At 70.4% G+C, this 230,686-nt stretch carries 190 protein-coding genes and 2 pseudogenes (2 of these 192 only partly in view); 92 read left to right on the plus strand and 100 right to left on the minus strand.

Annotated elements, in window-relative coordinates:
• Window positions 1-883, plus strand: partial view of an FAD-dependent oxidoreductase gene (locus tag DN051_RS36065; protein WP_425471798.1) — the 3' portion only. It extends 611 nt beyond the left edge of the window; the window shows 883 of its 1,494 coding nt (coding positions 612-1,494); the start codon falls outside the window, past its left edge; its stop codon occupies window positions 881-883.
• 28 nt (window positions 884-911) lie between these two features.
• Here DN051_RS36065 and DN051_RS36070 read toward each other — a convergent pair whose 3' ends face one another.
• From DN051_RS36070 to DN051_RS36095, 6 genes are all read right to left on the minus strand, one after another.
• Window positions 912-1,919, minus strand: a complete 1,008-nt coding sequence (locus DN051_RS36070) for a DUF5914 domain-containing protein (RefSeq protein WP_053756015.1) — start codon at window positions 1,917-1,919, stop codon at window positions 912-914.
• Window positions 1,916-2,911, minus strand: a complete 996-nt coding sequence (locus tag DN051_RS36075) for a phytoene/squalene synthase family protein (RefSeq protein WP_112440868.1) — start codon at window positions 2,909-2,911, stop codon at window positions 1,916-1,918. The genes DN051_RS36070 and DN051_RS36075 overlap by 4 nt, the downstream gene beginning before the upstream one ends.
• Window positions 2,898-4,469 carry a phytoene desaturase family protein gene (crtI, locus tag DN051_RS36080; RefSeq protein WP_112440870.1) on the minus strand — a complete coding sequence of 524 codons (1,572 nt, stop codon included), beginning with the start codon at window positions 4,467-4,469 and terminating at the stop codon, window positions 2,898-2,900. Before crtI ends, DN051_RS36075 begins: the two co-directional genes overlap by 14 nt.
• Window positions 4,466-5,608, minus strand: a complete 1,143-nt coding sequence (locus DN051_RS36085) for a polyprenyl synthetase family protein (protein ID WP_112442679.1) — start codon at window positions 5,606-5,608, stop codon at window positions 4,466-4,468. Before DN051_RS36085 ends, crtI begins: the two co-directional genes overlap by 4 nt.
• 123 nt (window positions 5,609-5,731) lie before the next feature.
• The gene (locus tag DN051_RS36090; RefSeq protein ID WP_112440872.1) at window positions 5,732-7,231 is read right to left on the minus strand and encodes a cryptochrome/photolyase family protein; all 1,500 of its coding nucleotides are present in this window, start codon (window positions 7,229-7,231) and stop codon (window positions 5,732-5,734) included.
• 211 nt (window positions 7,232-7,442) lie between these two features.
• Window positions 7,443-9,554, minus strand: coding sequence for an MMPL family transporter (locus DN051_RS36095; RefSeq protein ID WP_112440874.1), 2,112 nt, complete (start codon window positions 9,552-9,554; stop codon window positions 7,443-7,445).
• A gap of 73 nt (window positions 9,555-9,627) precedes the next feature.
• On the opposite strand from DN051_RS36095, the gene DN051_RS36100 reads away from it, so the two are divergent.
• Window positions 9,628-10,131 (plus strand): MarR family winged helix-turn-helix transcriptional regulator, encoded by a 504-nt coding sequence (locus DN051_RS36100; protein ID WP_199314764.1) that lies wholly within the window; start codon window positions 9,628-9,630, stop codon window positions 10,129-10,131.
• Between the two features lie 284 nt (window positions 10,132-10,415).
• Window positions 10,416-11,351 carry a hypothetical protein gene (locus DN051_RS45250; protein ID WP_162625034.1) on the plus strand — a complete coding sequence of 312 codons (936 nt, stop codon included), beginning with the start codon at window positions 10,416-10,418 and terminating at the stop codon, window positions 11,349-11,351.
• Between the two features lie 397 nt (window positions 11,352-11,748).
• Here the strand turns inward: DN051_RS45250 and DN051_RS36115 are convergent, their stop codons facing one another.
• The 3 genes from DN051_RS36115 to DN051_RS36125 all read right to left on the minus strand — a co-directional run bounded on the left by DN051_RS36115 (window position 11,749) and on the right by DN051_RS36125 (window position 17,696).
• The gene (locus DN051_RS36115) at window positions 11,749-13,308 is read right to left on the minus strand and encodes a DUF4139 domain-containing protein (protein WP_112440881.1); all 1,560 of its coding nucleotides are present in this window, start codon (window positions 13,306-13,308) and stop codon (window positions 11,749-11,751) included.
• Between the two features lie 8 nt (window positions 13,309-13,316).
• Window positions 13,317-15,407 (minus strand): DUF4139 domain-containing protein, encoded by a 2,091-nt coding sequence (locus DN051_RS36120; RefSeq protein WP_112440883.1) that lies wholly within the window; start codon window positions 15,405-15,407, stop codon window positions 13,317-13,319.
• A gap of 168 nt (window positions 15,408-15,575) precedes the next feature.
• A complete protein-coding gene (locus tag DN051_RS36125) occupies window positions 15,576-17,696 on the minus strand; it encodes a SpoIIE family protein phosphatase (RefSeq protein ID WP_162625035.1) in 2,121 nt (706 codons plus the stop codon).
• Window positions 17,697-17,901: 205 nt separating this feature from the next.
• Between DN051_RS36125 and DN051_RS36130 the strand changes: the two genes are divergently transcribed.
• Entirely contained in the window at window positions 17,902-18,591 is a 690-nt protein-coding gene (locus DN051_RS36130) for a hypothetical protein (protein WP_162625036.1), read from the plus strand.
• 87 nt (window positions 18,592-18,678) lie between these two features.
• Here DN051_RS36130 and DN051_RS36135 read toward each other — a convergent pair whose 3' ends face one another.
• A complete protein-coding gene (locus tag DN051_RS36135) occupies window positions 18,679-19,623 on the minus strand; it encodes an aldo/keto reductase (RefSeq protein WP_112440889.1) in 945 nt (314 codons plus the stop codon).
• 156 nt (window positions 19,624-19,779) lie between these two features.
• On the opposite strand from DN051_RS36135, the gene DN051_RS36140 reads away from it, so the two are divergent.
• Both DN051_RS36140 and DN051_RS36145 read left to right on the plus strand, forming a co-directional pair.
• Complete coding sequence (locus tag DN051_RS36140) at window positions 19,780-20,778, plus strand: pyridoxal-phosphate dependent enzyme (RefSeq protein WP_246040707.1); 999 nt, start codon at window positions 19,780-19,782, stop codon at window positions 20,776-20,778.
• Window positions 20,779-20,956: 178 nt separating this feature from the next.
• A complete protein-coding gene (locus DN051_RS36145) occupies window positions 20,957-23,788 on the plus strand; it encodes an AfsR/SARP family transcriptional regulator (protein ID WP_162625037.1) in 2,832 nt (943 codons plus the stop codon).
• Between the two features lie 74 nt (window positions 23,789-23,862).
• Here the strand turns inward: DN051_RS36145 and DN051_RS36150 are convergent, their stop codons facing one another.
• The 4 genes from DN051_RS36150 to DN051_RS36165 form a co-directional block, all read right to left on the minus strand.
• Window positions 23,863-24,588, minus strand: a complete 726-nt coding sequence (locus DN051_RS36150; RefSeq protein WP_112440895.1) for a cytochrome b/b6 domain-containing protein — start codon at window positions 24,586-24,588, stop codon at window positions 23,863-23,865.
• A gap of 155 nt (window positions 24,589-24,743) precedes the next feature.
• On the minus strand, window positions 24,744-25,241 hold the full coding sequence (locus DN051_RS36155) for an allene oxide cyclase barrel-like domain-containing protein (protein WP_053756002.1): 498 nt from the start codon (window positions 25,239-25,241) through the stop codon (window positions 24,744-24,746).
• A 113-nt stretch (window positions 25,242-25,354) separates the two neighbouring features.
• Window positions 25,355-26,077 (minus strand): molybdopterin-dependent oxidoreductase, encoded by a 723-nt coding sequence (locus tag DN051_RS36160; RefSeq protein WP_246040708.1) that lies wholly within the window; start codon window positions 26,075-26,077, stop codon window positions 25,355-25,357.
• A 410-nt stretch (window positions 26,078-26,487) separates the two neighbouring features.
• On the minus strand, window positions 26,488-27,762 hold the full coding sequence (locus tag DN051_RS36165; protein ID WP_053756001.1) for an alginate lyase family protein: 1,275 nt from the start codon (window positions 27,760-27,762) through the stop codon (window positions 26,488-26,490).
• A 327-nt stretch (window positions 27,763-28,089) separates the two neighbouring features.
• Between DN051_RS36165 and DN051_RS36170 the strand changes: the two genes are divergently transcribed.
• Together DN051_RS36170 and DN051_RS45255 are read left to right on the plus strand one after the other, a co-directional pair.
• Window positions 28,090-28,701 carry a TetR/AcrR family transcriptional regulator gene (locus DN051_RS36170; RefSeq protein WP_162625038.1) on the plus strand — a complete coding sequence of 204 codons (612 nt, stop codon included), beginning with the start codon at window positions 28,090-28,092 and terminating at the stop codon, window positions 28,699-28,701.
• Between the two features lie 371 nt (window positions 28,702-29,072).
• Complete coding sequence (locus tag DN051_RS45255) at window positions 29,073-29,282, plus strand: hypothetical protein (RefSeq protein ID WP_162625039.1); 210 nt, start codon at window positions 29,073-29,075, stop codon at window positions 29,280-29,282.
• A 250-nt stretch (window positions 29,283-29,532) separates the two neighbouring features.
• Here the strand turns inward: DN051_RS45255 and DN051_RS36180 are convergent, their stop codons facing one another.
• Window positions 29,533-30,336 (minus strand): alpha/beta fold hydrolase, encoded by an 804-nt coding sequence (locus DN051_RS36180; protein ID WP_162625040.1) that lies wholly within the window; start codon window positions 30,334-30,336, stop codon window positions 29,533-29,535.
• A gap of 518 nt (window positions 30,337-30,854) precedes the next feature.
• On the opposite strand from DN051_RS36180, the gene DN051_RS36185 reads away from it, so the two are divergent.
• Both DN051_RS36185 and DN051_RS36190 read left to right on the plus strand, forming a co-directional pair.
• Entirely contained in the window at window positions 30,855-32,156 is a 1,302-nt protein-coding gene (locus DN051_RS36185; protein ID WP_246040709.1) for an aminotransferase family protein, read from the plus strand.
• Between the two features lie 275 nt (window positions 32,157-32,431).
• Entirely contained in the window at window positions 32,432-33,115 is a 684-nt protein-coding gene (locus tag DN051_RS36190; RefSeq protein ID WP_162625041.1) for a TetR/AcrR family transcriptional regulator, read from the plus strand.
• 671 nt (window positions 33,116-33,786) lie between these two features.
• On the opposite strand, the gene DN051_RS36195 is transcribed toward DN051_RS36190, so the two are convergent.
• A complete protein-coding gene (locus tag DN051_RS36195) occupies window positions 33,787-34,728 on the minus strand; it encodes a CU044_5270 family protein (RefSeq protein WP_112440905.1) in 942 nt (313 codons plus the stop codon).
• 20 nt (window positions 34,729-34,748) lie between these two features.
• Complete coding sequence (locus tag DN051_RS36200; RefSeq protein ID WP_112440907.1) at window positions 34,749-35,453, minus strand: RNA polymerase sigma factor; 705 nt, start codon at window positions 35,451-35,453, stop codon at window positions 34,749-34,751.
• A gap of 360 nt (window positions 35,454-35,813) precedes the next feature.
• Here DN051_RS36200 and DN051_RS36205 point away from each other — a divergent pair, with 360 nt between their 5' ends.
• A complete protein-coding gene (locus tag DN051_RS36205; protein ID WP_246040710.1) occupies window positions 35,814-37,961 on the plus strand; it encodes an acyltransferase family protein in 2,148 nt (715 codons plus the stop codon).
• A 207-nt stretch (window positions 37,962-38,168) separates the two neighbouring features.
• On the opposite strand, the gene DN051_RS36210 is transcribed toward DN051_RS36205, so the two are convergent.
• Window positions 38,169-41,162, minus strand: coding sequence for a glycosyl hydrolase (locus tag DN051_RS36210; protein WP_342781502.1), 2,994 nt, complete (start codon window positions 41,160-41,162; stop codon window positions 38,169-38,171).
• A 224-nt stretch (window positions 41,163-41,386) separates the two neighbouring features.
• Between DN051_RS36210 and DN051_RS36215 the strand changes: the two genes are divergently transcribed.
• Genes DN051_RS36215 through DN051_RS36225 form a run of 3 tightly spaced genes read left to right on the plus strand, consistent with a single transcriptional unit; the run spans window position 41,387 to window position 50,614 of the window.
• A complete protein-coding gene (locus DN051_RS36215) occupies window positions 41,387-43,957 on the plus strand; it encodes a glycoside hydrolase family 127 protein (RefSeq protein ID WP_112440911.1) in 2,571 nt (856 codons plus the stop codon).
• A 40-nt stretch (window positions 43,958-43,997) separates the two neighbouring features.
• On the plus strand, window positions 43,998-47,366 hold the full coding sequence (locus DN051_RS36220) for a glycosylhydrolase-like jelly roll fold domain-containing protein (protein ID WP_246040711.1): 3,369 nt from the start codon (window positions 43,998-44,000) through the stop codon (window positions 47,364-47,366).
• 20 nt (window positions 47,367-47,386) lie between these two features.
• Complete coding sequence (locus DN051_RS36225) at window positions 47,387-50,614, plus strand: family 78 glycoside hydrolase catalytic domain (protein ID WP_246040712.1); 3,228 nt, start codon at window positions 47,387-47,389, stop codon at window positions 50,612-50,614.
• A 78-nt stretch (window positions 50,615-50,692) separates the two neighbouring features.
• On the opposite strand, the gene DN051_RS45260 is transcribed toward DN051_RS36225, so the two are convergent.
• Window positions 50,693-51,229 (minus strand): cupin domain-containing protein, encoded by a 537-nt coding sequence (locus DN051_RS45260; protein WP_162625042.1) that lies wholly within the window; start codon window positions 51,227-51,229, stop codon window positions 50,693-50,695.
• Window positions 51,230-51,535: 306 nt separating this feature from the next.
• Here DN051_RS45260 and DN051_RS36235 point away from each other — a divergent pair, with 306 nt between their 5' ends.
• Window positions 51,536-52,372 carry a class I SAM-dependent methyltransferase gene (locus DN051_RS36235; protein ID WP_246040713.1) on the plus strand — a complete coding sequence of 279 codons (837 nt, stop codon included), beginning with the start codon at window positions 51,536-51,538 and terminating at the stop codon, window positions 52,370-52,372.
• 284 nt (window positions 52,373-52,656) lie between these two features.
• On the opposite strand, the gene DN051_RS36240 is transcribed toward DN051_RS36235, so the two are convergent.
• From DN051_RS36240 to DN051_RS36255, 4 genes are all read right to left on the minus strand, one after another.
• Window positions 52,657-53,085: a hypothetical protein gene (locus DN051_RS36240; protein WP_112440919.1), complete on the minus strand. Its 429-nt coding sequence runs from the start codon at window positions 53,083-53,085 to the stop codon at window positions 52,657-52,659.
• Between the two features lie 63 nt (window positions 53,086-53,148).
• Window positions 53,149-54,345, minus strand: coding sequence for a globin domain-containing protein (locus tag DN051_RS36245; protein ID WP_112440921.1), 1,197 nt, complete (start codon window positions 54,343-54,345; stop codon window positions 53,149-53,151).
• Between the two features lie 73 nt (window positions 54,346-54,418).
• Window positions 54,419-54,862, minus strand: a complete 444-nt coding sequence (gene nsrR / locus DN051_RS36250) for a nitric oxide-sensing transcriptional repressor NsrR (RefSeq protein ID WP_053755988.1) — start codon at window positions 54,860-54,862, stop codon at window positions 54,419-54,421.
• A 100-nt stretch (window positions 54,863-54,962) separates the two neighbouring features.
• Window positions 54,963-55,229: a DUF6480 family protein gene (locus tag DN051_RS36255; RefSeq protein ID WP_220451577.1), complete on the minus strand. Its 267-nt coding sequence runs from the start codon at window positions 55,227-55,229 to the stop codon at window positions 54,963-54,965.
• Window positions 55,230-55,418: 189 nt separating this feature from the next.
• Here DN051_RS36255 and gcvH point away from each other — a divergent pair, with 189 nt between their 5' ends.
• The gene (gene gcvH, locus DN051_RS36260; RefSeq protein WP_053755987.1) at window positions 55,419-55,811 is read left to right on the plus strand and encodes a glycine cleavage system protein GcvH; all 393 of its coding nucleotides are present in this window, start codon (window positions 55,419-55,421) and stop codon (window positions 55,809-55,811) included.
• An 83-nt stretch (window positions 55,812-55,894) separates the two neighbouring features.
• Here the strand turns inward: gcvH and rox are convergent, their stop codons facing one another.
• Window positions 55,895-57,325 carry a rifampin monooxygenase gene (gene rox / locus DN051_RS36265; protein ID WP_053755986.1) on the minus strand — a complete coding sequence of 477 codons (1,431 nt, stop codon included), beginning with the start codon at window positions 57,323-57,325 and terminating at the stop codon, window positions 55,895-55,897.
• Window positions 57,326-57,713: 388 nt separating this feature from the next.
• Between rox and DN051_RS36270 the strand changes: the two genes are divergently transcribed.
• The 4 genes from DN051_RS36270 (at window position 57,714) to DN051_RS36285 (ending at window position 60,773) form a co-directional block, all read left to right on the plus strand.
• Complete coding sequence (locus tag DN051_RS36270) at window positions 57,714-58,916, plus strand: PP2C family protein-serine/threonine phosphatase (protein ID WP_112440923.1); 1,203 nt, start codon at window positions 57,714-57,716, stop codon at window positions 58,914-58,916.
• 197 nt (window positions 58,917-59,113) lie between these two features.
• On the plus strand, window positions 59,114-59,713 hold the full coding sequence (locus DN051_RS36275; protein WP_112440925.1) for a molybdopterin-dependent oxidoreductase: 600 nt from the start codon (window positions 59,114-59,116) through the stop codon (window positions 59,711-59,713).
• Entirely contained in the window at window positions 59,683-60,435 is a 753-nt protein-coding gene (locus DN051_RS36280) for a ferredoxin reductase (RefSeq protein ID WP_112440927.1), read from the plus strand. The genes DN051_RS36275 and DN051_RS36280 overlap by 31 nt, the downstream gene beginning before the upstream one ends.
• A 65-nt stretch (window positions 60,436-60,500) precedes the next feature.
• Window positions 60,501-60,773: a DUF6510 family protein gene (locus DN051_RS36285; protein WP_112440929.1), complete on the plus strand. Its 273-nt coding sequence runs from the start codon at window positions 60,501-60,503 to the stop codon at window positions 60,771-60,773.
• 34 nt (window positions 60,774-60,807) lie between these two features.
• On the opposite strand, the gene DN051_RS36290 is transcribed toward DN051_RS36285, so the two are convergent.
• From DN051_RS36290 to DN051_RS36310, 5 genes are all read right to left on the minus strand, one after another.
• Window positions 60,808-62,358, minus strand: coding sequence for an HAD-IA family hydrolase (locus tag DN051_RS36290; protein WP_246041161.1), 1,551 nt, complete (start codon window positions 62,356-62,358; stop codon window positions 60,808-60,810).
• A 94-nt stretch (window positions 62,359-62,452) separates the two neighbouring features.
• Window positions 62,453-63,538, minus strand: a complete 1,086-nt coding sequence (locus DN051_RS36295; protein ID WP_112440933.1) for an ABC transporter ATP-binding protein — start codon at window positions 63,536-63,538, stop codon at window positions 62,453-62,455.
• A 3-nt stretch (window positions 63,539-63,541) separates the two neighbouring features.
• Window positions 63,542-64,354 (minus strand): ABC transporter permease, encoded by an 813-nt coding sequence (locus DN051_RS36300; protein ID WP_112440935.1) that lies wholly within the window; start codon window positions 64,352-64,354, stop codon window positions 63,542-63,544.
• On the minus strand, window positions 64,342-65,238 hold the full coding sequence (locus tag DN051_RS36305; RefSeq protein WP_112440937.1) for an ABC transporter permease: 897 nt from the start codon (window positions 65,236-65,238) through the stop codon (window positions 64,342-64,344). Before DN051_RS36305 ends, DN051_RS36300 begins: the two co-directional genes overlap by 13 nt.
• Window positions 65,235-66,392 carry an ABC transporter substrate-binding protein gene (locus DN051_RS36310; protein WP_112440939.1) on the minus strand — a complete coding sequence of 386 codons (1,158 nt, stop codon included), beginning with the start codon at window positions 66,390-66,392 and terminating at the stop codon, window positions 65,235-65,237. Before DN051_RS36310 ends, DN051_RS36305 begins: the two co-directional genes overlap by 4 nt.
• Before the next feature lie 245 nt (window positions 66,393-66,637).
• On the opposite strand from DN051_RS36310, the gene DN051_RS36315 reads away from it, so the two are divergent.
• From DN051_RS36315 to DN051_RS36335, 5 genes are all read left to right on the plus strand, one after another.
• Complete coding sequence (locus DN051_RS36315) at window positions 66,638-67,378, plus strand: GntR family transcriptional regulator (protein ID WP_112440941.1); 741 nt, start codon at window positions 66,638-66,640, stop codon at window positions 67,376-67,378.
• 253 nt (window positions 67,379-67,631) lie between these two features.
• A complete protein-coding gene (locus tag DN051_RS36320) occupies window positions 67,632-68,087 on the plus strand; it encodes a MerR family transcriptional regulator (protein WP_112440943.1) in 456 nt (151 codons plus the stop codon).
• 13 nt (window positions 68,088-68,100) lie between these two features.
• Window positions 68,101-69,180 (plus strand): NAD-dependent epimerase/dehydratase family protein, encoded by a 1,080-nt coding sequence (locus DN051_RS36325; RefSeq protein WP_246040714.1) that lies wholly within the window; start codon window positions 68,101-68,103, stop codon window positions 69,178-69,180.
• A gap of 540 nt (window positions 69,181-69,720) precedes the next feature.
• On the plus strand, window positions 69,721-69,984 hold the full coding sequence (locus DN051_RS36330; protein ID WP_112442691.1) for a hypothetical protein: 264 nt from the start codon (window positions 69,721-69,723) through the stop codon (window positions 69,982-69,984).
• Window positions 69,985-70,127: 143 nt separating this feature from the next.
• On the plus strand, window positions 70,128-71,309 hold the full coding sequence (locus DN051_RS36335; protein ID WP_381281980.1) for a YihY/virulence factor BrkB family protein: 1,182 nt from the start codon (window positions 70,128-70,130) through the stop codon (window positions 71,307-71,309).
• Between the two features lie 98 nt (window positions 71,310-71,407).
• Here DN051_RS36335 and DN051_RS36340 read toward each other — a convergent pair whose 3' ends face one another.
• Window positions 71,408-72,721 (minus strand): MFS transporter, encoded by a 1,314-nt coding sequence (locus DN051_RS36340; RefSeq protein WP_112440945.1) that lies wholly within the window; start codon window positions 72,719-72,721, stop codon window positions 71,408-71,410.
• Between the two features lie 112 nt (window positions 72,722-72,833).
• On the opposite strand from DN051_RS36340, the gene DN051_RS36345 reads away from it, so the two are divergent.
• The 3 genes from DN051_RS36345 to DN051_RS36355 all read left to right on the plus strand — a co-directional run bounded on the left by DN051_RS36345 (window position 72,834) and on the right by DN051_RS36355 (window position 76,139).
• A complete protein-coding gene (locus DN051_RS36345; RefSeq protein WP_112440947.1) occupies window positions 72,834-73,763 on the plus strand; it encodes a LysR family transcriptional regulator in 930 nt (309 codons plus the stop codon).
• 136 nt (window positions 73,764-73,899) lie between these two features.
• Complete coding sequence (locus DN051_RS36350) at window positions 73,900-74,514, plus strand: TetR/AcrR family transcriptional regulator (RefSeq protein WP_112440949.1); 615 nt, start codon at window positions 73,900-73,902, stop codon at window positions 74,512-74,514.
• A complete protein-coding gene (locus DN051_RS36355) occupies window positions 74,511-76,139 on the plus strand; it encodes a CocE/NonD family hydrolase (RefSeq protein ID WP_112440951.1) in 1,629 nt (542 codons plus the stop codon). Before DN051_RS36350 ends, DN051_RS36355 begins: the two co-directional genes overlap by 4 nt.
• 114 nt (window positions 76,140-76,253) lie before the next feature.
• Here the strand turns inward: DN051_RS36355 and DN051_RS36360 are convergent, their stop codons facing one another.
• Window positions 76,254-76,763, minus strand: coding sequence for a PaaI family thioesterase (locus DN051_RS36360; RefSeq protein WP_053755971.1), 510 nt, complete (start codon window positions 76,761-76,763; stop codon window positions 76,254-76,256).
• An 86-nt stretch (window positions 76,764-76,849) separates the two neighbouring features.
• Here DN051_RS36360 and DN051_RS36365 point away from each other — a divergent pair, with 86 nt between their 5' ends.
• Window positions 76,850-77,317, plus strand: a complete 468-nt coding sequence (locus DN051_RS36365; RefSeq protein WP_112440952.1) for a winged helix-turn-helix transcriptional regulator — start codon at window positions 76,850-76,852, stop codon at window positions 77,315-77,317.
• 98 nt (window positions 77,318-77,415) lie between these two features.
• Here DN051_RS36365 and DN051_RS36370 read toward each other — a convergent pair whose 3' ends face one another.
• Window positions 77,416-77,631 carry a hypothetical protein gene (locus DN051_RS36370; RefSeq protein WP_053755969.1) on the minus strand — a complete coding sequence of 72 codons (216 nt, stop codon included), beginning with the start codon at window positions 77,629-77,631 and terminating at the stop codon, window positions 77,416-77,418.
• A gap of 259 nt (window positions 77,632-77,890) precedes the next feature.
• A complete protein-coding gene (locus DN051_RS36375; RefSeq protein ID WP_112440954.1) occupies window positions 77,891-78,943 on the minus strand; it encodes a LacI family DNA-binding transcriptional regulator in 1,053 nt (350 codons plus the stop codon).
• 253 nt (window positions 78,944-79,196) lie between these two features.
• Here DN051_RS36375 and DN051_RS36380 point away from each other — a divergent pair, with 253 nt between their 5' ends.
• The 4 genes from DN051_RS36380 (at window position 79,197) to DN051_RS36395 (ending at window position 84,327) form a co-directional block, all read left to right on the plus strand.
• Complete coding sequence (locus DN051_RS36380; RefSeq protein WP_112440955.1) at window positions 79,197-80,561, plus strand: extracellular solute-binding protein; 1,365 nt, start codon at window positions 79,197-79,199, stop codon at window positions 80,559-80,561.
• A 21-nt stretch (window positions 80,562-80,582) separates the two neighbouring features.
• Window positions 80,583-81,530: a carbohydrate ABC transporter permease gene (locus tag DN051_RS36385; RefSeq protein WP_162625043.1), complete on the plus strand. Its 948-nt coding sequence runs from the start codon at window positions 80,583-80,585 to the stop codon at window positions 81,528-81,530.
• A 3-nt stretch (window positions 81,531-81,533) separates the two neighbouring features.
• A complete protein-coding gene (locus tag DN051_RS36390) occupies window positions 81,534-82,433 on the plus strand; it encodes a carbohydrate ABC transporter permease (RefSeq protein WP_053755966.1) in 900 nt (299 codons plus the stop codon).
• A 70-nt stretch (window positions 82,434-82,503) separates the two neighbouring features.
• Window positions 82,504-84,327: a glycoside hydrolase family 2 protein gene (locus DN051_RS36395; protein WP_112440958.1), complete on the plus strand. Its 1,824-nt coding sequence runs from the start codon at window positions 82,504-82,506 to the stop codon at window positions 84,325-84,327.
• A gap of 94 nt (window positions 84,328-84,421) precedes the next feature.
• Here DN051_RS36395 and DN051_RS36400 read toward each other — a convergent pair whose 3' ends face one another.
• The 4 genes from DN051_RS36400 to DN051_RS36415 all read right to left on the minus strand — a co-directional run bounded on the left by DN051_RS36400 (window position 84,422) and on the right by DN051_RS36415 (window position 89,708).
• A complete protein-coding gene (locus DN051_RS36400; protein ID WP_246040716.1) occupies window positions 84,422-87,136 on the minus strand; it encodes an AAA family ATPase in 2,715 nt (904 codons plus the stop codon).
• 428 nt (window positions 87,137-87,564) lie between these two features.
• Window positions 87,565-88,152: a TetR/AcrR family transcriptional regulator gene (locus DN051_RS36405; RefSeq protein WP_053755963.1), complete on the minus strand. Its 588-nt coding sequence runs from the start codon at window positions 88,150-88,152 to the stop codon at window positions 87,565-87,567.
• Window positions 88,153-88,324: 172 nt separating this feature from the next.
• A complete protein-coding gene (locus DN051_RS36410; protein ID WP_053756081.1) occupies window positions 88,325-88,753 on the minus strand; it encodes an ester cyclase in 429 nt (142 codons plus the stop codon).
• 154 nt (window positions 88,754-88,907) lie between these two features.
• Entirely contained in the window at window positions 88,908-89,708 is an 801-nt protein-coding gene (locus DN051_RS36415; protein ID WP_112440961.1) for a DUF427 domain-containing protein, read from the minus strand.
• A 284-nt stretch (window positions 89,709-89,992) separates the two neighbouring features.
• On the opposite strand from DN051_RS36415, the gene DN051_RS36420 reads away from it, so the two are divergent.
• Window positions 89,993-90,568, plus strand: a complete 576-nt coding sequence (locus DN051_RS36420) for a flavoprotein (RefSeq protein WP_053755961.1) — start codon at window positions 89,993-89,995, stop codon at window positions 90,566-90,568.
• On the opposite strand, the gene DN051_RS36425 is transcribed toward DN051_RS36420, so the two are convergent.
• The 4 genes from DN051_RS36425 to DN051_RS36440 all read right to left on the minus strand — a co-directional run bounded on the left by DN051_RS36425 (window position 90,552) and on the right by DN051_RS36440 (window position 93,497).
• Window positions 90,552-91,553 carry an AraC-like ligand-binding domain-containing protein gene (locus tag DN051_RS36425; RefSeq protein ID WP_246040717.1) on the minus strand — a complete coding sequence of 334 codons (1,002 nt, stop codon included), beginning with the start codon at window positions 91,551-91,553 and terminating at the stop codon, window positions 90,552-90,554. The two genes, DN051_RS36420 and DN051_RS36425, sit on opposite strands and share 17 nt — an antisense overlap.
• Window positions 91,554-91,933: 380 nt before the next feature.
• Window positions 91,934-92,356 carry an arsenate reductase ArsC gene (locus DN051_RS36430; protein ID WP_112440965.1) on the minus strand — a complete coding sequence of 141 codons (423 nt, stop codon included), beginning with the start codon at window positions 92,354-92,356 and terminating at the stop codon, window positions 91,934-91,936.
• Between the two features lie 26 nt (window positions 92,357-92,382).
• Entirely contained in the window at window positions 92,383-93,126 is a 744-nt protein-coding gene (locus DN051_RS36435; protein WP_112440967.1) for an aquaporin, read from the minus strand.
• Window positions 93,123-93,497 (minus strand): ArsR/SmtB family transcription factor, encoded by a 375-nt coding sequence (locus tag DN051_RS36440; protein ID WP_063797191.1) that lies wholly within the window; start codon window positions 93,495-93,497, stop codon window positions 93,123-93,125. The genes DN051_RS36435 and DN051_RS36440 overlap by 4 nt, the downstream gene beginning before the upstream one ends.
• Before the next feature lie 105 nt (window positions 93,498-93,602).
• Here DN051_RS36440 and arsM point away from each other — a divergent pair, with 105 nt between their 5' ends.
• Complete coding sequence (gene arsM / locus DN051_RS36445; RefSeq protein WP_112440969.1) at window positions 93,603-94,379, plus strand: arsenite methyltransferase; 777 nt, start codon at window positions 93,603-93,605, stop codon at window positions 94,377-94,379.
• Between the two features lie 314 nt (window positions 94,380-94,693).
• Here arsM and DN051_RS36455 read toward each other — a convergent pair whose 3' ends face one another.
• Window positions 94,694-95,191, minus strand: coding sequence for an ankyrin repeat domain-containing protein (locus DN051_RS36455; RefSeq protein WP_112440972.1), 498 nt, complete (start codon window positions 95,189-95,191; stop codon window positions 94,694-94,696).
• Window positions 95,192-95,466: 275 nt separating this feature from the next.
• On the opposite strand from DN051_RS36455, the gene DN051_RS36460 reads away from it, so the two are divergent.
• The 3 genes from DN051_RS36460 to DN051_RS36475 all read left to right on the plus strand — a co-directional run bounded on the left by DN051_RS36460 (window position 95,467) and on the right by DN051_RS36475 (window position 102,726).
• The gene (locus DN051_RS36460; RefSeq protein ID WP_112440974.1) at window positions 95,467-96,030 is read left to right on the plus strand and encodes an MSMEG_1061 family FMN-dependent PPOX-type flavoprotein; all 564 of its coding nucleotides are present in this window, start codon (window positions 95,467-95,469) and stop codon (window positions 96,028-96,030) included.
• Window positions 96,031-96,176: 146 nt separating this feature from the next.
• Window positions 96,177-99,104: an ATP-binding protein gene (locus DN051_RS36465; protein ID WP_112440976.1), complete on the plus strand. Its 2,928-nt coding sequence runs from the start codon at window positions 96,177-96,179 to the stop codon at window positions 99,102-99,104.
• A gap of 718 nt (window positions 99,105-99,822) precedes the next feature.
• Window positions 99,823-102,726, plus strand: coding sequence for a Pls/PosA family non-ribosomal peptide synthetase (locus tag DN051_RS36475; RefSeq protein ID WP_112440980.1), 2,904 nt, complete (start codon window positions 99,823-99,825; stop codon window positions 102,724-102,726).
• Between the two features lie 144 nt (window positions 102,727-102,870).
• On the opposite strand, the gene DN051_RS36480 is transcribed toward DN051_RS36475, so the two are convergent.
• On the minus strand, window positions 102,871-103,719 hold the full coding sequence (locus tag DN051_RS36480; protein ID WP_053755952.1) for an oxidoreductase: 849 nt from the start codon (window positions 103,717-103,719) through the stop codon (window positions 102,871-102,873).
• Window positions 103,720-104,275: 556 nt separating this feature from the next.
• Here DN051_RS36480 and DN051_RS36485 point away from each other — a divergent pair.
• The 3 genes from DN051_RS36485 to DN051_RS36495 are packed head-to-tail and all read left to right on the plus strand — an operon-like array spanning window position 104,276 to window position 108,469.
• Entirely contained in the window at window positions 104,276-104,482 is a 207-nt protein-coding gene (locus tag DN051_RS36485; RefSeq protein ID WP_112440982.1) for a DUF2180 family protein, read from the plus strand.
• A 25-nt stretch (window positions 104,483-104,507) separates the two neighbouring features.
• Window positions 104,508-106,049: a GMC family oxidoreductase gene (locus DN051_RS36490; RefSeq protein ID WP_112440984.1), complete on the plus strand. Its 1,542-nt coding sequence runs from the start codon at window positions 104,508-104,510 to the stop codon at window positions 106,047-106,049.
• A 26-nt stretch (window positions 106,050-106,075) separates the two neighbouring features.
• Window positions 106,076-108,469 (plus strand): SpoIIE family protein phosphatase, encoded by a 2,394-nt coding sequence (locus DN051_RS36495; protein ID WP_112440986.1) that lies wholly within the window; start codon window positions 106,076-106,078, stop codon window positions 108,467-108,469.
• 258 nt (window positions 108,470-108,727) lie between these two features.
• Here the strand turns inward: DN051_RS36495 and DN051_RS36505 are convergent, their stop codons facing one another.
• Both DN051_RS36505 and DN051_RS36510 read right to left on the minus strand, forming a co-directional pair.
• Window positions 108,728-112,210: a phosphodiester glycosidase family protein gene (locus tag DN051_RS36505; protein WP_162625044.1), complete on the minus strand. Its 3,483-nt coding sequence runs from the start codon at window positions 112,208-112,210 to the stop codon at window positions 108,728-108,730.
• 709 nt (window positions 112,211-112,919) lie between these two features.
• Window positions 112,920-113,141 (minus strand): annotated as a pseudogene (locus tag DN051_RS36510) (aldehyde dehydrogenase family protein); the annotation flags it as partial.
• Between the two features lie 116 nt (window positions 113,142-113,257).
• On the opposite strand from DN051_RS36510, the gene DN051_RS36515 reads away from it, so the two are divergent.
• Together DN051_RS36515 and DN051_RS36520 are read left to right on the plus strand one after the other, a co-directional pair.
• A complete protein-coding gene (locus tag DN051_RS36515) occupies window positions 113,258-113,926 on the plus strand; it encodes a hypothetical protein (protein WP_112440992.1) in 669 nt (222 codons plus the stop codon).
• A gap of 328 nt (window positions 113,927-114,254) precedes the next feature.
• Complete coding sequence (locus DN051_RS36520; protein WP_053755947.1) at window positions 114,255-115,007, plus strand: SDR family NAD(P)-dependent oxidoreductase; 753 nt, start codon at window positions 114,255-114,257, stop codon at window positions 115,005-115,007.
• A gap of 151 nt (window positions 115,008-115,158) precedes the next feature.
• On the opposite strand, the gene DN051_RS36525 is transcribed toward DN051_RS36520, so the two are convergent.
• Window positions 115,159-117,027, minus strand: coding sequence for an N-acetylmuramoyl-L-alanine amidase (locus tag DN051_RS36525; protein WP_246040718.1), 1,869 nt, complete (start codon window positions 117,025-117,027; stop codon window positions 115,159-115,161).
• Between the two features lie 1,088 nt (window positions 117,028-118,115).
• On the opposite strand from DN051_RS36525, the gene DN051_RS36530 reads away from it, so the two are divergent.
• The 3 genes from DN051_RS36530 (at window position 118,116) to DN051_RS36540 (ending at window position 120,335) form a co-directional block, all read left to right on the plus strand.
• Window positions 118,116-118,469 carry a carboxymuconolactone decarboxylase family protein gene (locus DN051_RS36530; RefSeq protein WP_112440996.1) on the plus strand — a complete coding sequence of 118 codons (354 nt, stop codon included), beginning with the start codon at window positions 118,116-118,118 and terminating at the stop codon, window positions 118,467-118,469.
• Window positions 118,470-118,578: 109 nt separating this feature from the next.
• Window positions 118,579-119,430: an NmrA/HSCARG family protein gene (locus tag DN051_RS36535; RefSeq protein WP_112440998.1), complete on the plus strand. Its 852-nt coding sequence runs from the start codon at window positions 118,579-118,581 to the stop codon at window positions 119,428-119,430.
• 245 nt (window positions 119,431-119,675) lie between these two features.
• Window positions 119,676-120,335 (plus strand): RraA family protein, encoded by a 660-nt coding sequence (locus DN051_RS36540; protein ID WP_112441000.1) that lies wholly within the window; start codon window positions 119,676-119,678, stop codon window positions 120,333-120,335.
• 100 nt (window positions 120,336-120,435) lie between these two features.
• On the opposite strand, the gene DN051_RS36545 is transcribed toward DN051_RS36540, so the two are convergent.
• Together DN051_RS36545 and DN051_RS36550 are read right to left on the minus strand one after the other, a co-directional pair.
• The gene (locus DN051_RS36545) at window positions 120,436-121,041 is read right to left on the minus strand and encodes a DUF2218 domain-containing protein (RefSeq protein WP_112441002.1); all 606 of its coding nucleotides are present in this window, start codon (window positions 121,039-121,041) and stop codon (window positions 120,436-120,438) included.
• Window positions 121,042-121,248: 207 nt separating this feature from the next.
• Window positions 121,249-121,659, minus strand: coding sequence for a cupin domain-containing protein (locus DN051_RS36550; protein WP_112442697.1), 411 nt, complete (start codon window positions 121,657-121,659; stop codon window positions 121,249-121,251).
• A gap of 258 nt (window positions 121,660-121,917) precedes the next feature.
• Between DN051_RS36550 and DN051_RS36555 the strand changes: the two genes are divergently transcribed.
• The 9 genes from DN051_RS36555 to DN051_RS36595 all read left to right on the plus strand — a co-directional run bounded on the left by DN051_RS36555 (window position 121,918) and on the right by DN051_RS36595 (window position 130,651).
• Window positions 121,918-122,322: a RidA family protein gene (locus tag DN051_RS36555; protein WP_112441004.1), complete on the plus strand. Its 405-nt coding sequence runs from the start codon at window positions 121,918-121,920 to the stop codon at window positions 122,320-122,322.
• Window positions 122,323-122,767: 445 nt separating this feature from the next.
• Window positions 122,768-123,028 (plus strand): hypothetical protein, encoded by a 261-nt coding sequence (locus DN051_RS36560; RefSeq protein WP_112441006.1) that lies wholly within the window; start codon window positions 122,768-122,770, stop codon window positions 123,026-123,028.
• 62 nt (window positions 123,029-123,090) lie between these two features.
• Window positions 123,091-123,900 (plus strand): PTS sugar transporter subunit IIAB, encoded by an 810-nt coding sequence (locus tag DN051_RS36565; RefSeq protein WP_053755939.1) that lies wholly within the window; start codon window positions 123,091-123,093, stop codon window positions 123,898-123,900.
• Between the two features lie 22 nt (window positions 123,901-123,922).
• Window positions 123,923-125,497: a PTS ascorbate transporter subunit IIC gene (locus tag DN051_RS36570; RefSeq protein ID WP_112441008.1), complete on the plus strand. Its 1,575-nt coding sequence runs from the start codon at window positions 123,923-123,925 to the stop codon at window positions 125,495-125,497.
• Between the two features lie 664 nt (window positions 125,498-126,161).
• Entirely contained in the window at window positions 126,162-127,895 is a 1,734-nt protein-coding gene (locus DN051_RS36575) for an ATP-binding protein (protein ID WP_112441010.1), read from the plus strand.
• A gap of 123 nt (window positions 127,896-128,018) precedes the next feature.
• Window positions 128,019-128,438, plus strand: a complete 420-nt coding sequence (locus DN051_RS36580) for a roadblock/LC7 domain-containing protein (RefSeq protein WP_053755937.1) — start codon at window positions 128,019-128,021, stop codon at window positions 128,436-128,438.
• Window positions 128,435-128,791, plus strand: coding sequence for a DUF742 domain-containing protein (locus tag DN051_RS36585; protein WP_107093751.1), 357 nt, complete (start codon window positions 128,435-128,437; stop codon window positions 128,789-128,791). Before DN051_RS36580 ends, DN051_RS36585 begins: the two co-directional genes overlap by 4 nt.
• On the plus strand, window positions 128,772-129,389 hold the full coding sequence (locus tag DN051_RS36590) for a GTP-binding protein (RefSeq protein ID WP_053755936.1): 618 nt from the start codon (window positions 128,772-128,774) through the stop codon (window positions 129,387-129,389). Before DN051_RS36585 ends, DN051_RS36590 begins: the two co-directional genes overlap by 20 nt.
• Entirely contained in the window at window positions 129,386-130,651 is a 1,266-nt protein-coding gene (locus DN051_RS36595; RefSeq protein ID WP_112441012.1) for a cytochrome P450, read from the plus strand. Before DN051_RS36590 ends, DN051_RS36595 begins: the two co-directional genes overlap by 4 nt.
• A 76-nt stretch (window positions 130,652-130,727) precedes the next feature.
• Here DN051_RS36595 and DN051_RS36600 read toward each other — a convergent pair whose 3' ends face one another.
• Window positions 130,728-131,954 carry a cytochrome P450 gene (locus tag DN051_RS36600; RefSeq protein WP_112441014.1) on the minus strand — a complete coding sequence of 409 codons (1,227 nt, stop codon included), beginning with the start codon at window positions 131,952-131,954 and terminating at the stop codon, window positions 130,728-130,730.
• 352 nt (window positions 131,955-132,306) lie between these two features.
• Between DN051_RS36600 and DN051_RS36605 the strand changes: the two genes are divergently transcribed.
• The 3 genes from DN051_RS36605 (at window position 132,307) to DN051_RS36615 (ending at window position 137,415) form a co-directional block, all read left to right on the plus strand.
• Window positions 132,307-135,315 (plus strand): 3-keto-alpha-glucoside-1,2-lyase-like domain-containing protein, encoded by a 3,009-nt coding sequence (locus DN051_RS36605; RefSeq protein ID WP_112441016.1) that lies wholly within the window; start codon window positions 132,307-132,309, stop codon window positions 135,313-135,315.
• Window positions 135,316-135,478: 163 nt separating this feature from the next.
• Window positions 135,479-136,276 (plus strand): inositol monophosphatase family protein, encoded by a 798-nt coding sequence (locus DN051_RS36610; RefSeq protein ID WP_199314770.1) that lies wholly within the window; start codon window positions 135,479-135,481, stop codon window positions 136,274-136,276.
• 149 nt (window positions 136,277-136,425) lie between these two features.
• Window positions 136,426-137,415: a Gfo/Idh/MocA family protein gene (locus tag DN051_RS36615; protein WP_112441020.1), complete on the plus strand. Its 990-nt coding sequence runs from the start codon at window positions 136,426-136,428 to the stop codon at window positions 137,413-137,415.
• Window positions 137,416-137,538: 123 nt separating this feature from the next.
• Here DN051_RS36615 and DN051_RS36620 read toward each other — a convergent pair whose 3' ends face one another.
• From DN051_RS36620 to DN051_RS36635, 4 genes are all read right to left on the minus strand, one after another.
• Complete coding sequence (locus DN051_RS36620; RefSeq protein ID WP_112442699.1) at window positions 137,539-138,993, minus strand: GH1 family beta-glucosidase; 1,455 nt, start codon at window positions 138,991-138,993, stop codon at window positions 137,539-137,541.
• 83 nt (window positions 138,994-139,076) lie between these two features.
• Window positions 139,077-139,988 carry a carbohydrate ABC transporter permease gene (locus tag DN051_RS36625; protein WP_112441022.1) on the minus strand — a complete coding sequence of 304 codons (912 nt, stop codon included), beginning with the start codon at window positions 139,986-139,988 and terminating at the stop codon, window positions 139,077-139,079.
• Between the two features lie 16 nt (window positions 139,989-140,004).
• Window positions 140,005-141,021, minus strand: coding sequence for a carbohydrate ABC transporter permease (locus DN051_RS36630; RefSeq protein ID WP_053755932.1), 1,017 nt, complete (start codon window positions 141,019-141,021; stop codon window positions 140,005-140,007).
• Between the two features lie 95 nt (window positions 141,022-141,116).
• Window positions 141,117-142,430, minus strand: a complete 1,314-nt coding sequence (locus DN051_RS36635) for an ABC transporter substrate-binding protein (protein WP_112441024.1) — start codon at window positions 142,428-142,430, stop codon at window positions 141,117-141,119.
• A gap of 281 nt (window positions 142,431-142,711) precedes the next feature.
• Here DN051_RS36635 and DN051_RS36640 point away from each other — a divergent pair, with 281 nt between their 5' ends.
• From DN051_RS36640 to DN051_RS36645, 3 genes are all read left to right on the plus strand, one after another.
• Entirely contained in the window at window positions 142,712-143,728 is a 1,017-nt protein-coding gene (locus DN051_RS36640) for a LacI family DNA-binding transcriptional regulator (RefSeq protein ID WP_053755930.1), read from the plus strand.
• Between the two features lie 277 nt (window positions 143,729-144,005).
• Window positions 144,006-144,152, plus strand: a complete 147-nt coding sequence (locus DN051_RS45265) for a hypothetical protein (RefSeq protein ID WP_162625045.1) — start codon at window positions 144,006-144,008, stop codon at window positions 144,150-144,152.
• A gap of 397 nt (window positions 144,153-144,549) precedes the next feature.
• A complete protein-coding gene (locus tag DN051_RS36645; protein WP_246040719.1) occupies window positions 144,550-145,902 on the plus strand; it encodes a PP2C family protein-serine/threonine phosphatase in 1,353 nt (450 codons plus the stop codon).
• 139 nt (window positions 145,903-146,041) lie between these two features.
• Here the strand turns inward: DN051_RS36645 and DN051_RS36650 are convergent, their stop codons facing one another.
• The 4 genes from DN051_RS36650 to DN051_RS36665 form a co-directional block, all read right to left on the minus strand.
• Window positions 146,042-147,202, minus strand: a complete 1,161-nt coding sequence (locus tag DN051_RS36650) for an NAD-dependent formate dehydrogenase (protein WP_112441026.1) — start codon at window positions 147,200-147,202, stop codon at window positions 146,042-146,044.
• Window positions 147,203-147,307: 105 nt separating this feature from the next.
• Window positions 147,308-148,234, minus strand: a complete 927-nt coding sequence (locus tag DN051_RS36655; protein ID WP_112441028.1) for a LysR family transcriptional regulator — start codon at window positions 148,232-148,234, stop codon at window positions 147,308-147,310.
• A gap of 151 nt (window positions 148,235-148,385) precedes the next feature.
• Complete coding sequence (locus DN051_RS36660) at window positions 148,386-149,630, minus strand: methyltransferase domain-containing protein (RefSeq protein WP_246040720.1); 1,245 nt, start codon at window positions 149,628-149,630, stop codon at window positions 148,386-148,388.
• A gap of 19 nt (window positions 149,631-149,649) precedes the next feature.
• Entirely contained in the window at window positions 149,650-150,132 is a 483-nt protein-coding gene (locus DN051_RS36665; RefSeq protein ID WP_112441030.1) for a molybdopterin-dependent oxidoreductase, read from the minus strand.
• A gap of 414 nt (window positions 150,133-150,546) precedes the next feature.
• Here DN051_RS36665 and DN051_RS36670 point away from each other — a divergent pair, with 414 nt between their 5' ends.
• Entirely contained in the window at window positions 150,547-151,968 is a 1,422-nt protein-coding gene (locus DN051_RS36670) for a cytochrome P450 (protein ID WP_246040721.1), read from the plus strand.
• A 173-nt stretch (window positions 151,969-152,141) separates the two neighbouring features.
• Here the strand turns inward: DN051_RS36670 and DN051_RS36675 are convergent, their stop codons facing one another.
• From DN051_RS36675 to DN051_RS36720, 10 genes are all read right to left on the minus strand, one after another.
• On the minus strand, window positions 152,142-153,188 hold the full coding sequence (locus DN051_RS36675; protein ID WP_112441032.1) for an ABC transporter substrate-binding protein: 1,047 nt from the start codon (window positions 153,186-153,188) through the stop codon (window positions 152,142-152,144).
• Between the two features lie 95 nt (window positions 153,189-153,283).
• Window positions 153,284-154,147, minus strand: a complete 864-nt coding sequence (locus tag DN051_RS36680) for an ABC transporter ATP-binding protein (RefSeq protein WP_234388565.1) — start codon at window positions 154,145-154,147, stop codon at window positions 153,284-153,286.
• Entirely contained in the window at window positions 154,144-155,220 is a 1,077-nt protein-coding gene (locus tag DN051_RS36685) for a FecCD family ABC transporter permease (protein ID WP_053755924.1), read from the minus strand. Before DN051_RS36685 ends, DN051_RS36680 begins: the two co-directional genes overlap by 4 nt.
• On the minus strand, window positions 155,217-156,221 hold the full coding sequence (locus tag DN051_RS36690) for a FecCD family ABC transporter permease (protein ID WP_112441034.1): 1,005 nt from the start codon (window positions 156,219-156,221) through the stop codon (window positions 155,217-155,219). Before DN051_RS36690 ends, DN051_RS36685 begins: the two co-directional genes overlap by 4 nt.
• A 277-nt stretch (window positions 156,222-156,498) precedes the next feature.
• On the minus strand, window positions 156,499-157,107 hold the full coding sequence (locus DN051_RS36695; protein WP_246040722.1) for an Rv1352/Rv1906c domain-containing protein: 609 nt from the start codon (window positions 157,105-157,107) through the stop codon (window positions 156,499-156,501).
• Window positions 157,108-157,450: 343 nt separating this feature from the next.
• Window positions 157,451-158,356 (minus strand): NAD-dependent protein deacetylase, encoded by a 906-nt coding sequence (locus DN051_RS36700; RefSeq protein WP_112441036.1) that lies wholly within the window; start codon window positions 158,354-158,356, stop codon window positions 157,451-157,453.
• A gap of 185 nt (window positions 158,357-158,541) precedes the next feature.
• Window positions 158,542-160,314, minus strand: a complete 1,773-nt coding sequence (locus tag DN051_RS36705; protein WP_112441038.1) for a DEAD/DEAH box helicase — start codon at window positions 160,312-160,314, stop codon at window positions 158,542-158,544.
• 88 nt (window positions 160,315-160,402) lie between these two features.
• Window positions 160,403-160,606 carry a cold-shock protein gene (locus DN051_RS36710; protein WP_023544341.1) on the minus strand — a complete coding sequence of 68 codons (204 nt, stop codon included), beginning with the start codon at window positions 160,604-160,606 and terminating at the stop codon, window positions 160,403-160,405.
• Between the two features lie 443 nt (window positions 160,607-161,049).
• Window positions 161,050-161,508 (minus strand): cupin domain-containing protein, encoded by a 459-nt coding sequence (locus DN051_RS36715; RefSeq protein WP_112441040.1) that lies wholly within the window; start codon window positions 161,506-161,508, stop codon window positions 161,050-161,052.
• Window positions 161,509-161,706: 198 nt separating this feature from the next.
• The gene (locus DN051_RS36720; RefSeq protein ID WP_112441042.1) at window positions 161,707-162,312 is read right to left on the minus strand and encodes a DJ-1/PfpI family protein; all 606 of its coding nucleotides are present in this window, start codon (window positions 162,310-162,312) and stop codon (window positions 161,707-161,709) included.
• Window positions 162,313-162,549: 237 nt separating this feature from the next.
• On the opposite strand from DN051_RS36720, the gene DN051_RS36725 reads away from it, so the two are divergent.
• The 3 genes from DN051_RS36725 (at window position 162,550) to DN051_RS36735 (ending at window position 164,850) form a co-directional block, all read left to right on the plus strand.
• Window positions 162,550-163,146, plus strand: coding sequence for a hypothetical protein (locus tag DN051_RS36725; RefSeq protein WP_246040723.1), 597 nt, complete (start codon window positions 162,550-162,552; stop codon window positions 163,144-163,146).
• A gap of 170 nt (window positions 163,147-163,316) precedes the next feature.
• The gene (locus DN051_RS36730) at window positions 163,317-164,099 is read left to right on the plus strand and encodes a DUF899 domain-containing protein (RefSeq protein WP_112441046.1); all 783 of its coding nucleotides are present in this window, start codon (window positions 163,317-163,319) and stop codon (window positions 164,097-164,099) included.
• Window positions 164,100-164,286: 187 nt separating this feature from the next.
• Window positions 164,287-164,850 (plus strand): peptidoglycan-binding domain-containing protein, encoded by a 564-nt coding sequence (locus DN051_RS36735; RefSeq protein ID WP_112441048.1) that lies wholly within the window; start codon window positions 164,287-164,289, stop codon window positions 164,848-164,850.
• A 74-nt stretch (window positions 164,851-164,924) separates the two neighbouring features.
• Here DN051_RS36735 and DN051_RS36740 read toward each other — a convergent pair whose 3' ends face one another.
• From DN051_RS36740 to DN051_RS36750, 3 genes are all read right to left on the minus strand, one after another.
• Window positions 164,925-168,257, minus strand: coding sequence for a S8 family serine peptidase (locus tag DN051_RS36740; protein ID WP_112441050.1), 3,333 nt, complete (start codon window positions 168,255-168,257; stop codon window positions 164,925-164,927).
• Between the two features lie 574 nt (window positions 168,258-168,831).
• Window positions 168,832-169,389: a class F sortase gene (locus DN051_RS36745; RefSeq protein ID WP_324612300.1), complete on the minus strand. Its 558-nt coding sequence runs from the start codon at window positions 169,387-169,389 to the stop codon at window positions 168,832-168,834.
• 396 nt (window positions 169,390-169,785) lie between these two features.
• Window positions 169,786-170,265, minus strand: coding sequence for a hypothetical protein (locus DN051_RS36750; RefSeq protein WP_053755913.1), 480 nt, complete (start codon window positions 170,263-170,265; stop codon window positions 169,786-169,788).
• Window positions 170,266-171,736: 1,471 nt separating this feature from the next.
• Here DN051_RS36750 and DN051_RS36755 point away from each other — a divergent pair.
• Window positions 171,737-172,054: a hypothetical protein gene (locus DN051_RS36755; protein WP_420709073.1), complete on the plus strand. Its 318-nt coding sequence runs from the start codon at window positions 171,737-171,739 to the stop codon at window positions 172,052-172,054.
• Window positions 172,055-172,219: 165 nt separating this feature from the next.
• On the opposite strand, the gene DN051_RS36760 is transcribed toward DN051_RS36755, so the two are convergent.
• The 4 genes from DN051_RS36760 to DN051_RS36775 form a co-directional block, all read right to left on the minus strand.
• Window positions 172,220-172,963 carry a DUF1775 domain-containing protein gene (locus DN051_RS36760; protein WP_234388563.1) on the minus strand — a complete coding sequence of 248 codons (744 nt, stop codon included), beginning with the start codon at window positions 172,961-172,963 and terminating at the stop codon, window positions 172,220-172,222.
• A gap of 43 nt (window positions 172,964-173,006) precedes the next feature.
• Window positions 173,007-173,633, minus strand: a complete 627-nt coding sequence (locus DN051_RS36765) for a hypothetical protein (protein ID WP_112441054.1) — start codon at window positions 173,631-173,633, stop codon at window positions 173,007-173,009.
• A 169-nt stretch (window positions 173,634-173,802) separates the two neighbouring features.
• A complete protein-coding gene (locus tag DN051_RS36770; RefSeq protein ID WP_053755911.1) occupies window positions 173,803-174,474 on the minus strand; it encodes a TetR/AcrR family transcriptional regulator in 672 nt (223 codons plus the stop codon).
• A 231-nt stretch (window positions 174,475-174,705) separates the two neighbouring features.
• On the minus strand, window positions 174,706-176,226 hold the full coding sequence (locus tag DN051_RS36775; RefSeq protein ID WP_112441056.1) for a GMC family oxidoreductase: 1,521 nt from the start codon (window positions 176,224-176,226) through the stop codon (window positions 174,706-174,708).
• 444 nt (window positions 176,227-176,670) lie between these two features.
• Here DN051_RS36775 and DN051_RS36780 point away from each other — a divergent pair, with 444 nt between their 5' ends.
• A complete protein-coding gene (locus DN051_RS36780; RefSeq protein WP_112441058.1) occupies window positions 176,671-177,561 on the plus strand; it encodes a pirin family protein in 891 nt (296 codons plus the stop codon).
• A 30-nt stretch (window positions 177,562-177,591) separates the two neighbouring features.
• Here DN051_RS36780 and DN051_RS36785 read toward each other — a convergent pair whose 3' ends face one another.
• Window positions 177,592-178,554, minus strand: coding sequence for an EamA family transporter (locus DN051_RS36785; RefSeq protein WP_112441059.1), 963 nt, complete (start codon window positions 178,552-178,554; stop codon window positions 177,592-177,594).
• A 43-nt stretch (window positions 178,555-178,597) separates the two neighbouring features.
• Here DN051_RS36785 and DN051_RS36790 point away from each other — a divergent pair, with 43 nt between their 5' ends.
• Window positions 178,598-179,137, plus strand: coding sequence for a MarR family winged helix-turn-helix transcriptional regulator (locus tag DN051_RS36790; RefSeq protein WP_381283528.1), 540 nt, complete (start codon window positions 178,598-178,600; stop codon window positions 179,135-179,137).
• 126 nt (window positions 179,138-179,263) lie between these two features.
• Here DN051_RS36790 and DN051_RS36795 read toward each other — a convergent pair whose 3' ends face one another.
• The 3 genes from DN051_RS36795 to DN051_RS36805 all read right to left on the minus strand — a co-directional run bounded on the left by DN051_RS36795 (window position 179,264) and on the right by DN051_RS36805 (window position 181,608).
• Window positions 179,264-180,136, minus strand: coding sequence for an NAD-dependent epimerase/dehydratase family protein (locus tag DN051_RS36795; protein WP_112442711.1), 873 nt, complete (start codon window positions 180,134-180,136; stop codon window positions 179,264-179,266).
• Window positions 180,137-180,141: 5 nt separating this feature from the next.
• The gene (locus tag DN051_RS36800; protein ID WP_063797188.1) at window positions 180,142-181,008 is read right to left on the minus strand and encodes an MIP/aquaporin family protein; all 867 of its coding nucleotides are present in this window, start codon (window positions 181,006-181,008) and stop codon (window positions 180,142-180,144) included.
• Window positions 181,009-181,107: 99 nt separating this feature from the next.
• Entirely contained in the window at window positions 181,108-181,608 is a 501-nt protein-coding gene (locus tag DN051_RS36805) for a carboxymuconolactone decarboxylase family protein (protein WP_112441061.1), read from the minus strand.
• A gap of 47 nt (window positions 181,609-181,655) precedes the next feature.
• Here DN051_RS36805 and pdxR point away from each other — a divergent pair, with 47 nt between their 5' ends.
• Entirely contained in the window at window positions 181,656-183,092 is a 1,437-nt protein-coding gene (pdxR, locus tag DN051_RS36810) for a MocR-like pyridoxine biosynthesis transcription factor PdxR (protein WP_112441063.1), read from the plus strand.
• 105 nt (window positions 183,093-183,197) lie between these two features.
• Here pdxR and DN051_RS36815 read toward each other — a convergent pair whose 3' ends face one another.
• Together DN051_RS36815 and DN051_RS36820 are read right to left on the minus strand one after the other, a co-directional pair.
• On the minus strand, window positions 183,198-183,857 hold the full coding sequence (locus tag DN051_RS36815; protein ID WP_281289068.1) for a response regulator: 660 nt from the start codon (window positions 183,855-183,857) through the stop codon (window positions 183,198-183,200).
• Window positions 183,830-185,101 carry a sensor histidine kinase gene (locus DN051_RS36820; RefSeq protein WP_112442713.1) on the minus strand — a complete coding sequence of 424 codons (1,272 nt, stop codon included), beginning with the start codon at window positions 185,099-185,101 and terminating at the stop codon, window positions 183,830-183,832. Before DN051_RS36820 ends, DN051_RS36815 begins: the two co-directional genes overlap by 28 nt.
• 413 nt (window positions 185,102-185,514) lie before the next feature.
• Here DN051_RS36820 and DN051_RS36825 point away from each other — a divergent pair, with 413 nt between their 5' ends.
• From DN051_RS36825 to DN051_RS36835, 3 genes are all read left to right on the plus strand, one after another.
• On the plus strand, window positions 185,515-186,252 hold the full coding sequence (locus DN051_RS36825; RefSeq protein WP_112441065.1) for an ABC transporter ATP-binding protein: 738 nt from the start codon (window positions 185,515-185,517) through the stop codon (window positions 186,250-186,252).
• On the plus strand, window positions 186,246-188,699 hold the full coding sequence (locus DN051_RS36830; protein ID WP_112441067.1) for an ABC transporter permease: 2,454 nt from the start codon (window positions 186,246-186,248) through the stop codon (window positions 188,697-188,699). Before DN051_RS36825 ends, DN051_RS36830 begins: the two co-directional genes overlap by 7 nt.
• 241 nt (window positions 188,700-188,940) lie before the next feature.
• The gene (locus tag DN051_RS36835) at window positions 188,941-189,444 is read left to right on the plus strand and encodes a nucleotide triphosphate diphosphatase NUDT15 (protein WP_112441069.1); all 504 of its coding nucleotides are present in this window, start codon (window positions 188,941-188,943) and stop codon (window positions 189,442-189,444) included.
• Window positions 189,445-189,650: 206 nt separating this feature from the next.
• Here the strand turns inward: DN051_RS36835 and DN051_RS36840 are convergent, their stop codons facing one another.
• Both DN051_RS36840 and DN051_RS36845 read right to left on the minus strand, forming a co-directional pair.
• Window positions 189,651-190,184: a DUF4240 domain-containing protein gene (locus DN051_RS36840; protein ID WP_112442715.1), complete on the minus strand. Its 534-nt coding sequence runs from the start codon at window positions 190,182-190,184 to the stop codon at window positions 189,651-189,653.
• Window positions 190,185-190,299: 115 nt separating this feature from the next.
• Entirely contained in the window at window positions 190,300-190,692 is a 393-nt protein-coding gene (locus DN051_RS36845) for an ATP-binding protein (RefSeq protein WP_063797187.1), read from the minus strand.
• Between the two features lie 478 nt (window positions 190,693-191,170).
• On the opposite strand from DN051_RS36845, the gene DN051_RS36850 reads away from it, so the two are divergent.
• The 5 genes from DN051_RS36850 (at window position 191,171) to DN051_RS36870 (ending at window position 195,214) form a co-directional block, all read left to right on the plus strand.
• The gene (locus DN051_RS36850) at window positions 191,171-191,497 is read left to right on the plus strand and encodes a hypothetical protein (RefSeq protein ID WP_053755900.1); all 327 of its coding nucleotides are present in this window, start codon (window positions 191,171-191,173) and stop codon (window positions 191,495-191,497) included.
• Window positions 191,498-191,555: 58 nt separating this feature from the next.
• A complete protein-coding gene (locus DN051_RS36855; protein ID WP_053756061.1) occupies window positions 191,556-191,909 on the plus strand; it encodes a hypothetical protein in 354 nt (117 codons plus the stop codon).
• Window positions 191,910-192,364: 455 nt separating this feature from the next.
• On the plus strand, window positions 192,365-192,592 hold the full coding sequence (locus DN051_RS36860) for a ferredoxin (RefSeq protein WP_079000206.1): 228 nt from the start codon (window positions 192,365-192,367) through the stop codon (window positions 192,590-192,592).
• Window positions 192,589-193,980, plus strand: a complete 1,392-nt coding sequence (locus DN051_RS36865) for an NAD(P)/FAD-dependent oxidoreductase (RefSeq protein ID WP_112441070.1) — start codon at window positions 192,589-192,591, stop codon at window positions 193,978-193,980. Before DN051_RS36860 ends, DN051_RS36865 begins: the two co-directional genes overlap by 4 nt.
• A 13-nt stretch (window positions 193,981-193,993) precedes the next feature.
• Window positions 193,994-195,214, plus strand: coding sequence for a cytochrome P450 (locus DN051_RS36870; protein ID WP_112441072.1), 1,221 nt, complete (start codon window positions 193,994-193,996; stop codon window positions 195,212-195,214).
• 21 nt (window positions 195,215-195,235) lie between these two features.
• Here the strand turns inward: DN051_RS36870 and DN051_RS36875 are convergent, their stop codons facing one another.
• The gene (locus DN051_RS36875) at window positions 195,236-195,847 is read right to left on the minus strand and encodes a GAP family protein (RefSeq protein WP_246040724.1); all 612 of its coding nucleotides are present in this window, start codon (window positions 195,845-195,847) and stop codon (window positions 195,236-195,238) included.
• A 506-nt stretch (window positions 195,848-196,353) separates the two neighbouring features.
• Here DN051_RS36875 and DN051_RS36880 point away from each other — a divergent pair.
• The 4 genes from DN051_RS36880 (at window position 196,354) to DN051_RS36895 (ending at window position 201,508) form a co-directional block, all read left to right on the plus strand.
• Window positions 196,354-197,718 (plus strand): alpha/beta hydrolase, encoded by a 1,365-nt coding sequence (locus tag DN051_RS36880; RefSeq protein WP_162625046.1) that lies wholly within the window; start codon window positions 196,354-196,356, stop codon window positions 197,716-197,718.
• Between the two features lie 217 nt (window positions 197,719-197,935).
• Window positions 197,936-198,670, plus strand: a complete 735-nt coding sequence (locus DN051_RS36885) for a D-Ala-D-Ala carboxypeptidase family metallohydrolase (RefSeq protein WP_112442717.1) — start codon at window positions 197,936-197,938, stop codon at window positions 198,668-198,670.
• 140 nt (window positions 198,671-198,810) lie between these two features.
• Window positions 198,811-200,559 (plus strand): glycoside hydrolase domain-containing protein, encoded by a 1,749-nt coding sequence (locus DN051_RS36890; protein ID WP_112441078.1) that lies wholly within the window; start codon window positions 198,811-198,813, stop codon window positions 200,557-200,559.
• A 10-nt stretch (window positions 200,560-200,569) separates the two neighbouring features.
• The gene (locus DN051_RS36895; RefSeq protein ID WP_112441080.1) at window positions 200,570-201,508 is read left to right on the plus strand and encodes a penicillin-insensitive murein endopeptidase; all 939 of its coding nucleotides are present in this window, start codon (window positions 200,570-200,572) and stop codon (window positions 201,506-201,508) included.
• A gap of 81 nt (window positions 201,509-201,589) precedes the next feature.
• Here the strand turns inward: DN051_RS36895 and DN051_RS36900 are convergent, their stop codons facing one another.
• From DN051_RS36900 to DN051_RS36935, 8 genes are all read right to left on the minus strand, one after another.
• Window positions 201,590-203,020, minus strand: coding sequence for an FAD-binding oxidoreductase (locus DN051_RS36900; protein WP_112441082.1), 1,431 nt, complete (start codon window positions 203,018-203,020; stop codon window positions 201,590-201,592).
• A gap of 374 nt (window positions 203,021-203,394) precedes the next feature.
• Window positions 203,395-204,000, minus strand: coding sequence for a TetR/AcrR family transcriptional regulator (locus tag DN051_RS36905; protein ID WP_162625047.1), 606 nt, complete (start codon window positions 203,998-204,000; stop codon window positions 203,395-203,397).
• Window positions 204,001-204,120: 120 nt separating this feature from the next.
• On the minus strand, window positions 204,121-204,843 hold the full coding sequence (locus DN051_RS36910) for an NADPH-dependent F420 reductase (RefSeq protein WP_112441086.1): 723 nt from the start codon (window positions 204,841-204,843) through the stop codon (window positions 204,121-204,123).
• Between the two features lie 28 nt (window positions 204,844-204,871).
• Window positions 204,872-205,903: an LLM class flavin-dependent oxidoreductase gene (locus tag DN051_RS36915; RefSeq protein WP_112441088.1), complete on the minus strand. Its 1,032-nt coding sequence runs from the start codon at window positions 205,901-205,903 to the stop codon at window positions 204,872-204,874.
• Window positions 205,896-206,945 carry an LLM class flavin-dependent oxidoreductase gene (locus DN051_RS36920; protein WP_112441090.1) on the minus strand — a complete coding sequence of 350 codons (1,050 nt, stop codon included), beginning with the start codon at window positions 206,943-206,945 and terminating at the stop codon, window positions 205,896-205,898. Before DN051_RS36920 ends, DN051_RS36915 begins: the two co-directional genes overlap by 8 nt.
• 390 nt (window positions 206,946-207,335) lie before the next feature.
• A complete protein-coding gene (locus DN051_RS36925) occupies window positions 207,336-208,058 on the minus strand; it encodes a maleylpyruvate isomerase family mycothiol-dependent enzyme (protein WP_112441092.1) in 723 nt (240 codons plus the stop codon).
• On the minus strand, window positions 208,055-208,882 hold the full coding sequence (locus DN051_RS36930) for a fumarylacetoacetate hydrolase family protein (RefSeq protein WP_112441093.1): 828 nt from the start codon (window positions 208,880-208,882) through the stop codon (window positions 208,055-208,057). The genes DN051_RS36925 and DN051_RS36930 overlap by 4 nt, the downstream gene beginning before the upstream one ends.
• Window positions 208,879-209,994, minus strand: coding sequence for a cupin domain-containing protein (locus tag DN051_RS36935; RefSeq protein WP_112441094.1), 1,116 nt, complete (start codon window positions 209,992-209,994; stop codon window positions 208,879-208,881). Before DN051_RS36935 ends, DN051_RS36930 begins: the two co-directional genes overlap by 4 nt.
• A gap of 105 nt (window positions 209,995-210,099) precedes the next feature.
• On the opposite strand from DN051_RS36935, the gene DN051_RS36940 reads away from it, so the two are divergent.
• On the plus strand, window positions 210,100-210,834 hold the full coding sequence (locus DN051_RS36940; RefSeq protein WP_112441096.1) for an IclR family transcriptional regulator: 735 nt from the start codon (window positions 210,100-210,102) through the stop codon (window positions 210,832-210,834).
• A gap of 127 nt (window positions 210,835-210,961) precedes the next feature.
• Here DN051_RS36940 and DN051_RS36945 read toward each other — a convergent pair whose 3' ends face one another.
• Window positions 210,962-211,729, minus strand: coding sequence for an IclR family transcriptional regulator (locus DN051_RS36945; RefSeq protein ID WP_112441098.1), 768 nt, complete (start codon window positions 211,727-211,729; stop codon window positions 210,962-210,964).
• Window positions 211,730-211,801: 72 nt separating this feature from the next.
• Between DN051_RS36945 and DN051_RS36950 the strand changes: the two genes are divergently transcribed.
• The 4 genes from DN051_RS36950 to DN051_RS36965 are packed head-to-tail and all read left to right on the plus strand — an operon-like array spanning window position 211,802 to window position 215,774.
• Window positions 211,802-212,935 (plus strand): FAD-dependent monooxygenase, encoded by a 1,134-nt coding sequence (locus tag DN051_RS36950; protein WP_112441100.1) that lies wholly within the window; start codon window positions 211,802-211,804, stop codon window positions 212,933-212,935.
• 18 nt (window positions 212,936-212,953) lie between these two features.
• Complete coding sequence (locus DN051_RS36955; protein WP_199314773.1) at window positions 212,954-214,294, plus strand: MFS transporter; 1,341 nt, start codon at window positions 212,954-212,956, stop codon at window positions 214,292-214,294.
• 44 nt (window positions 214,295-214,338) lie between these two features.
• Window positions 214,339-214,803 (plus strand): pyridoxamine 5'-phosphate oxidase family protein, encoded by a 465-nt coding sequence (locus tag DN051_RS36960; protein ID WP_112441102.1) that lies wholly within the window; start codon window positions 214,339-214,341, stop codon window positions 214,801-214,803.
• A gap of 8 nt (window positions 214,804-214,811) precedes the next feature.
• Window positions 214,812-215,774 (plus strand): NADPH:quinone reductase, encoded by a 963-nt coding sequence (locus tag DN051_RS36965; protein ID WP_112442721.1) that lies wholly within the window; start codon window positions 214,812-214,814, stop codon window positions 215,772-215,774.
• Window positions 215,775-215,921: 147 nt separating this feature from the next.
• Here the strand turns inward: DN051_RS36965 and DN051_RS36970 are convergent, their stop codons facing one another.
• From DN051_RS36970 to DN051_RS36990, 5 genes and pseudogenes are all read right to left on the minus strand, one after another.
• Window positions 215,922-216,623: a hypothetical protein gene (locus DN051_RS36970; RefSeq protein WP_112441104.1), complete on the minus strand. Its 702-nt coding sequence runs from the start codon at window positions 216,621-216,623 to the stop codon at window positions 215,922-215,924.
• A gap of 1,162 nt (window positions 216,624-217,785) precedes the next feature.
• A pseudogene (locus DN051_RS47880) lies at window positions 217,786-219,087 on the minus strand (MFS transporter); the annotation flags it as partial.
• Window positions 219,088-219,161: 74 nt separating this feature from the next.
• Window positions 219,162-219,641: a MarR family winged helix-turn-helix transcriptional regulator gene (locus DN051_RS36980; RefSeq protein WP_112441106.1), complete on the minus strand. Its 480-nt coding sequence runs from the start codon at window positions 219,639-219,641 to the stop codon at window positions 219,162-219,164.
• 168 nt (window positions 219,642-219,809) lie between these two features.
• Window positions 219,810-221,048, minus strand: a complete 1,239-nt coding sequence (locus DN051_RS36985; protein WP_246040725.1) for a sialidase family protein — start codon at window positions 221,046-221,048, stop codon at window positions 219,810-219,812.
• Between the two features lie 193 nt (window positions 221,049-221,241).
• The gene (locus DN051_RS36990) at window positions 221,242-222,222 is read right to left on the minus strand and encodes a LysR family transcriptional regulator (RefSeq protein ID WP_112441108.1); all 981 of its coding nucleotides are present in this window, start codon (window positions 222,220-222,222) and stop codon (window positions 221,242-221,244) included.
• Window positions 222,223-222,377: 155 nt separating this feature from the next.
• Here DN051_RS36990 and DN051_RS36995 point away from each other — a divergent pair, with 155 nt between their 5' ends.
• The 5 genes from DN051_RS36995 to DN051_RS37015 all read left to right on the plus strand — a co-directional run bounded on the left by DN051_RS36995 (window position 222,378) and on the right by DN051_RS37015 (window position 227,859).
• Window positions 222,378-223,508, plus strand: a complete 1,131-nt coding sequence (locus DN051_RS36995) for a tartrate dehydrogenase (protein WP_112441110.1) — start codon at window positions 222,378-222,380, stop codon at window positions 223,506-223,508.
• Window positions 223,509-223,759: 251 nt separating this feature from the next.
• A complete protein-coding gene (locus DN051_RS37000) occupies window positions 223,760-225,049 on the plus strand; it encodes an MFS transporter (RefSeq protein ID WP_112441112.1) in 1,290 nt (429 codons plus the stop codon).
• Window positions 225,050-225,096: 47 nt separating this feature from the next.
• Window positions 225,097-226,083 (plus strand): phosphoglycerate dehydrogenase, encoded by a 987-nt coding sequence (locus DN051_RS37005; RefSeq protein ID WP_112441114.1) that lies wholly within the window; start codon window positions 225,097-225,099, stop codon window positions 226,081-226,083.
• A gap of 50 nt (window positions 226,084-226,133) precedes the next feature.
• Window positions 226,134-227,519: an acyclic terpene utilization AtuA family protein gene (locus DN051_RS37010; RefSeq protein ID WP_112441116.1), complete on the plus strand. Its 1,386-nt coding sequence runs from the start codon at window positions 226,134-226,136 to the stop codon at window positions 227,517-227,519.
• On the plus strand, window positions 227,512-227,859 hold the full coding sequence (locus DN051_RS37015; RefSeq protein WP_053755880.1) for a DUF4387 domain-containing protein: 348 nt from the start codon (window positions 227,512-227,514) through the stop codon (window positions 227,857-227,859). The genes DN051_RS37010 and DN051_RS37015 overlap by 8 nt, the downstream gene beginning before the upstream one ends.
• A gap of 157 nt (window positions 227,860-228,016) precedes the next feature.
• Here the strand turns inward: DN051_RS37015 and DN051_RS37020 are convergent, their stop codons facing one another.
• From DN051_RS37020 to ribB, 3 genes are all read right to left on the minus strand, one after another.
• Window positions 228,017-228,433 (minus strand): hypothetical protein, encoded by a 417-nt coding sequence (locus DN051_RS37020; RefSeq protein ID WP_053755879.1) that lies wholly within the window; start codon window positions 228,431-228,433, stop codon window positions 228,017-228,019.
• Between the two features lie 430 nt (window positions 228,434-228,863).
• A complete protein-coding gene (locus DN051_RS37025) occupies window positions 228,864-229,565 on the minus strand; it encodes an HAD family hydrolase (protein WP_162625048.1) in 702 nt (233 codons plus the stop codon).
• A gap of 4 nt (window positions 229,566-229,569) precedes the next feature.
• On the minus strand, window positions 229,570-230,220 hold the full coding sequence (gene ribB, locus DN051_RS37030; RefSeq protein ID WP_246040726.1) for a 3,4-dihydroxy-2-butanone-4-phosphate synthase: 651 nt from the start codon (window positions 230,218-230,220) through the stop codon (window positions 229,570-229,572).
• 262 nt (window positions 230,221-230,482) lie between these two features.
• Between ribB and DN051_RS37035 the strand changes: the two genes are divergently transcribed.
• On the plus strand, window positions 230,483-230,686 hold the 5' portion of the coding sequence (locus DN051_RS37035) for a nuclear transport factor 2 family protein (RefSeq protein WP_112442729.1). The gene runs 252 nt beyond the window's last position; the window shows 204 of its 456 coding nt (coding positions 1-204); the start codon lies at window positions 230,483-230,485; its stop codon lies beyond the right edge, outside the window.

Raw genomic sequence — 230,686 nt, forward strand, 5'->3', positions numbered from 1 at the left:
ACTGCTGCTGATGTTCCACATCTACTTCCTCGGCTCCGCCGAGGGCCTGCTGTTCGACGTGCCGAACGACCCCTTTCCGCAGGCGTTGTGGGAACCGCTCGGCGACTACCTCCGGCGCCTCGGGGCCGACGTCCGCACCGGCACCCGCGTGCGGGGTGTTCACGCTGTCGACGGAGGGGGAGCGGAGGTGCGCACCGACACGGCCGTGGAACGCCACGACGCGGCGGTCCTCGCCCTCGACCCCGGTGCCCTGCAACAGGTCGTCGCCGCGTCGCCCGGCCTGGGAACCGCCGCCTGGCGCGACGACGTCGCCGCCCTGCGCACCGCCCCGCCGTTCCTCGTCTCCCGGCTCTGGCTCGACCGGCCGGTACGAGCCGACCGGCCCGGCTTCCTCGGCACCAGCGGCTACGGCGGCCTGGACAACATCAGTGTCCTGGAACGCTACGAGGGGGAGGCCGCCCGATGGGCCGCGCGCACCGGGGGGTCGGTGGTCGAGCTGCACGCGTACGCCGTCACCGCCGGCGACCGGGAGGCCGTGCAGGACGAGATCGTCGACCGCATGCGCCAGGTGTACCCCGAGACGCGCGAGGCCGGGATCGTCGACGCCCGGCACGAGTGGCGCTCCGACTGCCCGCTGTTCCCTGTCGGTTCCCATCACCGGCGCCCCACCGTACGGACTCCCCATCCCCAGCTGACGCTCGCCGGTGACGCGATCCGCTGCGACCTCCCGGTGGCGCTGATGGAACGTGCCGCGACCACCGGCTTCCTGGCGGCCAACGCCCTGCTCGCCGACCGGGGCGTGCGCGGTCAGGTGTTGTGGACGGTGCCCCGGGCGGGCCGGTCCCGCGGTCTGCGGGCACTCGCCGCACGCGCGGGACGCTGAGGGCGCCGTGCGTGCCGGGCGGCACGGTTCACCCCGGGAACCGCCCCGTGCTGCGCAGCTCCCAGCGCCGTTCGGCGTAGGCCAGATCGTCCCGCCACAGCCGGCCGGCCGTCTGGCGCATCAGGGGTCGCAGCGCGGCGGCGGCCGCCCGGGCCCAGGCGAACCCCCGTCGGTCGGAGGCGGCGACCACCGCCTCGACGACGGCGGTCCTCGGCTGCTCGTCCGCCGGGCCGGTCAGCGGCGTGGCATGGGTCTCCACCACGGAGGTCGACCCCTCGCCCTCGGTGACGCGCATCACGACCGTACGCGGTTCGGGCGCGGTGAACTCGGCCCGCACCGGCACCACCAGACGGCTCGTCACCCGGAAGGAGACGTCCACGACGAACGCGTCGTCGGTGTCCCCCTGCGGTGTCCGGACCACGGTCAGGTCGACGAACGAGTACGGATGGAACCACGACCCGTGCCAGGGATCGAGCCGGTTGGCGACGATGTCCTGCGGCTCGCACCGCCCCACCGCCGTGAACACGGCGTCCACCCCGCTGCCCGCCGCGGGGCGCTCCGGCACCATCGGCCGCTCGGTCGGCTCCTCGGCGCCGACGGCGTCCAGCCGCACCCACACCAGCACGCCGTCGTCGTGGACGGGATACGGATCCCACCCGGCGAACGGGGCGCCGTCCAGCGCCAGTCCGTGCCAGTGGCACACCAGCGTGCCGCACACCACCCGGCTGTCCCGCAGGGGCGCACCGAGGTGCGGGCAGGCGCCCGGACCGGCGTGCAAGGCCCCGGTGTCCGAGCGCCACAGCACGATCTCGACGCCGCCGACCGTCCTGCCGTACGGGCGGCCTCCCGCGCGGACGTCCCGGGAGGCGCCCACCACGAACCAGTTTCCGGACGGACGTGCCGACGCCCGCTTCAACGCGTCCGCGATCAGCGACGGGCGGGCCTCACGCCAGGTCGGTGTCTGCGTCGCCCAGTCCGGCCGGCGGCGGCGCCGCAACGGTGACGTCCAGCCGCCCCGGTCCGCTCGGTCGGTCATCGCGCGGGTCCCTTCCACTGGAGTACCGCGCCGCCCGCCGTCGGCGCCGGGCCCTCCACGCGCGCGCGGTAACGCGCCCGCAGGACCTGGGCGGCCCCGGCGGCGGCCGTGACGGCGCGCCGACGACGCGACACCACGGCACGCCGGTGCAGGACGGCGTAGTCCTGGTCCGCGACGGCGTCGAGAATGCCGCTGTACAGCGTGTACGCGGTGCGGATGCAGGGGCGCACCCGAGGGTCCAGCATGTCGATGCCGGCCTCCGCCTCCCCGTACACCCGCCGGGTCAGCGCCTCGGCGGCGACGAGCGCGGCGCGGACCCGCGGATCCCGGCGCCCGGTGCGGCGGCTCCACTCCAGCAGCGGCCGGTCCACGCCGTGGGCGGCGAGCAGGTCCGCCGGCAGGTAGACCCGGCCCCGGTCCAGGTCCTCGCCGACGTCCCGTAGGAAGTTGGTGAGCTGGAAGGCGACGCCGAGAGCCGCCGCGTGCGGCGCCGCGACCTCACGGGGCACGACCGTACCGAGCACCGGCAGCATCTGCAGTCCGATCGCCGCGGCCGAGCCGTGCATGTAGGCGCACAGGTCGGCGTACGTCGGATAGTCGGTGACCGTCAGATCGGCGCGCATCGAGGCGAGGAAGTCGGCGAACAGCGAGTGCTCGATCCCGTACCGGGCCGCGGTGTCGGCCACAGCCCGGACCACGGGCTCGTCGCCTGTGCCGGTACGCAGTCCGTGCGCGAGGTCGCTCTCCAGACACCGAAGCAGCCGGTCGCGCTCACCGGGTGTGCCGCGCCGGCCGAGATCGTCCACGATGTCGTCCGCCCAGCGGGCGAAGCCGTACAGCGCGTGCACGGCCGAGCGGCGTTCCAACGGCAGGAGGCGGGTGGCCAGGAAGTACGTCCTGCCGTGGCGGGCGTTGAGTTCCCGGCACCTGGTGTAGGCGGCGCGGAGCGCGGGTTCGGTGATGTCGGCGGCGTCCAGTTCACGACGGGTCATCGGCGGTCTCCGCGGTCGGGGTGGCGGCGATTCTCGCGGCCGCCGGAGCGGGCCGGACGCGCGAGGCACGGCGCCGGATGCCGCCGGTGACCCGTGCGGCCGCGAGTTTGCCGCTGATCAGCACGGGCGGAACGCCCACTCCGGGGGTGGTCCCGCATCCCGCCAGTACGACGTTGTCCAGCCCGCGTACGAGATTGCGCGGACGGAACGGCCCGGTCTGGGCGAACGTGTGCGACACCGAGAACGGGCTGCCCGCCGCGTGTCCCTGTGCCGTCCAGTCCAGGGGCGTCACCAGCATCTCCTCCTGGACGCTGTCCGCGAATCCCGCCAGGCCCCGGCGCTCCAACTCGGCGACCAGGCCGTCCCGGTAGCGCGGACCGAGATCACGCCAGGCTCCCGCGGATGGTCCGACAGCGGTGTTCGGGCAGGGAGCCAGGACGTAGTGCAGGTGCCGGCCCTGCGGGGCCAGGGCGGGATCGTGTGCCGTCGGCCGGGTGATCAGCAGGGACGGGTCGCTCATCAGCCGGCCCGAGCGGGTGAGTTCGTCGAAGGTGCGCTCCCACGCCGCGCCGAAGGAGAGCGTGTGGTGGGCCAGACCGGGCCAGGTGCGGTCGGTCCCGGCGTGCAGGATCACCGCGGACGGCGAGTGACGCAACCGCACCGGACGCCGCGGAGCGCGCCCCAGGAGGCGGTGGGAGGCGGACAGTTCACAGGTCAGCACGACCGTGTCGCAGGGGATCCGCTCGCCCGAGGCGAGGCGTACGGCCCGGACCCGGCCCGCCGACCGTTCCAGCGCCTCCGCGGCCGCCGACCACCGGAACTCGGCTCCGGCGTCCGCGGCGGCGTCGGCCATGGCGCGGGGCAGCGCGTACATGCCGCCCTTGGGGAACCAGACGCCCGCCACCGTGTCCATGTAGGCGATCACCGCGTAGGCCGCGAGTGCCCGGGCCGGTGCGACACCGGCGTAAAGGGACTGGAAGGAGAACACCCGGCGCAGACGGGCGTCCGTGAGGAAGCGGCCGATACGGCTGTCGAGCCGCCCGAATCCGCCCAGCGCCGCCAGACGCGCGAGGTCAGGGTGCAGGAGTTGGAGGGGCGAGTCGAAGTTCGTGTCGATGAAGCGGCGCATCTGCGCCCGGTAGAGCCGCTCCAGCCAGTGCCGCAGCGCACGGTAGCCCGCGGCCTCGGCGGGGCCGGCGAATCGCCGGACCTCGGCCTCCATGGCCTCACCGTCCGTATGCACGTCCAGCGAGGTCCCGTCCGCGAAACACGCCCGGTAGGCCGGGTGCAGGGCCATCAGGTCCACCCGGCGGGCCAGGCTGTCGCCGACGGCCGCGAAGGCCTCGTCGGCCAGCTCAGGCATGGTCAGCACGGTCGGGCCGGTGTCCACCTGGAATCCGCCGAGCCGCGTCCGGCCGGCCCGGCCGCCAGGGCCGGCGTCGCGTTCGACGACCACGACCTGCCGTCCCGCTCCGAGCAGATGAAGCGCGCAGGCGAGGCCCGACAGCCCGGCTCCCACCACCACGACACGGTCGGTCGGCCCGGTCACCGTCCTCACACGTCCTCCCCGGTGAGGTCCGGGGCGGCGCCCGAGGCCCGCTCGACGAGCGAGGCGAACTCCTGTCGTACGGCGTGGCTCGCGCCGGCCCGGTCGAAGTGCCGCAGGCCGGCGGCCGCCAGGTCCGCGATCTTCGACTCCACCACGGACCGGGCGCCGGTTCGTTCGAGCGCCGCCCGCATGCGCTCCACGGTGTCGTCCGACCGGGACACCTCACCCGGGGCGAGCACGGCGGCGGCCTCCTCGTCGCCGGTCGCCTCGGCGAGCCGTACGGCGACCGCGAGCAGATAGGTCAGCTTGCGCGTCCGCAGGTCGTCGCCGACCGGCTTGCCCGTCAGGGCCGGGTCCCCGAAGGCGCCGAGGAGGTCGTCGCGCAGTTGGAAGGCCAGCCCCGCGCAGCGGCCGGCGGAGCGGAGCGCCGCAAGGGCGTAGTCGTCGCCGCCGGCCAGCGACGCGCCCAGCGCCAGGGGCCGCTCCACCGTGTACAGGGCGCTCTTGAGCGTGGCGATCGTCAGCGCCTCGTCGACCCCGGAAGAGCCGGTCGCCTGGGCGTGGATGTCGCGGTACTGGCCCGCGACCATCTCGCCGCGCATCGCCCGCCATTCGTGGTACAGCCGCGAACCGTGCGGCGACCCGAGCGCGGTCTCCGTCAGCAGATCGTCGGCCCAGGCCAGTGCCAGGTCACCGGCGAGCACGGCGACGGCGGTCGCGAACGCTTCGGGCGGGCCCGTCATCCGCGCGGCGCGGTGCATACGGGCGAGGTCGACGTGCATCGTCGGTGCGCCCCGCCGCAGCGTCGATCCGTCCATCACGTCGTCGTGCAGGAGAGCGCACGCCTGCACCAGTTCCAGGGCCGCGCCCGTGCGGAGTACCGCAGTGGCGTCGCCGGTGCCTCCGGCCGCCCGCCATCCGCACCACACGAACGCCGTCCGCAGCCGCTTCCCTCCGCGCCGGACGAACGCGGCGACACGGCCGGCCACGTCCCGGGCGAACACCGGGTCCACCTCGCGGGCCTGGCACAGTCCCGCGTCGAGTACCTGCTCCAGGAGTGCTCCGACGGTCCTGGTGGCACCGAGGGCCGTGAGCGGGTCGCCGACGCGTCCGGCCGGTTCGGCCGCAGTGGGCCGCAGTCCGAGCATGCACAACCACCCCTTCTCACTCTCGGTCACCTGCACGCCAGTGCTTCCGCCACCGGACCGGATCTGGATGCGCTGATTCCTGCCCGCTGCCGACCCTGTTGCCGGACCGCTCACCCCACCGGTCTAGGGAGGAGAGTCACCGCGATCACGCTCCTGGCGCCGGATCTCGTCGAGATCTTCGAGCCGGTCGAGTCCTCGCACCGCCTGCGCGGTGCGGTTGTTGTGCTCCAGCCTGGAACGGTGCCGGTCGAGGAAGGACCAGTAGCCCGCGCTGTAGGGGCAGGCATGTGCGCCGGTCCGGTCACCCGGCCGGTGGACGCAGTTGCCGCACAGATCGCTCATCCGGTTCACATAGGCACCGCCGGACGTGTACGGCTTGGTCGTCATACGGCCGCCGTCGGCGTACTGCGACATACCGACGACATTGGGCACCATCACCCAGTCGTAGCCGTCCACGAAGCTCCGGTGGAACCAGTCCGTGACCGCGGCCGGGTCCCAGCCCTGCTGGAGGGCGTAACTGCCCAGGATCATCAGCCGCGGGATGTGGTGGGTCCAGCCGGTGTCGCGCACCTGGGACAGGACGGTGTGCAGGCAGTTGGCGCGTACGTCGTCCGCGTCCAGTTCGTTCCACCAGCCGGGCAGCGGGGCGGTGTGCCGCAGCACGTTGGACTGCCGGTACTCCTCGCCGAAGTACCAGTACAGCTGCCACACGTATTCACGCCAGCCCGCGATCTGCCGGACGAATCCCTCGACGCTGTTCAGCGGTGCCTGTCCCGCACGCCAGGCCGTCTCGGCCCGTTCGACGCACTCGGCCGGATCGAGCAGGCCGAGGTTGAGCGTGGACGACAGCAGGCTGTGACTCATGACCGGGTCGGCGGCGAGCATCGCGTCCTCGTACGGGCCGAACGAGGGCAGCCGGTGCTCGACGAAGCGCCGCAGCGCCGCCCGGGCCTCGGGGCGGGTCGCCGGGAACTGCCGGGGCCCGTCCTGCCCGACGAAGGACGCGTCGCCGTCCTTCTCCCAGCGGTCGAGGTCGCGGCGCACCTCGTCGTCGATCTCGTCCTCGCGCGGCCGGTAGGGAGCGGGCACGGGCAGGGTGGACGAGTTCCTCGGCGGGGCCTCCCGGTTGTCATGGTCGTAGTTCCACCGGCCGCCGGCCGGAGCGCCGCCGTCCATCAGCAGGTCGTGCCCCCGCCGCACCCACCGGTAGAAGGCCTCCTGACGCAGTTGCTTGCCGTCGTGGCCGTCCGCCCACGCCGCGAAGTCGGCCATGGGCACCAGGAATCCGCGCGCCGGACACACGGTCACCTGAGGCAGTGAGCGCACCAGCCGCAGGGCGGCGTACGAGGTCGGATGGTGGACGGTCACCGGGCCGTCGCCCACCGCCCGCGCCAGGCCCTCCCGGTAGGTCTCGGCTCGGACGTACGTGACGCGGTCACCGAGTTCGGCGGCCCGGTGGCGCATGGCGGAGAGCACGAGGTGGGCCTTGGCCCGGTGGAAGCGTCTGCGCCGGAACACCGACCGTGCCTCGATCATCAGCAGCGGCGTGTCGCGGGTGATGCCGCTCTCCCCGGAGGGGCTCAGGAAGTGCGGTCCGAGCTGATCGCCGAACAGCCAGTGCATGCGGTGTTCCTCTTTCGGTGGCGCCGCGCGTGAGCCGCCTCCACCCGGCGGCCCTTACCCGTCCACTTCCCGTCCGGCGCCATGTTCGGATGCACCCCAGATCCGGGGATCGTCCGTTCGCCCGGGCACGGTCGCGCGTTTCGGCCATGGCCCGGGTCCGCGCCGGCGACCACCCCGAAGCCGGCCCGGACCCGCGGCACGTGGACCGGCGCTACGCCGGTCGCCCCGGTCCCGGCACGGGGCCGACGCCGTCGCGGGCCAGGGCACCGGGCCACCAGGCCCGGGGGCCGATGTCCATCACCAGCCCGGGCACCAGCAGCGAGCGGACCACGAGGGTGTCCAGCAGCACACCGAAGGCCACGATGAACGCGATCTGCACCAGGAAGGCCAGCGGGATCACCATCAGGGCCGCGAACGTCGCCGCGAGCACCACACCGGCCGAGGTGATGACTCCCCCCGTCGTGGTCAGACCGCGCAGCACACCCTGCCGCGTGCCGTGGACCAGTGCCTCCTCCCGTACCCGGGACATCAGGAAGATGTTGTAGTCGACGCCCAGCGCGACGAGGAACACGAATCCGTACAGCGGTACCGACGCGTCCGTGCCGCTGAATCCCAGGAGGTGTTGGAAGACGAGCGCCGAAACGCCCAGTGTGGCCAGGAAGTTGAGCGCCACGGTCGCCACCAGCAGGACCGGTACGAGCAGGGAGCGCAGCAGCAGGACCAGGATCAGCAGGATGATGCCGAGGACAATCGGAATGATCAGGGTGCGGTCCAGTGCGGCGGTCCGCTGGGTGTCGAGCTGCTGGGCGCTGTACCCGCCGACCAGCGCGTTTGCCCCGGGGACGGCGTGCACGCTCGCCCGCAGCCGTTCGACGGTGTCCTTGGCCGCGTCGCTGTCCGCCGCGGGGCTCAGGGTGGCGTCGATGCGCGCGCGCCCGCCGACCACGAGCGGCTCGCCGGTGCCCTCGGGGCCCGAGGCGGCGACGGCCTCGGCCGCCGCGACACCCTCGGTGCTCTCCGCCGCCGCCGTGACCTGCGCGACGCGGTCGGCGTCGGTGATGATGACGGCCGGATTGCCGGATCCGCCGGGGAAATGCGCGCCGAGCGCTTCCTGGGCGGCGACGGAGGGCGCGTCGCCCACGAAGATCTCGTCGAGCGGTACGCCCTTGCTGGACAGGGAGGGGGCGAAGGCCGCGAAAACGGCGAGGACGAGCGCGGTCACCAGCCACGTCCGGCGCGGTCTGCGGTCCACCGCGGCGGCGACCCTGCGCCACACCCCCCGACCCGCCGTGGACGGGTCCGCGGCCTTCGGCCGCGAGGGCCAGTGGGCGGCACGGCCCAGCAGGGCCAGTACGGCGGGCAGGAAGGTGAGCGTGGAGAGCACGGCGCACACGATGCCGATGGCGCCGACCGGGCCCAGGGCACGGTTGTTGGTGAGCCCGCTCGCGAGCAGGGCCAGCAGGCCGAGGGCAACGGTGGCGGCACTGGCCGTGATCGCGCCGAACGAGCGGCGTGTCGCCGCCACCGCGGCCGACGCCGGGTCCCCGCGCAGGGCGAGTTCCTCGCGGAAGCGTGCGGCGAGCAGCAGCGCGTAGTCGGTGGCGGCCCCGATCACCAGGATGGACAGGATGCCCTGCACCTGACCGTCGACCCTGACCACGTCCCGGTCCGCCAGCGCGTACACGATGGCGCAGGCGAGTGCCAGGGCCAGCACCGCGCCGAGGATGATCACGAACGGGAGCAGGACGCTCCGGTGCACCAGGAGCAGGATCAGCAGCACGGCGCCGAGGGCGACGCCCAGCAGCAGTCCGTCGATGCCCGCGAACGCGTCCGAAAGATCGGCCTGGCTGGCCGCCGGACCCGCGATCCGGGCCGTGGCGCCCGGTACGCTCTGCGCCGCCCGACGCACCTGGTCCAAAACCGTGGGCAACTCCTCGCCCAGGTCGGGCTTCAGGAGGACGACCGCCTGCATGGCCTCACCGTCGTCGGAGACGCGAGCGGGTGACGGGCGGCCGACGACACCGGCTTCGCCGGCGAGCGCGCCCACGGCGTCGGTGGCCGCTGCCCGCTGAGCCTCGGTGACCGGGTCCCCTTCCACCGTCCAGACCACGACGGCGGGCACGGTCTCGAACCGGTCGAACGCCTCACGGGCTCTGAGCACCTTGGTGGATTCGGCGCTCTCGGGCAGGAAGGCCGCTTGGTCGTTGGTGGCCACCTCGCCCAGCTTGCCCGCATAGGGCCCGAGCGTTCCGCCCACGCCCAGCCAGACGAGGAGCAGTGCGAGAGGTATGAGCCACCGGGCCCAACTCGGTGCGGTTCTCATGGCATCCCAAGCAGTAGGCGAAGTATGTCAGCCATCAAGTATCTCAATGGTTGAGTGATCCTATACTGGGTGCATGAGCGGTACCGGCACGCACTCGCCCTCTCTTCCCGGGAACGACCCCACGGGGTTGCAGTCCTTCGCTGTCCTGTTGCGCAGGATGAACGGCGAGTTCAACCGCATCGCCCAGGAGTTCGCCCAGGCGCAGGGCCTGCACCTCACCGATGTGCAGGCCCTGATGGCGATCCTGGACGCCGACGCGGACGGCGCGGACGAACCCGTCACGCCCGGCCGGCTGCGCAAACAGCTCAATCTGACGTCCGGCGCGATCACCGCCTGCCTGGACCGTCTGGAGAAGGCCGGCCACATCAGGCGCGTCCGGGCGACCGACGACCGCCGCGTGGTCCACCTGCACTACGCGGAGGCGGGCAGGAGCCTCGCCCGGGAGTACTTCCGCCCACTGGCCCGCAGCACGGACACGGCCCGCGGCCGCTTCACCCCGGACGAACTGGCGGTGGTCGTCCGCTTCCTCGCCGAGATGAACCGGGAACTGGTCCAGTTGCGGCAGGTGTCAACTTGACCCGGTCCTGAGTGACCGCGCCTGGAGGTGGTACTCAGACGGCTTACGGGGTTGCAGGGACGCTTGACTCGCGCCCCGCATTCCGCACCACGGTGCCGCTTTGGGTGATGTTGTGGGAAGCGTTCCGGTCCGCGTCGGACCGCTCCTCGCGGCGAGCAAGGCTAGGACATGTGATTCGCTTGATCGCCGACTCGTGGATTTGGGGCAGGTAGCACTGTTCTTGCCCGAAAGGACCCATCCCTCCGGCATAGTGCCTATGAAGCACGTCACATCCGGGGGGATTGATGACCACCACTTCTCAGCAGCCGGACGGCAACCGAAGCCCCACGTCAGAAGATGAGCAAGAGCAGCAGCCCAAGGGGGTTCGTCGCGTTCTGGCTTGGGTCGGCGTCGCAGTATTGGCTGGAGCGGCCTCCACTCTTACGGGGCTGAGCGAGGACGCCATTGGTTGGGGGGTAGACGCCGTGAGGGCACCCTTTACTGATGACAAACCTGCAGCGCCCATCAGCGTAAGAATCGAACAGGCGGACCCGTATGACAACTGTCTGAACCAGGAAGGCATGGTCTTCCCAGGCTCCATCAACGACTTGTCGGGCTTCGGTAAGGTCCACGCCGGACCGAAACCGCCCGTGACGACCGAGAAGCAGCAGCAATCACTGAGGGATCGACGTGCCTGGGATGCGGCTCACGGAGCCATCCCTTCGGACATGACCACCATCTATGTTCACGTACAGGGGAAGAGCGATCAATCGGTCACTCTAACGGGTCTTTCGATTAATGTCCGGGAGACCGAGGACGCTCCTAGTGGTGTGCGCATGACGTACACGCCGGGCGGGTGCGGTGACGACAACGAGAGCCGATTCGCGGTTCAGACAGACCGTCGCAGTCCTCGGGTGAGCTTCATCAACGGTCGGTCCGACTCCGGTGACAAACGCATCGAAGGATTCCCGGTCCGTGTGACAACTCAGGACACGGAGAATCTCGAACTCGTTGCCTATTCGCTCCACAAGGACACCCGTTTCACATTCTCACTGAACTGGGTGTCAGGCGACAGGTCCGGGAGCTACGAGATTACTGCCGACGACGGGCAGCCCTTCGAGGTGACTTCGTCGAAGAACGCGAAAACCTACAGCTACACGTCCTGGGAGAACAACAAAGTAGCCCCTGATCCTTCCGAGACGTGGGACGGCACAATCCCTTACGCGGCGCGGAGGCACTGACCGTAGCCTCCGAAGGGTGCGCAGCCGAGGGCCGACCGAACTCCCAACGGCGCTCCCCGCGGGCTGTTCGCGCAGGGCGCTGCCGACGTGATCTGCGCGGGCGCCACACACCACTGGGAGGCGGGACGTCAATCCGCGCGGACTCAGGCGCGCTTCGAGTGGGCGCGTCGGTGTTTGCGCCATTGCTTGTGGAGGACGAGGCAGGTGTGGGCGATCACGGCGGCGCCGGCGCTGATGGCCAGCAGGGTCCATTGGTTCACCAACAGCTCAACGACCGGGGGCCGTTGGGGTTCGCGGTGTCGCGCGGCGGAATCCGGTGCCGCGCGACGCGGCGGAGGCGGGGGCGTTCGGTGGGGTGCGGGTCGACCCGTCGGGCACGGCCCGGAGGCCGGTGACCTCAGAGGCCGGTGACCTTGGAGTTCGCCGTGACCTCGTAGACGAGGGTGACGGTGCGCCGACCGCCGGGCGGCAGGGGGATGTTCCAGCGCACGATGCCGTCCGCGTCGATCGCCTGGGGCGCGGGGGAGCAGGCCTCCTTGCGCAGGCGTACCTCCACCGCCGAGACCTCCGAGACCGGGATCCGTTCCCGGAGGGCGATCACGGTGTCGCCGTCCTCGGCCGGGGCGGAGAACCTGGAGAGGTGCAGACGGACGGTGCGGGTGACGACGGTCCGCTGGGTGATGCCGGCGGTGTCGCGGGTCTCCTCGGTCTGCCGCAGCACCCGGTGGTCGTCGCGGCTGCCGAAGGCGAGGTCGACCGGGGCGCCGGGGGCGGCGAAGTCGAGCGTGCCGCGTCCGCTGAAACCGCCGGCACGGACGAGGTCGACGGGCCCGGCGAGCAGGGCGTGGCCGGACACGTTGTCGAACCGCACCACCTGGCTGACCAGGGGCGACAGCTCGGGTGAGCAGGTGTACTCGCTGCTCGGGCGGGTGATGAAGGAGGACAGCGGTATCCGGTGGGCGCGGCCGTCCGAGGGCACGGAGATCCGCGCGGGGGCGTGCAGGACGCGCACCTCGCCGCCGTCGTCCACGCCCGGCAGCCCGAGCACCGGCACCGGACCGAGGTCCGCGACGTCCTCCTCGCGCAGTTCCACGTGGACGGTGCGGCGGTCCTCGGGTGAGCGGTCCTCCAGCGTCAGCCGGTCCTCGTCGAGCCGCGGCGGCTCGGCGGCCTGCGCGGTGCGAGCCGTCGACAAGGTCAGCTTCACGTCCGACCAGTCCTCGCCGGTGCGTTGCCAGACCACCGCCTCACTGTCGAACGTGAGGGACTCCCCGTCGAGCACGGCCCGGTAGGCGGGCCGCCACAGTGCGCACGGGGTGAGGTGACTCAGCCGCAGCTCGGCGGGCCCGGCGGCCGCGGCCTCGACGGCCACCTCGATGTGGGCGACGAGCTCGGCGGGCTCCGCCTCGGCGAGACGCACGGCCAGCTCGGCCTCGGAGAGTTCCGCGGCGAGCCGCGTCAGCCGGGCCTCCGTGATGCGCAGTTGCTCGCCGCAGGAATGGCGTTCGTCGTCCACCCGGTCCAGTTCCCGCGTCCAGCGGGCCTGTTCGGCCTCTCCGAAGCCCGCGCCCTCGCCGATCTCCCGCAGCAGGTCGGCGGCGAGCCGGCCGAGCAGATCGAGGCGGGCACGGAGCCGGTCGCGCCGCCGTCCCAGAGTGAGCCGCTCGTCCTCCAGGGCCGCCACGCGGTGGCGCAGGGCGGAGTCGTCCTCGGCGGGCCGCGGCGCGCGCGGTGTCCAGCTGCGCACGATCCGCGCGTCGAGCACGGTCGCCGGGTGTTCGGCGGTCAGTTCGGCATGCAGGGTGCGGTCGACGGCCAACGCGCTGACCGGTCCGAGGCGCAGCCGCTGGGTGCCGGCCTCCAGTTCCAGCTCGACCGCGCGCTCGACGTGGGCGCGGTCCTCCAGACATGTGACGGCGGTGACGGGGAGGGCGATCGGCTCCGGTGTCGTGGACATGGGATGTGTCAGCTCCTGCGGTTGCCGCCTGTCAGGGCCTTGCCGGCCGGGATACGGATTTCATAGCCACCGTCGAGAGCGGCGGTGCCGCCGGCGGGCAGCCGGATCCGCCACAGGCGGGTTCCCGGGACGCGGTGTTCCGGGTCCTCGGCGTTCTCGGGCCGTGTCCAGTCGGCGCGTTCCTCGATCCGGACGTCCGCGTCGGAGGTGACCGGAACGCGTTCGCGCACCTCCACGGTGACGGGTACGGGAAGCCGGTTGGCCAGTTCCACATGGACGCGGTGGTCGAGCACCGTGGTGTTGTTGCGCAGCCCCGAGGTCGACTCATGCTGGTTCGTACGGCGAGTGACGCCGATGGCCTCGGCCGGACCGAGTCCCACCCGGCACACACCGCCGGGGGCGAGGGTGGGCAGTGCGGTCGTGAGCAGGAAGTCCCCGTCCACGGTGACCTCCACCGGGCCGGCCAGCAGCGCCTGATCGGTGGCGTTGGAGACGACCAGCGTCGAGTACACGATCTGCTCCACGGCCGGTACGCAGATGTACTCGGTATGCAGACCCACGGGTATCTCGCCGACGGTGACGGTGTGCCAGGTGCCGTCCGAGGGGATGTCGGCGGGGGCCGCGGCATCGAACCGGTGGTCGAAGGAGCCCGCCGACTCGCGGGGCGGCACGGCGTGTCCGGGCCGCGGCAGCGCGGCCACCGCTTCGGCACGACCCCGGTACTCGGCGGTGACCGCGTCGTAGGCGGAGCCGGGGAACAGCCGGCCTCGGCGGGCCTGCTGCTCGTCGGGGCCGTACAGGACGAGAGCGGCGTAGTCGAGCTCGTCACCGCTCGGCTGCGGCGGCCCGACCGCGCGTGGCCGCTGCGGCGGCGCGGGCGCGGCGGGGGCCGCGGACGCCCGTGCGCGTGCCGGTGCGGCCCGGCCGGGCGCGGCCGGTGCCAGGGCGGCGGGGGGTGCTGCGGGCCTGCCGCCGGGTACCGGAAGCGGAGCGGGCGGCCCGCCGTAACCCGGCATGGGCGGCGGAGGCGGTGGCGGCAGCGGAGCGGACGCGGGGCCACCGGCAACGGCTCCGAATCCCGAGCCGCCGGTCAGGGACTCGGGTACCGCGCCGCCGCCGGCGACGGGCCTGCGCGCCGCTCCGACGGCGACGGGCACGGACGTGCGCTCGGCGTCCCGGCGGGAGCCCGCCCCGTCGTATCCCGTGAACAGGTCGGCCAACCCCGCGGGCGGTTCACGCCAGCCGGAGGGCGCCGGGGCGGGCTGACGGCGTCCGATCCGTACCGATCGGAGCCGGGGCAGGTCGGTGCCGCGCCGCAGGTCGGCGGTGGCCAGGGCGAGGCGCACGCCGGTCCAGTCCTCGCCCGTGCGCTGGGCGACCGAGGCGCGCAGCAAGAGGTGTCCGTCGGCCTCGCCCTGATGGTGTGTGAGCCGGTAGGCCGGTACCCAGACGGCGCCGGGCACCCCGTACTCCACCTCCACCTCCACGTTCGTGTCCGCGGTGCCGTCGAGGGTCAGGGCCGCGCACATCGTGGTTTCCACATGTGCGGACGGGGCGTCGGTGGAAGCGCGGGCGTACCTGTCGGCGGCGATGTCGAGTTCGTGCTCGGCGAGTCGCAGCGCCTCCTCCAGTTCGAGGAGGCCGGTGTGCAGCCCGGTCAGCCGCCGGTCGACGAAGTCGGCGAGCTCGAGCCAGGCGTCGACCGGGGTGCGGCGGTGCGGGTCGTCACGCTTGCGTGGCGGAGGGACCGGGCGCAGGGCGCCGACCTCCTCGATCAGCGCGAGTTGCCGGTCGCGGCGCTCCCGCGCCGCCGCGCAGACGTCGCGCAGCCGTTCCACTTTGCGACGCAACTCGTCGGCGTCGGACCCGACCGGCTCGGCCTCGACCTCCACCCGCGCCTCGGTGACACGCACACCGGGGGTGCCGACGACACGCGCCCGCAGTGAGCCCGGGTCCAGCGAGCGGGGAAGTCCCGTCACCCGTACATGTCCGCCCGTCGGCGCGCTGCCTCGGGCAAGACGGCGGCAGAGCGCGCCCTGCGCGTACACCACCACCGAATCGAGCGTCGATGCCCATCGCCGGGCTGCCTCGGCCGTCATGCGCCCCCACCCCACCCGTCCCCGTGTTCGTCCGGGGGAAGCCTACGCGAGGGCATGCCGTCCGGCGTCGTCCGATGCCGACGTCAGCGCGGTCCTGCGGACTCGTCGCCAGGGCCCCGTCGCCGCAGGACACCCGGCGCGTCCGGACATGTCGTGAGTCCCGCCGGATCAGGCAGCGGCCCGGCAGTCGACGTCCCCGGCGGGACTGCTGAATTCGTGTTCGGCCCAGATGGTCTTACCGGTGTCCTCGTACCGCGTGCCCCACTGCGATGCCACGCACGCCACGAGGAACAGGCCCCGGCCCCCCTCGTCCAGGAGGCGCGCGTGCCGCAGGTGCGGTGCGGTGTCGGCGTCGTCGTGCACCTCCACCGTCAGTCTCCGGTCGAGGATCAGCCGTAGCCGGATCGGACCGTCGGCGTGGAGGGTCACATTGGTGGCCAGCTCGCTGACGACCAGTTCGATCGCCGGGAGGCAGTCCTCCAGCCCCCACTCCGACAGCTGCCGACGCGCCGCCCGCCGGGCCTCGGGGACCGAAGCCGGTTCCGGCGGGAAGGTCCACGACGGCGCCCGGTCGGGGGCGATGCTCCGGGTCCTGGCCACCAGCAGTGCCGCACCGTCCACCGGAGTGGTGTCGCGCAGGACCTCGTAGGCCACTTCGTCGCAGACCTGCGCGGGCGGCGCTTTGGTCCGTACGACCTCGCGCAGCCGGCTGGCACGCTCACGCGCCTCGGTCGGGTGGCGCTCCGCGCTGCCGTCGGAGTACAGCGTCAGCAGGCTCCCGACCGGCAGTCGAGTGGTGAGCAGGTCGTACGGAACGCCCTGGCCGAGGTGGGCGCCCGTGGGTACCTCCAGCGCGCTCGCCACGCCTTCGGGGGTGGTGAGCAGCGGGCTCTCGTGTCCTGCCGAGGCGGCTGAGCACTGCCGGGTCACCGGGTCGTACGTGACGTACAGACATGAGGCGGTGAAGGGAGGCTGTGCTTCGTGCAGGGTCGCCGGGCTGGTGTCGTACTCGTGGGCCAGCCGCTGGGTGACGTCGTCGAGATGCGCCATCAGCTCGTCGGGCGGCAGGTCCATCGAGGCCAGCGTGGACGCGGCGGTCCGCAGACGTCCCATCGCCCCGGCGGCCCGCAGGTCTTCGCCCGGCACGTATCCGATGATCAGCCCCACACGGCAGCTGGACAGGGGAAGGACGTCGAACCAATGCGCGCCGTACCGGCCGGTCCGGTAGCAGTGCGCGGACTCGACGGCCGCCAGTTCGGGCGACACCCGCGGCAGCAGACTGCGCTGGAGCGTGACGGCGACCGTGTGCTCGCGGGTGAATCGGCGGGCGTTGTCGAGACACACCGCCGTGAACGCGGCCAACTGCGCGGCCAGCGACCGGTCCTCCTCGTTGAAGGGTTCGCTGTGGTGGCCGTCGCGGTAGAAGCTGGCCAGGCCCATCACCAGCCCGTGCACGGTCAAGGGTGTGACGATCAGTGAATGAACGCCGGACGCGGCGATGAATCCCGCTCGTGCGTGGTCCCGGGCCAGCCAGCCGCCCGACTCGGGCACCGCGCTGATCAGCCGGGGCCGCAGGTCCGCCAGTGCCTGCGTGTACGGGGTGTGCGAGGCGAACGGACTGGCGCCACCGACCGGGTAGGCGCCCACGGCCTGACGCTCGCGCGCCTTGAACGCGGCACGTCGCATCGGCAGCGCGACCGTGACCGGGCCCATGGGCGCGTCACCGGTGAAGATGGCCTCCATCAGGTCGATCGCGATGGCGTCGGCGAAGTCGGGGACCACGATGTCGGCCAGTTCCTGTGCGGTCCGCAGGGCGTCGAGCGTACTGCCGATGCTGGTCCGCGCCACGTTCAGGAGATCCAGTTCGCGTTGCTTGCGGTTCTGTTCCGTGACGTCGTGGATCATCGAGGCGGCGGCGTGGCGGAGGTGTCCCGCGCGTTTGATCGGATACCCGGTGACGGCGTACTCGTGCTCGCGGTCCGGATCGGTGGCCGGGCAGGCGGACATCGGGCGGTCCAGGACCGGGCTCCGGGTCTCCAGCACGAGCCGCATGATCGGTGACAGCGGCAAACTGCCGTCCAGGTCCTTGAGGTCCGCGCCTATCACCAGCTCCGCGGACAGGCCGCGCAGCGCGAGCGCCGCGGGATTGGAACGAAGCACGCGCAGTCGTGCGTCGTACACCTCCAGCGCGGCCCTGGACTGGTCGAACAGCTCCTTCTCGACGCCTTCCGCCGCGTTCGGGGCCGCCGCGCCGATCGACGAGGGAGCGTGTCGTGGTTCACCAGGCATGATCGATCTCATCTCTCATCGACAAGGCCCAGTAAACCTGCCTGTCCGCCCACCAGCCACCGGGAGCCGGCCCGGCCGGTCGGTCCTGGTCGGCCGCTGCTCGCGGGGGAGGGAAAGCACCGGCGGTGATCACATAGGCTCTGCCCCCGTGATTTCTGAGCCGGAAATGGAAGACGGTGTCGGCGATTTCGGTACTTGCCGCACCGTGGGTGACTACAGCGAGGAGTCCGTGGCGCACAGCAGGTCACGAAACCCCTGGCTGTGGGCGCTCGGAGGCGTACTGGTGGCCTCGGCGCTCTGGGCGGTGGCGGTGTTCCGGTGGGAGCTGGGCGTCCCGGAGCCGGACACGCGCGGGTACCGGCTCACCGCGGGTACCTGCCGGTCCGTGCAACTGACCGCACTCACCGCGGAGATCGGGCCCAAGGACTCCTCGGGTGTTGTGGTCTCCGGGATGTCGCGGCATCCGGCTGCCGATCACCTCCAGTGCTTCATCCACCTGCGTCCTGACGCGAACGGCGAGCATGCCGACACGGGTTGGTTCATCGACTACACGGTCGGCATCGACGTCGCACTGCACAAGCAGAGCGACCCGGGCGTGGAGTTCGAGGCGGGACGGCGGGTCACGGACCTGGGGATCGTCCCCGAGAGTGGGGCGCAGCGCCTTCCGGACCTGGGCGACCAGGCGTATCTGATCACCCGGGACAGCAGCACCCGGGAGTTGCGGGTGCTCGACGGTGGCGTCGTGCTCTCGCTGAGCCTGTCCGCCATGGTCAGCTACCAGGGCGTGGACGACAGCGGGTCGATGGCCGAGGCACCGGAGGTCCCGGACCTGTCCGCTTACCGCACCGCCATGATCGACGACCTGCGCGATCTCAAGTCCCGTCTCAAGAAGTGAGCCCGGACCGGGTGGCGGCGCTGTCGGCCGCGCGTCGTCGTTCGGTCCGGCTCGCGGTGGGTGCAGTCGGCGCGGCCCGGGGTGGGTTCAGTCCGACGCCCGCGTCAAGCGGTCCAGTTCCTCGGCGGTGAGGCGCAGCTGCGCGACCCCCAGCAGCGCCGGAAGCTGGTCCACCGTCCGGGCCGAGGCGATCGGCGCGGTGATCGTCGGCTGCGCCGCCAGCCAGGCGAGGGCGACGGTGGCCACGGGCGTGCCGTGAGCGTCGGCGATCTCGTCCAGGGCCGCGAGGACCTTCCGGCCGCGCTCGGACTCGACGTACTTCCCGGCCGAGCCCGCACGGGCGCTGTCGACGGGGGTACCCGGACGGTACTTGCCGGTGAGGAAACCGGAGGCCAGGGAGAAATACGGCACCGCGGCGAGGCCCTCGCGGGCGGCGAGGTCCCGCAGTGGGCCCTCGTACGTGTCACGCGAGACCAGGTTGTAGTGCGGTTGGACGGCGACGTAGCGGGCGAGGCCCGCGCGGTCGGAGACCTCCAACGAGGCCCGCAGGCGTTCGGGGCTGATGTTGGACGCGGCGATGTGCCGGACCTTGCCCGCCTTCACCAACTCGTCGAGGGCGCCGACGATCTCGTCGACCGGTACCTCGGGTTTGTCGTAGTGGGTGAAGTAGAGGTCGATGTGATCGGTGTCCAGGCGGAGCAGCGAGGCGTCCGCCGCGGCCTTGATGTTGGCGGCGGACAGGCCCTGGTACCGCGGGTGCTGGCTGACCTTGGTGGCGATGACGACGTCCGAGCGGTTGCCACGGGACTTCATCCATCTGCCGATGATCGTCTCGGACTCGCCGCCCTCGTTGCCCTCGGCGAACGCGGAGTACGAGTCGGCCGTGTCGATGAAGTTGCCGCCCGCGCTCGCGTACGCGTCGAGGACGGCGAAGGAGGCCTGCTCGCTCGCGGTCCAGCCGAAGACGTTGCCGCCCAGGGCGAGGGGGAACACCTCGAGACCGGAGGAACCGAGTGTGCGCAGAGACGTCATACTTCAATGTCAGCGCCAACCTCGGATGATCGCATTCCATCGTCCGGGGCAGTCGTCGCGCGAAGGGGCACGCGACGAGGGGCTGAGGAAATCCGCCTGCCCACCGGACGACAGCACCGACCGGCCGCCGAAGTCAGGCTCGGGAAGGAGAACACAGTGAGTACGAACGACGCGCCCGCCGAGTCACGACGGGTGCGGCTGGGCACGTGGCCCACGCCGCTCGAACCGGCGCCCCGTCTCGCGGTCGCGCTCGGCCTGGACGCCGCCGACCTGTGGGTCAAGCGCGACGACCTGACCGGTCTCGGCGGCGGTGGCAACAAGGTCCGCAAACTGGAGTGGACCGTGGGCGCCGCGCTGGCCGAGGGCGCCGACACACTGGTGACCACCGGCTCGCCGCAGAGCAATCACGCCCGGCTCACCGCGGCTGCCGCGGCCCGCTCGGGCATCGAGGCCGTGCTGGTGTTCCCGGGCTCCCCGGGTGCGTCAGGGTCCGGGAATCTCGCGCTGGACGGTCTGTTCGGCGCCCGGATCGTATGGGCCGGCGACGTGGACGCCGAGGGTCTGGCACGGGTGGCCGCTCGCACCGTGGCGCACCTGACGGAGGACGGCCGGCACCCGGCCCTCATCCCGTTCGGCGGTTCGAACGCTCTCGGCGCGCAGGGCTACGCCGAGTGCGCCCGCGAACTGACGGCCCAGCTGCCGGACGTGTCCACCGTCGTGGTCGCGGTGGGTTCCGGCGGCACCATGGCGGGCCTGGTCGCCGTACTGGGGCCGGAGCGGGTGCTGGGCGTGGACACGGAAGCGATGGCCGACCCGGTGTCCGCCGTGGCCGAGATGGCGACCGAAGCGGGCGGCCGGGTCGTGACGCCCGCCGACCTCACGGTCCACGGCCGCCCGGGAGACGGGTACGGCGTCCTCACCCCGGCTGTCGAGGACGCCCTGCTGCTGGCCGCCCGGACCGAAGGGCTGGTCCTGGACCCGGTCTACACGGGGCGGGCTCTGGCCGGCCTGGCCGCCGCGGTCGAGGACGGGACGGTGCTCCGGGGGCGACCCACGGTGTTCCTGCACACCGGAGGACTGCCCGGCCTGTTCGGACATCCGGCGGCGATCGCGTACGCGGAGAACGCGCTGCGAGACGGTACGCGGGGCGGCTGAACGGATCCGGGCGGGCCGCCGCGCGAGGCGGGTGCCGTGGGCCGAACGACGGCGTCCACCCCCGGCAACGGGTGGGGCCCGGCGCCGCAGGTGCCCGCCCCATGTCCCACATGTGTCGCCACGACCCGTACCTACCTGTGACCGAGCACTCTAGGATTTTGTCCCGGGGGTGGTTCGTGTGGCGGCGGAGTTCCGTGTGCTGGGCGGGGTCGAAGTGCGGGTCGACGGCGCCAGGCTGGAGTTGGGGCCCGTTCGGCAGCAACGGGTCCTGGCCGCGCTCCTGTTGGACGCCAACACGTTGGTGACGCCCGACCAACTCGTGGACCGTGTCTGGGGGGAGCGGGCACCGCAGCGCGCCCGGCAGACGCTCTACAGCTACCTCTCCAGGCTGCGCCACGCCTTGCGGGCGGTCACCGGTGAGGCGTGGATCGAGCGGCGCCCGGGAGGATACGAGCTGACCGTCGCCCCCTCAGCCGTCGACCTGCACCGTTTCCGCGCCGACACCGCGCGGGCCCGCGCCGTGGTGCGGGAGGGTGACGAGGACGAGGCGGCACGCCTGTTCACGGAGTCCCTCGCGCTCTGGCGCGGCGACGTGTGTCCCGGTATCGACACTCCCTGGTTCAACGCCCAGCGGGAGGCGGCGCACACCGAGCGGCTCGCGGCCTTCCTGGACTGGGGCGACCTCCAGTTACGGCGAGGTCTGCACGCCGAGTTGCTGACCGCGCTGCCCGCCCACGCCGCCGGTCACCCTCTGGACGAGCGGCTGGCGGCCCAGCTGATGCTCGCCCTCTACCGCGGCGGACGTCCTGCCGACGCCCTCAACCACTATCAGGTGGTGCGCCGTCGGCTCGCCGAGGAGTTGGGCATCGACCCGGCCACGCCGCTGCGGGAGCTGTACCAGCAGATCCTGATCTCGGATCCCCGGCTCGCGCCACCCGAGCGGGACGACCCGGACCCCGCGCCCGCCGACGCGGTGCATCCCAGACAACTGCCGGCGCTCCCGCCGCTGTTCGTCGGCCGTGGCAGTGAACTGGCCCGACTGGACAAGCTGATGGGGCCGCAGCACAGGCCTGACAACGGCTCCGTGCTGACAACCGCGATCTGCGGCACCGGCGGTGTCGGAAAGACGTGGCTGGCCCTGCGCTGGGCCCATGACCAGAGCGAGCAGTTCCCCGACGGTCAGTTGTACGCCGACCTGCGCGGCTTCGCTCCCACCGGCGAACCGGCGGACCCGTACGCGGTCGTACGGGGATTCCTGGAGGCGCTCGGCGCCGACCCCGCGAACCTGCCCTCCGCCCCGCAGTCCCAGGCCGCGCTGTACCGAAGCCTCACGGCGGGCCGGCGATTACTCGTCGTGCTCGACAACGCCCGCGACACCGACCAGGTGGTGCCCCTGCTGCCGGGCAGTCCCACCTGCGCGGTACTGATCACCAGCCGGCACCGGCTCCCCGGACTGGCCGCCTCCCACGGGGCGGTACAGCTCATCCTGGAGACACTCGACGGCACCGAGGCACATGACCTGCTCGCCCGGCGTCTGGGCGCCGACATGCTCGCCGCGGAACCCGTCGCCGCCACCGAGCTCCTCCACCACTGCGCAGGCCTGCCACTGGCCATCAGCGTCCTCGCCGCCCGCATCACCACGGACCCGGTCCTCTCCCTGGCCGCCCTCGCAGCCGAACTGCGCGACACCGCGACCCGGCTCGACGCACTGGAGACGGGTGAGGAGACCAGTGACGTACGGGCGGTGTTCGCCTCGTCCTACCTGGCCCTGGACGCCGATTCCGCCCGGGTCTTCCGTCAGCTCGCCCAGGCACCCGGGGCCGACATTGGACTGGGTGCCGCCGTCAGCCTGACCACCCTGCCGCTCGCCGGGCTCCGGAAGCGTCTGCGCAGTCTCCAGGCGCACCACCTGCTTCAGGAACATGTGCCCGGCCGCTTCACCTACCACGACCTGCTGCGTGCCTACGCCCTCGAACTGGCGGAGACCGCCGCGCCCGCCGTCGAAGCGGGCGCGGCACTCACCCGCGTACTCGACCACTACGCGCACTCGGCACACGCCGCCGACCGCGTCCTGCTGCCCCACCGGGACCCGCTGCCGCCGGTCCCGGTGAGCGACGGCACACAACCCGAGGTTTTCACCACGCACGAGCAGGCGATGGCGTGGTTCGCGGGCGAGCACACCGTGCTGACAGCCGGCGTCGACCACGCCCTGCGCACCGGGCGCAACGTGCAGGCGTGGCGGCTGGCGTGGGCGATCACCACCTTCCTGGCCCGCCAGGGGCGCTGGGCCGATGTCAGCGCCGTGCACACCACCGCTCTCACCGCGGCGGTCCGCCTCGGGGATCCGGCCGCCCGCGCCGAGTCCCATCGCGCGCTCGCCTGGGCCTGCACGGAGACCGGCCGCTTCGCCGAGGCCCACGACGAGCTGACCCTCGCGCTTTCCCTGTCGGAGACCAGCGGCGACGGCCTGTCGGCCGCGCACACCCATCTCGCGCTCGGCTGGCTGTACGAGCGGCAGGGCGACAAACGGGCCGCCCTGCGGCACGACCAGCGCGCGGTCGAACTGTTCAGCTCGGTCGGCAACCTCGCGGGCCGGGCACGGGCCTTGAACGCGGTGGCGTGGGACCACGCACAACTCGGCGACCACGCCGCATCCGTGCGCCGATGCCAGGAGGCGCTCGCCATCCAGCGCGAGCTCGGTGACGAACGGGGCCGGGCCGGCACATGGGACACCCTGGGATTCGCCCACCACCAACTCGGCGAGCACACCAGAGCCATCGAGTGCTACGAGCACAGTCTGCGCCTCAACCGCGCACTGGGACACCGCTACAACGAGGCCGAGAACCTGGTGCACCTGAGTCAGTCCCACCGGGCCACGGGAGCGGTCGAAGCGGCCGGCGACGCCCTGCGCGAGGCACTCGGCATCTACCTCGACATCGGTGCCCTGGACTCGGACGTGGACCATGTCCGCACACTCCTGCGCGAACTCGACGGGCCGCCGGTTCCATGAGTCACGGCGCACGCGTCGAACGCGTGCGCCGCAGGGTGACCGGATCCCGGCACGGTCGTGGTGAACCGAAACGCTCAGTCGTCCTCGATGCCGGGACGCTTCCCGCTGTCCTCGATGCTCGGACGCTTCCCGTCGGCCTCGGCGGCGTCCTCCGAGAGCCACTTGGAGTGGTGGCGGTCCGCCCATGCGCGGCCGACGTATCCCGTGCGCATTCCCTCAAGGGCCTCCGGATCCCCGTACGCCTTCCGCATATGGGCGATGATCACGAAGGTGATGGCCCAGGCGACGACGTCGTGGATCAGGATCGCGTTGGTTCGGGAGATGAGGGGCAGGAACCCGCTGAACCACATCAGCGAACCGGTGAACATCATGACCAGCACGGCGCCGGCGATCCAGCCCGCGTACAGCTTCTGACCCGCGTTGAACTTGCCGGCCGGACGTGCACCCGGTGACGTGACCCGTCCGCGGGCCGCGCGCAGCCACTGTGTGTCGTACGGCGCGAAGCGATTGAGCCGCCGAAGGTCCGCACGGAGAGCGGCCGACGAGAGCCCGATCAGCAGCGGGGCCGGCAGCAGGATGCCCGACCACCGGTGCACGGTGGAGACCAGGTGGCGATGCCCGACCACCTGGGCGAGCGGGCCCAGGTAGAGGCACGCCGCTGTCACCAGGCAGACCAGCATCAGCCAGCCGGTGGCGCGGTGCACCAGTCGCTCGGTCGTACTGAATCGGCGGACTCTCCCGGGCGGGTCGAGCCGCTTCACGTTCCCTGTCGGCCCGTCCCAGCCGACCGTGGATGTCATGTGTGCGCACCTCCCGGTGGCGGTGGACCACTTGCCGGCCGCTGAGACGCCGGGCAGGTGTGTGTCTGACGGGCGAGGGTGTTTCGGGGGCGGAGCGACGCCGGACCCGGGCCGCCGGGACAACTGCCCGGCGGCCCGAGTCCGGCGGTGGGGGATCAGCGCTGAAGATGCACGGTGAAGTGGCGCTCGGTCTCACCCGCGGGAACGGTGCGGATGAAGCCCTGAGCGGTGCTGTAGGCGCCCGATCCGCCGGTGATCGCGACGTCCACGGAACTCGGGGCGGGCAGGTGCAGCAGCGACTGCGCGGCGAACTGGCCCTCGGGGAGCGCGAAGGTGCCCACACACTGCAGGGCGGCGGGACTGACCTGGGTGTAGGTGCAGATCGCGCTGTGGTCGCCCACCTTCTTGCCGTCGCGGTACAGGTCCTCGTGGACGATCCGCTGGTCGCCCACACTGGTTCCCGGCTTGCCCAGGTCGACTTCGCCGGACGAGGTCTGTTTGCCGACCAGTTCAAAGGTCTGCGTACGGGGTTTGCGGTCCGACGTGTCGGCCGAGGCCGACGACGCGAGCGCAGCGCCGCCGGCGAGGGCCACGGCAACTCCGGCGGCGACGCTCAGGTAGCGCGCCTTGCTGGCCTTGGTGGTGTGCGACATGTCTACTCCGTGTTCTTGAGGTGCTTGAGCACTCGCGGTATTCGGGAAATCGGGGTTCTCGGGTGTTTCACATCGTGTGCGCTGCACACACGGCCGTCGGGTCCGCAGCGGGGTCAGGCCGCCGAGTTGCCGCGGTCGGCTCCTTCGAGCCAGCCGTCGACCGGATAGCCGCGTTCCTCCCAGTAGCCAGGGACCACCTCGTCGGTGACCGTGATCCCGGACAGCCACTTGGCCGACTTGTAGAAGTACATCGGGGCCACGTAGAGACGGACCGGACCTCCATGGGCATGACTGACCGGTTTGTCCTGCATCTTCAGTGCTACCAGAACGTCCGGGCGGCGTGCCTGTTCGAGGGTGAGGCTCTCGGTGTAGGCGCCGTCGAAGCAGGTGAAGCGAAGCGCGGTGCCCGAGGACCGGACCCCGGCCTCCTCCAGGAGATGGGACAGCTTCACTCCGGCGAAAGGCGTGTCGTCGACGCGCCATCCGTCGGTGCACACCACGTCGCGGACGATCCTCGTCTGCGGCATGGCGCGCAGGTCCGCGAGTGTGTAGGTCCGGGGCCGGTCGACAAGGCCGTCGATCCGCAGGCCGTAGTTCGTCGCGTCCTTGTGGGGTACCGAGCCGACCACGCTGTAGTAGCGGAATCCGCCCGGGTTCGGGAGCAGGCCGGTCAGTCCGGTGGGGTCCTTCTGGGAGGCGGCGCTGAGGAACCCCTCCCAGCCGCTCTGGAGGTAGGGAGCGCCCGCGAGCCCGGCGGCTCCCACACCGAGCATGCCGAGCATGGCGCGCCGCGCCACGGGTGCGCCCTCGCCCCTGCGTCTGGGCTGTTCGGTCATGCTCACTACTCCTTCGACGCCGTGATCGATCACGGCGTCAGTCGCTGCTGTCGCGTTGCGGCCCGCGGTGACCCGGGCGCCTTCGGGACCCGGATCGACGTCAGGGGCGAAGGCCTGCCCCGGGACGGGGTGGACAGATGATGATCCATCCCGTCACCACTTTGGGAGGTGACTACATGGTTGCAGTCGGGAGCATCACCAGTCAAGATGGTGATCCAATTCTGGGTTCGGGCAGGCTGACATTGCATATTCTGTGTACTCACCGACTGAAACGGTGACGGTGAGCAATGCAGTGGGGTCGGCCCCGGCTCGGCGGCTCGGCGGCGCGGCTGTGCGGTGCCCCGGCCGCACGAACGGGGCTCCCGAGGGTGTCGAACACCCTCGGGAGCCCATGCGGTGACAGTTCTGGTTCAGCCCGCTATCGAGTCGAGCTGTTCGGCGGCGGGCCGCAGCACCCAGAGGTCTCCGCCCGGCGGTTCCTCCAGCAGCGGCACGGCTCGTCTCGCCTCCTTGTCGCCGGCGTCCGCGGCCGCGTGCACGACGTCACTCGCCGCGAACCGCAGAAATTCCAGTTCGGGGTGCGGCCACGCGGCGCGGTCGGTGGCCGCGGGAAGGAGGTAGCGCACGGCTTTGACAAGGCTCTGGCCCTCCGGGCCCCGGTGGGCCCACAGGTCCACGCCGACATGCTGACCGATCGCCGCCAGGCGCGTGTACGCGACGAGTGTGAACGTCGAGTAGTGCCAGCTCCTGGTCCGGGCCAGCTCCAGTGGCTGGCGTCCGTCCGCGGCGATCTGGGGGTCGATGCGCCTGGTGGCCGCGTCGCGGACGGTCCCGCGGGCGAGTTCCCGGTCCCCGGTGGCGTACGCGAGGCCCGCCAGCAGCAAGTCGTAGAACGTGCCGTGGTTGTTCGTCGCGGCCGCCTCCTGCTTGCCGAAGTCGCTGTTCCTCAGCCAGTCGAGGAAGTCACCGTTCCACTGCCTCATTCCGGTGCGGTCCGTCACCGTCCAGCCGGGAGCGCCCGTCTCCAGGATGGCGACGGCATCGACGACCGCGGTGTACGACTGGGAGAAGTCGATGATGCCGATGGCCCGGCCGTCGTATCTGCACGGGATGAACTGGGCGTGGTTCAGGTGCGGGTTCATCCGGGTGGCGGGAGCCAGGAACCACGTCCGCAGGATGTGTGCCGCCTTCTCGGCGTACTTCCGTTCGCCGGTGTAGTACCAGGCGAGTGCGAGGTCGTACGACGAGTCGAAGACCTTCTCGAGGTCCTGGCGGTCGGTGCCGGTGTCCACCTCGGGATTGCGTTCGCCGTCCCGCTGTACATAGGGGCAGCCCCAGGGGTTGTCGGTGGTGGGGGTTCGGCTCGGCCACCAGTAGGGCGCCTGGCTCAGGTAGTCGTGGACGTCTCCGCTCGGCGCGGGTCTGGGTTTGTCGACGACGGTCCATGGGCCCTGGTCGAGCCATGTGTCGGCACGTGCGGTGAGGTCGCGGACGGCCCGCTGGAGCCGGTGGTCGCCGCGATCCAGGCGGGCCTTCGTCTGTTGGAGCCGTGCGCCGTCGAGGACCGCGGTCCCGGGCGCGCCGGGTGTACCGGGTGTCGGGCGGGCGGAGGCGGCCGGGGCGAGCAGGCCGGCGATGGTGGCCACCGCGACCAGAACCGTAGCCAGGCGGAGTCGTGTACCCATCTATCTCCGTTCATCCATATGAATTCAATTCATGAATAGAGACCTTGCGAGGTTAGGGTCGAGGGTCGGCTTTGGCAATGGGTCGGGCGATCCGGGCGGCGCTCGCGGCTTGAGGGCTGACGCACGTGCCTGGTGCGATCCGTGTGCGTGAATGCGTGTCCGTCTTGGGGCATATGCCCTCAGATGTGTAAGATGTTCATACGCTTGTGTCACCTGGCTGGGCACCGGGCGGACGCTGTGCGGCAGCGTCGCGAGCCAGGTCCCCGGTCAGGAGCCCGCCGGCACGTCACCCCTCGGGTCGGCGTGCTACAGGAAAGGTGGCTGGGCATGAGGATTTACGGCGGCATGACCGCCGAGGAGCGCATCGCGTCGCGGCGCCGGCGGATCATCGAAAGTGCGACGGAGCTCTTCTCCAGCCAGGGGTACGCCAATACGTCGATCCGTGCCCTGCTGCGCCACGCGGGCCTGCAGGACCGGTACTTCACGGAGAGCTTCTCCTCCCTGGACGACGTCATGGCGGCGATCGTCGGGGACATCTGGGAGGAGCAGTTGACGCGATGCGCGGCCTGCATCACCCCGGAACGCACGCCCCGGGAACAGGCCCGGGCCATGATCGAGGTCCTCGTCAGCACCACCACGGCCGACCCGCGACGAGGCAGGGTGAAGTTCGTCGAAGCGCTGAGCGCGGGCCCGCTGACCGCCGGTGTACGGCAGCAGGGTCTGCGGCGAATGAGTGCGTTGGTGGAACAACTGCTGACAGGGAGCCGCGCCGACCGCGAGGTCAACACCGTGGCGATGTCCATGGCGATCGTCGGCGGTGTCGGCCAGTTGCTGATGAACTGGGTCGACGGAACCCTCCACGTCTCCAGTGACGAACTGGTCGAGCAAGGATTCCTGCTGTTCGAGGCAGTGGCCGGGTGGGCGCCGCCCGAACCCTGAACCGCCTTGCCGGGCTCGGTCGCTGATGCGGTGATGCGGAGCGGCCGGCCGTAGGCAGCGGCGACCGGGCGCGGTGTCGCCCCCTTCGCCGGTCGGTCGAAGTTGACGCGTCGAGCGGAGCCGCATGTGGGTCAACCTGGCGGCGAACGGTGTCCTTTACCCACCGTCGTCGCCCTTGAAGCAGCCGAAGGTGGTGCTGGCAGCACCACCTTTCCGCCTTGACCCCGCTGTTGCGGGAGTGGACAGTTGAACGTGCCGCATAACCGGACAAATGGTATAGATACCGCTTCATGTGTCAGGTGCGGCAACCATCCTCTGGCGTATGGCATGTGACCAGCCATGCGCGTTCCGATTCCTCTTTGGAGGTAGCCATGCGTTCCATCAAGTGGCCTCTCGCCGTCTTTGCCGGCCTTGTCCTCGCTCTGGGCGGCGCGGCCGCATCGGCCGTCGCGGCTCCCGCGGCACCGCAGTCGCCGACGCATGCCGTCGCCTACGGCCAGGATCATGGCGGCGGATTCGGTGGCGGCCATGGGCACGGTCATGGTGGCCACGGCGGCCATTACGGCTTCGGCTGGGACTAGTGCCGCGGCAGGCAGCGTTCGCCCCGTCGCGAGGCCCGGCACGCTCCCCCGCTGCCTGAAAGGCGTGGGAGGTGCCCCCACTCGCCGCACCGGCCGAAAGTCCGAGTACGTCCAGTACGAGGACTTCCGGCCGGCACGCCGAGAGCACGGACCGGACGCCGCTCCTTGACGGGCAAACGTTGCCTGCCACGGCACTGGAAACCCCTGACGAGTCGAGAGGGACCGGCGGATGCCGGTCCCTCTCGGTCGTTCAACGAGCGCCCGGCAGCCGGCTGATGAGCGCCGCGAGCTCTGCGGGGTGGGTGAGGTGGGGGAAGTGACTGTGGCTCGGCACCACGGCGATTCCGGCTTCGGGCAGTGCCCTTTTTTGCCAGGCGCGATACCCGGGAGGCACCTGGCGGCCGGAGACGTGGAGATAGGGGAGGCCCGCGGCGGAGATGGCTCGCAGGTCCTCCTCGCGTTTTGTGGTGAGATCGCTGGGGGAGGCCGTCATGAGTTCGCTCCAGTACCCGAGAAGGAGGTCCTGGCGCGGAGTGTCCGCCGAGGCCACGAGTTCCCGCGCGGCCGGTGCGAGTTGCTCGACCCCCATGGTCGAGATCAGTTCGTCCCAGACCCGTAGACAGTCCTCGCTTCGGAGGACCTGCTCGTTGCGGCGGAGCATCTCCGCGAACGGGCCCGCGAGCAGCGGCTGGTCGATGTTGACCACACCGGCCGCCGGGTGAGTGGCGGCGTACAGAGTCGCGAGGACCCCGCCGATCGAGTGCCCCACCACAACAGGCCGGCCGAAGCCGGCTTCGACCGCGGCGCGGTGTACGGCCTCGGTGACGTCGCGGAGTTGATAGGCGGGCCAGCGGGGCGACCCTCCGTGTCCCGGCAGGTCGAGCGCGAGTGTCCGGTGTTCTTCGCCGCCCGCACGCAACTCGTCGAGGACGGGGTGCCAGTGGCGCCGGTCGAAGGTGAGTCCATGGAGGAACACGAACTCGGACCGGCCGACTGGCCCGTCCTGCACTTCGGCCGCGAGACCGGCAAGGAACGACTGCGGTGTTCCGGGCATGGCCGACCTCACCCGAGAGGCGTGCGGAATGTGTCGCGGTGATGCCGTGAACCGCGATGTCGTGGAGCGGGCGAGGGCAACCGCATGCCGGCCGCCTGGTGGTGCGTGCCGGCCATCGGGTCTCCTTGTCGCGTTGATCGGCGAATTCGTGAGCGCCGCGGATCCGGTGGGCAGGTCCCCCTGCCCTGCGGGTCGCGCCTGCCGGTCGAGTCGACGGCTCTCGCCATCCCGCAAAAATGACATTACTCCCATCTGGTGTCAGATGCCATCAGATGGGTAGGATGGATGTGGTCGTGATGGCCGGCTGCATCGCACACCGCGTTCCGGCGGTGGCAGCCGCAGCCGACCGCCGTTCAGTGAGGGGCTGTCTCCCAAGGGCCCGCTGCCGGCGGTACCCGGGCGCCGCTCTCGGTGCCGAGGCCATGTCGCTCTCCGGTGCGCAGGATTTCCCGGAACTGCTCGTGCTCTCCCGTCGAGACGCCTTGCCATCACCTCGGAACATTGAAGGAGTTACAGGCATGTCAACCATGTTCGAGCCTCATACACTTCCCCACGTTGTTTCCGAGCCCCACGTCATCGTCCGCGGTGAGGGCGTGCGCGTTTGGGACTCCGAAGGGCGGTCCTACATCGACGCCATGTCCAGCATGTTGTGCGCGAATCTCGGCTACAGCGAGTCCAGGCTCATCGAAGCCGCCGCACAGCAGATGGCCAGGCTGCCGTTCTATGCGTCATTCGGCCACCGCACGGCCGACGTTCCGCTGGCGCTGGCCGACGATCTGGCCGAGATCGCGCCCATACCGATGGGGCGCACCTTCTTCGCCAATTCGGGAGCCGAAGCGAACGACAGCGCCTTCAAGATCGCCTGGTACTACCACGCCTGTCTGGGGCGAACGGGTCGAACCAAAATCATCTCTCATGAGAACGCCTACCACGGCACAACGGTGGCGGCCGGATCGGCCACCGGCATCGAGCCCATCCATCGCGGATTCGGGCTGCCGCTCCCGTCATTCCTGAAAGTGCCCTGTCCTGATCCCAGGACATCGGAAGGCCTGGACGACGAGCAGTTCACCGACTACCTCATCGCCAGGTTGGAGCTCCTCATAGAAGCGGAAGGCGCTGACACGATAGCCGCCTTCATTGGTGAACCCATCCTGGGCGCGGGCGGCATCATCGTCCCGCCGCCCGGCTACTACGGACGGGTCCAGGACGTGCTCGCCCGGCACGACATCCTGTTCATCGCCGACGAGGTGATCACAGGCTTCGGGCGGACCGGGTCGATGTTCGCGACCACGGAGTTCGGTCTCTCGCCGGACATGATCACGCTCGCCAAGGGGCTGTCCTCCGCGTACTTGCCGATCTCGGCCGTCATGGTGAGTGACAGGGTTGTCGAGGCCATCGCCAATGGATCGAACGCCGTGGGTGCCTTCGGTCATGGATTCACCTACTCGGGGCACCCGGTGGCTGCTGCCGTGGCCCGGGAGACCCTCGCCGTCCTGACCGAACGGAACATCCCGCAGCACGTGCGCGACCTGGCTCCCGTTCTGGCCGAAGGGCTGGGGGAGTACTGGAACGTCAAGGGCGTCACCGATGTACGGGGACACGGGTTCCTGCGAGCTGTCACCTTCGACCCGGTCGCTTTCGGAATGGAGGAAGGTGAGATCGGGGCGACGCTCGCGGCCCGAGCCGCCGACAACGGCGTGCTCGTCCGCGCGGTGGGCGACAGCATCGGCTTCGCGCCGCCGCTGATCTCGACCAGGGCCGAACTGTCCGAGATGCTGGACCGTTTCGCGGCCGCCTATCGGAGTGTGCCCGTCCGCTGACGGTCCTTGATCGGCCGGATGGTCCAGATGGCCGGATGGGCCGGACCGGCCAGGTGGGAGATCCGGGGCCTTCCCCGCCGGAGCCAGTAGGAGTCCGGTTCTCTCAGGGGGGATCGATCTGCCCGGCGATCTCGTCGTCGGGCAGATCCTGCCGCTGTGCCTCCCGATCGCTGACCGCCGACCAATTAGGATGCCGGGGTTCGTTGGCCCCATTGCATGAGGACCCACGCCGGTGCTGCTCTCCGCGCCGACCGGTACTCGGGAGGGATGCACACGTGCCCCGGTCGGTCACGGGAAAACCGCCCACCCGGCGCCAGTTGGCCGCCGAGCAGACACGCCGGAAACTGCTCCGCGCTGCGCTGGAGGAATTCTCCGAGCGGCCGTACGGGGAAGTCACCGTCGGGAACATCGCACGCTCGGCGGGAGTCGCCCATGGCCTGCTCTCCCACCACTTCAAGGGCAAGGAGAACCTCTACGCGGAGGTGGTGCTGGAGGTGGACCGGCAGCTCCGGGCCGCCGCGAGGATTCCTCTCGACGGACCGGTCGCCGACCGTCTGCGCCGGCATCTCACCGCGCACCTGGAATTCCTGGCCGCGCACCGGGAAGCCGCGCTGAACCTGGTTCTGCGCCGCGCGGAGGCGATGGACCTGGCCGAGGAGGCCTTCGCCACCACACGGCGGGACGGTATTTCCGCCCTCTGCGGGCTGCTCGGACTGGATGTCGACGAACCAGCCCTTGAGCTGCCCATGCGGGGGTTCACCTCCGCTTGCGACGAGATGACGCGCCACTGGCTGCGGACCGGTCCACCGTTCGAGACGGGGCCGCTGGTCGAGTGCTGTGTCACCTTTCTGGCAGGCGCGCTGCGCGCCGCCCATGATCTGGCGCCGAGTCCCGCTCTGCACCGTGCGCTTGAGGAACTCCTGGCCGGCAAGCCCCACCAGGTCTCGCCGCCCGCTTGACCGCTGCTCCGGCGGCCCGAGCGGGGCGAGCGCGCCTGGTGCGGGGCGGACCCCGAACCGGCTGGACGACGAGCGGTGGCCGTGGATCCGTTGCCGGAAAGCTGTCGCCGTAGGGGTGTCCTCAGCGCGGTGACCTGCCCAGTCGTTGCTCCCGTCACCGCGGGCCTCTGTCCTGAACCCGCCCGTTCGCCGGCGTGTGACCGAGCCCCTATTTGATTGATTGCCATTCAATGAACTACAGTCAATCGCGAGCCGGTGAAGCCGTCTCATGGCTGGGATGCCAGCGGCGAAGAAGCCGCTGCGGGAAGCCGGTGGTTGCTCGTTCCATGCCGCCGGTGTGTCGACCGCGAGCAGCGCCCCGGCACCCGAAGTCTCCCGTCGGCGCCGACACGGTCGATGCGCGGACGGGATCTCCTCCGGTCGCCCGTTCCCCCGGCGGGCGACCGGAGTCCCCGACGGGTCGCGGTCCGGAAGCCGAAGACGCCGCGCGGCCTGCCGCCCGGGACAGCCGTGGCCACCCGTCCGCCATACGTCCGTCAGCCGTGGCCACCTTCCGCCGGAGACGCCAGGATGGGCCGCAAACCGATCGAAGGCGCCGCGCGTCCGCACCGATGCCGCACGGTTCGCGCGGCATCGGTGCGAAGCCGACGGCTTGCGTCCGCCGGCGGTGATCAGTCGGTCGGTGCCTCACCGAGCGCGTCGGCGACGCCGGTCTTCAGCAGAGCCACATCGTCCGAGCCCAGGTATTCGAGGCTGTTCCGGTCGAAGACCCAGACGTCCCGGTCGTCCCCGGAGCCGAAGGCGAAGCCGATGCCCTCCCGGCCGGCCGCGTCCTCGGCGTGCTGAACCAGCCTCACGCCCGGGATCCTGGCCGCCGCGCGATAGAGCGCCGCGTCGAGCTGGGGGAGGAGGGCCGCCCCCGGAAGCATCGAACCGATGTGTTCGAGTGCCGCCTCTTCGTGGGTCGGCCCCTGGCCCTCGGTCTGCTTCCACACCATGTCGTACAGCTGATCCGGGTCCGTCGGCAGGGCCTGGAGCTCGCGGTAGGACGTGGCATTGGGGTCGGCCGCCAGGCTCATGTCCCTGGTGCCCTCGCCGGACGGGCCGGAGAGCACGGTGATCCTGGCCAGACCACGTCGATTGCCGTCCGCGGAGTGCCAGTTCGACCGGCGGAAGACGTCCTCGCCGTCGTCCATGATCTGCTGGGTGCCCTGGACCTGAGTGAAGACGTACTGGTCGTCGCGGACCGGCGTCGCCTCCTGGGCCGCGGCGACCGTGGCGATGCGGTTCAGCATGACCACGGCCTCCTCGTCCGTCCGCGGCGTCTCCTGTCCCGTGTCGAGTCCGGCCACGACGACCGCTCCGACGACGGCGGTGGCCAGGCCCACCGGCAACGCGCCCAGCCGGAACCCACGCCGGCCGCGGAACGGGGACGGCCCGCTGCCGAGGTGCTCCTGGGCGCCGCTGCCCTGGGGGCCGGCCTGCGCGGCCGACTGGCGGGCGATTTCCTGTACGAGGTTCTCCTCCAACTGAAGCATGCGGCCCGGCGGGAGCTTCGGGTCCGCGGGGCTGGGCAGCAGCCGGGTCAGTTCTTCACGTTCGGCGGAATTCATCGGTGCCTCTCCTGTGCCTGTCACTGTGTCAGCCGGGCCGCGTCGGTGCGGCCAACCTTCTCCTGTCCGGTCGGGGAGGAGGGTCTCGGTTTTCCCCGACTGCGGATCACGGAGCGTCGGCCCAGTTCCGACTCGGCCAGCCGTCGCAGGCGCTGGCGGGCACGTGCGAGCCTCGACCGGACGGTGCTGACCGGCACATCGAGTGCCGCCGCGGCCTCCGCGTAGCTCAGCTCGGACCACACGCACAGGGCGAAGACCTCACGTTCACGTTTGCGCAGCCGGCCGAGTGCCGTGCGAGCGGCGGCGAGCCGTTCCGCGTCCTCGAGGCGGGCGACGAGGTCTTCGGAGAAGTCGTCCTCGGCGTCCTGGCGGGGCAGCCGGGCCAGGGCCGCGCTGTGGCGGCGGGCGGTCCGCTGCATGTTGCGCAGGACATTGGTGGCGATGCCGAAGATCCAGGGGCGAAGGCCGTCGTCGGCCGATTCCCGGGCGCTGCCGCCGTCCTCGGGGGATCCCGGTGTGCGGCCGGGCCACTCCGAGTCGGGGAGGAGTTTCTGGCGCAGCCGCCAGGCTTCCAGGAACGTCAGCGAGACGGCGTCCTCCGCGGCGCTGCCATCGCCGGTCAGACGTGCGGCGTAGGCGTAGACGGCCGTGGCGTGTGCGCGGAACAACTGTGCGAAGGCTTGTTCATCGCCTGCTCTGATGCGGGTGCGTAGGGAGTCTTCCACGTCTTGTCCTGTCCGTGCGCCGCGAGGGGTCTCGGTGACCGTGGTCACATTCGGCGGCTTCGTTCCGGGGGAGTGCCGCGGGCGACGTCGGTCCCGTCCGGGAGGTGCCCGGAGGGCGGGAGGTCGCGTCGGCGAACGGCTCACAGCGTACTGGACAGCTCGTTGGACACTGTGTCCTGAAGTGAGGCGGCCGCTGACCGCGGTGCGGGGCCCGGGCCCGGCCGTGATTCCCGGGCATGGCACGTCCGGCGGGGCACTGTGCCCGCGGCGTCCGGCGCGGTCCGACGACCACGGCGTCCGGCCCACCCTCATATGACCGCCCTCACAAGAACCGACCCGGCGCAGCGGACAGGTGCGTGTGTGACCCACCCCCTGATCACCCCGTACGCCGAGCAGGAACGTGACTCGATCCGGCAGCCCGGCTCCTCACCACCCCCGGAGCACGGGCCCCGTTCCCGCCGCCCCGTCCACTCCCCGGAACCGTCGCTGCGCAAGGACATCCAGGGGCTGCGCGCCCTGGCCGTCACGCTCGTCGTGCTCGCGCACGCTCAGCTGCCCTTCGTCAGCGGCGGATACATCGGTGTCGACGTCTTCTTCGTCATCTCCGGATTCCTCATCACCGGCGGCCTGATCAGAGAGGCCGAGCGCTCGCGGTCCGTGTCGCTGCGGCGCTTCTACGCACGGCGAGCGCTGCGCATCCTGCCGCTGGCCACCCTGGTGGCCCTCACCACCATGGCCGGCTGCTGGTTCTTCGCCTCCAAGATCCGTTTCACCGAGTTCATGAACGACGCGCTCGCCGGCGCGCTGTACTTCATGAACGTCGACCTGGCGGCCTCCGGAACCGACTACCTCCGCGAGGGTGCCGCCCCCTCGCCGTTCCAGCACTTCTGGTCGCTGTCGGTGGAGGAGCAGTTCTACCTCCTGTGGCCGGTGCTGCTGCTGGTGAGCTGGAAGTGCTTTCGACGGCCATGGCTGAAGGCTCTGCCCCTGGGTGTGCTGTGCCTGGTCTCCTTCGCCTTCTCCGTCGGTGTGGGTGAGGCCTCGCCGTCCTGGTCGTACTTCGGTCCGCACACACGGCTCTGGGAACTGGGTGCCGGGAGCCTGCTCGCCTTCGCCGCCTCGGCGCTCGCGCACCTTCCCCGCCCGCTGGCCGAAGCCGCCACCTGGCTGGGTCTGGCCGGGATCCTCGCCTCGGCCGTGCTGTACGACGACCGCACCCCCTTCCCCGGCTACCACGCGCTGGTGCCCGTGGCCGGAGCGGCGCTCGTCATCGCGGGCGGATGCGGTGCGTCCCCGCCGTTCGCGTCACGGCTGCTGTCCGTACCACCGGCGACCTGGCTGGGCGGTCTCTCCTACGGCTGGTATCTCTGGCACTGGCCCGTGCTCATGATCGGCCCGTCCGCTCTGACGCGTACGCCCACCCCGGAGCTCTCCCTCGTGCTGGCGCTGATGGCCCTGCTTCTGGCCTGGGTCACCCTGCACCTGGTGGAGAACCCGATCCGGCATCGCCGGTCGCTGCGCCGCAGGTCCGCCGCCGCCCTCGCCCTCGGACTGGGCCTGTCGGCGACCGTCGTCGCGGGTGCCCTGGTCGCGGCGTCCTTCCCGCCGGCGATCAGCTCGACCGCGCGTGCCCCGGAACTGGACAGGGCCCTCGCGGCGGCCGACGATCCCCGTACCGGCCTGGAGGAACTCGTCGCCGGATCGGCGGCGAGCCTGCCGCGCAACCTGTCACCGCGGCTCACCGAGATGAAGGAGCAACGGTCGGCCGTCTACCGAGACGGTTGCCATGTCGGCTACGGCGGCGAGAAGTCCCCCGGTTGTGTCTACGGTGACCGGACCTCCGACAAGGTGGTCGTCCTCTTCGGCGACTCCCATGCCGCGCAGTGGTTCCCCGCGCTGGAGAGCCTCAGCCGCAAGCACGGGTGGAAGCTCGTGTCGCTGACGAAGTCGTCGTGCAAGACCGCCGACGTGATGATCGTCGCCCAGAACCGCCCCTACAAGGCCTGCGAGAACTGGCGCGAGGACGCGCTGAACCGTATCGGGCGGCTGCGGCCGCAGCTGGTCGTGACCTCTTCGTCGGAGGCCGCCACCCCGGCCGAGCGGATGGCGGATCCGTCGGCAGAATGGCGCGCCGGGTACGAACGTGTCTACCGGCAACTGGCCCGCCGCTCCGAGCACCTTCTGGTTCTCCTCGACAACCCGTGGCCGAGGAACGACGCGGTGGAATGCGCCGCGAGCCGTCCCCTGGACCTGCCGGCCTGCGAGCAAAGTTCCCGGGAGGCGGTCAAGAGTCCGGTTCTCAGGGAGGCGAGCCGCCGGGCGGCCCGGCACGTCAAGGCGTCGCTGCTGGACCCGATGCCCTGGTTCTGCGCCCCGGGCGGCCGTTGCCCGCTCGTGGTGGGCGACACGTTCGTCTACCGCGACGAGAGCCATGTGGCGGAGTCGTACGCGGCGGCGCTGACCCCGCTGCTGGAGCGGGAGCTGAGGCCCACGGGGCTCGTCGACTGAGGATCGCGGCAAGCCGGCCCGCCGCGCCGGTTCGGCCTCCGGCCGTGCCGGCTGCCGCCCTACTCGCCGGACGCGTCTGACGTACCTGCGCGGCTCAGCGCCGTGCCCACGGCTGGGCAGCTCTCCGACCGGACCGGGCACGGAACACATGGGGCGCCCTCGAGACAGGGGGCGCCCCACGGTCGTCGACCGACCTACCGGGTCAGGTCAGGTCAGCGGCGCGCGGCCGTACGGCACCAGGCGAACGGGGCCCACCAGCCCGTAGTTCTGGCGTTTCGCCCCGCCGAAGACCGGCGCGTTGGCGACCCGCAGGCGGTTCAGCAGCGTTGTCGCCACCTCCACCTCCACGGTGTTGGCGCCCCGCCGCAGGTACGGGCCCACGTCGACCCGCGGCGTCAACTGGTCCGCCGGAGGCAGCCGGTGCCCGTTCACGGTGACACGGAAGGTGTCGAAGACCTCACCCAGGTCGAGGTAGGCCCCGTACCCGCCCGTCCACGGTGTGTCCAGGTGCACGGTGGTGCGGTAGCGGCCGATGCCCGACACGTCCTCCAGGCCCGGGATCGCGGGCCAGGCGGCCGGGGCGTCGAGGGTGAATTCGCGGCGCGGCTTGAGGGTCTGGGAGGGGCGGGCGCCCGGTTGCCAGTCCTCGACCGTCAGGGACCAGCGCGTCAGCGGGATCGGCTCGGGCAACCCGCCCAGGACGGTCTCGACGGTCCGGCCGTCGTGGAGCGTCGTACGGTACGTGCCCGGACGGACGTCGCGGATCTCCGGGCGGCCGCCCGCTCCGCGGAGCACCTCCGCCGCCTCGCTGGTCCGGGCCGACACGTACGGGCGGTCGGCCCAAGCGCCCGGACGTACCAGGGCGACGATCGCGGTCGCGCCCGGCTCCAGGGTGACGCGCAGGCGGATCCGTCCGTCGTCCGTACGGGAGTACAGCGGCAGCGGCTCCACCGCGCCGGTCCAGGCGTCGAGGCGGTAGGGCACCGTGTCCCGCCAGCGCGTCGTGAGGGTGACGTCGTGGTTGAGCCGGGTGGTGGCCGAGTTCTTGGTCACCGAGTCGACGGCGAAGAAGAAGTAGTCGGCCTCCCGGTCGGCGCGGTGGGCGTGGACCAGCCATGAGCGCTGGGCGTACTCCACGTCGCGGCGCAGGCCCAGTGCGGCGATGGCCTCCGGCACGTAGGGCCGGTCGGGCACCACGCGGACCTTCGGCAGGGCCAGCAGTTCGGTGAACAGGGCACGCAGCCGTTCGTTGTCGCCGGGACCGGCGAGGCCCGGGACGCGGGCGTCGGACCAGTCGCCGATGACGATGAGCGGCAGACCGGCCCTGGCCCAGCCGACGAGCTTCTCGGCGACGTCGATCTGCATCGTGCGGTCCTTGCCGCTCAGGACGTCGCCCTCGATGACGAGCGCTTTGAACCCGGGGCCCTCCGGGGCGAGCCGTCCGTCCCGCACCTTCGCGGACGGCAGATCGAGCAGCCGCGGGCTGAGGAAGAGGTGCGTCCAGCCCACGGGCACGCCGTCGGCGGTGAACCAGGGCGCCCCGAGGCCCGTGCCGGCGGGGCCCTTCTGCCGCAGGATGCCGATGTCGGCCTTGTTGACCCCGGTCTGGAGGATCAGCTGGGTACGGCTCAAGTACCCGGCGATGTCGCGCACATGGCCCCAGGTCGGCTGCCGGGGCCCCCATGCCTCGCCGTACCCGCCGCTGCCGTTGTACGGCGAGAAGGCGGCGAAGCCCGGCCAGGCCGCGCCGGGCGCCTCGGCGTAGGCGAAGCCGTGGAAGACGGCCTGGTTGACCCCGGCCGCGTACTGGACGACCAGCTTGCGCAGCGTGGCGTCCCATGTCGTGCCGTAGGCGCCGCCGGCCGTCGCGCCCGCTTCGTTGGACAGGATGTCCTTGCCGCCCATGTCCCGGCCGCCGGCCAGGCAGCGGAAGTCGTCGGCGTTCTTGAAGCCCAGCGACTCGCCCTCGGAGATGTCGAGCACGGCGGCGGCCCACATGGAGTCGGTGCCCGGGCCGTACGGCTGGACGCGCAGCCGCAGGCCGAGCCGGTGGGCCCACTCCTGGAACGGCTTCAGGTGGTATTCGACGTACAGCTCGGAGAGCACCTCGATGACATCGCGGCGTACGGCCTTGTCGAGGTCCTGCCCGAAGGCGTGCACGGGGTCCTCGTCGCGCTCGACGACGGTGGCGAGGTAGGGCAGCAGGGAGTAGCCCATGCGCTTCTCGAACTCGGCCGGAAGCGCGGGAGTCCACATCGTCTCGTCGGTTTCGAGCTCGATGGAGTCCTCGAAGAGGGCGCCGCCCGTCTCGCGCAGCAGCTTGCGGGTGCTCGGCGGGAGGAGGTGCCGCTCCCAGAACTCGATGGCGGCGCGGGTGCCTTCGGTGCTGAAGTGGTCGATGACGTAGCTGAGCGGGTCGGTGTGGTGCGGGCCCTCGGGCCGCTGGCCGGAGCCGCGCTCCCAGTAGGCGATGACGAGCCAGGGGGCGCCGTCGTCGGGGGCCGTCCAGCGGAGCTCTCCGTCGGTCACGGCGTGGGTGATGTCGGTGACCGTGGTTCGGTCGAGCAGGACGGGCCGGGCGGCGGCATCGGTGATCCGGATCGCCTGTACCAGCAGCAGTTGCTGCTTCGTGACGCCTTCGGCGGGCGGCGTGCCGGGCGCCGGGGGCGCGCCGGTCCAGCTCTGGCCGGCGGTCAGCGTGACGGTCCCGTGCGCCAGTTCCTTCACGGCGGCCGGGCTGTCGGGCGTGACCGAGGGCACGGAGTTGGGCCAGGCGGGTCCCAGGGTCAGGTCTACGGTGATGTCCCGCTTTTTTGCCTGCCGCAGGGCCGCCTCGACGGCCCTGACCCAGGCGGGTGTTCCCCAGCCGTGCGGGACGGGGTCGATGGTCTCGCCGCCGCGCATGCTGTGGGTGACGGCGGCGATCTCGACTCCGCCGAAGCCGGCGGCCGCGATCTGGTCGATCTCTCGGGCGACCTCATCGGTGTCCACGAGTGCGTCGGGCCACCACCAGCGGAATTTCGGGCGTACGGCGGCGCCGGGAGCGGCGAACACGCGGGGCACGAAGCCATGTAGGTCAGGCGAGGGGCCGTGTCCGGTGGACGGTGCCGCGGCCGCGTCCGCGGCCGTGCCCCAGGGCAGGGCCATCGCGGCTCCGGCCGCGGCTCCCATCTTCAGCAGCGCTCTTCGCCGCAGGCTCACGCCGGCCCCCTTGCTGTGCACGTCTTTGCGCACTCATGGTTTGAACGATTCAACAAGTCCGGCGGAAACATACGTGCTTGGTTGGGTCGCGGCAAGGGGTCGGGTGGCCGCTCGCAAATTTTCCCTTCAAGCACGCCCCTTGACCGAGTTCACGGTGTGGCCCCAGAGTGACCGTCAGCTCTCCGAAACGTTTCAATCGCGTGGGTCAAAGGAGCTCTTTCTCAATGCCCTCACATCCGCTGACGCGGCGTCACTTCATCGCGAGCACAGGTGCCGTCACCACGGCTGCCGCCCTCGGAGCCGCCGGCACGGCCACCGCCGCCGGTGCCGCGCCGGGGCTCGTCGCACCCGCCGCCGCGGGGCATGTCGCGCACCGCCCGGCGCTCTCCCCGTTCCCCCTGAGCGCGGTGACGCTTCTCGACGGCCCGTTCCGCGCCAACATGCGCCGAACCTGTGCCTACCTGCTCGCCGTCGACCCCGACCGGCTGCTGCACACCTTCCGCACCAACGTCGGCCTGCCCTCCACGGCCGAGCCGTGCGGCGGCTGGGAGGCCCCGACGGTGCTGCTGCGCGGCCACACCACCGGGCACCTGCTCTCCGGTCTGGCCCTCGCCCACGCCAACACCGGCGACGAGGCCTACGCCGCCAAGGCCCGCGGAATCATCGCCGCGCTCGCCGAGTGCCAGGCGGCCTCACCGGGCGCCGGATTCTCCCCCGGCTACCTCTCGGCCTTCCCCGAGCAGGTCTTCGACCAGTTGGAGGCCGGGGGCAAGCCCTGGGCGCCGTACTACACGCTCCACAAGATCATGGCGGGGCTGCTCGACTGCCATCAACTCGTCGGCAGCGCACAGGCGCTGGACGTGCTGCGTGCCATGGCCGACTGGGCCGAGCGGCGCACCGCGGCGCTGCCCCACGCCACGATGCAATCGGTGCTGAAGGTCGAGTTCGGCGGCATGAACGACGTCCTGACGCGGCTCCACCAGGTCACCGGTGACCCCGTTCCCCTGCGCACCGCGCGCCGCTTCGACCACGAGGAGGTGTTCGGGCCGCTCGCGGAGGGCCGCGACGAGCTCGCAGGCCGCCACGCCAACACCGAGATCCCGAAGATCGTCGGCGCGGTGCACGAGTACGAGTCGACCGGCGACCAGCGCTACCTGCGGCTCGCGGAGTACTTCTGGCACACGGTCGTGAACGACCACTCGTACGCCATCGGCGGCAACTCCAACCAGGAGTTCTTCGGCCCGCCCGGCGAGATCGTCAGCAGGCTCTCCGAGGACACCTGCGAGAACTGCAACAGCTACAACATGCTCAAACTGGGCCGGCAGCTCTTTCTGCACGACCCGGACACGGCCGCCTACATGGACCACTACGAGTGGACCCTGCTCAACCAGATGCTCGGCGAGCAGGACCCCGACTCCGCCCACGGCTACGTCACCTACTACACCGGGCTGTGGGCCGGTTCGCAGCGACAGCCCAAGAGCGGGCTCGGCGCCGCCCCCGGCAGCTACAGCAGCGACTACGACAACTTCTCCTGCGACCACGGCACCGCGCTGGAGACCCAGACGAAGTTCGCCGACACCGTCTACGCGCACACACGGGACGCCCTGTACGTCAACCTCTTCATCCCGTCCGAGGTCCACTGGGACGCACACGGCGTGACGCTCCGGCAGGAGACCCGCTACCCGGACGCCGAGACCGTCCGTCTCACCGTCGTCCGGGGCGGTGGCCGCTTCGCACTGAAGGTGCGCATCCCCGGCTGGCTCGCCGGACGGGCGACCCTGCGGGTCAACGGCCGCGCGACGGACGCCGGCGCCCGGCCCGGCCGTTACGCGACCCTCGAACGGCACTGGCGCGCCGGGGACACCGTGGAGCTCGCCCTGCCGATGGAGCTGGTCCGCCGTCCCGCGCCCGACAACCCGCACGTCCAGGCGGTCACGTACGGCCCGTTGGTGCTCGCCGGAGCCTTCGGGGAGGTCAAGTCGCCGACGATCCCCGCCCTCGACCCGGCGTCGGTCCGCAGGGTGCGGTCGGACACGCCCGAGTTCACGGCCGTCGCCGAGGGAGCGGCGGTACCGCTGCTGCCCTTCCACCGGGTCCACCACCAGCGCTACAACGTCTACTTCGCCGTACCCCCGCGTCGGCGTCCGGCCCGCGAGGTCGCCCGCTTCACCTTCGACCGCGGGGACGGCACCGACACCACCGGGACGTTCCCGGCCGCCGCCCTGGCCGGTGGCGCCCGGTGGGCCCCGCACGACGCCGGGCGCGACGGCGTCCAGCTCGACGGCGTGGACGGCCATGTCGTCCTGCCGCCCGGACTGATCAAGGGACTGGCCGAGCTGACGGTCAGCGCCTGGGTCCGGGTGGACACCCTGGTCAACTCGGCCCGCGTGTTCGATCTCGGCTTCCACAAGGGCACGTACCTCTTCCTCGCCGCACGCACCGGCTCCGGCCGTGCCCGCGCCGCCCTGAAGATCGCCGGGATGGAGGGCGAGGACGTCATCGACGCCCAGGGGCCCCTGGCCCAGGGCCGCTGGACGCACGTCGCCGTGACGCTCGCGGCGGGCGCGCGCGGCCGTACGGGCGGCGGCAGCGGAGTGCTCTACATCGACGGAGCCGAGGCCGGCCGCAACGACGCGCTGGTGATGAGCCCGCTGCTGCTCGGCGCCACATCCCGCAACTACCTGGGGCGCTCCCAGAACACGATCCACCCCTTCCTGCACGGCGCGATCGACGACTTCCGCGTCGTCAACCGCGCCCTGTCCCCGACGGAGATCGGCGCCCTCGCCCGCGTCTGAGTCCCGTCCCCCTTCCCAGCCGCTGAGGAGCGAGCGCTCGATGTCCACACCCATGCCCGAATTCGACCTGAGCAGACGCACCTTCGTCGTCGCCGCCGGTGCCGCCGCCGCCGCGGTCGGCGGCACCTTCCCGGCAGCCGCCCACTCCGGCCCCGGGTCCGCCCCCGGGCCGGCCGGGTTCAGCCGTGCCGCCTTCGCCGCCCCGCCCCGCGACAGCCGCCCCACCGTCTACTGGTACTGGAACGGCCCCGTCACCCACGAGCTGGTCGACCGGCAGATGGCGGACCTGCGTGACAAGGGGATGTACGAGGTCATCCTCTTCCCCTACGACAACGACGAGATGAAACCGGTCTTCTTCTCCGAGGAGTGGTTCGACGTCGTCGGCCACGTGCTGGAGGAGGCCGAACGCACCGGCATGCGGGTGTGGATCTTCAACGACAACCACTTCCCCAGCGGACGTGCCGCCTACCTCGTCGCCGAGGGCGGCACCGTCGGCTCCCGTGCCTACCGCCCGCGCCCCGAACTGCGCCTGAAGGGACTGTGGCGGTCCACGACCGTCGTCGAGGGGCCGGCCCGCGTCGATCTGCGCGAGACGACGGGCGTCGGCGTGACCGCGGGCCGGCTCGTCGCGGACGCGGCCGTCCTCGCCGGGGCCGCCGTCGTACGCGGGGGAGAGGACTGGACGGACTACGACGTCACCGGCAACGCCAAGACCGAGACCGGCTCCGTCGGGCTCGTCGTCCGGGCCTCCGCCACCGGCGCCGACGGCTACGCGGTGGAGTTCGACCAGACCGGCGTCGTCACCGTCTTCCGTCTGACGGGCGGCAGTGCACAGGAACTGGCCAGGAGCAGCCGCACGGACGGCTTCAACCGCACCAAGTTCCACACCTTCGCCGTCCGGGTGCGCGGGACGACGATCTCCGTCACCCTCGACGGCCGCGACAAGGGCACCGTCACCGACGAGACCCACCCGCGCGGCGGTGTCGGCGTCCGTGCCGTCGACGGTCAGCGCGCCCTCTGGGAGGACCTGACCGTCACGGCCGCCGACGGCGGCCGGCTGCACGCCTCGGACTTCCAGGACCCGGCATCGGCCGGCGAGTTCCACACCCGGCAGGTTCCCGCTGCCGCGGCCGCGCCGGTCGCCGCCGCCGCCCGCCCCGTCGGCGTGGCCGACGCCGAGGCGCTGACCGAACTCAGCGCCGACCTGGCGGCCGGGCGTGCCTGGCAGGTGCCGGCGGGCCGCTGGCAGATCGACCTCTTCGGCGGCGCGACGCTCGTCGACGATTCCCAGGGCTACACCCGCGCCTATCTCGACCTGCTCGACGACGAACCGGCGGAGCTGCTGCTCGACATGGTGCCGGGCGAGTACCACCGCCGCTTCGGCCGCTACTTCGGCAACGTCGTGCCCGGCTTCTGGGACGACGAACCGTTCATCGCCTCCGCCGGCCCGCACCCGTTCAAGCGGCTGCCCTGGTCGCCGACGCTCGCCGCCGCCCTGCGGGAGACCGGCGCCGAGCCGGGCACGGCGTACGCGAGCGCCTTCGACGACCTCGGCGCGGCGGGGCAGATCCTGCGCGGCAGGTACTGGCGGGCCGTGTCCAACCGGTTCGCCAAGTACTTCGAGAAGCAGGCCCACTGGTACGCCGACCGCCGCGTTCGGCTCATCACCAACCCGCTCTACGACGAGGCGGGGCCCGCCAAGCGCATCCTGTCCACCGGCGACCTGCACAAGGTCAACCAGTGGGCGCAGGTGCCCGGCGGTGACGTCATCACCGCGGAGTACGTGGCGGGGCAACCCACCATGGACCCCCGCAACCCGGCGTCGGTGGCACACCAGACCGGGCGCGAGCGAGTGGTCATCGAGGCGTTCGGCAACATGGGCTGGCAGGTGGCCCCGGAGTTCGTGCACGCCCTCCTCGGCGCGTTCGCGGCGCGCGGCTGCAACCTCACCGTGCTGCACGCGCTGTGGACCAACGAGGCGAGGGTGTTCTTCCCGCCGCCCTTCGGCCCCCGCGCACCCTGGTGGTGGGCGATGCGCCCGGTCGCCGACTGGATCGGCCGTGTCATGGAGGTGGCGCGCGGCGCCTCCGCCGCCCGCAGCGCCCTGCTCCAGCCGCAGCGCGCGGCCGAGCAACTGGCGGGCACCGCACAGCAGGACGAGCTCGACGACGCGTTCGCCACGGCGGCCTACGCCCTGGAGTCCGCGCAGGTCGACTTCGACCTCGTGCACGAGGGCGCGCTCGCCGACGACCCCGACCTGCTGCTCCATGCCCGGGTCCAGGGCGGCCGGCTGGCCGTCGGCCGCGGCCGCTACGACCTGGTCGTCGTGCCCGAGACGCCCGTGCTGGAGGCGGCGGCCGTCCGTGCGCTGGCCCGCTTCGCCCGCGACGGCGGCACCGTGATCGCCGTCGGCGCCCTGCCGGAGCGGGAGGCGGACGGCCACGACCGTGAACTGCGCCGCGCCCTCGACGACCTGTTCGGACACCGCCGTGCAGTCCGCGTCGCCGCGGCCGGAGAACTGGCCCCGCTCACCGGGGAGTTCGCGGCAGCCGTGCTCGAACCGGCCGCGCCCGCCGTACGGGTCCTGCGGACCACCCGCGGCAAGGACATCGCGTTCCTGTTCAACAACGAGAGCGCCGCCCCCGTCGACACCTGGGCCACGCTTCCGGCGCGCGGAGTACCGGAGTGGTGGTCCCCGGCGGACGGCTCGACGCGTCCCGCGCCCGTTCATCGCGCCGCCGCGCGGCCCGGCGACGGCGTACGCGTGCCGCTGCGGCTCGGCCCGTACGAGACGATCGCCGTCGTCTTCCGCGACGGCGACGGCGAGACCCGGCCCCACCTCACGGAAGCCGGAACACTGCCGGTCACCTCCGTCACCGCGCGCCGCGGGGCACTGCGCGTCGAGGCGGTCGCCACGGCACCCGGCACCCACGCCCTCACCGGCACCGACAGCCGCCGCACCTATCGCGGCACCGCGCGCGTCACCGACCCGCTGGAGCCGATCGCGCTCGACGGGGACTGGACGCTCACCCTCCACCAGGACGGTGCCCAGCCCGTCGTCCGGCCGCTCGGCAGCTGGAGCGACATCGCCCGGCTGTTCTCCGGCAGCGCCACCTACACCAAGGACGTCACCCTCGACGCTGCGGTCCTCGCGGGCCGCCGCATCCAGCTCGACCTCGGGACCGTCCGCGAGGTCGCCGAGGTCACCGTCAACGGCACCGCCCTGCCGCCCGCCCTGTGGACCCCGTACGTCGTCGACGTGACCGACGCACTGCGCCCCGGCACCAATCACCTCGCCGTCCGCGTGTCCAACACCCTCTCCAACGAGCGCAACAAGCCGCTCCCGTCCGGGCTGCTCGGCCCCGTGTTCCTGCGCCCCCGCCGCCCCGTCACCGTCGACCTGCACTGACCCGTATGGAGACCACCGGCATGAGTCCACTCGCCAGACCCGCGCTCGTCCTCGCCACCGGGCTGACAGCGCTCGTCACCGTCGTGCCCTCCGCGCTGCCGGCGTCCGCGTCCGCGTCCGGAGCCGGCGCCACCGCGTCCGCCACCGCGCTGCGCACCCAGCACCTGCGCTCGGCGCTCGGCATCGACGACACCACCCCCGACCTGACCTGGCAGCTCACCGCGCGCGGCCGGGGCGTCGTCCAGAGCGCCTACCGCATCCAGGCCGCCAGCAGCCGCGAGAAGCTGAAGCAGGGACGGCCCGATCTCTGGGACTCCGGCAAGGTCCGCTCGGACCAACCGCGCGCCGTCTACGCCGGCAAGGCGCTGGGCTCCCGCGACCGCGTCCACTGGCGCGTCCAGCTGTGGTCGGGCGCCCGGACCTCGCAGTGGAGCGACATCTCCGTCTTCGAGACGGGCCTGACCCGCCCCGTGGACTGGTCCGCCCAGTGGATCACCCACGATGCGTGGCGGCTGAGCGAGCACGCGGTGGAGCCCGTCGTCGTCACCCTGCCGAGGACGACCGCCCGCTACATCCGGCTCGACGTCACCAAGCTGGGGCTGCCGCTGGAGGACCAGTGGCGTCTCCAGCTCGGCGAGATCGAGGTCCGCGACTCGACGGCGCCCGACGTGAACCACGCGAAGGGCGCCGCCGTCACCGCGTCCGTGAGCGACACCGTACGCAAGATCTGGGAGCCCGCCCTCGCCGTCGACGGACTGACCAACAGCGCCCTCGACCGGGCCGCCGGCTACGCGAGCCCCGCGCACACCGGCCCCGAGTCGCCCGTCACGCTCACCCTGGACCTGAAGTCGGCCAAGTCCTTCGACCAGGTGCTGCTGTTCCCGCGGGCCGACGTGCTGACCGCCGACGGCCGCGTGCCGCACTTCCCCGTCGACTACACCGTCTCGACCGCCGAGGCCGCCGACGGCCCCTGGAGCGGGGCTGCGGAGGTCACCGGTCAGCGGGCACCCGAGCCCTACCTGCCGGCCGGACTCCCGCTGTTCACCAAGGACTTCACCCTCCCCGAGGGCGCCCGCAGCGCCCGCCTCTACCTCGCGGGCCTGGGCATCCACGACGCCCGCATCAACGGTGAGCCGGTCGGCGACGCGGTCCTGGAACCCGCCAACACCGACTTCGACGACCGGGTCCAGTACGCCACGTACGACGTCACACAGCGGCTGCGGCGCGGCGCCAACTCGCTCGCCGTCGAACTCGGCAACGGCGCCTCCAACGTCGTCAGCACCGCCGACCGCTACCGCAAGTGGTACGGCAACTTCAGTGACCCGAAGCTCGTCGCCCAGCTGGAGGTCACCCTGGACGACGGCAGTGTGCGCCGCATCTCCAGCGGTACGGACTGGCGCACCACGCTCGGCCCGACGACGTCCTCCAACTGGTACGGCGGCGAGGACTACGACGCGCGGCGGGAGATCCCCGGCTGGGACGAGCCGGGCCGCGACCACTCGTCCTGGGCGTCGGCCGTCGCCCTCGGGCGCCCCGGCGGCGCCGAGGAGCCGGCCACGCTCAGCGCCCGGGAGACCGAGCCGGTCCGGGTGATGGAGACCCTGAAGGGCACCGAGGTGCCGGGCGCCGACGGCAGCCGCGTCTTCGACCTCGGACGCAACATCGCGGGCTGGCCGGAGATCACCGTCACCGCGCCCGCGGGCACCGCGGTGCGCATCTACCCGGCAGAGAGTCTGAAGGACGGACACGCCTTCCAGTCGATCAGCAACGTCGGCGCGCCCCTGTGGGACACCTACACCACCAAGGGCGGGGGCCGCGCCGAGACCTGGCACCCCCGCTTCAGCTACCACGGCTTCCGCTACCTGGAGCTGAAGGGCCTGCCCGCCGGGGCGACGGTCTCCGTACGCGGCAAGGTGCTGCACACCGACAACACCAGCGCCGGGACCTTCACCAGCTCCAACGAGCTGATCAACGGCATCCACGGGCTGATCCGGCGCGCCGTCCAGGGCAACATGATGAGCATCCTCACCGACTGCCCCAGTCGCGAGAAGCTCGGCTGGCTGGAGCAGAACCAGCTCGTCTTCCCGACCCTCGCCGCCAACTACGACATGCGCTCCTACCTGAGGAAGATCGTGCGCGACATGGCCGACGCGCAGACCTCCGAGGGCCTGATCCCGAGCACCGTCCCCGACTACGTCGAACTTGCGGGCGGCTACCGCAACGACGCCAACTGGGGCGGGGCGTTCGTCCTCGTGCCCTGGCAGCTCTACACCACCTACGGCGACGAGGAGACGCTGCGCACCTACTACCCGCGGATGAAGCAGTACGTGACCTTCCTGGAGCAGAAGGTCGCGGGCGGCATCCTCGACTACGGCCTCGGCGACTGGATCACCCCCGACCGCACCTTCCCGCGCGCGGTGGCGGGCACGTACGGCTACTGGCGCGTCGTCGACGGCCTCAGCCGTATCGCGCGCGTGCTCGGTGAGGACGACGACGCCGCGCTGTACCGGGAGAAGGCGGACACGAGCGCCAAGGCGCTGTCGGACAAGTACTACAACCCGGCCACCGGCGCCTTCGGCGGCGGCGGCCACGGCGCGGAGGCCCTCGCCCTCGACATGGGCGCCGTGCCCGAGGGTGAACGAGCCCGGCTGCTGGACCATTTCACCCAGTCGGTCGTCGCGGCGGACCATCATCTGATCCTCGGCGAGATATCGCTGCCCGCCGCGATCCGGGTGCTGTCCGAGGCGGGCCGTGACGACATCGTGTACGGGATCGCGACCCGCACGACCAGTCCCAGCTACGGCTACCAGGTCCTCGCCGGCAACACCACGCTGGGCGAGACCTGGGACGGCGGTCCCGGCCAGTCGCAGAACCACTTCATGCTCGGCGCGATCGACGCCTGGTTCACCGGCCGCCTCGCCGGGATCCAGCAGCGGCCGGGCTCCGTCGGCTACCGTGAACTGCTCATCGACCCCGCGGTGGTGGGTGACCTGACGTCGGCGGGGGGCTCGTACACGACCCCGTACGGAACCGTGCGCACGAAGTGGTCGCGTGAGGGTTCGACCTTCCGACTGGAGGCCGTCGTCCCCGCCGGGACCACGGCGGAGATACATGTGCCGGCCGGCTCCGGCAAGGTCCGCGCCGACGGCGGTGCGCGTCTGCTGCGCACGGAGGACGGCACGGCCGTGTACGAAGTCGGGTCCGGTACCTGGACGTTCGTCTCGACGGCGGTGCCGAACGGGAGCTGAACCCGTCGGCGCGGTCCGCACGCGCCGGCACCGGGCCTCGTCCGCCGCTCACGGGCGGCGGACGAGGCCCGGTGAGTCCTATTCGGCCCAGTCGTGCCCGCCGGGCAGCAGCGACATGTTCATTCCGGCGAGCGCCTTCTGGAGCGCGGTGTCGTTCCTCAGCCGGTTCGCCCATTCCTGCGGGTCGTAGGTGTCCTCGCGCATGCCGTGGTCCACGAAGAACTGCTCCGGTCCGGCGGGGGTGTAGAAGACCATCATCTTCGAGGGCACGTCGAGGATGTTCTTGAAGCCGTGACGCGTGCCGTGGGGGATGTACACGAAGTCGCCCGGCCCGGCTTCGAAGGTCTGGTCGCCGTTGATGAACCGGAACCGACCCGAGAGGATGAGGAAGGCCTCGTCCTCCTGCCGGTGCGTGTGCGGCACGTTGCCGAACCGCGGCGCGACGGTGCCCTCCATGACACCGAGCCGGCCGTTGCTCTGAGCCCCCGTCACCCTGACCGCGAAACGCTCCTCACCGGTCAGGCGGACGATCCCCTCCTCGTTGCGTACGACGAAGCCGTCGGCGGAGGTCCAGACCGGGTCGTCCTTGTCCGGTACGGCGAAATTGAACGTCATGATGCGAAGCTCCATTTCTTGACAGCGCAACGAGTGAGCCCTCGCGCGGCTCCCGTCCGGGCGACGTCCGGCGACGCGGCGAACGGCAATCCGAGCGCGAAGCGTGCACGAGGTGCCCGACAGCCGACGGGCCGTCAGGCGGAATGAGTTGAGCATGCGACGATCTCCCCAACAGATGATCGACTTTTGATGCGAATTTCGCGACCTGGCACCTCGCAGGGCTGCGCGCTCACGGTGTGCCGGTGCCGCCCATGCCGCCGAAAGCCACAAGGTGCCCGGTCCGTGGCACGCCATGACAATGGGTGCGTGACACGTGAATCCGGCTCGCGGGGCCCTTCGGCCCCGGAGGGCCACGGGCGCTACGGCGAGCGGGTGTTCCGCCCGCAGGACGAGGGCGAGCCCGAGCGGATCGACCTCGGCGCCCTCACCTACGACGCCACGACGCTGGCCCGGTTGCGGCAGCTGGGTGTCGGCCAAGGCTGGCGTTGCCTGGACGTGGGGGCCGGGACCGGGACGGTGGCCCGGTCGCTGCTGCGCGAGGCGGGCGTCACCGAGGTTGTCGCGGTGGACCGGGACGTCCGGTACCTCACGTCCCGGCCGGTCGCGGGGCTGACGCCGCTCGCGGCGGATGTCACGTCGGACGACTTCGCGCCGGGCCGCTTCGACCTGGTCCATGCCAGGTTCGTGCTGATGCATCTGCCGTCCCCCGCTCGGACGGTCGAGCGACTCGCGGGGCTGTTGGCGCCGGGTGGTGTGCTGGTGCTGAGTGACGCGGTGGACCTGACGACCGACGGGGCTCCGCGGACGCCGTTCACCCTTGCCATGCGGGCGATGTGGCAAGGGCTGCGGGAGACGATCGGCACGGATGTCTCGTGGGTGCCGCGTTGTCCGGATCTCATGCGGGCCGTCGGACTGGAGTCGGTCGCAGCCGAAGTGCACGTACCGCCGCTGGTGCCGGGCAGTCCCATCACCCGTTTCTGGGCCCGGACTTGGGACAGGGCGCGGGCGTCGATGGTGGCGACGGGCCTGGTGGACGACGCGGCGATCGACGAGGCCGAGCGCTGGCTGGAGTCCTCGGCCTTCCCCGGACTGTCGCCCGGCATGCTGACCGCGTGGGGCTGGAACCCGGCACGCTCGGGATGAAGCGGCAGGGCCGGGGCGCCCGCCCCCGCATCGGTGGGCCGAGGGACGTCGACCGCCGTACCGGGCCGCCCCCTCGGTGACGGGCCCCGCCGATCCGGGCGGAACGAGCGGGACCTCACCCACCTCGGTCCGGGCGTGCCGAGCACAGCTCACCCCGGCCGGGGCGAACCCGGCCGGGGTGGGTGTCGGCTGCTTCACGAACGCTCCCGTGGACGCGTTCCCGGGGCCCTTCCCGTGCCCCGGGCGGGGGCGGCGGGAGCCGCGGCGCCGGCGACGAGCCGTGATCAGACCATGAGGACGTTGGCGCCCAGCGTGAGGAGAGCGAGGACCTTGACCGCCTCGGCGCCCGCATAGAGGAGGTGGGCTCGGGAGCGCGGCAGGGACTCGCCCGCCAGGACCCGGTCGGAGCGGCGGCCGAGCCGCGGCCGGATCACCAGGAGCTGGACGGCCAGCACGAGCACGGTCACGGCGGCAGGTGTCGCGACCGTCGCCGTTGGCCCGCCGACCGCCAGGGCCACGACCACCGCGACGGCGAGCACCGCCTCCACCCTGTTGAGCGCCCGGAAGACGAGGCGGCCGATGCCGAGCCCGATGGGTACGGTCACCCCGGGGGCGCGGAATTTCAGCGGCGCCTCCAGGAACGAGATCGCCAGGACCATGCCGAGCCAGACGAAGCTCAGAGCGGCGGCCACGGCGGCGGACGCGGGGTTCATGTGAAGCGCCTTCCTGTTCGCCTTCGTCCCGGTCGGGGGGATTGCTCTCGTCCCGGCCCGGGTCTACTCGCCACCGAGCCAGAGGTCGGGCCCGAAGACCTCGTAGTGGATGGCCTGCGCGGGAACACCCTGGCGGATCAGGTCGCCGCGCACCGCACGCATGAAGGGCAGCGGGCCGCAGAGGTACGCGGTCACGTCCTCGGGCAGTTCGAGCCCGGTCGCGTCGGCCCGGCCGTGTGACGCCTCCGGCGCGTGCTCGAGGCCCTCCTCGTACCACAGGTGCATGCGGGCACCGGGGATGGTCTCGACGAGCCGGCGCTGCTCGTCGCGGTGGGGGTGGTCGAAGGGGGCCCGGTCGGCGTGGATCACGGTCACCGGGCGGTCGGCGGCCTCGTCGGCGAGGTGGTGGAGCATGGACAGCATGGGCGTGACACCGATCCCGGCGGACGCCAGCAGCAGCGGCCCGTCGCCCTCCGGCAGAACGAGGTCGCCGAACGGGCGTGACACGTTGATCGTGTCGCCGACCCGGGCGTTCTCGTGGAGCCACGACGACACCTCGCCCTCCGGGCCGGCGCCGTCGCGTACGCGCTTGACGGTGATGCGCCACAGCGTGCCGGTGGACGTGCGCGAGAGGCTGTACTGGCGTATCTGCCGGGCTCCGTCGGGAAGTTCCACCTGGACGCTGACGTACTGGCCGGGCCGGAACGAGCCGGTCGGGCTGCCGTCGGTGGTGCGCAGTTCGAGAGAGACCGCGTCGGCGGTCTCCTCCTGCCGTCCGGCGATCTCCATCGTCCGCCACACATCGCCCTCGGCGGTGCCGGCGGCCTGGTAGAGGCGGGCCTCGATGGCGATCAGGGCGTTGGCCATCAGCCAGTAGACCTCGTCCCAGGCGGCGGCCACCTCCGGCGTGACGGCGTCGCCGAGGACCTCGCCGATGGCCGCGAAGAGGTGCCGGTGGACGAGCTTGTACTGGTCGGCGGTGATGCCGAGCGAGGCGTGCTTGTTGGCGATCCGGGAGAGCATGACGTCGGGCCGGGTGTCGGGGTGCTCGATCAGTGCCGCGGCGAAGGCGGCGATGGAGCCCGCCAGTGCCTTCTGCTGTTCTCCGCTGGCCTGGTTCCCGCGGTTGAAGAGGTCCCTCAACAGCTCGGGGCGGTCGGCGAAGAGCCTGGTGTAGAACCGCTCGGCTATCTCGCCGATGTTGGCGCCGATGGCGGGCAGGGTGGCGCGGACGACCGGGACGGACTGCTCGGACAGCACGGCAACTCCTAAAGTGGTAAGTGATCTGCGTATTTAAAGGTGCGCGTCGGCGCGAGAGGGGTGGGGTGGCTTCTCAGTCGGGCCGGTGGCCTGTCAGGCCGACGAGGACCGGCCCGGTCGGGGAGGTCACGAGGTCGGCCACGGTGATCGGGTCGAGTGCGGCGTAGAAGGCCTCCTGTGCGTCGCGCAGTGCCCGGCGCAGCCGGCACGCCCCCCGCAGCGGGCAGGGTGTGTCGCCTTCGCAGGTGACGACCTCGCCCTCACCCTCGAGTTCCCTGACCAGCCAGCCGACGGATGCCTGACGGCCCAGGCCGGTCAGCTCCAGGCCGCCGCCGCGGCCTCGCCTGGCCTCCAGTACGCCGAGGTGCTGGAGTCGGGTGACCGCCTTGGCCATGTGTGTGGCGGGCACGCCCATCACCTCCGCCACTTCCCGGGTGGTCAGGAAGTCGTCCTGCTCGGAGACCGCCAGGCGCATCACGGCACGTAGCGCCAGGTCGGTGAACTTCGTCAGCCTCACGTAAGCGATGCTAGCAAATACGCATCCTGGATTCCTCTTTAAAGGGATGCCTGTACGGTGTGGGTCGCGTCACGCGCTCGTCCTCGACGGCGCGCCGTGCTCACACCATCAAGGTGATCGCGTACGCCAGGAAGAACGCGGCGATCAGCACGGTGAGGACCGCGATCACGATCAGCGGTCCCTTGGTCCAGCCCCGTGCCCGCTGGTAGTCCAGCTGTGGAACAGCCTCCGCCATGCTGCTCTCGCAGGGGGGAGTCTCGCCCGGTGGAACCCCGCCCGGCTCCACCCTGGGCATCCGGGACGACTCGGTGCCGGGTGCGCCGAACCGGTCGCCCCGCGCCTGGCCGAGTCCGCTGTTCTGGTTCATTTGGTCCATGTTGTCCATGTAACCCCCCGGCCGACCCTCCCGCGACATCTGCATGAGGGAGGTCCGTGCCGCACGCCGGGCTCACTCGATCGGCTGCGAATTCTCGCTGCGGCCCGTCGGCTGTAGGACGCTCTGCGGTGGTGCCCGAACGATCCGTCGGCACGACGGCGATCACCCCACGGAGGAACCATGGTCACCCCGGACGGCCTCAAATACAGCAAGGACCACGAGTGGGTCCGCGTCACGGGCGACAAGGCCCGTGTGGGCATCACCGACCATGCCCAGAAGCAGCTCGGGGACGTGGTCTACGTGGAACTCCCGAACAAGGGCGACCGGTTCGAGGCTTCGGAGCCGTTCGGCACCGTGGAGTCGGTCAAGGCGGCGAGCGAGGTCTACGTGCCGCTGTCCGGCTCGGTCACCGCCGTGAACGAAGCACTCCACGACGAGCCCGAATCGGTCAACACGGACCCGTACGACGACGGCTGGATGATCGAGATCAAGCTGACCGACACCTCGCAGCTGGACTCCCTCCTCACCGCCGCCGAATACGAGGACTACATCAAGGCCGAGTCAGCCGAGTGACCCCGCGGCGGTCGAGGTGCGCCGCCGGCCGGGGACCGGGCGGGTCCGGGCCGGCGGCGGCCTCACCCCTCCGCGGAGAAGGATCAGCCACTGACAGGCGCGCCGAACCACCTGCGCAGCCCGCTCAGCAGCGCCGCCGGATCCTCTCCGGCCCAGGCCACATGGCCGTCGGGCCGCAGCAGCACAGCGGGTACGTCCAGCTCGTCGCCGACGTCCACGACGTGGTCGACGCGGTCCGTCCAGCCCGCCACGGAGAGCCGGCCGGTCTGGTCGAGCAGCAGCCCGCGCCCGGCGTGCATCCGCGCGTACAGGCGCCCCTGCTTCAGCTCGATGTCCCGCAGGCGCCGCCCGAGCAGCTCGTGGCCCGCACCGAAGTCGTAGCGGATGCCGATCGCGATGATCTTCTCGGTCAGGTACCGGTTCACCTCGTCGAAGTCCATCAGCTCCGACACCAGCCGGCGCACCGCCCGAGCGCCGGGTGCGAGGGACATCAGCTCCATCTGGGCGCGGGTGTTGTCCAGCACGTCGGCGGCCACCGGATGGCGCTCGGCGTGGTAACTGTCCAGCAGGTCGTCCGGCGCCCGGCCGCCGACCTGGGCCGCCAGTTTCCAGCCGAGGTTGAACGCGTCCTGGATGCCCAGGTTGAGGCCCTGCCCGCCGGTCGGCGGGTGGATGTGCGCCGCGTCGCCGGCCAGCAGAACCCGCCCGACCCGGTAGCGCTCGGCCTGCCGGGTGGCGTCGCCGAAACGGGAGAGCCAGCGCGCCGAGTACACGCCGAAGTCGGTACCGGCGACGGCCCGGAGCTGCTGCCTGACCTCTTCGAGGGTCGGCGGGACCGAGCGGTCGTCGGCCACCCCTTCGGCGGGGACGACGAAGCGGTGCAGCCCGTTCCCGAGGGGCATGACGCCGAACCGCAGCTGCGTCCTGCGGACTTCGGCCACCACGGCGGCCAGTGTCTCCGGCGGTGCGGTCAGCTCGACCTCGCCCAGCAGTGTGTCGACCCTGCTGGGCTCGCCGGGGAAGCCGACACCGAGCAGCTTGCGCACCGTGCTGCGGCCGCCGTCGCAGCCGACGAGCCAGCGCGAACGCAGCCGGGTGCCGTCGGCCAGCTCGGCGGTCACCCCGTCCTCGTCCTGTGACAGGCCGACCAGTCGGTGGCCCCGGCGGATCTCGGCGCCGAGCTCGGTGGCGTGCTCGGCCAGCAGGCGGTCGGTGGTGGTCTGCGGGATGGCGAGGACGTACGCGTGCGCACTGTCCAGCCCGCTCGGCGACGGCTTGCCGATACCGGCGAAGAAGCCGCCGGCCGGGTACGTCCGGCCGTGTGCGAGGAACCGGTCCAGCAGACCGCGCTGGTCCATCACCTCGATGCTGCGCGCGTGCAGCCCCAGCGCCCTGACGACCTCGGTGGGCTCCGCCTCCTTCTCCAGCACGACCGCGTGCACGCCGTGCAGCCGCAACTCGCCGGCCAGCATGAGGCCGGTCGGTCCGCCGCCGACGATGATCACGTCGATCACGAGATTCCCCCATTCAACGCAGGTTGCCTGTCTGCCAGATACACCGATTCCTTCGGCGATTCGACGGCGCGTGAGCGCATACGCCGACGGAGCGTGCTGCTTTGTGAATCCCCGAATTCGGCAGGTTCTGGCTTCGGCCGGAGATTCTGCAACGTCACCCGGGTCTTGCCGCAAGGCCCCCCGTGCGCTATATCTTGAAAAGGGCAAGGAGATGGATCTCCTTGCCTTTCGTCGTTCGCCGGCCGGATGCGTTCCGTCACGTGCCGGGCGCCGAACCGTGCGGGGAGCGGACGTCCGTGCCCGGCAGGCGCCCGCGGCGGCCCGGCAGCATACTGAACGGACAGGGTGCCGGGAGCGAACTCGATCGCCAATGTGTCCGGGGTGCGCCGTGGGAGAACCGGGGATCGACTATCACGCCGTCTTCGAGGCGTCACCCAGCGCGACACTCGTTCTCACGACCGAGTTCGTCATCCAGGACGCGAATCACGCGTATCAGGAGCTGGTGGGCCGCGACCGGGACGAGCTGATCGGGAAATACATCTTCGACGCCTTCCCGCCGGAGGACGAGTCGGAAACCGTCGACCTCCAGGCTTCGCTGCGGCGCGTGCTGGACACCCGCACCCAGGACGTCGCCGGTCCCGTGCGCCACGACCTGCAGGAGCCGGGTAGGCCCGGACTGTTCATCGAGCGCTACTGGAGTCCGGTCAACGCCCCCGTCCTGGACTCCGACGGGCAGGTGGCGCTCATCCTGCACCGCCTCGAGGAGATCACCGACCTCGTTCGCGCGGGTGGCCCGGAGGCCGATCACCGGCGTCGGCAGATGGAACACGAACTGTACGCGCGGTCCCGGGAACTCCAGCAGATCAACGAGCGGCTCCGCGAAGCCAACCTCCGGGAACGGCAGGTGGCCCTCGCCCTCCAGGACGCCATGCTGCCCGCCCCGCAGAAACTGGCACACCATCAGGCGGCCGTCCGCTACCGCCCCGCCGTCAACACCCTCAATGTGTGCGGGGACTGGTACGACGTGACCCAACTGCCTTCCGGTGACTACGCCGTGGCCGTCGGGGACGTCGTCGGGCACGGCTTGTTCGCGGCGGGCGTCATGGGCCAGCTGCGCAGCGCCCTCAGCGCCGCCATCCGGGTCGTGGACGGCCCCGCGGCGGCCCTCGACGCGCTCGACATGTACGCACGCTCCGTCGACGGAGCCCTGTCCACCACCGCGGTGCAGACCGTCATCGCCCCGGACGTCCATCGCATCGCCTACAGCAGTGCCGGCCACCCGCCCCCGGCCCTGGGCCATCCGGACGGCACCGTGCGCTTCCTCGACCGGGCGACCGACCCGCCGCTCGGAGCGGCTCCCACGTACACCCCCCGTCCCCAGACTGACGTCACCTACCCCGACGGCGCCATCCTCGTCCTGTACACCGACGGACTGGTCGAACGCCGGGGTGAGGACATCGACGAGGGACTGGGGCGCCTGGCCGACGGTCTCGCCGAGCATCGCTCGCTGGGCGTCGAAGGGCTGGCGGACGCCTTGATCGGCCTGGGTTCGGCCGGGGACGACGCGGCGCTGGTCGTCGTCCATCTGTGACCGGGCCGCGCCCCCGCTCGCCGACACATCAGGTAGTCGGGCGTGCACTCCGGGTTGCACGGGAGCTTCCGTCACGCCGGCCGCGTCGTGGCCGGGCTGACGCGGCCGGCGGCCGACGTCGCGGTTTCCACCGGACATGCCGTGCCGCCCCACCTCCTCGATAATGGAGGTCACACACATCGGAAACGGGGCACGCCATGCCTATCATTTCGCGTGGATTCCATGGCCGGGCTCGTGATCCGCGGCACAGACTTCCTCCTGGGCAGTACGAGACGAACGGCTTCCCCGTTCTGTCCACCGGGCCCACTCCCGCGGTGCACCTCGACCAGTGGGAATTCACCATCCGCACGGAGACGGGCGCCCGGCACAGCTGGGACTGGACGCAGTTCCTGGCACTCCCCGACGAGACACCGACGGTGGACCTGCACTGCGTCACCAAGTGGTCGAAGTTCGACACGGACTGGCAAGGAGTCTCCCTGGACGTCCTGCTGGAGGACGTCGAGACCAATGCCGATTACGCGCTCGTCCGCTCCTACGGCGACTACACGACCAACATGCCCCTGGAGGACCTGGTCGACGGCCAGGCATGGATCGCGTACCGCTACGACGGCGAGGAACTCGATCCCGAACACGGCGGCCCCGCACGGCTGTTGATTCCGCACCTGTATTTCTGGAAGTCCGCCAAGTGGGTGCGCGGAATTCAGTTGCTCATGGAAGAAGAACGGGGCTTCTGGGAGACATACGGCTACCACGATTATGGGGACCCATGGCGGGAGCAACGGTACCAAGGCGACTAGGCGAACGGTTGCGCTGGAGGGCCGCCCGGCTCACCGAGCGGGTCACCGAGACCGGTACGGCCCGCACCCTCGTCTTCGACGTGCCGGGCTGGCCGGGGCATCTGGCGGGACAGCACGTCGATGTGCGGCTCACGGCCGAGGACGGCTACAGCACGCAGCGGAGCTACTCGCTGGCTTCGGCGCCCGACGGCGAGAGCGTCGCACTGACCGTTCAGCGGCTCGAGGACGGCGAGGTCTCTCCGTATCTGACGGACGAACTGGCCGTGGGTGACCTGGTGGAACTGCGCGGACCGGTCGGCGGCTGGTTCGTGTGGCGCACGGAGCAGAAGGAACCGATCCTGCTCGTCGGCGGCGGCTCCGGCCTGGTGCCGCTGATGGCGATGATCCGCACGCGCCGCGCGGTCTCCGACCGCACGCCCTTCCGGCTCCTGTATTCCGTGCGCAGCCCTGACGACCAGCTCTACACCGCCGAGCTGAGAAGGGACGATCCGGGCCTGGACAAGACGTACCTCTACACGCGCTCCACGCCCGAGCACTGGCCGCGGCCGCCCGGACATGTCACGGCGTCGGACCTGTCGACCGGCGGATGGCCGCCGGACTTCGAACCCACCTGCTACGTCTGCGGTTCCACCGGTTTCGTCGAAACGGCCGCCGGCCTGCTGGTCGCCCTCGGCCACCATCCCGGCCGTATCCGCACCGAGCGCTTCGGCCCCAGCGCCTGAGGAGCCGCTCATGATCCCGGTCGGACAGACGCCGCCCCATCGCTACGACAGGGAGCTGAACCGCCATGACCTCGACGCCTGACTTCCTCGACGGCAACGCCGCCGCCGGGGACCTCGAGTCGCTGTTCGGAACCGATATGACCATGGCTTTCGGACGATGCAGTGGCTGCGGCGCACAGATGATGCTCGCCGAGACGCACGCCTACCTCGACGCCCCCGGAACGGTGCTGCGGTGCCCCGGATGCGACAACGTGCTGCTCAGCCTCGTCCACTCGCCCACCCACATGTGGCTGAACACCGGCGGACTGGACTACCTGAAGGTCCCCGTTCCGCAGTGACCCGCCGCGACCGGCCGGCCGGGGCAGCAGGGCGTCATCGCCCTGCCGTTCTTCCCAGGTCCGGCAGCACGAAGGTCGTGACGACGGCCGCGTGGTCCGACGGCCAGTCGTTGTCGGTGACGTCGGGCCAGGCGCGCGGTGTGCCGGCCACGTAGGTGCGCGAGGCGACCACGCGCAGGCCCCGGTGGAGGACGTAGTCGATGCGGTCCTGCGGTTCGGGCCGGCCACTGCCGTCCTCGTGCAGGACGTGCACCGGCGACCAGGTGTGGCCGGGCGCGAGGCGGGGGTCGGGATGCGCCTCGCGGAAGGAATCGCGCAGGCCCGCCTCCTCGGCGGCGCGTGTCACCGGCCAGTCGACGTCCGGCCGGTCGAGGTGGGAGGGGCAGTTGAAGTCGCCGACGAGCACCACGGGTACGCCGTCGTCGCCCGCGTCCGCGATCCGCCGCAGCGCGTCCTGCATCTGGGCGAGCCGGACCTCCTCGTGGACGACGAGCTCCGCGGCGCCGAGCCCGTCGAAGGCGGACTCGTAAGGCCCGTACGGCGTGTAGTGCAGGTGGGCCGTCCATACGTCGACCTCACGGCCGGGGCCGACCCGGATCCGTACGCCGGCGGACCCGTAGAAGCCGACGTCCGGTCCGCCGTGCCGGACGGTGATCGGGTGCCGGCTGATGACGCCGAGGTTCTCGCCGGCGGTGTGGTGGTGCCAGCCGAGTGCCCCGGCCAGTTCACGGGTCGCGGTGCCGGCGGTCTCCTGGAGGCCGACGACGTCCGCGCCGGAGTCCAGGACGGCCCGGACCTGCTTGGCCCGATGGCCGTTGACCTGCGCCCCGCCGAGCCACAGGTTCCAGGTCATGACGCGCAGTCGGGGTGCGGCCGTCGGGCCGGGCCCCTCCTTCGCCGTCACGCCCGGTCCGGGTGCGGCGCCGGCCGGGCCGACGGCCGTCGGCCACGGCGCGGGGGCGTTCACGGCGCTCGGTTCACGCGCCACCATCGCGTTCAGCTCCCGCGTCGTCACGCCCACGAGGCTGGCCCGTACGATCCGCCCCGGTGCCGCCGCGATCGGTGCCAGCGACGGTACGGCCAGCACCGCGCACCCGGCTGCCTCGGCCGAACTGACACCGGTCTGGGTGTCCTCGATGGCGACGCAGGCCGCGGGTTCGGCGCCGAGGGCGTGGCAGGCTGCCAGGTAGGGGTCGGGGGCCGGTTTGCTGACGGCGGTGTCGTCGGCGGTGACGGCCACGGCGAACCGGTCGGCGCCGAGAGCGTCCAGCACGGTGCCCGCGACGGCCCGCGGCGACGCGGTGACCAGCGCGGTCGGTACGCCGTCCCGGGCGAGCGCGTCCAAGAGGTCGAGGGCACCGGGGCGGGGGACGATGCCGGTGCGGACGCGCTCGGCGAACTCCCGGTGCAGCGCGGCGGACAGGTCGGGAGCGGGGCGGCCGGTGGTGTCGGCCAGCCATGCGGCCGTGTGCTCGACGGGCCGGCCCAGCACCTCGGGCCGGTCCACGTCGGTCAACGGCCGCCCGGCGACGTGTTCCACCGCCTCCCACCACAGCCGCTCGGTGTCGACGAGCGTGCCGTCCATGTCGAACAGGACGGCCTGGAGGGGGAGTCGGGGGTGGGGGGTCACGTGTGGTTCTCTTTTCGTCGGTGGTCTGCTGCCGGTAGGGGGACCGGCGTCAACTGTCCTTGCGCTCGGCCACCAGCACGGCCCGCTGCGGCAGCGACACGCCGACGGCGGATCCGACGGTGAGCCCGGCCGCGTCGTGCGCGGGCAGGTCGGCCTTGACGTCGGTGCCGTCGGCGAGCCGTACCGTCGCCCGGACGACGGCGCCGAGGAACGCGGTGGCGACGACCCGCGCCGAGCCGGCCGCGTCGGCGTCCACGCGCACGGCCTCGGGCCGCACCAGCACGTCCACCTCCGACGCGCCGCTGCCGGGCACCGGCCCCTCGACCGGCAGCCGCTGCCCGAGGACCTCGACGTCGTGCTCCTCGAGCGTCCCGGGGATGCGGCTCATCGTGCCGACGAACTCGGCGACGAAGGGGGTCGCCGGACGGCCGTACAGCTCGGCCGGTTCGGCGCACTGTTCGAGTCGTCCGGCCCGCATCACGGCGACCCGGTCGGCGACGGACAGTGCCTCTTCCTGATCGTGCGTGACGAACAGGGTGGTGATGCCGAGTTCCTGCTGGAGCCGCCGGATCTCCTCGCGCAGCGACAGCCGCACCTTGGCGTCGAGGGCGGACAGCGGCTCGTCCAGGAGCAGGACACGCGGGCGCAGCGCGAGCGCGCGGGCCAGCGCGATGCGCTGCTGCTGGCCGCCGGAGAGCTGGTGCGGGAACCGCTCGCCCTTGTCGGCGAGCCCGACCAGATCCAGCAACTCGGCCGCACGGGCGCGGCGGTCGGAGGCGCGCACCTTGCGCATCCGCAGCCCGAAGGCCACGTTGTCGAGGGCGTTCAGATGCGGGAAGAGGCTGTAGGACTGGAAGACCATTCCGGCGTCGCGGCGATGCGCGGGGATCCGGGTGACGTCCTGTCCGTCGACCAGCACGGCGCCGGAGTCGGGATGCTCGAACCCGGCGAGCATCCGCAGCGCGGTGGTCTTGCCGCAGCCGGACGGGCCGAGCAGGGCGAGGAACTCACCGGGCCGGACGGTCAGATCGAGCCCGCCGAGGGCGACGGTCGTCCCGAACTCGCGGCGCAGCGCCCGGAATTCGACGGTGGCCGCCTGGGCGGTGTCGGTCTTCTCAACAGTGGTGGCGGTCATGGTTCATCCCCGGGATGCGGTACGGGTGCGTCCGCCGGCACCGGCGAGCGCGAGAAGCAGGACCCATGTCACGAGCAGGCTGAGCACGGACACGGCGACGGAGAGCTGGGCCTGGGAGCCGCTGACGTTCACGATCCACACCGCGAAGGGCTGGAAGCCCAGCAGCTGTGCCACCGTGAACTCGCCGAGCACCAGGGCGAGGGTGAGGAACGAGGCGTTGAGCAGCGCGCCGCGCAGATTCGGCAGCACGGCCCGGACCAGTGCCTGCGGCCAGCCCGCCCCGCAGGAGCGCGCGGCCTCGACGAGGGTGGGCACGTCGACGGCGCGCAGCCCGGCGTCCAGGGCGCGGTACACGAAGGGCAGCGCCATCACGACGTACGCCGGCACGAGCACGAACGGGAAGTCCGGGTTCTGGATCGCGACGAACGTCTGGAACAGCGGGGTGCGCGACAGGTGCTCGGGTCCCCACTTCAGCACGGTCCCGATGCCCGCCACGAACGCGATGGGCGGCACCACCAGCGGCAGCGAGCAGACCACCTCGACGACGGGCCGCAGCCGGGGCGCGCCGAGCCGCAGCGCGACCATGGCGGGCACCATCAGCAGCAGGACGATCGCGATGGTGGCGGCGGCGAGGCCCAGCGAGAGGAGCAGGCTGGAGACGAAGCCGTCGGTGGAGAAGATCCGTGTGTAGGCGTCGAAGGTGATGCCCTGCCCGGGCACGTCCACCGTGAAGACGACGGACGCCGCCATCGGGACTAGGAAGTACAGTCCGGCGAGGCCGAGCACGCCCCACCGCCACAGGTTCAGGCGAGCCATCGGGCACTCCGGCGTTGCAGGGGCAGGTACACGGCCATGACGAGGCCGGCGACGAGGACCATGTCGAGGCTGAGGGCGAGTGCCACGTTCTCCTGCCCGACCAGCACATTGCCCGAGATCGCGTCGGCGATCTGGAGGGTGACCAGCGGGACGGAACTGCCCACCATGGCCGCCGCCGTGGCGTAGGCGGCGAACGCGCTGCCGAACAGCAGCACCAGGCCGCCCAGCAGCGAGGGCAGCAGTACGGGCAGGGCCACGTGCCGCCAGTACTGCACGGCGGTCGCGCCGTTGTTCTGCGCGGCCTCACGCCACTGGGTGCGCAGTCCGTCCAGGGCCGGGGTGATGGTGAGCACCATCAGCGGGATCAGGAAGTACAGGTAGACGAGGACCAGTCCCCAGAAGCTGTACAGGTCCCAGCCGGTGTCCGCGAGGCCCAGGTGCCGGGTGAGCACACCGGCGTTGCCGAGTGTGGCGACGAACGCGAAGGCGAGCGGGACGCCGCCGAAGTTGGCGAGCACCCCGGACGCGGTGAGCACGGCCTCGCGCAGCGCGGGGAACCGGGAGGTCACCACGGCCTGGGCGAGCGGCAGGCCGAGCAGTGCCCCGAGGGCGGCCGAGACGGCCGACAGCTTGACGCTGCCGAGGAGCGCCGTGAGGTAGGCACCCTGGAGTGACGTCGTCAGGTTCTCGGTGGTGTAGGACGTCGTGCCGCTCGCCGGATCCTTGACGGTGAAGGCGCCGTTCAGTATGGCGACGGCCGGCAGGCCGAAGGCGACCGCGGTGAAGACGAGCAGCGGGAGGACGGCGAGCCATCCGGGGGCGCGGCGCCGCCGCTTCGAGGAAGCGACGGGCGCCGCGTCCGCCCGCGTGAGCGCGGCGGTCATCCGGATACGGCCTTCGCCCAGCCCTCGGCGAGCACGGTCTTGGCCTTGTTCTGCTGCTCCTCGCTCGGGAAGGCGGGGGTGCCGGAGACCTCGGGCAGCAACGCGGCGGCGGTCTTGTCGAGGGTGCCGGCCCGCTCCATGGCCGGCATCAGCGCGGGCCGCGCGTATCCCTTGAGCCACAGGTTCTGGCCCTCGGCGCTGTAGAGGTACTCCTGCCACAGACGGGCGGCCGCCGGATGCGGGGCGTCCTTGTTGATGGCCTGCGAGTAGTACTGGGAGAACTGGCCGTCGGTGGGCACCGCGACCTTCCAGTCGACTCCCTTGGACTTGAACTGCTCGGCGTAGCCGGCGTTGAGGTAGTCCCAGTCGATGCTGATCGGCGTCTCGCCCTTCTCGACCGTGGCCGGGGTGGACTCGACGGGGGTGTAGTTGCCGTTCTTCTTCAGCTCGGCGAAGAAGTCCAGGCCTGGCTGGATGTCGTCGAACGAGCCGCCGTTGGCCAGGGAGGCCGCGTAGACGCCGCCGAAGGCCGAACCGGACTTGGTGGGGTTGCCGTTGAGCGCGACCTGGCCCTTGTACTGCGGATCGAGGAGGTCCTCGAAGGTGGTCGGGCACTCCTTGACGCGCTTCGCGTCGCAGCCGATGGAGATGTAGCCGCCGTAGTCGTTGTACCAGCGGGCCTGCGCGTCCTTCTGCGCCGCGGGGATGTCGTCGTACGCCTCCACCTTGTACGGGGCGAGCAGGTCCTGCTGTGCGGCGCTGATGGCGAACGAGGAGCCGAGGTCGAGGACGTCGGGCGCGCGGTCCTGGCCCTTGCGGGAGGTGACGGCGTTGATCTCGTCCTGGCTGGAGCCGTCCGGGTTCTCGACCTCGATCTTGATGCCGTACTTCTTCTGGAAGCCGTCGATGAGGGCGCCGTAGTTGGCCCAGTCGCGCGGCAGCGCGATGGCGTTGAGCTTTCCCTCCTTCTTGGCGGCTTCGACCAGCTTGTCCATGCCGCCGAAGTCGGCGGCGGAGGTGGCGGTGGTGGCGGACTTGCCGTCCGCGGTGGTGGACGCGTCGTCGGGAGCGGCGCCGCAGGCGCTCAGGGCGAGCGCGGCGACGACGGCGAGGGAGCCGCCGAGAACGGCTGATCGCGGCAGGGACACGGACACGGTCTCTCCAGGGTGCACACGTGGGTGGGTGCTGCGGGACGAGACGCCGCAGAACTGCCTGCGGCGCGAACTTGTCTGAACAAGTCGGCCCCAGTACGCCCGCCTCGAATGACCTGAAGATGAACGCGAACCAAATCGTTGACCCCTGCCGCCTGCACAATCGCGGCTGACAGCGATGGCTTGGATGGTGGGGGATATCGATTAAGCTGCTCAAGCTGTGCACACAAACTGAGCAGAGGGACGGTATGGCGGCGCGACACGAGGAGATCGCCGAGGCGCTGCGGCGCGCGATCGACCGCGAGGAGTACACCGTGGGCAGCCGACTGCCCTCCGAGACGGAACTCGCCGCGCAGTACGCCGTCTCACGCGGCACCGTCCGTCAGGCAGTCGCGAGCCTGACCGCGGAGGGCTTGATCGGCTCCCGCCAGGGCGCCCGCCGGGTCGTCCTCGCCAGCCGCCGCAGCCAGAGCTTCGCGGAGCTGCGCAGCTTCGCCCAGTGGGCGCGCGCGATGGGCCGTGAGGCGACCGGCCGGGTGGTCGAGCAGGAGTACCGGCCGGCCACCGTCGAGGACTCGACGCGACTCCAACTCCCCGTCAGCACGCCTGTGTTGTACGTACTGCGAGCGCGCGGGCTGGACGGTGAGCCGGTGCTGCTGGAGCGGACGGTGTACGCGGACTGGATCGCGCCGGCGGTGGAATCGATCGAGGCGGACTGTCCGTCCGTCACCCAACGGCTGTACGAGGAGACGGGTCTGGTCTTCGCGTACGGCGAGCACGTCATCGACGCGGTCGCCGCCGGTGCGCAGGACGCCGACCTGCTCGGCATCCGGCGTACCAGCCCGCTGCTGCGGGTGCGACGGGTGACGACGACGCACGAAGGGCGGCCGGTGGAGTGGTCGGACGACCGCTACCGGTCGGACGCCGTGAGCTTCAGCGTGCACAACTCGATCGAGAACAACGCGCTCGCCCGCAAGACCGCGGAGTAGGGCCGGCACCGAGGCCGCGCGTCCCCGCCGCGGCGCTCGGTTCGACGGGCGCCGAGGAGCCGCCGGGCCGGACCCGCCGACGGCCGCCCGCGCATGCGCGAGCAGCACTCACCCCGGGGTGGCGCGGCGGCCCGGACGCCTTCCCGCCGGATGATGGGATGACCTCCGTGCCGCGGCCCGTCCGTCCGCGGCACCAAGATCGCGAGTGTGGCCGGGTTGACTTCAAGCGCTTCAGGTATCGGAGGCTCTCCACATGGCAGGAGCGACCAGAGAGCAAGCCGGGGATCTGACCATCCAGGAGATGGCACGGCGATCGGGTTTCAGTGAGCCCACGCTGCGTTACTACGAGAAGATCGGTTTGCTGGGAGAGGTCGCCCGGGACGAGTCCAGTGGTCACCGCCGATACGGGCCGGCGACCGCGGACCGCGTCGAGGCACTGTCCTGCCTGCGTTCGGCGGGAATGTCGGTCAGCGGGATGCGCCGCTATCTGGACCTGCTCGCTCGAGGCGACTCCGCGGCGGCCGAGCAGCGGGACCTGTTCTCCGCACAGGCCGAGAAGCTGGCCGCGGACATCGAGCAGCTTCAGCTGCGCCTGACGTATCTGCGGGGCAAGGCCGACCTGTGGGACGCCCGCGTCCGCGGGGACCGCGTCGCCGAGGAGCGGGCGATCGACGACGTCGTGCGCGTAGTGGAACGATTCGCACACTGAAGGACTGAACAAGTTGAGCACAGAAGATCCCACCGACGTCATCGCGAGGCACGAGACGGTACTGGTCACAGGCGCCACCGGGCTCGTCGGCAGCCACTCGGTGGCCCGGCTGCTGCGTGAGGGCTACCGGGCCCGGGTGACGGTCCGGCGAGCCGGACAGGAAGCCGAGGTACGGGGTGCGCTCCGGTACGCCGAGGTCGAGCCGGCCGACCGGCTGGAGTTCGCCGTCGCCGACCTCGGAGCCGGCACCGGCTGGGCGGAGGCGATGGACGGTGTCAGTCATGTGCTGCACCACGCGTCACCCTTTCCGCTCACGCCGCCCGAGACGGAGGACGAACTCGTCCTCCCCGCCCGTGACGGCGCGCTGCGGGTCATCGCCGCGGCGCGCGAGGCAGGTGTGCCACGCGTGGTGATGACGTCGTCCTACGCCGCGGTCGGCTACACCGTGAAGCCCGACAACAACTACTCGGAGGCGGACTGGACCGACCCGGACACCGAGGGCCTGCCCGCCTATCACAAGTCGAAGGTGCTGGCCGAGCGCGCGGCCTGGGAGTATGTCCGCGCCCAGGGAGACATCGAGCTGGCGGTGATCAATCCCACCGGCATCTTCGGTCCCCAGCTGGGCGACCGGCCGTCCGGCTCGATCGGCCTGGTCGAGAACATGCTGACCGGGCGGATGCCCGTGGTGCCGGTCATGTACTTCGGTGTCGTCGACGTACGCGACGTCGTGGACCTGCATCTGCGCGCCATGGTCCACCCGAAGGCGGCGGGGGAGCGGTTCATCGCCGTCAGCGGATCGTCGATCAGCCTGTTCGGCATGGCGCGGATCCTGCGCGAGCACTTTCCCGCCGCGGCCGGACTGCTGCCCTCCGCAGAACTGCCCATCGAGCAGGTTCGCGAGGCCGCGAAGACCGAACCGGCACTTCGGGACGCCGCGACGTTGCAGGGCCGGATCCCCGTCATCAGCAACGAGAAGGCCCGATCGGTACTGGGCTGGAGGCCCCGGGACGTCAGCGAGACGATCGTGGCCACGGCGGAGTGCCGGTTCCGGCGGGGCCTGACCTTGCCCGAGGGCGACATTGCGCAGCTGTGACCGGCACGGCGAGCCGGCCGTGACGGGCAACAGCGACGGACCGTGAACGGCACGACCGGCCCGGGGCGGGGCGAGGACCGCCCTGCCCCGGAAATCCGAAAGCGCTTCGCACGCGGTTCGGCTTGAACTGCCGCGGCTCTGCACAGGTGTTCACGAAGGAGTTCGCGGCGATGGCTCTGGCTCCCTGTCGGCATGTCCGGCCGGCCCTGTGGGCCGAAGCGCCGTCGGCGCGGAGGGCGGCGTCGGCGGAGCACCTGCGTGCGGCCTCGCGCCGCACGGCGAGGTGGTCGTGCACGACCGGGGGCCCTGCCGTCGCGCCTCTGAGATGCTGCCTTCGGGATTCGCCTGACACTTCGCGGGTCCACGTCGGACCGCCTGCGGGCTCTCGGCTTCAGCCGGGACGAGACGGAGGATCTCGACGGGAGCGACCTGGAACCGACCGGCTGGGATGTGCGGCTCCACGGTGGACGTACCGGCGTCACTTCCGACGGTGCGGTGGTGACGGCGTCCGGCCGCGCCTCCGCCCCGGAGGACGGTCCCATGCGCAGTGTCGAGGACGAGGACGTGTGCCGTGTCTGCGGCTACACGGACGGCAGTCAGTTCTTCGAGGACACCTGGCCGACCCACATCATCTGCGACTGCTGCGGCTGGGAGTCGGGCACCCAGGCGCTTGGTCTGGAGGGCACCAGGGAGTACCGCGGTCTGTGGCTCGGCCAGGGTGCCGAATGGTTCTCGCGGGGTGCGCGCCCGAAGGACCGGGACGTGCTGGAGCAAGTGCGGAACATTCCCGCGCACTCGCGTTGACCGGCCTCCCGGACGTGCCGCTCCCGTCGGCACGCGGGTGAGGCAGGGGCGGCCGGGGGCCTTGAGGAGCGCACCGAAGTAGAAAGACCCGATATGTTCCGTTTTCGGGTATGAGCGGCCGCTGGTCCGGATACCCGTACGGAATGGTACGAACATTGAAGGGGCACGGACGGCATGGCGCGCGCGCCGCGGCCGGCCGTGCGGACGAGAGCGTGCGGAGGCCCGCCACCGCGGCGCCGGACGATCAGCGGTCCCCGGCTGCCGAGGGACCCGGAGAACGGGCGGTGCAGCGGCCACCGGACGCCGAAGGGGCCGGCGCGCAGGCGGCGCAGCGGCCACCGGCTGCCGAGGGACCCGGCGAACAGGTGGAGCGGCGGGACCCGGACAGCCCGGCGGAGCTGCCCAGGAGTTCCTGGAAAGAGGTGTTCGCGGGCACCCTCCGGGAGTTCAAGAAGGACGAGCTGACCGACCGGGCAGCGGCATTGACCTACTACGGGATCCTGGCCCTCTTCCCCGCGCTGCTCGCGCTCGTGTCGCTGCTCGGCATCGTCGGACCGTCGGCGACGCAGCAGGTGCTGGACAACATCCAGCGCCTGGCCCCGGGCCCCGCCCAGGACTTTCTGCGCAGCGCGGTGCAGCAGTTGCAGGGCACCGCAGGCCTCGGCTCGATCGCGGCGATCGTGGGGCTGGCGCTCGCGGTCTGGTCGGCGTCCGGTTACGTCGCCGCATTCATCCGCAGCGCGAACGCGGTCTACGACATACCCGAGGGCCGTCCGGTGTGGAAAGTGCTGCCCGTCCGGGTCGGCGTGACTCTGGTGCTCATGGTGATGGCCGTGTTCAGCGCGGTGATCGTCGTGTTCACGGGAGCTCTCGCACGGCAGGTGGGCACCGCACTCGGCATCGGGGACGCGGGGCTGACCGCCTGGTCGATCGCGAAGTGGCCGGTGCTGGTGCTCCTGGTCACCGTCATGATCGCCCTGCTGTACTGGGCGACCCCGAACGCCAAGGTACGCGGCTTCCGCTGGATCACACCGGGCAGCCTGCTCGCCATCGTGATCTGGATGGTCGCCTCCGCCGGGTTCGCGCTGTACGTGGCCAACTTCGGTTCCTACAACAAGACCTACGGCACCCTCGCCGGCGTGATCATCTTTCTGATCTGGCTGTGGATCACCAACCTGGCGATTCTCCTGGGGCTGGAGTTCGACGCCGAGCTCGTCCGTCGGCGTGCCGGGGCCGGAGTTCATCGCGCGGACCGGGAGCCGTACGTCGAGCCGCGCGACACCCGTAAGTGGGACGAGGGGGACCGGCGTCGCCTCGGGGCCTGACACCGGGGCGACGCGCCCCACGGTGAACGCGTCGCGTGCCGCCGGGTGTCCGCCGTGGGAACGAAGAAGCGGCCGGCCGTCCCCGCGCGCCGTGGGGCTCAGATGTCGGTGGCGCTCTCGTACCGCGCCTGTGTGCTCGGCAACGCCGCCGACGCGGTGTGGCGCGGGCTCAGCAGACGACGTGTGCCGACCGCGCAGAGGGTGATCAGCACGGCCGTGAAACCGATCAGCGCCGTCTTGTCGGAGATGAACCGGGTGGCGACGCCGATGCCCAGGATGGGCAGGGCCAGCCCGCTGTACGCGGCGAGGAACAGGCCGGCCAGGGTCTCGCTGCGGGACTCGGGCTCCGCCAGTCCGAGTACGGTGCTGACGCTTCCCTTGAACAGCAGGCCCGCGCCGGCGCCGGTGATGACACCTGCGCCGAGGAACAGGGCGAGGTCCGCCTGCCAAACGGCGGCCGTGACGGCGATCAGCCCGAGCGGCATCAGCAGCAAGCCGTAGGTCAGCAGTTTGCGCTGGGCGACGCCCAGCAGGCTCGTCTGGGTGACGGCAGCGGCACCGAAGACCATGAAGGCGGCCAGCCCGGCGAGGGTGCGGGAGGGCTCGTGCAGGGTGCCGGCGATGAAACCGGGGCCCAGCGAGGTGAACAGCCCGAACGCGCCGAACGCGGCGAACGTGGCCGCCGAGGCGGCGAAGAACGTGCCGCGGGCCGCGTGGGGCACCGACACACGCTGCGGGCGGTACGGCGGGCGCGTCCGCGAGAGCTCGACCGTCTCCGGGCTGAGGACCACGCCGATCGCGCTGACCAGCAGCAGCCCCAGGAAGAGCAGGTACGGGGTGCGCAGCGGGCCGGCGACGTACTCGGCGAGCAGCCCGCCGACCAGCGCACCGATGGCCAGCCCGCCGACGTTCGCGACGGTGGCGACGATGTCCGCGCGGGTGCGTGAAGCGCCCGGCCGGGCCCTTCCGTGCAGATCGATCAGATAGGCGGTGGCGGTCGCGGTCACCATGCCGATGCCGAAGCCGACGACCAGACGCGTCACGATCAGCACGGGCAGCGCGGTGGAGGTCACGGCCATCAGGGCCGAGACTGCCCCGGTCAGCACTCCGATCAGCAGCAGGCGCCGGCGGCCGTGCCAGTCGGACAGATGGCCGACCAGGAAGAGGCTGATGATCACGCCTATCGAGTAGGACGCGAAGACGACTGTGATCGTGAAGGTCGAGAAACCGTGCTGCTCCTGGTAGATGGACCACAGAGGCGCGGGTACGGCGGAGTGGGCCAGGTTGATCATGTAGGCGAAGGCGATGAGCCAGAAGGCCTTTCCGTGCCCGACCTTCCCGGCCCGTGTGTGGCGGTGCGCGCCGTGGGAGGGCTGCGACCGGTCCGGTCCGGCGGATGACGTGACCGTCATGGAGACACTCCTGGGTGATGCGTTGCAACTTTCCCCTCCACGATGGGCGGGACCAACCATCACGTCCAACACCTGTTCGTGCTCGTATCCAGCACGATGGATGATGGTTTTCATGGAGCTGCGACACCTGGAGTACTTCCTGGCAGTGGCCGAGGAGTTGAACTTCACCCGGGCCGCTCAGCGGCTGCACGTGGTGCAGTCCGGCGTCTCCGCCTCGATCCGGGCGCTGGAGCGCGACCTCGACGCGCGGCTTTTCGACCGTACGTCGAAGAAGGTCACGCTCACCGAGGCGGGTGCCGCCTTGATTCCGCAGGCCAGACGGGCCGTGGAGGCGGCGCAGGCGGCGCGTGACGCGGTGGCCCGGGCGCAGGGCGGACTGCAGGGCTCGGTGACCATCGGCACGCTGTCCGTGCACAGCGTGGTCGACCTTCCCGCACTCTTCGCCGAATACCACGCGACGCATCCCGGTGTCCGCCTCACGCTCCAGGCCGCCGCCCGCGGCTCGGCGGGGCTCGCGGAGAGGCTGGAGGAAGGAAGCCTGGACATGGCGTTCCTCGCGCTGCCGGGCCCGCTGCCCGGTCTGAACGTTCGGCGCCTGACCAGCACGCCGATGGTCGCCCTGCTCCCTGCCGACCATCCGCTCGCCCCGCGTCCCGAGGTGGACCTGCGCGATCTGGCCGGCGCGGACTTCATCGATTCGCCCGTCGGCTACGGCAACCGCATCGTCGTCGACGAGCGGATGGCGGCCACCGGGCTCCAGCGGCGGGTCGTCATCGAGGTGCCGGACGTCGTCACCGCCCCCGCCTACGTCCGCGGCGGTCTGGGCGTGGCCGTGGTGCCCGCCTTCGCCGCCCCGGTGGGCGATCCGGCCGTGCGGGTGCTCCGGGTCGCCGGCCCGCCGTTGTTCTGGGAGACCGGCATCGCCACCGCCGCCCACGGCAGGCTCAGTCCCGCGGCGCGGGCGCTGCTGTCCCTGGTGGACAAGCACGTTCAGTCAGGCGTCCACGACGGTGCGCCGCCGGAGAGGCCAGGACCGCGGTGACTTCCAGGGGCCGGTCGGGCCGGTCGAAGGGCAGGGCCGCGGACTCCCCGCCACAGGCCGCTCGGTGTACCCGGCACCTCCCGTCCCCCGATAAGTAACACTTGTGCATTCGGTGACAGTCGTGCAAGATTGAAATATGGAGTTCCATCTACCGGTCGGGCCCGAGGTGCGGGACAGGCGGGTTCAGCGGTCCCGGTCGGCGTTGCTGTCGGCGGCGGTGCGGCTGGTCGGCGAGCGCGGCACGACCGCGGTGTCCGCGACCGAACTGGCTGAGGCCGCGGACGTGAGCCGGCGGGTGCTGTACCTGCACTTCGGGGACCGTGACGGCGTGCTGATCGCGGCCGCGGTGGACCTCGTCACCCGGGAACTGCTGACACAACTGCCGCAGGAGCTGGAAGATGCGCCGACCGCGCTCGCGGTGGCCCGCCACTTCGCCGAGCACCGATCGTTCTATCGCCCCCTGCTGACCGGATCGTGCGCGTACAGCGCGATCAGAACGGTGGTCAGCCTGTTCCGCCAGCAGAGCGTCTCCAGTGCCCGTCAGCTCTTCGGCGACCTCGACGAACAGATCGTCGGCGAGGTGGCGGACTTCTTCACGGGCGGCATGGCGATGGCGCTGACCGAATGGCTGGTCGACGGGCCGACCTGGCTGGATCCCGAGGAATTCGCCGCACGCCTGGTGCGGATCCAGTCCGTTCTCAGCGGCGCGCATCGCGGCCCAGCACGTACGTACACCGAGGAACCTGAATGAAAACACCACCCCTGACCAGTCTGCTCGTCGAGCGGCTGCGGGGACTGCCGGCGCCGAAGACCCGGGACTTGGTGGTCGAGCGCGACCTCGAGGTCCCGATGCGGGACGGCACCGTGCTGCTGGCCGACCGATGGGCGCCGCGCGCCGGTGGCGAGGACCTGCCGACCGCGTTGCTGCGCAGCCCGTACGGACGCGGGGGGCCGTTCGCGCTGCAACTGGTCCGGCCCCTGGCCGAACGGGGCTTTCAGGTGCTGCTGCAGAGCACGCGGGGCACGTCCGGGTCGGGCGGCACCTTCGACCCGCTGCGCCATGAGCGGCTCGACGGGATCGACACGGTCGACTGGGTCTGCAAGCAGCCGTGGTTCGACGGATCGCTGGTGCTGTGCGGCCCCAGCTACCTGGGATACACGCAGTGGGCCATGGCCGACCAACTGCCCGCGCAGGTCAAGGCGATGATTCCCGCGATGACCGAATCGGCGCTGGGCCTGGCGTTCCTGCGCAAGGACGCGTTCGCGCTGGAATCGGCGTTCGGCTGGGGCGTGCTCGTGGAGGCGCAGCGGCGGCGCTGGGCCACGGCCAGGTTCCTGCTGGGTGCTCGCCGGCGGCGCCGGGCCGAAAAGGTGCTGCCGCTGTGCGACGCCGACAACTCCCTGCTCGGCCGTCAGTCGGACATCATTCAGAACTTCATCGTCTACGACACCGACTCCCCGTTCTGGTACGGGACCGACGCCAGCGAACGGGTCCCGCACGTGACCGTCCCCGCCAGCCTGATCGCCGGCTGGCACGACGTGTTCCTGCCGGGCCAGTTGCGTGACTACGCCCTGCTTCAGGCCGCGGGCCGCCGGCCCCGTCTCACCATCGGTCCGTGGTCGCACAACTCGGCCTCGGTCGTGAAGCCGATCCTCGACGAGATCCTGGGGTTCGGGCTCGCCCACGCGCGCGGCACCGTCCCCGACGACCGGGCGCCGGTGCGCGTGTTCGTCATGGGCGCCGAGCAGTGGCGCGATCTGCCCGCCTGGCCCCCGCCGGGCTACGCGCCGGAAAAACTCCATCTGCACCCCGCCGGACGTCTGGCTCTCGACGCGCCCTCGGAGTCGGCGCCGGACTCCTATCGCTACGACCCGGCCGACCCCACCCCCGCCGTCGGCGGACTGCGTCTGCTGCCCGGCGTCAAAGCAGGCCGCGTCGACAACACCGCGCATGAAGCCCGCCACGACGTGCTGACCTACACCAGCGACATCCTCACCGACGACGTCGAGATGATCGGGGAGGTCAGCGCGGACATCTGGTTCCGCTCCAGCCTGCCGCACGCCGATGTGTTCGTGCGCGTCTGCGACGTCGACGCGTCAGGCCGCTCGACGAACATCTGTGACGGCATCAGCGGTGTCACCGGGGCCGACGAACTCTCACGCGTCGCCGTCACCCTGGCGCCCACGGCCTATCTGTTCCGCCGCGGCCACCGCATCCGGCTGCAGATCTCCAGCGGCGCGTTCCCGCAGTACAACCGCAACCCGGGCACGGGCGAACCCCGGCGCACGGCCACCCGTCTGGAGGCCGCGACCCAGCAGGTGTTCCACGACCCCGACCACCCTTCCACCGTCAGCCTGCCGACCCGCGCCCACTGACCCGGTACACCACCGGCACGCTCGAACGGGCCCGAGAACGGGGGACCGTGACACCGGTCGTGTCGCGTCCCGCCTCGTGACGGGACGCGGCACAGCCGGCGCGTGCCGGCGTGGTCACCGCGGAGTCGTCTCCCGGCCAGGGACGGGGAACAGCATGCAGCTGCTCGTGGCGTGGGCGAGCAGGCGGTCCGTGGCGTCGAACAGTTCGGCCTGGGCGAGCGCGGTGCGCCGGCCGTGGTTGAGGACGGTGCCGATGGCGCGGACCTTGCCCGTGTCGACGGTGATCGGACGCAGGAACTTCAGGTTCAGGTCGAGCGAGGTGTAGCCCATTCCGGCCGGGAGCACGGACTGGACGGCGCACCCGGCCGCGGAGTCGAGCAGGGTGGCGTAGACGCCGCCGTGGACGCTGCCGATGGGGTTGTAGTGCTCCTCACCCGGCTCCAGAGCGAAGACCGCGTGACCGGCGTCGACCTGTTCCAGGGTGAATCCGAGGGTCGCGGCGATGGGCGGGGCGGGGAGGCGTCCCGCCAGCACGTCGCGGAGGAATTCCAGTCCGCTGGCCCGGCCGACGGCGGCCGCGGAAACCATGGGGTCCCCCCATTCGAACGTGCGTGACCTCGCCATGGCTGTTCCTTCCGCTGACTGTGACTTTCGAAGTTAGCCAGTCGCACCTCTGGCTGTCAATGGCGAAGCCAGCCTAGGATGGCCGTATGACCTGGCTGGACACCAGTACCGAGAACTGCACGGTGCAGCGGACCCTCGACCTCGTCGGTGAGAAGTGGTCGCTGCTGGTGCTGCGCGACGCCATGAGCGGCGTGCGCCGTTTCGACGACTTCCGCCGTCACATGGGGGTGTCCGAGGCGGTGCTGGCGGACCGGCTGCGCAAGCTGGTCGCGGCCGGGATCCTGGACACCGTCCCGTACCGCGAGCCGGGCAGCCGCACCCGCAACGAGTACCGGCTCACGCGCAAGGGATGGGACCTGTGGCCTGCGATGATCGCCCTCAAGCAGTGGGGCGACCGCTACGCCGCGGACCCGGAGGGCCCGCCCCTGGAGATTCGCCACCGCGACTGCGGCGAACCCGTCGAGGCCGTGGTCGTCTGCGCCGGGCGGCACGAGGAGCTCACGCCCCGGCAGGCCTACACCCGCCTGGGGGCCGCGGCCCGCGCCGCGGTCTGACGAGCGGTACGGGGAGAACACCGCCCGTCCGCCGGCCGCGCCGACACCCTGTCCGATGAGCCGGCCGTCGACGCGCCGTCCGCGGGACCTCGCCCTGTCTAGTCCGTCTCGCGCTCCAGGACGCGGCGGGCCGCCTCTGCCTCGGCCGCGGGCGGGGAGAGCTCGTCGAGGGTGTCGAGTTCGTCGTCCGACTCCAGTTCGCGCTCCCACGCCGCGGCGAGCTGCTCCTGCTCCTCGCGGGGCCTGGCGCCGATGTCCTTCCGGTGTTCGGGGTCCAAAGCCGCCAAGAATCGTCCGACCGGGTCCGTCGGCATGCCGTGCTCCTCATCGCCGCGAAGGGTGCCTGTCCCGGTCAGCATGGCCAACCGGACCCGCGACGGCGGCCCGACACGGCCTTGCACCACCCTGATGGCCCCGGCGCCGCGTCCACCCCGCCGCGCCGCCACGAGCCACCGGGGACGGTGTGCCGACGGTCGGCCGCCCCGGCGTCGGTGCGGCCGCCCGGCGGCCCGGGCGGACTCCGTCACCGGGTCCCGGTGGGGTGGCCACGCACTCGGCACGGCGGCACGCGCGTCAGCTCCGGACGCGTCCCTCGGTGCTCTCGCGCAGCACGAGACGGTGGGCCACCACCAGGTCCTGAGGGGAGCGGACGTCCGGCACGGCGGCCTCCGCCGTGGCCGACCCCGCGGCCTCGTCCATCCTGAGTTGCAGGAGTTCGACGGCGACCTTGGCGACCGCGGCCTTGTCCGGGGCCACGGTGCTGAGCGTCGGTACGCTGAACCGGCCGCCCTCCACGTCGTCGAATCCGATCACGGCGACGTCCTCGGGCACCCGGAGTCCCTGCTCGTGCAGCGCCCGCAGCGCGCCCAGCGCCAATTGGTCGTTGAAGCACAGCAGCGCGTCCGGTCGCGCGCCGCGGTGCAGCGCCGAGGCCACGGCGTCGGCGCCGTCGGGCATACGGAACGACGTCACGGGCAGCAGGGCGGCCGGATCGAAGGGGATGCCCGCTTCGGTGAGGGCGGCGCGGTAGCCGCGGGTGCGGGCCTCCGCCGTGCCGAGCCCCGCGTCGTCACGGCCGCCGACGGCCAGGATCGTGCGGCGGCCGAGGCCGATCAGATGCTCGGTCGCCTGCCGCGCGGCCTTCTCGTTGTCGATGGCGACATGGTCCGCGCCTTCCTCCAGCAGTTCGCCGAGCAGCACGGTCGGCGGCGCGCCGGCGCGGTCGCGCAGATCGTCGGCGGTCAGGGCGAGCGGACTGAGGATGACCCCGTCGACGAAGGTCGAACCGAATCCGGCCAGTGCCGCCAGTTCGTGGTCGCGGTCCGCTCCGGTCTGGTGGATCAGCACGGTCAGGGAGCGCTGTTCGGCTTCGCGGATGACGTGCCGGGCCAGTTCGGCGAAGTAGGGGACGTCGAGTTCGGGCACGACGAGGGCGATGATGCCGGTGCGGCCCTGGCGCAGGTGACGGCCGGCCAGATTCACCTTGTAGCCGAGGTGTTCGATCGCCTCCTGCACCGCGCGTCTGGTCCGGTCGGACACGTGGACGTAGTCGTTGATCACATTGGACACCGTCTTTTCCGACACCCCCGCCTGTCGTGCGACGTCCTTGATCCTGGGCCGTGCCACCGCAACCTCCCTGCCCCTCGCCGCCACTGAGTCTAGGGCGGGCGCGCCGCAGGCCCGACCGGCGGTTGCCGGTCGGGCCGGTCCTGGGCTTCCGGGCGGTGTCCCGCAGACTCTTTACAGCCAATGTACATCGATGTAAAAACTTGCCACCGCACCGTTTCACATGGTGCGCCCCGTCTGCCGTGCGCGATGGTCCGCTCTCGCGTGGCCATCGCCGGTACGGCATGCGTGTCCGGCCGTCGAAAGGTCCGTGATGAGTTCCCGCTTCCCTGTCCCAGAAGTGCCGTCGGCGTCCGGCCCGGCGCACCGCTTCTCCCGCCGCCGGCTACTGCGCCACGGCATGGCCGCCGCTGGCGCGCTGCTCGCCGCGGGCCCGCTGTCCGGCTGTGCCGCACCGGCCTCGGCCTCCGACGCCTCCGCGCTGAGCGTCTGGGACCTGTTCCAGGGCGGAGACGGCATGCTGATGGACGACATGATCAAGGCCGTGTCCGGGGGATCACGGGGCTTCGAGATCGATCGCACGATCCTGGACTGGGGTCCGTCGTACTACACCAAGCTCGCGATGTCCGCCGCCGGAGGACGTGCCTCCGACGTGGCCGTGGCCCATCTGTCCCGCCTGGCCGGCTACGCCCCCGGCGGCCTGCTGGACCCCTTCGACCTCGACGTACTGGCCGAGTTCGGAGTCACCCGGCGGGACTTCACCCCCGCGGTCTGGGCGCGCACGCAGCACGACGACGCCACCTACGCCGTCCCGCTCGACGTGCACCCGTTCATCGTGTTCTACGACAAGGAAGCCGCCGGCCGGGCGGGTCTTCTCGACTCCTCGCAGGAACTGGCCCCGATGGGCTCGCCGGAGGCGCTGCTGGAGGCGGGCAAGGCCCTCGCCGAGGCCAACGGAGAGGCCGGCATCCTCTTCGGCCACGTCACCGACACGGCGCAGACCTGGCGCCTGTTCGCCGCCCTCTACGCGCAGACCGGTGCCGCCTTCACACTGCCGGACGGAGGGCGGGCGGAGATCGACGTGGACGCCGCCGTGCGGGTCGTGTCGTTCATGCAGCAGCTCTTCGACGGCCGGAGCAACCCCAACAACCTCGACTACAACGGCGCGATAGCCAATTTCGTCAGCGGACGCGGCGGCATGCTCATGGTCGGCGAATGGGAGCTGCCGACCCTGAAGAAGTCGGGCATCCCGCTGGGAGCCGCGCCGTTCCCGCAGGTCTTCGACGAGCCGGCGGTCTACACCGACAGCCACGCCTTCGTCCTCCCGCACCAGGAGAGCCCGGACCCGGCGCGCCGCCGTGAGGCGCACCGCTACGTCGCCGAGATGCTCAAGCAGAGCCTGACCTGGGCGAGCGCCGGTCACATCCCCGCGTACCAGCCCGTGCTCGCCGAGCCGGAGTACGCGGCCCTCGATCCCCAGTCCTCGTACGCGGACGCCGGACGGGTGGCGGTGCTCGATCCGCCGAACTGGTTCACCGGCGCCGGTTCGAACTTCCAGAACCGGATGTGCCAGCCCCTCCAGTCGGCGCTTCTGGGCAACACGTCCGCCGAGAAGGCCGTCCGCCAGATGGTCAGCGAAGCGAACACGCTGCTGCGGCAGCCCAATCCGGTGGCCTGACGACTGAAAGGAGTGACCGACGTGACCACCACCGCACCCCTCGGCGCCGAAGCACAGACAGGCCCGGACGCGTCCCCGACCGACGGCGGACGGCGGGCCGGCCGCCGGATCCGTATGAACTCCGGCACCGGACTGGTCTTCGTGCTGCCGTTCCTGCTCGTCTTCGGCCTCTTCCTGGTCTGGCCGGTCGTCCAGGGACTGTGGATGAGCTTCACCGACAGTTCGCTCTCCCTGCGCGAGACGTCGTTCGTCGGCTTCGACAACTACGCCGAGGCGCTGGGCGATCCGGACGTCTGGAGCAGCCTCGGCAACACGGTGTTCTTCACCGCCATTTCCAGCGTTCCGCTCGTGCTGATCGCGCTGGCGATGGCGCTGCTGGTGCACAGCGGGCTCGCCGGTCAGTGGGCCTGGCGACTGGCGTTCTTCGCCCCCTATCTGCTGCCCGTGACCGTGGTGACGCTCATCTGGACCTGGCTCTACCAACCGGACCTCGGCCTGGCCAACCAGTTCCTCGACACCTTCGGCGTCGGCCCCGTCGGCTGGCTGTCGGACGAAGCCGTCGCGATGTGGTCCATCGCCGGCCTCACCGTCTGGTGGACGGTCGGCTTCAACTTCCTGCTCTACCTCGCCGCACTCCAGTCCCTGCCGTCGACCTACGACGAGGCCGCCGCCCTGGACGGCGCGGGGGCGTGGCGGCGCCTGTGGTCCATCACGCTGCCGCAACTGGGCCGGACCACCGCGCTGGTGGCCATGCTCCAGATCCTCGCCTCACTGAAGGTGTTCGACCAGATCTACATCCTCACCAAGGGCGGCCCGAACGGTTCCACCCGCCCCATCCTCGAGTACGTCTACGACGTCGGATTCACCGGCTACCGGCTCGGCTACGCCTCCGCGATCTCCTATCTCTTCTTCGCCGTCGTCATCGTCGTCTCCCTCGTGCAGCTCCGCCTCTTCCGTCAGGAGGACTGACCCGTGTCCGCAACCGCAACGACCGTCCGAGCACGGCGTCGTCCGCCCAACGAGACGGTGGGCTCCCCTCTGCTCCTGGGCCACGGCCGGCTGCCGCGCGTCCTGGCCGGCACCGCGCTGGCCGTCCTCGCCGCCCTGTGGCTGCTGCCGTTCCTGTGGGCGATCGCCACCTCCCTGCAGAGCGAGCAGGACGTGGCCACACCGGGACTGTCCCCGATCAAGGGTGCCTTCACCACGCAGGCGTACGAGCAGATACTGGAACGCGGGAACGTGCCCGTCTGGGCCTTCAACAGCTTCCTGATCGCCGGACTGGTCACACTGATCACCGTGGTCGTCTCCACCCTGGCCGCGTACGGCTTCTCCCGCGGAACCTTCCGCGGGCGACGCGCCCTGCTGGCCGTCACCGTCGCCGCCATCCTGATCCCGCCGCAGCTTCTCGTCGTGCCGCTGTTCGAGCAGATGCTGCTGTTCAACATGGTGGACACCTATGCGGCGGTCATCCTGCCCCAGGTCGTGGCCCCCATGATGGTGTTCATCCTCAAGCGGTTCTTCGACGGCATCCCCCGGGAGCTGGAGGAGGCGGCACGCATCGACGGTGCCTCCGAGTTCCGGGTCTTCCTCTCGATCGTGCTGCCGCTGTCCCGGCCGATCGTCTCCGCGGTCGCGATCTTCGTGTTCATCGGGGCTTGGAACAACTTCATGTGGCCGTTCATCGTCACCAACGACCCGGACCTGATGACCCTTCCGGTGGGACTGGCCACCGTGAAGGACGCCTACGGCGTGCAGTACGCGCAGTCCATGGCGTCCGCGCTGCTGGCGGCACTGCCGCTGATCGTGGTGTTCCTCCTCTTCCAGCGCCGCATCGTCAACTCCGTGGCCACCACCGGCCTCGGCGGCTCCTGACCTCACCCCCCTCGCTGTCAACTCAAGGCACGGCGGCAGCACGCCGGCCGTCCGATCGACTGGAGCATGTGTGTCCATCAACTCCGTACCGCGCCCGGAGTATCCGCGACCGCAGTTCGTGCGCCGCGACTGGCTCAACCTGAACGGCGCCTGGCAGTTCGAGACCGACCGGGGGGACAGCGGCCTCGAACGCGGCCTCCTCGGCCGTGAACTGCGCGACGAGATCCTCGTCCCCTTCCCGCCCGAGTCCGAGCTGTCCGGTATCGGCGACACCGACTTCCTGGAGGCCGTCTGGTACCGCCGTGCCGTCACGCTGCCGGCGGAGTGGGCCGGACGCCGTGTGCTGCTGCACTTCGGCGCCGTCGATCACGACACCACCGTGTGGGCCGACGGCAAGGAGGTCGCCCGGCACCGGGGCGGCTTCACCCCCTTCACCGCCGATCTCGGTGACCTCGCCGGGGCGGGGGAGGAAGTCGTCCTCACCGTCCGGGCCCGCGACCCCAGGTCCGGCCCGCAGGCACGGGGCAAGCAGGCCGTCCAGTACGCCAACCACGACTGCAACTACACGCGGGTGACCGGTATCTGGCAGACCGTCTGGCTGGAACCCGTCTCCGACGTGCACCTGCGGCGTCCCCGCATCACCCCCGACCTGGCCGGATCCGCGTTCCACCTCGAACTGCCCCTGTCCGGCAACCGGCCCGGACACCGCGTGCGCGCAGTCCTGAGCGACGGCCACGGCGAGGTGAGCAGCGCGCAGGCGCGCGCCGACCTCGATCTCGCCCCGCGCCTGTATCTGCCGGTGCCCGACGACAGGCGGCGCGAGTGGAGCCCGGAGGACCCGCACCTGTACGACCTGCGGCTGGAACTCCTCGACGCCGCCGGCCAGGTGGTCGACAGCGCCGTGAGTTACGCGGGCCTGCGCTCCGTGGGCCTGCGGGGCAAGGCGGTCACCCTCAACGGCCGCCCCGTCTTCCAGCGTCTCGTCCTCGACCAGGGCTGGTACCCGGACGGTCTGATGACCGCCCCGACCGACGAGGCCCTGGTGCGGGACATCGAACTCGCCATGGCCGCCGGTTTCAACGGCGCGCGCCTGCACCAAAAGGTGTTCGAGGAGCGCTTCCTCTTCCACGCCGACCGCCTCGGCTATCTGGTCTGGGGCGAGTTCGGCGACTGGGGCTGCGAGACGGGCGGCTCCTCGGGCGACAACCAGCAGCCCGACGCCTCCTACGTCGCCCAGTGGCTGGAAGCGCTGGAGCGGGACTACTCGCACCCCTCGATCATCGGCTGGTGCCCGCTCAACGAGACGTACCAGAAACTGCACGACCGCATCACCCAGCTCGACGCCGTCACCCGGGCGATGTTCCTGGCCACCAAGGCCATGGACACCACGCGGCCGGTCATCGACGCCTCCGGCTACGCCCACCGGGTCGACGAGACCGACATCTACGACTCGCACAGCTACGAGCAGGACCCCGAGGCCTTCCGGCAGCAGATGTCGGGACTCGCCAAGGGCGAACCCTTCGTCAACGCCTACGAGAGCGGCGCGCCCTACTCCGTGCCCTATCGGGGCCAGCCGTACTTCGTCAGCGAGTTCGGCGGCATCTGGTGGGATCCTGAGGCGGCCGCCGCGCAGTCCGGCGAGGACCGCACCCAGTCCTGGGGCTACGGCACACGGGTCGGCGACGAGGAGGAGTTCCACGCACGCTTCAGCGGCCTCACCGGAGTGCTGCTGGCGGACCCCGACATGTTCGGCTACTGCTACACCCAGTTGACCGACGTCTTCCAGGAACAGAACGGCGTCTACCGCTTCGACCGTGGCCTCAAGCTCGACGTCGCACGCATCCGCGCCGCGCAACTGCGGCCGGCCGCGATCGAGGAGCAGGACCAGGCGTAGCGGGTCCGGGCGGCGCCTGACCGGCTCACGCCGGCCGGGCGCCGCACGTCTGCCGGCTCACGTCAACACGTGGCCGGCCCGGTCGGTGCCATCGTCAACCCGTGCTCCCGGCGTCGTGGGCCGCGGGCCGTTCCTCGTGGAGGGTGGCGAGGGCGGCGGCGAGCCTGCCGCGGCTGGTGATGCCCAGCCGCGGATAGATCCGGTAGAGGTGGGCGCCGACGGTGCGGTGCGAGATGAACAGGCGCTGGCCGATCTCCCGGTTGCTCAGCCCTTGTGCGGCGAGCTCGGCCACCTGCATTTCCTGGGCCGACAGCAGCTCACTGGTGTTCGCCTGCCGCCGGACGTTCGCCTCGCCCGCGGCCCGAAGCTGCTCGCGGGCCAGGTCGGCCCAGGGCTGCGCGCCGATCCGGTCGAACTCGTCGCGGGCAGTGCGCAGCGGGCTGCGGGCGTCGACGTTGCGGCGTTGCCGGCGCAGCCAGCGGCCGTGGTGCAGGCGCAGGCGGGCCCGCAACAGGGTCCAGTGGGCGGGCAGCTCGCCGAGCGCCGCGGCGTACCGCTCCTCCGCCGTGTCGTCGGTGGCCAGCACCGCACGGGTGTAGGCGTGGGCGGTCACGATCATCTCCGAGGGCAGGCTCCCGGCCAGCTCGGCGAGATCGGACAGCAGTTCCCGGGCCTGCGGGACGGTGCCCGCGGCCACCGCGGCGTCCGCGAGGTCCGGCGCGAGCAGCCAGCGACTCACCGAGTGGTAGTGCAGATCCGTCGGATCGAACGCACGGGCGAGAAGATCGTAGGCCCGGTCCGCATGACCCTCGAAAAGGGCGAGCAGAGCGTCGGTCTGCTGCGCCCTCGCGGCGACGAACGGCACATGGGCGAACAGGCTCCGGGCACGCAGCGCGCCGATCGTCCGTGTCGCTTCCTCGGACTCACCGCGCAGCGCCGCGACCAGGCCGGCCGTCGCCTTGAGGTTCATCCAGGCCTTTTCCCCGGTCTCCTCGGCCAGCGTGAGCCCTTCGGCGGACTCCTCGCGCACGCGCTCCAGTTGACCGAAGTACACCCGTGGCCACGCGCCCGCCAGGGAACGGGCGAGCAGGCTGAGGCGGCCCTGTGACCGCCAAGCCGAGGACGCCAGCGCCCAGTACTGCGTGGCGCGGTGCAGGTCACCGACGGCCATCGCGGCGCTGCCGAGGAAGTGCAGGACTCTGCCGTCGGCACGATCCACTCTGAGGTCGTCGAGTCGGGCGAGCACGTCCGCCCCGTACTGATACGGGTGGGTGAACCCCCGCACCATCAGCACATGGGGAGCGTTCGGATCGGGGTTCCAGCGGTCCAGTTCGGCAGCCGTCTGGGCCCGTACATGTGTGTTGCCGTCATGGAAGAAGCAACGCGCCGAGGCGCGCCACAGCAGGTTCTCCGCGGCGTCCGTGCCTCCCGCGTCGAACGCTCCGCCCGCCGCCGTGACCATGTCCTGGATCTGGCGGTTCGGATCGATGACTTCGGAGGTCCTGTCCGACACCAGCAACAGGCGGGCCCGTTCCACCGGGCCCAGCGTGCTCGTCCTGGCGCGCTCCAGCAGCACCTGGGTGTGCACGCCGTCGTCGACCTCGCTGGACAGCTCGGCGGCCCGGACGAGAAGGCCGGCCCGGCGGCTCTCGTCCAGGACGAGTTGGGCCGCTTCGACCAGGGCCGGAACGGCCGCCGCCGTCTTGCCGCGGGCCTGCGACTCGTCGGCGAAACGCTCCAGTCGGCCGGCCAGTTCTTCGTCGGGGCCGAACGCGGCCTTGGCCAGGTGGGCGAGTTGCCGTTCGGGCGTCGCCTCCAGCGCCACGGCCATGGCGCGGTGAGTGGCCAGCCGTTCGGCCACCGAGGCCCGGGTGTAGATCGCCGACCGCATCAGCGCGTGCCCGAACTCCGGGATACGCCCGACCAGGGTGATCAGACCCGCGTCCACCGCCTCCTGAACCGCCTCCACGGAAACCGTCGTGTCGCAGAGCTGGCTCGCGACGTCGAGCAGCAGGTTCAGCGGTGCGGTCGACTCGACGGCCAGGGCCAGCAGGAACGCGCGGCACTCCTGGCTCACCGAGTCGGTGCGCGCGGCGAACGCGTCCTCCAGCCGCCGGGTCAGCGGCAGGCTGTCCGTCCGAGCCGTCCGGCCCTGGGCCGCCTTGGGCAGTTCGATCAGGGCCAGCGGATTGCCCGCGGCGCGCTCCAGGATGAGGTCACGCAGATGCGCCGGCAGTCCGGGGGCGCTCGCGTCGAGCAACTCGGCGGCGGCCGCCGCGTCGAGGGGTCCCAGACCGAGCTCCGAGTAGACGGCCTGCCAGGGCGAGTCGAACGGCTGGGTCCGGGCGGCTCCGACCGCGAGGATGGCGAGGTCACGGGTGCGCCGGGCCACGAACCTGATCACATCGCGGCTGGCCGAGTCGATCCACTGCAGGTCGTCCACGAGCAGGAGCAGCGGCTGCCGTACGGCCGCGTCGGCGAGGAGTTCCAGTACGGCGAGTCCCACCCGGAAGATCTCGGGCTCGGTCTGCAGGTTGCCCAGAGCGATGCCCAGCGCCTGCCGGTGCGGGTCCGGAAGGTCATCGATACCCCGGGCGACCGGCTGCAGCAGCAGTTGGAGTGCTGCGAGCGGCATCCACTGCTCGGTCTGCACGCCGGACGTACGCAGCACTTTGAAGCCGGCTGCCGCGGCTTCGGTGCCGAAAGTGCGCAGCAGCGTCGACTTGCCGACACCGGCGGTGCCGTGGACCAGCAGCGCGCCGCCGTCCCCGGCCGCGGCCTCCGACAGCATGCGGCGAAGCACGCGCATCTCTTCGTCCCGGCCGATCATCTGGTTCCCCAAGGCTGCGTTTCGAGGTACACCTCCCGCAACCCGCCCCTGTCACGGCGGAGCGAAGCGGAGGGAGGGGACGCGATCACGGCTGAGGTTCCGCGACATCGGCCCATCGGGTGTCTGTCGCCAGGACGGGTCCGCGTGGTGCGGGAAGGCTCGGTCGGGGTCGGACGTTCGGACGCTGCCGCAGCGGGTCTCGAACTCAGCACGTGTGGGTTCTCCTGGTGGCGATTACCGCCTGTCACACGATACGGGCCCGGCACAAGTCGCATGTCAGGGGCCGCGTCCTCAGTGGTCCGACTCATCACGCCACCGATCCGGGACGTCGCCGCGCGCTGCGGCCTCCGTTTCGGACCGAAGCGCCCCCGGCCTGCTGGTGATCTCGGGGTGGTGGTGGCACCGGCTCATACCGTTCGGTTCGGCCCGGCCAGACTCGTGACGAGGGCCTCGGCGATGTTGCGCAGTTCGTCGGGTCCGTGGTGCGCGCGTTCCATGACCGCCAGACCCCGGGTCGTGGTGACGACGAGGCGCGCCGCGGACCGCAGATCGACGGCGAGGTCGCCGTCGTCGATCGCCTCGAGCCCGTCGTGCACGACGTCTTCGAGATCGTCCAGGAAGCTGCGCACCGCGGTCTCGACGTGGGGCGCCTCCGCGCTCGCGTCGAGCACGGTCCGGGTGGACAGGCAGCCGCGCGACGGTGTGCCGGCCGTGATCGACCGGATGCAGTACTCGAACAACGCCAGCAGTGCCGACCGCCGGTCGCCGGTGCGCAGTGCCTTGGCCGCGCCGGCCAGGAACACCCCGGTGTAGTCACCGAACACCCGCAGGAAGATCTGCTCCTTGCCGCCGTAGGCGTGGTAGAGGGAGCCGCGCTGGACGCCGGTGCCGGCGGCGAGGTCGAGCATCGATGTCGCGCGGTACCCGCGGGCGCCGAACACTTCGAGGGCGAGACCGAGGGTCTCCCGCTCGTCGAATCGGCGTACTCCGGCCACGTGACTCCCTCTGCCGTCCCGCCGACGGCCGACCGGCTCGTCGGCGGATCCACTGCGTTGTTCGACATCGGTGTCCAACATAACTCCGCACCGGTGCGGACGTCGAAAAATGCGAGGTGAGAGCGGTCACCCGGCAGTGGGCGGGAACGTCCGACGGCGTCGCGGAGTCGTGTCATGCGGTGGTGGCCGACGACCCGGTCAGGCGCTGGAACAACTCCCAGGACGCGCGCTCCACCCAGTTGTGCACGAGCTTGCCGTCCGCGTCGACCGCCCAGACGGCGGTGCCGCTGAAGGAGATCGGCTGCTGGTCGGGCTCGGTGCCGAGGAAGCCGTTGTTCTTGCCGTGCACGACCCAGCGCGAGGCCACCCGGGTGCCGTCCTGGTTCTGGAAGGTCTCGACGGCCTCCAGTCGGAGGTCCTGGACCCGGTCGAGGAAGGCCGTGACCCACGCCTTGAAGTTCTCCCGTCCTTCGATGCGCTCGCCGCCACTGGTGATCACGAAGTCCTCGGTCACGAAGTCGTCGATCCTCTCCGGCGCGTGGGCGTTCCAGACCTCGTCCCAGAACGCCTCCACGATCTCGACAGAACTTCCGTACGCCATGGTGCCCACCGCCGCTTTCTCGGACTCAATGTTTGACAGTGGTGTCAAACATACGGATCGCCGGCTCATACGCCAAACGCGACGGTGCTGACCTGGGCTTCAAGGGTGCTGCCGGCAGAGAGCCAGGTGGCCCGGCGGTACGGTGGCGCCGGCTTCAGCGCCTGTGGCCGGTCGATCCCCTCGGCGCGGGCTCGGTGGGGCGCGGCAGCAGTGTGCCGTCCACGGACAGGTCGACGTGCTCGTTGAAGAACGCGATCATGCCGGCGATGCGGTTGGCGTGGATGGTCGGGAAGTCGTAGGCCCAGGCGATGTCCTCGTGGGTGGCCATGTCGCTGTCGAACGACCAGTAGCTGCTCGTCGTCCCCTTGTAGGGGCAGTGGGTGACCGTGTCGGTGCCGCGCAGCCGGGTCAGGTCGACGTACATGCGGTCGAGGTAGTAGCGGGTCGGCAGGCCCGTCTCGAAGAGCTTCACGCAGTCCGGCGCGTCCGCCAGGACGACCCCGTCCAGCTCGACGCGGACGGTGCTGGAGGAACGCAGTGCGTCCACCCGGGAGTAGGGGCTCCTCGGGTGGACGAAGACCGGCTCGTCCTCCTCGAACCAGGAGTCCAGGGCGTCCCACTCGAAACGAACGGTGCCGTGCAGCGGCTCGGGGGCGCCCTCCTCCCAGACCCAGGCCGCACCCTCGCGGACCTGCGACCCGACGCGCAGCGAATGGCGCCGCGCGGGCCCGGCACCCAGCTCCTCGGTGTGCTGGTCGTCGGTGAGCACGGCCTCGACCAGGTCGTCGACCGGGATGCAGAACTGGGGATAGGCGGGCCACTCCCACACGTACAGGGCGCGCCGGGTGTCGAAGGCGACGCGCCCGCCGATCACTCCGCGGACGCGCCGCGGCACGGGCTCGACGTGCCCGACCGGGGCGATCAGGCTCGGATGCAGCACGCTCTCGTCGGCCATCGGCGGTTACCTCGGTTCACTCGTCGCGCGGCGCCCCCGCGCCCGGCTGCTGGGATGCCCATTAGCCCTACCCGGTGGGGCGCTGAGGCTGTCCCTATTCATCCGAAAGGCGCGCAGCGTGGGACGCGGGGCGTCACGAACCGGCGGCCGCGTTGCCGGAGCGGCCCGTCGTCGGCTCCGGCGGCCCACGGCGCCTTGCCCGCCCGCCACGGGTGGCACGGAAGGTCACTCGTTGCGGCGCGTTCGGTCAGGGCGGAAGCCTGGAAGAGGCGCACCCTTCTCGTATGACCAGCAACGACACCACGGCCTTCGGTGGCCGTCTGCTCATCGGCGCGACCGGCTCGGCCGCCGTGGCGACACTTCCGATGTACATCGGCGCACTGCGGACCACCTTCACCGGAACCGTCACCGTGCTGATGACGCACACGGCGGCCGCGTTTCTGCCGCCCAGCACCGTCGCACTCTTCGCGGACCGGGTGGTGACCGGCGAGGAGCCCTCGACCTGGGCGGGGCAGAACCACGCCACGCTCGCCGAGGAGCACGACATGTTGGCCGTTCTGCCGGCCTCGGCGCACATCCTCTCGGCGGTCGCGACGGGCGCCGCGCCGAACATGCTCGCGGCCACGGTGCTGACCGCGACCTTCCCGGTGGCCTTCTTTCCCGTCATGAGCGGAGAGATGTGGGCGAAACCCGCCGTCAGCCGCAATGTCGAGCAGCTCCGCAGCGATGGATACCGAGTCGTCGATCCGGTCTGGGGGCAGCGCTACGACGTCGCGTTCGGCGACTTCGTGAAGGCGCCGATGCCGCCGCCTCCGCCAGGGTTCGTCGACGTGGTCAGGGAACTCATGCCGAGTCGGTGAGCCGGCGTCCGGCCGCCGTGGGACCGGGGAGCGGCACAGCGGCGACCGGTGATGCCGAACGGTAGGCACCCGGGGTCAGTCCGGTGGTCCTGCGGAACGCGCGGTGGAACTGTGCCTCACCGCCGAATCCGCAGGCGCGGGCGACCGCCGCGATCGGCCGCTCCGGCGCGGCGCGCAGCAGATGCCGGGCCCGGGTCACCCGTGCCTCGCGGATGAGCCCGGTGAGTGTCTCTCCGTGAGCGGCCAGGGCGCGGAAGAGCGTTCTGCGGGAAAGCCCGCAAGCTGCGGCGACGGTATCGGCGTCCAGTCGCGGGTCGTCGGCGTGCCGGGTGATGAAGCGGTGGACGCGCTCGCGCTGGAGCGCCGCGTTCGAGGCGGCGGTCGGCGTGCTGGACGCGGCCCAGCTCACCGCCGTGTCCAGCAGACCGATCGCATGCGGCAGCAGGCCGGCGACAGCGCCGGGGTCGAGGTCCTGCCGCCGGTGCAGCCCCAGGAGGAAGTCGCTGACCAGGCGCCCCGGTCCGGAGGCCGCCAACTCCACCGCCGCCGCCTCGGCGGGTGAGCGGTACGACAGCGCGGCTCTGGGAACCTTGACCACCAGTTGGGAGAAGGTGCCGGCGAAGGACAGTTCATACGGGTGAGCGCTGTCCACGAAGGTCATCGAGCCGGGGGACAGCCGGGCGATCCGGCCCTGCTGCTTCACCTCGGCCCTGCCGTCCAGCTGGATGTTGGCGAGGACGAACTCCTCGTGATCACGGGCGATCATGCGAGAGGTGCGGACGACCTGCTGGGCGCCGGAGGCGACCGTGGAGAGCTCGATGCTGCCGAACGTCAGATGGTCGATGGATCCGGAGAAGGGTCCGGGAGCCCCCGGCCGCGCGGACACCCCGACGAGGGCCTCACACACGATGTCGGACCAGTGGTCCGAGGCGTGGGCGGAACCTGCGTGAGCCGTGGACCAGACGGTGCGGGGAAGACCATCCATCGGCCCCATGGTCCGTCACCGCTCGGCGGGAAGCAAAGAGCGCTCGCGGGACGTGCGCCTCAGGCACGTCCGGTCGCCGCGAGTGAACGCAGAGTGTCCGTACGATCGGCTCGCCGAGGCGGCGCGGGTACTGAGGACGAGACGCGAGCGAAGAGCCCACCGAGCGACGCGAGGTGTGGGGGCGAGCGGGCAGGGGACTTGGGTGTGCAGGCCGGGTCGTGCGTGTTCCCATGGGGCCGGCCTGGCTCAGGCTTCTCTGGTTCAGCCCACGTGCCAGGGAAGCCGCTGCTCGGAGCATGGAGAGACGGCCGTGTTCCGGACCTGGGCGCGTTCGTGCCCCACCGTCCGTCCAGGACGTCCCCCGGACGACCGGGCTGCGATCATGCCGAAGCCGGGATCCCCAACTCGGTGAGCAGCCCGCGTACTCGCTGCTCCACGGCGTCGCGGATCGGCCGGACGGCGTCGACGCCCTGCCCCGCCGGGTCGTCCAACTGCCAGTCCAGGTACCGCTTCCCGGGGAAGACGGGGCAAGCGTCCCCGCAGCCCATGGTGATCACCACGTCCGAGCACTGCACTGCCTGCGTGGTGAGGACCTGCGGCGTCCGGGCGGAGATGTCGATGCCCACCTCCTTCATCGCCTCCACGACCGCGGGGTTGACGGAGTCGGCGGGGGCGGAGCCCGCCGAGCGGACCTCCACCCGGTCGCCGGCGAGATGGGCGAGGAACGCGGCGCCCATCTGCGAGCGGCCGGCGTTGTGCACGCAGACGAACAGCACCGACGGACGGACGACGGACGTGGTCATGGCAGATGTCTTTCTCGGGGATGCGGTCAGGAAGAGGCGGGTTCGAGGTCGTCCTCGCGGCGCGGAGCACCGATGTCGCGGCGGGCCGGGGCGGTGTCCGGGCCGTGGACCACGGCCACGACACCGAGCCCGACCGCGGCGCCCAGCAGTTGCGCGGCGATGAAGGGTGCGACGGAGGAGGGCGCGATCCCGGCGAAGCTGTCGGTGACGGCCCGGCCGACGGTCGCCGCCGGGTTCGCGAACGAGGTGGAGGAGGTGAACCAGTAGGCCGCCCCGATGTAGGCGGCCACCGCGGCCGGGGCGAGCGCGGAGCGGCCGATCCGGCCGAGGCCGAGGACGAGCAGAATCAGCCCGGCCGTCGCGACGACCTCACCCAGCCACAGATGGCCGGCGAACCGCTCCCGGGTGGAGAACGACGCGAGCGGCCTGGCGAACATCGCGTCGGCCAGCACCGCACCACCGAGCGCGCCGGCGATCTGAGCGGGTACGTACACGGCGACGTCGCGCAGGCTGAGGCCGTGCGGGGTGCGGCGGCCGGTGAACCAGACCGCGAGGGTGACCGCCGGGTTGAAGTGTCCGCCGGAGACCGGTCCGAGCAGGGTGATCAGAACGCCCAGGCCGAGGACGGTGGCAAGGGAGTTGGCGAGCAACTGCACGCCGACGTCGTCCGACAACACAGTGGCCTGGATGCCGGAGCCGACCACCACCGCGACCAGCAGCGCCGTCCCGACGGCCTCGGCCGCGACGCGGCGGCCGAGCGGCGGGCTCACGCGTCGGCCCCGGCGGCCTGCGGGGTGGCCAGAAACGCGGCGAGCCGGTCCAGGACACCGGGCAGCACCCAGTAGTACACCCAGGTCCCGCGCCGTTGGCAGTCGATGAGTCCGGCCTGCCGCAGCAGCTTGAGATGGTGGGAGATCGTCGGCTGCGACAGGTCGAAGGCCGGTGTCAGCTCGCACACGCAGACCTCACCGCTCTCGCCGCGCGAGGCGATCATCGACATCAGCCGCAGTCGGACCGGGTCGCCCAGGGCCTTGAAGAACTTCGCCAGCTCGCCCGCCTCGTCCTCGCCGAGCGGCGCGGCGGACAGGGCCGGGCAGCAGGCGGCGTCCTGGTCGATGATCTCGAGCTCTTGCTTCGACATGCGTCTATGTTGACGTTCTTCGAATCAAAGCGCAAGCTTGCATCAAGGAACGTCAATACAAGCCGTTCAGGGGCGTGCCCAGCCCCCACCATCCAGGAGTGAGTCATGCGTGAGCAGTCCACTGACCTGCGTGAAACCGTCCGCCGACGCTATGCCGCGGCGGCCGTCCAGGTCACCGAGGGAGGCACCGCCTGCTGCGGTCCCGAACCGGTGGAGGTCGACGAGAACTTCGGTTCCACCGTGTACACGGCAGCTGAGCGCGACGCCTTGCCCGCGGAGGCCGTCGCCGCCTCCCTCGGCTGCGGCAACCCCACCGCGGTCGCCGAGCTCCGGGAGGGCGAGTGCGTCCTGGACCTCGGCTCCGGCGGCGGCATCGACGTCCTGCTCTCCGCCCGCCGTGTCGGACCGACGGGCAAGGTGTACGGGCTCGACATGACCGAGGAGATGCTGGCCCTGGCCGTGGCCAACACGCGCAAGGCGGGAGCCGAGAACGTCGAGTTCCTCAAGGGCGCGATCGAGGCGATACCGCTGCCCGCGAACACCGTCGACGTGGTGATCTCCAACTGTGTGATCAACCTGTCGGTGGACAAGCCGGCCGTCTTCGCCGAGACCTTCCGCGTGCTGAGGCCCGGCGGCCGGATCGGTGTGTCGGACGTCGTCGCCGACGACACTCTCACCGGCGAACAGCGCGCCCAGCGGGGCGACTACGTCGGCTGCATCGCCGGGGCCCTGTCCTTCGCCGAATACCGTGCCGGTCTGGTGGCCGCCGGGTTCACCGACGTCTCGATCACGCCCACCCACCCGGTGGCCGACGGCATGCACTCCGCCGTCGTCCGCGCCGTCAAGCCGCACGATGCGCCGCCGCCCCCGGAGACGGCGTAGTCGTGAGCCGCGCCGGCGCGCCGCCGGCCGTCGCGCGTGTTCCGCGCGGTGCGGATGGGCGGGTCGGGTGACGACGGAACTGCTCGCGGAGCTCGGAGGCGCCGGCGTTTCAACTCGTCGTGTCGGGGCGGTCTCACAGCTTCCCGCCGCCTGACGGTTCGTCACCTCGAGGAGGCGCAGTCGGACGGGGGCTCCGCCGGGGTTGTCGGGCAGCCTGATGCCGTCGCCGAGCAGTCCCGGTGCGCTGTGCAGGTCGATCTCGTCGATCAGCCCGCGCTCCAGGAGTCGCCGGCCGCCCGTCGGCATCCTCCGCGTCAGGGGCATGGATACACCCGACGCCTACCGATGAACCCACCCGTCGGCGGGGCCTCCGACCGCTGTTCCGCCTTCCGCGCAGGCTTCGCTCCCCCTGCGATGAGGAGTTCGGCGGTGTCCGGGTGGGGGCCGTGTTCCGCCCAGTCCAGGGGGGACCGGCCGTTGCCGTGCTCTTCGCGGAGGTTCGGATCGGCGCCGTGCGCCAGCAGTTCCCGCACGGTGTCGGTGTGTCCCCAGCAGGCGGCCGCGCAGAGCGGTGTGCCGTCCGAACCCGGGCCCCTGCTCTCGGTGTCGGGGGAGGCCCCCGCCTCCATGAGCAGGCGGACCACTTCCGCTTCTCCCTGCACCGAGGCCAGGTACAGAGGGGTGGTGCCGTCGATGTCCCTGCTCTCCGCGCTCGCACCGCCGCGCAACAGAGCTTTCACACCGTCGGCGTCGCCTGCCAGGGTCGCTTCGAAGAGACGACGGGAGAGCTTCTTCTGCTGTCGCTGCTTCATGGCCGGTGAGGCTAGCGATCATGGATGTGCTGGGGCCGGCCGTATCCGCTCGCGGGCCACAGCGATCAGCGCGTTCGCTGCGTAGTGCTGTGCTGTGCTGTGCAGTGCAGTGCAGTGCGGTGCAGGTCAGGGCGAGGCTGGGGGTTGCCGGCGATGCAGCGGGGGAGTGGTCGCTGCTACGGGCCGACACCCCCTCGAATTAGGTAAGCCAAACCTAATGTCAGATAATGTTCATCGCGCAACCATCCGTGCACTCAGACAGCTTGGAGCCGGCCTTGCCGCACACGACCGACACCACAGGGAACCGGCCGGACGGCGGCGCCCGCGAAGGCTGGGTCGAACTCGGCTCGTCCGAGGAACTGCGCGACATCCTCGGTGAACCCTGGCCCGTGGTCATCGACAAGGTGCACGACCGGCTGACCGACGAGGACGTGGACATCCTCTCCCGATCACCCTTCTGCCTGCTGGCGACCTCCGACGCCGCGGGCAACTGCGACGTCTCTCCGCGCGGCGACACCCCCGGCTTCACCCACGTCCTCGACGCCGGCACCATCGCCCTGCCGGACCGCCCCGGCAACCGCCGCGGCGACAGCTTCCACAACATCCTGGACAACCCGCATGCCGGGCTGCTGTATCTCATCCCCGGCAGCAAGCAGGTCCTGCGTGTCAACGGCCGCGCCCGCATTCTCACCGACGCGCCGTTCTTCGACGCGATGACCCGTGACAACCGTCGCCCCCTGCTGGCGATCGTCCTGGACATCGACGAGATCTACCTGCACTGCTCTCAGTCGCTGAACCGGTCGGGCGTGTGGAAGCCCGAGTCCTGGAAGGCGACTTGAGCCGCCACCTCGAACAGGGCGACGTGGCCTGTGCGTCGGGCGTGAGGTGCGGCTCCGCGGTACGACCTCGTGGATTCCTGTTGGTCAAATGATCATTCCGGCTACAGTCGGCGTTGGCGTACCGGTGATCGACCAGAGGGCGGGCCATGGCGAGACAGGTCAACACCGATGCCGGCCGACTCCCGGCGCTCGGCGTGCCGCGGTTCGTCGGGCGGGACCGGGAACTCGCCGTACTGGGTGAAGCGCTGGAAGATCCGCCCGTCGTGGTGCTGATCGACGGCGAGGCCGGCATCGGCAAGACGCGGCTGCTGCGGGAGTTCCTGGCACCCCAGGCCGAGCGTGGGCGTCGCGTCCTGGCCGGGGCGTGCCCGGAGTTGCGCGTGCCGTACACGCTCGGCGCGGTGGTGGACGCGGTGCGCGACGGTGTCGCGGGTGTGTCCGGGCTGCGGCTCAGCGGACTGGGCGGTGCCCTGCGGCCGTTGTTCCCCGAGTGGGCGGCCGACCTGCCGCCGGCGCCGGAGCCGCTGGAGGACGCGACCGCGGCGCGACACCGCCTGTTCCGGGCTTTCGTCGAGGTGTTCAGCCGGCTCGACGTGGCGGTCCTGGCACTCGAGGACGTGCACTGGGCGGACGAGGCGACCCTGGAGTTCCTGCTGTTCCTGGTCTCCCGCCGACCGCAGCCGGTGAGCGTGGTCGTGACCTTCCGGCGGGAGGAGGTGCCGGGAGATTCGCTGCTGCTGCGCCTCTCCTCCCGGCTGCCCGCCGACGCGCACCTGGCGAGACTGACCCTGAAGCCGCTCGCGATCGGCGAGACCGCCGCGTTCGTCTCCTCGATGCTCGCCGACGAACATGTGTCGGCCGAGTTCGCGACCTTCCTGCACACACGGACGGAAGGCGTACCGCTGGCGGTGGAGGAGTCGGTGCGGTTGATGCACGACCGGGCCGACCTCGTACGCCAGGACGGCGGATGGGCTCGCCGCCGGCTGGACCGCATCGAGGTGCCGCCCACCATCCGTGACGCCATGCTGGAACGTGTCGGGCGGCTCCCGCCGGACACGCGCACGGTCCTGTACGCGGTGTCGGTGCTCTCCGGCCCGGCCGACTACGCGACCCTCAACGCGGTGACCGGCCTGCCCGCGGACCGGTTCGCCGCGCAGGCTGCCGACGCGATGGCGTGCGGCCTGCTGCGTGAGGACGGGCCCGGACAGTGGTCGTTCCGGCACTCCCTGGCGTGTCACGCCGTGTACGAGGCCATCCCGGCCCAGGAGCGGCGCGCCATGCATCTGCGGGCGGGCCGAGCGCTGGAGGAGTGGCGGCTGCCGCCGGTGGCGCAGTTGGCCCGGCACTTCCGGCTGGCCGGTGACATCGAGACGTCGTGCCGGTACACCGAGCAGGCAGCGGACCTGTGCGCGCAGTCCGGTGACGTGGCCACCTCCGCACTGCTGCTCCACAGCCTCGTCACCACGGTCGCCCTGCCGGTGGAGGCGCTGGTACGGCTGGTCATGAAGATTCAGTTCCAGGCGCTGCCCGGTTCCGACCCGTACTCGAAGATCGTCGGAGCGTTGCGGTCGGCGCTGCGGACCCAGGCCCTGCCACCGGAACAGGAGGCACTGGTCCGCTTCCACATCGGCCGGGTGCTCATGACGGCGGGCGACATGGAAACGGGCCGTCTCGAGGTGCTCGGAGCGGTGCCCCACCTCGCGCCGGACTCGCTGGAAGCTGCGCGGGCCCGCATCCTGCTCGCCCTGCCCCTCGGCAACACATGTCCCGCATCGGAGCATCTGCGGTGGCTGCACAAAGCACCCGCGGTGGCGCCGGCCGTCGCGCCTCACGAGCGACTGCGCCTGTTCCTGGACCGTGCGCTCGCGCTGCTCGTGCTCGGTGAGGAGGCCGGGTGGGCCGAGGCCCGGCGGATACCGGACGACGTCGCCAGCCCACGGGAGGCGGCGCTCGTCGCACTGGGCCACGCCAATGCCGGCGAGGTCGCGATGCGCTGGGGGCGGTACGACGAGGCCGCGGCACGGTTCGCCAAGGCCAGGGCGCTCGCCGAGCGCTACGAGTTGCTGGGCACTCTCGACGGCATCACCTCGACCGGTGTCCACCTGGCCTGGTTCACCGGCGCCTGGACGGGACTCGCGGACCGGGCCGCGGGACTGGTCGACGACGACGGGGTGCGTCTGAAGGACCGGTGCGAGGCCGCCCTCGTCGCGGGCTTGATGGAGGCTGCCGCCGGAGACCGCGAAACGGCGGAGCAGCGTCTGCGCTTCGCCGAGCGCGACGAACAGCAACGCATCGATGCCGTGGCCGCGCTGGCACACCTGCGCCTGCGCGACGGAGACACCGACGAGGCGCTGCGGCTGACCGATGAACTGGCCGAGATCGCCGTGGGCAGTGGAATCTGGCCCCGGGCCGTCGAGTTCGCCCCGGTGCGGCTCGCGGCCCTGGTGGCCGCCGGTCGGCTCGGACCCGCCGCCGACCTGGTGACGATGTTCGAACGGGCGTTGGGCACCAAGGACGCTCCGGCCGCCCAGGCTTCCCTGCTCCTGTGTCGCGCGGTCCTGACCGAAGCGGACGGCGCACTCACCGAGGCCGCGGAGTTGTTCGCGCGGACGTCCGACGCCTGGCAGGCACTGCCGCGGCCGTACGACGCCCTGCTCGCCCGGGAGCGCCATGCCCGCTGCCTGCTCGCCGCGGGGCGGCACGAGGCCGCGCTGTCGCTGCTGTCCGACGTCGCGAAGGCGTTGGCGGAACTCGGTGCCCACAACGACGCCGACCGAGTGGCACGGATCCTCGGCGAGCACGACGGGAACACCCGGGTGTCGCGCGGACGGGGCCGACCCGGCTACGGCAACCGGCTCTCGCCGCGCGAACTGGAGGTGGCCCGACTGCTGGTCGGCGGTCTGACGAACCGACAGATCGCGGAGGATCTCGGGGTGTCGACGCAGACCGTGGCCAGCCAGGTGAAGTCGGCCATGCGCAAGCTGTGTGTGACGTCGCGGACGGCGCTCGCGCTCAGAGTCGTGGAGTCGGGTCTCGTCGGCGAGCAGGGGCGATCGCCGCTGCTCGCCGAGTAGATTCCCCCGGCGCTCGCCGCGACAGGAAGAAGGCCGTACGAGCGCGTGGCGCACGAACCGGTCCCCGATGGGCTGCCGACCGGCCGACCCGGCGGATGATCCGGCCCTTCGAGGAGTCGGTGGCGCCGACGTCGTCGGCGAGTACGCAACGCTCTGAGCGGAAGGCCCATGCCCGGAACGTGACGCGAGCGGCGAGAGGCGCCACCCCGCTCACGGCCGCGCCGCACCACCCGGTCCGCCTGCGGAGGCGGGGCCGGCAACCGAAACGGGACCAGGCCGCCAAGGGCGTCGGACCGCGGATCTGCGCGACCGACGGCGCGGGCACCAGCGTCGAGCGGACTCTCCCCACGGCGTTCACGCTGCGCTGACGAGGCCCCGCGGCGGCGGAAACGACGGCCAGGTCACCGGCCGGTGTTCACCCGGACCACCTGCCCGCAAGGGTGTGGCAGAGCCCGGCCGGTCGACGCGGCAGGTCAGCCGCGTCGACCAGTCCGAGACGCCTGTCCTCTGGCCGGAGACCCCCTCCGGTCGGCTGGGAATGTCCAGCCAGTAGACGGGGTAAAACGTCCGCCATGTGGAGGTAAATTAATCTTTCGGTGTTTTCGCCCGTATCGGTTCGGGGTGATCGGAGTCGAGTCGGCGGAGTCGACTCGAGACGACGCACCCGCATCAAGCCGAAGGGAGCCGTGGAGAGGCGGAGGCCCCTGGAGGTGCTGTCATGATCGGCCACAGTCAGGACACCACGGACACACATTCGGCAACGGCCGGCACCGAGTCGCTGCTGGCCGAGGTGTTGGCTGGTGTGTTGCGGGTGGATCGGGTGCCGGTCGAGGGTCATTTCTTCGAGGATCTGGGTGCTGATTCGCTGTTGATGGCGCAGTTCTGTGCGCGGGTGCGGAAGCGGGGTGATTTGCCGGCGGTGTCGATGAAGGATGTGTACCGGCATTCCACGATCCGGAGCCTGGCCGCCGCGCTCGCGGAGACCGCGCCGCCGTCTGCGCGGACCGCATCATCGCCTGCGACGACCGCATCATCGCCCGCGGGAACGGCGGCTTCGCCAGCCGGAGCAGCGTCGGCGATCCGCTCCCCGGCCGGCACCGAGTCGCTGCTGGCCGAGGTGTTGGCTGGTGTGTTGCGGGTGGATCGGGTGCCGGTCGAGGGTCATTTCTTCGAGGATCTGGGTGCTGATTCGCTGTTGATGGCGCAGTTCTGTGCGCGGGTGCGGAAGCGGGGTGATTTGCCGGCGGTGTCCATGAAGGATGTGTACCGGCATTCCACGATCCGGAGCCTGGCCGCAGCCTTCACGGACACTCCACCCCCGCCCGAGTCGACGTCATCGGCTCCGCCCTCGCCCGAGCCGACAGCAACCTTCTCACCCGAGCATCCGGGCCGGGCCGTCGCGGCGGCGCCCGACGCAACGGACTCACCGGACGCATCGGCGATCAGCGCATGGAAATACCTGGTGTGCGGGACGGCGCAGCTTCTGGTCTTCGCGGGTTTCAGCTGTGCCGGTGCGCTCATCGCCGTGCACGGCTACCAGTGGATCGACGCGGGCGTCGGAACAGCTGACGTCTACCTGCGAGCGGTGGCGTTCGGGGCAGTGGTCTTCGTCGGGCTGTGCGCGCTGTCCATCGTGGCCAAATGGACGCTGATCGGCCGTTTCACCGCTCGCGAGATCCCGCTGTGGAGCCTCGCCTACCTGCGCTTCTGGTGCGTCAAGACCCTCATCCGCACCAGCCCGGCACGGCTGTTCCCCGGGTCACCGCTGTACGTGCTGTACCTCAGAGCGCTCGGCGCGCACATCGCGAAGGGCGTCACCGTCCTCACTCGTAACGTTCCGGTCTGTACCGACATGATCTCCATCGGCAGCGGCACGGTCATTCGCAAGGACGTTTTCATGTCCGGCTATCGCGCGCACGGCGGCCGGATCGAGACGGGTCCGGTCACCCTCGGCGCGGGGGTGACCATCGCAGAGCAGTCCGTCATCGACATCGGGACATCGATGGGCGACAGCTCCCAACTCGGGCACGCCTCTTCCCTGCATCCAGGACAGTCCGTACCGGCCGGCCAGTCCTGGCACGGCACGCCCGCGCGGCCGACGAGCACGGACTTCCGGGCGGTGGAATCCGTGAGCTGTGGAACCCTGCGCAGGGCCGTCTACGGGTCGTGGCAGTTCCTCGGCCTGGTGCTGGTGTATTTCCCGCTGACGCTGGCCGGCATCGGTCTGCTGCTCGCGCTGGTGCCGCAGCTGAACGCCGTGGTGACTGCGGGCGGGCCGGACTTCACGAGTCCGGCGCTCGTGGCAGAAGCGCTGGTCGCGTCGCTGGTGGGCTTCTTCGGCGTCCTCCTGGCGGCCCTCGTGATCATGACCACCGTACCGAAGGTGCTGGGGCGGGTGATCGAGCCGGGCAGGACGTACCCCCTCTACGGCTTCCACTACGGCGTCCAACGACTGGTCATGCTGATGACCAACGTCAGGTTCCTCGTGCTGCTGTTCGGCGACAGCTCCGCGATCGTGCACTATCTGCGGTCCCTCGGCTACGACCTGTGCAGGGTGCAGCAGACGGGGTCGAACTTCGGCTCGTTGGTCAAACACGAAACCCCGTATCTGAGCAGGGTCGGCTCCGGAACGATGGTGGCCGACGGTCTGTCGATCATCAACGCAGACTTCTCCAGCACGTCGTTCCGCTACGCCCGGACGTCGATCGGGGAGAGCAGCTTCCTCGGCAACAACATCGTCTATCCGTCACGTGCCCGCGTCGGCGACAACTGCCTGCTCGCCACGAAGGTGATGGTTCCGATCGACGGGCCGGTCCGCCAAGGTGTCGGCCTGTTGGGTTCGCCCAGCTTCGAGATACCGCGCACCGTGTACCGGGACAGCCGGTTCGACGACCTGGCCGCCGGTGACGAGCTGCGCCGCCGCCTCGCCGGGAAGAACCGGCACAACGCGCAGACCGCGGGCCTCTTCCTGCTGATGCAGTGGTTCCACTTCTTTGTGCTCGCGGTCGTCGCCACGGTCGCCGTGGACCTGTACCCCGATGTGGGCCCACTGGTGTTCGCGGCGGCCGGGCTGCTCAGTCTGTCGTTCACCGTGGCCTTCTTCGCGGCGGTCGAGCGGACCGTGACGAGACGCCACCCGCTGAAGCCGTTGTACTGCTCGATCTACGACCCGTCCTTCTGGCAACACGAACGCTTCTGGAAGTTGACCACGCACCGGTACATGCAGGTCTTCAACGGCACCCCGTTCAAGGCCCTGGTCTGGCGGCTCCTGGGCGTCAGGATCGGCCGCCAGGTCTTCGACGACGGCTGCTCGCTGATCGAGCGGTCACTCGTCAGCATCGGAGACCGCTGCACCCTCAACGCCGCGACGGTCGTGCAGTGCCACTCGCAGGAGGACGGCGCCTTCAAGTCCGACCGCATCGCGATAGGCGCCGGCGTGACCCTGGGTGTCGGAGCCTTCGTGCACTACGGCACGACCATCCACGACCGGGCGCAACTCGCCGCCGACTCGTTCCTGATGAAGGGGGAGGAAGTCCCGGCCGAGTCGCGATGGAGCGGAAACCCGGCCGAGGAGGTCGAGGCCGCGGTGGAACCGTCGCCAGCCCGGGCGCGGCTTCACTGATCAGCGCCTGCGGACACCGTTGTTGATGTCGAATGTGGCACCGGTGACCAAGCCGCCGGCTCGCTCACCAGGCAGCTCACATGAGCGGCGGCCTGCTGCGGTCTGCCTGCCCGTGCGTCCCGGGCCGGGGAGCCGGCGAAAGCGTCACACCTTGGACCTGGTGTCGTCGTGGTCGGTGGACAGAGCGAGGTCCCGCCAGGTGTCCGCCTCTTTCCGGAGATGGGCGATCTTCTCGTCCATCGCGGCGGCGCAGTCACTGCCCAGCTGGGCGCGCAGCGGCGGGTTCTCCGCGTCGGCCAGTGCGATCATGGCCGCGGCGCCCTTGACGGGGTCTCCGGGCTGGTCGTGATTGAGGCCGGGGACGGCGTCGCGTACCGCGCCCGCCGTGGTGGCGTAGTCCTCGATGACCTGGCCCTCGGTGTGGAGGCTGGTGGCGTCGAGGAAGTCGGTGCGGAAGTACCCCGGCTCGACGACGGTGACCTTGATCCCGAGCGGTGCGAGCTCGTCGTGCATGGCCTCGGAGAGCCCTTCGACCGCGAACTTGGTGGAGCAGTAGACGCCGAACCCGGGGGCGGCACGGAAGCCGCCGATGGAGCTGAGGTTGAGGATGTGCCCCGACCTCTGCCGGCGCATGACGGGCAGAACGGCCCGGGTGACGTTGGCCAGGCCGAAGACATTGGTGTCGTACACCGAGCGGAACGCGGCGTCGGACGTCTCCTCCACGGCGCCGAGCACGCCGCGTCCGGCGTTGTTGACCAGGACGTCGATCGTGCCGAACGCGTCCACGGCCGCGTCGACCGCCGCACGGGCCTGTGCCTCGTCGGTCACGTCCAGGGCGGGGGCGAGCAGCCGGTCTCCGTACCCGGAGAACTCCTCCTGGACCGTGCGGGGATTGCGTGCCGTCGCCACGACCTTGTCGCCCCGCTCGAGTACCTGACGCGTGAGTTCACGGCCGAATCCGCGGGCCGCACCCGTGATGAACCACGTGGTCATGACATTCACCCTCCACCTTGGCGTGAATAACCGCAAAAAGTCCCCTTTTCGCAGTTTATGGGTGAATGAGTGACGACGCTCCTCGGTGCGCGACCGTGCGGTGATCGGTCGTGGCCGCACGATCGCCGACTCCCGCTCGGGTGGACGGGCGCCTGGCGAATCCCCGTGCCGAGGAGGCGCTCGGAATCAACAGTCCAACTGGTTCGAGGTTTTGGAGCCTGGCCGTCGCGAGAGACAGGCCCTCGGCATGAGAGAGGCGGCGAGAACCTTATGCGCGTTTTGATGCAATTTAAAATACTTTACCTCGATCTGGTGGCATCCGTCACCAGATGGGTACCATTGATGTGTCGCTGTCCGGCTCGACTGCCGTTGGACTGCGCAGCGGCGCGAACCGGCGGTCGGCGGACGCCGGAAACCGCACGCGGCACCCGGCGGTGCCGACCGTGCGATTTCGGTTCCTGAACTGAGAATTCCCTTCCGTCGCCGCGCTCTTTCCGGCCCGCTCGGCCGGCGCGACCACACGGCGGTCGGGCCCGATCCCTCAACGGAATCAGCCATGCATTGCTTCGACTGCGCCCAGGAGGGGCGCGACACCGCGGGTGTCGGTGTCTGCACGAGCTGTGGGCTGTTCATCTGCGGTGACCACGCCCGCATCACGGGCACGGAGGTGCAGCGCACCATCGGCGTCCTGCCGCGCAGCAGCCCCCTCGCCGCGCGCCGTCTCGTCTGTGTCCCGTGCCGCGCGGCCGAGACCGCGCACTGATCCACCGACCCCGAAGGGGTGTGCGATGTCATCGTCCGAAGAGTTCGACCACGTCGTCGTCGGCGCCGGCACCGCGGGCTGTGTGATGGCGGCGCGTCTGTCACAGGACCCCGGTGTCAGTGTGTGCCTGCTGGAGGCGGGCGGCCGCGAACAGCCCGAGGCCGTGGACGTGCCCCCCGCCTGGCCGGCCCTGCAGCGAACGGAAGCCGACTGGGCGGACGTCACCGTGCCGCAGGCGGCGGGGAACGGCCGCCAGGTGTCATGGCCCCGTGGCCGGGGCCTGGGAGGCAGCTCGTCCATCAACGCCATGAACTTCCTGCGCGGCCATCGGTCCGTCTTCGACACCTGGGCCACGACCGATGCGCCCGGCTGGGGATACGACGACCTGTTGCCGTACTTCATGCGCAGCGAGAACGTCTCCGGGGTCCCCGGCCGCGATCCGGCGGTGCGGGGGACCAGCGGCCCGTTGCGGGTGAGACCCGCCCTCGGCCGGCACCCGGTCGCCGAGGCGTTCCTGCGGTCCGCGGTCGCCTCCGGGTACCCGGAGGCCGAAGACCTCACCGCCGGCCTGGAGGAAGGGTTCGGGTGGGGCGACCTGAGCATTGCCGAGGGAATACGGCAGGACGCCGTCCGCGGCTACCTTCGCCCGGCCACGAACAGACCGAACCTTCACGTCGTGACCGACGCCGTCGTGCACAAGGTCGTCGTGGACAGCAACGGACGGTGCACCGGTGTGCGGTACACGCGCGGTGACGACCCCTTCGCGGTGCGGGCGACACGAGAGGTGCTGCTCTGCGCCGGGGCGGTCGGCTCCCCGCAGATCCTCCTGCTGTCCGGCATAGGGCCGTCGAAGCACCTGCGGGAGTTCGACATCCCGGTGGTGACCGATCTGCCCGGTGTCGGCGCCAACCTTCAGGACCACCCCTTGTCCAGCATCGTGTACGAGTCCCGCCGCCCCGTGCCACCCGGCGTCAACAACCACGGCGAGGTGCAGGGCTTCATCCGCAGTGACCCGCACCTGGTGGGTCCGGACGTGCAACTACAGCTCGTGGACGTGCCGCTGAGTGCCGACGGTCTGCCCGGTCCGGCGATCGGCGAGGGATACACCATCATCTTCGCGCCGATGACGCCACGGAGCCGGGGGACCCTACGGCTGTCCGGCACAGAACCGGGAACCGCTCCGCTCATCGACCCCTGTTACTACGTCGACGAGCGCGATCTGGACGTGATGGTCGGCGCGTTCCGCATCGCTCGTGAGCTGGGCGATGCCGAACCGATGGGGGAGTGGCGCGCCACGGAGGCCCTTCCGGGCCCCGCAGTGGTGGACGAGAGTGACGTACGGGCCTATCTGCGCAGCAATCTCCGTTCCTACAGCCACTATGTGGGCTCCTGCCGCATCGGTGGGGACGGCGACGCGGTGGTGGGAACCGACCTGCGTGTGCACGGCGTCGAGGGCCTGCGGGTGGCGGACGCCTCCGTCATGCCCTCGACGCCCTCGGCCAACACCAATGCAGCCGTCTACGCGATCGCCGAGCGCGCCGCCGAGTTGGTGGCCGGTCAGGACTGACGCCCACCCGGCGGGAGGAGCGGGACATGCACGGATGGATCTCCGCATCAGGTGGCGTGCACGCGAGTCTTCCAGCGGCGAGCCTGCTGGCGGTCGTGTCGCTGGATTCCAGGGACCGGGTGAGCGGCTGGAGCGACGAAGCCGAAGCCATCCTCGGGTATCGCTCGTCCGAAGTGGTGGGACGACCGGCCATCGGGCTGGTCGCCGAAGGCCGATGGCACGCGCGGACCGCGGCTCTTGTCCGGTGCCATGGCAGCGGTCGAGTGGTCTTCGTGCACAAGAGCGGGTTCCCGGTGGAGGCCACCCTGCTGGTGGAGCCCGCGGTCGCTGCGGGGCATCCGTGTGTCTGGTTCATCAGCGAGCCGTCGTGCCACGGGGCCGGCCATGACATCGGTCTGCTCGAAGGAGCATGGACCCAGTCCTCCACGGCCATTTCCGTGTGGTCGTCCGAGTTGCGTCTGCTGTGGGCCAACGAACTCGCCTGCCAGATCATCGAGGAACCGATCAGCGACGTGCGTGGCCGGCGCCCCACGGAAGTCTTCCTGCCCGACAGCCAGCATCACGCCCTGGAAGAGCAGATGCGCACCGTCCGCGACACCGGAACACCGCGATCGGTTCTCACGTACGAACGGGTGGCGGGGCAGAACCGCCCGCGCGAGTGGGTCATTCACATCGATCCCGTCCGGGACCTCAACGGTGCGGTGGTCGCGCTGTGCACGATGGCCCGCGACAACTCCACAGAATTCTGGGCGCGGCAACGACTGTGTCTGCTCGACCGGGCGCGGCGGAACATCGGCCTGTCCCTGGACACCGAAAGAACCGCCCGGGAGCTCACCAGCCTCTCGGTGCCCGATTTCGCGGATGTGGCCTTCGTACAGGTGCTGCCCCATGCTTGGGGCGCCGATCGTGCCCGCTCGCGCGGTCCCGTGGAGATGCGACTCATCGCGCTGAGCGGTGAAATCCCCTCGCGGCCTCACGTCTTCTCCACCGCGTCCGACGACGCGTCCACCGCCTGGCGGGTCGTGGACCGTGAGAGCCTTCCCAGTCTTGCCCTGTCTCTGCGGCGGGCCGTGCGCGTCGACCTTCCCCACGAGGCGGCCTCCTGGCCCGAGCTGCCGGACGACCTCGTCTCGAGCAGGCGTGGCGGGGCCATCTGCGTGCCCTTGACCGCACGTGGCGCCGCCCTGGGGGTCGCGACGTTCCTGCGGGCCGAGAGTTCCTTCGACGCCGAGGACCTGCTCCTCGTGGAGGAACTGGCCGAAACCACGGCGACATGCATGGCGAACGCCCGGCACTACGAACGTGAGCACAGCACCGCCCTCACCCTGCAACAGAGCCTTCTTCCCCGGGAGCCGCCGGCGCAGAGCGCTGTCGACGCCGCCTACGCCTACCGGCCCGCGGATGTCGCGGCAGGTGTCGGCGGGGACTGGTTCGACGTGATTCCCCTCTCCGGAGCGCGGGTGGCCCTGGTCATCGGTGACGTCGTAGGACGCGGCGTGCGGGCGGCGGCGACCATGGGGCGGCTGCGCTCGGTCGTCCGTACACTGGCGGAGGTCGATCTGTCTCCGGAGGAACTGCTCACCAGTCTGGACGACACCGTGAACCGGGTCGACCAGTCCGGCGAGCCCGGTGCCTCCGATCCGGAGTTCGCGGCATCGATCCTCTACTCCGTCTACGATCCGACCTCCCGCCGCTGCTGCTTCGCACGTGCGGCGCACGTGGCACCGGTTCTCGTGCGGCCGAGTGGAGACACTCACCTGCTGGACCTTCCGGAGGGACCACCACTGGGACTCGGGGGTCTGCCTTTCGAGAGCGTCGAAATGGCGATTCCGGAAGGTTCCATGCTGGTCTTCTTCACCGACGGCGTGGTGGGAACCCATCACCGGGATCTCAGTGCCGGGATCTCACTCCTGCAGGAGTATCTGGCCTCCACGACCTGCACACCGGCAGCCGTCTGCGACGACATTCTGGAACTGATGTTGCCCAAGGGCGGGGGCGACGACGCCGCCGTTCTGGTGGCGCGGTCGCGTGTCATCGACGAGGCCAACATCGCCCAGTGGGACGTGCCGGCCGACGCTTCGGCCGTCGCGCCGGTCCGCGATCAGGTGACCGAACGGCTCGGTGCCTGGGGTCTGGACGAAAAGGCCTACGCGACGGAGATCATCGTCAGCGAACTGGTGACCAACGCCGTGCGCTACGGGCGCCCGCCCATCCGCCTGCGGCTCATCAGGGACAGCACGCTGATCTGCGAGGTCACGGACGGGAGCAGCGCCGCCCCTCATCTGCGGCGTGCGCGAAGCTTCGACGAGGGGGGACGCGGGCTGTTTCTCGTCGCCCAGCTGTCGTCGCGCTGGGGAAGCCGGCACCTGAGCGACGGAAAGATCATCTGGGCTGAGCAGCAACTGCGACTGGCCGGGTGACCGTACCTGCGCCAGAAGCGGCCGTTCCCTCCAGCTGCCCCCGGGCGCTCCTAGTGCCGCGGCAGGCAACGTTCGCCCCGTCGCGACGCCCGGCACGCCCTCTCGCCGCACCGGCCGAAAGCCCGAGTACGTCCAGTACGAGGACTTCCGGCCGGCACGCCGAGAGCACGCGCCGAACGCCGCTCCTTGACGGGCAAACGTTGCCTGCCGCGGCACTAGATGGGGAGGAGCGCCCGGGGGCTCGAGCCGGGGAGAGTGTCAGCCGCGGGTGACCGTGATGGTCCGCTGCGTGGTCACCCCGTTGACGGTCACCCGCAGGACCGCGGTGCCCGGTCGCAGCGCGGTGAGCGTGCCGGTCGCCGGGTCGTAGGACACCACCGCGGCACCCCCGTGGCTGTCGCGTCCGCTGCCGGTCACCTCGACCCGGGTGCCGGTCCAACTGGCGCTGACGGGCCAGGCCACCGGGACGGTACGCGTGCCGTCCTGGGTGAGCGTCGCCGATGCCCGGGAGCGGTCCCCGACCTCGAGGGTCGCCGGAGCGCTGAGGTCCAGCGCGTCGGTGCGTGCGTGCACCTCGGCGCGCAACCATGCCTGGGAGTCGCGCGTGGGAACGTCGAAGACGTCATCGACCCGGCCCTTGCGCGGGTCGATGCCCAGCATCGTCCAGCCGGTGAAACCGCCGTCGCCCGGGGTACTGGCCGGGTTCTTGCCGGAGTTGCCGTTGACCAGGTATGAGACGCCGTCCGCCGAGGTGGCGGAGAACGCGCCGACGTGGCCGGCGACGAACGCGGCGGACTTGTGGCTGTCGTCCCGGAAGTCGGCCAGCCACTGCTCGACCAGCGCCGCTTCCTTGCGGTCGCCCAGCTGGCTGGCCTTGTCCGGCAGCGGGTCCTGGGTGGGGTGGTGCTCGAAGACCACGACACCGCTGATGGACCGGTCCCGGGCCGCCGCCGCGAGCTGGTCGTGCAGCATCTGCAACTGGGCGAAACCGCCGCCGCGCAGAGTGCCGCTGGAGGAGTCCAGGGTGATGAAGCGGGTGCCCTGGAGATCGAGCACCGATGTGGTGTCACCGAACTCGGCCTTGAAGTTGACCGGCGAGCCCGGGCCCATCACCTCGTGGTTGCCGGGGACGTAGCGCCAGGGGATCCGGCCCGCGGTGCGGTTGTCGAACTCGTTCAGGAGCTTGCGGGCCAGCGCGAAGTCGGCCGGCGAGCCCTCGTCGACGAGGTCGCCGTTGATGACCAGCAGATCGGGCTCGGCGTCCGCGATCTCGGCCAGCGTCCGCCGGGCCGCCTGGACCAGCGGGCTGTCCGGGTCACGCGCGACGAACTGTGCGTCGGACATGACGGCTACGCGCAGCGGACGGCCGTCGACCGTGCCGTTGGTGACCACCACGGGGTCGGCCACCTTCTCCTGCACGGGCAGCTCCACCTCGGGCGCGACCTTGACCTTCAGATCGCTGACCGTGACCTGCCCGGTGTAGGAGCGCGCGGCGCTCGTCTCCAGCAGCCGCACCCGCTGGAACGTCAGCGGGTAGGGGGCGCCGACGGGCACCGGGAACTCGACCTTGCGCCAGCCGGTCCAGGTGATCAGCGGGCCGTCGAGGTTGGCGGTCACACCCGCCGCGGTGCGGTACTGCAACCGCGGCCACGCGCCGTTGCCGTCGCCGTTGATCCACATGGTGACGGCCTGCGGCTGGCCGGGCAGCTGGATCTGCTGCGGCGGCACCGCGTACTGGCCGCGGGTGGCCGTGGACTTGGTGAAGTCGTACGTCAGCTTCAGGCCGGGCGCGCCGTCGTGGCCTTCGGCCGGCGTGACCGAACCGCCCGGGGCGCGGTCGTTCGCGGAGGTCCAGGAGGCGGCGTCCGACAGGTCCGCGAAGGTCGTCTCGGTGAGTCCGACCGTGACGGCGACGTCGGTGGTCATCTTCCCGACGGTGAGGCGGAGCGTCGCGGAGGCGCCGTCGGCGAGACCGCGCACGGTGAACGTCCCGTCCGTGGCGCGGTCCAGGGCGACCACGCCGTCGCCGCCGCTGACCTTGACGTCGGACGCCTCGATCGGGGCGGAGTTCCCGAGAGCGTCGTAGCCGGACACGGTCAGGCGCGCGGTGTCCTCGGCGGTGTCGAGCGCCACCACCTGGGTGCTCGGCGCGATCCGTACCGCGGGAGCGAGCACGGTCAGCTCGGTCGTCCCCTCGGCGCGGTGACCGCCCTTCGCCACCACACGGACGGTGCCGGAGTGCCGGCCGGTGACCACCGCCGTGCCGTCGCGCTCGGCGTCGACCGAGACGCGGCCGTCACCGCCGTGCCGCTCCTCGTGCCAGTGCACACGGCCCGAGGGCACCGGCGCGTAGGTCTCGTCGTGGGCCAGGGCACGCACGGTGCGGCGCAGACCGGGGAAGACCTTGTCCGAGTCGTCGGCGGTCAGCGCCGGCAGAACGCGGAATCCGCGCAGGGAACCGGAACCGGGGGCGGCGAAGAGGCCGATCCCGTTGGCGACCTGCCGCTCCGAGCCGTCCGAGGGGCTGTTGACGAGGCCGGTCGCGCCCTCGCCGGGCAGCCGGGCGGCCATGGTGGTCGAGCCGCCGCCGTCCATGTTCAGGGCGTTGACGGCGCCGAGGCCCTTCATGAAGGCGCCGAGTTCGTTGAGGTCCATGCCACGGCTGTTGGTCTGCTTGCCGTCGATCGCGACCAGATACATCGTGCGACCGTCGGCGGAGAAGCCGACGGACGTGCGCGAGGTGGCCGTGACGGTGTCGCCGTCGGTGTAGTGCTTCACCACGCCGTTCTCGACCAGTACCTGGCCGCCGCCGACCGCGACCGCCACGTCGCCGAAGTCGGCGCGCGGGCGGTAGGCGACGTCGACGGTGTCACCCGTCGCCAGAGCGGCCAGCGCGTCGGCACCGGCCTCCCGGCCGAGGAGCACGCTGGTGCCCGCCGGAATCTGCTCGCTGCTGACGAACGGGTGCACCTGGGTGACCTTGCCGTCGCGCAGCCACACCTCGGTGACCCGGTCGGCGCCGCCGACCGGCTTGGTGCGGGCGGCGGCGCCCCACTGGGCGGTGAACAGGCCGATGCCACCGGAGGTGAGAGCGGGGGAGTTGACACCCGAGAGCTTCAGGCGTTCTCCGCCGCCCGTGGTGACCTCGCCCTCCAGGAACACCTGGGCGAGCCTGCCGAGTCCGTCCGCGCCGATGGCGACGCTCTGGTTGCGCCCCTGAGTCGGTGAGTTGACCAGGCCGTCCTTGCGGGACACCGCCGCGCCGATCGGGGCCTCGGTGTCGTTCATGTCGAAGTAGTCGCCGTTGATCGCGGCGATCGCCCTGGTGCGCTCGGCCTGTTCGGTTACCCGGGACTTGCCGGTGACCGTCCCGGAGGAGATGTGGTCCACCTTCAGCCGCTGCTCGGCGAGATCCGCGACGAGCACCTGCCCGCGTACCCAGCCGTCGGCCCCGAAACGGTCGAAGCGGGTGAGGACGAGGCCCGGCGCGATCGACGTGCGGTTCTCGTTCGTGACGATGGACTGCCCGGGGGTGCTGGGGATCAGGCCCCGGGCGGGACTGCCGGGCTTCGGCGTGCCGGCGCCGGCGGACATCGGCATCAGGTGCTCGGGCGTGAACGCCTGAGCGGTCGTCATCATTCCGGCGCCGACGCTGAGCGCGGTGGCCAGGGCGAGCACGACGGCGCCGCGCCGTGCCGCGGAACGCGGTCTCGGGGCAGCGGGGTCAAGGGAAAACGGCACTTGGTGACTTCTTCCGGTACGAAACGTCAAGGTCGACCCTCAGTCGACGCAGCATCGGCCACGCCGCGTCGAGTAGCGAATGATCATTGAGCGAGCGGATCATGAACAATCGGGAGAACCGAACGGTCGGGTGGCGAGACCGGTGTACGGCCGGCCGGCGTACGCAGGCGTATCGGCGAGCACGAGCAGGAGCTGTGGGGCGGGTTCAGGGCGGGCGGCGCCGCTCCGCGTCGGCACGGGGACCGCAGACCTCATCAGCCGCAACTGCCGCGTCCATGCGGCCATCCTGGCCCATCACGAGTGGACTTCGCCGGTGAAAGTCCGAACGCCTCGGTTCCGGCTCGCTGCGGTGCCGCCGATCGCGCGTGGACGGTGCCCTGCTGAGTGCTCGGGCACCGTTTTCACCTGGAGTCCGTTCCATCCGTGTGTGCCGTACGGGGAGCACGTGCCGGTGCGCGTCGCGGCGATGCCGCTGGCCGTATCGGTCCAGTACCCAATGAGGCCACCGGGATAGGTACGTCACGACCTCGGCGGTCGAGCAGAGTGGATGGTGGCGGCCGGACGCCAAGTCGAAATGGGGACTGGGGTGACGTCCGACGCCGGAGCCGTCCTGCCTGCCTGCCAGGCAGGACGGCTTGTTGCGTCACCCGGGTCACGCCGTCGCCCGGGCGGCGTCGCCCACTTGGGCGTCGGAGGCGCATCAGGTCCGCGTCCACACACCGCCGCTGAGTCCGTTGGGGGAGTCGTCGGCGATCCGGACCGCGCCGTCCTCGTCCTCGTCCTCGTACGGTATGACGACCAGGACCGGTCCGAGGATCTCCGCCCGGGCGATCCGCGTCGCGCTGTCGATGTCGGCGAGGACATTGGGCCGTAGGTAGTTGCCGCGCTCCAGTCCGATCGGTGCGCCGAGGCCGCCCGTGACGATGTGGGCAGGTTGGGCGCTGCGAGGAACTGGCGGGCATCCCCGTCGCGAGCGGTCTGGGCCGGCGTCTGTCGGGAGTGGTTCCGGCCGGACCGGCGGCCGTTCTCGAGAAGCATGCGAGAGATGTGCTGGTCACCGGGGAAGCGGAACTCGACACCGAGTACGCACAGCAGTCCAGACCCGCAGTGAGCGGCGGCCGCGTCTGGTCCGTCTCCCAGTTCCGCCTCGAGAGCGGTCGAGGCCGCCCCATGGGCGTCGGCTGCTCGTTCGTCGACTCCAGCGGTCGCTCCGGCCCACGGCAGCGGCTCGACCTGCTGGGTGGGGCCGGACTGCGGACGGGCGGCTCGCTGGACGTGAGGGAGATCGCTCACCAACTCGCCTCTGCCGCGGTGCGCGACTTCGCCGACCTCGCCACCGTGGATCTGCGGGAACACTTCATCCGTCCATGTCAGCCGTTCCGGGCGGACAGCCCGCTGCGGAGGATGGTCGTGCGGAGCAGCCACGAGGGCAGGCGGTGGGGCACCGAAGCATCCGGCAGGGAAGGATCGGCCACCGAAGCATCCAGCGCCGGAGCATCCAGCAGCCGTGCGGCTTCTGGTGCCGAGGACTCGCCTGAAGTCCGGGCCGTGACATACGGCCGCACCGTGCGCACATCCGTCGACGAACCCCACGCCCGTGCCGCGGGCTCGGAGCCGGAGGCGGCGGACGGGCCGCACGCACTCGCCGTGCCCCTGATCGCGCGTGGCTCAATGCTGGGCGTCCTGGGCTTGCGCAGCCCATCAATCTGCGCCTGATCAGGAACGAGGCGCTGATCGTGGAGGTGTCCGACACAGGCGGAACCATGCCCATTCTGAAGCGGTCCTCGGAAGACGACGAAGGCGGGCGCGGGCTGTACATCACCGCTCAGCTCACCCCGCGATGGGGTGCACGGCCGACCGGCCGCGGCAAGACGGTGTGGGCCGAGCTTTCTCCGAGTACCTATCAGGCGATCCGCTCCTGCGCGTTCCGGCCCCTCGTTCGCATGCCGTCCGGGACGGCGGCGGAGGCGCTGCGGGCACCTTCCGGCCGTGCGGCCCCGGCGCGACCAACGGATAATTCCAGGAGGAGACCCGGGAGGTCGGCATGGGGCAGCTTGACGGGAAGACGGCGGTCGTCACCGGCGGAACCAGCGGCATCGGGCTCGCGACGGCCCAGCGCCTGGTGCAAGAAGGTGCCTATGTGTACCTCACCGGGCGTCGGGAATCCGACCTGGCCGACGCGGTGGCGGCCGTCGGCGAGGACAGCGCCACGGGCGTACGCTGCGATGTCGCCGTGCTGGCGGACCTGGACAGGCTGTTCGCCGCGGTCGAGGAGCACGGGCGGCGTATCGACATCCTCTTCGCCAATGCCGGCGGGGGCGGTCTCTTGCGCCTGGAGGACGTCACCGAGAAGCACTTCGACGACACGTTCGGCTCCAATGTGAAGGGGATGCTGTTCACCCTGCAGAAGGCTCTCCCGCTGTTGAACGACGGTGCCTCGGTGATTCTCACGGGCTCGACGGCGGGCAGCGGCGGGGACGAGTCGTTCGGTGTCTACAGCGCTTCGAAGGCGGCGGTGCGTTCGTTCGCCAGGACCTGGGCCAACGAACTGAAGAGACGGGCCATCCGGGTGAACACCCTCAGTCCAGGGCCCATCGACACCCCCGGGCTCAGTGGTCTGGCCGGCGACGAGGAGCAGGCACGTCAGCTGAAGGCTTCCCTGGTCGACCAGGTGCCACTGGGCCGACTGGGCCGGCCCGAGGAGGTCGCGGACACGGTCGTCTTCCTGGCCTCGGACCACAGCACGTTCATCACCGGTGTGGAACTCTTCGTCGACGGAGGCCAACGGCAGGTGTGACGCCGCCGAGCGCCTGACGAGCCCGTGCCCGGGTCGCCGAGCATGCGAGCTGGCGGTGACGCGTGCGCAGGACCCGCACAGCGTCGGCGACCGGAAGGGGGGCCGGCAGCGACGGCTGCCGGCCCCCCGCGGGTCCCCCCCGGCTCATATGTCAGTGGGACGGATGCCCCTTGGCGATCACACCGTCGGCGTAGATCAGAGCGGTCTTGTGGCTGTACTGGATCGTGTACATCTTCTTGGCGCCGAAAACGACCTTCCCGCTGGAGGGGAAGAAGTCGTCCGTGAGGGCCGGTGCCGCGGTGGACACATAGGCCTGGCCCGCGGGAACGGTGTACATGCTCAGCGGAGCCTGGGTCGACGGCGAGAGGCCGGCCGGGTACTCGGCGGCATCCGGGTAGTTGGTGCCGTAGACCTTCAGCGACCCGGTGCCCGCCGGCTTGACGATCGTCACGTCGCGGGCCGGGACGGTGTTGCGGCCGAGCGGGTTGTGGAACCACACCTTGCTGCCGCTGTACCAGATCGCCGTCCAGGCGCCCTTCTTGTCGGCGACGACAAACTGCTGCCCGGCCTGTGCGGCGCTGCCCCAGTCGCTGATCCGGTCGGTGCCGGGGGCGCCGTCGGGGTGGATCGTCTGCTCACCGAAGAGGGGAGCGTCGGCACGCGGTTCGGTACGCAGGCGGACGAAGTTCGACGCCTTGCGCACGGTGGTGCATTCCTCGGTGGCACCGCTGCCGTCGTCTTCCGGGCAGAGCTCCATCGTCTGCTTGTTGCGGGTGAAACCCGGGGCGATGGTCACCGCGGAGCCGACGGGGCCGACGCCGTGCCTGCCCTCGACCGGCGCGCCCACCATGGCCATGAAGCGCTCCCAGTTCCACGACGGACCCGGGTCCCAGTGCTGGTCCTTCGTGAACCGGTCGGCCGGCGCGATGATGTTGTCGTGGCCGATGATGTGCTGCCGGTCCAGCGGGATGTCGAACCGCTCGGCCAGGTACTTCACCAGTTCCGCGTTCGCGTGGTACTGCGACTGGGTGTACCACGTGGCGCCGTGGGCGGCGTAACCCTCGTTCTCGATACCGATCGAGTGCAGGTTCGTGGAGTAGTTGCCCGCGTGGAAGCCCAGGTCCTTCGTGGGCACCATCTGGGTCACCGCGCCGTCGGAGGACCGCACCACGTAGTGGGCGGCGACCTTCTTCGCCGGGTTCTGGAACGTGGCGATGGCCGACTCGTAGGGCGACTCGGTGTCGTGGATGATGATCTGGTCGATCCGGATGCCGTTCGCGGGCCGGTTCGAGACCTGGCCGTTGCCCGGCGCGGCCGGAATGAAGCGGCAGTCCAGGCCCGGCGGGCACTCGGTGTCCGCCGCCACGGCCGCGGACAGTTTGAGCTTGTTCAGCTGCGACGTGACCGGGGCGACCGCGCTGTCGGCGGCGAGCTTGACGCTCTCTCCGTCGTCCGTCTTGCGCGCGACGCCCTTCTTCATGGTGGCGTAGACGCGGTCGGCGAAGGCGGTCGCGCTCTGACGTACCGTGGACTCGCTGTAGCGGGCGACCGCCCCGTACCAGTCATCCGGGTTGTCGGACGTCTCGCCCTGCAACTGCTTCTGGTAGGACGCCAGCAGGGCCGCGCCACCGCGGATGTTCGCGGAGGGATCGTTGCGCAGCTCGTCGGCCGGCAGGCCGGTCAGCTCGGCCGCGGTCTGCAGCGTGTGCAGAGCCTCGTCCTCGGCCAGTTCCTCGGCCTCCGCCCGGCCGGCCATACCGGCGGCTCCGCCGGCGAGCATCTCCGGCGTGACGTCGGTCAGGTGCATGGGGCCGAATCCACCGGACGCGCTGTGGTGTCCCTGGTTGCTGTCCCATGCCGACTGCTCGTAGGCCACCGCCAGCAGCACCTGCTGGGGCACCTTGTACTCCTTGGCCGCCGCCGCGAAGTCCTGCTGAAGTGTCGGGTCCGCGGCGGAGTTGTCCCCCGTGGCCTGCGCCACGACGGGAACGGTGATGGCTCCCGCCACTGCAATGGCCACCGCACCGAGCGCGATGGGCCGCCGCCGGGAGGCATGCTTCCGGCGTGATGCTGTGTTTTTTGTCATTGAGTTTCCGATTCCGGGCTGACGGGACACCCCACCCGTCAGCAACGTGAAGCGACACGAAGTGGATCGTCGGGCGACGGCTCGTTCAGCGCAGGAGGCCGACGTGGGCCGTCCTGAAGCGCCGTCAACACCTGTTCGTGTCAACCCTGAAGTCGATGTATGACGAACGTACCAGACCGCTCGACACGCAAACACAACATGCTGCGCTCGGGGTCTTGGGGTGCGGCGGGTATGCCAGTTATGCGGGTATTTGATGCGACCTGTTGAACCCGTCGGCCACCTGAAGATGACGACATTTACACGTTTTCTTCATGAGAACAGTGGCAAACAGTGTGTCGCTGATCCGAGGCCTCTCGCGGATCCGTCCGGCGCTGCCGCCGATACACCGGCACCGAGTGACGCCGCAGGAAGTAGCCGCCGCACCTGACCGTCATCGGCGAGTTCAACCGCTGCGCGGTCGGATGTCACACCCTGCCGAGGTGCGCGGTCATGTCTGGAAGAGAGCGAAACCCGCCCGCCGCACACGTCGAGCGCGGCCAATGAAGCAACTCACGAGGACACGACATGACTACTGAGCCCGCCGTGACGAGGCCGAGCGATCCTCGCTCGTCACGGAGACGCACGATGGTCACGGCCGCGGTTCGCGCCGCCGTCTCGTCCCTCGAGAGCCTGCCGGTCAGAGCCGCCGCGCCCGAATAGGCCGGCCGCCGCGGACCGAGGGACGATCCCCTCTTCGTCGGCCGGGCCCCACACACACCTTCTCCGCGCGCGAGGCGTCATGGCGTCGGCACCACCATCGCGGGGCCCGGTCCGCCGCGGGCCATACGCGTACTCCGACGCCTGGGCGGCCACGTCGGAAGTACCTCCGTATCCGGCAGCGGACAGGGCGCGGCGCGCGTCGACCGTGCCGGGCCCTGCGCCCACTACTCATCGCTGCCCGGCCACATCCCACATCCGGACGACAGGCGCTGCGGGACGCAAGCACGTTCCACCGCCCTGAGCCGAATGCACAGGAGCGCACCTTGTCCTACCACGAGCACACCGACCACCAGTACGCGAAGCACATCCGCGCCGGCGCCCCAGCGGCCTTCAAGGCTTTTGTGGCCTGGGACGCACAGGCCATGCGTGGCAGTGACAACGTCATCCCGCCCAAGTACACAGAACTCATGGCCGTGGCGGTGGCACTGACCACCCAGTGCCCGTACTGCATCGAGGCGCACACCAAGGCCGCGCACGCCGCAGGCGCAACCCAGCAGGAGTTGGCCGAGACCATCATGGTCGCGGCAGCGCTGCGCGCGGGTGGCAGCTACGCCCATGGCTTCATGGCGATGAAGTTCTTCGACCAGGCCCAGAGCCCCGAAACGCCTGACGAGTAAGCGCATGGCGGCGGCTCGGGCTCCGAGCACCGCCTGTCAGTGCCGGTTGCGGTCGCTGCCGCCGCCGACAGTTCACCCTTCCAGGTAACCGAACCAATGGAGTTCTCAGATGGTTGATGACCCGATTCTGGTGCTTGCCGCGACCGGCGGACAGGGCAAGGCCGTGACCGACGCGCTGTTGGCCCGCGGGGCAAAGGTGCGGGCGATGGTGCGGAATCCGGAGAGTCCCGCCGCGCGTCTGCTCGCCGTCGAGGGCGTCGATGTGGTGACCGGTTCCCTGAGTGATCGCCTGTCCCTCGGCGCCGCGATGGAGGGCGTGGCGGGAGTCTTCGCCTACACCACTCCGTTCGACGCCGGCGTGGAGGCCGAGGTGGCCCAGGGGCGGGCGATCCTGGCTGCCGCAGGCGAAAAGCGCGTGCCTCATCTGGTGTTCAGCTCGGTGGCAGGGGCCGACCAGGGCAGTGGCGTACCGCATTTCGACAGCAAGGCCCGTATCGAAGCCGAGCTGGTCTCCGGTGACGTGCCTCATACGATTCTGGGTCCGACGTACTTCTTCGACAACGCCCTCGGCGGAGCGCAACGACTCCTCAGCGGGGCACTCGACCTGCCGCTCCCCTCTCACAAGCCGCTGCAGCAGCTGGCCCGCGCCGACCATGGTGCGTTCGCGGCCGGAGTGCTGCTCAACCCCACTCCGTACCTGGGGCGGCGGATCGAGCTGGCGAGCGACGCACCCACTCCCGCGCAGATGGCAGCCACACTGAGCGGCGCCCTGGGACGGGTGGTTCGGCATGAGTACTTTCCCCTGGACGCGATCGGCGATCCCGACATGCACGCGATGTGGACGTTCCTCGACGGACCCGGTTACCGCGTCGACATCCCGACTCTGCATACGGCCCACCCGGAAATCAGCTGGACCAGCTTCGCCGACTGGGCACAACTCACGTTCGCGGCAGACCACTGATCCCCGGGGAGTCGGGGACTCCCTTCGGTTGTCGTCAGCCGGACATCCGGGGGCTGCTGATCAGCCGCAGCCCCCGGAGGGCGACGCATGCGCCGCTCCAGGCGGCGCCGCAGGCACACAGGACCGGTTCAGGCCCATGCGGAATTCGGTGTCGGGCCACACATCTGCTCTGTGGCCCGTCTGGTCCTGCCCCCAGGACCTGGGTGGGTCAGCGCCTGCGCCCGCACACACGCAAGGAGGAAAACATGATCGAGAACGGGGCGGAGCACGAGCTCGGCAATGCGAGATTCGTGTCCAGGCTGTCCGAACTGGGCTGCGCCGCCCTCGTGGACGCCATGGGACGAATCCACGATCACCGAGCGCACATCCTGCCCATGGTCAGTCCGGACCCCGGTCGGCCTCTGTTCGGTCCGGCGGCCACCATCGCGTTCATGCCCCGCCGGGACGACCTGACACAGTCCTCCGAAACCTTCGCCGACTTCTTCTACCAGGCCGTCGGCGAATCCCCGGCAGGTCGTGTTCTCGTGCTCTCCAGCGGCGGTTACCCGGACGTATCGCATGCGGGGGGAACGAAGCTCTCCAGGGTTGCCCATCACGGGCTCGCCGGGGTCCTTGCCGACGGACGCCTGAGGGACTTCCGTCAGTTGCGCGAACAGGGCTTCGCCACCTGGTGCAATGGCGAGTCGACACGATGGGGTGGCGAGGTCGTCATGCCCTACGCGGCCGACGTGACAGTGGAGTTCGCCGGCGTCTGCATCACACCCGGGGACTATGTGTACGCCGATTCCTCAGGCGCGGTTGTCATACCTTCGCAAAGCCTGCACCGGGTTCTGGAGATCGCTCGCAAAGTCGAAGGTGAGGACTCCCACTTCTTGGAGCAGATCCGGGCTGAGCAGATTCCGTGACGGAGCGGCCGGTGGCGCAATACGTCGCTGAGCGCTCCGCTGTGATCGATCCCCGGGTGTCTGTCCGGCAGCCGTCGGGCACCTGATCCACGGCCGCTGTTCACCACCTGCTGCGACGCCGTGCTGCACGGCGGCCCAGGAGAAAGACCGCCTTCGCCAAGGCCACGGCGAGGAGCGCTCCCAAGCCCCAGTGTCCCCACGGACCCGACACAAGGAGCAGTCCGCCGACACCGAGGTGAACGGCCACAGCCAGGGCGACGACGGCTATGAGGCCGATCGTGGCGCGGCGTCGTGGCCGACGAGCCGGGGCTGTCCGCGGAGGGTCGGGAGCGACAGCGATGAGGTCAACGGGCCGGTGATCGACGGTTTCGGACTGTTGCCAGGTGACCTGAGGCGCATCGCGTCTGCCGGCCTTCTGCAGGCGGCGAGTCATCAGACGCTGGATGCGTAGGAGGCTGTCCTGGTCGGCGGCTTCAGCGCGGAGCGTCAGGACGTCGGTGCCGGCATGCAGGGTGCATCGGGCCCAGCCGAGGTCGACGGTCCCGCGTGTGACTGACCGTTCGATGTGCTGGAGCGTACTCATGTCGGCGTGGTGCGGGCGTGGTCGGAGCCGCATGTGACCGCCTGTTCGGCTGGGTTGGCGGCACAGCTCGGACAGGTACCGGCCCGAATGCTCGGTTTGTATGCGGGCCTCGGCGATCAGCATCGAAGTCCTTTCCGGGGCGCGGGGAGGGATGCGTATGGCTCAGTGGTGAGCGCCGGTGGCGGGCCGCAAACGAAGCACTTCGGCGCTTGGAGCTGTACAGGGGGCCCATGGCATGGGTCGGCCGGCGAGCCGGTCGACGGGGCGCGCGGTTGAGGCCGCACGGTGGCGGGGAGGCCGGGCCGCTACCGGCCTTTCCCGCTCCAGTCGCTACAGGCGCGGTGCCCGGCGGTCCCGACGGGCTTCGAGCTCCTCCGGGCTCACCACGGTGAGCACCGGCTGCCCGGGCGCGGAGAGGATCGTGGCGAGGTAGGCGGTTTCGCCGTCCGGGAGGTTGTTGGCGCCCTGGTAGTGGATGACGTCGGCGCCCGGCTCCCAGAACGTCTCCCCGGCCTTGATGACGCGCTGCGGTTCGCCCTCCAGCTCGAAGATCATCTCGCCCTTGACCACGTATCCGAACGCGGGGCCGGAGTGACGGTGCGGCGGGGAACCCGCGTCACCGCCGGGCAGGGTGATCAGAACGGTCTTCGCGACAGCGTTCTCGGGGATCGTCGTACCGGGGACCGAGGCGAGGATCTGTACCGTCGGGGGCAGACGCAGCTCGGGGTTCTCGTCGCTCATGATGAGGAGCCTCACTCGGGTGGTTTCGTGCATGCGCACTGCGGTTGTGCGACCTCATTCAGCAAGACAAGTCAGCGCACTGATCCGTGACAGAACAGCTCGGTCGTCACAGCTGACCGGTGTGGCACCGATGTTGACACCCTGTCAGTCGTAGCGCCTGTCCACGCGGGGTCGACATGTCACGGGACAGGCATGACCTCGGTCTCATGTGTCGTCCCCGCTCGCGGGAACGTTTCGGTCGAATATGAGGAGAAAGTCATGACGGTTCAAAGCAAGGAACTTGCCTTCGGTCTGCCGTGGGAGTCGCTGTACGGCTACAGCCAGGCCGTGCAGGCCGGTGACACGCTCCATGTCTCCGGGCAGTTGTCGCACGACAGCGCCGGGGCCTTTGTCGGGACGGGGGACTTCGAGCTTCAGGTCAGGACGACCCTCGGCAACCTGGACCGGGTGCTGGAGCACTTCGGCGCCACCCGTGGCCAGATCGTCGAGACCACGATCCTCGTCAGGAACCTGCGGGAGCACTTCGACACCGTCGCCCGTCTGCATGCCGAGTACGTCGGTGAGCGTCGGCCGACCAGCACCGTGATGGGTGTGTCCGATCTCGCGCTGCCCGACCAGCTCGTGGAGATCGGCGCGGTCGTCCGCCTCGACCTGCCGCGCTAGCCTCCGGACTGGGGGACCGGCGTAGGCCCCCGCCGTCGGGCAGCAGCCGTATGCCCCACTCGCGCCCGGCACGAGGTCGAACACCCGGCCTCGGAGGTCCTCCGGCCTGATGTGCCGGGGGCGTATCCCCGGTGCTCGCCCCTCCGCACGCGGCACACGTCGCCGCCTCGCGCAGCGACGTGGAGCCCCGGAGGTGTTACCAGCACCCTCACACATCTGCGCCGGCCGCCCGAGCACGGGCGGCCGGCGCATCGTGCTGTGCACGGAGAGTCTCGGCACGACGGGCAGTGTGATCAATGCCATAGCGACTTCCGGTTGGCTGACCGGAAAAGGCATGGTTGTCGGAGTTGTCACGGAGCAGCACCCTGTCTGGTCAGTGTGGCGAAACGGGTGAAGTGGGCCTTAAGGCCTGTATCGCCATCAATTGTCCGAGGACCGGAACCCCATGACCATGCACAGCGCCCGACACGTGACCTGCGACACACCGGTGGAGACGTTCGTGATGTCCGACACCGGCCGGGCGCTGCTCGACGGGCAGGGGCGGTGGCCGCACGGACGCAGGTCGCCCGGCGGGTGGGCGCATGTCGCGCCGGGCCGGGCCGCCACGTTCGCATGGCCGCCGTTCTTCGGGGAAGCGCAGACGAGTACTGCTCCTGACGCAGCCTTCAGGGCGACGGGGCGGCCCGCGGTCGCCCCGTCGCCCTGATCCCCGCCCCCGTGCCTGCCGGGCAGGCACGGCAATGTCCCGTCCACCCCTGGAGTCGCGCAATGACTGCGCTCACCGACCTGCTGTCCCTCTCCGCCGTCCGGCTCGACGTCGATGCCGCCGACTGGCGTGCCGCGATACGAGCGGCCGGTCAGGCACTGACCGACGACGGGATCAGCACGGCCGAGTACACCTCGCAGATGCTGGCCAACGTCGAGGACAACGGCCCCTACATCGTCATCGCCCCCGGTCTGGCCTTCGCACACGCGAGGCCTTCGCCGGCCGTGCTGAGGACGGGCATGTCCTGGATACGGCTGGCCCGGCCCGTGCCGTTCGGTCACGACACCAACGACCCGGTCGGCCTCGTGGTCGCGCTGGCGGCCACCGACTCCTCCGCTCACACAGAGGCTCTGGGCGCGCTCGCCCGTGCGCTGTCCGACCCGACCACGGCCACCGCCCTGGAACGGGCGCGGACGGCCGAGGAGGTCCTCACGCTGCTCGGTGGCGGGCAGGCCACGACCGTCGTCGAGTCCGCCGCATCGGCCACCCCGCAAAGCGTCGACGCGCCCGCCGAGCCGGCCGCTTCCCATCACAAGATCCTCACCGTGTGCGGCAACGGCGTGGGCACCAGTCTGTTCTTGAAGAACACCCTGGAGCAGGTCCTCGACCGCTGGGGCTGGTCCCCGCACGTCACCGTCGAGGCGACGGACACCATCTCGGCCAAGGGCAAGGCCTCGGAGGCCGTCGCCATCCTCACGTCGCGCGAAATAGCCAACACACTCGGCGATGTCGGCGTGCCCGTGAAGGTCGTCCAGGACTTCACCAGCACCGCCGAGGTCGACAACGTCCTGCGGGACACCTACAGCGTTTGATCGAGAAAGGACGCACACTCTGATGGACTGGCTCATCGGCCTTGCCAAGTTTCTCGTCAACGAGATCCTCAGCCAACCGGCCTACCTCATCGGCACCATCACCGCCGTCGGCCTGATCGCCCTGAAGAAGTCGGCGGGGCAGATAGCCGGCGGTGCCATCAAGGCCACCCTCGGCCTGCTTCTCGTCGGTGCGGGCGCCGGTCTGGTGACCGCGGCGCTCGATCCGCTGGGCAAGATGATCCAGGGCACCACCGGCGCCCACGGCGTCATCCCGACCAACGAGGCCATCGCCGGCATCGCCCAGGACCAGTTCGGTGCCCGCGTCGCCTGGCTGATGATCACAGGCTTCCTCGTCAGCCTGCTGCTGGCGCGCTTCACACCGCTGCGTTATGTCTTCCTCACCGGCCACCACATGCTGTTCATGGCCACCATGCTGACCATCGTCATGGCCACGGCCGGGCAGTCCTCCCTGGTCGTCGTCCTGGGCGGCGGTGTCCTGCTGGGCATCCTGCTGGTCTCGCTGCCCGCCCTCGCGCACCCCTGGACGAAGAAGGTCACCGGCAACGACAGCGTCGCCATCGGGCACTTCGGCACCGCCGGATACATCACGGCCGGCGCCACCGGCCAACTCGTCAGCAAGTTCGGCAAGCCCAGCCGCAGCACCGAGGACATGCGTCTGCCGGAGGGGCTGAGGTTCCTCCGAGACTCCATGGTCGCCACCGCCCTGTCCATGGTGCTCATCTACCTCGTGATGAGTCTGCTGTTCCTCGCCAAGGCCGGACGTGAGACCGCCTTCAAGGCCTTCGCGGGAGCCGGCGGCGCCGGTGCCACCGGGCTCGGCGACTACATCATGCAGTCCTTCATGCAGGGACTTCAGTTCGGTATCGCCGTCGCCGTCATCCTGTTCGGTGTCCGGACCATCCTCGGCGAACTCGTCCCCGCTTTCCAGGGCATCGCCGAACGCGTCGTCCCCGGAGCGAAGCCCGCCCTCGACGCCCCCATCGTGTTCCCCTACGCCCAGAACGCCGTGCTGATCGGCTTCATATTCAGCTTCCTCGGCGGACTCGCCGGTCTGGCCACCCTCATCTGGGTGCTCAACCCTGCGTTCGGTCTGGCACTGGTCCTGCCCGGTCTTGTGCCGCACTTCTTCACCGGCGGTGCCGCCGGCGTCTACGGCAACGCCACCGGCGGTCGCCGCGGCGCCATCGTCGGCTCCTTCCTCAACGGCCTGCTCATCACCTTCCTGCCCGCGCTCCTGCTGAAGGTCCTGGGCAACTTCGGCACGGCCAACACCACCTTCGGCGACGCCGACTTCGGCTGGTTCGGTGCGCTGCTCGGCAACATCGCCAAGCTCGGCGGCACCGCCGGACTCATCGGCATGCTCGCGCTCGGTGCCCTCCTCCTGGCGGGCGCCTGGGTCATGCAGACCCGCGTCGTCAACGCCGGCTGGGTGCCCGGGGCCGGAGTGGCTCCCGCGGGGCCTTCCGCAGCCCCGTCCGGCGCCGCGCCGGACGTACGCACCTATCGCAAGATCCCGCCCCCGGCCGGTGCCCCCACACCTCCGCCGGCTCCGGTGCAGCAGGAAGCGGCCCGCTGACGGCCCTGAGGATCGCTCGGTTCGCCGCGCACGGCACCGACGCGCTGTCGGGCAGGCCAGGCGCGGGCGGGTTCTCGTCCGGTACGACCACCGGACCGGCTCGCTCCACGACCTGGCCCGCTTCGGCGGCGCGGCCGCCGTACCCACTCCGCTGCCCGTGGCCGAACGGCACCACCTCCGGGCCCCCGGACGCGCGGAAAGGGTGGGTGCCGCCGCCGTCCGGAAGCGCACGTCGCAGGGACCGAACGGCATCGGCCGAGGTCGACGGCGACCGGCCGCGCCCCGGTCCTCGACCGTGGCGCGGCCGGTGATCGCTCCGCTCAGAATCAGTTAGTTGGCTGAAAATCGACCCTCGATGGCCAGCGGCCAGGGTGACGACGGTGCAGCGTGACCGTGGCAAAGCCCTCGAAACGTCTACTACGCGCCACTGAACACCAGTTGATACCGGGGGAGTCCGGATATCACATGCCGATGCCGTAGTAGTCATTTCTCGACGAAGTGAACTCGTGTCGGAGCTGACCCCTTTGCCCGGGTCCCCCCACCACATGGGGTGACTAGCATGTGTGGCGCGCTCGAACCGGAGGACGGCCTACCGCCTTCCAGGTTCTCGGTGATGCGCCAGTCGTGGACGTACTCCAGCTCTCACGGACCGAGGGACCGCGGAATGTCAGTGCCTGCTCGAGCCCGCCAGCGCCGATCCGCGCAAGGGACGCGCTCCTCACCGGCCGTGGTCCTCGCGGTCCTGGTCGTCACGGCCGCGGGGGCCGCAGCGGCCGTCGCGCTCTGCCCGGAGAGAGCCCGCGCGTGGGTGGCCGGCACGGCGATCGTCGGCTGGGCCTGTGTCGCGGCCGTCACCGCCACCGCCTCCGTCCGGCTGCGCCGGGCCCACCGCCGTGCGGATTCGCGCAGCGGTGAACTGGAGATGACCAAGCACAACTGGATGCAGCACGGCGCCGAGACGGACCAGTTGGTCAACACGACCCTGCCGACGATCGCCCGGCAGCTGAGGGCCGGTACGAGCGCCGACGACGTCCTGTCCGGGCTGCCCACGCCCTCGGATCCGTACCTGCGCCGGATGCTGAACGTCTTCTCCGGTGAGATCGCCGAGTCCGTGCGGCAGGCCGCCGAGGCGCGGTCGGACCTCGAGGACACGCGTCGCGAACTGGTCCGGTGGAAGACGGAGATCGAACGCCTCACCGGCGACACCCTGCCCGCCGCGGTGGCCCTGCTGCGTGAGGGAAGCTCCGCCGACACCGCCCTCGCCAAGCTGGACTGGCCGGTCAACCCGGTTCTGCGTGCGCCCGCCGAATCGTTCATCCGTGAACTCGCCTACAGCGAGCGCCGTTCCGCCGCCGCCCAGGCCGCCTCCGCCAAGGCGCTCAGCCGGGTCCAGGCCAAGACGGTCAGCATGCTCGCCGACCTTCGTGACATGCAGGACCGCCACGGCGCGGACGTCTTCGGCGACCTGTTGCGCCTGGACCACAGCACCTCGCAGCTGGGCCTCATGACGGACCGGCTCGCCCTGCTGATGGGCGGTCGCTCCAGCCGGGTCTGGAACAAGCCGATCGTCATGGAGAGCATCCTGCGTGGCGCGGTGGGACGTATCGCCGCCTATCGGCGGGTTCGTCTGCACAATTCGAGCAAGGGCGCGATCGCGGGCTTCGCGGCCGAGGGTGTGATGCACCTGCTGGCCGAACTCATGGACAACGCGGCCAACTTCTCGCCGCCCATCGACGAGGTCCACGTGTACGTGGAGGAGCGCAGCGCCGGTCTTGTCGTGACCATCGAGGACAGCGGTCTGAAGATGTCCGACGCCGCCATGCGCCGGGCCGAGGAGTCCGTTTCGGGCCGGGTCACCGACCTTGCCTCGCTCCAGGGCACCCGGCTGGGCCTCGGCGTCGTGGGACGGCTCGCCGCCAAGTACGGCATAAGCGTCAACTACCGCCCGTCCTCGCGCGGCGGCACCGGTGTCGTCGTCCTGCTGCCGCCGCAGCTGGTGGCCCAGCAGCGCGAGCCGGTCACGGTGGATCGTCCTCGCCCCAGCGCCGAGGTCCCGGCCGCCGCGCCGACTCCCGAGGCCGAGGAGGTGCTGCCGGTCCGTCCGCAGGTGGTCGCGCCGGCGGACCTGGCGCCGCGGGCCGACATCCCGACCGCACGTACGTCGGCCACGGAGAACGGGCTGCCCGTCCGGGCCCCCGGCCGCACCATGGCCGAGGCGGAGCGCGGACGGCCGCGGGCGGCGGCCGAGCCCGAGCGCGCGGAGCCCGATGCCGCCGGTCCGGCGCGTGACGCCGGAAGCCGGTTCGGCGCCTTCCACCGGGGCCGCAAGGCGGCGGGCGCCGCCGAGGGCTCTCCCGCCGCATCCGCCGACACCGCCGGTCCCGAGGCGGACGTCTAGATCCCGGCACCCGCACTGCCCAGGGCTTCGCAGCCCACCACCCCCGCACTGATTCGCCGCACCCCGTTGGATTGGAGGAACGGGCCGGGTGACCATCGACCGGTCTATCCCGTCCCGCCTGTCATGGAGACCACTGACAACAGCCTCACCTGGCTCTTGATGAACCTCTTGGAGCGCACTCCGGGCACCCGCCACGCACTGGTCCTGTCCCGGGACGGTCTGAAGCTGTGCTGGACGGAAAATCTGACCCTGGACCAGGCCGACCAGCTGGCGGCCATCTGCTCCGGCATCCAGGCTCTCGCACAGGGCGCCTCAGTGGAGTTCGGCGACGGATCGGCCGGTGTCCGGCACTCCATGACCGAGTTCCACGGAGGCCTGCTGTTCATCGTGGAGGCCGGCCAGGGGGCGCACCTCGCGGTCGTCGCGGAGGAGAGTGCCGACCCGGGTGTGGTCGGCCATCAGATGACCGAGCTGGTCGAGCAGATCGGTGACCATCTGCGGGCAGAACCGCGTACACCGGTCATCCGGGGTGCCTCAACGTGATCCACAAACCCGTGGACATCGGTGTCCCGGACCGGCTCTACACGGTCACGGGTGGGCGCAGCGAAGCCGACGACGGGTTCGACCTCGTGACGTTGATCGTCAGCGAGTGCGAACCCGCGGCCGGGATGCAGTCCGAGCACGCGAGGATCCTCGAGCTGTGCCGTCATCCGACGGCGCTGGTCGAGGTCTCGGCCGAGCTGAAGCTGCCCATCACCGTCGTACGGATCCTTCTCGGCGACCTCCATGCCATGGGCAAGGTGAGCGCCCGTCATCCCCGCGCGGCCGAGTCCGTCGCGGCTCTCCCTGAAACCGCCCTGCTCCAGGAGGTGCTCCATGGGCTCCGCAACCTCTGAGCTGCCCTCCCAGCGCACGCCGCTGGCCGATGCCGCCGAGACCGGCCTGAAGATAGTCGTCGTGGGCGGGTTCGGCGTCGGCAAGACGACCCTCGTCCGCTCGGTCAGCGAGATCCGTCCGCTGAACACCGAGGAGCTGATGACACAGGCGGGGCAGGGTGTCGACGAGACGGCCGGAGTGGAGCGCAAGACCACCACGACCGTCGCATTCGACTTCGGGCGCATCAGCCTGAACGACCGGATGGTGCTCTACCTGTTCGGCGCACCGGGCCAGGAACGCTTCTGGTTCCTGTGGGACCGTCTGTTCTCCGGCACCCTGGGCGCTGTCGTCCTCGTCGACACCCGGCGTATGGCGGACTCCTGGTACGCGATCGACAGGCTCGAACACCACAAGACGCCCTTCGTGGTCGCCGTCAACAGGTTCGACAACGACGACAACCGGTTCTCGCTCGACGAGATCCGCCAGGCCCTGGCGCTCGGCGACCACGTGCCCATGATCGACTGCGACGCGCGGGTCAGGTCCTCGGGCAAGGACGTCCTGATCACCCTCGTGGACCATCTCTACACACTGGCACTCTCCCGGGAGGGGACATCGTGAGCGACCACACCGGCGCCACGTCCACGAACGCGCCTCCGCCGGGCTGCCCCGCGCACGCCTCCGCCGTGCAGCTGGGTGGTCTGGAGTACCAGCAGACGCCCTCCCAGCTGTATCGCACCATGCGCCGCGAGCACGGGTCGGTCGCGCCGGTGCTGCTCGACGGCGACATCCCGGCCTGGCTCGTGCTGGGATATCCCGAGGTCTGCTATGTGACCAGCCATGACGAGCTGTTCGCCCGGGACTCCCGGCGCTGGAACCAGTGGCCGAACATCCCGCCGGACTGGCCCCTGATGCCGTTCGTCGGCCACCAGCCGTCCGTGCTGTTCACCGAGGCGCAGGAGCATCAGCGCCGGGCCGGTGTCATCACACAGGCGCTGGAGGGGGTCGACCAGTTCGAACTGGCCCGTGAGTGCCAGGCGATCGCCGAGCAGTTGATCAGCTCGTTCGCCGGTAGCGGTCAGGCCGAGCTGATGAGCACGTACGCCCACGTCCTGCCGGCCCGCGCGGTGCTGTGGATGTGCGGTGTGCCGCAGGGCAGGGCGGACACGGAGAAGCTCGTCGACGACCTGCGGATCTCGCTCGACGCCGGTGAGGGCGACGACCCGGTGGCGGCGTACATGCGGGTCGGGGCCCGGATCGCGGAGCTGGTCAAGGAGAAGCGGGAGAATCCCGGTCCCGATGTCACCTCGCGGATGCTGCTGGATCCGGCGGGTCTGACCGACGAGGAGATCGTCCAGGACCTGATCTCCGTCATCGCGGCGGCGCAGCAGCCGACCGCGAACTGGATCTGCAACACCCTGCGTCTGCTGCTGACCGACGAGCGCTTCGCGGTCAACGTCTCGGGCGGCCGGGTCAGTGTCGGTGACGCGCTGAACGAGGTCCTGTGGCTGGACACGCCGACCCAGAACTTCATCGGTCGCTGGGCCGTGCGCGACACGCAGTTGGGCGGGCGGCTCATCCGTGAGGGCGACTGTCTCGTGCTCGGCCTCGCGGCCGCGAACACGGACCCGCAGATCTGGCCCGAGTCGCATGTCGGTGCCGAGAACTCCGCGCACCTGTCCTTCAGCAACGGCGAGCACCGCTGCCCCTATCCGGCTCCGCTGCTCGCCGACGTGATGGCGCGTACGGCCGTGGAGACGCTGCTGGAGCGGCTGCCCGACCTGGTGCTGGCCGTCGAGACGGAGAAGCTGACCTGGCGTCCGTCGATCTGGATGCGCGGACTGACGTCCCTGCCGGTGCAGTTCACGCCGGCGGTGCAGTGATCACGCCCTCCGCGGGCCGGTCGGATCCTCGGGATCCCCGGCTCGCGGAGGGCATGCTGCCGCTACCGGTCCGCGGTCAGCCCGTGACCGGGGTGAAGCGCACCGGCAGCGACTGCGGACCGCGGGTGAAGACACCCTGCTCGACCGGGTCGAAGCCGTCGGCGAGACGGAGGTCGGGCATCGCGTCGAGCAGCTGGTTCACACCGGTCTCGACCTCCGCCTTGGCCAGGAGCGCGCCGACGCAGAAGTGCCGGCCGAGCGCGAAGGCGAGATGGTCGGCGGCGGCCGAGAACGCCGACGTCGTGGTGAGGTCGTCGCGGAAGATGTCGAACCGGTCGGGGTCGCTGTAGCGGCGCTCGTCCCGGTTGGCGGCGCCGATGAGGCAGGTCACCGTGGCGCCCTTCGGGATGATGCCACCGGACACCTCGACGTCGGTGGCCGACTGCCGCATGATCATGTGGACCGGCGGGGTGAAGCGCAGCGTCTCCGCAAAGGCCGCGGAGATCAGACTCCGGTCCTCCCGGACCGCCGCCAACTGGTCCGGGTTCACCAGCAGGTTGGCCAGGATGCTGGCAATGGCCTTGTCGGTGGTCTCACCGCCCGCGGCCAGCAGGAGGCTGCAGAACGCCTTGATGTCCTCGTCACTCATCCGGACGCCGTCGACCTCGGCGGCGCAGAGCGAGGACAGGAGGTCGTCACCGAGGTTGTCGCGCCGCTCGCGGATGATCGGGATCATGTACTCGGCGAACTCCACGCGGGTGCGCTCGCCGGCGGCGGTCACCTCGGGGTCGCCGGACAGGTTTCCGAGGAACGCGATCACCGCGGTGTACCAGCGGTGGAAGCGCGCGTGGTCGGCCTTGTCCAAGCCCAGCATGTCCGCGATGACGTTGACCGGGAAGCGGGTGGCGTAGTCGCTGACGATGTCGGCGGAGCCGGACTCCCGGAAGCCGTCGATCAGTTCGCGCGAGTTGCGCTCGATGACCGGCAGGAACTTCTCCTGGAGGTCGCTGCCGCGGAAGGCGGGGGCGACGAGGGCGCGTCGTACCGCATGTTCCCGGCCACTGAGCTGGAGGATCGTCTTGCCGTGAACGGGCTCCAGCTGCCAGTCGTAGTTGTCGGTGGTGAACTCCGACTTCTTGTCCTTGAAGACGCGTTCGACGTCGTCGTAGCGGGAGATGATGTAGCTGTTGGTGGCTTCGTGCCAGATCAGGGGTTCTTTCTCGCGCATCACGGCGTACGCGGGGTAGGGGTTCGCCGCGAACTCGGGCGAAAGGATGTCGGGCGCCTGCTGGGCAGTGGACACGGAACTCCTCGAAATAGACGTGTGCCGTCGAGGAGAAGGTTATTGATCTTTCCTTGGCTCAAACAGTCCAGTCCTGGCCGAAGTTGAGCGCTTGACGGATCTTGTGCACGGCTGCGGTGGTGCCGACCGCTGGACGGGCCGCGTCAACCGGGCGCTCCGGCACGCTCACCGCGCCTCGTCCGCCGTGCTTGTCACCGACGTCGCCGTATCGCGGGGGACTTTGAACACTTCGATGACAAAGTGTGGACATGACAAGCGGAAGTCTCCTATCTTTGCGGCGAAACACGGAGTGCCCGCCGCGGAAGACCGGAACGACATCCGGCACGGTCCGGTCCCCACCACAGGAGGACCAATGCGCCAACGCCTGTTCCCCCTCGTCCGAAGACACCTTGTTCCACTCCTGACGTCAGCAGTCCTGGCCGCCGGTGCCCTGGCCGTCCCGGCGGCCGCAGCCGCTCCCGAGGACATTCCGCCGCAGGAGCCAGGAGTCACGCTGCGCGTGTTCGACGTGCAGACCCCGCTCAGCGAGTTGTGCACCCTCAAGCCCGGACAGACCCCCAACCACGACAAGCTCATGCCGACGGTCGACTGGTCCACGAGCGCCGAGTTCGGCGGGTTCGAGGACCGCTTCGTCACCGAGGCGAGCGGCTACCTGGTGGCACCGCGCGACGGATCGTACGTATTCCGCCTCACCAGCGACGACGGCTCGCGGCTGACCATCGACGGCGACACCGTGATCGACCACGACGGGCTGCACGGAGCCGAGCCGAAGGACGGCGTCGTCCACCTCTCCGCCGGCTCGCACCCGCTGCGCATCGACCACTTCGAGCGCGACGGCGGGCAGCAGCTGCAACTCGCCTGGAAGCCGCCGGGTGAGAGCGACTTCACCGTGGTACCCCGCGAAGCGCTCAGCACGGACGCGGGCGTGGTCCGCGTGACGGCACCGGGCCGCAAGGAGTGCGAGGCGAGCGGCGACAGCCCCGGCGACGGACTTCCGCTCACCTCCGTGCGCCCCGACCTCACCCTCACCGACCTGCGCCCCGACGGTTTCGAACCGCAGGTCAGCGGTATGGACTGGCTGCCCGACGGACGTCTGGCGATCAGTACCTGGGGCGGCAGCGACAACGTTGCCGGAGAGGTGTACCTGCTGGACAACGTCACCGGTGCCACCAGCCGTGACAAGGTCACCGTCGAGAAGGTGGCGAGCGGGCTGCGCGAGCCCATGGGTATCAAGTACGTCGACGGATCCCTGTACGTGTCGCAGAAGCACGAGCTGACCCGGCTGGTCGACCGGGACGGCGACGACGTCACCGACGAGTACCGCACCGTCGCCACCTGGCCCTACGGGGGCAACTTCCACGAGTTCGCGTTCGGTCTGCTGTACCGCGACGGGTACTTCTACGTGAACCTCTCCGTCGCCATCGACCTCGGCGGCGCGACCACGACCCCGCAGCCGGCTCCCGGCCGCGGCACCACGTACAAGGTCAGCAAGAAGACCGGCACCATCAGCCCGGTTGCCGGTGGGCTGCGCACACCCAACGGAATCGGGTGGGGACCGGACGGCAGCCTGTTCACCACCGACAACCAGGGTGGCTGGCTCCCCTCGTCGAAGCTGGTGCAGATCAAGCAGGACCGCTTCTTCAACCACTACACCGAGCCGGCCGGCCCCTTCGAGAAGTCGCCCGTCACCGCACCCGTGCTCTGGCTGCCGCAGAACGAGATCGCCAACTCCCCGTCCACGCCCCTGTATCTGAAGAAGGGCCAGTTCGCGGGGCAGATGCTGATCGGCGACGTCACCTACGGCGGTCTGCAGCGTGCCTACCTGGAGAAGGTCAAGGGTGAGTACCAGGGCGCCGTCTTCCGCTACACACAGGGCCTGGAGGCCGGCGTCAACCGCATCAGCCTCGGTCCCGACGGCGCCGTCTACGTAGGTGGCCTGGGCGCCGACGGCAACTGGGGCCAGGAGGGCAAGCTCAGGTTCGGTCTGCAGAAGCTGACACCCAACGGCGGCAACACCTTCGACATCAAGTCCATGCGCGCCGTACCGGGCGGCTTCGACCTGACGTACACGCAGCCGGTGTCCGCCGAGACCGCCGGGCAGCTCGCCGAGCACTACCGCGCCGAGCAATGGCGCTACACGGCGACCACCGACTACGGAGGTCCGAAGATCGCCGAGCAGCGGCTCGCCGTGCGCTCGGCGACGCTGTCGAAGGACGGCCGCACCGTCCGGCTGATGCTGGACGGCCTGAAGGCCGGACATGTGGTGCACGTCCGTTCCCCGCGTCCCTTCACCTCCGCGTCCGGTGAGTCCCTGTGGAGCACCGAGGCCTGGTACACGCTCAACGCCGTGCCCGGCAAGCAGCCGCCCCCGGCGACGCTGTACGAGGCCGAGGAGGCGCGCCTGGCCGGCAAGGCCGGGATCAACACCGACCACGTCGGCTACTCCGGCAGCGGATTCGTCGACCGGTACGCGATCGAGGGCAAGGTCGCCACGACCTTCGACGTGACGGTGCCGAAGTCGGGCACCTACGACGTGAACCTGCGCTACTCCAACGGCCCCAACCCGTTCCAGGGCACCAAATCCCTCTCCCTGTACGCCAACGGGAAGAAGCTGCGGCAGACGCAACTGCCGTCCACCGGCGACTGGGACTCCTGGTCCACCCGGACCGAGAGCCTGACCCTGCGCGCGGGCAGCAACGAGATCTCGTACCGGTACGACCCCGGCGACACCGGCCACGTCAACCTCGACCTGATCACCGTGCGCCCGCACGGCGCCCAGGTGAACCTCTTCGACGGGACGGCGGACTCGCAGGCTCAGTGGCAGCACACGGACGGCCGGCGCCTGGCATGGCCGCTGGCCGAGGAGAAGTCGATGGAGGTGTGCTGCGGCGACATCCGCACCAAGGACGCCTACCAGGACTTCGCCCTGCACGTGGAGTTCCGCGTGCCGCTGCTGCCCCCGGACGTGACCGGGCAGGACCGAGGCAACAGCGGCATCTTCGTCCAGGACCGCTACGAGCTCCAGATTCTCGACTCCTACGGTGACATCTCCCTCGACACGAACGAGGCCGGGGCGTTCTACCTGAAGAAGGCGCCCGACGTGAACGCGGCCACGGCGCCCGAGACCTGGCAGACGTACGACATCGAGTTCCGTGCGGCCCGATTCGACGACGACGGCAACAAGACCGCCGACGCCCGGGTGACGGTCGTGTGGAACGGCAAGAAGGTGCATGACGACGTCGCCCTCGACGGGCCGACCGCCTCCGGCCGGTCGGAGACGCCCGCCGCGGGTGCGATCCGGTTGCAGGACCACGGCAACAAGGTCCGCTTCCGCAACGTCTGGGTGCGGCCGCTGCAGTGAGCCGCTGACGCACCGCACAGGGCCTGGGGCCGACGGCAGGAGCCGTCGGCCCCAGGCGCATGCGGCGTCCCTGGTTCCCCGACCGCACAGGTTCACCTGGTCGATGAATGGGGGAGACCGGATCGGCTCACGACGCGGAGCGCAGCCCGATACCGTGCACGCCGTGATCAACTCGAATGCGAGCCATGACGATGCCGAGATCGCGGTAGCCGCGGTGCGCGCCGGGGCGGAGGTGGTGCGCGCCAGGTACGGGCAGCGGCTGACCCGCATCGACAAAGGTGCGGGGGATTTCGCCACCGACGCCGATGTCGCGGCTGAGGAAGCGATCCTCGACGTGATCCGTGCGGCTCGGCCCGGGGACGCGGTGCACGGTGAGGAGGGCGGCCGGCGGGGTGCGGATGACGCGGCGCGCCAGTGGTTGGTGGATCCCTTGTGCGGCACCCTCAACTATGCGGTCGGCCACATGCTGGTCGCCGTCAACGTGGCACTGCGCGGCGGTCCGGCCGCGGTGGCCGATCCGTTCACCGGCGAGGTGTTCTTCACCGACGGCGAGAACGCCTGGGTGCGGGGCGACGAGGGCGACACACCGCTGGCGCCGACCGCTGCGACCAAGCTGGTCGACGTGAACCTGGACGCGCCCTTCCCGAGCGCGCCCGGATTCCGGGCCGTGGACCTGCTCGCTCACCCCGGGTTCGTCGCCCGGTTCCGGCCTCGGGTCGTGTCCACGACGCTGGCGCTGGCCTGGGTCGCCACCGGCAGCCGTGCCGCATACGTCACCGATGGCGGTGATCTGACCGGGAGCGTTCACTTCGCCGCCGGAATCGCTCTGTGCCGGGACGCCGGCTGTGTCGTCACCGGGGTCGACGGAGCTCCCGTCGGACAGGCGGGCCGCGGGCTCCTCGTGGCCGCGGACGCCGAGACCCACGGTCTGCTGCTGTCGATGATCCGTGGGCGGGGCTGACGCCGTGACCTCGTGATTTCCGGCGCGCCGAGCGGAGCCCGGGCCTGATGTGGTCGGTACCGGCGTCCCTTGACAACGGGTGGCGCCACACGTGAGCCTGGCACAGCCGGTGGGAACGTTCCCACCGGCCCGCAACAGGAGGAACGCACGTGCACGACCGCTCCATCAGATGGGGAATCCTCGCGACGGGGCCCATGGCCGCAGCATTCACCGAGGACCTGCGCACGATTCCCGGAGCGGACGTCGTCGCCGTCGGCTCCCGCTCCCAGGACTCCGCGCAGGCCTTCGCCGACCGGTTCGCGATCCCCCGTGCCTACGGCAGCTGGCAGGAGCTGGCGGACGACCCCGACATCGACGTCGTCTACGTCGCCACGCCGCACGCACATCATCTGGCCGCCGCCACCGTCTGCCTCGAAGGCGGCAAGGCCGTCCTGTGCGAGAAGCCGTTCGCGCTCAGTCGCGCCCAGACCGAGTCCATGATCGCCACAGCCGGGGACTGCTCCCTGTTCCTGATGGAAGGCATGTGGACGTTCGTCAATCCACTGGTCCGCCGTGCCCAGGAGATGATCGGCGACGGCATGATCGGTGAAGTCGTCTCCGTGCGTGCCGAATTCTCCTCGCGGGCTCCGGTCGTGCCGGGGAGCAGGCTGCGCGACCCGGCGGCCGGGGGCGGCGCGCTGCTCGACATCGGCACCTATCCGGTCTCGTTCGCCCATCTGTTCCTGGGCGCCCCGGACCATGTCTCGGCGTGGGCACACCTCAACGACGCGGGCGTGGACGAGAGCACGGCCATGGTGCTGGGATACGACGGCGGAGCGATGGCCGTGCTGTCCTGCTCCCTGGCGTTCGGCAGCGCCAACGGCGCCGTGGTGTACGGCACTGAGGGCCGTATCGAGTTCCCGTCCGCCTTCTACAACCCCCGGCAGCTCGTGCTCCACCGCGACGGACGGGAGCCGAGGGTCGTGGAGGCGGAACCCCAACTGGGCAACGGCTACGGCTTCCAGGCCGAGGAAGTCATGAGCTGTCTGCGCGAGAAGAAGACCGAGTCCGCGCTCGTTCCACTCCGGACCAGCCTGGACGTGATGAGCACGCTCGACCGGGTCCGTGAACTCGTCGGAGTCCGCTACCCCGGCGAGTGAGGGGACGAGAGCACGGTCGGCGTGAGCCGACCGTGCTCGGCGTGTGCGCGGTCCGAGGAGGGGAAAAGCCGATGGGCCGACGAGCGGTGTGACACCGCCTTCGTCGGCCCATCGGCTTTCGCGTCAGCCCTTCGCGGCGCTGGGCGCGGGCAGCAGGCCCGTCCGGGCGACAGCGCTGTACCAGCGGGCGCTGGCCTTGGGGATGCGCTTGCCGGTGGGGTAGTCGACGTAGACCGCACCGAAGCGCTTGCTGTATCCGTAGCCCCACTCGAAGTTGTCGAGCAGGGACCACAGGAAGTAGCCACGGACGTCGACGCCGGCCTCGATCGCACGGTGCACGGCCGCGAGGTGGCCCTGCAGGTAGTCGATCCGGTCGGGGTCGTTGACGTTGCCCTCGGGGTCGACGTAGTCGTCGAAGGCGGCGCCGTTCTCGGTGATCATGAGGGGCATCTGCGGGAAGTCGCCCTTGACTCGCACCAGCAGGTCGTACAGGCCGGTGGGGTCGACGGCCCAGCCCATCGCGGTGGTGCTGCCCGGAGGCAGGTGGAACGTGACGTCGTCGGCGGCCGGCCAGGGGCTGTGCTCGCTCTTGCCGTGGCCGTCGGAGCCGTGGCTCGTCCCGGACGCACCGCCCGAGACCAGCGTCGGCGTGTAGTAGTTGACGCCGAGGAAGTCCAGCGGCTGGCGGATCTCCTTGAGGTCACCGTCCTGGACGAAGGACCAGTCCGTCAGCGACGCCGTGTCCCGCAGCAGGTCCTCCGGGTAGGCGCCCTGGAGCATCGGACCGGTGAAGACACGGTTGGCCAGCGCGTCGATCCGGCGGGCGGCGTCGACGTCCTGCGCGTCGTCGGTGAACGGCCGCACGTGGTGGATGTTGAGCGTGACCGAGACCTGCGCGTCGGACGGCAGGTTCGCGCGGAGGGCCTGGACGGCCTTGCCGTGACCGAGGTTCAGGTGGTGAGCCGCCCGCAGCGCGGCCACCGGGTCGGTGCGACCCGGCGCGTGGACACCGGAGGAGTAGCCGAGGAACGCGCTGCACCAGGGCTCGTTCAGCGTGATCCAGGTCCGCACCCGGTCGCCCAGTGCCTCGGCAGCCAGGCCCGCGTACTCGGCGAAGCGCTCCGCGGTGACGCGCTCGGGCCAGCCGCCCGCGTCCTCGAGCTCCTGCGGAAGGTCCCAGTGGTAGAGCGTGGCGACGGGCTGGATGTTCTTCTCCAGCAGCTCGTCCGCGAGCTTGCGGTAGAAGTCCAGACCCTTCTGCACGCTCGGGCCGCGGCCCGTCGGCTGGACGCGGGGCCAGGCGATGGAGAAGCGGTACGCGCCCACGCCGAGGTCGGCCATGATGGCGACGTCCTCGCGCCAGCGGTGGTAGTGGTCGGTGGCGGTGTCGCCGGTGTCACCGTTGCGCACCTTGCCCGGGGTGCGGGAGTAGGTGTCCCAGATGGAGGGGGTGCGGCCGTCCAGGGTGGCGGCGCCCTCGATCTGGTAGGCGGCGGTGGCGGTGCCCCAGGTGAACGACGGGGGGAACGAGAGTGCGGCGGGTGCCTCGGACGGGGACAGGTCATGTCCAGCGGCGATTACCACGAGGGTCCTTCCGGAAGTGCAGTCAACAAGTGGGGGAGGGGGAGAGGAAGAAGGGGCACGGCGAACGCGGGGTCGCCCTAGCCCTTGACCGCTCCCTGCATGATGCCGCCGACGATCTGGCGTCCGAAGACGATGAACATCGCGAGCAGGGGGAGGGTGCCGAGCAGCGCACCGGCCATGATCAGGGACTGGTCGCGGACATAACCTGCGCTGAGCTGGGTGAGCGCGACGGGGACCGTCGGGTTGGTCATGTCCAGGACGATGAACGGCCAGAAGAAGTCGTTCCAGGCGTGCACGAACGTGATCATGAACAGGACCGCCATCGCGGGCCGTGCGACCGGCAGGACGATGCTCCAGAAGATGCGCAGCGAGTGCGCGCCGTCCACTCGGCCGGCTTCGATGAGTTCGTCGGGTAGCGCGTCGGCCAGATACTGGCGCATGAAGAAGACGCCTACCGCGCTGACCAGTGTCGGGAAGATGACGGCGGGCAGCTTCTGGCCCCAGCCCAGGTCGGTCATCAGCAGGAACAGCGGCACGACCGCGAGCTGCGGCGGCACCAGCATCGTTCCGATGACCAGCGTGAGAGCGATGTTGCGGCCCTTGAAGCGCAGCTTGGCGAAGGCGAAACCGGCGAGCGTGGCGAACAGGACCGTGGACGTGGCGATGGTGCCCGCCACGATCATGCTGTTCACCATGGCCTTGCCCAGCGCCGCGTCCTGCCAGGCCTTGCCCAGGTTCTCGAACAGGTGCGGACCGGGCAGGAAGGGCGGCGGGGTCTGCGTCACACGCGTGTTGTCAGTGGACGCCGCCACCATCGTCCAGTACAGCGGGAAGATCGACAGTACTGCCGCGACGGCGAGCAGGATGTAGGTGGCGGGACCCGCGTGGTGCTGGCGCCCCGCGCCGACCCGCCCGGGTATCCGGAGGCGGCGCTTGCTGGGCGAGGTCCGTGTCACGTCCTGGCGGGCTTGGAGGGTGTCGGTGGTCATGATGGGCATCTCCTGGTCAGGACGAGCGCGCCGCGAGCCGCTTGAGCAGGCGCTGAACGGCGAAGATGAGGATGAGCAGCAGGAACATCGCCCACGCCACCGTGGCCGCACGGCCCATCTGGTAGTTCTTCCAGCCCTCCTCGTAGAGCAGCAGTCCGAGGGTCTGGTACTGGTTGTCCGCTCCACCGGTGATGCCGTTCGGCCCCTGGCCGAAGATGAGGGGCTCGCCGAAGAGCTGCGTGGAGCCGATCGTGGAGAGCACGATCGTGAAGACGATCGTGGGCCGGATACCGGGAATGGTGACCTTCAGGAACTGCTGCCAGCGCGAGGCGCCGTCGATCGCGGCGGCCTCGTAGCGGTCCAGCGGGATCGCCTGCATGGCCGCCAGGTACAGCAGGGCGTTGTAGCCGGTCCAGCGCCAGATGACGATCGTGGAGATCGCGAACTGCGCCGCCCACTTGTTGCCCTCCCAGTCGACGTTGTCGACACCGATCAGGCTCAGCATCCAGTTGATCATGCCGAAGTCGCGCTCGAAGAGCATCGTGAACACGAGCGCCGCGGCACCCACCGACGTCGCGTACGGCGTCAGGGCGGCCACGCGGAAGAACGTCGATCCGCGCAACCGGTAGTTGAGGAGGTGCGCGAGTCCGAGCGCCATGAGCAGCTGCGGAACGGCGGAGAGCACACCGATGGTGAAGGTGTTGCCCAGGGCGTTCCAGAAGCGGTCGTCCTTCGCCAGTTCGATGAAGTTGTCGAACCCCACCCACTCCATGAGGTCCATGGAGGCGAGTTCGGCGCGGTGCAGCGAGATCCAGGCCGTGTAGATGAGGGGGTAAAGGCTGAATGCGGCGAAGACGACGAAGAACGGGCCGATGAAGGCGTACGGTGCCCCCTTCACGTCCAGGCGGTGGAGGACTGTGCTCCACCGGTTGTTCTTCGTTGTCTGCTGGCGCCCGCCGCCGGGTCGGGCAGGGCCGGCCGGCTCTTTGGTGGGCCGATCGCCGGCCGCCGCAGGTGAGGTCTGAGTGGCCACCAGGGGTCCTTACGTGAAAGGTGATCGGGCTGGGTGTGCCTCAGCGGCCGGCGCGCACGCGCAGGTGCGCGCCGGCCGCCGAAGCTCGGGGCACGTCAGCCGACGGCCTTCTCGATGCGCTCGTCCGTGGTGGCCCAGGCCTTCTCGGGGCTCTGGTTCTGGGACTCGATCAGGGTCAGACCCTGCGAGAAGATGTCCTTGATCGTTCCGTCCTTGCGGCCCAGCACCTGCTCGTCCGGGATCTCCTGGGCGGCGGCACCGAAGATCTGGCCGATCGGGGCACCGCTGAAGTACTCGGACTTCGCGTTCGCCACCTCGGGCGCCTCAAGCGCCTTCTGCGAGGACGGGAAGTTGCCGATCTTCTCGAAGAGGCGGGCCTGCTGCTCCGGCGCGGTCAGCCAGGCGACGAGCTTCTTGGCCTCTTCCTGGACGGGGCTCTTCTCCATGACGCCGAGGAAGGAGCCACCCCAGTTGGCGCCCTTGGGAGCCTTGGCGACGTCCCACTTGCCCTTGTTCTGGTCGCCGGCCTTCTCGCTGATGTGGGCGAGCATCCAGGCCGGGCACACGGTGGTGGCGAAGGTGCTGTTCGCCAGTCCCGGGTCCCAGCCGGGCTGGAACTGACGCAGCTTCGCGGTCAGGCCCGAGGTCGCGGCCTCGGAGGCCAGGTTCCAGGCCTCCTTGATGACGGGGCTGTCCTTGTAGATCAGCTCCCCGTTCTTGTCGTAGAACTGCTCCGAGTTGCCGTAGATCATGGCGTTGAACAGGCCGCTGGAGCTGTCCATGAAGGCGACCTTGTCGCCCTTGTAGTCCTTCTTGAAGGTCTTGCCGGCCTCGACGAACTTCGACCAGTCACCGTCCCACAGCTTGGCGACTTCCTCGCGGTCGGTGGGCAGGCCGGCCTTCTCGAACATGTCCTTGCGGTAGCACACGGCCATCGGGCCGATGTCCGTGCCGAGACCGATGACCTTGTCGTCCTTGCCGGTGACCTGGCTCAGCTTCCACGGCAGGAAGTGGTCGTTGCCGGACACCTTGGACAGGTCGACGAACTTGTCGGCCTGGGTGTCGACGAGCTCCTTGGCGCGCCCGATCTCGATGCCCTGGATGTCCTTCAGGCCGCTGCCGGCCGCGAGGTGCGTCTGCAGAGCCGTGTAGTACGTCTGCTCGTCGCCCGCGATCTCGGCCTCGATGCGCACGTTCGGGTTGAGCTTCATGTACTCCTCAAGGAGCCCGGTCTCCTTGAAGCCCATCACACCGAACAGTCCCATGGTGATCGTGGTCTTGCCGTCCTTGACGCCTCCACCGGTCCCACCGGAGTCGCTGCCTCCGCAGGCGGAGAGGAGACCGAGAGCTGCCACGGCCGATATGACGGCGGTGCCTCTCGTACGCAGCAGATTCCGGGTGATCTTCATGTCTTTGTCCTCTCAGGCGGCGGCGCCGACGCACCGAGTACGGGCCAGACGTCGTGACGACCGGCCCGAGCAGATTGTGGGAACGTACCCATACGCGGTGGGAACGTTCCCACCGGACGCCGGAAGATTGGCGCTTCAACAAGGCTTGTGTCAAGAACTTGAAGCCATTTCGTTGCCAGAAGGTGTCGCGGACGAACATCCCGCACCGGCTGGCCGGCGCAGGATTCTGGCACAATGCGCTGGCGAACGGCGGAAAACGCCGGTCGGACGAGGAGAGGGACATGGGGGCACAGCAGCGGCCGACGATCAAAACCGTGGCAGCTCGGGCGGGTGTGGGGCGGACCACGGTTTCAAGGGTCATCAACGGATCGACCCTCGTCAGCGACGAGGCGAAGGCCGCCGTGCTCGCGGCGATAGCGGAACTGAACTACGTACCGAACTCCGTCGCCCGGGGCCTGGTGACGCGGCGTACCAACTCCGTCGCCCTGGTCATCCCGGAGGCCGAGAGCAGGCTCGGCTCGGAGCCCTACTTCGCCGGAGTGATCAGGGGCGTGAGCACTGTCCTGGGGGCGACGAGGACGCAGCTCCAGCTCATGCTGGTCCGTGACCGGGGGGAACGCGACCAGCTCACGGACAGTGTCGCGGAGCGTAGGGTGGACGGCGTGCTCCTGGTCTCGGTGCACGAGCACGACCCGCTGCCCGGCATCCTGGAGAACCTGGGTCTGCCCACCGTGCTGGCGGGCCGCCGCTCGCCCACCGAGTCCCTGAGCCATGCCGTCTCGGACAACCTGGGCGGCGGCAGGGAGGCGGGACGCCACCTGATCTCGCGCGGCCGCACGTCGATCGCCACCATCGCCGGGCCGCTCGACATGGACGTCTCCCGCGGTCGGCTGCGCGGGTGGAAGACGGCTCTGGAGGAGGCGGGCATGACGCCCGACGAGCGATTGATCGCCTCGGCCGACTTCACCGAGGACGGCGGGATGCTCGCCATGCGTTCGTTGCTTGAACGCGCCCCGCACCTCGACGCGGTCTTCGCGGCATCGGACGTCATGGCTGCCGGAGCCATGCTCGAACTACGGCGGCAGGGACGGCGCGTGCCGGAGGACGTCGCCGTCGTCGGATTCGACGACTCACCGGTCGCTCGCTATGCCTTTCCCTCGATGACGAGCGTGAGCCAGCCGGTCGAGGAGATCGGCTCGACCATCGCCCGGATCCTCCTCGACGAGATCGCCGATCCCACGACACCGCGGCGCCAGGTGGTTCTGCCCACCGAGTTGGTCGTGCGCGACTCCTCCTGACCGCCGCGGCCCGCCCGGACCGGGCAGTGGACCGGCGGGACCGGGCAGTGGACCGGCGGGATCGGGCAGTGCCCTGCCGGGAGTTCGCGGGTCCGCGCCCTGGTCCGTGGCGCGGGTGATGTTCTCGGAGACGGCGTCGATGAAGCGGGCGCCGGTGTGTCTGGTTGCATCAGTGCAGTAGTGAACGTCGCCTCGTCCTCGTCCTCGTTCTCGCGCGGGGCTTCGGCGCCGCGTCCGTAGGTCGGCGGAGGCAGGGCATGCGCTCGGGAGCCACTTGGTGGCGGCGATGGGCGCGGCCTTCGGTGGGGGCTTCGCGCCCGGCGTCGCGGACTGCTGGTTCGTGGTCCTCGGCGTCTCCGGTACGGTGTTCGTTCCCTTGCGTCTCATTGCAACGAGCGGTGTTGCGATCAATGCGTTGCCTTGAGGGTCATTGCAACTTTCCAATGCGCTGAACTGCTTCTGTGGCTGCTGCTTGCAATGGCAAGGCTGTTAGATCTGTGCGTGCAAAGTAGTGTTTCCGAATTCGGAAACACTGCCTGTCCTGCTCGGAGATGTCGGCCGGAGCCGCGACGTGAAGCCGGCGGAGCGGACCCGGGTCGTATACGGCGACGGCGGTGTGCGGGTCGAGGTCCCCGCGGTGCTCAGGACCACCGGTGCCCTGCCTTCTCTCGTGGGCCCGGAAGCTCTTGGTCGTGCTGTGGTCACTGACGGGCCGTCGGCCGGTGACATGCCGCTGTTGGGTGAATGGAAGGAGGCGGGGGGTGTGTGGGGGAGGCTGATGCGGTGTCTCGTTCATTGCTGAGGTCGGGGGCCGGTCGTCGGTGACGGAGGGCTCGGAGGGCGTTCCGTCGGAGCGCAAGCTGCGGTTGGGTACGGAGCTGGCGCAGATCGCTGAGCAGCTGGTGGTGTTGGCGCGGGGGCAGAACCGGCTGCACGAGCTGTACGAGGCGGTCATCAGCCGGGACCAGGATCTGTCCGATGTGCTGGAACTCATCGTGCGGACGGCGATGGATCTGGTCGGTGCCCGCTACGGAGCACTGGGCGTGCTGGACGACTCGGGTGAACGGTTGCGCGAGTTCATCCCGATGGGTCTTTCCGAAGCCGAGACCCGAGCCCTGGCAGGGGTGGGGCTGCCGGCGGGGCGGGGACTGCTCGGCTACCTGATCAGTCACCCCGAGCCGGTCAGGGTCGAGGACATCTCCGCGCATCCCGCCTCGGTCGGGTTCCCGCCCGGGCATCCGCCGATGCACGGCATGGTGGGCGCCGCGGTCAGTATTCGCGGGCGGGTCTACGGCAACCTGTACCTGTGCGAGCGGCATGACGGGCGTCCGTTCGACTCTCACGACGAGGCGATGATCGCGTCCTTCGCCGAGGCCGCCGGCCTCGCCATCGACGACGCCTCGCTGATGCGTCAGACCCGGATGGACGCCGAGCAGTTCCAGCGGATGCTCCTGCCCCGGCTGACGGACCTGCACCCCTTCCGGACCGCTGCGGTCTACCGGCCCGCGACGAGGCCCCGCCACATCGGCGGAGACTGGTACGACGCCGTACGGTTGCCCGGTGGCGCCGTCGCCGCGGTCATCGGTGACGTGGTGGGGCATGACCTGCAGGCCGCCGCCGCGATGGCTCAGACGCGCAACATGCTCCTCGCTCTCCTGCACAACAACATCGCCGACGGTCCCGCGGATGTGCTTTCCGCCCTGGAGAGCACAGTGGAGGACCTCACCGCGAATCCCGTCACGACCGTGTGCCTCGCCTACTTCGAGCCCGTACCCCCGGTCGACGCGCACGTGCCCCGCTTCCGGCTGCGCTGGAGCACGGCCGGTCACCCCCCGCCTCTTCTCCTCACCCCCGACGGCGGCACCCGCTACCTGGCCGCGCAACCCGATCTGCCGCTCGGAGTCGACGCCGAGGTGCCCCGCCGCGAGCACACCCACCCCGTCCCTCCCGGAAGCACCGTGATCTTCTACACCGACGGCGTCACCGAACACCCCGACCATCCCCTCGACCAGACCATGGCCCGCCTGGCCGCACTCGCCGGCACGCACGCGGATCTGCCGCTGGAGGACCTGATCCACGAACTCGCCGACCAGCACCCGAGTGACGGCCACGACGACATGGCCCTCCTGGCCGTCAAGGCGCCCTCATGGACACAGGCCGACGGGGGGCGGTAGCGCAACCGGGCAGGCACACACCGGAACCCGGGTGGGCCCGCGGCGTTCGGCTCGGAGCCGCCGCCCGGTTGACGTGCCGAAGCCGATGGATGTGCGCTTCGATCGCGTCCGGGCGTTGCGGGCGGCGGCCCCAGGGCCCCTACTTCGTCACCGAGTAGGAGTGCGCGCCCGTCCCGGCCAGGGCGCCGCCGTCGACGATGAGGTACTCCTCGCGGATCGGGCGGCCCCCGAACCAGTTCTCCAGGATCTCCCGGGTGCCGGCCGCGTAGCGGGCCTGGGCGGACAGGGATGAGCCGGAGATGTGGGGTGTCATACCGTGGTGCGGCATGGTGCGCCAGGGGTGGTCGGCCGGGGCAGGCTGCGGGTACCAGACGTCCCCCGCGTACCCGGCCAGCCGGCCGCCGCGCAGGGCACGGTCGACGGCGTCCCGGTCGACGATCCTCGCCCGCGCCGTGTTGATCAGGTAGGCCCCCCGCTTCATCGTCGCCAGCAGGTCGTCGCCGAAGAGGCCCTCGGTCTCCGGGTGCAGGGGCGCGTTGATGGTGACGACGTCGCAGTGCGGGACCATCTCGGCGGTGGTCGCGTGGAAGGTCAGGCCCAGTTCCTCCTCGACCTCGCGCGGCAGCCGGTGACGGTCGGTGTAATGCAGCTTCACGTCGAACGGCGCGAGGCGGCGCAGTACGGCGATACCGATGCGGCCGGCGGCGACCGTACCGACGTGCATGCCCTCGAGGTCGTACGAGCGGGCCACGCAGTCGGCGATGTTCCAGCCGCCGTCGAGGACAACCTGGTGCGCGGGCAGGTAGTTGCGCACGAGCGACAGGGTCATCATCACCACGTGCTCGGCGACGCTGATGCTGTTGCAGTACGTCACTTCGGCGACGGTCACGCCGTGGGCGATCGCCGCGTCCAGGTCGACGTGGTCGGAGCCGATGCCCGCGGTGACCGCCAGTTTCAGGTTCTTCGCGGCGGCGATGCGCTCCGCCGTCAGATACGCCGGCCAGAACGGCTGCGAGATGACGACGTCGGCGTCGGCCAGCTCCCGGTCGAACGTCGAGCTCGCGCCTTCCTTGTCGGAGGTGACGACGAGGGTGTGTCCGGCCTTCTCCAGGTAGCCGCGCAGGCCGAGTTCGCCGGAGACGCTGCCGAGCAGGCGGCCGGGGGTGAAGTCGATCGCCTCGGGGGTGGGCGTGGTCTGGCCGCCGGGGTAGCGGTCGACCGCGGGGAGGTCGTCGCGGGCGTACTCGGTCGGGTATCCGTCGGTGGGGTCGTCGTAGAGAACGCAAAGCACCTTGGCCATGTCACGGCTCCTCAACTGGCGTTGCGGGAAGGTGCAGTTCACGATCCTCGCGGGCGTTCGCCCAGGTCAAAGCAATCCTTGCTATCGCTGCATAGGCGGCGGCTATCAGCCCAGCAGATAGGTCCGCAGCAGTTCGTCCAGGGCGTCGCGCAGCCCCGCATCCCGGGCCACCTTCAACAGCGCCTCCGCCACGACGGACTGGGGTTCGCTCCTGAGGACGACCAGTCCGACCCTCGGGCCGTGCGCCGGACCCTCCAACGGCACCACCCGCATCCCCTCGGGCACCCCGAACATGTGCAGCCAGGCGTGCGAGATCACGCTGGACCAGCGGCCGCCGGGCAGATGGGCGTAGAGGCCCGCGACGCTGTCCGACTCGATCGCGGGAGTGGCGGTGGCTTCGTCGGCGGCGAAACACTCGTCGATGATCCGCCGGTTGCGCATCCGCGGCGACAGCAGGCACAGCGGCAGAGCGGCGGCCTGCGACCACCGGGCCGTTTCGCAGGTGCCCAGTGGTCCGTCCACCGGGGTGAGGAGCACGTACCGCTCCTCGTAGAGCGGGAAGCGGCGGACCTGGCGCAGTGTGTCGTCGTCCAGGTAGGTCATCGCGGCGTCCAGTTCGAACTCCGCGAGGCCGTGTCCGATGTCCGACGACGACAGTGACTCCAGGGCCACTCCCGCATGCGGGTGGCGGTCGCAGAACGGTGTGGTCAGAAGGGAGGCCACGGGCAGTGCCGTCGGGACGACACCCAGCCGGAGCGTCCCGGTCAGGCCGCCGCGCAGTGCCGACAGTTCCTGCCGCAGCGCGTCCTGCTCGGCCAGCATGCGGTGCGCCCACGCCAGCACCACTTCGCCCTCGGGGGTCAGCCCCTCGTACCGTCGCCCCCTGCGCACGATCGGCACGTTCAGCTCGCTCTCCAACCGGCGTATCGCCGCCGACAGGGACGGTTGCGACACATAGCAGGCGGCTGCGGCGCGGGCGAAGTGCCGTTCCCTGGCGAGCGCGACGAGGTACTCCAGTTGACGCAGCAGCATCCACGACCTCCGTGGCACGAGGGACGGCTGGGGTTGTGCGGTGCCGAGCTGCGGCGCGGTCCTGGCCACGAGTCCGGCGAGGTCGGGTCCGGAGACCGTGTGCGTCGCCGCTTCCTGTGCGCCGACCTACGACAGGCCCGGTGAGACCGCATCATCCGCCGCCGCGGACCGCGCGTGCCAGGAAGTGGTGCCGGGCGTCCTCGTAGCAGTCGAGGCGCCAGCCCGCGGCCTCCAGGGCGGGGCGCAGTTTCTCCTCGGCCAGCGGATCGTCGGGGTCGAGGGGGCGTCCGTGCCGGGCGGCGCGTTCGGCACGGCCCGACGGGTGAAAGAGCAGCAGGACACCGCTCGGTGCGGTCACCCTCGCCCACTCCGCGAGCGCCGCCGCCGGGTCGGGAACGTGGTTGATCAGGCCCGCACTGAACACGCCGTCCACCGCTCCGGCAGACAGCGGCAGGCGGCCGGCGTCGGCCAGAAGGAGGCGTGCGTGGCGCGCATGGGCCGCGCCGGCGGTCAGCATCGCCGGGGTGACGTCCACGCCCAGGACGAGGCCCCGCTCGCCGACCTCGGCGCGCAGCGCCGGCAGGGCCCGGCCGCTGCCGCAGCCGACGTTCAGGGCGCGCAGGCCCGGGCGCAGTCCCATCCGGGCGACGGCCGCCGCGTAGGCGGGGTTGTCGGCGGCGTCCTCCCAGGTGGCCGCCCGAGGGATGAAGTAGGTTCGTGTGGCCGTGCGCACGGCACGGGCCGCGACGAGAGCGGCGAAGCGCGTCGACACTCCGGCACAGTGTCCGGCGAGCCGCGCGGGCGCGGCGGTGGCAGGCTCGACGAACTCCGACGCGTCGACCCGCTCGTCCCCGCCCACGGTGCACCACCGTACGCCCCAGGCCGAGCCGCCGATCCGGAACGCCTGCGCCGGGTCGCGGTCGCAGGACGCGAGCAGGACGGCCCGCGCGGGCAGTTCGATCGTGTCGCGGTGGGGGCGGGGCACGGCCGGCTGTGCGGGGAAGCCGGTGAAGACCGGGTCTGCAGCCGTCGAACGGCGCACGCCGCCGCAGCCGATGCCCCGACCGGTGACGCGGAGGGTTTTCCCGCCCGCCGCCACCGCCAGCAGTCGCGCCACTTGGCCCACTGCGAGCAGCGGCACCTCGGCCTCCAGCGCGGCCCGCACCAGCGCCAGTACCCCGGCGGAGCCGGAAAGGTCCTCCTGGGCGTCCGCCGGCCCGCCCAGCACCACGAGGGCGGCCGCGCCGTCCAGTGTGTCCGGCACCGGGTCGCCCGCCCACATGCGGCATGCCCGCACCGCCAGACCGGCCGCCTCCAGCGCGCTGCGGACGGCGTCCGTGCCGCGCTGCGGGGTGTGTTCCAGTGCCAGGACCTGCGCCGCCGGGCCGTCCTTCACCGTGGTCCTCTCGTCGCCGTCAGGTCCAGGCGGAGTAGCCGCCGTCCACGCGGATGGCGTCGATGCCGCTGATGTGGCGCGCGCCGCAGCGGTCCTGGGGCAGGACGAGTTGCGGGCCCGCGCGGTCGAGCGGAGCGTCGTCCAGGGTGACCGCCAGGAGGACGGGCGCCCGGCCGAAGTCCGGGTCGATCTCCGCCCAGGAGAGCACAGTGAGGTGTCCGTCCACACCGTGCACGGCGATGAGGAAGCGCAGACGGTCCTTGCGGCGAGTGGGGTCGAAAGCGGGACCGGCGTGCGTGAGGACATCGTGCAGCAGCGGCCCCGTGAAGCGGTGATGTTGCACACCGTCGGTGGCGCACTCGAAGCTGACGTCGGCCCGGTGCTGGGGCCAGGCCAGTAGATCGGGCACCGTCAGCCGGGTCGGACGGAACAGGTCGCCGGTGAGGACGACCTCCGCCGCTGCGCCGGCGGCCGTGCGGGCGGCTTCAAGGGTCTCGCTCACGCGCCACCACCTCCCGAATAACCGTACCCGGACACCCCTGCCATGCAAACGCACATGCCAAGCTCTATGATCCGTTGGTCTGGCTCATGCAATGGAACAGGGGGATTATTCCTTGCATCTGCGCATCTCGCCTACGCTCCCGGTGTCCTTCCCGTCGTGGCGCCTCGCGGTGGGATGCTGCGCAGCCGTGCGACCCGACCCCGGTGGTCGGCTCGGCTGCGGACGAACCGGGCTGCCGCGCTACGCAACGCTGTCCGGCAGCTGCCGGAAAGGGGTACGGAGGCCTCGCCGGTGCGTGCAGCGGGTGAGGTCTCCGGCGGGTACGACCCGGTGATCGTCATGTCGCCGCATCCCGCGGCGTGATCTTGGGCAGGCATCGGCCGCAACCCCCACGCACACGAGGAGGCCCAGATCGTGACTGCCTCTCACGCCATACCCACCCCCACACCGGCCGCGCCCGGCAGCCTGCCCTTCCTCGGGCATGCGCACCGACTCGCCCGCGACCCCCTGCCGTTCATCACCTCACTGCGCCGGCACGGCGACGTCGTGCGCATCCGCATCGGGCCGACCCCGGCCTACGTGGTGACCGATCCGGCGCTCACCCGCCGGGTCCTGGTCACCGATGCCGCGCGCTTCGCCAAGGGCGGCAAGATCATCGACGCGCTGAGCGTGTTCTTCGGCGACGGGCTGGCCACCGTCGCCGACGGCGACACCCACCTGCGCAACCGCCGCCTGATGCAGCCGATGTTCAACAAGGCGCACATCGCCACCCGCGGGTCCGCCATGATCGACCAGGTGCGCACGATGGTCGGTTCGTGGCGCGAAGGTGAACACCGCGACGTGTGCGCCGACATGAACGACATCACCCTCGCCGCTTTCCTCGTCGCCCTTTTCGGCACGGACCTTCCGGCCCATCTGCGGGCCGAGTTCACCTCGCTCATGCCGGCGATCATGAAAGGGACCATCCGTCGGACGATCCTGCCTTCCTGGATCAACCGACTGCCGCTGCCGGCCAACCGTGCGCACGCCGAGCGCGTGGCACAGCTGCGTGCCCTCATCGACCAGGCCATCGACCACCGCGGCAGGCAGGAGCCGGATCGGGCGTCCGGAACCGTCGACGCCCCGGACCGGCCCGCAGGATGCCCCCACGTCGCGGGGGCCCAGGACGAGGCGGGCCTGTTCACCACGCTGCTGACCGCGGAAGCCGGGCTGTCGCGCCGGCAACTGCAGGATGAGGCCATCACGCTGCTGACCGGAGCCATCGAGACCACCGGGACCACTTTGGCCTGGACGCTCTACGAGCTCACCCGGCACCCCGAGATCGAACGACGGCTGCGTGCCGAACTCGCCGCCGTGTGCGGTGACCGGCCGCTGCGCCAGGAGGATCTCGACCGCCTGCCTTACGCCCGCCAGGTGTTGCGGGAAGCGGTCCGCAAATACGGGCCGGCCTGGATGGTGACGCGGACCGCCATCTGCGACATCGACCTCGGCGGCCACCGCATCCCGCGGGGCGCGGATGTCGTCTGGAGCCCGTATCTGCACCAGCACGACCCCGAGTACTTTCCCGAGCCGAGCACGTTCGACCCCGACCGCTGGGGTCCCGACCGCGTCCAGGCCACCCGCGGCTCCTTCTACGCCTTCGGCGACGGCCGTCGTAAGTGCATCGGCGAGAGCTTCGCCTGGATCGAACTGCAGATCATCCTGGCGACCGTCCTCCAGCGCTGGCCGAACTTCCGTCTCGCCTCGCGGCCCCCGCGTCCCCAGGCCGTTGTCACGGTCAAGCCCGACGTCATGACGATGACGTACCGGAGCATCGTGTCCTCGCCGGAGTCCTGAGCAGTGACCGGCGCTCCTGACCCGCGCAGGTCCGGTGTCGGCGGCGCCACGAGCTGACCGCGAAGACGGGTATGCCGGCCGGCCCCCGGGGTTTCCGGGGGCCGGCCGGCGGCGGGCCGTCGACGGCGAGGCCGCAAGTCGCGGCCTTCGCGCGCCGGTCGTGCGCGCGGGGCCTACTTGGTGAGGTACTCCTCGAGGTCGCCGAGGACCTCGTTGGCGGCCGTCACGCCGAGGCCGAGGTACCAGGTCTCGTCCGGGACGTCGTAGGCGTGACCGGCCTTGACGGCCTCGAGGTTCTTCCACAGCGGGTTGCCCTGGGCCTTGGACTTGTCGGTGGCCTTGGGGTCGCCGTAGGCGCCGGTGAAGATGTAGCCGCCGTCCGCCTGGTCGATGTTCTCGGCGCTGATCTCGGTGGCGAGGTCGTTGATCTGCTGGTTCTTGGGCCGGGGGATACCGGTGTCCGTCAGGATCGTGCCGATGAAGGAGGCGCCCGCGTAGAGGCGGATCACGCCGTCCGGCATGTAACGGACCATCGAGACGGTCGGCTTGTCGGCGCCGAGCTTCTCGCCCAGAGCCTGCGCCTTCTCCTCGTAGGCCGCGAGCTTCTCCTTCGCCTCCGCGGTCTTGTCGAGGGCGGCGGCGTTGAGGAGGTAGTTCTCCTTCCAGGTGAAGCCGGGGCGCAGGGAGAAGACGGTCGGCGCGATCTGCGACAGCTCGTCGTACTTGTCGGCGGCCCGCAGCTGGCTGCCCAGGATCAGATCGGGCTTGAGGGCCGCGATCGCCTCCATGTTGAGGTTGTTGATAGTGCCGATGTTCTTCGGGCTGCCCGCGTCCTTCTTGAGGTACGAGGGCAGTTCGGGGGAGCCCTCGGTGGGGGCGAGACCGACCGGCTTCAGACCCAGCGAGACAACGTTGTCCAGTTCGCCGACGTCAAGGACCACGACACGCTTCGGCTCGGCCTTGATCTCCGTGGTGCCCATGGCGTGGTCGATGGTGCGGGGCCACTCGCCGGGCTTCGCGTCGGTGCCCATGGCGGCGGTCTTCTCGGCCGCGTCGGCGAACTCGTCACCGCCCTGGGCGACCGCCTGCTTGTCGCCCGCTCCGGCGGAGGCCTCGGCGGACGTGCCCGGTCCGTCGTCGGAACCACCGCACGCCGTCAGGGAAAGGGCGGCGGCGAGGGCGAGGGCTGCTGCGGCGGTACCGCGGCGGCGGACGGACATGGTTTCTCCAGACATGCGTGAAACAAAATCAATAAGGCAAGGCTAACCTTATAGGGATCTTGTCGGTCGACGACCCCCGGAGTGTGTGGTTCCGGTCACGCGCCGGGCAAGGGCTTCGCCGGGCGCGGAGGTCCGGGGACCACGAGCGGATCCCCTGTCACGGGATCCGGCACGACGATCGACGCGAGTCCGAAGACCTCCTGGACCAGCTCGGCGGTGACGATCTCGGAGGGCGGCCCCTGCGCGACGATCCGCCCCGCCCGCATGGCGATGAGGTGGTCGGCGTAACGTGCCGCCTGGTTCAGATCGTGCAGCACCGCGACCACGGTCCGGCCGCGCTCCCGGTTCAACTGCCGCACGAGGTCCAGTACTTCCACCTGGTGGGCGATGTCCAGATACGTCGTCGGTTCGTCGAGCAGGAGCAGCTCGGTGTCCTGGGCGAGAGCCATGGCGATCCACACGCGCTGGCGCTGACCGCCGGACAGCGCGTCGATCTGACGCTCCGCGAGGTCGGCGGTCGACGTGCGCTCCATCGCCTCGGTGACGTGGGTCTCGTCCGCCTCGGACCACTGCTGCCACCACTTCTGGTGAGGCTGCCGCCCGCGCGAGACCAGGTCGGCGACGGTGATTCCCTCCGGTGCCACCGGCGTCTGCGGCAGCAGCCCGACCGTCTGCGCGATGCGCCGGGTGGGCACGCGTGACAGATCGGTACCGTCGAGGAGTACCGCGCCCCGGCGGGGTTTGAGCAGTCGGCCCAGGGCGCGCAGCAGCGTGGACTTGCCGCATGCGTTGGGCCCGACGATGACGGTGACCTTGCCGTCCGGGATCTCGACGTCCAGGTCCTCGACGACCACGCGGTCCTCGTAGGCGAGGGTGAGTTCCCGAGCGGCGAGGCGGGCACCGGTCACCGGGGCGGTGCGGTCGTCGGCGACGTCGGGGGTCGGGCGGGTGCCGGTCACGCGGTTCCTCCGGAACGGCTGCTACGGGTGCTGACGATCAGCCACATCAGATAGGGCGCTCCCACCAGGGCGGTGAACACGCCGACCGGCAGTTCCAGCGGCGAGAGGAGCCTGCGGGCGAGCAGATCCGCGACGACCACGATCAGCGCGCCCATGAGCGCCGAGGACAGGAGCGGAATGTGCGGGGTGCGGGTGAGCCGCCGGGCGATCTGCGGGGCGAGCAGGGCCACGAAGTCCACCGGACCCGCGGCACCGGTCGCCACGGACGCGAGCACGACACCGAGGACGCTGAGGCCGAGACGCAGCCGGCCGAGCCTGATGCCGAGGGCGGTGGCCGTGTCCTCGTCGAAAGCCGACCCTCGCTGGGCCCGAGCCGCCCACAGCAGGAACGGCAGCAGGAGTACGAGGACCGTGGCGAGCGGTGCCGCCTGGTCCCAGCCGCGTCCGTTGAGCGACCCGGTGAGCCAGGTCTTGGCCTGCTGGGCGACGAGGTAGTCGCCCTTGGTCACGAACAGCCGGGTCAGCGCGCCGAGAGCGACCGAGATACCGATGCCCACCAGCACGAAGCGGGAGGCGGACAACCCACCCCGCCAAGCGAGTGCGTAGACGAGCAGCGCGGCGAGGAGGCCGCCCACGACGGACACGTACGGCAGGAGGGTGTACGAGGTGACACCGAAGGTCATCGCGGCCACCGTCGCCGCGCCCGCGCCGTGGGTCACGCCGATGACGTCGGGGCTGGCGAGCGGGTTACGGGCCACGGTCTGGATCAGCGCGCCCGAGACACCGAAGGCGGCGCCCACCAGAAGTCCGGTCACCAGGCGCGGCAGCCGAAGGGTGCCGACCACCAACTCGTCGGGGCTGGGCAGCCCGAGCAGCACACGCAGGACCTCGCTCGGCGCGACGAACGACTCGCCGACGCACAGCGACGCCACGACAGTGCCGGCCAGCAGGAACGCGAGGACGCAGGACACGACCAAGGTCCTGCGATGCAGCAGGAAGCTGCTGCCGCGACCGGCCCGCAGAACGGCATGCCCGGCCGGCCGGAACGAAGGGCGATGCGGGGCGTACGTCATGCCACGACTGCTTTCTTCCGCCGCACCAGCGCGACCAGGAACGGTACGCCGGCCAGCGCGGTCATCACGCCGACGGGCACTTCCGACGGCCGTACGACAACACGGCCGAGGACGTCCGCGAGCAGCAGCATCACCGGCCCGAGCAGCACGGCCATGGGCAGCAGCCATCGATGCTGTGTGCCGACGAGCGCGCGGGCCACATGCGGTACGGCGAGGCCCGTGAAGGCGATGGGACCCGCGGCGGCGACCGCGGCGCCGGTCAGCACGGTCGCGCCCAGGGCGCCGGTGGCTCGCAGCAACGCCACGTTGCGGCCGAGCCCTCGGGCGATGTCATCGCCGAGCGCGAGTGCGTCCAGCCCGCGGGCCATGCTCAGGACCAGCAGCAGCCCGGCCAGCAGGAAGGGCCAGATCTGTCCCGCGATCGACGCCTCCCGGCCGCTGATCGAACCGACGTCCCAGTAGCGGAATTCGTCCAGGGCCCGCGCGTCGGTCGTGAGGACCGCCGAGATGAGGGACGCGAGGAAGGCGTTGATCGCGGCACCGGCCAGGGCCAGCTTGACCGGGGAGGCGCCTCCCCGCCCACTGCTGGCGACGGCGTAGATGCAGACCGCCGCGACACCGGCGCCCGCGAACGCGTACCAGACGTACCCGGTCAGCGAGTGCACCCCGAAGAACGCGATGGCGCAGACGACGCCCATCGAGGCTCCCTGGCTGATGCCCAGGATGCCCGGCTCGGCGATCGGGTTGCGGGTGATGCCCTGAAGAACCGTTCCTGCAACGGCGAGTGCGACGCCGACCAGTACCCCGATGACCGTCCGCGGAACTCGCAGCGACCGCACGACCTGCGCGTCGTCGCTCGTACCGCCGTGCACGAGGGCGTCCCAGACCACCGAGGGGGCGATCGGGCGGCTGCCCACCGCGAGACTGAGCAGCACTGCCAGCAGCAACAGGAGAAGGCCGACGGCCAACCACCCCGTACGGCGCCTTACGGCTCCCGACATTCACCCTCTCCCCACGGCCTGGCCAACGCTGCACAAGACTACGTTGTGCCTGGAGCGGGGCTGTCGCCGGTTGTGCCGGGGTGACGATGGACGCCGGGCGACCGGACCGGTACGTGCCCCGGGACCGGAGCGGTGGGTGCCGGGCGACCGGACCGGTGGGTGCCCGGCGGCAAGGACCAGCGGCCCTTGTCGACGTGGCTGGGCTATGACCTCGTAGGGCGGACAGCCGGGGCCTCAGGTGTGCGTGGGTGGGACCGAGGGCCCGTGGCCGGCACGGCTACTTGGCCAGCTCCCACACCTCGCAGCCGCTCGTCTCGAAGACCTCGCCCTTGTTCAACGTGACCCGCCCCGGGCCTTCCAGGATGCCGTTGGCGATGATCGCCTCCAACTCTCCCGAGTCGTTCTTGTTCCGCGCCCAGTAACACATGTCGTCCGTGGGGCCCGACGTCTTGTAGGAGCCGGCCTTCACGTCCTCGCCCACCAGATACGTGCCGGAGCCGATCGACGTGGAGGGCCCGACCGGCTCCTCCTCTTCCTCCGTGGGAGCCGGATCGGCCGCCGGGACCGTCACGTCAGGGACCAGCCCCGCGTCGAGATCCGCCTCGGCGGACTCGATGATCTCCAACGACCTGTCGATGATCTCCTGATCGGTCAGCTCCACGGTCTCGGTCTCGGTCTCGGTCTCGGTTTCCGTGATGGTGACAATAGGTGCCGGCTCGGCGTCGCTCGAACCGTCATCGTCGGCAACGAGCACGCCCACGACCACGATTGCCGCGACGGCCGCAGCGGTGGTCCCGGCGATGACCGCGTTCGTGTGGGACTTCGTCGGTGCGGGTGGCGGCGTCGGCGGGAAGTCGGGCATCGGCGGCGGCGTGCTGTCGGCCATGGGTCCCCCTGACTACTTCATTGCCGTCCGGGTGTACGACTCGTGAAGAAGTTGTGCGGTTGTAATGGATCGAAGCACTTCGCTCGATTGAGCGGTAGCCCGCTCGCCGCGGTTGCCTTCTCGGAGCCTGTGTCCAGTCGTCGAAACTGAGCGCTGTGTTGGCCCCGACCCGCGGCCGTACGCCGCGGTCGGGTCCGAGCGGTCGACGCAGCGCAGCGACGGTGGCGGGCACAACGCAGGGCGCAGGCGGAGGTTGCCGGAGGTTGCTTCTTCCGGCCTGCACCCGTCGCGGGTGTATGCCCCCGTGCTCACGGATCGCACCCGGATTGGGCCCGGGGTCGTGTCAGTTACCGGCTGTCGCCTGTCCGTCGACGGGGATGTTCAGTCGGTCGGCCACCGTGCTGAGTGCCGCTCCCAGGGTGAGGGCGACCCGCGTCACGGCGTGCGGGTCGCCCCGGGTCGGGTCCCGGTTGATGATCAGTACCGGTTTTTGGGCCTGGGCCGCCTGGCGGACGAAACGCAGTCCGGACATCACGGTCAGTGAGGAGCCCAGGACGAGAAGCGAGGTCGCCCCTCGGACCAGTTCGCGGCAGTGCTCGACCCGCTGCGGGGGAACGGTTTCGCCGAAGAACACCACGTCCGGTTTGAGGATGCCGCCGCAGATCGCGCAGGGCATCACGCGGAAGTCCCCGACCTGTTCGTCGGTGAGGTCGGCGTCACCGTCCGGGTTGATTCCGGCGGCCACCGGTTCAAAGCCCGCGTTGGCCTCCTCCAGCCGCCGGGCGAGTTCATGGCGCGGGCTGAAGGCTCCGCAGGAGAGGCAGACGACCCGGGCCAGGCTCCCGTGGAGTTCCGTGACGGTCTCGCTGCCGGCGGCCTGGTGCAGACCGTCGACGTTCTGAGTGATCACGCCCGAGAGCAGGCCGCGCCGGGCGAACGCGGCCACGGCCCGGTGCCCGGCGTTGGGGCGGGCGCGGCCGAAGGTGCGCCAGCCGAGGTGACTGCGCGCCCAGTAGCGGCGTCGAGCCCGGGGGTCGGCGGTGAAATCCTGATAGGTCATCGGTGTGTGTCGGCCCAGGCTCCCGCCCTCGCCCCGGTAGTCGGGGATGCCCGACTCCGTGGAGATGCCCGCCCCGCTGAGTACCAGAACACCGCCGGTGTTCAGCGCTGCCACGACGGGTTCCAGGTCCGTCGTGGCAGGTGGCAGGTCCTCGGTCGGGGTCCAGCTCAACGTGGGGCGCATGCGCATGCCGCCAGGGTACGCAAACGCATCGACTCCACTCGCCCCCCCACCGACCGACGGGACGGCACACCCCGCCGGCCTGGCCGCCTGGCCCGTTCGGCTCGGCCCGTCAGTAAGTCGCGACTCGGGCGGTGGCGAGGAACCGACGCCGATGAACAGTCGTCACCCGGGCGGGCCTTGCTCGCCGCGGGTCAGGTGGCAGAGGTTCGCCGGCCGCCCCGGCGGTCGGAGCCGCGGCCGCTGGTCCCGGCAGCGCCGCCCGTGGCTCGGCCGGCCGCCGTCCGTCGGCCGGATTCGTGACCAGCTTTGCCGGAGCCGCGTGCAGCCGTGCCCGAGGCAGCGCCGGCCGCGGACTGCCGGTCCGTACCGCGGTTGGTCGCCCTGGCCGCTCCGGAGGCACCCTTCGTGGCCCCGCCGGCGGATTGCGTCCGACGGGCAGTGCCGCGCCCTCCGGTCGCGGACGCCCCACCCGAGGCCGCCGCCTCGGCCGCGGCGCCACGGTTGGAGCCGCGACCGCGGGTCCCGTTGGCAGCCTGGCGCGTTCCATTGACGGAGCCCGAAGCCGTTGCTCCGCCGTCGCCCTCCGGACGTCGGCGGCCGGACCGCCTGCCCGGCTTGTTGCCCGGCTTCCGGTCCAGTCGGGACGCCGTCGGCGCCGTCGGCTCGGGGATCTGGATGGTGACGGCCACACCAGAAGGCTCACGGGCACCGGTGATGGTGGCGAGTTCCGGGTCGCTCGACGTGACGCGGGCCGTACGGGGACGGATACCGGCGTCCGACATGAGTCGGGTGACGTCCCGCTTCTGGGTGGGCAGGGCCAGCGTGACCACGCTGCCGGAGCCGCCGGCGCGGGCCGTACGGCCGCCGCGGTGGACGTAGTCCTTGTGGTCGGTGGGGGGATCGACGTTCACGACGAGGTCGAGGTCGTCGATGTGTATGCCACGGGCCGCGACGTTCGTCGCCACCAGGGCGGTGACCTGGCCGTTCTTGAACTGTTCCAGGGTGCGATTGCGCTGCGGCTGGGAGCGGCCCCCGTGCAGCGGCGCCGCGTGGACACCGACGGCCAGGAGCCGCTTGGCGAGCCGGTCGGCGGATCTCTTCGTGTCGACGAAGAGGATGACCCGTCCGTCACGGGCCGCGATACGCGTGGTGACGGCCTTCTTGTCGGTCTCGTCCTGGACGTGGAGCACGTGGTGCTCCATGGTGGTCACCGCTCCGGCGGACGGGTCCACGGAGTGCACCACGGGGTCGGTGAGGAACCGCCGGACCAGTGAGTCGATGTTGCGGTCCAGGGTGGCCGAGAACAGCATGCGCTGACCGTCGGGGTGTACCTGCTGGATCAGCTTGGTGATCTGCGGAAGGAAGCCCATGTCGGTCATCTGGTCGGCTTCGTCCAGCACCGTGATGCGCACCTCGTCGAGCACGCAGTCTCCGCGTTCCACGAGGTCGTTGAGCCTGCCGGGACTCGCCACGAGCACCTCGGCGCCCCGCCGGATGGCCGCGGCCTGCCTGGTGATCGACATCCCGCCGATCACGGTGGCCAGCCGGAGGTTCACGGCCGTCGCGTAGGGGGTCAGCGCGTCCGTGACCTGCTGGGCGAGTTCACGGGTGGGTACCAGCACGAGGGCGAGGGGTGCCTTGGGCTGTGCGCGCAGTCCGGCCGTGCGGGCCAGGAGCGCCAGTCCGAACGCGAGGGTCTTCCCGGAGCCGGTGCGTCCCCGACCCAGCAGGTCACGGCCGGCGAGCGAGTTGGGCAGGGTGGCGGCCTGGATGGGGAAGGGGGTGGTCACGCCCTGTGCGGTGAGGGTCTTCAGTAGCGCCGCGGGCATGTCCAGATCGGCGAATTCCTCGACAGCGGGAAGTGCGGGTGTCGCGGTTTCCGGCAGCCGGAATTCCCTCGGCGACGACGCGGACGGTTGGGGCGACGAGGAGCGCCGGTTCGGCTTCTGGGGCCTGCGGGACATTAAAGAGGTCTGCCTTCCTGGAAACAGCACAAACCGGGGTCCGCACCATGACAGTGCGGACCCCGGCTAGTGGATACGCGTCCGGATATCAGGCGGGGACGATGTTCTCCGCCTGCGGACCCTTCTGGCCCTGCGTGACGTCGAAGGAGACCCGCTGGCCCTCCTGGAGCTCACGGAAGCCCTGGGTCGCGATGTTCGAGTAGTGAGCGAAGACGTCCGGACCGCCGCCGTCCTGCTGAATGAAGCCGAAACCCTTTTCGGCGTTGAACCACTTCACGGTTCCCTGTGCCACGACATTCTCCTCTATGTTAGGCAGAGGCCCCATCACATCCGGAGATGCCGGAAAACAAATAATGCGCCTTAGGAGAAACATTCCCGTCAGGCGCACATAGGTTCATGGGTACCACAACTGCAACGCTGAAAGCCTAGCACAGTTCGGCGGCTGTGGTGGATCAACGGCGCACCCGCGCTCGTCGGCGCCGTTCGAACGAACGTGGCGCTCGCCTGGCTACATGGCTCGGACCGGGTCCGGGACGGCGCGGGGCGGCACGCAGGGGATGGCGGCAGCCTTTCGCCCGCGAAGCGCGAGGCGCGTTTCCCGGCTGAGTCGTCGCTGCGCGTGCTGACGCGGAATGCACGGCCGCGGCTTTGCGGCGTGCCGATCCACCGGCAGTTCTCGCGCCCGTCAATCGGTAGTACTGCGGGTCAGCCGTCACGCAACCGATTTTCTGATTCTCATGACTCGGGGACCTTGAGCGCGTCCCCTGTGTTGGAGATGAAGACGACCAGGAGCTTCGCCGATTCCGTCTTGCTGGTGTTCTCCGTCAGTACGTGATAGGCGCCCGGTTCTTCGACCCACTGCTCGCCTTGGTGATACGTACGGGCCGGCTCTCCGCCGAGCTGGCTGCGCATCGTGCCTTGGAGTACGTAGGCGTAGACGAACGCCTCACCGTGGCGGTGCGGCACCGCGCGTGCGTCGGGCGGGAAGTTCACGATCGCCGAGGTGAAAGTTTTCCCCCGGATATTCGGGATTGCCTGTTCGAGGATGGGCGTCAGCGTCTCGGACGGGCGTTCCGAGGTCACCGCGGCGACCGGCACCTTGCCACTCGCATGATCTGTCGCAGGGGCGCACGAGAGCGCCACGGTCGCCATGCCGGCGGCCAGAAAACCAACAGAGACACGTACTCCGTTCATCACTGCTCTCCCGTTCGGTCCCCCCGGACGAGTCCACGCCTGGCGTCAGCGGACCCGCTCGTGTCCGCCGCGGCGTGGGGGTGAAGGAGCTGTGCGGCCGTACGTCGCCGTTGTCCGGGACAGCGCACACAGCAAAACCGTACGGCCGGACCCGCGTGCCCGCACGGCGGTGGCCCTTTGTCGGCCTGCCCGCGTGCGCTACAGCGAAGGTGGCTGCGGGTCGTACTGGATGTCCCGCCGAACCTGGCGGGCGCGTTCCGCCGAGGACAGCCGGGCCACCAGATGAAGTGCCATGTCGATGCCGGCCGAGATGCCCGCGGAGGTCACCACGTCACCGTCGTCGACGAACCGGTCGTCCGGACGCACATCGATCGTCGGGTCGAGCTCGGCCAGTCGGTCCAGCGAGGCCCAGTGCGTGGTGGCGGGCCGTCCGCGCAGCAGTCCGGCCGCCGCGAAGACCAAGGAGCCGGTACAGACACTCGTCAGCAGCCGGATCGATCGCCGCCGGGAGCGAAGCCACTCCAAGTGCTTCTCGTCGGTGAGCTGAGGGCGAGTCCCTCGACCGCCGGGATGCAGGAGGACATCGATCGACGGCATATCGGTGAGCGAGTGATGTGCCGCGACGGTGAGCCCCTTCGCACACGTCACTGGTTCGCCGTCGGCGGAGAAGCAGAAGACCTTCCAGCCGTCGTCCGGGTAGGCCCGGGTCCAATGGGACAGCACCTCCCACGGGCCGATCGCGTCGAGCTCCTCGACGTCCGGGAACAACAGGATCCCGATCCTTCGCGCACTGTTGTTGGCCATGGACCCATCCAAGCAACCTGAAGAGGTCATGTTTGGAAGGTGATGCGTGAAATGACTGATTGATTACGAATGCCGCGCCGCCCTTGTTGAAGTCCTCGGCGTGGCTTCATGTCTCGTACCTGGCCCCGCGCACGGGGCCGGAGGTAGGTGAGCCGGGCAGGCCCGGGCCCGTGCCGCGAGTCACGGGGTTGCAGCGATGCCCGGGGTCCCGCTGCAGTAGGTTTCGGCACCATGGCGATGACGCGGCGACTCCTGGACGGCGACCTCGTGGACCGTATGGTCACTCTCGCGGATCTGCCCTGGAGCCTCCGCGCGTACGAGGAGACCTTCGTGCGCAACGGCTGGCACATGGAGGGGGACGACGGGGAGATCGTCATCGGGTGGTTGGACGTGTGGCCGGTCGTCGGCGAGGAGGGCGTGGACGACTGGTGGCTGCTTCTCGGTGAGTATCCGGGGTGCCAGGAGGGCCGTGACGCCGTGTGTGCACATCCCCAGTGCCGCGCGGGCTGCTGGGTCGCCATGCCGTTCGCCTACTTCGCAGACCCCGACGACCCCGAGGCCTGGGAGCGGGAACAAGGGCCCTTCTTCGCCCGCGCCGACTGTCTGCCGCAGGCGTCGGCAGCGGACTTCGAGGCCGAGTACGTGCAGGCGGGCAAGCTGCTGCGAGCACGTCTCGGCGAGCCTCTTGCCGAGTCCCCGTACCGGCCGGACGGTGCCAAGAAGTACGAGGTGTGGGAGCGCGGCGATTCCTGGGTCGTGCTGCTCGTCGAGTCCGACCCGATCTCGTACCACGCCTACGACCAGGCCGTCGTGGAGGTGCGCCCGCGCGTCTGAGCGGCCTGTGCCTGCCGAGGTGGGCGCGACGCACTTCCCCGTGGTCCGGGCACCTACGGATGAGTGTCCGGCCTCGCTGCGATGAGTTCCGGCCGCGTCGAGGGTCTGTACTGGTGTCGTAGGACGTCGTCGTACGACGCTGCCCGGCACGACACGCCACGGAGGACGCCATGACGGCCACACCGAGTGACCAGACCACCGCGCTGCCCGGCCGCCCGCCCGTCGTCGACCTGGCCACCTGGCAGGCCGCCCGTGACGAACTCCTCGTCCGCGAGAAGGCCCACACCCGCGAAGGCGACGCCCTGGCCGCGGCCCGCCGCCGACTGCCGATGGTGGAGCTCGACGGGACGGTCGAGGTCGTCGGACCCGACGGCCCGGTCCCGTTCCTCGACCTCTTCCAGGGCCGCGACGAACTCGTGGTCTACCAGCACATGTGGTGGGACGGTGCGCCGCATCAGGGGCAGTGCGAGGGCTGCACCACAGCGGCCTGGCACCTGAAGGACGCCGTCTACCTCCATGCCCGTGGCGTCTCGTTCGCCGTCCTGACCACGGGCCCCTGGGACGAGGTCGCCTGCTACGTCGAGTTCATGGGCTACACCCAGCCCTGGTACTCGGTGCGCGGCGTGGACGCGCCGGTCGGTGGAGAGATGGGGTACCTCGCCTGCTTCCTGCGTGACGGCGACCGCGTGTTCCTCACCTACTCCACGACGGGCCGCGGCAACGAGCGGGTCAACGGGTCCCTCGGCCTGCTCGACATGACGCCGTACGGACGCGGCGAGGCGTGGGAGGACAACCCCGAGGGCTGGCCCGAGGGGCGCAGCGCGTGCTGGTCCTGGCGGTCGGACTCGGACGGGAAGGCCACCTGGGGTCCGACCAGTCGGCCCGTGCCGCAGTGGACCCGCCCCGGCGCGACCCCCGTGGAGACCCTCGGCCGACACGGTCACCACCACTGACCGGCGCGGGGTGGTGAACGCCGCTTGCGGCAGCTTTCCCACGCCGACCCACCAGGCCGGCCGCGATCTGTGAACTTGGCGTGAACATGGCAGAACTATGGCGTGAATGTGACATAACTATTCAGCCTCGGGGGCTGTGTAATGGCGCGAACTGGCTCCAAGGGGGGGCCTGAGTCCAGGAGTCGTCATGACTTGGCACACCAAGCGCATCAAGCTGGCCGCGTGCACTGTGGGGGCGCTGACCGCCGCTGTGCTCGCCGTGAGCGCCACTCCGGCCGCGGCGGCCGGAACCTACAGCGGCCGAGCATATGTGTACGGGACCGGAGAGTTCGACGGAGACTGGGGCGACGAGGGCATCCTTCAGCGGAACACCCACGCTTCGTCCAACGCCACGTGTCTGTGGCAGATGATTCTCTGGGCTGACGGCGAACTCACCTCCAAGTCACAGGTCGACGGCGTCTTCGGCGACGGAACCTACAACGCGACCAGAGCCTGGCAGATACGCGAGAACGAGAGCTACGACGCCGGTCTGGAGGTCGACGGGTCGGTCGGCAAGGGGACCTTCGGCTGGGCGCAGAACTGGCTCCACATCGAAAGCGGGGGTGAGGGGGCCGGCCAGACGCTGAACCTGAGCTACAACGGCTTGTGGGGCGCCTTCGACGCAAGACGCCTTGCTGACGGCACCTACGAGTTCGTCGACGGCGACGGCTCATGGCGGAAGGCCGGTTACGACTACCGGACCTGCCGCTGACACCTGAGGACCCAGGCGCCATGAGGGCCCGCCTCCCGGAGGGGAGGCGGGCCCTCATCGTGTCGGCGGGGCGGCTACTCCGCCCGGTACGCGTCGCGGACGGTCTGCGTCAGCGTGTTGCCCTGACGGTCGCTCACCACGGCTTTGAGCGACACGGACCGGCCCGCGGCGGGGTTCTTCACCCGCACGCTGCCGTTCTTGACGTCGGCCCGGATCCACCGGTCGCCGCCGTCGGTCGAGTAGTACACCTTGAGCGTGGCCAGGTTGCGGCCTGCCGCGGCGCCCTGGACGGTCACCGGCACCTCGATCGACGCGTGGGCCTTCGCTGTGCTGCGGACAGTGAGCGTCGGGGTGAAGCGGACGACGGAGACGGGCAGTCGTACCTCCTTGCCGTCCGGCACGTGCTCCGAGGTGAAGGTCCAGTCCGCGGTCACCTCGGTGCTGACCGACGCGACGCCGCTGCGGGTGGCCGATGTCGAGACGTGGTACCGCCCCTTGCCGGGCGGCACGGTGAACACCGTGAAGTTGTCCATGGCGACGTCCGCCGCCGCCACCTCCACGCCGTCGCGGCGGATCGTCGTACGGCCCTCGTCGTAGGCGGAGAACCCGTCATGGCCGTGTCCGTCGTCGAACAGGCCGGTCTCGCCGATGATCAGGTCACCGCTGCGGACCAGCCCCACGTTCGACTCCGCCAACCGGGGTCCGAAGACACCGACATTGAAGACGTTGCCGTACTTCCGGCCCTTCTTGTACTCCCTGCTCTCGACGCTGTAGAGCGTCTCGACGATGCCGCCCTGCGCGGGGTTCAGTTGCATGAAGTCCTGCGCCCAGGTCACACCGGGACCGGCGGCGTGGACGGACTTGGTGAACGGCAGGCCGCCGGTGACCGCGGTCGCGATGGTCAGGGCGCGGTTGACCGTCGAGGTGGTGAACAGCACTCCCGTCCGGTCGCGAACCGAGGCACCCGCGGTGGTCTCGATCTTCGCCAGGTCGCGGGCGGCGACGGTCTTGCGGTACCCGGTGTAGAAGGTCCCGGTGCGGCCGTACGCGGCGGTGTACACCTGGGAGCCGTGCTCGTGGAGGCTGGTGACCGACGCGTTCAGGAGATCTCCCGGCACGGACGGGCCCAGATGGGCGGTGCGGAAGTCCGCCAGTGTGCCGCTGTTGAGGTTGAGCCCATGACCGTGGCCGGCGTCGATGTGGTAGCCGACGGCGAGATCGCTGCGCTCCGCCTTGCGGTCCGGGACCTCGACGGTGAGTGGTTGTGCCGTTCCGGCGTCGAAGGTCAGCGTGGTGTCGGCGGTGAGTTCCAGGAGCGGGCGGCTCACCCAGTCCAGACCCCGCATGGGTCCCGGTGCGGGCTGATGCGGGATGAAGCTGTCCAGGCTGTAGGAGCCCTTGGGCAGACGCAGCGTGGTGGAGCCGGAGTCGTGGGTGATCTCGGTGCGGAAGAAGTCGTCGAGGCGGTACAGCAGCGTCTGGAAGTCAGCGGCGGGACGGCCGTCGCGGTCGAGGTTCTTGATGGTGAGGTCGTACACCTCGGCCTCGCGGACCACGGCTGCCGCGGTACGGGTCCGCTGCCCGCCGCCGTCGGCGACGAGGGCTCCGCTGTAGGCGCCGGTGAGGTCGCCGCCAAGCGTGGTGTCCACCGTCACGGTCGCCTCGGCGGTGCCGTCGGCCGGGACGGTTATGCGCTGTGCGTCGACGGTGAAGAAGCCCTCCGGTGCGGCCCCGCCGTCAGGGCCGGTGCCGGTGACCGACAGGTCCAGGGTGATGTCCCGGTCACCGGTGTTGCGGTAGGTGACGGTCTTGCGGAGCTCTTCGTCGTCGTGGTGGGGCCAGAGCGTGGTGCCGAAGTTCAGCGAGGCCGGCTCCGCGAAGACGGTCTGCCGGATCGCCGCGGCCACGTCGATCCGGCCGGAGCCCTGCTCGTAGGCGGTGTACCCGCCGTCCACGGCTGATCCGACCAGGGCCGACTTGATCTGCGGCCCCGACCAGTCGGGGTGCTCCTGAAGGAGGATCGCCGCGGCGCCGGCGACATGCGGGCTCGCCATCGAGGTGCCGGAGATGGTCAGGTAGCCGTCCGCGGGGTGGGGTGTCCCCGGGTCGGTGTCGAGCAGGCTGCCGGCCGCCGCCGCGGCGGTGATGTTCACGCCGGGGGCGGTCACGTCCGGTTTGACCGCGCCGTCTCCGAGGCGCGGCCCGCGAGAGGAGAACACGGCGATCTCGTCGCCGTGGTCCACGGCGCCCACGGTGAGCGCGGCGTCGGCGGTTCCGGGGGAGCCGAGGGTCGACTCACCGGGACCGTCGTTGCCCGCCGCGACGACGAACAGCGCACCGGTCTCGGCCGACAGCCGGTTCAAGGTCTCCTCGACCGGGTCGACACCGGGGGTGTCCGCTTCGCCGAGGCTCATGTTGATGATCCTCGCGCCCTCGGAGACGGCCCACTCCATGCCGGCGATGATGCCGGCGTCGTCGCCGAAGCCGTTGTCGCCGATCACCTTGCCGTTGATGATCTGCGCGCCGGGTGCGACGCCCTTGTAGGCGCCGTCGGACCGCGCGCCGGTACCGGCCGCGATGGAGGCGACGTGAGTGCCGTGCCCGAAGCGGTCGTGCGCGTCCGGGGACGGCGTGAAGTTGCGCTCCGCGATCACCTTGGCGTCCTTGAGCAGGTCCGCGTGTGCGGTGTCGACGCCGGTGTCCAGCACCGCGATCTTCACGCCCGTGCCGTCGTAGCCGGCGGACCACGCGCTCGGTGCGCCGATCTGCGGCACGCTCTTGTCCAGCGAGGCTCGGCGAAGGGAGTTCAACCACACGGTGTCGACGCCCGGTTCGAGTGTGACGTGCGGTGAGTCGTCCGTGCGGGCGGTCAGGGCCGTCCAGAGGCCCGCCGTCTCGTCCTCGTCGGCGGTCAGTGCCTGGCCGTTCACCTCGCCGAAGGTGTGTGTGACCTCGACACCGTCCGTCGAACGCAGTCGGGAGCGCGTTCCGGGTGCGGAGGCCGTGTAGGTGACGATCAGTCCGAGACCCTGGCGCCGGGCCGCCTCGCGGTACTCGGCACGGGCGAGAGTGGTGACGTCGAAGAGCCGGCGATCGAGCCTGCCCTGTGCCACGAGCCCGGCGGCGTCCAGCGGGACGACGTACACATGTCCGTCCTCGCGGCGGACCTGAACAGGTATGTCCTGACGGCCTTCGCCGCGTCGCAGCCCCACCGGACCGCCCGCGCTGTCGACGGCCACCCGGTCACCCGTCACCAAGGTGATCCACGTGGCCTCGGCCGGAGTGCGGGCCGCGATCGGTGCCGTACGGATTCCCGGCTCTTGCCGTGGGGAGGCCGCCGTGGTCGGGGTGGCGACGCCGGCGACGAGTATCGCCGCGAGTGCGGCGCCGAGCGATGCTCTGCGCATCGATCTCCATCGTGAGTACAACTTGCGCCTCGTGTTCCTGTGTCGAACGCGGGAGCGGCTGTCGGCCGCGGATCCGGCGGCACGACGCCCCGCATGCTGTGATGTTCAGCACCCGATCGAGCCCGGGCCAGACGGAATATGAACGAGCGGCACCACATGTTCAACCCGGAACGGTGAACGTCACATCGTCAGACGGTGCAAGACAGCAGAAATGCCCGCACGCCCGCGATAAGCGCCTGAAGCGCGCGCCATCCGCGCCGCGCGGGCACCGGCGATCCCGGGGTGCTGCCCAGTGCCGTAGGGCGGTGACATGAGCCGAGGACTGTGACCGGCCGCAGCCCGAGCGGCATCTGACGAACCATGCGTCACGAGACCGCGGTGTCCGGCCCCGCACCTGTCGTCCCTGTGGCATGCGCGCCATGTCCGCCGTCGAGGCGTCGGAGACGGCGTGCAGGAGGCCCATCCCGGATGCCGCCGCACCCAGGGCGACCAATCTTCCACGCAGCTCACTTGACGCCGTCTCGCGCAACAACCGTGTCAACACCTGGACGCCGCACGGCCGGTGTCCGCCCCCTCATTTCGTCGACGTCAGCGCCGCGAACACCACGACGTTCGCCTGCCAGCCGGTGGCGTCGGTGTACTTGCCGCCACAGGTGATCACACGGAGTTCGGGGCGGCCCGAGCTGCCGTAGACCCTCGCGGTCGGGAAGTCGTTCTTCGGGTAGACCTCCACGGCCTCGACGGTGAACACCGCTGTCAGCCGGTCGGTACGGGTGACCTCGATGATGTCGCCCCTGGCCAGCGCGCCGACCTTGTGGAAGACGCCGGGACCGGTGCGCGTGGTCACATGGCCGGTGGTGACGGCCGTCCCTGCGGTGCCGGGTGCGGGCCCACCCGAGTACCAGCCCGCCAGTCGCCGTCCGTCGGCCGGAGGCCGGAGTGCCCCCGCCGCGTCGAGCCCCACTGAGGTCAGAGGGGCGTCGAGGCCGACGGCGGGGGCCCGGAGCCGGACGGGAACGGACGGAGGCAGCGGCTGCGCGGCGGGGGACCATTGGGACGGGTACAGGGACGCGGGGAAGGCCTGAGCCGACGATGGCTGCGGCGGCCGGTCCTCGCCCAACGCGGTGATCACCAACAACAGTCCCGCGACGAACGCACACGCCAGAAGCGTGAGCGAGGGACTGAACCGGCGCGGGAGCCGGGACCGATCTGCCCTATCGGACCAACTTGCCCAGCGGGCCCGGCGGAACCAATCCTCCCAGCGGGTACGACGGGACCAATCCGCCCGACGGGTCCGACGGGACCGATCCGTCCAACGGGACCGAATTGTCCAGCGGACCCGGCGAAACTGACTGACCCAGTGGGCCCAATCTGCCGAGCGGGACCATCCAGCCCGTCGGGCCCAGCTGGGCCGGTGAGGTCGACGGGCGCGGCGTGGCCAGTGCCGACGCCGCTGCCGCCGCGGTACCACTGGGGGAGAACCGCCCCCGTGCCCGATGTCCATCGCGGTGAGGACGCGGCCGGGCCGTCAGGTGTCGCTGCGACGGCGGCGCATCGTCACCACGGCCCCGGTCGCGGCCGCGGCGAGCAGCGCACTGCCCACGGCGAGCTGCGTGGTCCTGTCGGACGAGTCCCCGAAGCCGGCGTCGACGGAGCCATTCGGGTAGCCGATCTGGTACGTGCCCGTGAGCTTGGTCAGCGGCGGGCACTTCACGGTGACCGTGTCCTCTCCGGCCTCGACCCCGTCCGGCAGCGTGAACTCGCCCTTGAGCTCGCCCTCCCGATCGCCCTCGAACATGTGGAAGTCACCCGCCAGCTCCGACTGGCCCTTCCCGTACGTCTCCCCCTCGCCGCATCCGGAGGTGGTGACGGTGACAGTGGAGCCCGGGGTGCCGTCCCCCGAACGGATGGTGATCTCCGAGTCGTCGGCCGCGGCCGAGACCGGGATCGACAGACACAGGGCTACGACCACCGGGCCGATACCTACCGCAACTCGTCTGCGACGCATACGAATCCTCCAACCGGCCAATGTCCGGTTTATCGGTTCTTTGCCTCTATGGCGCTGTTCCTTCGAGGAAACCGACGACCCGTCAGCTCTGCAACCTGACGCAACGCCAGATCGAGCCCTGCGGCAGGCGTATTGACTGCTTCCGCACGGTGTCTGCACAGGTCACCGGAGGTGGCGAGGGAGCGGGGAAAAGATGTCGGACCATGCGCCGGCGGGGCGGCGAACGGGGGACGGGCGCGGTTCCCGGTCCTCCCGCGGGGCGGGCTGTCGGTCCGGGGTGCCCGCCTCGTCGGGCACGGCCGACGTGACGTTCCGTCCGGGCGCTGCCCCGGCCGCGCGCAAGCCATGCGCCGCTTGGCGCAGGGCCTGGCGGAGAGGGACCTGACGTGGCCGCCGCGCCAGGCTTCCGGCCCGCCCTGGCCGCTCCCCAGCCGCTCGCCCTCGGGCACCCGACGAGGCCCGGCCCTTCACCAGGGGTGTCCACCGCAGGCTGGAGCGAGCCCCCTTTTCGACACGATCGGCCGCACGCCCCGTCGGCTGCGGCGTGGGTACGGGACTGTCCGCAACCCGGCGGCGGTGTGAGAGCCGGGAGCTCCATCGCCCACCTTCTGGCTGACATCACTGCGGAAGCAGGGCGCCACGAACCCGCGGGCACCGTCATCCGTCCGCGGAGCAGCAATGAGCATGGGGGTGTCGCCCGGCCCGGCCACCGGTGCAGAGTCTGACCAGCCCTCAAGCTGACCAGGGTTGTGCACTGTTGGGCCCACCCGTATCGGGCCGTCGTCCGCCGGTGCCCACCTTGAAGGGGTGGACCACCGCGCTGCCGACCACGAGCACTGCGGCCACCGCAGCGAGCGCCTTGAGCTGCGCAGCTGTGGCTCCGGGCCGGACGAGGGAGGCGGGAGGAGCACCGGTCCCATCGCGTGGCCAGGCCGCGGGCCAGCGCCTGTGGCCGGCCCCGGCGGCATTTCGGCTGTGTCCGGAGCGGCTTCCCGTACAGTGCCGGGCTCCTGCGCGGTCGGGTGGTCGGGCGCGGCCGAAGGTTCGAGCATGTCGTAGAGGCGAACACCCCGCCGACGGCGGACCGCGCCCTCGCCGCCTCCGCCCGAGGTACGGGACCTCACGTGGGGGTCGGCATTCCGCCGTACGGCGGCGGTTCCGAGCCTCTCCGGGAGTACGGCTGAACAGTCGCTGTCGTTCATCCGTACCCCTCGGTGCACCCCCGCCGCCGACGCGGGCGGGAACAGCCCGGACACGGAGAAGGTACGTGCCACAGCACCCCGAGCTACCCCACCAGCCCACCCGAGGACGCACCGCCCGAACTCCGTCCGCAGCCCGGCGCATACGTGGCACCGCCGTTGCCGCAAGCCTTGCCCTCCTGCCTCTGGCGACGGCTTGCGGCGAGGGCACGGACGGTGACTCCGCGGGGCGCAAGCCGTCGGGGAGTTCCGCTGCTCCCCAGGCTGGTGTGGTGGCTCCGGCCAAGGTCGAAGTGATCGCCAACCTGACGGGTTGCAAGCCCCAGATCCGCATCGACGCGGAGGAACTGCGCCAAGGCCTGTGCCATACGGAGAAGATCGACTACCTCATCACGACCTTCCCCGAGGAGAAGTACAAGCAGACTTGGCTGGACTCCGCAGCCGTCTACGGGGGCAAGTACCTGGTCGGCTCGCGCTGGATCGTCAGCGCGAAACAACCGGAGATGCTCGAAGAGTTCCGGACCAAGCTCGGGGGCACCATCCAACGGCTGAGGGGCATCGGTCCGACGCCGGGGTCGAGCGCGTCGTAAGGACCGCGCTGCCGCCCGTTCGCCGCCTGGAGCTGCTTCCCGCCCGTTGCGTTGCGTCCTGTCAGGACCGTGCGCTCACTGCTGTGTCGCTGGCGCTGTGGCCGCCCGGCCGAGACCGGTGTGTGGGGTGGCAGCCGCTCCACCCCACACGCACAGCCGAGACAGTCAGTCCTGCGAGGCGGCTGAGCGCCGCTTCACCAGCCACCACGCACCGCCGGCGACGGCGAGCAGGGCAACGACGATCACGCCGATGACCAGTCCCGTCGAAGTGTCGTCCTCTGCTTCCGCGGCGTCGGTGTCGGAGTCCGTGGCCGCGACGTCGGACTCGGTGGCCGTCGGCGTCGGGGTGGGTGTTGCGCTCTCGGTGGGGCTGGGGCTGGGCGTCGGACTGACCGGGGTCGCTCCGGGGGCGGCGGCCCGCAACTTCAGAACAGGCGCGGGCTGTTCGCTCCCGCCCGCGTCGGTGGGCAGTTCGATCCAGCGGGATACTTCGCCGTCGCTGTAGGTCTCGACGGTCTTGAAGGCGATTTCCTTTGCGTCCGGCAGCTGACGAACCTTGATCTTGTGCTCGGCGTCGACGCCGACCTTCAGGGCGGGGCCGCCGATGCTGTATCCGTCGCCGGTGGCCTTCAGCTTCCATCCCTTCGGGGCTTCGTCGAGCGTCACGTCGGCTGGAGTGATGCCCTCGGGCAGCACAATGCGCAGTTCGGTGAAGCCGGCCTCGGCGGATTCGGCCTCGGAGACGAACGTGAGGGTGACGTTCTCGGCCAGAGCCTGTGGGGTGTCGGCCTCTACTCCCGCGTGAGCGGCAGCGGGTGCGGCCAGGGCGAGGGTGGCGGTCAGCGCGACGGCGGCGGAGAGCGCGACGCGGAGGCCGGTACGTGCCGGAGGTTGCGTAGTCAGGGGCACAGGGAACTCCTTGCTGATACAGGTGGTTCCGGCCCCGCGGAGGTCAGGGGCCGGTGAGAGACCGGAGAACCTCTGTACGCGGTGGACCCCTGCGCACCACCGTGTACTCCAGCGCGTCATCTCCTGACTGCGCGGTCGCGCGTGCGCGCGCGGGCCCGTGGCCGGGCAGCGCGAAGACCGACGGTCCGGTGTCGCGGACCGCTCTGGGCAGTACCTGGGCCAGGGCAGCCACGGCCGCCCGGGTGAGAGTGCCGAGCGTGCTCAGCGCTGCTGACATCCGTGCGTCGGCCCGGTGCAGCAGCCAGGCCACGATCAGTGCCGCCACCACGTGCGCCGTGGTCATGGCCGCCCCCGCGTGATGCCAGGAGTGCCCGTCCACGTGGTCGCTGTGCCCGGCGTGGATGATGTGCCCCGCCAGCGGAGCGCGGGGATCGCCGTCCGCGGCGGACAGTACGAGGTGGAGAACACCCTGCGTGCTCAGGGTGAGCGCCACCGTGGCGACCGGCGTGTAGCGGCGGCGCGCCAGCGGCCAGATCACCGCGAACTGGGCGGCGGCGACCCCGCCCGCCAGCCTCCAAGGCACGGTACTCTCGGCGACCGCGTAGTGGCCGAAGGTGGCGAGCACCGTTCCGAGCACGGCGAACAGGCCGGCCCGCGCGCACGTTCCCACGCGGCCGGCCCGCTCGGCTGGGGCAAGTGATGCATGCCCGGTCACGTGATCACGCGGCACAGTCGCTCATCATCCCCTACCGGCCGATGTCCGTGGCCGAAACAGCTCACATCGGCGTACGGTCGTCGCGCACACCGGGCATCTCGGCGAGCGGGCGACGAACTGTCCGCTACCCGGCTTCCCCTTCGCCGGGCCGGGTCATTGCCCGGCGTACTTGGTCCGATGTCATCGGTGGCACGGGCAAGGGGTGGGAGCGTTCAGCGCGAAAGGCGTCGAGCATCAGGGCGAGGTGACGGCGCCAGGCGTCGGGTGCGACATTTCTCGTGGCCGCGGTGATGCGGTTGTGAGCCCAGATGACGAAGACCATGTCGTCGGGCGAGACGTCGGCTCGTAGGCTGCCCTGTTCCTGTGCGCGCTGCACGATCACGCGCGCCAGATCCCGGGTCTGGGTCAGGTGGGTGTCGATGCGGTCGGCCAGGCTGGTCTGCATCGAGGCGATGTCACTCAGACCGCGGTCGTCGGCCTGGAGTTCGCAGATCGCCTCCAGGTATCCGGCGAAGCCCTCCCACGGGTCGTCCGCTGCTGCCGCCTGTTCCGCTGCCGCGAGCCAGGCGTCGAGTTTCTCGGCGAACACGACCTCGACGAGGTCGGCTCGGCTCGGGAAGTGGCTGTAGAGGGTGCCGATCGCGACTCCTGCGGCCTTGGCGATGCCGTCCAGTGGCGCATCGATTCCTTGGCGGGCGAAGGAGTCGGCTGCCGCCTTGGTGATGGCGTCGCGATTGCGCCGGGCGTCCCGCCGCAGGGGCCGTCCTGAGTTCTTGGTGGGTTCGCTTACCTGCATGTGGCGGCCTTTGCAAGAAGTCGAGGATGACTGAGGTGATTCTAGACGCCACCGAATGTCATCGTCTCGACGCGGCCGCGGGGGCCCGACGCGAAGGGCGAGGGGCCGCGAGCAGCCGGGAAAGGGAGCCGGGAAAAGGAGCCGGGAAACGAGGCCGGGAAGCAGCACGGCAGGGCCTTCGGGTACGCGGGTCTCTTGGCCGAGGTCCGCGTACCCGTGATGACCCTGAGGTCAGCTGTGCTGTTCGAGGATCAGGTCCGCGGCCCGCTCACCGATCATCATGACCGCACCCGCAGTGTTGCCCGCGGGAGGCAGCGGCATGACCGAGGCGTCGGCGACTCGCAGTCCGGCGACGCCGCGCACCCGCAGGCGCGGGTCGACGACGGCCGCCTCGTCGGTGCCGATCCGGGCCGTACCGACTTGGTGCTGGCTGTCGACCACTTGGCGCACATAGGCGCGCAGATCCTCTCGGCTCGTACGGGCCGGGCCGGGATAGACCTCGGAGGCCACCCACTCGGCCAGCGCGGGCTGCCTGCCCACGGCTCGCAGCGCCTCGATCTGGTCGACCAGTGACTCCAGGTCGCGGGGATCGGACAGGACTCCCGGGTCGACGACCGGAGCGTCCGTCGGGTCGGCGGAGCGCAGGCGCAGCTGGCCGTGGCCGTGCGGATGCAGCAGCAGTGCGAGCGCCGTGAAGCCGTGTTCAGGAGCACTCTCCGTCAAGGTGGAGACGGCTGTCGAAACGAAGAGTGCCTGCCAGTCCGGCTGGACGGGCGCGTGCGGCGCGCCGTCGGCGACGATCTGCGCCTCGATACCGCTTGCTCCGGGCTCCGGCACGGGTTTCGTGGTCTCCCAGACCACTTCGGCCTTGAGGTGGTCGCGCAGGTTCTGGCCGACACCCGGCAGGTCGACGACGACCGGGATCCCGTGCTCCCGCAGGTGTTCACCGGGGCCGATGCCGGAAAGCATCAGCAACTGCGGGGTGTTGTAGCTGCCCGCGGAGAGCACGACTTCGCGTGTGGCACGCACGACGCGGCGCTCACCGTCGCGTATGTACTCGACACCGGTCGCCCGTCCGTTTTCCACCAGGACCTTCGCGACCAGCGCGTCCGTGACGACGCGAAGGTGTGGCGAGTCGCCCACCGGGGCCACGTAGGCGCGCCAGGCCGACACGCGTCGGCCGTTGTGGATGGTGTGCTGGCCGGCACTCGCGCCGCGGCTGTCTCCCGAGTTGTAGTCCTCGTTGCGGGGATGCCCACTCTGCACGGCGGCGTCGAGAAACGCGCTGACCAGGGGATCGGGGGCGGGGTGGCGCCGGATGTGGACGGGTCCGTCGTGGCCTCGGGTGCCGTCCGGGGCACCGTCGTAGGACTCCAGCTTGCGGAAGTACGGTTCGACGTCGCGCCACGCCCAGCCGCTGGCTCCCCCGGCCGCCCAGGCGTCGTAATCGGCCTCGTCGCCCCGTGTGTACCAGAGCCCGTTGATGGCTGACGAGCCGCCGAGTGTCTTGCCCCTCGGCTGGTACATGACGCGGTCGTTGGCGCCCGGCTGCGGCTCGGTGTTCACGGCCCAGTCGACCTCACTCCCGAACAGGGTGGGTGCGGGGTACGGCAGGGAGATGTCCTCGCGTGTGTCGCTCGGGCCCGCCTCGATCACCGTGACCGTGTGCCCCGCGTCCATGAGCCGGCGCACCACCACCGAGCCCGCGGTCCCGGCCCCCACAACGACGAAATCGCTTGTTTCTGACTGCATGACGTCCTTCTCGATTGGTTGATGTCCGGGCGCAGCGCCCGGACACGACGCAGTGGGCGGCTCTCGCCGGCGCCACTGGAAGTCGAGAGCACCCTCGACTTAGGTGATTCGAATGTAACCTGAGGGATGCCTCAAGTTAGTGTTAGTGGTGTCACATATCGCCAAGATCGCTACAGGGGACGGCCGGCGGGTGCGCCCGCGGACCGGCGGTGTTCCTGGCGTGCGGCACCGGTTGATCTTCGGGGCGGGGTGGGGTGTCGATGCAGCCGCGTGAGCGAATAGCTATGCTGAAAAAATCATCTGTGATACAGATAATCTCCACGGTTGACGTTGTTGTCGGCGGGCGTCGACCAGCCGCGGCTGCCGGCGGATGCGTCGGCGCAGTGTCCGCAGTTTGTCGTGTCAACAAGGTCGCGAGCTCGCGACCAGGAAGGACGGCGCGTCATGGGCGCACCGCTCGTCAGTCATGGCCGCACGGTGGCTCGGGTCGAGTCCAAGCTGATGCTCGGCCCCAGCGAGCAGTCCGACGACCGGGCGATGATCTTCACTCCGCAGGATCCGGCGCTGACCGACCCGTTCCTCGTCCTCGGTGAGGAGTGGTTCTCCACTCCTGGCTTCGAGTGGCATCCGCACCGCGGTATCGAAACGGTGACCACCGTGTTCGGTGGAGTGCTCGAGCACGGCGACAGCGCCGGCAATGCCGGCGCGCTCCAGCCCGGGGATGTGCAGTGGATGACGGCCGGTCGCGGCATCATCCACCGTGAACTGGCCTACCGCGACGAGCACGCCCACATCATGCAGCTGTGGATCAACCTGCCTGCCGACCGCAAGCTCACCCGAAACCGGTACCAGGACTTGATCGCCTCGTCCCGTCCGCGGGTGGTCCTTCCCGGGGTCGAACTCGACATCATCTCGGGCACCGTCGAGGGAGTCACCGGCCCGGCGCTCAATCATGTGGCCGTGCAGGCCGTGATGGTGAGCCTGGAGCCCTCGACGACCTTCGCCTACAAGCTCCCCGCCGAACACCGCGCCTTCGTGCACGTCGTCTCGGGCCGGGTGGCCGCGTCGGGCCGGAATCTCGTCACGGGGCACACCGCCTGGTCCGACCCTGTGCCGGACGCCGAGGGCGACAGCGCGCTGTCCTTCGTGACTCCGAGCGGTGACGGCAAGACGCGGCTCATGATCTACAGCGGTACACCGATCGGCGAACCCGTCGCCTTCGGCGGACCCTTCGTGATGAATCACCGGTCCGAGATCAGGCAGGCCTTCGCCGACTTCCACGCGGGCAAGTTCGGTGAGGTGCCGCGCCGGGCGCGGCTGGCCTACGACAGATGACGCGCCGCCACCGCGGGCCGTGGCGGGTCTTCATGACGGTTCGCGGACGGAGGGCCCGCGCGCGGCGCCATCGCCGGATCGCGCGGGATCTTCCTCGGATCGCGGGGGAGTCTCGCCGGATGCCGGCTGGGAAGTCGTCCGACGGCTGCCGCGCCGGCCCGCGCGTGCGGGTCCACCGAGGAGGACGCCGGCCAGGACGAGTACGAGTCCGCACAGTTGTTGGGCTGTCAGCACCTCCTTGGCGATCACCGTGCCGAGCAGTACTCCGGTGACGGGGTTGAGCAGGCCGATCAGGCCCACGGTCCCCGAGGGCAGGCGCCGCAGTCCGGCGAACCAGGCCGCGAAGGCCAGCGCGGTGGCGACCAGAGCGGCGTAGCCGAACGCGAGCAGCGCCGACGCTGACAGCGCGGGCGGCGAACCCTCCACGACCGCGGCGGCGGGCAGCAGGAACAGGCCCCCCGCGGTGAGCTGCCAGGCGGTGCAGGCGAGCACATCGGTACCGGCGCTCCACCGCTTCGTCAGGATGTGACCGAACGACGAGACCAGCATGGCCGCGACCGAGGCGAGCACCCCGGGCACGCTCACTCCTTCGACGCCCGTGAGCAGCATGAGGCAGACCCCGCCGAGGCCGATCGCGGCGCCGGCCAGATGTGCGACACCGGGCCGCTCGGACACCAGGGCCCAGGCGATCAGCATCATCGCCAATGGGGACAGTGCCATGACGGTCGAGGCGAGGCTCGTGGGAAGCAGTTGGGAGGCGGCGTAGACAAGGACGAAGAACACCCCCACGTTCAGCAGCCCGAGCGCCGCGGACCGCCACCACCAGGCGCCGCGCGGCAGGCGCCGGCACAAGGCCAGCAGTACGAGGCCGGCGGGCAGTGCCCGCAGCGCGGACCCGTACAGCGGGCTGTCCGCCGGAAGGAACTCATGGGTGACGAAGTAGTTGGTTCCCCAGGCAACCGGTGCGACCGCGGTCAGCGACACCCAACGCATATCAGCTTCCACGGAAGACAATATAGCTTCCCGGGAAGCTATCATGGGGTCCATGGACGACCCGCAATCGCTGGACCGTGTGTCCGGCATCCAGGCCGACTGGCGCCGCGAACGGCCTGACGTCGACGTCTCCCCGCAAGGCGTGATCGGCCGGCTGCACCGCCTGGCCGGCCGGCTCACCGAGGAGCTCTGTCTCGTCTACGGGCAATACGGCCTGAGCGAGGGGGAGTTCGACGTCCTGTGCGCACTGCGCCGCGCCGGTGAACCCTTCGAACGGGCACCCGGCGAGCTCGCCGCGCACACCATGGTCACCACCGGCGCGATGACGAAGAGGATCGACCGACTGGAGCGGGCCGGACTCGTCACCCGCCGCCGTTCCGACGACGACCAGCGCGGCCGGATCGTCGCCCTCACCCACCCCGGACGCGAACTGATCGACCGGGCGTTCAGCGACCACATGCGCAACGAGCGCCGACTGCTGGACCTGCTGGCCCCCGCCGACGCAGCGGCGCTCGAAACGCTGCTGACCACCTGGCTCTCCCGCGTGGAGAATCCGCCGCCCGCCGGCAGCGACCGGGACTGACCTGCCGGCTTCCGGATGCGCGGCTGGCCGTGGAGGTTCGGATGCGGGCGAGGCCCGGCCTCCCGGCCGGTTGCGGCGCCTCGTCCGCCGGTTTCGTCATCGGACCGGGAACAACACACGCGGCGATCAGGTGTCTTGAGCCGCGAAACCCGTGCGCCACGTGGTGTGCCCGGGCTGCCACCCCCGGGACCTGGCCAGGGTATTGCTCGCTCCGCGTGCCCAGTCCTGCCTTCCCTCCGTGAGCGCGGGCCTGGGCACGCCGAGAGCCTCGGCCAGCACGGGCAGCCACTGGCGGCCCTGCGCCGGCTCGTCGTCGACGATGTTGACCGGGCCGGAGGGCCAGTCGAGCGCCGCGACGGCCGCGCTCGCCGCGTCGGCCACGTGCACGAAGGACGTGGTGGACCGGTCGGCCTCCAGATACGCCAGCAGGCGCGCGGTCGGGTCGCCCGCCAGCGCTGCGGCGACGGCGCCTCCCGGGGCGTACCAGGTGCCGGGGCCGTAGAGGATGCCGTAGCGCAGCGACACTGCGGTCTCGACGTCGGCCGCGGTCTCTTCCAGTGCGCGGATGCCCTCCACCACTGCTCCTCGCGGCTGCGGGGCGCCGGTGTCCAGCGGGACGGATTCGTCCGCCGGACCGTCTCCGGGCGCGTACGCCCAGGCGATCGACTGGACGACGATCCTCTTCGTGCCGGCGTCCCTGGCCGCGTCGACCAGGTTGCGTGTGCCTTCCCGGCGCAGCCGGTTGGTCGTTTCCCCGTCCGCGTCGGACAGGGCGGTCAACTGGTGGATGACGGCGTCGGGAGCCGCCTGCGCCAGCACGTGTCGCAGACCTTCCGCGTCGAACGCGTCCGCCTCCACCGCTGTCGCGCCCTGACGGCGCACGCGTTCGGCACCGGCAGGGGTACGGGAGAGTCCTGTCACGTCGTGTCCCTGGTCGAGCAGCATCGGGACGAGCAGCCGGCCCACCGCCCCGGTGGCGCCCGCGATCAGAATCCGCATGGTGATCACTCCTTCGTTCGGTCGGACGTCCCGCTCCGAGGGGGCAGGGGAGTCCTCAGTACGACTGCGGCATCGCCGCCGAGCAGTGCCTGCCCGCTGTCCGGCAGGCTCACGTCATGTGCTGCGTGATGTGCTGCGTGATGTGCTGACGTGCGGCGCCGGTCGAGGAGGTGATGCAGCGCCGCTCCCAGAGCCGCGCCCAGGACCGGCGCGATCAGGTAGATCCAGAGATCAGTGGTCTGCCCGGTGAGGGCGGCGGGGCCGAACTGGCGGGCCGGATTGGCCGAACCGCCGCTGCGGGGGCCCAGCAGAGCGATCACGAGAGCGACGGCCAGCCCGATGACATAGGGCACGAGGCGTGCGACACGGGCACGAACCATGGTGAACCCCACGGCGACCATGATGATCGCCATGCTGCCCGCCTCGGCCGCGAAGACCGACACCTGTTGCCATGTCGACGCCGGCACGATCACCGCGTAGTCCACCGTCGGGAGGGAGACCGCGGGCCCCCAGACCAGGCGCCCGAGCCCGGTCCCCGCCGCGGAACCCGCCAGTTGAGCCAGTACGTAGGGCAGCACACTCCGCCCGGGGAAGGCGTCCATGAGCCACAGGGCGACCGTCACTGCGGGATTCATGTGGCCCCCGCTGCGCCGACCGGGCGGGCTGATGATCAGCGCGCTGAGGACGGCCCCGCTGATCGCGCCGATGACGGCGAGCGCGGCACCGATGTCGTCCACGTACAGAACCGAGGCCGGGTCGCGTACCCACCGGACGACCGTGACCGCCACGAACAGCAGGACCGCGGTTAGAACGAACTCGTCGGCGGCGCGCGCCAGGCAGGCACGGCGGGCGGACGAGAGGCCGATACGCACGGGGAACTCCTAGTACTCGCCCGGTCCGACGCGGGTCCGACCGGGGATGCTGCCGGTCGGCGGGCCCCGGAGATCCCGGGTTCCGCCGCCCCGGCGGTGTCAGCTGGCGGGGGTGTGGTGGCCCGGGACGAGGCGGGTGGACACACCGAACCGGTTCCAGGCGTTGATCGTGACGATCGCGACGATGAGCCGGGCGAGCTCGCCCTCGTCGAACCGGGCGGCGGCCCTCGCATAGACCTCGTCGGGGACGAATCCGTCGGTGAGGACCGTGATCGCCTCGGTCAGCTCGATCGCCGCGATCTCCCTGGCCGTGTAGAAGTGCTTCGACTCGCGCCACGCGTCGAGCTGGATGATCCGTTCGGCGCGCTCACCGGCCGCCAGAGCGTCCCTGCTGTGCATGTCCAGGCAGAACGCGCAGCGGTTGATCTGCGAGGCGCGGATCTTGACCAGGTCGAGCAACGCGGGGTCGAGGCCCTGCCGGGCCGCCGTGTCCAGGCGGATCATGGCCTTGAAGGCTTCCGGGGCGAGCTTCGTCCAGTCCATCCGGGGTGTGTGCTCGGGCAGGATCTCAAGGCTTTCGGGTGCGTCGTTCGTGTTCATGACTGCAACGCTACGTACGCAGTGGACCTGGAGTATGGTCCATTTCCATGAAGGAATCCCAGACCAATTCTGAGGATGCGCAGCCTTCCGTGTCGGGCACGGACCTCCACCTCGAGCTACGCGGCCCCGGCCTGCGCACAGGGCTCAGCGACGCGCTGCGGGAGGCGGTGCGAACCGGGCGACTGGCCCCCGGCATCCGATTGCCGGCCTCCCGCAGCCTCGCTGCCGACCTCGGCATCTCCCGGAACACCGTGACCGACGCCTACGCCGAACTCGTCGCCGAGGGATGGCTCACGGCCCGGCAGGGATCGGGAACCCGCGTGGCCGAGCGAACCCCACTGGGCCGTGCCGCACCCGCGGCCCGTCCGAAGGCGGCAGCCCAGCGGCCCCTCTACCGGATGCGGCCGGGCGCGCCGGACCTGGCGAACTTTCCTCGGGCGAAGTGGCTCACCGCCGCCCGCCGCGCTCTGACCATGGCGCCGAACGACGCCCTCGGCTACGGAGACGGGCTCGGCCGGGAAGAACTGCGCACGGTCCTCGCGGACTATCTGGCACGCGCACGCGGTGTCCGGACCGAACCGGAGCGGATCGTCGTCTGCGCCGGGTTCCATCACGGTCTCGCCCTGATGGCGCAGGTGCTCAAGGAGCGCAAGGTACACGCCGTGACCGTGGAGGCCTACGGCCTCGATCTCTACCGTGACCTGCTGAGCGGCGCCGGTCTGCACACGCCGGCCGTCCCCGTCGACGAACACGGCGCCCGCACCGGCGAACTGACGCAGCACCGGGAGAGCGGCGCGGTCCTCCTGACCCCCGCGCACCAGTACCCCACAGGAGTCGCCCTGCGCCCGGACCGCCGCGTGGAGGCCGTCGAATGGGCGCGAGCCACCGGCGGGCTGATCCTGGAGGACGACTACGACGGGGAATTCCGCTACGACCGGCAGCCGGTGGGAGCGCTGCAGGGCCTCGACCCCGACCGCGTGGTGTACTTCGGCTCGGTGAGCAAGTCGCTGGCGCCCGGTGTGCGGCTCGGCTGGATGGTGCTGCCCGCGGAACTGATCGCGCCGGTCGTCGCGGCCAAGGGCTACGGGGACTACATGTCGAGTGTGCTGGAACAGTTGACGCTCGCCGAGTTCATGGCATCCGGCGCGTACGACCGTCATGTGCGCTCCATGCGGCTGCGTTACCGGCGCCGGCGCGACGAACTGGTCGCCGCACTGGCGCGGCGAGCGCCGCGGGTCCGCGTGGCCGGCATCGCGGCCGGGCTGCAAGCGGTGGTGGAACTCCCGCACGGAACCGAGCGCTCGGTCGTCCAGGAAGCGGCCCGGCACGGCCTGGAGGTCGGCGGTCTCGCCGAGTTCCATCACCGGCCGACGGTCCTCGACGGGGAGATGCCCGAGCAGGACGCCCTCGTGGTCAACTTCGCGGCTCCGTCGGACAGCGCGTGGGCGGGTGCGCTGGACACGCTGTGCCGGGTGATGCCTTAGTTCCGTGCGGGTGCGGGTGCGGGTGCGGGTGCGGGTGCGGGGCGGTGCGGTGCCGTCGTTGGCGGCCGGCATCCGGTGACCGTGCGGGTGGAGGGACAGGCCGGCTCACGCCCGCAGATAGGCCAGCACCGCCAGGACCCTGCGGTGCGTCTCTTCCGCCGGCGGCAGGTCCAGCTTGGAGAGGATGCCGCTGATGTGCTTGCCCACAGCCGCTTCGGAGACGACGAGTTCGCGTGCGACAGCCGCGTTCGACCGGCCTTCCGCGATCAGGGCGAGGACTTCGCGCTCGCGCGGGGTGAGCCGCTCCAAGGGGTCACGGCGGCGACGCAACAGCTGGCGTACGACTTCCGGGTCGACGACCGTGCCGCCGGCCGCGACCTCGCACAGGGCGTCCACGAACTCTTCCACCTGCCCGACCCGGTCCTTGAGCAGATAGCCGACCCCCGATCCGTCGCCGGAGTCCAGCAGATCGGAGGCGTACGCCCGCTGCACGTACTGGCTGAGGACCAGAACGGGCAGTGTGGGGGTCCGCTCCCGCAGACGTACCGCCGCGCGCAGGCCCTCGTCCTGGAATCCGGGAGGCATACGGACATCCGTCACGACGATGTCGGGGCTGTGCTTCTCGACCGCGGCGACCAGCGCCTCGGCGTCTCCGACGGCCGCGACGACCTCGTGGCCGCAGCGGTGGAGCAGGCCGACGAGTCCCTCCCGCAGCAGGACACCGTCCTCCGCCAGCACTACGCGCAGCGATCGGTCGGTTCGCAGGGATCGCAAGGAAACTCCACACTCAACAGGGTCGGTCCGCCCGCCGGACTGGACAGAGAGAGTCTGCCATCGAGGACCGACACCCGGTCCGCGAGACCGGTGAGTCCCGACCCGGCGGCGGCATCCGCGCCCCCTCGGCCGTCGTCGCGCACGGCCAGGAACAGCCGGCCGTCGCGGTGGCCGCCGCTGACCTCGGCGCGGCCCGCGCCGCTGTGCTTGGCGATGTTGGCGAGCGCCTCGCAGACCACGAAGTACGCGGCGGCCTCGACGGACTGAGACAGGCGTCCCGGCAGTTCGAGGGTGACCTCGACGGGGACCGGGGACCGGTCCGCGGCATCGGCGACGGCGGCCTCCAGACCGTAGTCGGCGAGCACCTTGGGGTGAATGCCGTGAATGAGTTCGCGCAGCTCGGCGAGTGCTCTGCCCGCCTGGTCGTGTGCGGTGGCGAGCTGGTCGGCGAGAGGGCCGGGCGGCGCGTCCAGGCGGGCCAGGCCGAGCGTCATCGTCAGGGCGACGAGGCGCTGCTGGGCGCCGTCGTGCAGGTCGCGTTCGATGCGCCGCCGCTCCGCTTCGAAGGCGTCCACCAACCGCGCGCGGGAGCGGGTGAGTTCAACCAGCTCGGCGCCCAGGTCAGCGTCGCGCGGGGCGATCAGCAGCCGGGTCAGCTCGGCCCGTGCGCCGGCCACGACCCCCAGGACGTAGGCGCAGAGAGCCAGCAGGACGAGTCCGAGCGCCGCCACACCGAAGGCCATCGGCCAGGTGGTGATCGTCCACTGCTTGAGCACCTTCGTCTCCATGCCGTCGCCGACCGTGGCCATGAGCAGCGGAGACGCCACCATGGACAGCGGAAAGAGCAGCGCGACCGTGATCGCGAGGGCGTCCACCGGCCACAGCAGGACGGCGAACAGCAGGGCGTATCCGAGTTCGCGCCAGGTTGCCGGTGCGCGGAGCCGGGTCGTCAACCAGGGCCGCAGACCCGTGGCGGAGGGCGCGGCGTGGCGGCCGGGAGCCGGTTCCAGGTCGACCAGCCGCAGCCTGAGCCGCTCCAGCCGGGCCAACGGGATGCCGGCAAGCGCTGTGAGCACGAGCAACGGCACTCCCACCAGCACGATCGCCAGGAGGCCGCCGACGGCTGCCGCCGTCACGATTCCCACCAGCGCGACACAGCCGGTCACCGCGCCGGTGAGCAGGTAGGCGACCGAGCGCCACGGCCACGCCGACACCAGGAAGCCGGGGCGGGACATGGCCTGCCACACATTCACGGGGTGCATGGGAATCACCGTAGAAGCCCCGGTGGCGGCGGCACCATCGGGCCAGAGGGCGGACCGGGGGTAGGCCTGGCCCTACCCCGAGTCTCGGTCCTGCCGCACTGCGCCGAGGGACCCCCGCACGGTTTCGTGGAGGCACCGAAGAGACGAAAGAAGCAGTGGTCCTCGGCCAGCAGCGCTGTCCGAGAGCCCGCGCTCGTCATCGTCGGGCAGGTCGTGGCACCCGCGGACCGAGCCCGTCCTCCGCGCCGCGCAACCCGCTGCCGGCGGACACCTGCCGCCTGCCTGCCCATACGCCCCGGCGGCCGAGCACCGGCGCTCGGACGCCGTTCCCGACAACTCCCCCCGCCTGCTGAGCGGGAGGACCGACACCGATCAAGTGGGGACAAATGACCGACACCGCCATCGAGTTGCGCTCCGTCAGCAGACGGTTCGGCTCGGGCGACAACGCCGTGACCGCGCTCGACGAGGTCTCGCTCGCCTTCCCCAAGGGCACGTTCACCGCCGTCATGGGGCCGTCCGGATCGGGCAAGTCGACCCTGCTGCAGTGCGCGGCAGGTCTCGACCGGCCCACTTCCGGCTCGGTCGCGATGGGCGGGACCGAGATGACGAGACTGAGCGAGACCCAGCTGACCCTGCTGCGCCGGGAGCGCATCGGCTTCGTCTTCCAGGCCTTCAACCTGCTTCCGTCCCTGACGGCCGAGCAGAACGTGGCACTGCCGCTGAGACTCGCCGGTCGCCGTCCCTCCAAGGCCCGTGTACGGGAGGTGCTGGGGCAGGTCGGTCTCGGCAATCGGGCGCGGCACCGGCCGAGCGAGATGTCCGGCGGCCAGCAGCAGCGCGTCGCCCTGGCCCGTGCCCTGATCACCCGCCCCGAGGTGCTGTTCGGCGACGAGCCGACCGGTGCCCTGGACTCGCGGACCGGCCGACAGGTGCTGGCCCTGCTGCGCGGCATGGCCGACCGCGAGGGCCAGACGATCATCATGGTCACCCACGACCCGGTCGCCGCCTCCAGCGCCGACCGCGTGGTCTTCCTCTTCGACGGGCGCGTCAACGGCGAGCTGATCGGGGCCGGCGCCGACGACATCGCGGCACGCCTCACCAAGCTGGAGGCCGTGCCGTGCTGAGTCTTGTCCTGGGCACACTGCGCACCCGCTGGGTCACCTTCGTCGGCGGCTTCGTGGCACTCTCGCTCGGCGTCGCGCTGCTCGCCGTGATGGGGCTGGCCCTCGCCTCCTCCCTCGACGCGCCCGACCGACGGCCCGAGCGGTTCGCCGCCGCGCCGGTGCTCGTCCAGGGCGCGCACACCCTGCGGGTGCCCACCCCTGCAGGCCAACGCACCCAGAAGCTGGCGCACCCCCGAGCCGTGCCCGCCGGGACCGTCGCGAAGCTCGAGGAACTCGGTGCCGTCGTCGCGGACCGGACGTTCCCGGTGCGGGTCGCGAACGGACCGGACGACCTGGTGGGCCACCCCTGGTCCACCGCGGCCTTCGCCCCGTACGAGATCACTGCGGGGCGTGCGCCGAAGGCCGCCGACGAGGTCGTCGTGAGCGGCGACTGGGTGAAGCCCGGCGCGCGCGTTCCGACCGGCCGTGGCAGCGTACGGGTCGTCGGCACGGTCGCCGACCGGGGCTTCGAGAACGCGGTCTTCTACACCGATGCCCGGGCCGCTCGACTGTCGCCGATCAGCGTCCAGCTGGCCGTCGACGCGGACGCGGCGGCCGTGCGCGAAGCGGTGCGAGGCAGCGACGGTGTCCACGTCCTCACCGGTGACGCGCGCCGCTACGCCGATGCCGACCCCGAACGTGACAGCGAGGCCATCACCGCCATGAACGCCATGTTCGGCACGGCCGGCGGCGTTTCAGCCTTCGTATCGGTCTTCGTGGTGGCATCCACCTTCACCTTCGCGGTCGCCCAGCGGGGCCGGGAGTTCGGGCTGCTGCGCACCGCCGGGGCCACCACGGGCCAGATCCGCCGCATGGTGTTCGCCGAGGCACTCGTGGTCGGCGTGCTCGCCTCCGCCACCGGCTGCCTGCTCGGCTCCTACGGCGCACCGCGGCTGGCCGATCGGGTGGTCGACGGCGGACTCGCGCCGAGCTGGTTCACGATCGGCGACCACACCTGGCCGTACCACATGGCGTTCTGGACCGGTCTGCTCGTCGCCCTGTGCGTCGCCGCCGCCTCCTGGCGGGCCGGTCGGACGGGCCCCGCCCAAGCACTGCGCGAGGCGTCCGTGGACATCGGGACGATGACGTGGCCGCGCCGACTGTGCGGCACGGCACTGCTGCTGTCGGCCGCGGTCACGCTCGGCCTGGCCTTGGCCGGCGACCCGGGAGAACTGTTGCACCGCAAGACCTACGTGAGCCGACCGATGCTGCTGATCACCGCCTTCGCCCTGCTGGCACCCGTCGTGGTGCGACCGCTGGCCCGGCTGCTGGCCTGGTTGCCGGCCCAACTGCCCGGAGCTGGGGGCATGCTGGTGCGCGAGAACGCGGCCGCCGGGGTCCGTCGCACCGCGGCGATCGCGGCACCCGTCCTGGTCACGGTAGCCCTCGCGGGCTCGCTGCTCGGCTCCACCGCCACGCTGGACGAGGCGAAGGCCACCGAGACCCGCGAGCAGACCGCCGCCGACTTCGTCGTCACTCCGGCAAGCGGGACGGACTTCGACGCGGCGACACTCACCGGACTGCGCGAGGTGCCCGGTGCGAAGGTGTCGGCCACTTCCTCCAGCGCCGTCTACGTCCTGGAGGACGGCGTCGCGCTCATCAAGTCCCGAGCCCGTGCGGCTGAGGCCGGCCCGCTCGCGGCCACCACACGTCTGCCTCTCGCCGTCGGAGAGGTGAGCGACCTCGACGACGGATCGATCATCGTCAACAGCGAGTGGCAGCGGCACACCGTGGGTCAGCGGGTCCAGGTGTGGCTCGGCGACGGCACGGAGAAGACGCTGCGGATCGCCGCGGTGATGACCACCGGCACCGGGGACAATGGTGTCTACGTCACTCCGCGCAACGCCCCCGGCGCGCTTGTCGACCGCGCCGACGTCACCCTTGCCGACGGTGCCGACGCGGGGGCCGTGGCCGTCGGACTGCGCGACGCGGTGCGGGACTCGGGCGGGCAGGTGCGCACCAAGGCCCAGTGGGTCGAGGCCACTTACCCGGACCGTGACCGGACGACCTGGCTCGGCTTCGTGCTCGTCCTGGGCATCGCCCTCCTCTACACGGGCATCTCGCTGGCCAACACCATGATCATGGCGACCTCCGACCGCGTGCGCGAGCTGGCCGTGCTGCGCCTCGCCGGGGCCACCAGGTGGCAGGTGCTGCGGCTGGTCGGCGCGGAGGCATTGATGGTGGTCGCGGTGGGCGCCCTGCTCGGGCTGTTGGTCACCGGCCTCAATCTGGCGGGTGTGTGGGGCGCGCTGGGCGTGCTGTCGGTGTGGACCACGATCGAGCTGCCCTGGATCGCGATCGGTGTGACCGTCGCTGCCTGCGCGGTGGTTGCCGTGGTCTCGTCCGTCGTCCCGGCGGCGCTCGTCCTGCGCCGCCGGGCTGTGGAGATAGCGGGTCTACGGGAGTGAGAGGAGGGCCTCTCACGGCGGCGGACTCCTGGTGCGGCGTAATCGCGCTCGGCAGGGACGGGACGCGGTGGTTCTGGCGGTCGGCAAGGCCTTCGGTCCGCATTCTTCGCCGGAGCCGGAGCCGGAGCCGGAGCCGCAGTCTGCCGGGCCGGGCCGGGCCTTGCGCGACCGCCGTCGAGGCCCGGCCACCCGTCCCGGCCGTCGATGGAACTACGTGGTGAGTGTGAGGTGGAATGGCCGGGTGAACACGAATGAACCAGGTGCGGAGCGCCCCGAGCGCGTCCGTCCCGCATCGCACAGCCTCACCGGCGTCGGCCTCGCCGTTCTCGATCCCGACGGCCGGGTCCTGCTCGGTCTCGGCCACGATGCCCGCTGGGAACTTCCGGGCGGCAAGGTCGACGCCGGGGAGGACTTCGAGACGGCCGCGGCGCGGGAACTGGCGGAGGAGACCGGACTCGCGGTGCCCGCGGCGGCGGTGCGGGTCCTGGCGGTCCTGGTCGACGGCATCAACGGGCTGACGAGGGTGACTGCGGCAGCGGTCACCGAGGGGGCGGTGGGAGCACCCGAGGTGACCGAACCGGACAAGATCCTGCGCTGGGAATGGTTCCCGCGCTCTGCCGTGCCGTCGGCACTCTTTCCTCCTTCCGCCGCGGTACTGGACTGCCTGTGGCCCGAGAGCGTTCCGCGCGGAGCGCCGCAGGTGCGGGGATATCGCGTCGTCGACGGCGGGGCCCGGAGCGACTGACGCGGGTCGGCGCTTTCCGCGCGAGCGACGCGGGCGCGGTGGTGTCCGCAATCACCGGGGGCGAGACGCCCGGCACGGCCGACCCGATCACAGACGCTACGGCGGCAGGCGCGTGCTCCCGTCGTCGCGCGCGAAGGCTTTGAACCGGCGGCGTCACGCTAGCCCGCTGACGACCGGTCTCCGCTCTCCATCCCGGTCGCTGTCGATCACGGGTAGAGGGCGGCCAGGCGCGGTAGCCGGCGGGTCATCTCGGCATGGTCGTCGAAGTTGAAGTCCCAGGCAGGGTCCAGCTCTGGATATCGAATGGTGAATGCGTCGGCAGGGAGCTCCTCACCGGTCGCCATGGTGTGCGCGTCCCAGGCGATGCTCAGCAACTCCTCACCTTCCAGATCCCGCCCGTCGGCCGCCGAAGCCTGCACGACGGGCAGGTCCGCGAGGGCATCGGGATCGGCGACGACGCGCTCGAAGACCTCACGGCCCTGTGCGATCAGCCAACCGCGGAAGTAGTCGAAGCCGTCGTCGGAGCATCCGCCGTTGATGAGGTACGCGGCGGCCCACAGCGGCTTCGTGTAGGAGTGGGCCATCAGGTCCCACAGCACCTGCCGGGCGGCGACGATCTCCTCGGCCGGTCGGGCGGCCAGCAATGAGGTCGTCTCGCGGGCGACCGATTCGCCTTCGTGCGGGTCGGACGCCTGGCTGCGGGCAGCCGCGATGAGCTCCCAGAACTCCTCTTTGTTCATGGGGCAGAGCATGGCAGCCGGCACTGACAGGGCTCGGCGAACGTTCCGCCGGCAGGACGCCGTGGTCCGGATCCGGGCGGACACCGCCGTTCGGCCGCCGGTACCGCCGGGCCCGTCACGTGCACTGCTGGACGGCCGCGGGAACGCGGGCCCAGTGTGTCGCGCCGTGTCGGCAGTCGTGGGTGCCGTGGTCGAGTGTGAGGACATCGAGTATGTGCTGTCCGCGGCCGTGCTCGTCCGGCGCGCAACTGGAGGTCCACTCACCCTCTTCGGCAGACCGCCCGCCGTCGTCGACACGGATGTGCATGACTCCGTCCCCGAGCAGGTCGAGGTGGAGCACGACGGGGGGCGTGGCGTGCTCCACGGCGTTGGTCACCAGTTCGGAGACTACGAGGAGAACGTGATCCGCCGCGTCGGCGGGAAGCCCCCATTCCTCCACGGCTGAGCGTGCCAGGTCGCGCGCTGCGCCGACCGAGCGGGACCGGTGTGGCAGGGCCCATGACCTCATGGCTGGTACCTCTGGAATGGGCGGGTGAGCGGGCAGCGGCCCGAGGCTTGCTTCAGCCCTTACCCACATTTTTCTGAAAACGAACAAGTGGGGTGCAAGGGATTGGCCGCGGGATCCGGATCGCCGTGCGAGCCCCGTTCGGCGGCGGCCGCGCACGACAGGAACCGCATCTCATGAGGCGCATCGACGGCAGCGCGGCCTGCGCCCCGGGCCCGCAGCGACACTTCATCCGGCCGTGGCCGTCTCGGGCGACGCCGCGCGGAGCCGCGGCGGAACTGCGGCTACAGAACGTGAAAATTTCGCTACTGAACGATGCGTATCCGGCGGGCCGCACGTAACGACGTGGCAGCGCTTTGCCCCCGATACGCTCCCTCCTTGAACCGTGCCCGTTCGGCTCGGTATCCGGGCCAAGTCGGTGCGACAGAGGGCGCGTCGGCGGTCGGATTCGCACTCACCGTTGCGGGAACAGGAGAGCACCATGCCTCGATGGGCCGTCATCCGCGATGCGGGCCAGGCGGAATCCTTTACCTTCGGCGTCTACCGCGAACTGGAGGGGAGCGAGGCCGAGGCCCATTCCGCGATGCTGCGGATCATCGACGAGTACGGCCATGCCCACACCGCATCAGGACGCCGGCGCCAGAGGCGACAGGTCTACCGCATATCAGAGCGCAGCTACCTGCTGCGCTGCCACAATCGGATGTTCACGGACGAGACCGTCTTCACACTCGCCGAACTCATCGCCGACACCCGCGACCAAGAATTTCCTGACAGCCTGTACGGCTGGATCTCGCCGGGATCGGATTGAAGGGCGGAACGGGGACGCTGTCGAGTCCCTTCGAGTAGGAGTCGAGAGAGTGGTACCCGTGATCAGCCAGCAAGCGACGACGACACTGTGGCGTCCCACCGGCCCCAAGGAACTGGAGTTGGTGGGCGAGCTGGACTGGCGTGCCTGGCCGCCGAGGCTTCCCGAGCAGCCGATCTTCTACCCCGTTCTCAATGAGGACTACGCCGTCAAGATCGCGCGGGACTGGAACGTCAAGCATGACGGCGCCGGCTTCGTCACCCGGTTCGAAGTCGACTCCGACTTCCTGCGCCGGTATCCGATTCGACAGGCGGGCGGAGAGACGATCCTCGAGTTGTGGGTGCCGGCCGAGGAACTGGAGGAGTTCAACGCTCACATCGTCGGCAAGATCGAGGTGGTCCACGAGTTCCGCTGAGAGAGCGTTCCCGGTAAATCCAGTGATCAACCTGCCGTGAAGTTCCGGGTGTTGTGCCCGCTTCCCGGCGAGCGGCAGGGGCTGATGACGGGGCTCCGGCCCGCCCTCCGGGACACGGCGGAATCCGGGCGAGCGGGCGGCCCGGGCCGGCGGGGCGACCGTACGCACGTGTGTGGACCTTGATCCCGCTCCGGGACGGCCTTGCCCGGGGTGCAGTCGGTGAGGGCGCGGGATAGGCTTTTTTGGTAGGAACGTCTGGTTCTCCAGGCGGTGTTGCGGATGCCGGTCGCCTCACACGCCACGATCATCCTTTCGGCGGGGACCCTACGAGCGCGTGTGCACTGTCGCAGTTCGCGGGCGGTGGCCACAGCCATTTCCCCTCTTGAGCCCGTGACCGCTGTGCGCGCCGTGGTGGCGCCGGTTTCCGGGCCCGCAGTTCTGCAGCGGAGGTCGGGATGAGAGTTGTCGTTGATCTTTCCCGATGCCAGGGATACGCGCAGTGCGCCTTCCTGGCTCCGGAAGCTTTCCGGATGCATGGGGAGGAAGCACTGATGTACGACCCGAATCCCGATGACGCGCAGCGTGACCGAGTGCTGCGGGCCGCGGCGGCCTGTCCGGTCCAGGCGATTCTGGTCGACCGCCTGGAGGCACGGGACGTACCCGTGGAGGCGTCGCCGTCATGACCAGCGCCGACAATCTGCGTGCCTTCAAGCGGGACGGCCGCATCGTAGTGGTCGGGGCGTCCCTCGCGGGACTGCGTGCCGCGGAGGCTCTGCGTGGCGAGGGCTTCACGGGATCGTTGACCATGATCGGTGACGAGCCGAGCGAGCCTTACGACCGGCCTCCACTGTCCAAGCAGGTACTGACCGGTTGGGTGCCGGCCGACGGCACCCTGCTGCCGCGGCGTCGGGACATCGATGCGGAGTGGCTGCTGGGCGTACCCGCCGGCGGGCTGGACATGAGGGCCAACCAGGTGCGGCTCGCCGACGGACGCGAGGTTCCCTTCGACCGGGTGCTGATCGCCACCGGGGTACGGGCGCGACCCTGGTTCGTCGAGAGCGAAGCGGACCTGGACGGGGTGTTCGTCCTGCGGACGCGTGAGCACGCCGAGGGCCTGCAGCGAGCTCTCGCCGCCGGACCTTCGCGTGTTTTGATCATCGGTGCGGGATTCACCGGTTCCGAGATCGCTTCAATCTGCCGCGAGCGGGGCATCGCGGTGACCGTCGCCGAACTCGCGCCGGCTCCGCTGGTCGGGGCGCTCGGTGCCATGGTCGGGGACGTCGCCGCGGACATGCAGCGCGCGCACGGCGTCGACCTTCGCTGCGGGGTCAAGGTCACCCGGCTGGAGGGTGACGCGCAGGGGCGGTTCCGCCGCGCCCACTTCGACGACGGCAGCGCGATCGACGCCGATGTGGCGGTGGTGGCACTTGGTGGCATCCGTAACACCGAGTGGCTGCGGGGTTCGGGACTGGCAGCGGGTGTCTGGGGAATCGCCTGCGACACGGGTTGCCGAGCTCTCACCCTCGACGGCCTGATCACCGACGACGTCTTCGCCGCCGGGGATGTGGCACGCTGCCCGAACCCGATCTACGAGTACCGGCTCATCTCGCTGGAGCACTGGGCCAACGCCGTGGAGCAGGCCGAGGTCGCGGCGCACAACATGGTCAGTGGCCAGGCGGACCGTTGGCCTCACCTGTCCCTCCCGGTGTTCTGGTCGATCCAGTTCGGCGTCAACATCAAAACCGTCGGTGTGCCGACCTTCGCCGACGAGGTCGTCGTCACCCAGGGGTCGGTGGCCGACCGCCGCTTCGTCGCCGCATACGGCTATCGGGGTCGCGTCACCGCGGCGGTCAGCTTCAACAACGCCAAGTGGCTGGACCACTACCGGCAGCTGATCGAGACGGCCGCACCTTTTCCGCCGCCCTTCCCCGCGCCCGACCAGCCCGCCGACATGAAGCCGGTGCCTGTGGACTTCCCCGGCCCCACCCTGCTCGCCCAAGGCGCGACCGTGGTCGTCACCGGTCACGACCCGGGTGAGCGGCGCGTCACGTCCGCACAGCAGCACCGGTAGGAGGGAGAGCGAGATGACCGCGACCGAGACGCCCGGCACACTGCTCCGGATCCTCGACTACTCCTCCCGGGCCGACCCGTATCCCCTCTACGCCGAGCTGCGTGAGACGCCGGTGGCCCTCCAGGAGGACGGCAGCTACGTCATCAGCACCTATCGCGAGCTCATGGACATCCTGCACAACCCGCACCTGAGCTCCGACGTCCGCCATCTGTCGCGTCCGATGGAAGCAGCCGAGGGGCGCGGCACGCCGGCGTTCATCAACCTCGACCCGCCCGAGCACGACCGCCTGCGGCGGATGGCGATGCGCCATTTCGGCCCCCCGCACACCCCGGGGCTGGTGGCCGGCCTGGAGCCCGACCTGACCGCCACCGTCGGCAGCCTGATCGACGATTTCGCGGGAAAGGAACAGATCGACATCGTCGACGACTTCGCCTACCCGTTCCCCGTCACTGTGATCTGCCACCTGCTCGGCGTGCCGCGCGAGGACGAACCGAGGTTCCACTTGTGGGTGAACGCCGTCATCGAGTCGATCGACTACAACCCGAAGACCGACCCCAAGGAAAAGCTGGAGAATGGCCGGCAGGCGACCAACGAGCTGCGCGCCTACCTCCGCGGGCTGGTGGAAGAACGCCACAGCCGGCCAAGTGACGACCTGCTCTCCCGCCTGGCCAACGACGACGGGCCGGACGGGCGGATGACCGACGAAGAAATCGTCGCCACCGCCAATCTCCTGCTGATCGCCGGCCACGAGACCACGGTCAACCTCATCACCAACGGCATGCTGACGCTGCTGCGCCACCCGCAGATGCTGCAGCGACTGCGCGATGAGCCGGACCTGATCGTGCCGCTGGTCGAAGAGCTGCTGCGCTACGAGCCTCCGGTGCACATCATCCCGTGGCGGGCGGCGTACAGCGATGTCGCGGTCGCCGACACGGTGATCCCCAAGGGCTCACGGATCATACTGATGCTGGCCTCGGGCAGCCGCGATCCGAACCGTTTCCACGATCCCGATCGCTTCGACCCCGATCGGCCCGACAACCAGCACCTCGGGTTCGGCAGCGGAATCCACCTGTGCTTCGGCGGCCCGCTGGCCCGGCGGGAGACCCAGATCGCGCTGACCGAGCTGGTACGCCGCCTCGACCGGCCCGGCCTGGTCACCGACCCGCCACCGTACCGGCGAAGCCCCGTTCTTCGCGGTCCGATCCATCTGCCCGTCGAGCAGGGCGCAGGCTGACCCGACCGCCGTGGCCGCTTCTCAGGACGTGAGGATGCTGATGCCGTCACCGAGGAGCTTGAGGCCGAGTACGAAGAACAGGACGGCCAGGACGGCGACGTTGTGCCGCGCGGCCCAGTCCCGCCAGTCGGTGAGGATGCTCTTGGCGCGTTCGCCCATGATCACGTAGACGGCGAGCGGTGCGAGCACTCCCAGGGAGGCGATGGCCACGAAGATCGCGAGCGTTCCGATCTGCTGCGGCAGGGGGAGACCCGACGAGCTGATCGAGGCGCCTGCTGCGATGGTCAGGGGTGCGTTCTTGAGATTCGCCCCCGAGAGCAGCAGCCCCAGACCCCAGATCTTGACAGGGGTGAAGCGGTCGATCGCAGCCATCCACGTCGGCAGATGTGCCTGAGAGGAGTCTTTGGGGCGGCGCCGCCATTGACGCGCGCCGAAGAGGGCGAGGAGGGCGCCCAGAGCAAGTTTGAGGGCTCCCACCCAGGTGGCCGGCTGCTCGTGAGTCGAGGCTCCGGCAGTGCCGCCGATGGCCAGCATGATGGCTCCGAGTGCTGTGAGTCCCAGAACCCAGCCGAGGGCGAAGAGGAGTCCGTTGAGGCGCCCCTGCGGGGTGGCCAGGATGAGGATGATCGCCACGATCGGGAGTGGGCTGACCGCGACACCGGCAGCCAAGCCCAACACATCACCGACGGCTTGACCCACTGCGGCCTCCACTGGAGGAAGAGACGAATGGTCCGGAGTGGACTGGCCGTGTCGTCCGGCCCGAAGCCGACGTGCCCGGTCCTGCGTACGGGCGCAGTCCTCCTCGCCATCGTGGACGTCTGCGGATCCGCCGGCCATCGGCCGGTGGCGAACGAGTGACCTGAGCCCGGGAAGCGCGGTGCGGCGGGGCACGGTCCGGCCGAGCCCTGCGCGACCTCACGACACATTCACGCGTGCGCGCTGCGTGTCCGTAGTGGAGTCCGAGCGGCTGTGCCGGTGCTTGTCGAGGGTAGGGCCGCTGGGTGGACCGGCGCGCTCGGTGTCACGTCATTTGCCTGCGGGGCGAGGCCAGTGTGAAGCTGTCGCGTCGGAAGGCATGCACAGCTCTCTCGCCGGCAGGTGTGACTCATGAATGGCGCGGACATATCCGTACCTTGGTGGTGGCGGCCCTGAGTACCGTCCCACCGTCGTCTGCGGCCCCGGCCGTCGTGCCGCCACCCGCCCCGGCACAGCTGCGTTGGGAGCCCTGCGGCAGCCAGGGCGCCGAAGGCGCCGCGCTGGAGGTGCCCCTCGACTGGTCCCGGCCGGACGGCGAGACCATCACCGTCGCGGTGACCCGGCTGCGAGCCGCCGACCCCGCCCAGCGGATCGGCACGCTGTTCTTCAACCCGGGAGGCCCCGGCAACGCGGCACGGCCATGGGTTCGGGACAGGGCGATCGAGTTGTTCCCCGCCGCGCTGCGCGACCGGTTCGACATCGTCGGGGTGGACCCGCGTGGCACGGGCGACAGCCGGCCTCTGATCGCGTGCGACAAGCCGACCGCGGAATTGAACGGCGGACGCTACCCCGCCACACGCGCGGAATACGACCGGTTGATCGCATACAACCGCAGCTTCGCGGAGGAATGCCGGCGTGCCACCGGTCCGCTGATCGACCACGTGGACACGGTCAGCTCGGCACGGGACTTCGACGCGGTGCGCCAGGCCCTCGGTGAACAGCGGGTCAGCTGGCTCGGCCTGTCCTACGGCACCGTCCTGACCGCGACGTACGCCGAACTGTTCCCGGAGCGGGTGCGGGCCGCCGTGCTGGACGGACCCCTGGACCGCAGCATCGGCTCTCGTGCCCTCGCTTCCGACGACGCCGCGGCGGCCGAGGACGCGTTCGGGCTGTTCGCCGACTGGTGCGAGTCCGAACCCGGTTGCGCGCTGTACGGCAAGGACGTCCGGGCCGAGTACGGGTCACTGCTCGACCGGGCGCCGCTGCAGGCTCTCGGTCACCCGGAGGGCGTGAGCGCGGACCAGATCGGCTTCGGTACCTACGCCAAGCTCATCTTCCGCAGCGCTTGGAGCTCGCTCGCCGAGGATCTCGCCGCCGCGTCGACGGACGCGTCCGCCTTTGCGGCGGCGGGGGCGCGATGCCCGGCGTACCGGGTGATCGCCTGCCACGACATGCCGACCGGTGATGTCGGCTATGCGGAGTTCTCCGCCCGGCTCGCCGAGGTCCGCCGACTGGCTCCGGTCTTCGGCGGTTACGTGGAGGGCTGGGACATCCAGGCGGGCTGCTTGGGCTGGCCGATCGAATCCGCGAATCCGTGGGGTCCGATCCGTGTGACCGGTACCCCGCCCCTGCTCGTGGTGGCCGGTACGCACGACCCCGCCACCCCGCTCCACTGGGGTGAGGGCGTGGCCTCACAGATCGACGGTTCGGAACTCCTCGTCTGGGACGGTGTGGGCCACACCGCGTTTCTCAATCACCCGCCGACCGTGGACCGTGCGGTCGACTACCTGATCACCGGACGTGTCTAGGCGGTCCTGCGGCTGGTTTCCGTTCCCGCGCGAGGTGTCACGCAGCTCCTGGTCGGCGATGACGGAATGTCAGATGTAACAACAAGCGTGCCCCGCTTGCGAGTTGTGCCGGTGGTCTGGTCCTGTGGCGGATGGTGACAGTGTGGACACGCCATGCCTGCGGCGCCAAACTCGGCTCAGTCCCCTTGTGGGAACCAGGATTCAGGACGGAGGCATGATGCCACGACGCACGATCCGACTATTGATCTCGTTTGTCATGCTCATGGCCGCATTGTCGGGCGGTGTGCTGGCCACGGCCGGCCCGGCCCAGGCCGACGAGTGCTACACCTGGAACCGCACGCTGTCCGAGGGCATGTCGGGCGCCGACGTGACCCAACTCCAGATACGTGTGGCCGGGCACGTGGACTACGGCGAGATCCTCTCCGTCGACGGCAACTTCGGTCCGCGGACCAAAGCCGCGGTCACCAAGTTCCAGCAGGCGTACGGACTGGGAGCGGACGGCGTCGCGGGTTCCCAGACGTTCGCCAAGATCTATGCCCTCCAGGACCCGGACTGCACGCCGATCCACTTCACCTACGCGGAGTTGAACAAGTGCAACTCCGACTGGTCCGGCGGAGCGGTCAGCGCCGCGACGGCCAAGTCCAACGCCCTGCGCACCATGTGGAAGCTGGAGGCCATGCGGCGCGCGATGGGCGACACCCCGCTCGTCGTCACCAGCGGATTCCGCTCGTACTCCTGCAACAGCGCGGTGGGCGGCGCGTCCAACAGCCGCCACCTCTACGGTGACGCCGCCGACCTGGTGGGCAACCCGTCGTTCTGCCAGCTCGCGCAGCGTGGCCGCTACCACGGTTTCGGTGGCATCTTCGGCCCCGGCTACCCCGGCCACGACGACCACACCCACGTGGACGGGCGCACCAGCCGCTCCTGGTCCGCGCCCAGTTGCGGCATCTGACCAACGAGCCCCATGTATCCGTGCGCGTCCCGGCGCACAACAGACCCACAGCGCCGGGACGCGCACCGCTCGTCCAGGCACGGAGCAGTCCTGCCGCGCCGCTCTCGCTCGCTCCCCCAGCATCGAGTAGGAGTGCCCTGATGTCGTCCCGCAAGCACTGGCGCGCCCGCGCCGGAACGGCCGTGCTGGCGCTGCTCGCCGGTATCGGCGCGTTCGCCGTCCCCGCGCCCGCCCTCGCGGACTCCCCGTCGGAGAACCGGCAGACCGTGAGTTACCACGGCTACCGCATCGAGGTTCCCGCCGACTGGAAGGTGGTCGATCTCGCCGAGAATCCGCGAGCCTGTCTGCGCTTCGACAGACCCGCCGTCTACGTGGGCCGGCCCGCCGACCAGAACGACTGCCCCGCCCGGATAGTGGGCCGGACGGCGGGCATCGTCGTCGAGCCGATCACCGCACGCTCCGCCGGCCAGGCGACGGCGGCGACCGCGCGGACACCGCGCGGCAAGGCCGCCGCCCCGTCCGTCGCGTCCAGCAACGACACCATCCAGATCGCGGTGGAGGACGCCGGGGTGCTGGTCACCGCGGCCCACACGCCGGGCACCGAGAGCCTGGTCCGCGACGCTCTCGCCTCGGCCGAGCTCACCGCGGGCGCCGAGCGCACCGAACTGCCCCGCGCGACGGAGAAAGCCCAGACCGCTCCGCTTGCCGCGGCCGGTCCACAACCCGGCAGCTATCTGGGCAGGGGCTTCGACGCCTGCACCGCGCCCTCGCAAGCCGCGATGAACGCATGGAAGTCCAGCTCGCCGTACGGCGCGGTCGGCGTCTACATCAGCGGGTCCTTCCGCGGCTGCTCCCAGCCCAACCTGACCGCGAGCTGGGTGACCAACCAGACCAACAACGGCTGGCGCCTGATCCCCATCGACGTCGGCCGTCAGGCGCCGTGCACCAACTATTCGCTGAAGATGTCCTCCGACCCGGCCACGGCCAAGTCCCAGGGCGTCACCGCGGCGGCCGGCGCCATCACCGCCGCGTCGAACCTCGGCATCCCGGCGGGCAGCGCCATCTACAGCGACATCGAGGCGTACACCTCGACCGCCTCCTGCAAGGCGGCCGTGCTGTCGTACCTGTCCGGCTGGACCGAGCGACTGCACAGCAGCGGCTACGTGTCGGGCTTCTACTCGAGCGCCGCCTCCGGAATCAGGGACGCTGCCGCCGAGTACAACAACAGCGCCTACACACGGGTCGACCACATCTTCTACGCCTGGTGGAACGGCGCCGCCGACACCAACACCGGTTCCTACGTGCCGTCCTCCTACTGGTCGGGCCACCAGCGCATCCACCAGTACGTGGGTGAGGTCACCGAGTCCTACGGCGGCTACTCGATCAACATCGACCGCGACTACCTCGACGTCGGTACCGGCACCCCGCAACAGCCCACCTGCACCGGGGCGAACCTCGACTTCACCGCGTACACCACCGTCCAGAGCGGTTCGAACGGCAACCTGGTCAAGGCGGCCCAGTGCCTGCTGAAGGCCGCCGGCCACGACCCGGGCACCCCCGACGGGATATTCGGCCCCGACACCACCACCGCCGCCCGGAACTTCCAGTCCGGCAAGGGACTCACCGCGGACGGCGTCGTCGGCCCGAAGACCTGGACCGCGCTGCTGTCCCGCGGAACCACCCCGACCGTGCAGAGCGGTTCGACGGGAGAAGCCGTCACCCGGCTCCAGCGTGCCCTGACGGCCGCCCTCGGCCGGACGGTGGCCATCGACGGCGACTTCGGCTCGGGCACCGCACAAGCCGTCCGCGACTACCAGTCCTCGCGCGGGCTGGCGAACGACGGCATCGCCGGCCCCGCCACCTGGGGCGCCCTCCAGTCAGGAAGATGAGGAAGGAATCATGAGACAACTCGGGCGCGTCCTCGCGCTGTTCACCGCGGTCGCCGCACTGCTCCTCGGAGCGGGCATCCCCGCGCAGGCCTTTCCCCAGGCCGCGTTCCCGCTGACCAGCAACGGCAGCCGGGGCACCGACGTCGTCGCGTTGCAGCACCTGCTCGCCGCGCACGGCCGCACGGTGACCGCGGACGGGGTCTTCGGCTCCGGGACGCACAGCGCCGTCGTCGGCTTCCAGCAGTCCAAGGGTCTGACCGCGGACGGCATCGTCGGCCCCGCCACCTGGGGGGCGCTCGCCATCACCGTACGGCAGGGCGACAACGGGCCCGCGGTGACGGCCGTTCAGGCGCTGCTCAACGCGAAACGCGGCGCGGGCCTGTCGGTCGACGGCGACTTCGGACCCGCCACCGTGACCGCGGTACGCACCTTCCAGTCGCACGCAGGGATCGGTGTGGACGGTGTCGTCGGGCCGACCACGTGGAAGAACCTGCTGTGGCACTACGAGAACATCAACTTCGGTGCCGGCACGATGTGCGCGCAGAGCCCTGACGGAAACGCCAACGCCCACTGGGCGACGGCCGGCGCCGTCGGTCAACTCGAAGCCGCCGCCGCCACCTTCGCCGGTACCGGGAACGGCCGACTGCCGGTCGGCGACGCGGGCTTCGAGCACGGCGGGGACATCCCCGGCCACGCCAGTCACGAAGTGGGAATGGACATCGACGTGTGGCCGATCCGCACCGACTCGGCGCAGTGCACCGCCGGACGCATCACCTGGCAGTCGTCGACGTACGACCGCGCGGCCACCCGCCGACTGGTTCAGGAGATCCGGGCGAAGGCTCCCGGCCACGTCGAACTGATCTTCTTCAATGATCCGCAGCTGATCTCGGAAGGCTTGACCACGAGCTACCCGAACCACGACAACCACCTGCACATCCGCTACCGGTAGTCGACCCGGCCGCGGGCCGGGACCACCGGCCCGCGGCCGGTGGTCCCGGCCCGGGAACGCACGCCACGTTGCCGCTGTGCGTCAAGCGGTCTCGTACGGTGGGATGTTGTGGTTCACGCGGAACCTGTTGTCGGGGTCGTAGCGTGTCTTGACGGCTCGCAGCCACTCGTACACGTCCGGGTCGTAGGCCTTCTGGGTCTGTTGCCCCGTGGCGTCGGCCGGGGAGAGGAAGCCGGGGTGCTTCCGTTTGCTCAGCCAAGGTGCGAGGCGGTCGAAGAGTTCCAGCCCGGTGTTCGCGTAGGCGGCCACGTCCTGGCCCGGCGGGACGACGGTGAGAGCGAAGATCGCGAACGCGGCGTCCCGTGCGCCCACGGCGTTGGCCGTGGCCGGCGGGCGGCTGTATGCGCCTCCCAGTTGCCGGATGTCGATCAGGTTGACCCGGTTCCCCGAGTGGGGGTCCACTGTGTCGGCCAGCGCGTCGACGGTGCTCTCCGTCATCTCCGTGAGAAGCCCGAAGTGTTCCACGGCGGGTGCGGGATCGGCGGGATCCATGCCGATGGAGCCGAACTCCGTGTAGGGCTTCACCGACACTGTGTCCAGCAGAACCGGAGCGGCCTGGCGCAGGGGCGCGATGAGTCGCCCGCCCTCGTCTCCCTGCCCCACGTGGGAGATCCTGATCGCCACGACCGGCTTGCCCTGCATGAACGCGGGAAGGCCGGGGAGCGGGGCGAAGTCGAGGAAGGCGATTCCGGACGTCATGTCGTCGGGAGCCGTTGCGGTGAAGCGCCGGTAGCTCTCGAGTGCGGCACGTGCGTCCGCTCCGGAGAAGCAGAGCGTGCCCGCGTAGAGGTGGGTCACCGGGAAGAGTGCGCACTCCATGGCGGTGACGACACCGAAGTTGCTCTTGCCGCCCAGAAGGGCGGAGAACAAGTCGCTCTCCGTATCGGCTGAGACGCGGTGCGGCTCCCCGTCCGCTGTGACGACCTCGAGGGCGGTGACGTGGTCGGCGGCCCAGCCGTATTTGCGGCCCATGGTGGCGCTGCCTCCGCCGCCGAGGGTGTATCCGATGACTCCGACTGTCGGCGAGGAGCCGGGCAGCGGGGCGAGCCCGTGCGCGGCGGCACTGGTGACCAGCTGCTGGAATCGGACTCCGGCCTGGACACGGGCGGTCCGGGTGCAGGGGTCGATCACGAGGTCCGACATCCGTGACGTCGTGATCAGCAGGGTGTCTCCGGTCGCGGGGACGGAGGGGCCGTGCCCCGTATTGAGCACCGCGATGTTCAGCCCGAGTCTCCCTGCGGTACGCACGGCCAGGGAGACGTCTTCGGGACCGGTCGCGCCGACCACGACGGCGGGGCTGTGCGTGACAGCCGGATTGAAGACGGCGATCTCGTCCTCGTAGCCGGCCGCCCCGGGTGTCAGGACAGGGCCGACCGCATCAGCGGTGAGGGTCTCCAGCTCGCGTTCCCACAGGTGGCGAGCAGATATGTCGTGGGAATTGCCTGGTGCCATGACGATGTCCTTCTGTGCCGAAGGGCCGGCACCGGGTGTGCTCGCTGTGGCAGGACATGTTCGCCGCCGACGCTCCCGCCCGGGTCACGGACCGTGGCGGGAAGGGCACACCGGGAGTTCGGGCCCGGCAGGGGTGCCGTCGTGGGTGCAGTCATGATCGTGACCGTGGCGCCGTGTGGCGCCAGGAGATCGCACACCCGCTTCACTTTTCGGTATGGGCATACCGTATCATGATACCAACTCAAAGCGGACATTTTGCCTCGCTCCCCACCCTCGGCTCCCAGGGGGAGCGTCGCTCAGGGGGCTCACGCGCCGCGGCGAGCAGATCAGGTGATGCAGTTAGTCGATGCCGATGCCTATGCCGGCACGGGGGTTCAGGTCTCGCGTCCCAAGGTCACGCTCATCTGTGACAGCAAGAGATCCCTCAGTGTCTTCTCCGCAGGTCTGTCCTGATGAAGAACACGGGGGATGGTGACGCCGGCGAGAAATGTGAGGAGGAAGTCCACGACGTCCTCGGGGCTGTGCTTCATATGGAAAAGGCCCTGATCGCAGCCTTCCTGAATCGCCCTCAGGAACGGCTCGCGATAACCGCGCTGTACCTGCTCGCTGTGCTCACGCAGTTCTACGTCCCGCATGGCCGAACGCCAGAATTCCACAAGCATCCGCTGAGTCTGCTCGGAGTTTCCGAGACTGCGGTCGATCAAGGCGACGAGCTGCTCCCATGGGCTCGCCTGTGCGGCGGCGAGCGCTTCGAGGGCTTCCACCTCCTGATTCGTCGACCGTTGCAGGGCTTCGATGAGCATGTCCTCGCGGGACCCGAAGTAATTCTGCAGAGTGCTGACGGCCGTACCGCTGGCCGCCGCCACATCGGCAAAGCGGGTGCTCTCGTATCCCCGGTCCGACAGCACCTCGACCGCGGTATCCAGAACGCCAAGACGTTTGCCCCCGCCGGCGCGTCTCGTCCTCTTTTCGGCAGGCATCTTCATACGGTACAGCGATACCGATCAATGGGACAATCCGGACGAGGTTCGCCGCCGGCAGCTGAGAACGGTGAGTCCGTAGTACGTGACGGTCCAGCGGCCGAGGGGCGCGTCTAGCGGTCAGGTCGCTGGGTCGCTCGACGCCTTGGCCGTTGTCCTCGCGCCGATCACGGCTCGTCCGCGCTGGGATTCCGGGAAGCGGAGGATCATGTCGCGCAGTTCGTCGGCGCCGACGTTGGCGCCGAAAGGCTCGGTGCCCGGTTCGAGTCGTACCCCGTCGGCGAGGGAACCTGCCATGACGGGGTCGAAACCGAAGGTGTTGACGAGGTGTGCGACGGTGGCGAGGTCGTCCGAGCCGTCGCCGGAGATGGCGATCGCCTTGCGTCCCGGCGTTCCCACGGGCTGAGCGCCGTCCTCAAGATCGTGGTAGCCCATGTGGTTGAACGCCTTGACCACGCGCGCTCCGGACAGATGTCCCTGCACGATCTCACTCGACGAGGTGAGTGGGTCGACGAGGTCGTCTCGGATGCCGTCGACCTCCCACCAGTAGTTCATCGCGTCGATGACGAGTTTGTCCCGCAGCGCCTCGGCCGGAATCGTGCGGTACTTGCCGAGCGGAAGCGCCAGAATGACGGCATCTGCCTCCGCCGCGGCCGCCGAGGTGACGGGCACGGCGCCCGGAGTGAGCACCTCCACGGTCAGTGCGATCTTGGCCGGGTCGCCCGATCCGGCGATGAGCACGCGATAGCCCGCGGCCAGCGCCAGCCGTGCCAGCACGGTGCCGACCTTTCCCGCACCCAGGATGCCGACCGTGCGGACGGCGGCCGCGCCTGCGGTGTCCATTTCCGCTCCTCCTGCTGCGTTCATGTCGTCAGCCCGCGAGGATGTCGCGAACCATGGGGAGCACCTTCGTGCCGTACAGCTCGACCGCGCGCAAGCGGGCGCTGATCGGCTGTGCCCCCGCGGTGTAGATGAGGTCGAAGCGGCCGACGTCGAGCGCCTTGATGGCGCGGGCCATCTTGCGGGCGACCGTTTCCGGCGAACCGATGTAGAGCGAGCCGTGCTCGATCTCGGCCTGGTACTCCTCCTTGCGCAGCGGCGGCCAGCCCCGCAGCGCTCCGATGCGGTCCCGGATGACCTTGTAGTGCGGCCAGTGCACCTCCCGGGCCTCCTCGTCGGTGTCGGCGATGAAGCCGGGCGAGTGCATGCCGACCGGGTGCGCGGTCGTGCCGAACTGGTCGGTGGCTCGCTGGTACAGGTCGATGTAGGGAGCGAAGCGCTCCGGGCTGCCACCGATGATCGCGAGCATCAGGGGGAACCCGAAGTGCGCGGTGCGGATGACGGACTGGGGTGAGCCGCCGACACCGACCCAGGTGCTCAGGTGCCCGGACTCGGTCTTGGGGAAGACATCGGCGTTGTCGAGCGGAGCCCGCTTGGTGCCGCTCCAGGTGACGGGCTTCTCCTCCAGCAGCTTGGCGAAGAGTTCGATCTTCTCCTCGAACAGCACGTCGTAGTCGCTCAGGTCGTATCCGAAGAGGGGGAACGACTCGGTGAAGGAGCCGCGTCCGAGGATGACCTCGGCCCGCCCGTTCGACAGCGCGTCCACGGTCGCGAACCGCTGGAACACCCGGACCGGATCGTCCGAGCTGAGGACGGTGACACCGGACGCGAGGCGGATGCGGCTGGTGCGGGTGGCGATGCCGGCGAGCACGGTCTCGGGTGTCGAGATCGCGTACTCCGGACGGTGGTGCTCGCCGAGCGCGAGGACGTCGACGCCGGTCTCCTCCGCCAGGACGGCCTCGTCGAGGACCTGCCGGATGGCCCGCGCGTCCGATACCGGGGTGCCCGAGTCGTCCTCGGGCACATCGCCGAACGTATCGAGTCCGAAGGTGAGATCAGACATGGCTGGGCTCCTTTGTGAGCAGCTGCTGGACCCGTGGGGCGACTTCGCGGCCCAGCAGTTCGATCGTGCGGGCACGGGCTTCGCGGGGGAGGTTCATGACGTCGTACTTGAGATCGAAGCGGTCCAGGCTGAGGTCTCGGGCCGTTGCGGCGATCTTGCGTGCGACGGTCTCGGGGGAGCCGACGAAGAGTGCGCCCTGGTCGAGTTCCGCCAGGTAGCGCTCGCGGGTCGGCTTGTAGAAGCCGCGCTCGTCGGCGAGGGCGGCGACTACCGGCTGCCAGTACCGCCACCAGGTCTCGATGGCCTCCTCGTCGGTGTCCGCGATGAGCCCCAGCGAGTGCATGGCGACGGGTTGCCTCGCGTGCCCGAGCTGTTCGAGTGTCCGGTGGTAGAGCTCGACGTGTCCCGTGAAGCGCTGAGGGCGTCCACCGATGACGGCGAGCATCAACGGCAGGCCGTAGCGAGCCGCGCGGACCACGGAGTTCGGGCTGCCGCCGACGCCGATCCAGGTGGGGATGCCCCCCTGCGGCATCCGGGGATGGAGGCGCGCCTCGACGAGCGGCGGCCGGAACCGGCCGGACCAGGTCACCGTCTCCTCTCGCTGGAGGCGGATGAACAGGTCGAGCTTCTCCTCGAAAAGCTCCTCGTAGTCGGCCAGGTCGTAGCCGAACAAGGCGAAGGACTCGGTGGCCGATGCCCGCCCGAGTACGAGCTGGGCGCGGCCGTGGGAAGCGGCGTCCAGCGTGGCGAACTCGTGGTACAGCCGCACGGGGTCGTTGGTGCTCAGTACCGTCACCGAGGTGCCGAGGCGGATGTGTTCCGTCGCGGTGGCGATCGCGGCGAGCAGGACGGGAGTGGCGCTGTCGTTGTGGCCGGCGCGGTAGTGCTCACCGATGCTGAAGAGGTCGATCCCCACGGATTCGGCGAGCTTGGCCTCCTCGATCAGCAGGCGGACGGTCTCGGCGTCGCTCAGCGGCCGGTCACCGTCGGTGGCGACCTCTCCGAACGAGTTCAGCCCCAACTGGAACGACGTGGCCGTCATGGACTCCTCCTCATGACTCCCGGGCGCCCTGGCGTGCGAGAATCGGCTGGTTGACGTGTCAAATAGTGCTCCGGATGTAGTTGCTTTGTCAAGCAAGTATGCCGCGAGAGGTCCGTCTCGACCCGGCACCCGCTCACGAGCCCTCGGTCACGGTCACGGGCCCCCGGTCACGGTCACGAAGACGGCATGAAACGCCAGGAGGGGGTCATGGCCGGCTCGGCCATGACCCCCCACCACGTTTCCGGACCCGGCCGGGCGCCGCTCCCTCGATGTGCACCGTCATCTTCTTCCCTGGGCGGGGAACAGAGCCGGCTTCGTCCTCGCTTGCCGTGCCGGCGGTGCGGTTCGGCCGGGCCGAGGCCGCCGGCCGGAGAGCCTGCCTGAAGTCGGTTACAGCCAAGCGGGCAACGCGGGCACCGGTGCTCCTGACACGGTGTGCAGTCCCGTGGCCGGCGCTCCACGGGTGAGCCAGCGTGCGAGGTCGGCGGCGGATCCCTCGACGCGCCGACCGTCGGACGTCCTGTCGTGATCCGACGCGGTACCGCGATCGGTTGCCCGCACCTCAAGCGCGCTCGTCGGAGGTGCGGCGCGGCGGCGGGACACGACGTCCTCGATCAACGCGTCGAGGAAGTCGGCCGGGAAGTCCGCGAAATCCCCGTCGCCCGGCAGGTCGTAGGCGTGGATCCACACCTCGCGGCTGCGCAGCCACGGGATGCTGCTCGCCGGGATCGTACGGCCCTGCGCGGTGACGACGCCGGCCTGCCGGCGATCGGCGGTGACCTTCCCCAGGGCGGTGTCCAGATGCTGCTGCTCCTCCACGACGAAGGCACGCAACCGGGCTGTCTCCCACCGGGCGCCGGACTCGATCTCCGTGTCCCGGGCCTCGGGACCGGGATACATGGGTGTCCGCTCACCCGTGGCGGCCCAGTGCGCGAGACGCGCCAGCGCGCGGGCGTTGTGGCCGATGTGGGACAGCAGGTGCCTGCCGTTCCAGCCGGGGAGCCGACTCGGCCGTTCCAACTCCACATCGTCGAGGCGTTGCAGGCGGGCCAGGAAGTACTCGTGCCCGTCCGTCATCCAGCGCAGATATGTCTCTGGGGGAGTGCCGGTCATGACAGCGGTTCCTGCCGGACGGGGTTGACGAGTTCGCCGATGCCCTCGATACGCGTCACCATGGTCTGTCCGGGTCGGAGGTAGCGCGGCGGCTTGCGGGCGTGGCCGACACCGCCGGTGGTGCCGGTGGCGATCAGGTCCCCGGGGTTCAGCGTGACGATGGTGGAGACGTAGGCGACCAGATCAGCCGCGTCGAACAGCAGATCGCCGATCGTGGACTTCTGCACGACCTCGTCGTCGATGGTGCAGCTGATCTCGGCGTCGGGTGCCAGTTCGTCCGGGGTGACCAGGCAGGGCCCGAGCGGGGTGGTGGACTCCCAGGTCTTCCCCTGCAGCCACTCCTTGGTGCGGAACTGCCAGTCGCGCAGCGACACGTCGTTGAGGATCGTGTATCCGGCGATGGCCGCCTCCGCGGTGGCCCGGTCCGCGCGCCGGACGCTGCGGCCCACGACGACGGCGAGTTCGGCCTCCCAGTCCGCCGCGTCCGACTCGGGCGGCAGTGCGAGGTGGTCGTAGGGCCCGATGAGCGTCTCGGGGAACTTGGCGAACAAGGTCGGATGGTCGGGCAGGTCACGGCCCATCTCGGTGATGTGGGTGCGGTAGTTGAGGCCTACGCAGACGATCTTGCCGGGGCGGGGTACGACGGGAGCGAGGAGGGAGGGCGCGGCCTCGCTGACCGGGCCGTCCGCGCGGGCGGCGACCGCCTGCCAGTCCACACGCGTCAGCAGGTCGCCGACGTCTCCGGGGCCGATGTCGACGTATCCGCCCTCCTCGATCCGGACCGTGCGGAATCCGTCGCTGGTGCGGAGGGTCGCCAGCTTCATGAATCGTGCCCTTCCTGGTGGGAGCGGTGGAGGTGGAGCCGTTCGAAGAGCGGAGCGTCGGAGAAACGGAACAGGTCCAGGCCGGTCTCGGCGGCAAGGGTCAGCGGCTGCCACGAGGGCACGACGAACAGATCGCCGCGTTCGACCGTCCATGTGGCCTCGCCGACGCCGACCTCGCCCCTGCCGTCGAAGACCTGGAACACGGAGGAGCCCACCTCGTGCCGGACGGCGGTGCGGGTGCCGGGGACGAGCCGGTGGAACTCGCACCGCAGGGTGGGCATCACGTCCGCGCCGGTGGTCGGGTTCGTGTAGCGGACGGCGGCGTGACCGGGTTCGAGGGTGACCGCGTGCCCCTCGGCCTCGAGCGCCAGCTGCTCGGCGAGGGCGCGGTCGGTGTACTCCCAGCGGTAGGCGAGCAGCGGGGTGGCCGGTGTGGGCCGGAGTCGGGTCAGCGGCCGCAGCCCGGGATGGGCCCACAGTCGCTCGGAGGCCGAGTGTTCGGGGGTCGCGCGGGTCTGGACGTCGTCCGGTCCGAACTCGAAGAAGGTGGCGTCGATGTGGTGCTGGAAGGGGATGTCCAGTCCGTCGATCCAGGCCATCGGGGTGTCGGTGCGATTGTGGTGGCCGTGCCAGTGCCAGCCGGCCTGCGGCAGGAAGTCGCCGCGGCGCATGGCGACGGGGTCCCCGTCGACGACCGTCCACACGCCCTCGCCCTCGACGACGAAGCGGAAGGCGTGCTGCGAGTGCCGGTGAACGGGTGCGTTCTCACCGGGGTTGAGGTACTGGATCGCCGCCCAGAGTGTCGCGGTCGCGAACGGCCGGCCGGCGAGTCCGGGATTGGCGAGGGCCAGCGCGCGGCGCTCGCCGCCCCGCCCGACCGGGACCAGTTCGCCGGACTCCTCGGCGGCCGGGAGCAGTTCTGCCCACCGCCACAGGTGCGGGACGGCCGCGGGGGCCGGCTGCGGCGGCATGAGACCGCCGATCTCGGTCCACAGCGGGATGAGCGAGTGCTGCTCGAAGGTGCGGTACAGCTCCTTCAGACGGGGGGTGGGCTCAGGCTGGCCGGGGGCGTCCGTGGCCTGGACGCGCGCGGGTGGGGGTTCGGATGTCATGGGTGCCTCCCGATGTCGCGATGGCGGCTCGTCCGTGGACGCCATGCGAGGTCTGGTCGCCCCAAGCCTGGCTGTATTCCGCTGTGTGGGAGAGACTTTTCTGTTGTGCAGAATGAACCGCAGTATCGGATCACCTCGGTCGATCACGCGCTCCACCTCGCGCTGCTGTTGCAGCAGGAGGGGCCTCTGCGGGTGAGCGACGCTGCCGCGCGCCTCGCGGTGTCGGTGTCCACGGCGCATCGGCTGCTCGGCATGCTGGTGTACCGCGGGTTCGCCCACCAGCGAGCGGACCGCCGGTACGAGGCCGGTGACGTGTTGCGCCCGGCCGCGGCCACCCCGGCTCCGGTGGCCCTGCTGCGACAGGTCGCTCCGCCGTACATGCAGCGTCTCGTCGACCGGGTGCAGGAATCCGTCAACCTCTGCGTGCGGGCCGGGACGGAGACACGGTTCCTCGCGACCGCGGAGTGCACGCAGGTCCTGCGCGTGGGCAGCAGGGCCGCGCGCACCCTGCCGGCCCACCTCACCTCAGGGGGCCGAATTCTGCTGGCCGCGCTGTCCGTGGACGAACTGACGGCGTTGTACGACGGCGACGACCGGGTGGACCTTCCGCGGCTGGGCCGTAATCTCGCCCTGGTGCGCGAGCGGGGATTCGCTATCAACGACCAGAACACGGAGGCGGGGCTCACCGCGATCGCCGTCGAGGTGCCGGGAAGTGACGGACAGCCAGTCGCGGCGCTCGCGTTCGCGATGCCGAGCGTGCGGTTCAGCCGTGACCGACTGCCGGAGTGGGTGAGCGCTCTGCGCGTCACGGCCACCGAGATCACGAACGCGTTGGCATGACCCTTCGGCGTGCCCTGGCGGGCACGGCACGCCCCTGCGTCCCATCCGCGGTGGCGAGCATCGCACACCACCGCGGGCAGGGCGGCGTGCGGGCAGGACCTTCACGCCGCACCGGCGCCGGCCGCGATCAGCCGAGGCCGGACGGCAGGTCGCGGCCGGCGCGGGCGGTGCTCTCGGCAAGGACCTTGGCCCAGGTCTCGATGCGCCGTGCCGGGAAGCGGACGGTCGGGGCACTGATGGTGACGGCTGCGACGGCGTCGCCGTCCTTGGCCCGCACGACACGGCCGATGGCACAGATTCCGGCCTCGGTCGCCTCCAGGTTGAGCGCGTGTCCGCACCGCCGGATCTGTGCGACGTCACGCGTCAGCCGGTCGAACTCGGCTTGGGCCAGCACCGGTTCGGGGCCGCTGCGATAGAGCTCGGCAAGGTGGCTGTCCGGCAGCTCCGCCAGGAGCGCCTTGCCGCCGGAGGAGTGGTGCGCCGGCAGGACCGTGCCCTGCCGGTCGCCGACGTGCAGCACGTGCTGGGCCTCGACCGTGACCAGGAAGCGGGTGTGCGTGCCGACCCGCACCATCAGGTTCACCGACTCCTCGACCTGGTGGCACAGCCGCTCCAGGTGCGGCATGAGCAGCCGCCGCAGTTCCTGGTTGCGTGTCTGCCCCGGCAACGGACCGGCCGTCAGGGCGGCACCGGGCAGATACGTCCGTCTCGTCTCGTCCCGTCTGGCGAAGTCGCGGTACACCAGCATCGACAGCAGGCGGTGAGCGGTCGACCGGCCGATCCCGAGCGCGTCGGCGGCATCGGTCAGCCGCAACTCGCCCTCGTCGCGCAGCATGTGGATCAACCGGAGCGCGTTGTCCACGGAAGCGACCGCATACGGCGGCTCTTTCTTCATAGCAGAAAAAGATACCCGCTGTGCAGAACTCCGTTCTAGTTTCAGGCCACCCGAACTCAGGGGGGCAAGAAGATGAACACTCATTCAGAGGTCCTGGTCGTCGGCGGTGGCATCGGCGGTCTGGCGGTCGCGCACAACCTGGCACGCAGCGGCTACGGGGTGCGGCTCCTGGAGCGCGCCGACCACTTCGGCGAGGTCGGCGCGGGACTGCAGCTGGCGCCCAACGCCACGCGACTGCTGCGCGACTGGGGCCTGCTCGACGCGGTCGTCGAACGCGGCGTCCTACCGGACCGACTCGTCCTGCGTGACGCGGTCGACGGCCGGCTGCTGACCAGTCTGGATCTGGGCGACGAGTTCCGCCGCCGCTACCAGGCGCCGTACGTCGTGGTGCATCGCAGCGATCTGCACGACGTTCTGCTGACCGCCTGCCGGGAGGCCGGCGTCGAACTGCTCACCGGACACGAAGTGACCGACGTCCGGCCGCACGCCGATCGCGCGGAGATCATGTGCGCCGACGGCAGCGGCTTCACCGCCGATGTCGCCCTCGGACTCGACGGCGTGGACTCCGGCCTGCGCGGCACACTCGTCGCCGACGAGAAGATCGACTCCGGATTCGTCGCCTACCGCGGCACGATGGCGGCCGCCGACGCGCCCGACACCGTCGACCTGCGCAGCGTCGTCGCCTGGCTGGGACCCGACTGCCATCTGGTGCAGTACCCGCTGCGGCGCGGCGAACTCGTCAACCAGGTCGCGGTCTTCCGGGTGAACGGCGAACCCGGAGCCCTCGACGCCGTCTTCGCCGCCTGCTGTCCCGCGGTCCGAGCAGGACTCGGCGCGCTGTGGCGGGACCGCCACTGGCCGATGACCGACCGACTGCCCACGACCGGCTGGTCACAGGGCCGGCTCGGGATCCTCGGCGACGCCGCGCACCCCATGCTCCAGTACCTGGCGCAAGGAGCCTGCCAGGCACTCGAGGACGCGCAGGTCTTCACCGACCAGGCCGTGAAGCACTCCGCCGACTGGCCCGCCGCGCTCGAAGCGACCGAGCGGATCCGAGCGCCACGCACCGCGCGGATCCAGCGCACGGCCCGGGTCTGGGGTGAGATCTGGCACGTCGACGGCACCGCACGACTGCTGCGGAACGAACTGCTGCGCACCCGCGCAGCCCCCGACCGCTCCCACATCGACTGGCTGTACGGCGTCTGACGTTCTTCGGAGGTACGCGTGAACCAACCAGCCCGCAAGCCCCTGATCAGTGCCCAGGTCGGCTTGTTCATCGACATGTTCGATGTCTACCTGCCGATCGTGGTGCTGGCTCCGGCCGCGATCTACTTCGAGCCGCACGACATCTCCACCGCGGCCAACCGCATCCTGACCGCCGCGGTCTTCGCCGCGACCCTGCTCGGCCGCCCGCTGGGCGCGCTGATATTCGGCCGCCTCAGCGACACATCGGGCCGACGACGCGCGACACTCATCTCCCTGGTCGGGTTCGGCCTGACCACCCTCGCCATCGCCACACTGCCGGGATACCAGCAGGCCGGCCTGTTCTCGATCATCGCGCTGATCGCGCTGCGCTTCATCGACGGCATCTTCCTCGGCGGGCAGTACACGGCGGCGGCCCCCCTGGCCCTGGAGCACGCACCGACCCGCAAACGCGGACTGTACGGCGCCATCATCATGACCGGCTTCCCGGCGGCCTACTGCTCGATCGCCCTGATCACCCTGGTGCTGCTCCACATCATCCCGGCCGGTGACATCAACAGCCCCTACGTGACGTGGGGCTGGCGGATCCCGTTCGTCATCGGCGGACTCCTCGCACTCGGCCTGGCGGTCTGGTGCCGGCGCAACCTGGAGGAGTCCCCGGTCTGGAAGGAACGCAAGCGCGCCGAACATCACCCGCTGCGAGAACTCTTCCAAGGCGCGAACCTCCGCGGATTCCTGCAGATCTTCACCCAGATGTCCGGGGTGTGGCTGGCGTTCAACATGGTCGGAGCGGTGCTGCCGGGCGTGCTCCAAACCAAGGTGCCGGTCGGCACGATGACGCTGATCCTCGTCCTCGCGTACGCCACCTTGATTCCCGCCTACCTCCTGGCCGGACAACTGTCCCAACGGATCGGCCGCCGTCCCTTCTTCCTCATACAGGCCGCCACCACCACCCTGCTCGCACCCCTGCTGTTCTGGCTGATCGCCGGGGGAAAGGTGTCCGGCACCACCGCGATCGCGTCGGCGACCATCGCGCTGGTGGTCGTGGTGGTGTCGACCTTCGCCGTGGTGACGACGTACATCATCGAACGCTTCCACACCGGTATCCGATCCAGCGGGTACGGGCTCGGCTACACCGCCGCCGTGATCGTCCCGGCGTTCTACGCCTTCTACCAGGAAGGCCTCGCCCGGTTCATGCCGTACGAGCTGACACCGCTCGTCTTTCTCGCCGTCGGCGGGCTGCTGATCGGCATCGGTGCCTATGCCGGACCGGAGACCCGCGAAGTCGACCTCCGCGGCACCCCGGCGGTCCAGGACGACACCACCGCGCTGCGCGGTCCCACCGGTCAGGCAGTCCGGTGACCCCGACGGACCATCGCTCACAGCCGAAGGAGATACTCAGCACCATGATCACTGACGACATGCGGATGATCGTCGAACAGGCGATGCTGTCGTTCGTCGCAACGGTCCGCCCGGACGGCGCGCCCAACCTCTCACCCAAGGGATCACTGCGGGTCTACGACGACCAGCATCTGATCTTCATGGACATCGCGTCCCCGAACACGATGCGCAACCTGGCCGCCGATCCCCGCGTCGAGGTGAACACGATCGACGTGTTCCGCCGCCGGGGCTACCGGTTCACGGGCACCGCGACGATCGTGCCGCCCGGCGCAGCCGCATACGAAGAACTGAAGGACTGGCTGCTCGCGCTCAACGGCCCCGGCTACCCGGCGAACGAGGCTGTCCTGATCCGGGTCGAGCAGGCCCTCCCGATCCTGTCGCCCGCCTACGACTTCGGCGCCGCCGAGGAGGAGCAGCTCAGGTCCTCCTGGTCGGGACGGTATGCCGCGGTGCACGGGAGCGGGCGATGACACCGACGATGCGGGCGGCGTACATCACCGAACACGGGACTCCCGACGTCATCCGCTATGCGGATCTCCCCGTACCGACGCCGGGGCCGACGGACGTGCTGGTCAAGGTGGACATGGTCTCCGTGAACCACGTGGACACCTTCGTCCGCTCGGGTGCCTACGCAACCAGTACGCCGTTCCCGTTCGTCATCGGCCGCGACCTGGTCGGGACCGTGGCCGGTTCCTCCGTGGCCCGGTTCGCCCCCGGAGACCGCGTATGGAGCAACAGCCTGGGGCACGCCGGCCGCCAGGGCTCGTTCGCGGAGTACGCGGCCGTGCCCCACGACCGGCTCTATCACCTGCCCGACGGCGTCGACGCGGAACTGGCGGCACCGCTGCTGCACACGGCGGCGACCGCCCACCTCGCCCTGTTCCGCACCGGCTCGCTGGCTCCCGGGGAGACCGTCCTGATAGCGGGCGCCGGCGGTGGTGTCGGCAGCGCCCTGGTCCAACTGGCCGCGGCGGCCGGCGCCCGGGTCGTCGCCACCTGCTCTCCCACGGACTTCGAATGGTGCGAGACCTGCGGAGCGGAACAGGTCTTCGACTACGCCGACCCGGAGCTGAACACCCGGCTGCGCGAGGCCGCGGGTGACGGCTACGACCTGTGGATCGACAACTCGGGCCGCCACGATCTGCAGACAGCCGTCGCCGCACTCGCCCACGGCGGACGCATCATCGCCCTGGCCGGCATGACGGCCAGGCCCGAACTGCCGATCGGCGCGCTCTACACGAAGGACGCCAGTATCCGAGGCTTCGCCATCAGCAACGCCTCCACCGCCGACCTGGCCGACGCCGCACGGCTGGTCAACCACCTTCTGTCCACCAAGCGCCTGGTCTCCCGCGCCCGTTCCCCCATCCCCCTCTCACAAGCCGCCGAAGCCCACCGGCAGATGGAAGCGGGCGCCCGGGACCGCATCCTGCTCACCGTCTGAACGAGCCGGCGGTCACGTTTCGAGGGACCGGAAAGAATGGGGCTCACTGCCTTCTGGACCGCGCTCCGGGGCGCGGTCCACAGGCGCGGCCGGCCAATGTGACGGACCGGCCGGGTCCCGACCGGTCACCGCGCGGACAAGAGCGCGTCAGCTGCTGTCCTGCGTGACACCGTGGCGGCTCGCGAGGTGCTCGAAGAACTCCTCCAGCAGGGCGAACAGCCCCGTCACAGCCTGACGGTGCTCGTCTTCGGACCACGGCTCCACCGGCCTGCCCTCGGGAAAGACGACCTGAACGACCTGAGCGTGCCAGACGAGGTTCTGCCCGGCCTGGTGCGTCTGGGCGAGCCATTCCCGCAGTCCGTTCAGCAGGGCTCCGTCGCAGGCGTGATCGTAGCCGTGGAGGTAGGCCGTCACCGCGTCGTAGGTGACGCGGCCGACGTACATGCCCGTCCGCTTGGTGAAGCTCTCCCAGAACCTCTGGTGTGATTCGACTTGCCTGACCCTTTTCCGGGTCCAGGCAGCCGGCAACCGGGACAGGTCGGTTCCCACACCCCACGTCGAGAACGAGATCACCTCCGAGCCCACGCCGAGAGCCGCGAGGAGAACGGCCATGCGCTCGCCGTGATCGACGGGTCCGCCTCTTCTGACCCAGACGTACGTACCCGGCGGGTCAGACTCGTGATGGGTGACGACGAAGTCCGTGCCGTCGAGGGTGAAGAAGGCGGCACGCACCGTACCGTGTCCGTCCCAGGAGTCCTCGACCGTCAACCTCAGCCGCCGAGCGACCGAGTCCAGATCGACCGCGAGCAGCGCCAGCGATATCAGCGGCTCCGACGCGGCTTGGAACATGGAGCACTGCCGCGCCGGATTGCCCGTACCCACTTCGGTCGAGGACGTCGCAGGCGCCCAATCGGCATCGGGATCCGGAAGGGTGATCATCTCGGTCACGCCGCACAGTCAACCAGGCTGCTCAGCGAGTCGCACGATCTCAGCAGAACTGCGTCCGGCCGCCGTCGTCGGTCAGCCGCCTGCCGGGCACCGGGTCCGTGCCGGGCGCGCGGGCGGCGAGAAGGCGGGGGATACGCGGATCTGGTCCGGGCGCGGTGATCGGGAGCGGTCATGGGGCGAGATGTGCGGCGAGGAACTTCTGGACGGCGGGCAGCACGGCGATGTGGTCGTGGCCCGTGCCGGGGACGGTGTCGAGTCGCGCGTCGATTCCGTGCGCGATCCAGTTCTCCCGCAGGGCGTTGATGCGGTCGGTGCGGCTGCCGGGCGCCGGGGCGCTTTCGCGTGCGGCGTGGGGCGGAAGTTCGGCGGTGCCGGTGTCCAGCTCGCCGATGATCAGCTGTATCGGGAGGTCACGCAGAGCGGCCGGGTCCGTTGTGATGCCGAACTGCTCGTCGGTGTCCGCTGTCCCCTGCCACCAGGTGGTCGTCGGTTCCAGGAGGGTGACGTGGCTGGGCGCGCCGACGGACAGGGACGCCAGCCGGTCGGGATGGAGATAGGCGAACCGGTGGGCGAACTGGCCCCCGCCGGAGAAGCCGTGCAGGTGGAAGCGGTCGGTGCGTACGTGCCAGCGCGCGGCGGCCTCCTCGACCATGTCCAGCAGGACCTCGTCGGAGCGGAATCCGGCAGGGGACAGGAGTTTGTAGCTGTCGACGTCGTTGGGGCCGGTGATCCCGGCGGGGAAGAGGGGAGCGAGGACGACGCAGTCGTGCCGCTCGGCGAAGCCGGCGAAGGCGTCGCGGAGGGTTTCGACGCGGCGCCGGGTCCCGTGCACGGCGACCAGCAGGGGGCGGGGCGGGCCGTCGGGGCGGTGGTGCTTCGGAACGTAGAGGCAGTAGGAGAAGCGCGGGTCGCGGGTGAGGGCGAACAGCGCGGTGGGGCCGGTCAGGAAGGACACGCCGGGGTGGCCGGCGGGCAGGTCCCAGGGGGATATGGGGCGTTCGGCAGTCATGGGGAGTGGTCCGTCGCCCTGAGGAGGTCCGTCAGGATCCACCGGTGAGGCATCCGGCGACGTCAGTGCCGTGGAGCGGTCGGCCAGGCACACCACGAGGAACACGCCTGCCACGCCGACGAGCAGCCAGGCCAGTCCGTGCAGTGCGCCGCTGGTGGCGCCGTCGCGGAAGAAGGCGGCGATCGCCGCGGAGGCCAGCAGCGCGCCGAGATACATGAAGGTGCGCAACAGCCCGGCCGACGAGCCCATCCGGGCCGGATCCGCCTGCTCGTAGAGGGCGTTCTGGTTGGCCAGGCCGATGAGCCCCTGGGGAATGCCGGCGACCGCGCAGATCACGACGAGCAGCCAGAGCGGAGTGCGGTCGGTGAGCATGAACAGTGCCGAGCAGGTGAGGAGTTGCGCGGCTGCACCCACGAGGAGTTTTGCGCGTACCCGCCCGCGGCGCCCGGTGAGGACGGTGACCACGATGGCCGTCGCAGACATCGGCAGCACCAGCAGCCCGGACTGCGCGGGGTTCAGGCCCCGCCCGTCCTGTAACCACTGGGTGTAGCCGTAGATCAAGGCGTACGACGTGGTGTGGGCGAGGAGTTGCCGTACGAAGGTGGCCAGCAGCGGCGCGTTGCCGCCGAGGACACGCAGGTCGATGAACGGATCGCCCGCGCCCAGTTCACGGCGGACGAACACCGCTCCCGCCGCCAGGCCGAGCACCGGAAGGTACCAGTGCCGGGCGACGGGATCCATCAGGAAGAACATGAACGCGGTGAGGGATCCGGCGAACAACAGCATGCCTGCCGCGTCCGTGCGGATCGTCCCCTTCGAGGGGACCGTACGCGGCAGCCACAGCGCGCCCAGCACGAGACAGACGAGCGACAGCGGCACATTGATCGCGAAGATCGCCTGCCAGCCGCCGGCGCCGACTAGCAGTCCGCCCAGCGGCGGCCCGGCCACGACGATGGCCTGGTTGGAGATCGACAGGGCGGCGAGCACGCCACCCGGGCCCTTCAGGCCGGTGCGTTCGGACTCGGACCTCAGCAGGGACATGGACGCCGGAAAGGCAGCCGAGGTGCCGAAGCCGAGGAGCACTCGGGAGGCGACCAGTACCCACAGGTTCGGTGCGAGTGCGCCGAGCAGACCCGCGACGCCGACCGTGGTGGTACCCGCCAGGTAGAGGCGGCGCGGCCCGAACGCGTCGACGAGCCGGCCGACGACCGGCTGGCCGACGGCTGTGGCGAGGTAGAGCCCCGAGACGAGCCAGGCTGTCTGCGAGGGCGGAACGCCGAACGCGTGCCCGATCGGAATCAGCGCGACCGCGAGCATCGAGGAGTTGACCGGGTTGAGCGCCGAGCCGACGAGCAGTGGTGCGACCAGGCGTCGGTCGATGCCGTTCGGACGCGCCGCGCGCGGCCGGCGCAGGCAGCCGGCGCGGCCGGTCACGCCTGTGCCACCTTGTCGAGCAGGGCCATGGCTGTGATGACGGCCCGAACCTCCTCCTCGGTGCCGTTTTCCTGCAAGGCGCGGGCGAGCCACGCCTGACGGGCCAGGCGGTCGCCCTGGCGCCGCTCTCGGCCCCGCTCCGTCAGCGAGACGAGCTGCCGGCGCCCGTCGTGAGGGTCCTGGCTGCGCGTGACGTGTCCCGCCTCTTCCAGGGCGAGGACGGTCTTGGCCATGGACTGCGGCCGTACGCCCTCGGCGGCGGCGAGATCACTGGCGGAGGCGGCCCCGTTCTTGGCGAGACGCCGCAGCACGGAGGCCTGCGACGGTGAGAGTTCCCGCTCTGCGCCGGAGGACGGGTCGGGTCCTTCGATGCCTTCCAGGGCCTGCAGTCTGCGGCGGAGGCGACCTGCCACCACCCAGATGTCGCCGGCCGCCTGCAAGGCGGCGTCCGTCAGGGGCTGTTGGGCCTCGGTCATGGGCCATACCCTAATTCAACAGCCCAGACTGTTCAACCTGGGCTGTCGAATTGGGGTTACTGTGCCGGCCGACCCGGACGGAGCGCGGTGTCCGGTGAGGGCAGTCTGCTGCAGGGTGATGCGGCCGATGGGGGTTGGCGGGGTGATATCGCGGGTTGGGCTGGTCGGTTACGACGTGATGCGGCCGGTGGCGAAGTACGCCCGGCACACGGTGCCGTCGAAGTCGGTGGCGATCTGGAGCACCCGGCTGCCGTCGGCCGAGGGCAGGAGCGGGGAGCTGTAGTTCTGGCAGTAGTTCACTTCGGGGTTCGGGACGGTCACCGGCGCGGCGGTCTCACTCCATGGCCCGCTGCCGTTCCGCGTGTTGGTGAGGACGGTCCGGCCGCTGCCCGCGGCGGGGGTGCCGTCGCGGTTCAGCAGGCGCTGTCCGATCAGCAGGATCCGTCCGTCGGGTCCGCCGCCGGGCGTGGGAGCCCAGGCGATGGTCGGGGCGGCACGGAAGTACCTGCCGTCGGCGGTCTCGGGCCGGATCCCGAGCGAGGCCGGGTCGCCCCAGTTCCAGCCGTCGGCGGAGGTCCGGTAGTGCACCACGCACTGGTACTGGCCGCCGGGATTGCAGATCTCGTAGCTCATGAAGTAGGTGCCGTTCGGCAGCTTCCGCACCACCGGCATGCCCGGCCGGTCGGGTGCCCAACTGCTCGCCACGGTGTTGTGGTGGCCCTCCCAGCGCACGCCGTCGTAGGTGCGCGCGGCGACGAGCTTCTGGCTGTGGGCGGAGTCGGTCTCGTCGGCGTAGTGGCAGACCAGCGCGCCGTCGGCGGCCACCGAGAACTCCGGTTCCCACAGGCCGCCCGTGCCGGTGGCCACGGCGCACGAAGACAGGTAGGTCCATGTGCGGCCCACGTCGTTGCTGCGCCAGATCCGCAGGGCCATACGTCGGTTCTGCTCGTCCTGGCCCGCGGAGGAGGCCCAGAGCAGTGTGCCCGCGCGCAGGGCGCCCACCTGCCGGGGCAGCTCGAACAGCGTGGCGCAGCACAGGCCTTGCCCTGACGCGGACTCGGGATCGGAGACTCGGCCGACCTCGCGGAACGTGGCTCCGGAGTCGGTGCTCTCGTGGATGGCGCCGATGCCGTTGTTGCCGTCGAAGGTGACGGCGCCGGCGAGGACGCGCCCGTTGGCGGCACCGTTGTGGGCGAGTCGGACGGCGCGCGGATACAGGCCGGTTCCCTCCCGCAGCGGGGTACCTGTCGCTGTGGGGGAGTGCGCAGTTGTTGTTGGACGGCCGGTGGCGGTAGCGGGTCGGGATGCGATGGCGGGGGCGGCGAGGGCCAGGCTCAGTAAGCCGGTCAGGCTGAGCAGCAGGGCGCGTGCTGGGTGCCGAACGGGTCGGCGGCGCAGGATCGACACGGCCTTCCTTCCTGTGGGGGCGGGGAATTGCGCGTCAGGCTAGAGCGGTATGTACATCGATGTAAACAGCCGGGACGCAAGCCGTTCGTTCCCGTTCGACCGACCGCATGCCGGGGTGCGTCGGCGGTCGCGGACGCCCACCGGTCACCAGTCAGGGGCTGTGACCCGGGCATTCGCTCAGGGAGAGGCCCGTTTAGAGGAGGGCGCCTGATGCCGGGTCGGACTCGACCTTCGGGTGGTGCAGCCGCCCGGGAAGCCGTGCGGCGAGGAAGTCGATCAGTCGGCTGACGCGTCGCGGGACGTGTACGTCGTCCTCGACCAGCGCGTAGATGTCGGCGGACGGCGTCGGGATGTGCGGCAGCACATGGACGAGTTCCCCGCGGTCGAGATGCGGGCGGATGTGCCACTCCGACCGCATGATCACTCCCCGTCCCTCCAGGGCCCAGCCCGTCACCACGTCACCGTCGTTGCTCGACAGGCCGCCGTGGACCCGCAGATGACGAGGGCTTGCGGCATCACCGAAGCGCCAGAGCGCGAAATCGCTCTCGTTCTCGCGCAGCACGATGCAGTTGTGGCCGGCCAGGTCCTCGATGCTTGCGGGGGCGCCGTGCCGGGCGAGATACGAGGGTGCCGCGCACGGCAGACGTCGGTTCTCGGCCAGGCGGCGCATCCTCAGGGAGGAGTCGGGCGGTGTGCCCACGTGTACGGCCACGTCGAACTCCCGCCGGTGGGGCCGCAGCGGGAGGTCGGAGGTCTGCAGCCTCACGTGCAGTTCGGGGTGGGCCTCCGCGAACTCGCCGAGCAGGGGGGCGATGTGTGCGCGTCCGAGGCCGAGGGTGGCCTCGACGACCAGGGATCCGCGCAGGCGGTCCGAGCGGTCGGTGACCGAGTCCTCCAGCTCGCGCACCTGGTCGAGGATCGCCTCGACGCGCGCCGCGTAGAGCTTGCCTTCCGAGGTCAGGACGAGCCGGCGGGCGCCTCGCTGCACGAGCCGGACGTCCAGCCGGCGTTCGAGCGCGCTGAGCCGCTTGCTGACGACGGGCAGAGAGCATCCGAGTTCCCGCGACGCGGCGGTGAGGGTCTCGCTGGAGGCGACCACCCGGAAGAACTCCAGGTCGTCCAGGGACGAGCGGTTCCTGCCGCCCCGCTGCCCGGGAGGGCGGATGCTTTCCATGAGCGAAAGGCTACCTTGCCCGCCGTGGTCTTGTAACAGGCATAGCCGCTGGCCAGGGTGGAGCCCAGGTCGAACGTCGGCCGATGCCCCCGTCCGAGGGGCATCCCGCTTCACCCGCCGACGCAACAAGGTCACGAGTGCTGAGGAGTGGTTTCGTGCCGCAGAGTTATCGGATCGCGGCGGTCCCGGGCGACGGGATCGGCCGCGAGGTCGTCCCCGAGGGGCTGAGGTGCCTGCGAGCCGCCGCGGAGGTGCACGGGTTCGCGCTGGATGTCACCGAGTTCGACTTCGCCAGCGCCGACTACTGGTCGCGGCACGGTGCGATGCTCCCCGACGACTGGCGGACCCGGCTCGGCACGTTCGACGCGATCTTCTTCGGCGCGGTCGGCTGGCCCGAGGTGGTGCCGGACCACGTCTCGTTGTGGGGCAGCCTCCTGCAACTGCGCCGGGGCTTCGACCAGTACGTCAATCTCCGTCCGGTGCGGCTGCTGCGCGGCGTACGCAGTCCTCTGCGCGATCACCGTCCCGGCGACATCGACTTCTACGTCGTACGGGAGAACACCGAGGGCGAGTACTCCAGCATCGGCGGCCGGATCTTCGAGGGAACCGACCGCGAGACGGTCATGCAGGAGACGGTCATGACCCGGATCGGAGTCGACCGTGTGCTGCGCTACGCCTTCGAACTCGCCGCGAGCCGACCGCGCAAGCACCTGACCTGGGCGACGAAGAGCAACGGCATCTCGATCTCCATGCCCTACTGGGACGAGCGTGCGGTCGAGATGGCGGCGCGGTATCCCGAAGTGACCGCGGACAAGGACCACATCGACATCCTGGCCGCGAAGTTCGTCCTGCGGCCCGGCCACTACGACGTCGTCGTCGCCAGCAACCTCTTCGGCGACATCCTCTCCGACCTGGGGCCCGCCTGCACCGGCACGATCGGTATCGCGCCCAGCGCCAACATCAATCCCGACCGCACCTACCCGAGCCTGTTCGAGCCGGTGCACGGCTCGGCCCCCGACATCGCGGGCCTCGGCATCGCCAACCCGGTCGGGCAGATCTGGAGCGGGGCCATGATGCTCGACCACCTCGGTGAGCACGAGGCGGCCGAACACGTCGTGGCCGCGATCGAGAGCGTGCTCGACGAGCAGCCGGAAGTGGTCACCCCGGACCTCGGCGGCAGGGGCACCACGGTGGGGCTCGGCAAGGCGATCGCGGCCCGGATCGCGGCGGGCCCGGCACCCGTGGACGTCGGTGCCTCGGCCGAGGAGGCGACCACGGCGTCATGACCGTTCCGCTTCCGGGTCTCGCCGACCTTGAGGCCGGCCTGCCCGAAGGAGTCCCGGACACGGTCCGAACCAGGCCGCCGATGCCCTGACCTCGTCGTCGGCACCGACAGCGACGGGGCCCGCGTCCCGCGGACGCCCGAGCCGAGCCCGAGGCGGCTGCCACACGGTGTGACCGCCATCACCGCCTCCGCAACCAGCAGCACTTCATCCGACAGCCGCCGGACCGGCGGCAGCGCGAAGGGACGACCCCTATGACGACGACGTCGGCAGGGCAGCGCTCACGCACCCGGCGCATCACGTTCCTGGTCGCTCTCGCGGTCTTCGCGCAGGAGTCGACCTGGAACTTCTACGAGTCGCAAGTCCCGCCGCTGCTGCGGGAGCACATCGCCAGCGCGGCCCTGGTGGGCCTCCTGATGGGCATGGACAACCTGCTGGGGATCTTCATCCAGCCCTGGATCGGCAACCGCTCCGACCGCACCCGGACGTCGTGGGGCCGGCGCATTCCCTACCTCGTGGCGGGGATGCCCGTGGCCGCCGCACTGTTCGTCGCCATCCCGCACACCGCGGCGTCCCTGCCGTCCCTGATCGCGGTGATGTTCGCCTACGCCCTCGTCGCCAACACCTTCAAACCGATCGCCGAAGCGCTCGTACCGGACTTCATCGCGCCCGAGCGACGCAGCCGGGCCAACGCCGCGGTCAAGATCGCCTCCAGTCTCACCACGATCGTGGCCGCGCTGATCAGCATCTTCCTCGTCGACGACCATCCGCACATCGCCTTCGCGATCCCCGCGGCCATCATGCTGCTGTCGATGGGCGTGCTCGCGGCCACCGTGCGCGACAGCCGCTCTCCCGCCTACCAGGCCGTGCTGGCGGAGAGTCAGCAGGAGACGGCTCGCCCGGCGAAGTCACGCGTGCGCGACATCCTGGCCCAGATCGTCAAGGACGCCGACCGCAGCCGGCTGCTGCTCCTCGTCGCCATTCTGCTCTTCGGTTGTGCCTGGGCCGCGTCCCGGTCGCTGGTGACGCCGTACGGCATGGAGGCCCTCGACATGTCCCGCGGCGACGCCGGCGGCCTGACGCTGCCGAGCGGCGTCGCCTTCCTCCTGGCCGCCTACCCGGCGGCCATGCTCGCCGAGCGGTACGGACGCCTTCGCGCCATGGCGGTGGGCATGTCGGTCTTCGCCGCCGCCCTGATCCTGGGCACGCTCGTCCAGACGCCCACCGGTACCGTCGTGGCGCTGTGCGTCGCGGCGGCCGGAGCGAGCAGCTTCCTCGTCAACGCCGTCGTCGTCCTGTGGAACCTCGCCCCGTCGGCCCACGTTTTCGGGACGTACGCCGGCCTGTACACCGTCAGTTGGGCGGGCGGCGGCTTCCTGGGCCCGGCCCTGGTCGGCGCGATGGTCGACGTCAACGGCTGGCCCCTGATGCTCGTCGACATCGCCGTCATCGCCTCGCTCGCCCTTGTCGTCATCGCCAGGATCCACAGGCTCCAGCGGCGAGCGGCCACGGCCGTCACGAAGCAGCCGACCACACCGCTGTGAGCCCGCCACCCGGCCCGCCCAGCACAGCAGCCAGAAATGAGGACCGTGTGCCCCGCATCCTGATCACGACGGACCACCTGCGACCCGGTGACGAGACCGACCGCCACCTTCGCGCCCACGGCCACACGACGGTCCACTCCCCGCTGATCGGCCGCCGAGACCCCGAAGACCTCGTCAAGGCCCTCGACGGCATCGACGCGGCACTCGTCGGACACGAGCCCCTGACCGCCGACGTGCTGTCCCGGGCGTCCCGGCTGCGCGCCGTCGTCCGCACCGGCGTGGGCTACGACACGATCGACGTCGTCGCCGCGGGCCGGCTGGGCATCTCGGTGAGCAACCTGCCGGGGGTCAACGCCAACGCGGTGGCCGAGTACACGATCGGTCTGCTGCTGGCGGCGGCGCGCGGACTGGTGCAGAGCGCGACGGGAGTGGCGGCCGGCGGCTGGCCCAGGGACGACGGCCGCGAACTGCGCGGGTCGACGCTCGGCCTGCTCGGGTACGGAGCGGCAGCGCGGGCCGTCGTTCCCCTGGCGCAGTCGTTCGGGATGCGTCTGCTGTGCACCACCGGAGTGCCCGAGGACGAGCGAACCGATGCGTCGGTGAGCTTCGTCGACCTTCCGGAACTGCTCGCGGCCGCCGACTATGTCTCCGTGCACACCGCCCTGACGGAGCGCTCACGCGGTCTCCTCGGCGCCGCGGCCTTCCGCCGGATGAAGCCGACGGCGGTCCTGGTCAACACCGCGCGAGGAGCGGTGGTTGACGAGCGCGCCCTCGCCGATGCCGTGCGCACGGGGCAGATCGCCGGGGCGGCCCTCGACGTGGTGAGCGAGGAGCCGCTCGCCGCGGACAGCCCGCTGCGCGGCGTCGAGGGCATCGTCGTCTACTCCCATCTCGCCGGACAGACCACCGAAGCCCGCGCGGCCGCCGGTCTCCAGGGGGCGGCCGAGGTGGTGGCTGCCCTCGCCGGGCGCCCCCGGTTCGCCGTCAACGCTCACCTGCTGCCCCGCCCGCCCGGCTCCGGCGGGACGGGGTGAACACCCGACCCACCCACATCCACGCACCGACTGTGAGACGGAAGAGGAACATGGACAACGAACCGGTCGACTTCGTCACGGTCCTCGCGCCGAACGGCATGCTCGGCGCGGGCTTCCCCGAGGCCACCATCGAGCGGGGTCTGCGACTCGGCGCCGATGTGATCTCCGTCGACGGGGGGAGCACCGACTCCGGCCCCTACTACCTCGGCGCGTCGCAGCCCAAGACCACGCGCGCGGCGGTCGCCCGCGACCTTCGCATCCTGCTGAAAGCGGCAGCGGGGGCCGGAATTCCGCTGATCGTGGGCTCGTGCGGGACCAGTGGCACCGACGACGGGGTCGACTGGGTCGCGGACATCGTCGCCGACGTCCAAGCCGACGAAGGGCTGGAGCTGCGCGTGGCGCGGATCTACAGCGAACAGGACGCCGGTGAACTGAAGAAGCGCCTGGACGCCGGCCGGATCCACGCCCTGCCTCCTACAGGGGAGCTACGGCCGGAAACGCTGGACAACTGCACACACATCGTCGGCGTGATGGGACACGAGCCGATCGTCGCCGCGCTCGAAGCGGGCGCAGACGTCGTACTGGCAGGCCGCGCCACCGACACGGCCATCGCCGCCGCCTACCCGCTCATGCGGGGAATGCCCGCGGGGCCGACATGGCACGCAGCCAAAATCATCGAGTGCGGCGGGCAATGCACCACCAACCCGCGCGCCGGCGGGGTACTCGCCACCATCGACGCGAACGGCTTCTCCATCGAACCGCTCGACCCGACGGTGGCCTGCACACCGGTCTCGGTCGCGGCCCACATGCTCTACGAGACCGCGAACCCCTTCGAGATGCGCGAACCCGACGGCACACTGGACGTCCGCGAGGCCGCCTACACCGCTCGCGACGACCGCACGGTGCGAGTGGAGGGTTCGCAGTTCCACGTCGCCGAACAGCACACCATCAAGCTGGAAGGCGCCCGGATCGCCGGCTACGAGACCATGTCGTTCACCGCGATCCGGGACCCGCACATCCTCGCCGACATCGAAGCCTGGGCCGATCTCCTGAGCACCGTGATCAAGCAGAGGGTGGAGCAGACGATCGGCCTTAGCCAGGACAAGTACGCCTTCGACGTGCGCCTCTACGGCTACAACGCCGTGCTGGGAGACCTCGAACCGGCTCAGGGTGCACCGCGGGAGGTGGGGGTCATGCTGCTGGTCAACGCGCCGGACCAGGCCACCGCCACCGCCGTCGCCAAGATCGCCAACCCGTTGATGCTGCACCTGCCGACGGCCGACATGGACTACTTGCCGAGCCTCGCGTTCGCCACCTCACCCGCCGAGATCGAGCGCGGACCCGCCTACGAGTTCGTGCTCAACCACGTCGTCGACAGCGTCACCCCCACCGACATGTTCCGCATCGAATTCGAGGAGGCTGCGCACCATGACTGAGACCGGCCCGACCACGCTCGCGGACCTGGCACTCGAGATCCGGTCCAAGAACGCCGGCCCGTTCTGGGTCACCATGGAGTTGTTCCTGCGCGACGAGGACGGATACCGCGTCGCCGCGGACGAATCGTTCCTCAACGAGCACACGGTCGCCGGGCTCTACGGAATCGACGCGGCGCAGATCCAGATGTTCCGTATCCCGTCGCTGCACGTCGTGAAGATCTCCTTCCCCCGCCCCGTCAGCCAGGCCTCGCTCCGCGACCGTGACATCCACTCGGGCCAGCACCACGTCCCACTGGCGCTCCTGCCCGTACCCGGTACGGGCAACGTCGTCCGGGAGTGAGCAGGACCGGCCCGCGTTCGCCTGGAGGGCGTTGCCGTTGCTGCGTGCGGGCCGACCTGAGGGCGGGTCGCCCACGTCCGCAGGGGCCACCCTCGGTGCCGACAAGGCGCCCGTGGACCCGTGAGGTTCGGGCGACCGGCGGGACCGGAGAGGCGCCCTACGTCCCCGCCGGTCGGTGGGCGTGATGCCGTACGTCGAGCTGGTGGCAGACGACGAGCAGGGCCAGGGTGATGCCCGCACCGGCCATGCCGGTCGAGGACCCGACCGCCACGGAGCCCACGAGGACTGCCGCCTCGAGGGCCAGAGCCATACGGAGGGTTCCCCGCGCCGGCACTTCCCGCAGACAGGCCCGGAGAAGCACCCAGGAGATCCGGACGGTCGAGGCGGTCACGACGATGCCGATGGCCACCACCGCCGCGATCTTGGCTCGTATTGACGTGCCAGGTTCGTCCAGAGGGGCGAATGCCTCGATGGACAAGGGATAGAACAGGAAGGCGAAGACCGCGATGAGGACGCCCTGCGCGGCGAGCAGCAGCAGCGTCGTGATGAAGACGGCGCGGTAGGTGTTGGGCACTTCGGCCCCTTTCGGATCTGGTGGGGGTGCGGGACGGGGAGCCGTCCCGCACCCCTAGCTGGTCACTCAGCCGATCGTGACCGGCGGTCTAAGGGTCAGTACCACAGGTAGGTGAGTGTTCTGTCGCTGACGCTCATCAGGCACCAGCCCGGGAGGACGGACTGCGCCTCGCTCTTCATCCGCTCGCTTCCGCGCGCAGATTGTTGTGCCGTGCCATCCCCGAATTCAGGGCGACGGAGATCTATCAGAGGCGGTGATCATCACACCAGAAGTCCAAGTCTCAACAAGAGTTACCGATCACGCCAATCCGGACGTCCGAGGATCGGGCGTGATCCAATCGAGATGTTCGTCGAGCAGTCCTCGACAGGCCCTCAAGACAGGGCTGTCGGGATGGGCGTCCCCCGGGTGTCTCATGCAGGTGTAGCGGTGGTCAGCCGGCGGTGCGTGCCGGAGCGCCGCCACGGACCAGGGACCGAGGCCGGGGCGCGAGCAGTCCGGGCAACAATGGCAGGGCGTCGACCGCACTGCGGGCCAGTGCCACGGGCAGTCGGGAGACATCGTCCGGCAGCGTCATGCTGTCGCGGGGGACGGCGAGAACGCCCATGCCGGCGGTAGCGGCCGAGCGGATGCCGCTCGGCGAGTCTTCGACGGCCAGGCAGCAGCAGGGTGGGACCCCGACTTCGGCGGCCGCGCGCAGATACGGGTCCGGCGCCGGTTTGACCTGTGCGACGTCCTCGCCGCACACCACAGCCCGCAACAAGCCTGCCAGGCCCAGATCTTCGAGGACCGCCTTCACGAAGCGGCGAGGACTTGCCGTAGCCACACCGACAGGCCCGTGCCGTTCGGCTTCATGGACCAACTCGACCGCTCCGGGCAGCGCACGCACGTGCCCCTGGGCGCATTCGTCGAGCATCGCGGCGGTGCAGGAGGTCACCACGTCGGTGCTGGTCACCGCATTGCCGCACAGCCCGGCGACGTACGTGGCCCAACTGCCGTTGCCGTGCAGCGCCGCGGTGTCCTCGGCGCTCCATCGGTGACCGTGGCGGGCGGCGAAGTCGGCGCACACCTGTGCCCAGCCGCCCTGGGTGTCGACGAGGGTGTCGTCGAGGTCGAAGATCGTTGCTCGGAACACGCGGTCACACCGTCGCAGGGTCGGAGGGCCGCAGCCGGTGCGACAACTGCTCGATCGATACGAGCGTCAGGCCGTGTTCTTCGGCGAAGGCCCGCAATCGGTCGGAACGGGCGACGGAGCCGTCGTCCTCACAGATCTCGCTGATCACGCCGACCGGCGAGAGGCCGGCGAGGCGCAGGAGATCGACGGTGGCCTCGGTGTGTCCGCGCCGTTCGGCGATCCCTCCGGGGCGGGCACGCAGGGGAAACACGTGCCCGGGGCGGACCAGCTGATCCGGCCGGGTGCCGGGATCGGCCAGCGCCCGCGCGGTCACCGCGCGGTCGGCCGCGGAGATCCCCGAGCCGACGCCGACCGCGTCCACCGACACGGTGTAGGCCGTCGTCTCGGCCACGTCCATGCCGGGAACGGGCGGGACCATCAGAGGCAGCTCCAGCCGGTCCGCGACCTCCGGATCCATGGGCGCGCAGATCAGCCCGCTGGTCCAGCGGACGAAGAAGCCGAGGGCCTCGGCCGTCGCGAACTCCGCCGCCATCACCAGGTCGCCCTCGTTCTCCCGGTCCTCGTCATCGACCACGATGACCGGCCGCCCGGCCCGCAGATCATCGACGGCGAGCGCGAGCAGATCCATCGACCGCCGCACCGATACAGACGTCACGGTGCCCTACCCTTCCCTCAAAACGCCCTTTTTGTGACGGCATCGGTTGTCGAACAGAAAAGCTTGAGAAACCTGTACGCCAATCGATGAGGGTGCGAGAGGAGGGGCGGGGAAACCGTGCCGATTCGCCGGATGGCCGTGCCATGTCGGCCAGTCGAACACGCATTCCTGGCATGCGACCGAACAAGGCGGAGCGGCCTTTGGGGAGGTGCTCGGGACGGATGGTGCCGACACGGTTCGGACCGTGCGGGCACCCCTTCGTATGTCGGAGGAGATTCCGTCCACGCCGGAAAGGCTCCCGGACCGAGACGGGTGTCAGCTCGTCGACGCCTACGCACACCACGCCGACCGCCGCGAACCGGCACTGTTCACGGAGGACGCCCACGTCGCCATGTACGAGGGCGATCCCGCCACGACTGCGCCGAGCGCGGAATTCAACGGGTGGGACATCCTCGCGGAGGCATTC

Source organism: Streptomyces cadmiisoli, assembly GCF_003261055.1.
Lineage (GTDB): Bacteria > Actinomycetota > Actinomycetes > Streptomycetales > Streptomycetaceae > Streptomyces > Streptomyces cadmiisoli.

What these genes read in the sequence shown, in the direction of transcription:
- DN051_RS36160 (WP_246040708.1), bottom strand. Translation starts at nt 26,077, where the DNA reads ATGACCGAACAGCCCAGACGCAGGGGCGAGGGCGCACCCGTGGCGCGG.
- DN051_RS36550 (WP_112442697.1), bottom strand. Translation starts at nt 121,659, where the DNA reads ATGAGCGACGAGAACCCCGAGCTGCGTCTGCCCCCGACGGTACAGATC.
- DN051_RS36910 (WP_112441086.1), bottom strand. Translation starts at nt 204,843, where the DNA reads ATGGACACCGCAGGCGCGGCCGCCGTCCGCACGGTCGGCATCCTGGGT.
- DN051_RS36170 (WP_162625038.1), top strand. Translation starts at nt 28,090, where the DNA reads ATGAGGATTTACGGCGGCATGACCGCCGAGGAGCGCATCGCGTCGCGG.
- DN051_RS36885 (WP_112442717.1), top strand. Translation starts at nt 197,936, where the DNA reads ATGCCACGACGCACGATCCGACTATTGATCTCGTTTGTCATGCTCATG.
- DN051_RS36775 (WP_112441056.1), bottom strand. Translation starts at nt 176,226, where the DNA reads ATGCAGTCAGAAACAAGCGATTTCGTCGTTGTGGGGGCCGGGACCGCG.
- DN051_RS36150 (WP_112440895.1), bottom strand. Translation starts at nt 24,588, where the DNA reads ATGACATCCACGGTCGGCTGGGACGGGCCGACAGGGAACGTGAAGCGG.
- DN051_RS36410 (WP_053756081.1), bottom strand. Translation starts at nt 88,753, where the DNA reads ATGGCGTACGGAAGTTCTGTCGAGATCGTGGAGGCGTTCTGGGACGAG.
- DN051_RS36100 (WP_199314764.1), top strand. Translation starts at nt 9,628, where the DNA reads ATGAGCGGTACCGGCACGCACTCGCCCTCTCTTCCCGGGAACGACCCC.
- DN051_RS36990 (WP_112441108.1), bottom strand. Translation starts at nt 222,222, where the DNA reads ATGGAAAGCATCCGCCCTCCCGGGCAGCGGGGCGGCAGGAACCGCTCG.
- DN051_RS36920 (WP_112441090.1), bottom strand. Translation starts at nt 206,945, where the DNA reads ATGACGGCCACGTCGTTCCAGTTGGGGCTGAACTCGTTCGGAGAGGTC.
- DN051_RS36240 (WP_112440919.1), bottom strand. Translation starts at nt 53,085, where the DNA reads ATGAACCCCGCGTCCGCCGCCGTGGCCGCCGCTCTGAGCTTCGTCTGG.
- DN051_RS36725 (WP_246040723.1), top strand. Translation starts at nt 162,550, where the DNA reads ATGACGCGGCGACTCCTGGACGGCGACCTCGTGGACCGTATGGTCACT.
- DN051_RS36945 (WP_112441098.1), bottom strand. Translation starts at nt 211,729, where the DNA reads ATGAAGAAAGAGCCGCCGTATGCGGTCGCTTCCGTGGACAACGCGCTC.
- DN051_RS36735 (WP_112441048.1), top strand. Translation starts at nt 164,287, where the DNA reads ATGACTTGGCACACCAAGCGCATCAAGCTGGCCGCGTGCACTGTGGGG.
- DN051_RS36440 (WP_063797191.1), bottom strand. Translation starts at nt 93,497, where the DNA reads ATGTCGAAGCAAGAGCTCGAGATCATCGACCAGGACGCCGCCTGCTGC.
- DN051_RS36915 (WP_112441088.1), bottom strand. Translation starts at nt 205,903, where the DNA reads ATGTCTGATCTCACCTTCGGACTCGATACGTTCGGCGATGTGCCCGAG.
- DN051_RS36340 (WP_112440945.1), bottom strand. Translation starts at nt 72,721, where the DNA reads ATGACGGTCACGTCATCCGCCGGACCGGACCGGTCGCAGCCCTCCCAC.
- DN051_RS36255 (WP_220451577.1), bottom strand. Translation starts at nt 55,229, where the DNA reads ATGAACCAGAACAGCGGACTCGGCCAGGCGCGGGGCGACCGGTTCGGC.
- DN051_RS36785 (WP_112441059.1), bottom strand. Translation starts at nt 178,554, where the DNA reads ATGCGTTGGGTGTCGCTGACCGCGGTCGCACCGGTTGCCTGGGGAACC.
- DN051_RS37015 (WP_053755880.1), top strand. Translation starts at nt 227,512, where the DNA reads ATGACTGAGACCGGCCCGACCACGCTCGCGGACCTGGCACTCGAGATC.
- DN051_RS36095 (WP_112440874.1), bottom strand. Translation starts at nt 9,554, where the DNA reads ATGAGAACCGCACCGAGTTGGGCCCGGTGGCTCATACCTCTCGCACTG.
- DN051_RS36185 (WP_246040709.1), top strand. Translation starts at nt 30,855, where the DNA reads ATGTCAACCATGTTCGAGCCTCATACACTTCCCCACGTTGTTTCCGAG.
- DN051_RS36930 (WP_112441093.1), bottom strand. Translation starts at nt 208,882, where the DNA reads ATGAAGCTGGCGACCCTCCGCACCAGCGACGGATTCCGCACGGTCCGG.
- DN051_RS36970 (WP_112441104.1), bottom strand. Translation starts at nt 216,623, where the DNA reads ATGTTCCAAGCCGCGTCGGAGCCGCTGATATCGCTGGCGCTGCTCGCG.
- DN051_RS36070 (WP_053756015.1), bottom strand. Translation starts at nt 1,919, where the DNA reads ATGACCGACCGAGCGGACCGGGGCGGCTGGACGTCACCGTTGCGGCGC.
- DN051_RS36845 (WP_063797187.1), bottom strand. Translation starts at nt 190,692, where the DNA reads ATGAGGTCATGGGCCCTGCCACACCGGTCCCGCTCGGTCGGCGCAGCG.
- DN051_RS36315 (WP_112440941.1), top strand. Translation starts at nt 66,638, where the DNA reads ATGGCGGCGCGACACGAGGAGATCGCCGAGGCGCTGCGGCGCGCGATC.
- DN051_RS36355 (WP_112440951.1), top strand. Translation starts at nt 74,511, where the DNA reads ATGAAAACACCACCCCTGACCAGTCTGCTCGTCGAGCGGCTGCGGGGA.
- DN051_RS36490 (WP_112440984.1), top strand. Translation starts at nt 104,508, where the DNA reads ATGTCATCGTCCGAAGAGTTCGACCACGTCGTCGTCGGCGCCGGCACC.
- DN051_RS36280 (WP_112440927.1), top strand. Translation starts at nt 59,683, where the DNA reads ATGGCGGGAGCAACGGTACCAAGGCGACTAGGCGAACGGTTGCGCTGG.
- DN051_RS36675 (WP_112441032.1), bottom strand. Translation starts at nt 153,188, where the DNA reads ATGTCCGTCCGCCGCCGCGGTACCGCCGCAGCAGCCCTCGCCCTCGCC.
- DN051_RS37000 (WP_112441112.1), top strand. Translation starts at nt 223,760, where the DNA reads ATGACGACGACGTCGGCAGGGCAGCGCTCACGCACCCGGCGCATCACG.
- DN051_RS36540 (WP_112441000.1), top strand. Translation starts at nt 119,676, where the DNA reads ATGATCGAGAACGGGGCGGAGCACGAGCTCGGCAATGCGAGATTCGTG.
- DN051_RS36345 (WP_112440947.1), top strand. Translation starts at nt 72,834, where the DNA reads ATGGAGCTGCGACACCTGGAGTACTTCCTGGCAGTGGCCGAGGAGTTG.
- DN051_RS36480 (WP_053755952.1), bottom strand. Translation starts at nt 103,719, where the DNA reads ATGACCACGTGGTTCATCACGGGTGCGGCCCGCGGATTCGGCCGTGAA.
- DN051_RS36225 (WP_246040712.1), top strand. Translation starts at nt 47,387, where the DNA reads ATGAGTCCACTCGCCAGACCCGCGCTCGTCCTCGCCACCGGGCTGACA.
- DN051_RS36475 (WP_112440980.1), top strand. Translation starts at nt 99,823, where the DNA reads ATGATCGGCCACAGTCAGGACACCACGGACACACATTCGGCAACGGCC.
- DN051_RS36825 (WP_112441065.1), top strand. Translation starts at nt 185,515, where the DNA reads ATGACCGACACCGCCATCGAGTTGCGCTCCGTCAGCAGACGGTTCGGC.
- DN051_RS36285 (WP_112440929.1), top strand. Translation starts at nt 60,501, where the DNA reads ATGACCTCGACGCCTGACTTCCTCGACGGCAACGCCGCCGCCGGGGAC.
- DN051_RS36705 (WP_112441038.1), bottom strand. Translation starts at nt 160,314, where the DNA reads ATGTCCCGCAGGCCCCAGAAGCCGAACCGGCGCTCCTCGTCGCCCCAA.
- DN051_RS36890 (WP_112441078.1), top strand. Translation starts at nt 198,811, where the DNA reads ATGTCGTCCCGCAAGCACTGGCGCGCCCGCGCCGGAACGGCCGTGCTG.
- gcvH (WP_053755987.1), top strand. Translation starts at nt 55,419, where the DNA reads ATGGTCACCCCGGACGGCCTCAAATACAGCAAGGACCACGAGTGGGTC.
- DN051_RS36455 (WP_112440972.1), bottom strand. Translation starts at nt 95,191, where the DNA reads ATGAAGCAGCGACAGCAGAAGAAGCTCTCCCGTCGTCTCTTCGAAGCG.
- DN051_RS36155 (WP_053756002.1), bottom strand. Translation starts at nt 25,241, where the DNA reads ATGTCGCACACCACCAAGGCCAGCAAGGCGCGCTACCTGAGCGTCGCC.
- DN051_RS36580 (WP_053755937.1), top strand. Translation starts at nt 128,019, where the DNA reads ATGGAGACCACTGACAACAGCCTCACCTGGCTCTTGATGAACCTCTTG.
- DN051_RS36655 (WP_112441028.1), bottom strand. Translation starts at nt 148,234, where the DNA reads ATGCTGCTGCGTCAACTGGAGTACCTCGTCGCGCTCGCCAGGGAACGG.
- DN051_RS36350 (WP_112440949.1), top strand. Translation starts at nt 73,900, where the DNA reads ATGGAGTTCCATCTACCGGTCGGGCCCGAGGTGCGGGACAGGCGGGTT.
- DN051_RS36085 (WP_112442679.1), bottom strand. Translation starts at nt 5,608, where the DNA reads ATGCTCGGACTGCGGCCCACTGCGGCCGAACCGGCCGGACGCGTCGGC.
- DN051_RS37010 (WP_112441116.1), top strand. Translation starts at nt 226,134, where the DNA reads ATGGACAACGAACCGGTCGACTTCGTCACGGTCCTCGCGCCGAACGGC.
- DN051_RS36980 (WP_112441106.1), bottom strand. Translation starts at nt 219,641, where the DNA reads ATGACCGAGGCCCAACAGCCCCTGACGGACGCCGCCTTGCAGGCGGCC.
- DN051_RS36305 (WP_112440937.1), bottom strand. Translation starts at nt 65,238, where the DNA reads ATGACCGCCGCGCTCACGCGGGCGGACGCGGCGCCCGTCGCTTCCTCG.
- DN051_RS36640 (WP_053755930.1), top strand. Translation starts at nt 142,712, where the DNA reads ATGGGGGCACAGCAGCGGCCGACGATCAAAACCGTGGCAGCTCGGGCG.
- DN051_RS36840 (WP_112442715.1), bottom strand. Translation starts at nt 190,184, where the DNA reads ATGAACAAAGAGGAGTTCTGGGAGCTCATCGCGGCTGCCCGCAGCCAG.
- DN051_RS36425 (WP_246040717.1), bottom strand. Translation starts at nt 91,553, where the DNA reads ATGGATGGTCTTCCCCGCACCGTCTGGTCCACGGCTCACGCAGGTTCC.
- DN051_RS36935 (WP_112441094.1), bottom strand. Translation starts at nt 209,994, where the DNA reads ATGACATCCGAACCCCCACCCGCGCGCGTCCAGGCCACGGACGCCCCC.
- DN051_RS36685 (WP_053755924.1), bottom strand. Translation starts at nt 155,220, where the DNA reads ATGACGTACGCCCCGCATCGCCCTTCGTTCCGGCCGGCCGGGCATGCC.
- DN051_RS36300 (WP_112440935.1), bottom strand. Translation starts at nt 64,354, where the DNA reads ATGGCTCGCCTGAACCTGTGGCGGTGGGGCGTGCTCGGCCTCGCCGGA.
- DN051_RS36555 (WP_112441004.1), top strand. Translation starts at nt 121,918, where the DNA reads ATGACGGTTCAAAGCAAGGAACTTGCCTTCGGTCTGCCGTGGGAGTCG.
- DN051_RS36215 (WP_112440911.1), top strand. Translation starts at nt 41,387, where the DNA reads ATGCCCTCACATCCGCTGACGCGGCGTCACTTCATCGCGAGCACAGGT.
- DN051_RS36605 (WP_112441016.1), top strand. Translation starts at nt 132,307, where the DNA reads ATGCGCCAACGCCTGTTCCCCCTCGTCCGAAGACACCTTGTTCCACTC.
- DN051_RS36545 (WP_112441002.1), bottom strand. Translation starts at nt 121,041, where the DNA reads ATGCTGATCGCCGAGGCCCGCATACAAACCGAGCATTCGGGCCGGTAC.
- DN051_RS36075 (WP_112440868.1), bottom strand. Translation starts at nt 2,911, where the DNA reads ATGACCCGTCGTGAACTGGACGCCGCCGACATCACCGAACCCGCGCTC.
- DN051_RS36905 (WP_162625047.1), bottom strand. Translation starts at nt 204,000, where the DNA reads ATGCCTGCCGAAAAGAGGACGAGACGCGCCGGCGGGGGCAAACGTCTT.
- DN051_RS36965 (WP_112442721.1), top strand. Translation starts at nt 214,812, where the DNA reads ATGCGGGCGGCGTACATCACCGAACACGGGACTCCCGACGTCATCCGC.
- DN051_RS36625 (WP_112441022.1), bottom strand. Translation starts at nt 139,988, where the DNA reads ATGACCACCGACACCCTCCAAGCCCGCCAGGACGTGACACGGACCTCG.
- DN051_RS36535 (WP_112440998.1), top strand. Translation starts at nt 118,579, where the DNA reads ATGGTTGATGACCCGATTCTGGTGCTTGCCGCGACCGGCGGACAGGGC.
- DN051_RS36565 (WP_053755939.1), top strand. Translation starts at nt 123,091, where the DNA reads ATGACTGCGCTCACCGACCTGCTGTCCCTCTCCGCCGTCCGGCTCGAC.
- DN051_RS36380 (WP_112440955.1), top strand. Translation starts at nt 79,197, where the DNA reads ATGAGTTCCCGCTTCCCTGTCCCAGAAGTGCCGTCGGCGTCCGGCCCG.
- DN051_RS36220 (WP_246040711.1), top strand. Translation starts at nt 43,998, where the DNA reads ATGTCCACACCCATGCCCGAATTCGACCTGAGCAGACGCACCTTCGTC.
- DN051_RS36720 (WP_112441042.1), bottom strand. Translation starts at nt 162,312, where the DNA reads ATGGCCAACAACAGTGCGCGAAGGATCGGGATCCTGTTGTTCCCGGAC.
- DN051_RS36290 (WP_246041161.1), bottom strand. Translation starts at nt 62,358, where the DNA reads ATGGACGGCACGCTCGTCGACACCGAGCGGCTGTGGTGGGAGGCGGTG.
- DN051_RS36180 (WP_162625040.1), bottom strand. Translation starts at nt 30,336, where the DNA reads ATGCCCGGAACACCGCAGTCGTTCCTTGCCGGTCTCGCGGCCGAAGTG.
- DN051_RS36795 (WP_112442711.1), bottom strand. Translation starts at nt 180,136, where the DNA reads ATGCGGATTCTGATCGCGGGCGCCACCGGGGCGGTGGGCCGGCTGCTC.
- arsM (WP_112440969.1), top strand. Translation starts at nt 93,603, where the DNA reads ATGCGTGAGCAGTCCACTGACCTGCGTGAAACCGTCCGCCGACGCTAT.
- DN051_RS36560 (WP_112441006.1), top strand. Translation starts at nt 122,768, where the DNA reads ATGACCATGCACAGCGCCCGACACGTGACCTGCGACACACCGGTGGAG.
- DN051_RS36295 (WP_112440933.1), bottom strand. Translation starts at nt 63,538, where the DNA reads ATGACCGCCACCACTGTTGAGAAGACCGACACCGCCCAGGCGGCCACC.
- DN051_RS36370 (WP_053755969.1), bottom strand. Translation starts at nt 77,631, where the DNA reads ATGCCGACGGACCCGGTCGGACGATTCTTGGCGGCTTTGGACCCCGAA.
- DN051_RS36335 (WP_381281980.1), top strand. Translation starts at nt 70,128, where the DNA reads ATGGTACGAACATTGAAGGGGCACGGACGGCATGGCGCGCGCGCCGCG.
- DN051_RS36850 (WP_053755900.1), top strand. Translation starts at nt 191,171, where the DNA reads ATGCCTCGATGGGCCGTCATCCGCGATGCGGGCCAGGCGGAATCCTTT.
- DN051_RS36960 (WP_112441102.1), top strand. Translation starts at nt 214,339, where the DNA reads ATGATCACTGACGACATGCGGATGATCGTCGAACAGGCGATGCTGTCG.
- DN051_RS36715 (WP_112441040.1), bottom strand. Translation starts at nt 161,508, where the DNA reads ATGAACGGAGTACGTGTCTCTGTTGGTTTTCTGGCCGCCGGCATGGCG.
- DN051_RS36465 (WP_112440976.1), top strand. Translation starts at nt 96,177, where the DNA reads ATGGCGAGACAGGTCAACACCGATGCCGGCCGACTCCCGGCGCTCGGC.
- DN051_RS36495 (WP_112440986.1), top strand. Translation starts at nt 106,076, where the DNA reads ATGCACGGATGGATCTCCGCATCAGGTGGCGTGCACGCGAGTCTTCCA.
- DN051_RS36430 (WP_112440965.1), bottom strand. Translation starts at nt 92,356, where the DNA reads ATGACCACGTCCGTCGTCCGTCCGTCGGTGCTGTTCGTCTGCGTGCAC.
- DN051_RS36330 (WP_112442691.1), top strand. Translation starts at nt 69,721, where the DNA reads ATGCGCAGTGTCGAGGACGAGGACGTGTGCCGTGTCTGCGGCTACACG.
- pdxR (WP_112441063.1), top strand. Translation starts at nt 181,656, where the DNA reads ATGAAGGAATCCCAGACCAATTCTGAGGATGCGCAGCCTTCCGTGTCG.
- DN051_RS36420 (WP_053755961.1), top strand. Translation starts at nt 89,993, where the DNA reads ATGACCAGCAACGACACCACGGCCTTCGGTGGCCGTCTGCTCATCGGC.
- DN051_RS36090 (WP_112440872.1), bottom strand. Translation starts at nt 7,231, where the DNA reads ATGCACTGGCTGTTCGGCGATCAGCTCGGACCGCACTTCCTGAGCCCC.
- DN051_RS36400 (WP_246040716.1), bottom strand. Translation starts at nt 87,136, where the DNA reads ATGCGCGTGCTTCGCCGCATGCTGTCGGAGGCCGCGGCCGGGGACGGC.
- DN051_RS36695 (WP_246040722.1), bottom strand. Translation starts at nt 157,107, where the DNA reads ATGGCCGACAGCACGCCGCCGCCGATGCCCGACTTCCCGCCGACGCCG.
- DN051_RS36820 (WP_112442713.1), bottom strand. Translation starts at nt 185,101, where the DNA reads ATGTCCCGCCCCGGCTTCCTGGTGTCGGCGTGGCCGTGGCGCTCGGTC.
- DN051_RS36895 (WP_112441080.1), top strand. Translation starts at nt 200,570, where the DNA reads ATGAGACAACTCGGGCGCGTCCTCGCGCTGTTCACCGCGGTCGCCGCA.
- DN051_RS45250 (WP_162625034.1), top strand. Translation starts at nt 10,416, where the DNA reads ATGACCACCACTTCTCAGCAGCCGGACGGCAACCGAAGCCCCACGTCA.
- DN051_RS45255 (WP_162625039.1), top strand. Translation starts at nt 29,073, where the DNA reads ATGCGTTCCATCAAGTGGCCTCTCGCCGTCTTTGCCGGCCTTGTCCTC.
- DN051_RS36805 (WP_112441061.1), bottom strand. Translation starts at nt 181,608, where the DNA reads ATGAACACGAACGACGCACCCGAAAGCCTTGAGATCCTGCCCGAGCAC.
- DN051_RS36750 (WP_053755913.1), bottom strand. Translation starts at nt 170,265, where the DNA reads ATGCGTCGCAGACGAGTTGCGGTAGGTATCGGCCCGGTGGTCGTAGCC.
- DN051_RS36575 (WP_112441010.1), top strand. Translation starts at nt 126,162, where the DNA reads ATGTCAGTGCCTGCTCGAGCCCGCCAGCGCCGATCCGCGCAAGGGACG.
- DN051_RS36415 (WP_112440961.1), bottom strand. Translation starts at nt 89,708, where the DNA reads ATGGCCGACGAGAGCGTGCTGCATCCGAGCCTGATCGCCCCGGTCGGG.
- DN051_RS36115 (WP_112440881.1), bottom strand. Translation starts at nt 13,308, where the DNA reads ATGTCCACGACACCGGAGCCGATCGCCCTCCCCGTCACCGCCGTCACA.
- DN051_RS36520 (WP_053755947.1), top strand. Translation starts at nt 114,255, where the DNA reads ATGGGGCAGCTTGACGGGAAGACGGCGGTCGTCACCGGCGGAACCAGC.
- DN051_RS36635 (WP_112441024.1), bottom strand. Translation starts at nt 142,430, where the DNA reads ATGAAGATCACCCGGAATCTGCTGCGTACGAGAGGCACCGCCGTCATA.
- DN051_RS36590 (WP_053755936.1), top strand. Translation starts at nt 128,772, where the DNA reads ATGGGCTCCGCAACCTCTGAGCTGCCCTCCCAGCGCACGCCGCTGGCC.
- DN051_RS36165 (WP_053756001.1), bottom strand. Translation starts at nt 27,762, where the DNA reads ATGGGTACACGACTCCGCCTGGCTACGGTTCTGGTCGCGGTGGCCACC.
- DN051_RS36700 (WP_112441036.1), bottom strand. Translation starts at nt 158,356, where the DNA reads ATGCGCATGCGCCCCACGTTGAGCTGGACCCCGACCGAGGACCTGCCA.
- DN051_RS36125 (WP_162625035.1), bottom strand. Translation starts at nt 17,696, where the DNA reads ATGCCTGGTGAACCACGACACGCTCCCTCGTCGATCGGCGCGGCGGCC.
- DN051_RS36360 (WP_053755971.1), bottom strand. Translation starts at nt 76,763, where the DNA reads ATGGCGAGGTCACGCACGTTCGAATGGGGGGACCCCATGGTTTCCGCG.
- DN051_RS36950 (WP_112441100.1), top strand. Translation starts at nt 211,802, where the DNA reads ATGAACACTCATTCAGAGGTCCTGGTCGTCGGCGGTGGCATCGGCGGT.
- DN051_RS36135 (WP_112440889.1), bottom strand. Translation starts at nt 19,623, where the DNA reads ATGACGTCTCTGCGCACACTCGGTTCCTCCGGTCTCGAGGTGTTCCCC.
- DN051_RS36900 (WP_112441082.1), bottom strand. Translation starts at nt 203,020, where the DNA reads ATGGCACCAGGCAATTCCCACGACATATCTGCTCGCCACCTGTGGGAA.
- DN051_RS36770 (WP_053755911.1), bottom strand. Translation starts at nt 174,474, where the DNA reads ATGCAGGTAAGCGAACCCACCAAGAACTCAGGACGGCCCCTGCGGCGG.
- DN051_RS36865 (WP_112441070.1), top strand. Translation starts at nt 192,589, where the DNA reads ATGACCAGCGCCGACAATCTGCGTGCCTTCAAGCGGGACGGCCGCATC.
- DN051_RS36320 (WP_112440943.1), top strand. Translation starts at nt 67,632, where the DNA reads ATGGCAGGAGCGACCAGAGAGCAAGCCGGGGATCTGACCATCCAGGAG.
- DN051_RS36730 (WP_112441046.1), top strand. Translation starts at nt 163,317, where the DNA reads ATGACGGCCACACCGAGTGACCAGACCACCGCGCTGCCCGGCCGCCCG.
- DN051_RS36690 (WP_112441034.1), bottom strand. Translation starts at nt 156,221, where the DNA reads ATGTCGGGAGCCGTAAGGCGCCGTACGGGGTGGTTGGCCGTCGGCCTT.
- DN051_RS36570 (WP_112441008.1), top strand. Translation starts at nt 123,923, where the DNA reads ATGGACTGGCTCATCGGCCTTGCCAAGTTTCTCGTCAACGAGATCCTC.
- DN051_RS36860 (WP_079000206.1), top strand. Translation starts at nt 192,365, where the DNA reads ATGAGAGTTGTCGTTGATCTTTCCCGATGCCAGGGATACGCGCAGTGC.
- DN051_RS36925 (WP_112441092.1), bottom strand. Translation starts at nt 208,058, where the DNA reads ATGACCGGCACTCCCCCAGAGACATATCTGCGCTGGATGACGGACGGG.
- DN051_RS36780 (WP_112441058.1), top strand. Translation starts at nt 176,671, where the DNA reads ATGGGCGCACCGCTCGTCAGTCATGGCCGCACGGTGGCTCGGGTCGAG.
- DN051_RS36485 (WP_112440982.1), top strand. Translation starts at nt 104,276, where the DNA reads ATGCATTGCTTCGACTGCGCCCAGGAGGGGCGCGACACCGCGGGTGTC.
- DN051_RS36365 (WP_112440952.1), top strand. Translation starts at nt 76,850, where the DNA reads ATGACCTGGCTGGACACCAGTACCGAGAACTGCACGGTGCAGCGGACC.
- DN051_RS36870 (WP_112441072.1), top strand. Translation starts at nt 193,994, where the DNA reads ATGACCGCGACCGAGACGCCCGGCACACTGCTCCGGATCCTCGACTAC.
- DN051_RS36195 (WP_112440905.1), bottom strand. Translation starts at nt 34,728, where the DNA reads ATGAATTCCGCCGAACGTGAAGAACTGACCCGGCTGCTGCCCAGCCCC.
- DN051_RS36120 (WP_112440883.1), bottom strand. Translation starts at nt 15,407, where the DNA reads ATGACGGCCGAGGCAGCCCGGCGATGGGCATCGACGCTCGATTCGGTG.
- DN051_RS45260 (WP_162625042.1), bottom strand. Translation starts at nt 51,229, where the DNA reads ATGACGTTCAATTTCGCCGTACCGGACAAGGACGACCCGGTCTGGACC.
- DN051_RS36740 (WP_112441050.1), bottom strand. Translation starts at nt 168,257, where the DNA reads ATGCGCAGAGCATCGCTCGGCGCCGCACTCGCGGCGATACTCGTCGCC.
- DN051_RS36650 (WP_112441026.1), bottom strand. Translation starts at nt 147,202, where the DNA reads ATGGCCAAGGTGCTTTGCGTTCTCTACGACGACCCCACCGACGGATAC.
- DN051_RS36275 (WP_112440925.1), top strand. Translation starts at nt 59,114, where the DNA reads ATGCCTATCATTTCGCGTGGATTCCATGGCCGGGCTCGTGATCCGCGG.
- DN051_RS36790 (WP_381283528.1), top strand. Translation starts at nt 178,598, where the DNA reads ATGGGGTCCATGGACGACCCGCAATCGCTGGACCGTGTGTCCGGCATC.